This is a genomic window from Gordonia oryzae (assembly GCF_003797185.1).
In the GTDB taxonomy this organism is placed as follows: Bacteria; Actinomycetota; Actinomycetes; order Mycobacteriales; family Mycobacteriaceae; genus Gordonia; species Gordonia oryzae.
This window is the reverse complement of sequence record NZ_RKMH01000009.1, coordinates 57,117-255,107: the sequence shown is the minus strand read 5'-3', so window position 1 is coordinate 255,107 and position 197,991 is coordinate 57,117. Positions and strand designations below refer to the sequence as shown.

The window sequence follows — 197,991 nt, the reverse complement described above, 5'->3', positions numbered from 1 at the left end:
TCCCATTCTGTCACTCAGACAGGGCATTTCGTCTCTCCCTCACCGCCCACTTCCACACAAATCGGTGGATCGAGGCTTAATGCTTCCCTTCACACCTGTGGGCGTGTACTCGATATTTGCCTGGTCGGTGACATCCTTGCCGTTGACCCAGACCCGAACTTTATTACGGGTCATGCGAGCGTCTCCGTTGGAGACGATAGGTGTCGCGTTGTCAGAAATGGTAAGCGTGCCGGCCTTCTGCCCGGCGTCGGGGTGATACCGCATGTTTCCCGTCACCTGAACATCGCCCTGCCATCCCCCACGAATCGGAAGATCTTCGTCGGGATAGGCATCTCGGCCATCAGTGATCGGGAACGGAATCTCGTCGTCAGCCAGTGTCCGGTAGATACCCGGAATCTTGAGTCCCTTGCTGTAGCTCGACAGCCCGAAGACCGATCCGACCCCCCCGTGGCCAGCGTGCTACCAGCAAACGCAACAGGAGCCCAGCCTCACAGCTGTGCTCCTGAGCTTCACCCCCGAACGACAGACACCAGTCCTGTCGTTCGTCCGGGGTTCGAACTACGCGTCTATGGCGGAAGCGGAGGGATTTGAACCCCCGGTGGTTTTACCCACGCTCGCTTTCAAGGCGAGTGCATTCGGCCGCTCTGCCACGCTTCCCTGCCGAAGAGGGTACGTGAGGGCCCTGCACCCGGCCGAATCGGCTCATGGGTCGTCACAAATCTCTTCACGCGTCGCCACTGGTAGACGCGGCCAGTACACCCCGGCGCGCCAACCAGCACCGACCGCACACGGTGACCGCCTTGTGTCACGATCAGCTCATGCGCGCCATCACCGTTTCTTCGTCAGGCGATCTGTCCGTCTCCACCATCGACGATCCGGTCGCCGGCCTCGGCGAGGTCGTCATCGACGTCGTCTCGGCCGGAGTGAACCGGGCTGACCTGCTCCAGCGTCGCGGCAACTATCCGCCGCCGCCCGGTGCGCCGGAGACCCTCGGCCTTGAGGTCTCGGGCCGGATCAGCGAGGTCGGCGGACGCGTGTCGGGCTGGTCTGTCGGCGACGAGGTGTGCGCGTTGCTCGCGGGCGGCGGATATGCCGAGCGGGTGTCGGTTCCCGCGGCACAGGTATTGCCGGTCCCCGCCGGGGTTCTCCTGGCCGACGCCGCGGCGCTACCGGAGGTGGCATGCACGGTGGTCTCCAACGTCATCGAGGCCGGTCGCCTGCGAGCTGGTGAACTGCTCCTCGTCCACGGCGGATCGAGCGGTATCGGCACCCACGCCATCCAGCTCGCCCACGCACTCGGCGCCCGCGTCGCCGTCACCGCACGTACCGCGGCCAAGCTCGATCGATGCGCCGGGTTTGGCGCCGACGTCCTGATCAATTACGCCTCAGACGATTTCGTTGAGGTGATCACCGAAGCCGGGGGTGCCGACGTCATTCTCGACATCATCGGCGCAAAGTACCTGGCGCAGAACATCTCTGCGCTGCGCACCGGCGGCCGCCTGGTCATCATCGGCATGCAGGGCGGAACCAAAGCCGAGCTGTCGATCGCCGCACTGATGGGTAAGCGCGCGTCGGTGGTCGGCACGACGCTGCGATCCCGACCTGTCGATGGAGACGGCGGCAAGGCCCAGATCGTGACGCACACGCGAACGGTGACATGGCCACTGATCGAGGCGGGCAAGGTGTTGCCGGTCATCGACAGTGTCTACGACCTCCACGACGCCGCGGCCGCGCACGATCGCCTCGACAGCGGGGAGGCGATCGGCAAGGTGTTGCTGCGCGTGGCCGCAGACTGATCACCGCAGACCGATCACCGCAGACCGATTGACCCGCAGACCGACCAACCAGCACCCAGGGCTGACGGTTCAGCCGCGACCGTCGGCATGCGGGCCGGACGAGGAGCCGTCGCGAATCTTGCCGAAGATACGGCGGAGAGACTCGAACTCCTCGGCAGTGAGCACCTCGATGACATGCTTACGGACCACCGCGTCGCGGATGTCGAGCCGTATGCGCAGTTGGTCCCGCCCGTGGTCGGTGAGGCGGACCAGTCGGTGCCGGGCATCCGAGCGGGAGTGCACGCGTTCGAGGATGTCGTCGTCGATGAGGCGGGCGACCACGCGTGAGACGGTACTCACGCCGGCATGCATAGCTGCAGCAATCTCACTGATCCCGATTGACTCCCGGGCGGCGATGATCTCGAGCACTCGCATGTCATTGACCGAGACCCCGGCGGCATTGAAGCCCGCGGTCACCTCGGCCATCAGGGCCCAGCCCCCGTCGACGAAAGTGCTCCACACGGCCAACTCAGCGTCGGACAGCCGCGCAGACTCCTCGGTGTTCACTTTCCACAAAATAGTGCACCAGGGCAGAACTTACTAACTCAGTGGGTCAGGCGACCGACAATAGCTGTCCACTTCACGCCAGCGAACCGAGTGTCCGCACGAGATGATCGACTTCGTAGGGTGTCGAATACGGTCCGAGCCCGACGGTGACAGCTCCTCCGAAATCGCCGGCGCCCATCCGGGCGAGCGCACGGCTCGGTAGGTCGGCGAGCGCGCAGATCCCGTTATCGGCGAGCCTGCGGACCACAGTATCGGCCCCGACTCCGTCGACGGCGAAGCTGACCAACGGCACCCGACTGTCACTCTTACCGATCACCGACACATGATTGAGCTGGTCAAGCGAGTTGATGAGGTAGAAGCCGAGCCGCTGCAGGTACTCGTTGACGCCCTCGAGAGCAGTGGTCAGCCGTCGCCGACGCTTACCCAGCGCAGTCTCGTCGAGACCCGCGAGATGCTCGACGGAAGCCACCAGACCTGCGAGCAGAGCGCCCTGATGCTCGTCGATCTCAAGCCGCTCAGGTCCCACCGCATGCGGATTCGATGACATCGTGTTCAACCGGTCGATCGCGCGCGGCTCGGCGAAAACCATCGCCGCCATCCGCGGCCCTCCCCACCGTTCGGCGGACACGACGACCACGTCGGCGCCGAGTTCGTCGATGTCGAGCGGAAGGTAGGGCGCCGCGCTAGAGGCGTCGACGACGACCATCGCACCAACCTCCCGTGCCCGCGCGGCGATGTCGCCGACATCGGTGAGTGTGCCCAGCGTCGACGAGGCCAGCGGAACCGCGACGACGGCGGTGTTCTGGTCGATCAGATCGCTGTACTGCCAGGTCGGCAGTTCCCCGGTTTCGACGTCGATCTCAGCCCAACGAAGAGTGCCGCCGACACGGTCGACGGCGCGCACCCACGGCAGGATGTTCTGCTCGTCGTCCTGGCGGCTGACGACCACGTTGCCCGACAGCCATGTGTTCGGGTTGATCGCCTCGGCGAGCGTCCACAGCAACACCGAACGAGAGGGTCCGAGCACTACGCCGTTGGCGTGTCCGGCCACCAGGTCGGCGATGGCCCGGCGGGCGCCGTCGAGGGCTTCTGCGGTCTCCCGCGCCGCCGGATACCGGCCCCGCGCCGACGCCCCGAGCTGTCGGAATCCGCGGGACACCGCGGAGGCCACCGAATCCGGGATCACCATCCCGGCCTGCGGATCGAAGCGAATCCAGCCGTCGCCGAGCGAGGGAAAAAGTCCACGCGCATGGGCGACATCGAAGGGCATGGCCCCACGATAGACGCGGCCTGCGCGCCGATCGGCGGGTATCCGATGACCGGATCCGTGCGTTGGCCGCAAGCGGGTTGGGCACAATGGAGAACATGGTCATAGACGGCAACACTGCGAATCCCTTTGCCACCCCCGATCGTGACGGAGCGTCCGAGACCGACAACGATCCGATCATCGTCCTCGGTGCCGATTCGCCGATGGGTACGCAGGCGGCGACGGAGGGTTCTGCTTCGGAATCCTCCGACGGTTCCAGCGTCGCCGACATGGTCGAGCAACCGGCGAAGGTCATGCGGATCGGCACGATGATCAAGCAACTTCTCGAAGAGGTCCGTGCGGCACCGCTCGACGAGGCGAGTCGCAACCGACTGCGCGAGATCCACGAGTCGTCGATCCGCGAACTCGAGGACGGGCTGGCACCGGAGCTGCGCGAGGAGCTCGAGCGGCTGGCCCTGCCGTTCACCGACAACACCACCCCGTCCGACGCCGAGTTGCGGATCGCCCAAGCCCAGCTCGTCGGCTGGCTCGAGGGGCTCTTCCACGGCATCCAGACCGCGCTGTTCGCCCAGCAGATGGCCGCTCGTGCCCAACTCGAGCAGATGCGCCAGGGAGCGCTGCCACCGGGTATGACACCGTCCGCGGGCGGACACGGCAGCACCGGGCAGTACCTCTGATCGGCACCTCTGGACGCCGGTGGTGGGCCCGGCGCTTGTATGCTGTGGCCTCGTGTCAGCCGAAGTGATGCAGGGGCGGGTCCCCCCGCCGCCCACAGGTGCGACGTCGCGGTCGATGCGCCGGGCGTTCGACGACCTGTCGGCGGGTCTGAACGCCCGTGAACTATGGCTGCACCTCGGGTGGCAGGACATCAAGCAGCGCTATCGCCGCTCGTTGCTGGGTCCCCTGTGGATCACCATCGCCACCGGCGTCACCGCGGTCGCGATGGGCCTGCTCTACGGCGAGCTGTTCCACATGGACATCAAGTCGTTCCTGCCGTACGTGACGCTCGGGTTCATCTTCTGGAACTTCATCCAGAACTCGATCCTCGAGGGCGCCGAGGTGTTCTCGAAGAACGAAGGACTGATCAAACAGCTCCCGTCGCCGGTGAGCGTGCACGTCTACCGGATGGTGTGGCGGCAGCTGATCATCTTCGCCCACAACATCGTCATCTACATCGCAATCCTGATCATCTTCCCGCAGCCGCTCAATTGGACTGCCCTGCTGGCCATCCCGGCCGTCGCGCTGTTCGTCATCAACGGCGTGTGGGTGTCGATCGTCTTCGGCATCCTCTCGACCCGCTTCCGCGATATCGGCCAGTTGCTGACCACCGCGGTGCAATTGGTGTTCTTCATGACGCCGATCATCTGGACCACCGAGAATCTCGGCAAGCAGACCGGAGAGAAGTCCGAGCGACTCAAACTCGTCGAACTCAACCCGATGTATCACTACCTCGACATCGCGCGCGGCCCGCTGCTTGGTGAGCCGGTGGCGTTCTATCACTGGGCGGTCGTGATCGGCTGCACGATCGTCGGCTGGCTGATGGCGTTGGCCGTGATGCGCAACTACCGCGCCCGCGTGGCCTACTGGGTGTGACCGGCGGAGATAAGGCGACAACCATGGCGACCAGCAAGAGCACTGTCCGGGTGGACACCTGGGATGCGTGTGTCGACTTCCCGATCTTCGACGCAAAGACGCGCTCGCTCAAGAAATCGGTGATCGGTGCGGCCGGCGGCGTGATCGGTGCCAACGCGTCGAACGTGATCGTCGTCGAGGCCCTCAAGAACATCAATCTGCATCTCGAGCACGGCGATCGCGTCGGGTTGGTCGGGCACAACGGTGCCGGTAAGTCGACGTTGCTGCGACTGCTGTCGGGGATCTACGAGCCGACGCGCGGGCACTGCCGGGTGACTGGCCGCGTCGCACCCGTCTTTGACCTCGGGGTCGGCATGGACCCGGAGATCTCCGGCTACGAGAACATCATCATCCGCGGCATGTTCCTGGGACTGACCCGCAGGGAGATGCTTAAAAAGACCGATGAGATCGCAGAATTCTCCGAACTCGGCGACTACCTGAGAATGCCGCTGCGCACCTATTCCACCGGTATGCGGGTGCGACTCGCCCTCGGCGTGGTGACCAGCATCGATCCGGAGATCCTCATCCTCGATGAGGGCATCGGCGCCGTCGACGCCGAGTTCATGAAGAAGGCGCGCACCCGCCTCGAGGCGCTGGTCAAGCGCTCGGGCATCCTCGTGTTCGCCAGCCACTCCAACGAGTTCCTCGCCCAGCTGTGTGACCGCGCCCTGTGGATCGATCACGGCGAGGTGCGCATGGACGGCGGCATTGAGGACGTGGTGAACGCGTATGAGGGTCCCGAGGCGGCATCGCACGTGCGTGAGGTTCTCGACGGCCTGAAGAAGGAAGCCGGCACCGCCGAATGAGCATGCGCGACAAGATCGTTGCGGTCGTCGTTACCCATCGCCGCCCGGAGCTGCTGGCCGCCTCCCTCGCGGTCCTCGCCTCGCAGACCCGGCCGGTCGACCATATCGTCGTCGTCGACAACGCGGATGAGGAAGTGGTCGCCGAACTCGTTGCTGCTCAGCCTGTTCCGACAACGTATCTAGGGTCGGCGCGCAATCTCGGCGGGGCGGGCGGTTTCGCGCTGGGCATGCTGCACGCACTGGCCCTCGGCGCCGACTGGGTGTGGTGCGCCGACGACGACGGCCGACCCGAGGGCCCCGAGGTTCTCGGGATCCTGCTGGACTGCGCGACCCGCCGCGGCCTCGCCGAGGTGTCACCGGTGGTCGTCAACATCGACGATCCGGATACCCTCGCCTTTCCCCTTCGCCGCGGAATCGCTTGGCGTCGTAAGCGTTCGGAACTTTTCGAGAACGGCGAGGACAGTGGCGAGGATCTATTGCCCGGCATCGCTTCGCTGTTCAACGGAGCCCTGTTCCGCGCCGACACGCTGGACATGGTCGGCGTCCCGGACCTACGTCTGTTCTTCCGCGGCGACGAGGTCGAGATACATCGCCGGCTGCAGCGGTCCGGTCTGCCGTTCGGAACCTGTTTGACCACTGCGTACCTTCACCCCTACGGCTCCGACGAGTTCCAGCCGATCATGGGCGGTCGGATGCACACCCAGTACCCGGATAACCCGACCAAGCGGTTCTTCACCTACCGCAATCGCGGCTACCTGATGAGTCAGCCCGGGATGCGCAAGCTACTCCCGCAGGAGTATGCGCGTTTCGGCTGGTACTTCCTGGTGCAACAGCGCGACGTCAAGGGCTTCTCCGAGTGGCTGCGCCTGCAGCGGCTCGGCCGACGGGAGCGTTTCGTCCGGCCGGAGTGAGCGGTGATTCACCCCTGTTTGTTGACCCGATCAAGCTCTCTCGCGCCGTTGGCGCTGCCCTCCTCGAACCTTGCCCCATAAAACTAGAACATGTTCTACTGTGAAGACGGACCACAACGGGGAGTAGAACATGCGTTTCACCTTCGCCGAGGCGATGACCGATCCGGCCTACTACGCACCGCTCGCACAGGCCGCCGAGGCAGCGGGATATGCGGGATTCACGATTCCGGACTCACTCGCCTACCCCGAGGAGTCCGACGCGACCTATCCGTACACGCCCGACGGCAACCGGGAGTTCCTCGAGGGCAAGGCGTTCATCGAGACCTTCATCGAGGCTGCCGCCCTGGGAGCGGTCACCTCGACGATTCGCTTCATACCGTTCGTGCTCAAGCTACCGGTCCGCCCGCCGGCCCTCGTCGCCAAGCAGGCGAGTTCGGTTGCGTACCTTACCAACAACCGGCTCGCGCTCGGGGTCGGTACGAGCCCCTGGCCCGAGGACTACGACTTCATGGGAGTCGACTTCCGCAGGCGCGGAAAGCGTATGGACGAGTGCATGGACATTGTCCGTGGGCTCACCTCCGGGGAATACTTCGAATTCCACGGCGAGTTCTACGACATCCCGAAGATCAAGATGGCACCTGCTCCGACCGAACCGATTCCCCTGCTCGTCGGCGGTCACGCCGACGCCGCACTGCGCCGAGCGGTGGTCCGCGGCGACGGCTGGATGCACGGTGGTGGGCCGCCCGACGAACTCCACGCCCTGCTCGACAAGATCACCGACATCCGCAAGGCCGAGGGCAAACTCAACGACCCCTTTGAGATTCACGTCATCTCGCTCGACGCCTATACCGTCGACGGCTGTAAACGCCTAGAGGACAAAGGCATCACCGATGTCATCGTAGGCTTCCGGTTGCCCTACATCGTCGGCGATGATACCGAGCCCCTACAGAAGAAGCTCGATCACCTGAACTGGTACGCCGACAACGTGATCGCCAAGGTCAACGGCTGAGGGCAGCGATCACCGCCGCAAACAGCAGAGTCCACGACGTCGGCCAGATCGCCGACTCTGTCCGGAACTCTCTGCCGCACCGCCAGAGTGGCATCGTCGATGGGGCCACTCACCACTCACTTCCCAGGTTGCCGCAGCCGGCCGTCACCACAGTGCTCATTTCCGCGCTCCGATGGCATAGGCCGGATGATCGCCGAACCGGGCCTACACGCGCTCAACGCAGGTGACGACGCCGCAGCAGCACGTGGGACTCCGGCTACTCGGATCGGGTCGCCGGACCGATCGGCACCGTAGCCACGATCGCCTCGGGCGCAGCCGGCCTCGTGAACGGCGTCCCGGTCCCCGAGACCGTTGGCTCTACTGCAGGCAGTCTCGCGGGCGCGACACTCGGCTCGGCCACCGGCGCAGGGGCAGGTACCTACTTTGGAGGCTTGGGAGCAGCCGCAAAAGGTGCTGGTGCCGGATCTGCAGTTTAAGTGGTTGGCACTGTAATCCGAGCCGATAGGAGCAAGCGTGGGAGCATGGGTGGGAAGCACTTGCGGCCGGAACATCGGCGAAGGGGCACGTAAGGTGTGGAACACGCTCTTCGGCTAGGGTGTCCCGGGTGATGAAGAGGAGTCCTCGTTGCTGCTTCTGATCGCTGCGATCCTGGGTGGCCTCGGCTTGGCACTGTTGGCCTTCCGGCGCGAGGTCGACACCTCCGCGGCGTTCGACGACACGTGGACACTCAAGACACCAGTGCGCCTTGTGATATCGGGATTGGCTATGGGCGCGGCGATGACGTCAGCGGGTTTGTGGCTTGCCTTCGGAGACAAAGAATCTGTCGCGGGAGACGTGCCCCTGGCTCACACTTCCGGAAATCCATGGCTCGTCTCCGGCATCATAGGGACGGTCTTTTTCGGAGGTGCAACCCTCCTTGGATTTGTCATCGTTGTTTTTTCTCCTCATCATTCCGCAATGGCAATGCGCATCGACGACGAGCATGTCGTGGTCCAGCATGGACTACGGAAGCCCAAGAAAGTTGCCTGGGGTGACGTTGTTGACCTGGAGATCAGTGGTCCGGAACGTTCAGACTTGGGTTCTGAGCTCACTATTGTCTACCGAGCAGGAAGCAGTCGGACACTATCCCAAATTCATCTATCGAAATTTGGCACCGGCCTAGCCCCAGAAGAACTCGAGGACATACTCTCCGTCCGATGGCAGCCCGACCTCGAACCAGACCCCGGGCCCGGTAACGATTAACAGAACTCAGAGGTCAGCGTCGGCACGGAAGGGCTCGGCAATCCTAAAGAACACACAGGTGACCGATAACGTCCTCCACGCCGCGATCCCATTGCTATCCCAAGGACCTCCCGACGAACGGAAACCCAGCTGATGTACTGCGCGCATGACCTTCTCCGATTCACACTGTGGGCGCCACCGCCAGTGCACCCAGCACAACGGAGGTGGAGGTAATGGCAAGTCCGCCCAGGGGCATCAGTTCCACGACACGACGCCTGCTGCGGATCGCCCAGAGATACCCGAGGAGCGCGACAACGCCGCCCCCGACCACCCCAATCACAAGAATCTTGACGCCAAGACCCGCGTCGCCCTCTGAGCGGCAGTCCTGGTAGGCACACGGGTCTGACGCCATTCCGAATATCAGCCCCCCCGCCCACCAGCACGAACATTTCCACGACAGCCAATGCCGCCAACAGAACACCGCCGACCGCCGCCCACATGGCGAACGCGTTCGGACTCCTCCCAACAACGGACGCCCCGATCCCAGGACCGAGAACATCACACCAACGACTCAGCAGGCGACGAGCAATCCCCGCCGCTCGGTGCGTGGCGCCTCAGTCGCCGTCGAAAAGTCGTTGCCAGTTCTCATGGCTCGTGAGTTCCGGCAGCGCCGCCTGCCATTGCGCGGCCAACGCCGGAGCATTCTTCCGCAGGTCCAGACACAACGAGGCGAGCTCGCGGAGCTGTCGCACCGCGATCTGCTTGTCACGCCGACGGATTCGGACACCGGTCTGCGACGCATCAGTGACGATCGCCTCCGCGAACAAACCCACATGCCACCAGCGGGCGCTGTGTGCCGGGATGGCCACCCGCCCACCGCCGACACGACCGAGCACCTGCTGCACGACCCGCTTGACCATCACCTGATCGAGCTTCTTATCCTGCGGTTCATGACCTTTGGTGACGATGCGCGGGTCGCCGACCAAGCCTTCGACGGCTTCATGGCGCACCGTGTCGGGATAGTGCGAGCGCAGTTCCGACAGCTCAGCGAGTTTGGCGCGCCCACCGTCGGCGAGTATCGACGGGCCGGACATGAAGTCGCGCACCGCAAGCAGGAATGTCTCGGCGAGCCCGTACTGCATCGAGACGATGTGCCCGGTGATCTCGCGGGCCACGGTGGTGGCGACCTCCGTCGGATCGAACCGGCCGTGGATCGAGGCGACGATCAGCGCGTTACGCCAGCTGAAGTATCGCGACCAGTCGTCGTAATCCTTCAGGTGGAAATCGGCATGCCAGACACCGGCATTAGGTAGCGTCACCGTCGCGAACCCGGCTTTGCGGGCCCGAATACCGAATTCGATGTCGTCCCACTGGAAGAACAGCGGCAACGACAACCCCGCGGCCACCACTGCCTCGGCCGGCAACAGGCACGTCCACCAGCCGTTCCAGCCGGCGTCGCTGCGCGCATCCTGATGCTTCTTCAGCGCGTTGAGCCCTGACTTGCCGAAAGCACCGGGGGTTCCGGCCTTGAGTTCGTCGAGAGCCTCCCACTCGCTGGTCATGTGCACGCGGTAGGTCTCCGACAACAACAGCATCTGCGCCCCGACGATGACCGGGCGGGATGCATTGTTGGCCAGCGCCGACAAGCGCACCACCGACTCTGGCTCGCAGAGGATGTCGTCGTCCATGACGACGATGTCGGTCGCGCACTCACCGGTCTTCGTCAGCTCGTGGATGCCGCGGTTGAATCCCCCCGCACCACCGAGATTCGGCTGGATCAGGTACTGCAGCCGTTGCCCCAGAATGTCTTTGACCTTCGGAAAATCTTCGTGGGCGTCGACGCGCGCGGTGCCCTGGTCGACGACGTACACCGAGTCGATCAGGTCCAGCGCCGCTGGATCCGAGGCCAAGGTGAGCAGGGTCGTGATAGCGTCGGCGGGGCGGTTGTGCGTGCACATCACCACCGATATCAGCCGATTGCGTTCCGGCCTGGGCGCCGACCACGTCACCTCCCAGATCCGTGCACCACCGCCGATTGCGATGGCGTCGAACCAGATTGCGCCACCGTCGACAAAGCGCCGCACATCGAGATCGAGCACCGCCCGGCCATGACCGCTCACCTCGACGGCATCGATCGGCCGCCATCGACCACTGGGATCGGAGGCCTTGATCTCCACTCGGAGCTGCGCATCGGGCGCGCACTCGTGGTCAAACTCGAGTCTGACCGAAGATATCGTCGTGTACCGCTGCCAGTAGCTTGCGGCGAAACGCCCGAAATACGTGTTGGTACTGAGGGTCGCACCTGGCTCCAGCCGGGCCGTCGTCCGGTCCGAGCGCACCAACGCGGCGTTGGCGTCGACGTACATCCCCGGAACCACACGGGGATTCGGCCCCGCGAACAGAGTTCGCTGTACCACCATCCGGTCATTTTCCTGCTGCATCGGCCCTCGAAATTCAGTGGACGTGGCGAGTTGCGGTCACCCCAACCCGAACCGAGACTAGCTCACGGCGAACCGACAGCGACGCGCCCGACACGACATGTCCGCTGCCGCCACCTACTGTTCATCGCGTCCCCATTCACTCACCGTTGCCTATCGAGATCAGCAAGTGCCGCTCCGGCAGCATGAAACCCGCACATTCCGTGTACACCACCGCCCGGCGGGGTGGACGACGAGCACAGATAGACCCCGTCCACGCCGGTACCGTACGGCCGCATCGTGACCCGAGGCCGCGCCACGAGGTGCAGCAGATCGTTCGGACCGCCACCGATGTCGCCGGCCACATAGTTCGGATTGTCCTGTGCCAGTTGGGCGGGCGAGGCGACACGCAGGTCGACGATCCGTTCGGCGAAACCCGGCGCGAATCGCTCGATCTGCGCGGTGATCGCCTCGGCCGCCGGACCGTCATATCCGGCGGGTACATGGGCGTACGCCCACAACGGACGCAAGTTGCCGGCCACGCGACCCGGGTCGGCAAGCCACTGCTGTCCGACCAGAGTGAACGGCCGTTGCGGCATCGTCCCGGCGAGCACCTGTCGTTCGGCGTCGGCGATCTCGGTAAAGGTCCCGCCGAGGTGGACCGTGCCGGCACGCTCGCAGCCCGGCGCGCTCCAGCCGACCTCACCGTCGATCACGTAGTCGACCTTGAACGCCGCCGCCCGCGGCCGTCGGCGCCCGAAGGTTCGGCGTATCCGACGGGGCATCGCGTCCCCGAGGATCTGGGCGGCGGCCTCCGGCAACACATCGAGCACCACGACGTCGGCGTCGGCGAGATCGGCGCGATCACGCACGTGCACTCCGGTACGGACGTGGCCGCCAAGATCAGCCAACAGCGCCGCCAGCGCCGCGGTGATCGACGACGAGCCACCCTGAGCGACCGGCCACCCATACCGATGCCCGGCGGCGACGAGCATCACCCCGGCTGCCGACGAGCCTGGCCGGTCGAGCCGGGTGAAGCCGTGCGCGGCCATTCCGGTGAGCAGCGCACGCGCCTGCGGGGTGCGTAGGGAGCGCGCCAGGACCGTCGCGGGCGGCAGCACCCGCACGCCCGTGCGCGCGAGGACGAGCGGATGCCGGGGCAGGTGCGCGACGGGTCGGAGGATCTCCGAGGCGACATCGTCCATCCGCTCTGCAAGCGGGCCGAACAACGCCTTCCATCGCGCGCCGTCGACCCCCAACGCCCGCGCGGTCGCGTCGAGATCGCGGTACAACAGTCCGGCGGTGCCGTCGTCGAGGGGATGGGCGCAGTCGATCTCCGGCCACCGCCACCTCAGCCCGTACCGCTCCAGCGGCAACGACGTGAGAAACGGCGACGCCACCCCGAGCGGATGGAACGCCGAACAGTGATCGTGCAGGACTCCCGGTCGCATCAGCTCACTGCTGCGGGTTCCGCCACCGATCTCCCCAGCCGCCTCGCGCACCTCGACGACGAGCCCCGCCTGGGCCAGACGAACGGCGGCGGCCAACCCGTTCGGGCCGGAACCGACAACGACCGCACGAGTCATGCGATCTTGAAGATCACCGCACGCTGCACGATGAAGTTGATGATCGTCGCCAAGCCCTGCGCGATGACGTAGGCGAGCAGGCTATAGAGAAACTCTTCCGGCCACCGATGCGACAGCACGGTGTATACGCCGACGTTGACGACGAACGTCACGCAATACAGCACTGCGACAGCGACGAAGCGGGCCATGCTGGGTTCGGCGCGGAAGGTCCAGCGCCGATTGACGATGTACGCGGTGGTGGTGCCGCAGACGAAGCCGACAGCCTTGGCGAATCCGGCCGGCACCCCGATCCCGGCCTGTAGAAGATAGGTGAGGCCGAAGTCGAGGATGCCCGAACCGCCGCCGGTGACGAGGAATCGGAAGATCTGGGTCGCCAGCGGGAGGTTGGTGGACGCCTCCTGATCGTCGAGCGGCAGCTCGGGGACCATCGGCGCGTGCCGGGTCGCAAAATCGTCGTGCCCGATCTCGTGCGGGCTCGTCTCGTGCGGGCCGTTCGGCTCACCGGGGATGGGGTCTGGCACGCTGCCACCCTAGACCCTCGGACACCGCGCCCGTTCAGAACTCCTCTTCGATGTCGGAGTTGCGCGCAGCACCCTCCCCACGGTCGAGTGCTTCGAGATCGGCGAGGTCGGCCGCGTCGAGTTTGAAGTCGAACACATCGATATTCTCGAGCTGACGACCCTTATGTGCGGACTTGGGCACCACGCCGATGCCCTGCTGCACCGCCCACCGCAACGCGATCTGGGTGGGCGACTTGCCGTACTTACGGGCCAACCGAATGATCGTGGCGTCGCCGAGTATGCCCTCCTTACGCCCGGTTGGATGCCACGCCTGCGCGTGGATTCCCTTGTCCTGCATGAACTGTCGCAGATCACCGCGGGCCAGCGCCGGTGAGCACTGGATCTGGTTCACCTCGGGCCACCGCCCGGTCTCGTCGTAGAGCGCCTGCAGATGATGTTCACGGAAGTTGGAGACACCGGGCACCCGGATGAACCCCTCGTCGGCGAGTGTCAGCAACGCCTTCCAGGAGTCGACCATCCGGCCTAGGCTCGGGCACGGCCAGTGGATCAGATAGACATCGATCCAGGACACCCCGAGCCGACGCGCGCTCTCCTTGGCGGCAGTGATCGCCTCGTCGAAGCCCTGGTCGCCACCACCGAGCTTGGTCTGCACGATCACCTCGGAGCGGTCGATCTGAGATTCCTCGATCCCCATGCCGAGGCTGAGCTCGTTGGAGTAGCGCGATGCGGTGTCGAGCAACCGGTATCCGGAGTCGAGCGCGTGGGAAACCGCCTGCGTGCACGGCATTCCGAGCATGCCGAAGGTGCCGAGGCCGACCAGCGGCAACGCGAATCCGGAGGCGAGGGTGACCGACGGTATGTCCACCCGCCCAGAATATGGGGCAAGGCGGTGCCGGCGCCCGCCAACGTCGAGACACTCCGACAACGTCGAGACCACGGCGGGGAACCGATGGCGATAGGTTCGATCCATGCTCCACCGCCTCCCACGCACACACCGACTCACCCTCGGCTCCATCGCCATCGCAACGCTGATCTCACTGCCGGCGCTGACCACCGCTCCGGCCCTCGCCGACGACGCCGCCACCCCCGCTCCGGTCACCTCCGGACTCGACGCCACCGGCTACTCCGGACCGATCGGCGCGCCCGGCGCCCTGATCACGCAGGTGCCGTTGGCGTCGTCGGTGAGCGTCCCCGCGGCCGGTCGTGCCTACCGCGTCCTGTACTCGACGCGTGACGTCCACGGGCGCCCGGCGGTCAGTTCCGGCGAGGTGCTCCTGCCCAAGCGGCCTGCACCGGCGGGTGGATATCCGGTGATCGCGTGGGCGCACGGCACCACCGGCCTCGGTGACAACTGCGCGCCGTCGGTGCTGGCGCACAGCGACCGCGACGCCACCTACCTGGGCCATTGGCTCGATCAGGGGTATGCGGTCGTCGCCACCGACTACGTCGGGCTCGGCACACCGGGATTCATGAACTACCTGAGCGGCACCGCGGAGGCCCAGTCGGTGGTCGACTCGGTCCGCGCGGCGCAGCAGATGAATCTGCCGCTGGCCAAGAAGTGGGCGATCGTCGGGCAGTCCCAGGGGGCCGGCGCCGCACTCAACGCCGCGCGCCGTGCGACCGCACTCTCGGCGGGCAGCGGCCTGGACTACCGCGGGGTGGTCGCCACCGGCACCCCGGCCAACATCGAGCAGATCGTGGCGCTGGGCGCGCCGACCCCACTCGCCCTGCCGACCGCGCTGAACATCTATACCGCCTACATCCTCGCCGGCTTCGCCGACGCCCGCCCCGACCTGAACGTGCCGGGCATACTCACCCCGCGGGGACGGCAGATCATCGCAAAGGCCCGCACACTCTGCTACGCCGAGATGCAACCGGTGGTCCAGGGCGTCACCCTCGGCGAGATCCTCGCCACGCCGGTCTCGTCGATCCCGAACGTGCGCGCAGCGCTGACGGAATACATGGGCACCCCGTTCTCGGGGTACGACCGGCCGATCTTCCTCGGGCAGGGACTCCTCGACACCGATGTGCCCGCGCCGTCGGCGTTGTCGTTGTACGCGCAGATGGTCGCGGCCGGCCAGCCCGTGGACTTCCACGTCTATCCGACACAAGACCACTCGGGGACCGTGCTCGCCTCGATCCCCGACTCCACGCCATTTGTCGCGCGAATCATGAAGTAGTCCAATATGATTGCCACTTCGTCCTACGACGACGTCATCATCGGTGCCGGACACAACGGGCTGACCGCGGCGGCCTACCTGGCACGGGCCGGTCGGTCCGTGCTGGTACTCGAGATCGCTGACCACGTGGGCGGCGCGGCCGTCTCGGCGATGGCGTTTCCCGGTGTCGCAGCACGGCTTTCGCGCTACTCCTACCTGGTGTCGCTGATGCCGCGCGAGATCATCACCGACCTCGACCTCAACGTCGAACTGATGCGGCGACGCTATTCGTCCTACACGCCACTGCCGTCGAATCCCGCGCACGGCCTGCTCGTCGACACCGCCGACGAGCAGGCCACCGCCGCCGCCTTCGCGCGTGCCACCGGCAGCGACACCGAATTCGGGGCGTGGCAGTGGGTGTACGAGCGGATGGGCGAGATCGCGCGACGCCTGTTCCCCACCCTGATCGAGCCGCTACGTTCGGCCGACGAGATCCGTGCGCGGGTGACCGACGGCGACTCCTCCCTCGCCGAACTGTGGGAGTTGCTCACCACCCGGCCTCTCGGTGAGTTCATCGAGCGGTACTTCGACGACGACGTCGTGCGCGGGATCGTCGCGACCGACGGGCTGATCGGCACCTTCGCCGACCTGCACGACCCGTCCCTGCGGCAGAACATCTGTTTCCTCTACCACCTCATCGGCGGCGGTACCGGCGACTGGGACGTCCCGGTCGGCGGGATGGGCGCGGTGTCGGGCGCGCTGTATCAGGCGGCGCTGGCTGCCGGCGCGGTGATCCACACGAATTGCCGGGTGGTCGGCGTCGACCCGGCCGACGGGACGGTCGAATACGTGCGCACCGAGGCGAACGCCGCCGAAGCGGCGGGTGGGCATCGGCAACGGATCGCTCAGGTGCGGGGCTCGATAGTGCACGCGGCGTGCGCTCCCGTGGTGCTCAACACCATGCTCGAGCACCCCGTCGACACCGAGCACGCGCCGCGCGGCGCCCAGCTCAAGATCAATCTGCTGCTCGACCGGCTGCCGGAGCTGCGCGACCCGAACGTCGACCCTCGGGCCGCGTTCGCGGGCACCTTTCACATCAACGAGTCCTACGGGCAACTCCACACCGCCTGGGCGCAGGCCCGCCGCGACGAGGTACCCGAGCTACCGCCCTGCGAAATCTATTGCCACACACTGACCGACACGTCGATCCTGGGCGCCGACCTCGCCGGCAAACACACCCTGACCCTGTTCGGCCTGCACATGCCACCCGAGGTGTTCGCCGCGCCCGGTGCGACGACCCACGCCGTCGAGGCCACCCTGGCGTCGCTGGATTCGGTCCTCGCCGAGCCGATCGCGTCGGTGATCGCGACCGACGTCCACGGCAACCCCTGTATCGAGGTCAAGACGCCGCGCGATCTCGAGGACTCCGTGGGCCTGCCCGGCGGCAACATCTTCCACCGCTCGCTGCAGTGGCCGTGGGCACCTGAGGATGCCGGCGTCGGCACCTGGGGCGTGGAGACGCGGCACCCGCGGCTACTGCTGTGCGGCGCCGGAGCCCGCCGCGGTGGCGGGGTCAGCGGCATTCCTGGACGCAATGCCGCGGCGGCCGTACTGGGCTGGTGAGGCACTCCGTCCCCGCCGACCCGCCCGGCCCGTCGGCGCGGGCGAGTACTCTCTACCCCGATGTCTACTGAAGAATTGCTGCCGATCACGACCCGCACGCTGGTCGGATGGTCGCGCACCACACCCATCGAAGGGCATGTCCTCTCGACGCCGTATCCCGAGGTCATCGCCGAGGCAGTGGCCCGGGTCGCCGACGACAACGCCGACAAACCCGACTACCTCAAGCGTGGCGTGATCGCCCGCGGGCTCGGCCGCTCCTACAACGAGTCGGGCCAGAACTCCGGCGGTCTGACCATCGACATGACGCCCCTGACGCGCATCCACTCCCTCGACGAGGAGACCGGAATCGTCGACGTCGACGCCGGATTGTCGATCGATCACCTGATGAAGGTGGTCGTGCCACGCGGCTTCTGGGTTCCGGTAATGCCGGGGACCCGACAGGTGACCATCGGCGGAGCCATCGCGCATGACATCCACGGCAAGAACCACCACAGTATGGGCAGTTTCGGTGATCACCTCACCGAGATGCAGTTGCTCGTCGCCGACGGTCGAATTCTGACGCTCACCCCCGACGGTTCGTCCGACGATCCCGACGGCAGCATCTTCTGGGCGACGATCGCAGGGATCGGCCTGACCGGCATCGTGCTGCGCGCCAAGATCGCGCTCAAGCGCACCGAGACCGCGTACTTCTACGCCGACACCTTCACCACCAACAGCCTCGACGAAACGATCGACCTGCATCTCGGGCAGCGCTACGAGGACGGTTTCGAGTACGCGTCGGGCTGGTTCGACACCATCAGCGGACCGCCGAAGCTCGGCCGCGGCAGCTTCAGCCGCGGTAACCTCGCCACCCTCGATCAGCTGCCGGACAAACTCAAGCGCGACCCGCTGAAATTCGACCCGAAGCCGCTGATCACCCTGCCGAACATCTTCCCTCGCTACCTCGACAACAAGCTCGACTTCTCGCTGGTGGGAGAGTTCTACTACCGGCTCGGCTCCAACAAGCGCAACATCATCGAGAGCCTGCCGCAGTTCTATCACCCGCTGGATCTGATCGCGGAGTGGAACAACGCCTACGGTCGCGGCGGCGGATACCCGCGTGGCGGTGGCTTCACCCAGTACCAGTTCATCGTGCCGACCGGTAACGAGGCCGAGTTCAAGAAGATCATCACCGACATCCAGGCGTCGGGGCACGTCAGCTTCCTCAACGTGATCAAGCTGTTCGGCGAGGGCAACCGCGCGCCGCTGAGCTTCCCGTTCCGGGGCTGGAACGTCTGCCTCGACTTCCCGCTGCGCAAGGGGCTCGCCGAGTTCCTCAACGACCTCGACCGCCGCGTGATGGAGATGGGTGGGCGCCTCTACACCGCCAAGGATTCGCGGACCTCGGCCGAGAGCTTCCACAAGATGTATCCCGAGATCGATTCGTGGATCGCGACCCGGCGGGCGATCGACCCGAACGGCGTGTTCATGTCCGACATGGCGCGCCGCCTCGAACTCGCCTGATCCCACTCCCCCACAACAGCTTTCCGTAGCTGTCGACACCAGAGAGATTCGTTCATGTTCAACGCCGTTGGCGCCCCGCAATCCATCCTCGTCCTCGGTGGCAGTTCCGAGATCGGTCTGGCAATCGCGGGTGAATTCCTCAAGCGCGGCCCGGCACGCGTCGTCCTGGCCGTGGTGCCCGGAGACCCGGCCGCCGACGCCGCCGTCACCACCGTGAAGTCGGCCGGCGCCACCGAGGTCGAGGTGATCGACTTCGACGCCCTGAAGCCCGAAACCCATCCCGAGGTCATCGACAAGGCCTTCGCCGGCGGCGACATCGACCTGGCGATCGTGGCGGCGGGCGTGCAGTTCGACGACGAGGCGGTATGGCAGGACCACAAGAAGGCCGTCACCGAGGTGACGATCAACTACACCGCCGCCGTCAGCGTCGGCGTCCTGCTCGGCGAGAAGTTCAAGCAACAGGGTCACGGCCAGATCGTCGCCATGAGTTCGGTTGCCGGCGAACGGGTTCGGCGCTCCAACTTCCTCTACGGCTCGTCCAAGGCCGGACTCGACGGGTTCTACCTCGGTCTCGGTGAGGCGCTCACCCCGTCGGGCGCCCACGTGCTGGTGGTTCGGCCCGGCCAGGTCCGCACGCGGCTGTCGGCGAATGTCGCCGAGGCTCCGCTCACGGTCAACAAGGAGGACGTCGCACGCGCCGTCGTCGCCGGCGTCGACGCCCACAAGGAGATCATCTGGGTGCCGGGGCCGTTCCGGTTCATCATGATGGGACTGCGGCACGTGCCCCGAAAGGTGTTCCGCAAGCTGCCGGTGTAGCGTCGTTCCACCGCCCTCGCGGTCTGTGTCGCGGTCTCGGTCACTCGGCGGCGCGGACTCCGACGGCGATGACAATCACCCCCGGCTTATCCGAACGTCTCCATCAGAAACGCGCGTGCGCAGCAGGCAGATCGACGGAGACCAGCAACGTGGTGGTGCCGCGGACCGGTGAATCGAGCATGGTCATCTCCGCCATGTCCCACTTCGGATCGTCGAGCACGACCCGGATGTCGGCGAGCCCGATTCGCAGCCGCGCCAGCACCGGCATGCGGTGCAACCGCGCGACGTTGTCGGCATCGAGGAGTCGGTGCCCGCCTAAGGCTCGCCCGGAGGGCTGTGACGGCCCGGAATGGTCGTCAGGCCGCAACGTCCGCACCGTGACGCCAGTCAGCTCGGCGAGTTCGCCAACCCGCCGACCGCGCTCACTTGCGCCGGGAGCGTCGGGGTCGTCGGGGCGTTCGGGGCGTCGAACTGGTGATGCTCGTGCGGGTGGTCGCCCTGGGTTCGGAGACCAGAAGCTGACGCCCGCGTCCCGGCAAGCCTTCGACAGTGAGCGTTTACCGACGCCGTCGGGGTGCGGGTACCGGCGCTACTGCTAGAACTGGTGGCGTGAGGTCATTGCAGAGTCCGGCCCCCGACGCCCCCCGACCGCCCGGGTCCGCGGCCCGTCGCTTCGCGAATCCGCACGTCATCACCGTGATCGAACTGGTCGTGGCCGTCGTGATCGGCGCAGTCGTCGCAATGGTCGGGCTCAAGGTGATCGACGCCGTCGAGTGGCCCGCGTTCAATTCGTCGAACGTCACGCGGGCGTTGACCACCGTCGGCCAGGTGATCGCGGTGCTGCTGCTCGCGGGCGCGGCGATCACCTATCGCTACCGACGTTCGCGATGGCTGACCACGCTGGTGTCCACGGTCGGCGTGGCCGGACTGGTCACCGCCACCCTCGGCATGCCGCTTGGCGCGACTCGGCTCTACCTCTTCGGCCTCTCGGTCGATCAGCAGTTCCGCACCGAGTACCTGACCCGGATGACCTCGAGCCCGCATCTGGCGGACATGACCTACGTCGATCTGCCGCCGTACTATCCGGCCGGCTGGTTCTGGTGGGGTGGGCGATTCGCCAACGCGATGGGTCAGCCCGGGTGGGAGGCCTACAAGCCCTGGGCCATCCTGACGATCGCGGTGGCCGCGGCGATCGGCGTGGTGCTGTGGAACCGGATGCTCGGCGCCGACCGGGGCGTGGCGGTCGCATTGGCGGTCACGGTGACCACCGTGATGCAGGCCTCCCCCGAACCGTATGCGGCGGTGCTGATCCTGATCGGCATTCCACTGCTGATCCCGATGATGTACGGGTTGCGCGGACGCGGGCGTCTCGTCGACGGCCCATCAGGGCCGCTGCGTTCGGGGACCAGTTGGTGGGCGGTCGTCGCGGGCGGGGTGTTCCTCGGACTGTGCGCCGCCTCCTACACGCTCTATGCCGGACTGTTCGCCGGGGTTGCGGTCCTCATGGCGCTGGTGGTGATCGTCGTCGGTTGGCGTGCGGTGGCGAACAAAGCCGTTGCCGCACAGGCGGTTTCCGCGGCCAGGCGGAGCCTGGTCATCGCGGTGGCGGTGCGGCTGATCGTCATGGCGGTGATCTCGGGTCTGATCGCGCTGCTGGTGTGGACGCCGTATCTGCTGGCGCGGCTGCGCAACGAACCGTCGAGTGGGGGCACAGCCGAGCACTATCTTCCCGGTCGCGGGTCGGTGCTGCCGCTGCCGATGTTCGAGTGGAGTCTGACCGGCGCGATCACGATGATCGGACTGCTGTGGATTCTGCTGCGGTTCCGGCAGCGCACGGTGGCACTGACTTTCGGGATCACCGTCGTCGGCATCTACCTGTTCTGCCTGTTGTCGATGCTGCGCACCGCCACCGGCTCGACCCTGCTCTCCTTCCGCCTCGAGCCGATCCTGATCGCGGTGCTCGCCGCCGCCGGCGTGCTGGGCGTCGTCGATCTCTCGCGCTGGGCGGTCGGTCGCTTCGGCGACATCCGCGTTGTCATCGGTGTGGTGGCGGCGATCGCGGCCGTGGCCATGGCGCAAGGGATTCCGGACTATCTCTCCAACGAGATCAACACCGCCTACACCGACACCGACGGCTTCGGACAGCGCGCCGACCAGCGGCCGTCAGGCGCCGAATCGTTCTTCCCGCAGATCGATCGGCTCATCACCGCGCAGACCGGACGACCGGCCACCGACAACGTGGTGCTCACCGCCGACTACGGCTTCCTCTCGGTCTACCCGTACTGGGGATTCCAGGGGCTGACCTCGCATTACGCCAATCCGCTCGCCGAGTTCGACAAACGCGCCACGATCATCGAGAAGTGGACGCAGGCAACGACTCCCGACGACATGATCCACCAGCTCGAGCAGTCACCGTGGCGGGCGCCCAACGTCTTCCTGTTCCGCTATTCCGCGGGCGGATACACACTGCGGCTGGCGCAGGACGTCTACCCCAACGACCCGAACGTCAAGCGCTATACGGTCACCTTCGACCCCAAGGCCTTCGCCGACCCACGGTTCGAGGTCACCGAGGTCGGGCCCTTCGTGCTGGTCGTGCGGAGGTGAGGCCATGATCATGCCCGCCGAGAAGATGGTGATCAGCCGGGTCGACGGCGCGTCGTCGACCGCCTGGTTCGTCGGCACGGCGGCCGTCAACTGGATTGTTCTGCAAGATGATTCCGGAGTGACCCTGATCGATGGCGGGTATCCGCGTCAGGCGGGCTTGGTCGAGGAGTCGATCACGAAGGTCGGCGCGAACCCTTCTGACATCCGGGGCGCACTACTCACCCATGCGCACGTCGATCACATCGGCGGGCTGGTGAGTCTCGCTGCGCGTCATGGCTTTCCGGTGTACGCCGACCCGGACGAAGTGGGCCACGCCCGCCGCAACTACCTGCAGCAGGCGTCGCCTATCGACATCGCGTCGGTCGCCCATCGGCCGCGCGTCTGGCGCTGGCTGGTCCAGGTCGTGCCGTTGGGTGTGTTGAGCCGCAAGGGCATCGGGACGACCCAGCCCTTTGCGCATACCTCGGATCTGCGGCGTCCGCTGGATCTGCGGCGTCCGCTGGATCTGCCGGGCGCGCCGGTGCCGGTGGCATCCCATGGGCACACCGACGGTCACAGCGCCTATCTCGTCGCCGATGGGACGGTACTGGTGTCCGGGGATGCACTGGTCAGTGATCACCCGATCTCGGGAGTCTCCGGCTGCCAGTGCATCCCCGAGGTCTTCCAGCACGACGTGGCCGCAGCCCGGCGCAGCGTCGAGACGTTCACAACACTCGATGCGACAGTGCTGTTCCCCGGCCACGGGCCGCGCGTCGATGGCCAAGTGGCCGAGATGGCACGAGAGGCGTTGTCGCGCTGAGCGTGTGCTCGTCAGACGGTCGGTCGTCGTCAGACGGTGGTCGTCGTCAGTCGGTGGTCGTCGTCAGTCGGTGGTCGTCGGTCGGTCGTCATCGGTCATTGTCCGGCCACCGTCCGCAGGTGCCGGGGTCGCGCGATCGAGGTAGGCCCGGAACATCTCCACTTTTCCTCGGAGAACTTATCCGCCAGCAACTCCTCAACCGGCCCCGCATCACCGTCTGCGGCCAGCACGAGCCGCCGCCCCTCCGGATCAGATGCGTACCCATCGTGCGGCCGTCCTGATACCGACATCCGGGCCACCATCGACTACGAGAGCAGGCCCGGTGACAACAATTCCCACCGACCACGAAGATCTGCGGAGGCGTCCACTCTACGGCCATCTCGCGGCCCGCAGCACTGACGGATCGTTGCAGGTGAACCTCATGTGGTTTGCCTACGTCGGCACGCACATCACGTTCACCACCACCACGACGCGGCGCAAGTACGCCAGTCTCGCCGCCGATCCACACCCGGCATTGTCGGTGAACGACCCCGATCAGTCCTACCGGTACCCCGAGGTTCGCGGTGTGGTCGACTCCATCACCCCCGAATCCCGACGGCGAATTCTTCGACGAACCGGCCAACGGTTACCGATTGCAGTACCAGCGCCCAGTCGGCGAGGGTGTCGCCCGAGTCGTGATCGGTATGCGTCCCGGCGCAACCAGCTCGCAATGACCGACCCCGAATGGATCAGCCGCCCAGAATCTCGGCCAGACGCCGGATGGCGAACTCGTAGCCGCGGATGCCGTAGCCGACGATGATCCCGGCCGCAAGCGGCGAGACGTAGGAGTGATGCCGGAAGGCTTCGCGCTTGTGCACGTTGCTGATGTGCACCTCCATGATCGGCACCTCGGGGATCACCAGCGCATCGGCCAGCGCCACCGACGTGTGGGTCCAGCCCGCCGGATTGATCACGATGCCCGACACCTGACCGCGCGCCTGGTGGATCCAGTCGATCATCTCGCCCTCATGGTTGGTTTGCGCGGCCCGTAAACCGAAACCTACGTCGGCGGCCGTGCGCTCGGCGAGGGCGACGACGTCGGCGAGGGTGTCGGCGCCGTAGATGTCCGGTTGCCGCAAGCCGAGGGTGTTGAGGTTGGGCCCGTTGAGCAGCAGGATCGGCAGTCGTTGCGCGTCAGAGGCGGAATCGGTCGGCATGAGCGTCAGCCTAGTGCGGTCTCGGCGCGCACAGGCCACCCACTACCATCACTCTTTGTGCCAGCAGCGTCGACGGTCGGGCGAGCGAAGCTCGTAGCAATCATCACGGGCCTGCTCGGCCTCTTTCTCGCGCTCGCGACACCGTTCATGCCGGTCAACCAGACCACCGCGCAGATCACCTGGCCGCAGGACGGTCAGATCAATTCGGTCACCGCACCCCTGATCAGCTACGTCCCGATCGACCTCGACGTCCGTGTGCCGTGTTCGGCGGTCGGTGAACTGCGCGGCGGACAGTCGGTGCTGCTGTCGACGACTCCCAAGGGGGCCGAGAAGTCACCCGAACGTGGCCTGTTCATCCGTAAGACCGGCGCCGCAACCGATCCGGCCGACAAGCAGACCGTCGAGGTCGTCAATCGCAACGTGCCGCTGGTGTCGGCGACCATCGCGCAGATCGACACCCAGCGCTGCCGCGACATCGTCGTACACGCCGACACCGACGAGGTGACCGCCGAATTCGTCGGGATGACCAACGATAAGGGCGAGTCACTGTCGGGCACGACCGGCGACCGCGACCTCTACACCTCCGATCAGCGCCCGCAGGTCACCGGCCTGTTCACCGATCTGACCGGGCCGGCCGCGTCGCTACCCGGACTGCACGCCCACGTCACCATCGACTCCCGCTACACCTCCACGCCGACGATCCTCAAGTGGCTGGTCCTCGTCGTCGGCATCGTGTGCACCCTGGTGTCGTTGATGGCTCTGGCCGCGCTGGATTCGACCGACGAGCGCAAGCACCGTCGTATCTTCCCCGCCCGCTGGTGGCGCCTCAACGTTCGCGACTACGTGGTGTTGATCGCGCTGCTGGTGTGGCATGTCATCGGGCCCAACACCTCCGACGACGGCTATCTGATGACGATGGCCCGCGTCGCGCAGAACAGTGAGTACACCGCCAACTACTTCCGCTGGTATGGCGCTCCCGAGGCGCCCTTCGGCTGGTACTACGAAGCCTTCGGCCTGCTCAGTCACGTGTCGGTGGCCAGTCCGTGGATGCGATTGCCGGCCCTGCTGTGCGGCGTGGTGTCGTGGTTGATCATCAGCCACGAGGTGCTGCCGCGGTTGGGCCGAGCGGCCATCACCCGGCCCGGCGTCGCCTGGACCGCGGCCTTCGTGTTCCTTGCGTCGTGGTTCCCGTTCAACAACGGTCTTCGTCCCGAACCCATCATCTGTCTCGGCGCGCTGCTCACCTGGTGCTCGGTCGAGCGATCGGTTGCGACAGGCCGGCTGCTGCCCGCGGCGCTGGCCTGTGTCTTCGGCGCATTCAGCCTTGCCGCCGGACCGACCGGATTGCTGGCCGTCGCCGCGTTGATCGCCGGCGCCCGACCGATGATCCTTGCGCTCATCAAGCGGGCCCGGGTGATCGGCAACGGGTGGCGATCATTCCTTGCGTTACTCGCCCCGATACTCGCGGCCGGAACCTTCGTCATCTTCGTGGTCTTCTCAAACCTGACGCTGCGTTCCTTCCTGGATTCGTCGAAGATGAAGTCGACAATCGGGCCGTCCCTGCACTGGTACAACGAGATAGACCGCTACTCTTCACTTTTCGCGTTCTCCGCGGACGGTTCCATCGCCCGGCGCTTCGCCGTGCTGGCGATGATTCTCGGGATGGTGGTCTCGGCGGCGGTACTGATCCGCAAGTCTCGCATCCCCGGAACCGCGATCGGCCCGACCCGACGAATCGTCGGAATCACGTTTGCGTCGTTGGTCTTCCTGATGTTCACACCCACTAAGTGGACCCACCACTTCGGCGTGTTCGCCGGTCTCGCAGCGGCATTGGCCGCCATCGCCGCGATCGCCGCCAGCCAGAGCGCGATGCATTCCCGCCGCAACCGCACGCTGTACGCGTCGCTTGTGCTCTTCATCGTCGGACTGGCGTTCGCCGGCCCCAACTCGTACTACTACTCCTCGGCGTGGGGGATGCCGTGGGGCGTGGGCCAGCCGACCATCGTCGTGCGCCTGGGCACGTTGTTCCTGGCGATCGCACTGCTGTTGTTGTTGCTGGCGTTGTGGTTCCACTTCCGTGAACCGTTCTCCGACGCCGATCCCGACGCCGGGCCAGGCGAGGGGCGGGAGCGCGAGAAGTATCCCTGGTATCGGCGCACCTGGCACCGTCTCGCCGGGGCTCCGCTGGCCTGGGTGGCCGCACTGGTAGTGGTCTTTGAACTGGTCACCGCCGCATTTGCCGGTATCCACCAGAGTGATTCATACTCGGTACCCCGATCCAATCTGGAGGCGTTGGCGGGCAGGCAATGCGGCATGGCCGACAAGATCTGGGTGGAGGAGAACCCCAGCAACGACGAATTGTCGCCGGTCGACAAAACACTCACCGATCCACTCGCCGGACCCGCGACCCAGCCGGCGTCGTCGACGGAGCCGGCGACGAGCGGCTTCGGCCCCGGTGCCGTACCCGAGAAGCTCGACACCACAACCCCTGCGGGCGCACTCGGAGTGCTCGCCGGTGACGCCGCGGCCGACCCCGATGTGTTGATCGCCAACGCCGGTGGCACCGGTGGTGGTGAGGACACCACACCGGGTGTCAATGGCAGCCACGCCGCGCTACCCTTCGAACTCGATCCGTCGAAAACGCCTGTGCTGGGCAGCTATTCGAAGGATGACCAGGCCCCAGCACACCTGACCTCGGGCTGGTACGCACTGCCGACGGACTATCGGGATCGCCCGCTGGTGACCTTCTCCATCGCCGGTCAGTTCGACAATCCGCAGGATCTGGTACTGGAGTACACCACCGGCAAGATCGGCTCGACCACCGGCGATGGCGACCTGTCGGCGAACGGATCGGTGAACATGATCGACCCCGGACCCATGCCGTCGTGGCGTAATGTGCGGGTGCCCACCGCGGATCTGCCCGGCAACATCACCGCGGTCCGCATTGTCGCCACCGACGACAATCTCGCCTTGGATCGCTACATCATCGTCACCCCGCCGCGGCTGCCAAAGATGCGGACGCTGCAGGACGTCGTCGGGTCCACCGCCCCGGTGCACGTCGACTGGACCTCAGGGTTGGTGTTTCCGTGCCAGCGGCCGTTCACCCACCACGACGGTGTCGCCGAACTACCGCAGTGGCGCATCAAGCCCGGCGCAGACCTGTCCGCGGCAGTCTCGGCATGGCAGGACGCCTTCGGCGGTGGCCCGATCGGCTGGGAACAGGTGCTGCTCGAACCGACTGCCCTGGCAACGTATCTGAGGGGTGACGTCGGCCGGGACTGGGGCTCCCTGGAGAGACTGGTCCCCTACGATAACGTGACCCGCCACGCCGAGATCACCACCGGCACCGCCACCCGCAGCGGATTCTGGGCTCCGGCGCCGATCCGGCACTGAGGTCGCCGTCAGAGCCCTACCCCGATGGTCGAGGTGCGAACCGCATGCGGCGAGCCTCGAGAACCGGCGAGATAACAAGCCTCCCAAGCGCATCAACAGCAGAACAACCGAAACCCACCCTTATCACACTCCATCGACAGAAACGTCGACGGCGAACGACGTTGTCCACAAGCAGAATTGATCAAATCGCCCCCTCGCATCGAACACACTGGCGGCCTAGAGGATTAGCCGACACCAACCTACTCGGCCAAACCGACCAACGGGCTGTTGTGGACGTGGTCGGCAGACAACCCGGCGCTCGGCGGCGAGTTGCAGAACATGGGTGCCATCATCGAAGGCACCGCGACAATGCTCAAAGGAGCCCACCCGATGGTCGAGGAGTCGTGCCCGTGGCCCGGAAGCCTGTCGGCACAAGGGGTCTCGAGGATCGTCGCTGGCGCTCCTCGGCACCTCGACCAACCTCAACCATCGATCTAAGTGAGCGCTGTCGGCGAACTGGTGAGCGCTGTCGGTGAACTGGTGAGCGCTGTCGGTGAACTGGTGAGCGCTGTCGGTGAACTGGTGAGCGCTGTCGGCGCGGTGGTGGGCGCTGTCGGCGTCAGTTCATGATGGCGCGCATGGGTCCCGGCGTCCAGAGACCGGTGTGGGTGTCCTGGGTGACGACGAGATCGGCGGGCGTCTGATCCACCAGCGGGGTGAGCCGCTGCAGGCTGCCCCAATCCTTGGCCCACGAGTTGCGCAGGTAGGACGGGAGCACCGTCGCCGACAGGTCGTTGTCGACCATGCCGAGCGGACCGCCGTAGTTGCCGGCCATCCAGTTGCGTGAGTTGACCCGTTCGCCGTCGGCGTCGGGGGTGATTCGCCACTTCGGGATCTCCCAGATCCCGTTGTGCACCTCGGCCGGCCGCTGGCAGGGGAATGCCAGGGCGACCTCCCAGTCGAGCAGAGTCGGATCCTGGCTGCCGACAAGGTCGTTCAGTGTCACCATCGGGGTCACCCGCGGCGGGGTCACCGCGAGCCAACCCGAGGGATCCGAGGACGCGTCGGCGGCGACCACGCGCACGACACTCGCCCGTGGCGGCGCCTTGTCGAGCGGGAACCGCATATTGCGCCACGCGGGGTCAGTGGCAATCCCGAGCGGGACCTGGGAGGCAACCGTCGTCACCGAGCCATCGGGCTCGACACGGCCGAACTCAAGCCGCAGCTCCGGACCCGGATGGGTCACCGCGAGGTCGTCGACGTAGCCCACGGTGCCCGCCACCGACATCGTCACCAGCGGTGCATCTGGGCTGCGCTTGGGCAGCTGATACCACTCGGAGGTCAGCGAGGCGCGGCTGCCCGGGGCACCGTAGCTGCCGAGCACCGGTACCTTGGCCGGGTCGAGACCGAAGGGCAGCTTTACCGACGAGCCGTTGACACCCTTCCTAGCGGTGGTTCCACCTGCGGTATCGGCTGTGCCGCTGGAGTTCTCGCCGGTGTCGGTGGTCGCGTTGGGGTCAGTCTGGGTAGGGTTCTGCTGGTCGGAGTCGGCGTCGTTGTCGTCGTCGTAGGTGGTCTGTAGGTCCGTCGCCACCCCGTTGGGGGTGAATCCGACCATGCCCCTGCCCGCCAGCGCCGCACCCGGCGACGAGCTCTCTTGTCCGGCAACTCGCGCCGGGGAGAGCAAGCCCTTGTTGGGGTCGGCTTCGACGAGGACCGCATCGGCCAGCGCGCACGGGTTGCCACGCAGGGCGTTGACGTTGGAACTCGCCCACGACCACGAACCGCGTTGGGTCTGAATTGCTTTGGCGAAGGAAATCATGTTGAACACGAGCACGATCGCGACCACGATCGCCAGGGAGTAGGTGGGCATCCGGCCGAGGAATCCGCGGACCCCGGAACTCGGCTCGACGATCGGCTCACCCAGTTGGGCGCGGCGATCGTCGCGGAAATACTGCCAGGCGCCGACCAAGGTGATGATGACGGCGATCAGCAGAATCGGTTGGTAGAGCTTGATTCCGGCCACATTCGGGGTGTCGTCGCCCCACGGGATGCCGTAACTGCCGACGTACCACCATTGGTTGCGGCCGGTGAAGACGACAGCGAGTACGTAGGTGGCCGCCGCGGCGATGAAGGTCCGATTGCATCGTCGGCGGATCACCTGCGGAGAGATGAACGCTGTCGCCGCGGCGACGAGCACACCGGTCAACGTGGCGAACGCACCAAACTGATGCGTGGCCTTGGTTGGCGAGAAGGCCAGCACCCCAACGGCTCCGGCGAGGATCGCGACGATCCGCCACAGCGGCGCGGTGGCGATGCCGGGCACTCGGCGCCTACTCAACAGCACCAGCACGATCAGGATGACCGCGAAGAGCGTCATGAAGATCCCGATTCGGCGGGCAATCGAGCCGTCGGTGGTGGGGTTCTGCAGGATGTAGTACCGCATCGCCTCGGTCCACCACTTGTTGGTGGGTCCGACGATCCCCTGCACCTTGACGCCCTCGAGAATGGACGCGAGGGGCTGGTCGGCGAAGATTTCGTAGAGCACCAGTAGCCCCGAGGCGAGGATCGGGGTCAGCGTCGGGAACCAGCCGTCGCGTCGAATCCGCACGCGCAACCGGACGACAATCGGTCGCAGCGCCGCGATCAGGGCGACCGCCGCGATGGCACCGGCCGGGTGGACGGTCAGCGTGAAGGCCGCGACGACGATCGCCAGGGTCAGCGGGGAGAGACGGCCGGTCGCCACCGCACGCTCCACCAGCAACCATGTGGCGAGGATGCCGACGGCGAGAAAGGGTTCCACACGGAGACCATTGTTGAAGGCCAACCACACAGCGAGGAAGGCGAAGGCACCGGCCCAGCGGGCCGCACGCGAATTTCGGACTGCGCTGCCGATCCGGCCGAACGCCCCGCGCGAGAGCATGAACCAGCACAGGACGCCGAAGATCAACGGCAGCAGCCGAAGCCACGGGGTGGCGGTGCTGACCTGCATCCACAGCGCGAGATACTGGTAGTGCCAGCCGAACGGGTCCTGCGGCACACCGAAATACCGGTAGTAGTTGTCGAGGTAGCCTGCGCCGGGCGCGATCCGGCCGACGGTGACCTGGTATCCGTCGTCGGCGGTATTGCCGCCGACGAATAGCCAGATGATCAGCACGGCGACGACCAGCGTGTCCAGGACGCTGACGTGCCACCACGGCTTGCGGCCGGGCGGCAGCGCGGGTGCGTCCTCGTCGTCCCCCCGGGGCCGCTTCATCCGCCCCGGGAGCAGGCGGCGCCGTCTGCGTCCGTCCTGGGTGTCGAGGACCGCCAGCGCGATCATCGAGGCGATGGTCGCGACGATACCGACCAGCGCCGCAGCGAGTTTCAGTGTCGTGGGGCTCGACACGAAGCGGGTGTCGACGGTCGAGGAGTACGACAGTCCCGCGGTGTCGACGGTGGAGGGCAGGTCGGTGTAGACACCGATGATCTGCGGGCGCGCGTTGGGATCGGCGAGGCGGAACGAGGTCGATGCGCCGTCGGCGGCCGAAAAGCCCTGGGTCTCACCGCGGATACCGGAGGTGTCGGCGTGGATGACGATCGTGCAGTCCGGAGTGCTCTGCGCCTGCACCCGGGGGACGTTGAGCAGAACGGCGTTTCGTTGGGCGACCAGCAATCGGTCGGTGGTCGCGCGAACGAACAGTCCCACCTTGCCCGCTTCGGCCCCGTTCTCCGGGACTGTGCTGACAAGCACTCCGCCCCGGGCCGGCAGGTCGGCGGCGAGCCGGCACGGAACGCTCAGGTCGAGGTTGGTCGGCGTGTAGGAGACGTTGGGCGCCACGATGTTCTCGACGCCGGAGGCGTTCTGTGCGGTCGGCTGGGGCCACTTGATCTGCACCTTGGTGTAGGTGACCGGCAGCACCGCCATCGCGAGCGCCAGCACGATACCGATCAGGCCGGCGACGACCGCGACGATCCGTGCGATGCGGATCCGGCGGCTACGGCCGGCGGGCTCGGTGGGCGCGGGTGTCGTGGTGGTCTCAGTCATTCCCGCTCACCACCCTGATCGCCCCGCTCCTGCTCCATCCCCATTCCGTCGTGTCGCCCGTGCGCACCGTCGCCGGTCGCGCATCGGGCACCAACGGTGTCAGTTGTTGCAGCGCACCCCAATCCCGATACCAGTCACCCTGCAGATACGTCGCCATCGTGCTCGCCGAGGTCAACGCGTCGGCGGTGGTGAGGATGCCGCCACCGGAGGTCGCCGACTGCCACGACTTGGATTTGGAGAACGTCGTGGTGCGATCGGGGGTGATCCGCCACTGCGGGATCTGGCTGATCCCATTGGTCACGGCGATCGGGTGCTGGCACGGGAACTGGCTGCCGACCGACAGATCCAGCAACACCGGCGCGGTGGAACCGACGAGATTCTGCAGCGTCTCCAGCCGCGGCGCGCGCGGCGGGGTGAACGCCAGCCACTGATCGTTGGCGAGATTGTCGTCGACGGCCACGATCCGCATCGCGGTGGCGCCCGCAGGCACCGACGACATCGGGATACGCAGGTTGCGCCACGGACGGTTGGGACGGTCCGGTCCGGGATCGAGCGGCACGACCGGTGGCCCGATCTGCCGGAAATCACCGGAGGCACTCGCGGTTCCGAATTCGACGGTCAACGAGCGGCCGGGGGTGATGACCCCGTCCTGATCGACGGAGAGCACCGGCCCCGCCGCGGAGATGACGATCAGCGGCGAGGCGGTGCGCGCCGGTAGCGCGTACGGCAGCGAGGTCAGGGTCGCGGTGCCGTTGTCGTGGCCGTAGCTGCCCATGACCGGGGTGCGGGCCGGATCGAGGCCGAACGGCAGTGCCGCGGTGGAGCCGTTGACACCCTTGGGGCCCACTCCGCCGGTGGTGCCCGGTTGCGCACCGGTGACCACGAACGGCCGGGACGGATCGGCGCCGGTGTTGATGGTGCCCGCGCTCACCGTCGTCGAGTCGGGTGTGAGATCCCCGGCAACGCCGTTGGGGTCGAAGCCCTCGGACTTCCCGGCAAGTGCCCGGGAGATGTCTGCGGTCCCGATCGGTCGCAGCGCACCGGTGTTCGGGTCGGGTTCGACGAGGACCTGATCGGCCATTCCGCACGGATTGCCGGTGAGCGCACGCAAGTTGGCGCTGGCGGTGGTGTACGAATCCGACCGGGCGACAGCGGCCTTGGCGAACAGCAACAACTCGATGAGCACCACCATCGTCGCGATGATCGCCATCGGCGAGGAGGCGATCGCAGCCTTCACCCACCCCGGGGTGCGCGAGTTCTCCCGCATTCGACCGCGTTCGGCGTCGACGTCGATGCGCAGATGGAACCAGACCGCGGCGGCGAGCGCGAGCACGGTGAGCACCAGGAAGATGCTCGAGAGTTGCTGACCTTTCAGTACCGGGGCTTTGTCGAACCACGAGATACCGAAGTCGTAGGCCCAGCCCCAGGCGTTCTGGCCGGCGGCGGCGACCGCGCAGGCGAACAGCAGGCCGGCGATGTACACGCAGAGGTTGCGGGGTGAGCGGCGTGCCGATTCGGCCACGGCCACCGCGGCGACGGCGGCCAGTGCGGCCGCGACTCCTGCGTACACACCGAACTGCATCGTCCATTTGGTGGGAGTAAACGACAGCAGCAGCATCGACAGCCCGAAGGCGCCGATCAGGCGCCACACCGGCGCCGGGTCGACGCCACGAACATGCTTGCGGCGCAACATGACAGCGATGGTGACAAAGACCGCGGCGAGCAGCAGCACAACCGGGACGCGGCGTACGAGGGTGCCGTCCTGGCTGCTGAGCGTCAGGTAGTAGTAGCGCAGGAATTCCTGATACCACGACAGCACCGGACCGACGGTGTAGCGCACCCGGATCGCCTCGGCGACGGCGGCCAGCGTCTGGTCGCGGAAGACGATGATGACGACCACTCCGGCCATCGCCGCGACCGGGGCGAGCGTCGCGAGCAGACCGTGTTCTGCGGCGCGACGGCGCACGTTGCGCAGCATCGGCCGCGACCCGGCCACCAGGATCGCGACCGCGATGAGTCCCTGCGGTGCGGCCGCGAGGGTCATCCCGGCGGCCAGGGTGGCGCCGAGGGCCGGCAACATCCGGCGGGTGGCGATCGCCTGCTCCACACCCCACCAGGTCAGCAGCGAGCCGAGCACGATGATCGGTTCGGAGCGCAGGCCGCTGTCGAGCGGCATCCAGAACGCGACGAACACCGCTGCGGCGGTGAACATCGCCCACTGTGAGCGGCGCACCGCGCCACCAAGTCGCGGCAGCAGCACCCGGCTCAGGATGAACCAGCCGAGCAGCCCGGCGACGAGCGCGGGCAGGCGCATCCAGATGCCCGCCGTCGAGATCTGCGACCAGTGCGCGAGCAATGAGTAGTACCAGTCGAAAGGCGCTTCGGGAATCCCGTAGAAGCGGTAGTAGTCGGCGAGGTATCCGGCGTCGACGCTGTTGCGGCCCATCTCCAGGACGTAGCCGTCGTCGGGGCTGCCTGCCCCCAGGAAGTGCCATACGACCAGCACCGCGGTGACCGCGAGATCGACCGCACGCGGCATCAGTAGTCGGCGGACGTCGGGCAGGCCGATGCGTCGGTGATAGCCACCGAGGATGTCGAGGGCCGCGACGGCGACGGCCGCGACGAGTGCGGCGATCACGCCGAGGATCATCACGGCCAGCTTGATCGCCGACGGGGTGGTGTCGAAGCGGTTGTCGACGGTGATACGGGCGGACATGCCCGATGTCGAGTTCAGGTCGGTGAACAGTCCCGCGACCTGGGGCTGGTCGGCGGCTTCGGCGGTGCCCTGCGCGGCGGGTCCCGGCGTTCCGACGAAGCGTGCATGGGTGATACCGCCGGTGCCGGTCCGCGACACCCACACGTGCAGGCGTTGGCAGGTGGCGAGTTGTTCGGGCGTCGCGCTCGCCAGCTGGAAGTTTCGCACCGCGGCCGTCACACCGCCGGAGCCTGCGGTGATGAACAGACCGGAATCGGTGGCCTTCTGCGCGCTGCGCGGCATCGTCGACACGACGACAATCGATCGGGTCCCCGCTGTTCCGGCGGCATCGGCCAACACCCGGCAGTCGACGGTCACATCCAGGCTCGACGGCGTCTGCGCGACCAGTGGCGCGGTCACCGACAACGACTGCGGTTGCGGCCACGTGATGCCCGCGGTGTGGACGGTAACCGGCAGGAACGGAGTCAGGGCGGCGGCGACGACGGCGATCAGCCCGGCCGCCACGGCGACAATCGACCATGTGCGCGGATTCGACGGGATGGCCATCCCACCGATGTGCAGGGTGCGTCGATCCCCACGCCGATCGGGCGTGGTGGACGTCGGCGTCGCGGGCTCAGTCATCTCAGACCGACACAGTAGTGGACTCTCACTGAGAGCCGTCTCAGTAGTCGGAGTCGCGGTACGGGATCGGACTCGAGTCGTCCTCGCCCAGGCCACTAAATATTCCGGTCCGGAAAACGCGCATCCGCCAGCTGCCTGCGGATTCTCTATTTTCAATACGGAATCCGATTGAACGCATACTGTCGACCGGTTTGGCTGAAGCGTCGGCATCGGCCGGCGTCGGCGACGGGCCGCGTCGTCGACCACTCTCATGCGAGAAGGGTTCGTCCATGACACTCATCGGTCGAAGGATCATCATCACGTGCTCGGCGTTGTTTCTCGGTGCACTCGCAGCGGGTATGGCGGCGCCGGCCGCATCCGCATTCACCGTCTCACCGTACGGGAACGGCGCATTGGTCACCCTGACCCCGGGCGAGGCCGCCGCCGTACACAACGCACATGTGGGCGGCGCTGTGGATGCGGTCACCCCGGGGTTCGGTCACAGCTCGTCGAGCGGCCGTACCGTCGGCCAGTCCATCGAGTTCCAGACCGGAGTTTCGGCCAGGTACGACCGGCCGCTCTATGCAGCAGCATGGGGCGACCCGGCGAGCCCCTCCTGGGTAATCGGCACTCGGCGGTGAAGTGAGGCGACGCGGTGACCGAACACCGACTCCCCAGCGGGTCACATAGCATGGGGGATCGTGCCCGTGACCGCGTCGTCTCCCGCGCCTGATCAGTGTCGGCCAACGGGGTCGCCCTCGGTCGGTTCCACGCCCATCACGGTGATCGCCGTCATCGCGGGTGTCGTAGGGGCGGTGCTATGCGCTATCACACCGCTGCTGCCGGTGAGCGCGACGCAGGCGTCCTTCGATTGGCCGCAGCGCCCGGTGAGCACGGCAGCGATGACGCCGTCGGTGACGGCACCACTGATCGCGCAGACGGCCGAGTCTTTTGACGTCACGATCGACTGCGCGGTGTTGCGCGGCCTGCCCGCCGCGGGCGGCGTGGTGCTCGCGACGATGCCGACGGCCGCACCCGATTCAAAGGCCAAGGCCCTGTATGTGACGGCAAGCGGGGATGCGGTGTCGGTGACCTTCCGCAACGTGATGGCCTCGTCGATCCCGCGCAGCGAACTGGCCCGGTGTGCGCGGCTTCATGTGTTCTCCTCGGCGACCGCGACGGGAGCGCAGTTCGCCGGGCCGGGCGGTGCACATGTCGTCGGCAATTCGGCCGGCGATCTCGGCGCGGACGCTCGGCCTCAGATCGACGGGATGTTCACCGATCTGTCCGCTGCGCAGGTGCTGGCCGCCGGGTCGGGGTTGCGGGCGCACGTGCAGATCGACACTCGGTACGAGAGCACGCCGTCGGTACTGAAGCTACTAGTGATGATCCTTGCGGTGCTGTGCGTCGTGGTGTCGCTTTGGGCGTTGTTCTGGCTGGACCGGCTCGGCGGATATCGCAGGCGGGTCGGTGCACGCACCCGATGGACGCAGCGGCTGCGCCCGCGGCCGACCGATCTCGTGGTGACCGCGGTGATGGGCGTGTGGACGTTGTTGGGTGCGGGGACACCCGACGACGGTTACATCCTGAACATGGGGCGCACCGCGGGTTCGTTCGGTTACCTCTCGGATTACTACCGCTTCTACGGGATCCCGGAGGCGCCGTTCGACTGGTACTACGCCTTCCTGGCGCACTGGTCGACGGTCTCACCTGCACTGTTGTGGATGTTGGTGCCACAACTCGCTGCGGGACTGGCGAGTTGGTTCGTCCTGAGTCGAGTGTTGTTGCCGCGACTCGGTGGCGCGCTCAGCCGTTCGCAGTGGGCGATGTGGTCGGCGGCGTTGGTCTTCGCAGCGTTCTGGCTGCCGTTCTGCAGTGGACTTCGCAGCGAGTCGGTGATCGTCCTGGGATCGCTGGTGACCTGGTGGGCCGCCGAGAAAGCCATCGCCACACGGGCCCTGCTCCCGGCCGCCCTTGCCGCGATCGCCGCCGGGTTCACCCTCGCACTGGCCCCGCAGGGTCTCATCGGGGTGGCCGTCCTGATCGTCGCAGCACGGCCACTGCTGCACATCCTGCTGGACCGGCGGCGCGCGGAGGGTCTGGCACCGTTGGTCGCACCGATCGTCGCGGCCGGGGTGCTGGTGCTCATCGTCGTCTTCCGTGATCAGACACTGGCGACGGTGATCGAGGCGATCAAGGTCCGGTACGTGACCGGGCCGGTGATCGACTGGAATCAAGAGTATCTGCGCTACTACTTCTTGACGGTGAACACCAAGGACGGCGCCCTGACGCGGAGAGTGCCGGTGCTGTTGTTGCTGGCGGCGTTGATCGTCACGGTGGCGGTCATGTTGCGGCGCAGCCGGATCAGTGGGGTGGCACCGGGCCCCGCGTGGCGGTTGATCGGTGCCGTCGGGGTGAGCTTGTTGTTGCTGGCGTTCACCCCGACCAAGTGGACCATCCAGTTCGGGATCTTCGCCGGTCTCGGTGCGGCGCTGGCCGCCACCGCGACGGTGGCGGTGGCCCAGTCGGCGGGGCGCTCCACGCGCAACCTGACTGTGTTCGTCTCCGGATTGTTCTTCGCGCTCGCTGCGGCGATGGCCGGCAAGAACGCCTGGCCTTATGCCTACGAGTACGGCATCTCGTGGTTCGATCGAGCGCCGGTGGTGGCCGGTATCGGAGTGTCGACGATCTTCTTGGCACTCGCGGTTGTCGCCGCGGCACTTGCAGTGTGGCAACACCTGCGCCTGGATTACGTCGCCAATCGCGGACTCGCGCACGGCAACGGGCATAGCCGCGCCGATCGCCGGCGCATGGTTGTCGCGTCGTCGCCGATCGCGATCATCGCGGCGTTGATGGTGATTTCCGAAGTTCTGGTGTTCGCCAAAGCGGCGGCCGTCCGGTATCCCGCCTTCACGGTGTTCGGCGAGAATCTGAACACGCTGCGCGGCAACAGTTGTGGCATGGCCGACAAGGTTCTGGTGGAGTCGGACCCCAACGCGAACATGTTGCGCCCGACGGGCGGTGAGACGGCATCGGCGGCGTTGTCGGGCACGCGATCCGGTGCGACGTCGATCGGATTCACCCCCGACGGTGTTCCCGATGATCTCTCGCCCAAACCCGGCAGTGCTCGTCCCGGTCAGATGAATGTGGCCGCATCCTTCTCCCAGCCGTTCGCCATCACCGGCGGGCTCGGAGCGGGGACCACCGGCGGGCGCGGACCGCGGACCGTCAACGGCTCCACCGCGGCCCTCCCGTACGGCCTCGATCCCGCGACGACGCCGGTGCTCGGCAGCTACGGCTACACCGGCGAGGCCCGGCTGACCACCGACTGGTACGACCTACCGGCGCGCAATTCGACTCCGCTGCTGGTGTTCTCGGCCGCCGGATCTGTGGCGAGCATCGACATGTTCGGGGTGTACATCTTCGGCCGGCAGGTGGTGGTGCAGTTCGGCAGGCCGGGACCAGACGGCTCCTTCGAGCAGGTGGGCCCCGACGTGCTGCCGATCGATCCCGGGCCGGTGATCGCGAATCGGCCGTGGCGCAATCTCCGGGTGCCGATGGCGGCGGCACCGCCGGCGGCCACGGTGATGCGGCTGTCATTGCTCGACGACAATCTCGGCGAGGATCAGTTTTTGGTGATCACCCCACCGAGGGCGCCGAAACTGGCAACGCTACAAGCGGTTGTCGGTTCCGATGCGCCGACGCTGATCGACTTCAGTGTGGCCGCCCACTTCCCGTGCCAGCAGCCGTTGCAGGTCACCCACGGGGTTGCGCAGGTGCCACGATGGCGCATCCAACCCGACTTCGTGACCGCGAACTCGCAGTCGAAGACCTGGGAAGCCGGCGACGACGGTGGTCTCCTGGCGATTTCGGAGGGCACGACGTCGGCGCAGACGGTGCCGACATATCTGTCCGGCGACTGGTACCAGGGCTGGGGAGCACTGGAAATACTCACGCCGCTCGCCGCAGGCGCCCCCACCGCTGCGCTGACCGTCGGCACGAGCTCTCGATGGGGCTGGGCTCGAACGGGATCGATCAGGGTGGAGTCGTCGGATGACCAGTGACGGGCGGCAGGCCGATGTCGTCGAAGGCACGCGAGCGATGACGACGTGGGGTTGTGGGACACGGCCCGGTGGTCGCGGCGTGCGGATCGCCGCAGCGGTCACCGGACTCCTGGGCTTTCTGCTCGCGCTCCTCACCCCGCTACTGCCGGTGAATCAGTCCACAGCCGAAATGAACTGGCCGCAGGGGTCGGCGGTCGGCAACGTCGCCGCGCCGCTGGTGGCCTTCGTCCCGATCGACATGGACGTCGCGGTGCCGTGCTCGCTGGCCGCCGAGTTGCCGGCGTCGGGCGGGATGTTGCTCTCGACACTGCCCGGGGGCGGGCAGCAGGCGTCGGCGCGTGCGTTGTTCATCCGGGCGACCCCCGATGCCCTGGTGGTCACCGACCGCGATGTGGTCCTGCTGAGCACACCGCGTGTGGCTGCGCAGTCGAATCCGAACTGCCGCATCCTCTTCCATGCCGATGGCACCGGTGTCTCGGCGCGGTTCGCCGATGGTCGCGGGTCGGCGTCATCGGCACCGACCTTGCCCGGCGACGGCCAGCACTCCTTCTCGGTACCCGATCAGCAGATGCGCCCGCAGATCGTCGGCGTCTACACCGATCTCCCCTCGACGGTATCCCGCGATGGTCTGCATCTGCACGCCACCATCGACACCCGGTACGTCAACTCCCCGACCACGATCAAGATCATCGCCATCGTCGCGGGGATCGCGATGACGATCGCGTCGTTGGTGCTGCTGGGCGTTCTCGACCATCGGGATGGCCGCAGGCACAAGCGTTTTCTGCCCTCGGGCTGGTGGACAATCCGGGCACCCGATGTCGTGGTGTTCGTGATCCTGGCGTTCTGGTGGATCGCCGGCGCCAACACCTCCGACGACGGCTACAACTTCATCGTCGGTCGGATCACCAGCGCCGCAGGGTATGCCGACAACTACTTCCGCTACTTCGGCGTACCGCAGGACCCGTTCGGCTGGCACTTCCAGGTCATCGCCGCGATGACCCACGTCAGTCTGGCCGCGCCGTGGATGCGATTGCCCGCGTTCGCCCTCGGCCTGCTCGGTTGGTGGTTGATCTCACGCGAGGTGATTCCGCGGCTGGGGCGCGCGGTGCGTCACAGCACCCCTGCGGTGTGGTCGGCGGCCTTCGTCTATCTGGCCATCTGGTTGCCGTACAACAACGGCCTGCGCCCCGAACCCGGCGAGGCGGTGGGCGCGCTGCTGACGTGGTGTTGTGTCGAGCGTGCGATCGCTACGCGACGGTTGGTGCCGTACGCGGTCGCGGTAGTCGCCGCGGCGTTCACCCTGGCACTCGCGCCCGGTGGGCTGATGGCGGTGGCGGCTCTACTCGCCGGCGTCCGGCCGATGGTGAAGGCCGTGGTAACCCGACGGCGCCGTGACGGTCTGGTGCCCATGCTGGCGCCACTCCTCGCCGCGGGCACCGCGGTGCTGTTCGAGATATTCGCCACGCAGCCACTGATGCCGCTGCTCGTCGGTAATCAGGTCGCCACCGATGTCGGCCCGACTCTGCAATGGTGGGAGGAGCCGGTCCGCTACTACTACCTGATCCTGCCCACCGCCGACGGAACCTTGACCAGGCGCTTCGGCATTCTGGTGATGATCCTGTGCCTGGTCGTCGTGCTCTTACGACTGTTACGCAGTGCTCACCCGAACGGCATTGCCCGCGCACCGATCTGGCGACTGATCGCGGTGACCCTTGGCACCATGTTCTTCATCTCGTTCACACCCACCAAGTGGACCCACCACCTCGGTGTGTACGCCGGCATCGCCGGCGGTCTGGCCGCCGCGGCCGGGGCCATGATGGCACCGGCCATCCTGCGGTCGCGCCGCAACCGAAGCTTCTTCGCCGCAGCGCTTCTCGCGGTGACCGGCGTTTCTTTCACCGGAACCAATGGATGGTGGTTCGTCGGTAGTTACGGCGTCCCGTGGTGGGATCGGTCGCCGTCGCTGGGTGGCGTGCAGTTCGGCTGGGTGATCCTGGCCCTCGCGGTGATCACCGCGGCGGTCGGGCTGTGGTTCCACTTCCGCGACGACTACGTCGACGAGCCGACCCGCACCGGCCGCGCCCACCATTGGTACTCGCGGCTGACATTCTCCCCGCTACCGGTCATCTCGTGCTTGGTCATCGTGTTCACCGTCGCCACCTCCGCCAAGGGCGCCTACGCGCAGCGCGATTCGTTCTCCTGGCTCAACTCCAACATGCGCGCGCTCACCGGCAACTCGTGCGGCCTGGCCGAGGACGTACTCGTGGAGGCGGACCCGAACACCGGCCTGCTGCGCCCCGCTGCCGTCGACGGCCGTGCGGTACCCGACACCTCTGCCGCGCTGGCCGGCACCCCCACCGGAATTCCACCGAACGGATTCTCCCCCAACGGGATTCCGAATCAACTCAGTGTCGACACCACCGAGGACGACAGCGCGACGTCGGCGGCCAACAGCGCGCAATCGGGGGCCGGCGCCACCGAGTCTTCGTCGCCGGACGACTCCGCACAGGGCGGCACCGCCGGCGGTCAGGGCGCACGAGGTGTCAACGGGTCGACGGTGCAGTTGCCCTTCGGATTGAGCCCGTCGCAGACCCCGGTTCTGGGCACCTACGGGTCGCCGACCGGGACCGGAAGCCTGACCACGTCCTGGTATTCGATGCCGGCGCGGTCGGACGCCGCGCCGTTGTTGACGATCTCGGTCGCCGGATCGGTGCAGGCCACCGATGGGGTCGGCGTCGTCCATCCGGGCCAGCAGGTGATCGCCAGGTTCGGACGGCTCGGTGCCGACGGACGTGTGATCCCACTGGGAACGATGACGCCGCTTGATGTCAGTGAGGCACCGACCTGGCGCAATCTGCGCTTCCCCCTCGCGAATTCGCCGACACGGGCCGATGTCGTGCGCATCGAGGTCCGCGACAACGCAACCGCGCCCGCCGAATGGGTGGCACTCACCCCGCCGCGGATCACCACCATGGCCACCCTTAACGACGTCGTCGGACGCACCGATCCGGTGTTCATCGACTGGCTGCCCGGTATGGTGTTTCCCTGCCAACAGCCGATGGCCGTACACGACGGTGTGCTGCAGGTTCCCAAGTGGCGGATCATGCCCGACGCCGAGGCGACCCGCAAGAACAGCCAGACCTGGATGGCCGGTACGGCCGGCGGGCCGCTCGGCATCACCGAGGCCATGCTCACCCCCACCCTGTTGCCGACGTATCTGCGCAACAACTGGGCGCGTGACTGGGGTGGCCTGCAACGATTCACCGAGATCGATCCGGCGCCACCGGCGAGGCTCGACCTCGGTACCGCCCGGAGGTCGGGACTGTACAACCCTGCGCCGATGCGATCGAGCGGGTACTGACCACCCAACGCTTCGAGGAGACGACGACGCAGCGTCATCCGATCGTTATCCACCATTTCGGTTGCGTGACACATGTCGGGCCATGCTTGGGCACACCCCGCCCCGGCCATAGCGTTGGGATATGACCAGATCCCCGCCGCCGGACTCGGCAGCGAGACTGCGTCCACCCTCACAACGATCGTGCAGGCGCGGCTCGGTGCGGTCAATCACCTGCACCTCACCCTCAAGCTGCGTAGCGGAACGTCCTCGGCGCGAACGTCATCGGCGTGCACGAGATGATCGATCGACAGGTCGAGCTGGTGCGTGGATACGCCGGCACCATCGCCATCCTCGGTGAATCAACGAAGGGCAGGGCCAAGGCGATCGAGGCGGACCGTGCGAGGAACGACCACTCGTTCGGACGTGACACCGCCGACGCGCACCTCGGCGCACGGATCCTCGTGATCGCGTCGGTCATCATCTCAACGACCGCGATGGCCGTGGGTTTCGTCGGTTCGATTCTGCTCGCCCTGGCCTTCGTCGGGTTCTTTGTTATCCTGGCCACAGGCACTGTGTTCGCACTGTCCCGGCTCTGAGCGTCACGTCGGAGTACCGGGGGTCGATCGATCTCCTCTGCCGGCACCCCGGATGTGAAGACAATCGCATCCCACCCGTCTGGCCGCACTTATCCGATATCAGCAACCGATGTCGAATACCCGCGGCCACGAGGCAGATGGACGTGATCGTCGATGACATCCCAGCCTGGTCCGATCGCAGCGGAGAGCGGCTTCACCCTCTTCGATGATCTGGAGCTTCACATGCAATTCGCACCGGTGTGTCGACTGCACGACGGTGCCGTCGCCGCGGTCGAACTCACTTTGCGCGGTCCCACCGGAACGCGCCTGGGGACCGCTCGCGCTCTGCGTCGCGCCGCCCGTCTGATGGAACAACATCAGGCTCTCGACCGCCGCAAGAACGAGTACGCGGCCACGCCCACGGCTCAATCGATCGCGAAGATCCTGCCGCTGCTGGTGCCGATGGATCTCGAACTCATCGACGGCCTCGACGACGACACCCGTGATCGGCTCGAACAGCAGGTGCTCGTCGTACTCCCCGAAGCCGTCGAACGCAGCCCCCAACGCACTCTGGCGCGTGTGGCCCAGGCTCGACGACAAGGCCGCATCGTCTGTGTCGACGGCCTGTGCAGCAGCGATCAGGCGGCGACGCTGCTGTCGCTCGTCGAACCCGACATCGTCATCACCGGCGCCGACCTACTCGACGCCGTCATCGCACCCGACGGCACCAACGCCGATCCGGCGCGGCTGGCCCACACCCTGGCCGCCCACACCGAGCGCTCCCACGCCGTCGTCATCGCCGACGGCGTCGACACCGAGGCCAAACGCGTCGCCGCGATGACCGTGGGAGCCTCGTTCGGGACAGGTGCGCTGTATCCGTCCGTAGAGTCACCGGCAGCACTACAGGCCACGACCATCGTCGCGCTGCCCGAGCTGCCCGTCTGGTCGACCCCGCCGCCCGAGGCGGCCACGCCGTACGCCATCGCCTCGGCGTCACTCAGGCCGCGGCAGGGCAACAAACGCCTCCTGATCGAGATGAGCAAGGCGCTCGAAGAGCAGGCCGCGATCGGTGGTGCCGCCATCGTCGTCGGGACCTTCCAGCACGCCCGGCATTTCACCGAGCGCACCGCAGCACGCTGGCGGGCCATGTCCGAACGGACCGGTCTGGCCGGCGTGTACGGGGTCGACCTCGTCCATGTCCGCGACGGCAACGTGCACCGCGCCCCGCTGGACCCCGACGACGACCTGGTCGAGGAATGGAATGTCGCCGTGCTCGGGCCGCACTTCGCGGCGCTGCTCTCGGCGCGCGATCAACATCGCGGCGACGACGATCTGGACCGCACCTTCGACTTCGTCCAGAGCTACGACCGGGTCACCGTGACGCAGGCGGTGCACTCGATCCTGCAACGATTCGGCTGACTCCGGTCTCTCCACGTCGGCACACCAGCGGTGATGCTCAGCCTCACCTTGCTTGCGCGGTAGGGCTTTCGGCGTTTGGGTGGTTCCATGACCACTCGCGACGGCGTAGCTGCCGAGCACGATCCACCAGAGCCGCCGCACCAGCATTCGGCCGAACCCCATGCCAGGGGATCGTTGTCGAATCGTCTCAACTGGTTACGCGCCGGCGTGCTCGGCGCGAACGACGGCATCGTCTCCACTGCGGGAATAGTGATCGGTGTGGCCGCTGCGACCACTGACCGGGGACCGATAGTCACTGCGGGGATCGCCGGGATCGCGGCCGGGGCGGTGTCGATGGCGCTCGGTGAGTACGTGTCGGTAAGCACCCAGCGTGACACCGAAGAGGCGTTGTTGGCCAAGGAGAGCCGTGAGCTCCGGGAGCAGCCGCAGGCGGAATTCGACGAGCTCGTCGGTTTGTACGAGGAAAAGGGACTCACGCACGAGACCGCATGCCAGGTGGCGACCGAGCTCACCGCCCGCGATGCCTTCGAGGCCCACGTCGACGTCGAACTCGGCATCGATCCTCACGCATTGACCAGTCCGTGGCAGGCAGCCACCTCGTCGGCGGTGTCATTTCTCAGCGGGGCACTGCTGCCTATGCTGGCAATCCTGATCCCCCCGGCATCGCTGCGCATCCCGATCACCTTCATCGCGGTCGTCGCCGCGCTGGCAATGACCGGATTCACCGGCGCTCGGCTCGGCGGCTCGTCACCAGGGCGACCGGTGTGCCGCGTCGTGGTCGGCGGCGCGCTGGCGATGATCGTGACGTTCGCGGTCGGTCGCCTCGTCGGGCATGCGGTGGGGTGAGCGTCGGAAGGGAGACCATCGCTACCGGAAGTGGGGGTGTCCCAGATCGATGAAGGTGGAGCGAGGCGAGAGCGACGAGCCTCCAGACCGCCGGCCACGGTGGCAGGTCCGAACCACCGTAACCGGGAGCGACACGCGACGGGAACCGTCAGATCGGCATCAGGTAGTGCTTGCGCGGGGTGCGGACCATCCGCTTGTCCCGCAACTGCGCCAACGCCTTTCGTAGCTGAAGGCGGGTTTCGGCGGGTTCGATGACAGCATCGATGTAGCCGCGTTCGGCGGCAAGGTAGGGCGTGGCCATCATCGTGTTGTAGAAGTCGATGAAGTCACGACGAACCTTGTCGGCCTCGGCGGCCGACATGCCCTCGGTCTGGCGACGGGTGAGCACAGCTGCCGCCGATTCTGCACCCATCACCGCAATCTTGGCCGACGGCCACGCGAAGTTGAGGTCGGCGCCGAGTTGCTTGGAGCCCATCACCGCGTACGCACCGCCATAGGCCTTGCGTAGCACCACGGTGATCTTGGGGACATCCGCCTCGACGTAGGCGTAGAGGAATCGGCCTGAACGCCGAATCGTCGCCTTCTGCTCCTCGGCGAGGCCCGGGAGGATGCCCGGGGTGTCGACGAGGAAGATCAGCGGGATGCCGAAAGCGTTGCAAATGCGGACGAATCGCGCCGCCTTCTCCGACGAGTCGGTGTCGAGGGTGCCCGCCATCACGCTCGGCTGGTTGGCTACCACCCCGACGGCATGACCGTCAACACGCGCATATCCGGTGATGATGTTGGGCGCGAACAATTCTCCGACCTCGAGAAAGGCGCCGTCGTCAAACAGCTTGATGATGATGTCGTGCATGTCGTAGCCGGCGTTGTCGTAGTCCGGCATGAACGAGTTCAGCGAGAGATCGGACTCGGTGATCTCGGGCTCAAGTCCCGGATTGATCACCGGCGGATTCTCGTAACAACTCGACGGCATGTACTGCAGATACTCGCGGACCCACTCGAACGCGGTCTTCTCGTCGGCGGCGACGTGATGGATGTTGCCCCACCGCGCCTGATTGTGCGCGCTACCGAGGTCCTCGGCCGAGATCTCTTCTCCCGTTGTCTGTTTGATGATGTCCGGGCCGGTGACGAACATGTACGACTTGTCCTCGACGGCGACGAGGATGTCGGTGTTGGCCGGGGTGTACACCGCGCCGCCGGCGCACTTGCCGAGGATGATCGAGATCTGCGGCGCGAGTCCGGATAGCAGGTCGTTGCGCCGGCCCATCTCGGCGTACCAGGCCAGCGAGGTCACCGCGTCCTGGATCCGCGCACCGGCCGAATCGTTGATGCCCACCATCGGGCACCCGATCTTTCCGGCCCACTCCATCAACGCAGATACCTTGCGGCCGAACATCTCTCCGACTGTGCCGCCGTGCACCGACTGGTCGTGGGAGAACGCCGCCACCGGACGCCCGTGTACCAGGCCATGGCCGGTCACCACGCCGTCGCCGTATCCGGTCTCGGCGGCGCCGGGCATTTTGGCCAGAGCACCGATCTCGACGAAGGTACCCGGGTCGAAGAGCAACGCCAGCCGCTCACGCGGGGAGAAGATGCCCTTCTTCGCGCGCTTGGCGACCGCCGTCTCCCCCGCCGGCTCCTTGGCGAGTTCGAGCTTGGCCCTCAGGTCGGCGAGTTTGGCTGCGGTGGTGTCCATGTGATCCTCTGCGTGGTCCGCGGTGTCGCGGTCTGTCACTTGCTGGTGGTGGAACCGACGGTACCGAGTCGGCGGGTCAGATCGGCGCCGATTCTGCCGATGTACGGCTCATCGACGATCGACAGATGATCGCCGCCGATGTGGATGATCTCGAGGTCGTCGACCACCTCACCCCACCGACCGTCTTCGTCGATCTCCGCCCACTGCGGCTCAAGCTCGATCGCGCCGTCGTGCATCTTGTCGGCGCGGTACAACACGACCTTGCCGCCGTAGGGCGTCGGAGCGATGTTGGTGAGCGCGCGATTGTCGATGAACGAGGTGCGCTGGTGCTCGATGATTCCGCCGGGGATCTTGGTGCCCGACATCGACATCATTTCCATGATGATCGCGAACTGCCCCTCATCGTCGGCCTCGACGAGGCGATCCATCGGGATCGGGATGTCGGCGTCGAGATCGTAGTTGCGGATCGCGAAGTCCTTCCAACGCTCCAGTCGGGCCCGCTTGGTGTCGGGGGTCTCCACGACATCGTGGCGGGGACGGACAACGTCGATGAGACCCACGAACTCGACCTGCTCGCCCTCGTCGTGCAACACCTGCGCGGCACCATAGGCGAGCGCGCCGCCGAGCGACCAGCCGAGAAGAACGTATGGGCCGTGCGGCTGCAACTCGCGCAGGCGTGGCATGTATTGCCGCACACGCTCTTCGATGCTGCCCTCGACCCTGTCGAAACCAATGACCGGCACCGAATCCGGCAGCCGCTTGAGCAGCGCCTCGTACGCCGAGGTGTTACCGCCGGCGGGATGGAACAGCAGCACCGGAGTCGGATCACCGGCCCGCGGATCGTAGGTCTTCTTCCCTTCGATCAGTCGCAGGTAGCGCACAAATCCGTCGGTATCGGCGGCCGCGTCGAGGAACTCGCGAACATAGTTCGACATCTCCTCGATGGTCTCCGAATCGAGGATGTCCTCGACGTCGATGTCACCTCCGGTGCGCTCGTTGAGCTTGTCGGTGAGCGCTTGTGCCACATCCTCTTCGAGGACCGGCAACTTGTTGAAGATGCCGCCGGCCGAGCGTGTGGTGACCACCGCGTACACCCCGAACGTAAGCCGTTCGGCGGCGTCACGCGGCGGGACGTCGGAGCCCGCGGCCTCGGCGACCGCGGCCTGCGAGGTGAGGTCGGCGGTGGCCGGAGCGCTGTCGGCGGATTCCTGAGCGCGGTCGGCGGGAGCCGCGGCGCTGTCGGCGAGGACGGGAGCGCTGTCGGCAGTGCTCGGAGCGCTGTCAGCGCGTTTGGCGTTCTGCTCGTCGATGTAGGCGTTGAGCGCGGCGGTGTCGAGTTCGCCTCCGCCGGCAGCATTCTCGGCGAGGTCGTCGAGTTCGTCACGGTGATGGACCGCGTAGTTCACGAACTTGGAGACATCGGAGAGATTCGCCTGCCGCATGGCCTGAAGTTGCAGCTGCGGGATGTCGAACTCGAACTCCACACGATTCTTGATGCGCACGGCCATGAGTGAATCCAGGCCCAACTCGACGAGCGGGATCTCACGGGGCAGATCTTCAGGGTCATAGCCCATGGATTCGCCGACGATGATCGCCAGCCGGTCGTCGATGGACTCACCTGATTGCGGGTCCCACTTGTTACCGATGTCGTCGATGATTTCCTCTTCGACGACCACCGAGTTGTCGATGTAGCCGACCTTGCGCGGATCGATGGCGCCGTCGGCGGACTGGCGGGCGCCGTCGGCGGGTTGGGGGGCGCCGTCGGCGGACTGGCGGGCGCTGTCGGCGGGTTGGGGGGCGCTGTCGGCGGTAACGGCGCCGGTGTCGCCGGTGACGACCGCCTCGAACAGCAGGCGGAAGTTCCTGTCGTGCTTGGCATGCACGGTCACCGATGCACCACCCGGGTGCGGGCTCAGCGTCGTCGTGAGCGTGCCCTCGCCGACACCGATACCGGTCTCGCCGTGGGCCACCGCGGCACCGACCGTCGCCTCGGCGAGGACCTGCGCGGCCGCGGCACGGACCAGCTCACGCAGGTCGGTGACCGCGCCGGCGTTGACCTCCCAGGCATGCCGGCCGTCGGGCAGCGCCACGTGTGAACCGGGGATCGATCCGCTGCCCCCACCGGAACTCACGGTTGCCTTGAGCCAGTAGGGCTTTCGCTCGAATCGGGTGCGCGGGATGTCGGCGAACCCCCGGCCGGCGCCGGTGCCGAACAACGACGCGACGTCCACGGCGTGACCGTGCACGTACAGCTTCATCAGCGCATTGATGACTCCGAAGCTTTCGTCCTCTTTGCGACGCAGCGTCTCGATCAGCTCGGCGTTCTGGAGTCCGGCCGAGAACGTCACCGCCGCAACGGAGATCAGGACCGCCGGGTTGGGCGAGAGTTCGAGGAAGGTGCGGTGGCCATTTTCCACCGACTTCGCGATGGCCTGCGAGAACCACACACTGTGGCGCAGTCCCTTGAGGAAGTAGTCGATGGTGTGCACCGGCTCGTGCCCGGGGCGATAGAAGGCCTCACGGTCTACCGAGCTGTAGAAGCCGACGGTCGGGCGCTGCGGTTCGATTCCAGTGAGCTCGTAGGCCAATTCGCCGAGCAGCGGGTCCATTTGCGAGGTGTGGCTTGCGCCCTTGGTCTGCAGTTTGCGGCCGAGTTTGCCCTCCTTCTCGGCACGCTCGACGATGGCGTCGACCTGCGCCTCGGGACCACCGATGACGGTGTGGGTCGGCGCCGCGTAGACGCAGATCTCGAGGCCCGGGTAGTCGCCGAGGACGTCGTTGATGTCCTCGGCGGAGTATTCGACGAGGGCCATCAGCCGAATGTCGTCACCGATGAGCATCGACTCGCCCTCACCCATGAGACGCGAGCGCTGACAGATCACCCGTGTCGCATCCTCGAGCGAGAGACCGTTACTGATGTAGGCGGCCGAGGCCTCCCCCATCGAATGCGGTACCAGCACACCGGGTTGCGCACCGAAGTGGCGCAACGTGTCGGCGAGGGCGACCTGGATGGTGTAGATGCCGACCTGGCTGGCCTCGATGCCGTAGGTCTGCGCGTCGTCGAGGAACATCTCGACGATGGAGTATCCGAGTTCACGCTGCACGAGGTGATCGACGCGGTCGGCATACTTGGCGAAGACCGGGTTCTCGGTGTAGAGCTGCTTGGCCATCTTGCGATGCTGCGACCCGAAGCCGCTGAGCAACCACACCGCCGACGCGGCGTCCGGTGAATCTGCGGAGTACACAAGCGGATTGGCCTTGCCTTCGGCCACTGCCCGCACGCCCTTGACGGCGTCCTCGTGGGTGCGGGCCATCACGACGGCACGCGACCGTCCGTGATTGCGGTGAGCGAGCGCGCGGCCGATGTCGGCGAGCGGGGCACTCTGCCCGGCATCGGATTCGAGCCACTCGAGCAGATCGGCGGCCGCCTTGCGGCGCCGTGACGGCAGGAACGCCGAGATCACCAGCGGCACCACCGACCCATCGACCGCACAGGGCGCGAAATCGTCGGCCGGATCACGTTCGGCGACAACGGCGTCCGCTTCAGGAGCGACCGACTGCGCGGCGAGTACCGCACGCTCGGCCTCGGTGAGGAAGTCCTCGTCGTCGAGGTCGGCGGCCGGTGTCTCGGCATCGGCCGCGTCGGCCGGTTCGGCGACGGCGGCCGGTTCCTCGAGGTCGCCCGGGAGTACCTCGCGGACGATCACGTGGGCGTTGGTACCACCGAACCCGAATCCGGATACCCCGGCGATGGCGTGCCCGGAGTAGCGCGGCCATTCGGCGACCTCGTCGGTGACCTTGAGTCCGGTCGCCTCGAATTGGATGTAGGGGTTGGGTCCGGCGTAGTTCAGGGACGCGGGAATCTTGTTGTGTCCCATGGACAACACGACCTTGGCCAGTGCGCCCGCACCGGCTGCGGACTCCATGTGTCCGAAGTTCGTTTTGGCCGATCCGAGTAGCACGGGGGCGCCGACGACGCGTCCGCGACCAACCACCCGGCCCAGTGCGTCGGCCTCGATCGGATCACCGAGAATGGTGCCGGTGCCGTGCGCCTCGACGTAGTCGACCTGACGCGGATCGAGTGCGGCGTCGGCATACGCCGATCGCAGAACCTCCACCTGCGCCTCGGGATTGGGCGCGAAGATGCCATTGGAACGGCCGTCGGAGTTGACTGCCGTACCGGAGATCACCGCGAGGACCTGGTCTCCGTCGCGGCGGGCGTCGGCGAGTCGCTTGAGGACGAACAGACCGCCGCCCTCGGAACGCACCATGCCGTCGGCGTCGGCGGAGAAGGCCTTGATGTGCCCGTCCTTGGCGACCGCACCGATTGTGTCGAAGCCGACGGTCGCCGCCGGGGTGAGGATCATGTTGACGCCACCGGCCAGGGCGACAGCGGACTCCCCCGAACGCAGACTCCGCACGGCCTGGTGGACGGCAACCAGCGACGACGAGCATGCGGTGTCGATGGCGACCGACGGACCGTGGAAGTCGAAGAAGTAGGAGATGCGGTTGGCGATGATCGAGGTGGCGGTGCCGGTCAGGGCGTAGGCCGCGGTCTCGTCGGCGCCCTCCCCGAGACCGAGCGCGGCCATCAGCTGGTAGTCGTTGGTGGAGGTGCCGACGAAGACCCCGACGCTGCCGCCCTTGAGGTCGCTGGCCGGGATACGAGCGTGTTCGAGGGCCTCCCAGGTCAGTTCCAGCGCGAGCCGCTGCTGCGGGTCGACCATCTCGACCTCGCGCGGGCTCATCTGGAAAAAGTCGGCGTCGAATGACTTCACGTCGTCGAGATACCCGCCGCGCAGGTTGCGCTTGTCGAGGACCTCGGCCATCCGCGGATCGGCCTTGAACTCGGTCCAGCGATCGTCGGGAAGCTCGGAGATCCCGTCGCGGCCCTCGATCAGCGCCTCCCACGTCGACTCCGGCGACTGACCGGCCTTCGGGAATCGCGTGGAGAGCCCGACGATGGCGATGTCGTCGGCGTCGCTGCGCTCGCGCTCCCAGAAGCGGTCGTCGTCGGCATCGATGCCCTCGTCGGGATCGCCCTCGATGATGCGTGTCGCCAGCATCGCGATCGTCGGATGGTTGTAGGCGACGGTCGCGGTGAGGATGACGCCGGTCTTGTCCTCGACGTCGGCGGCCAGCGCCACCGCGTCGCGCGAGGACAGACCGAACTCCTCCATCGGGCGGTCATCGGAGATCTGATCGGCCGGTACACCGGTGGCCTGCGCCACCCAGTCACGCAACCAGTCGCGGAGCTCGGAGACGGTCAGCCCACCGGCGGTCTCCCCGTCGGTGCTGGTGACGTCGACGTGGTTGTTCGGCTCGTCGTTATTCAGTTCAGACATATCACTATCCAGTGTAATTGTCGGACCCGCCGCCTCCGCGCAGGTCCACTTGTTTGCCCCAGACCGGTTCAGGTCGTGTGTGCGACGCGCCGCGATGCAGGAGAAAGAGCAACAAGCGCGGTGACGCCGCGATGACGGCGAAGAGCCGCGCTCTTGGGCGCAGACACCCACGACGGCGGAGCCGGCGCCAAGAACACTGCCGGCACCATTACACCGAGTCTGGGAAGGCCGTCTGCTTATACCCACCCCGCAGGCTGCCGTCGATGTAGGCGGCCTTGGTCGCGCGGCGGGCGATCTTGCCGCTAGAGGTGCGCGGAATGGACCCGGCGGGGACGAGCAGGATGTCGCGGGCCATGACACCGTGGCGTCCGGCGATCGCTGCGCGCACGGTGTCGGCGACTTCTTGTGGGTCGTGGCGTTTGCCCGGTCCGCGCTCGGCGACGATGACCAGTTGCTCCGAAGCGTCGTCCGGGTCGAAGGTCAGTCCGCTGGTGGATTGCTCGAAAACCACCTTGGGCAGTTCGTTGGCCGGGACCGCGAACGCTGCGACGAAGCCTGGGCGCAGGGCCGGACTGGCTTCTTGCGCACTGAATTCGAGGTCCTGCGGGTAGTGGTTGCGTCCGTCGACGATCACCAGGTCCTTGACGCGGCCGGTGATGTAGAGCTCACCGTCGAGCCACACACCGTAGTCGCCGGTGCGCATCCAGGTTGCGTCGGCCGGAGCACCCGCGGTGTGGCTGTTCTGCGTGAGCGGTGTGGTGATGGTGTTCTCGAAGGTGTCCTTGGATTCCTGCGGCTTGTTCCAGTAGCCGGCGCCGATGTTGAGGCCGTGCAGCCAGATCTCGCCAACCTCGCCGTCGGCCTTCTCGATGCCGACGCCGGACTCGTCGTATTCGGCGGCGTCGACGATCGCGGCCCACTGGCTGAGCGCGACCTGTCCACAGGAGACCTGCGCGACGGCGTTGGGCGCGTCGGAGTCGATGACCTTCATCCGCCCGGCGTTGAGTTCTTCACGGTCGACGTGGATGACCTTGGCCTCGTTGTCGCGCTGGGTGGCCGACACGAACAGGGTGGCCTCGGCCATGCCGTAGCACGGCTTGATCGCAGTCTTGGGCAGCCCATACGGTCCGAATGCCTCGTTGAATTTCTTCATCGAACTGACGGTCACCGGTTCGGAGCCGTTGATCAGGCCGATGACGTTGGAGAGGTCGAGTTTCTCGCCCTCTTTCGGCAGGCCACGGGCGGCGGCGTGCTCGTAGGCGAAGTTGGGCGCGGCGGCGTAGGTGGGTGCGTTGTCGTCGTCGGCGGCGAGTTCGCGGATCCAGCGGCCGGGCCTACGCACGAAGGCCTGCGGGCTCATGATCGTGATGTATTTGCCGCCGAGCGCAGGCAGGATCACCGTGAGCAGGCCCATGTCGTGGAACATCGGTAGCCAGGTGACGCCGCGGGCGTTGCGGTCGATCTCGATGCAGTCGTAGATCTGCAGGACGTTGGCGGCCACTGCCTGGTAGGTGATCTCGACTCCGGCGGGCACCCGCGTCGATCCCGAGGTGTACTGCAGGTAGGCAACGGTGTCCTTGTTGTGGTCCTTACCGGCGATGGGTGCGACCCAGCTCGAGCCGACGGAGTCGGGCACCGCGTCGACGGCGATGACGCGGGGACGTTCCTTGGCCGGGCGGTCGGCGAAGAAGTTGCGGACCGCCTCGGCAGATGTGGTGGAAGTGAGGATCGCGGTCGGCTCGCAGTCGGAGAGGACCGCGGTCAGCCGGTCGGTGTGACCGGGCTCGTCGGGACTGAACAGCGGAACCGCGACGTTGCTGGCGTAGAGCGCGGCGAAGAAGCCGATCACGTATTCCAGCGACTGCGGGGCGAGGATCGCAACTCGGTCGCCGTGTGTGGTGACCTGCTGCAGCCGTGCCGCCACCGCCCGCAGCCGTTTGCCGAATTGCGCCCAGGTGAGGTCCTGGCGTTCGCCCTCGCGCTCCCGGCTGTAGTCGATGTAACGGTAGGCGAGTGTGTCAGCCGCGTCTCGGACGTTGCGCTCGACGTAGTCGACGAGCGTTGCGTCCTCGGTGAAGTGCAGCTGACGGTTCTCGTCGAGGAACTGCTCAAATTCAGTCTTCAGCATTCATTACTCCTGTGGCCCCCGCGTTCCTGCCCCAAATGGGCATACCGTGCGTACCTCGTGGCACACCCCGCGGCGCCCGACCGCGCTGCTCGATTCAGTGTGACCCTCGAGTCGTCCCGTACCGTGCACCAGTGGTCGTGTCGGTACCCATCGTCGGTAAGACCGCAGTGGTCGCGGTCGAACGACACTTCCCAACCCTTTCGCCTACTTCATGATCGTCATGTCCACCTTGACTCCAACGCAGCGCGCTCGCACCACTGAAGTAGTCCCTCGCCGGCGGTTGTCCTGCGGTTTTCCGCCTCCGGACCAAGGACACACCTTACTCTCCCTTGAGGAGCGAAATGACCGGTGCGAAGGCATCCATCTGCGTCGGAAACACCCCGACGTAGGACATCGAGGTGCGCCGCCGCACTGCCCGGATCTGGTCGGCGATCTCCTCGAACGATCCGATGGCGATGTACGGCGAGTTCAGCACGTCCTCGACGGTGAAATCGGTGTCGCGTTCGATGTTCGGCGGATACCCCTGCTCGAGTGCCTTGAGCGCCATCTCGGCAGTGGACTGCCGGTCGTCGGTGATGACGATGACCGCGATCGTCCAGTTGAGTTCGATTTCGGCGAATCGGTCGCCTGCGGCCTGCCGGATGCGGTCGACCCGCTCGGCGGTCCTCTCGATGGTCATGTCCGACAATTTCATCCGCCCATCGGCGGTGGTGCCGGGCGCCACGGAGATGATGTCGGCGTGTTTGGCGGCCAGGGCGAGCATCTTGGGTCCGCCACCGCCGACGGCGATCGGCGGGCGCGGTCCCTGACGTGGTCGCGGGCTGCCCTCGAGCCCCTTGATCTGGTAGAACTCACCGTCGAAATCGACGGTCTCCCCGCGCATGAGCTTGTCGAGGATCGTCAGCGATTCATCGAGCCGCCGGATGCGCACACCTGGGGATTCGAACTCTATACCCGCCTTGTCGAACTCTTCCTTGAGCCAGCCCGCGCCGATCCCGAGTTCCAGGCGGCCCTTGCTCAGGACGTCGATGGTGTTCGCCTCCTTGGCCAACAGCGCCGGATGGCGGAAGCCGTTCGCGAGAACCGACGTCGCCAGCCTGATGCGGTCAGTGGCCTGGCTCAACGCTCCCAGAGCGGCCAGTGGGCCGACCTGATTGCCAAGGTGGTCGGGTACGGCAAAGGTGTCGTAACCGTATTCCTCGGCGCTCTGGGCCAACTTCACGAACTTGCGGGCGCCGCCCTCGTCCTTGTTGCCCTCACCACCGGCGCCGAACCGGAACGCGCGCAGCGTGGTCTCGCCGCCACCGGTCCCGGTGGTCTCGCCCTGGGTCATTGGTTCTCCTCGTCGCGTTCGCGGCGTCGTCATGAACTCTCGTGGCCGTGCGGAGCGTCCCCAATCCGCAGGACACGCCGAGCCAGCCCACAACGTTAATGCAGCAGGTCGGCGCCGCCCAAACGGATCGGTCCCCACTCAGGGCCTTGCCAGCCACCCCGCAGCGCGCGACGCCACGACGTGCATGCTCAGTTGTGCGCCGGACGCGGGGCCCCGTCGATGAGTCCGCTGACCCATCTGCGCATCCACTGGGTCGCGGTCGCACCGTCGAGAGACCAGTACCGCGGCGTCGCATACATCGCGTGCACCGGGTTGTTGATCGCGCCCGCCAGTTGACTCGCGGCACTCAACGGATTCGATGCAGTCGGTGCGTCACAAATGAGATCCCCTGGGGCACAAATGGATACGACCTTATCCCGCAGATCCCCGAATCCGCCGGGCCGCGGGCCGGTCATCGTGGTCCCCGGCACCAGCGACCCCATCCCGGCCAGTGCGATCTCGGCACCGACGCCGGGCGGGTTGGGTCCGATGTCACGCTGATCGCCGGGCTGTCGGCGGCCGTCGGCGATGAGCCCGACCCCGAGGACGAGATCGGCGTCGGACTGCGGCAACACGCTTCCGCGGCCGTTGCCGATGGCCGAGGCGAGGTCTCCGCCGATGACCGCGCCCTGTGAGAAGCCGACGATGACGTAGCGCGTCAGTGGGCAGTGCTCGTGGGTGGAGATGATCTTGCCCGCGGCACGCTTGTAGCCCTGGGTGCGCGAGTCGTTGTAGCTGCTCTGCCGATCATTGAGGATCGTGGGGTTACGGAACTCGGCGATGTAGGGCACCGTGTACACCTCGGTGCGTGAGTCGGGAAACTCACTCTTGATCGCCTTGGAGACGCGCAGCAGCAGCGACGCCGGCTTGGACGTCGGGTTCAGCGGGTCGTCGTTCGGTGTGGACTCCCAGGTACCCGGAATCACCAGTGTCAACACGTCGGCGCAGTCGGCGGGCTGGGCTTGCGGCCGGTTCGGTGGGGTCGACGTCGACGACGGGCCGCCACCGCGCGGCGGCGCGGGCGGACCCTCGACAATGCCCTTGATCCAGATCACGATCAGCACGATCGCGATGACGGCGATCAGCGCGACCACGATCATCAGCAAACGCAGCGCACGTGAGGTCCGTGAGCGTTTCTTCCGGGCGTTCACAGGTCGGCCACCACTAGCAATAGTTGTCCTGGGCGGCCTTGATCACCTTGTCGGCCTTGGTATTGGCCTCTGCGGTGTTCCGGGTGCCGGGCGCGACCAGTGCGGTGACGTAGGCATTGGTGGTCACCGGGTCGGTGTTCTTCCTCTGCGCGTCGCAGACGTACGTGGCCAGCGACAGCGCCACACCGTTGTCGGTGTCACCGAGCAGCGTCACATTCTGGCTGCGCAAGGCCTGCAGGTACCGCTTGGCCTTGTCGTCGAGCGGCGCCCCGTCCGGCCCGGTGAGTTGTCCCGATGCCGAGGCCGGTGCCGTCGAGCCAGGAGTGGTCGCCGGGAGCGTGGACCCGCCGGTGGTCGGGGTGGCAACGACCGATGCCTGGCCGGACTCCGGCGCGCTCGACGCCGAGGCACCCGACGGCGCGGAGTACAGCGACGTCGTGGTGACCGGATTGCTGGTGATCGGGGCGCTCGCTGTGGAGTCGTCCGAACATGCCGCCAACGAACCCAGCGCGAACATCGCGCCGGCCATCAGGACACCCAGCCTCAAGTACTTCGTCATCATCACTTCCTCGTCACGCATCACCGATGCCGCCTCGAATTCTCCGACCCCTGGTTCGACGAGAGGCGTGCCGGTGACCGGCATACACACACGTGGTGGTTTGTTCCGACCGTCAGCAAGGCTACCCAACAAGTCGGACGTGATACGCCACGGGAGCGACCTCACCTGCGCAAACATCGCGATTCCACAGTCAGATCTCAGGACGCACACACGCGGCACCCATCTGGATGCCGCGTGTGTGAGCTGGATCTATCGCGCGAGTTGCGCGCCGCCCGTCGGCGACCAGTTGATCCGGCCGTGTTCGAAGGTCTGCGTCTTGCCGCCCTCGCGACCCCACGGCATCTCACCGCTGGTCGGCAGCCCGAGCTTGCCGCCGGGTCCGCCCGCACCGACATATGCCCCGCCGATCGCGCCGCCGACCACCTGCGGGCCCTTCGGTCCGGTGATGATCCGGCCCTGCGCGAAGTCCTGGGCGCGTCCGCCGGGTACGCCGTACTCCGGCGTCAGACACACTCCCAGCCGTGCCGGGCCGGCGACCTTCGCGAAGGCCGGGCTGACCCCGCAGGCCACCTTGTCACCGCTGAGGCCGAGCGCTGCGGCCGCCTGGGGCCAGGCCTGATGCATCTCGAATTCCCAGTAGGGCCAGGTGTGGGTACCCGAGGCCCGGTAGACAGCTTGTCCGGGGATTCCCAAACGGTTCAACTTGATTGCGAACTGCTGCGAGGTGACCCGAGAGAGCAGCTCGAGGCCCACACCGGAGTAGTTGGTCGCCAGCAGCGGGATATCGGACGGCTTGTCATACGGACCGACCATGCCGTTGCCCGACGAGATGTAGAGACTGGTGCCCCGCAGTTTGTCGGCGAGCAGATACGGATCGTGAGCCTTCCACTCCGGGTCGCTGGGCGGGCCGAACATCTTCATCGCGTCGTAGCCGCCGCCGTCACGGAGGGCGAACTGGATGGCCTGCGGCATCCCATAGGACGTGAGCTGCAGGATGCCGGAGAACGACGCGGCGAACTTGTAGTACCCGGGGTTGCGTGCGGCGAGCATCATGGCCGCCGAGCCACCCATAGAGAGCCCCTCGATGCCACGGACATCGGTAGAGCGCCAGTCTCCTTCAATGATGGGCGGCAGCTCGTGGATGAGGAAGGTTTCCCACTTGTAGTTCTTGCCCTTGTCGGCTTCCTTCCAGTCGGTGTAGAAGCTCGACTCGCCACCGACGGGCAGGATGACGTTGACGTTCTTGTCCTTATAGAAGTCGACGACGTCGGTGTTGATGACCCAGCCGCTCTGATCGTCCTGCGCGCGCAAACCGTCGAGCATGGTCAGCTGAGGGAAGCGTGCCGTCGGATTGGCCCACCAATCACGGGCCAGCAGGATCTGGACCTGGATCTCGGTGTTCATCGACGGGGAGAACACCCAGAGCGCGACACGACGGTCGGTGTACCAGAACACCTTGGTGACGCGGGCGGGCTGGGTCGGCGCCGGGGAGGCCGCGGGAGTGGCCGCCGGGGCCGGTGTCGCCGGGGCAGGACTCGGCGGAGCCGATGGGCTCGCGGGGGCCGGCGCCGGGGCCGGGGCACCGACGGCGGCCTGCTGACCGATCACGGCCCAGCCGAGTGCCACCAGCACGACCACCACCATCGTGATGACGACCCGCGGCGTTCGCCGGCTCATCGCACCGCGAGAGGACACCCGCCCACTCGTTCGCCCCGCACTCACTGTTCGCATGCCCTCGCGCTCCTTCGCACCCTGATGGTCGACGCATCGCGGTCGGCAACCGCATCGACTCAGTGGCCTCTCAAGTCACAGAAATCTCACTGATGCCATTACGCCTCAGGTGTTTCTTACACGTCGAGGCGCCGGTTGGCGCGTCGCCACGCTGTGGCGGGTGAGATTTTTGTGACTTCTGTGGTGTGAGTTGTGCAAGTAGCCGCTCATCCCGGGTCAACGAGACAACCCCGGCCGACACCGCAAGGTGACGACCGGGGTTGTGCCGGTTGATCGACGCTCAGTCGAGCATTGTGCTATTGGATCACTTGAAGAAGCCTCGCGAGTAGGCGTTCCAGACCATGTCCTGCCAGTAGCCCCAGGCGTGGGTGCCGTTGGCGTAGTAGCTCATGATCGGCAGGCCGTTGATGGCGGCGAGTGCTTCGAATGCCTTGGCCTGGGTGAATGCAAGGAACTCCAGCGTCGAACCCTTGAACAGGTCGTCGAAGACGTTCGGCAGCGCGTTGTACTTGCCGAAGAGTCCGTTACCCGAACCAATGAACAGTTTCAAGCCCTGCATACGGTTGATGCGCAGCGACGGGTCGTTGTCGTACCAGCGGCCGTCCCAGGGCGGGCCCCACATGGCGTCGACGTTCCACGGCTGCGGCGCGACATCGAGCATCGCCAGGCGGATCATCGTGTGCATACCGGGAGCACTCAGAAAGTTGTACCCCGACAGCGAGCCGGCGGCGTAGTAGAGGTCGCGACGCTTGGAGGCGAGGACCAGAGCGGAGTTACCACCCATGGACACGCCCATGATGGCGTACTTGCCGTTCTTACCCCGGAATCCGTTGGCGCGCAGCGCCTGCGGGAGGCGGTTATTGATCACGCACTCCCACATGTAGCGGCGCTGCTGGCCGTTGAAGTTACTGGGCGCGTTCCAGTTGGTGTAGAAGCTGGCCGGTCCACCGATGGGCTCGACGACGTTGACGCCGCGATTGACCAGTTCCTGGACGTTGGTGTTGATCTCCCAGCCGGAGAAGTCGTACTGGGCGCGCATGCCGTCGAGCAGGATGACGGTGCGGTTGTTCTGCGGCTTGAACCAGGTACGAACCTGAACCTTGCCGGGAGCCATCGACTTGTTGCCGAAGGCGCCGTTGGTGGGCATGCCGCAGGCGTCGATCCACAGCGTCTTGCGGAAACCCGTGCCGTTGATGCGCGCATCGGCCTGGCCGGTCCCGACCACAGCTCCGATCAGACCCGCGACGGTCATCACGGCGACCACGATCGCCACGAATCGTGCACTGACTCCCGTGGACGCCTTCGGTTTCAGTTCACCTACACGCATCGACCTGCATTCTCCCTCTGTCGCCGGTTCCGACGCAGATCACACCTTGCATCGAACTCCGGACTCCACCTCTGCGACGTCCGATCCCCCACACCGAACCCTCGCGCAACATGAGCGCGAGGAACCATCGGCAGCCTATTGCAGCTACCGAACCCTGACAAACTCTGTGATGTCTCTCACAGACCTCTCAGGTTGGCGCGGACGTATCGATCCCACCGCAATTCTCTCGGTCGGTCTATCGGTCGCGCTACGCGCCACGTTACCGTTTCGAGACAATTTCTCGCCACTTGCTCCGACGCTGCGCGAGGTTTTCTCTCATCGTCCCTGGTCCCAGGTCAGCGCGGGTGGATGCGCGACGGCATCGTCAGACCGCAGTGCGCAATCTCGTATTCGGGGTTGCGGTCGATGCGGTAGTCGGTGAACGTGAACGACTGGATCAGGTTGCTCTTGAACCGCTTCCATGTCCACGGCGCCTCGTACGAGGCAATCCGATCCCGGGTGGCCGGACACGTCAGGGCCACTTGCGCCTGGCGGACGACGTCCTCGTCGAGGAACCCGGGCAGGATCGGGGCTCGCGATACCGCTCCGGCCTCGGCGACCACCCACTCGGTCGGCAGCACCTTGTCGTGCCCGATGCGGCCGTCGTCGAGGCGCTCGGTATGCGCGGCGATCGGATACGCCAGTCCCATCTGGTCGATGACCCGCACATCGAGCGGTGCATTCATACTGGTCATGCCGAGATTGAGGAAGAACACCGTGAGCTGGCGCTTGTCCTGCGGGGTAGTGGCGGGGAGACGGGCGATATACCACTGGTCGTAGTCGAAGGACGCGATCAGCACGCCCCCCTCCTTCTGGTACTGCGCGATGTCCTCGACCATCGCCTTCATGCGCGGATAGTCGAGGTAGTCCTTGGCCGTGACCGGGTTCTCGATGCCCATGTTGGTGACGTAGAAGCGTCGCTCATCGACGATGCCGCTGCGGCCGATGTCAATGCCGGCGTTGGGCAGGACGTCCTCATGGACGATCGCCGCCCAGGCGATGGTAGTGATCCACATGGCTGCGAGGACCGTCGAGCCGACCAACTGCAGGCGTGTGCGGCGGGCGCGCAGAGCGCCGTCGGTGTCGGCGGCGGGTCGACGAGCGCGGCGGAAGGCCGCAACGACACCGCGCACCGGAACGGTCACCGGAATTACCATGAGCGGCAACAACATTACGAACAGTGGCGTCAGCAGGACGCGGCCGTGCATGAAGTCGCCACCCTGACGCAGCCAGTACAGCCCAACGATGAGGCCGGCGAGCACCATCGCGGTGACCACCGCGTCGGGCGTCTGCAGGCGCCGCGACCACGACGCCAACCGGCCACGCACCGTCGTCGCGGCCGGCGACGACGGCTCGGTGGGGCCGAGCTTGCGGGCGCGCACCCCGACGGCGAGCAGGATGCCCGCGACGAGCGCGAGGACCACCGGCAACAGCAGTGTGTAGGGCCCGAAGAGGTTGGCCAGGTAGATGAAGCCCTGATGCCACTTGGAACCGCTCGCGTCCTTGGCGACGGCCGGGTTGGGGACCAACAGCGCGTAGTACCCCATCCGGAAGATCTGGTAACCCACCGGGAGGATCGCGGCGGCTACGACGACGCCAACACGCATCTTCCATGTCTGAGGCGCCAGGAACACAAGCACCAGGGCGATTCCGCCGATGACCGTGAGCTCGGGCCGAACCAACGGCGCCAGACCCGCCCAGAAGGCGAGGAACAGCGTGGCCACCACACCGGCGCGGGTGGCCTCTGCCCCGGACGGTCGCCGACACCACGAGATCAGCAGACACCACAGCACCGCGGCCCAGAAGATACAGAGACCGTTCTCCAGGCCACTGGTCGCGAAGTCGCGTGCCGGCGGCAACGCGATGTAGATGATCGGGCCGAGCGGTAGCAGCAGTGTGTAGCCATCTCCGGTGATCCCACCGAGTCGTCGACGCAACAGGCGGGCGGTCCCGTACATCGCGATGGGCACCGCAGACACAGACAACACCAGCGCTACCCACAGTGCGACGTACTCGAGCTGGCCATCGGTCACCCACGCCCAGAACCACAGTAGGTAGGTCCACGCCGTGGACGTGTTGGCCTCGACCCGCTCTCCGGCGTTGAACACCGGCCCGTTGCCCGCGAACAGGTTACGCAGGGTACGCAGGACGATGAGCCCATCGTCGGCGATCCAGCGCCGCTGCCACGCGCCGATTGCGAAGAAGGTGGTGACGGTGATGGCACCGATCAGGAAGCTGATGATGGCGGTCCACTCGCGGCCACCGAAATGCCTCCAAGCGCCTACGCCGATCGGTCGCGGCTTCTGCCCGACCGGGCGCTCATCGTCATCGACCATGCGCTTGGTCGCCCCGTTCGGGCGCTCATCATCGGGCTCGTTGCCGCCGATATTCAGGCGCAGCCACTGAGTGGGTGCGTCATCCTCGGGCACCTGCCCACGATCAGGAGACTGCCCTCGATCAGGAGACTGCATAGACCGCGACACCCACGCATACTATCCAGGCCACCGCCAGGACCTGCAGCACACGGTCGCCGAGGGCGATCTCCTCGGGTTCGCCGGCCTGACCACCGTCGATATCGACGGCGTAGCGCAGGATCGCGATGGTGAACGGCACCATCGACAGGGCATAGGCAACGTTGGTGTCGTGGCCGGAATTCTTGTCGAAGGCCCACAGCCCGTAGAACAGTACGACGGCCGTGGCCGCCAAGGTCCACACGAAGCGCAGATAGCTGGTGGTGTAGTACTGCAGCGCCTTGCGGATCTTGGCGCCAGTGCGCTCGGCGAGTTGTAGTTCGGCGTAGCGCTTGCCGGCCGCCATGAACAGCGACCCAAAGGCCATCACCAGCAGGAACCACTGCGAGAGTCGGATCTCGGCCGCCACCCCACCGGCGATGGCGCGCAACAGGAAACCCGACGAAACGATGCAGATATCGATGACGGCTTGGTTCTTCAGCCCGAAGCAGTATCCGAGCTGGATCACCAGGTAGATGGCGATGACGACGGCGGTCTGCCAGTTGGCGATGAGCGCCACCCCGATCGAGCCCGCACCCAGCACCAGCGCGAGGCCGTAGGCCAGCGATACCGGCACCACACCCGCGGCGATCGGCCGGAATCGCTTGGTGGGATGGTTGCGGTCCGATTCGACGTCGATGGCGTCGTTGACCAGATAGATGCAAGAGGCGACGAGGCAGAAGGCGATGAACGCCAGACCGACGCGCCCCATTGCGCCGGAGTTGGTCAGCGCATCGCTACCCGCGGCCAACGGAGCGGCGAGGACGAGGACGTTCTTCACCCACTGACGTGGACGGACGGCCTTGATCAGCCCGGTGGCCAGGTTCTTGGGCGGGCCCTTGACCTTTCCGTGCTCGATCGGCTCCTCGCTCATGCCTTCTCCTTAGTGGATGTGCCGCCGACGACCCGCCCCACGAGGAGACGCGCTGTCGACCCCGGCATCAGCGCCACTGCGCCGACACGGGCAGCAGCACCGGCGAGCCGGGTGGATCGCGGGTGGCGGGCCGCGGTATCGGCGGCACGCTCGATGAACTGATCGCCGACGACGACGGCACCGGCGCTCAGTGCGCCGATCGCGGCTCCGGCGGCGACATCGCTCGGGTAGTGCACCCCGAGAACCAGTCGCGAGGTGAGCATAGGCGGCACCAGCACCGCCGGAAGCAGGTAGGGCGGCAAACCTGCGGCCCGTCCGATGAGGATCGCCGCGGCGGTTGTCGAGGTAGCGTGCGACGACGGGAAACTGAGTCGACTCGGGGTCGACACCCCGACCCGGATCCGCGGATCGTGTGGGCGCTTGCGCCGGACGATGCGCTTGATGATCACCGACGCAGCGTGTGCGCCGAAGGCGCCGACGCCGGCCTCGAGCCAGCGGCGTTGCGCGGTGGCGTCGTCGCGTCGCCCGGCCAGTCCCCAGCCGACGGCGCTGATCGCCAGCCAGCCGAGGGAGTGCTCGCCGAAGTGTGAGAGACCACGGGCGGCGGGCACGACGCCGGGCGCCTCGAGCAGCACACCCTGGACACCGATCAGTGCGGCGACCTCACCCGACGGCCCCGCGGTCTGCGCCGTGGCGGCCGGCGATGGGCCCCGATCAGTCGATTCCGAAGACACGCGCCCAGCTCTCCTTACTGGTCAGGTCCCGGTGTTGGGCGCGGTAGCGCTCCGTTAACTCGGGGAACCTCTCGTTGAGTTCACGCACCAGCGCCGCGGATTCACGCGCGAGGGCGATCATCTTGTCGCGGTCGCGCTGGCGATACACCACGCCGCGGCCGTCGGCGGTGGTGACGGTGACGCCGTCGACCCGGCCGAGAGAGAACCATCGGGCCTCGATCGGCGGGTAATTGGCCTGGGGCACTTCGTGATGTCGCGGATCGGCCGGGCGCATGTTGTTGACGATCGCCCCGGCCAGCGCCCGCAGCTTGGTGACCGGGTTGCTCGGCACCGTCGTCCCCAGATGAGTTGCCTCACCACTGGTTCGGGGCAACTCGGTCGCCGACGGCAGGACCACGGCATCCGGGTACTCCTTGCGCATTGCGGCGATCTTGGGCAGCGCGGTCGGCAGCAGCGAACGAATGTGGTCGGGGCCGGCGAGGAAGTCGCGGATCGCCTCGTTCTGGATAGCCACCGTCGAATACTCAAGGCAGAGAAGGTGTTTGGCGGTTGCCTTGACCATGGACTGCAGAATGCCCTTGATCGGACCGTCGTGGTGGATCGCGGCGACGACGAGCCGGTTGCGCAGGTGGAAGTACGCCTGCCAGTCGATGGCGTCGTCCTTGTCGCTCCACGCCATGTGCCAGATCGCGATCCCGGGAACCGTCGCCGTCGGGTATCCGGCCTTGCCTGCGCGCAAAGCGAATTCCCAGTCGTCCCACTTGATGAACAGCGGCATCGGCAGGCCGATCTCCTCGGCGCAGACACGCGGGATCATGCACATCCACCAGCCGTTGCCCTCGACGTCGATCCGGCGGTGCAGGTTCTTCGAGTTCTCCCGGTCACGCAGCGGGTACTCGGCGAAGTCGTGGTCGTATTCCACGAACGGCGCCGCGGTCCACATGAAGGTGTGGTGGTTGATGACCTCACCCATGCAGTGCAGGTGACTGCGGTCCTGCAGGTTCAGCATCTGCCCGCCCACCAGCATGGGGGTGCGGGCGAACCGCGACATCGCCAGCGCTCGCAGGATCGAATCGGGCTCGATCGCGATGTCGTCGTCCATGTACAGGACGTAGGGGGAGTCGGTCAGCCGCAACGCCTCGTACATGATGCGGGAGTAGCCTCCGGAACCACCGAGGTTGCCCTGATCGAAGATGTGCAGCCGATCACCCAGTGCCGCCGCGGCTTGGGAGTAGCCGGGCTCGTCGACGACCTTGCGAGTGCCCTGATCGGGCATCAGCACTGCGTCGATCACCTCGTCCACCAACGGATCCGAGGTGAGCGCGGCGAGAGCGTTCACGGCGTCGGTGGGCCGGTTGAACGTCGGGATACCGACGGTGACACGTTTGGTGTCCGGACCACTGGGCACCGGGATCGTCGAATACCATCCGGCAGAGACGATTTCGGTCTCTGTGTCGGTGGTGACGTCGAACCAGATCCATCCGCCGTCCTCGAACGGACCGAGGTCGAGCTCGAATTCGATGGTGCCACGACCGTTCTCGTCGACGGGGACCAGATCGCCACCGATGCCGATGCGCGAGCCGTCAACCTTGGAGCGATAGAGATCGACACGACAGGTGCCGATCACCTCGACGCGCAGCACCACCGAGGTGAGGATCGACCAGCGTCGCCAGTAGGCCGCGGCGAAGGCGTTGAAGTAGCTCTCGAAGCTGACCTCGGACTCCGCGCCGAGGATCACCGAGGTGCGGCTCGGGGCGTGGGCACGGCGCGCATTGTTCGCGGATTCGACCAGGTAGAGCGAACGGACGTCGATGGGTTCGCCGGGCCGGGGGAAGATGACCCGCGCCAGCAGTTCGACCGCCGTGGAGTCGGGTTCGACCGTCGACGGGGCGGCCACGTTCTCCTGTGGGGCAGGGGTCACACTCATTACTCCGCTCTGGTCTGCGACTGCTGTCATCGCCGGTGATCGGGCTCGGGCACTAGGCGTCGGAACCCACCAGCGCCGCACCGTCTCGCAGGTGTGGCGCCAAGGTGTTCTCGAACATCGTGAGTGCACTGGCGATGGCCATGTGCATGTCCAGGTACTGGTAGGTGCCCAGCCGTCCGCCGAAGAGCACCTTGGCCTCGGCGGTCTCGGTCTTGGCCAGGGCCCGGTAGGACGCGAGCATCGCTCGGTCCTCGGGGGTGTTGATCGGGTAGTACGGCTCGTCGTCGTCCTTCGCGAAACGCCCGTACTCCCGCATGATGACCGTCTTGTCGGCCGGGTAGGTATCGCGTTCGGGGTGGAAGTGCCGGAATTCGTGGATACGCGTGTAGGGCACGTCGGCGTCGTTGTAGTTCATCACCGGGGTGCCCTGGAAGTCGCCGGTGGGCAGCACCTCGGTCTCGAAGTCGAGGGTGCGCCAGCCCAGGCGTCCGGCGGAGTAGCCGAAGTAGCGGTCGAGTGGGCCGGTGTAGACGACGGGCGCGCCGGGGCTCTGCGCGCGTAGCCCGTCGCGCACGTCGAACCAGTCGGTGTCCAGCCGCACTTCGATGCGGTCGTCGGCGGCCATGTTCTCCAGCCACGCCGTGTAACCGTCGACGGGGAGGCCCTCATAGGTGTCGTTGAAGTACCGGTTGTCGAAGGTGTAGCGCACCGGCAGCCGCGTGATGTTGGCGGCCGGGAGATTCTTCGGGTCGGTCTCCCACTGCTTGGCGGTGTAGTGCTTGATGAACGCCTCGTACAGCGGACGTCCGATCAGGCTGATCGCCTTCTCCTCGAAGTTCGCCGCGTTCTTCGTATCGATCTCGGCGGCCTGTTCGGCGATCAGAGCACGTGCCTCGTCGGGGCTGAAGTACCGGCCGAAGAACTGGCTGACCAGTCCCAGTCCCATCGGGAACTGATAGGCCTGACCGTTGTGCATGGCGAACACGCGGTGCTGATAGCCGGTGAACTCGGTGAAGCGGTTGACGTAGTCCCATACCTTCTGGTTGGAGGTGTGGAACAGGTGTGCACCGTACTTGTGGATCTCGATGCCGGTCGTCGGTTCGGCCTCGGAATAGGCGTTGCCGCCGAGATGGCCTCGACGCTCAAGGACCAGGACCCGTTTTCCCAGTTCGGCGGCGGCGCGCTCGGCGATGGTGAGACCGAAGAAACCCGAGCCGACGACGATCAGGTCATAGGGGCCGGAGCGGGGCGAATCGGCGCTGGTTTTGGATGCCACGGGTGTTCAGGGTAACCGACCCGACCGAGGGAATCTCAAAGCCGGGCGGCGACGGGGCGGATCGGGATGGGCGGCCGATGCCGTCCGTCTGTGGGAGCGAGGTTCACCCGCGGGTCCCATTGCCGGAGAGTTTGACACCGGCTTACCGGCCTTGAAGGGCCTGCACGTAGGCCACCACCGACGCCCAGGTCAGTGTGTCCGCTGGGGATCTGACCGGTCCGCCACCGGGCACCTTCGACCGCATCCTGCTCGGCGAGGTGCTCTCTCACCCCCTTGACGCCGACCTCGACGCCGTCCACGACCGGTTGTGGCACTCCCCGTTGCCGCCCTAATGGGGCTATCGAGACAGAACTCTTGGCTGTGATGTTCCGTCGCAGTCCACGCGAGGGCGTCGCACAGCGTGCGGGCCTCGCTCCCGACTCATCGGGTGCATCGCGGTCGAGGTGCGCGGTAATCTCTCTGGTTGCGTCGCCGGATGCGCGCGGTCGTGCCCGGACTATCAGTTGTCGTCAGCAAGGAGTTGAGGGGGATGACGCCGGAAATCACCACCCGGATCATCGAGGTGATCAACGATCTTCGCGTTGAGAGCAACGACCAGGAGTCCATGCTGCGCGCGATCTCCAAGGCCGCCGTCGACACGATCGACAACGCCGAGTATGCGAGTGTCACGCTGGTCACCCGCGGACGGATCGAGACACCGGTGATGTTCGGTGATCTCGCGGGCAAGTGTGACGATCTCCAACGTGAGCTCGGTGAGGGCCCGTGTGTCCGTGCTGCCGTCGACGACACCACCGTGCGCATCGACGACCTGGCCAACGACTCGCGCTGGCCTCGGTTCGCTGCCGCGGCAAGCGCATTGGGCGTCGTGTCGATGGCGTGCTTCTGCCTCTACATCGACGGCAACGACTTCGGCGCGCTCAACCTGCACAGCACCACCGCCTTCGCCTTCGACGACGAGTCGTGTTCGCTGGCCGAGTTGTTCGCCGCACACTGCGCCGCCACCTTCAGCGCCGTCCGCGAGAAGGAGCAACTGCGCAATGCGCTCAGCTCGCGCGATCTGATCGGCCAAGCCAAGGGCATGCTGATGGAGCGCTATCGGATCGACGCCGACGCCGCGTTCCTCCTCCTCGCGCGTCTGTCGCAGGAGTCGAACATCAAGCTCGTCGACGTGGCCACCAACGTCGTCATCGCCGGCCCTGGCAACTGACCGGCCCCGGCCCTTGCACCTAGCGCAGGACGTCGGCCTTCGGGAACCCGAGGACCGGGATGCCACCGCGTGCCCGGAAGTTCTTGTAGCCTCGTCCGGCGAGCACATGCGCTCCGGTTTGTGAGGAGAAGAAGAGCATCCCCTGCTGGAAGAGTTGGGTGACCCCGGCCCCGTCGGGCGTCAGGGTCGGTACCCCGAGTGCGGTCCCGAGCGTTCCGGGAACGTCGCCAAGGCTGCCGAGCAGGCCCTGGAACGCCGCCGCCGCGGTGCTCACCAGATCACCGGCTCCGGGCACCGCCTGATCGGCGATCCCCCCCAGCGATCCGGCGTCCAGGGACCCGAGGTCCAGAGAACCGAGCCCGCCGGCCGGGCCGGTCGGTGGCTTCACGATCTGCGGCGGGGTGCGCTGGCCCGCCACGGCGAACCAGTCGGACTTGAGGCCCAGCTTCACGCGCGCATCCTCGCCGGACGCCTCGACGCTGCGGCCGCCGCCGGTGGCGCGCACCTTGAGTGCACGCCCGCTCTCGGCACCGAGCCCGTTGGCCTGGATCACCTCGAAGCTGTCCAGACTCGGCAGACCGAACGCGCTCGCGATGGCGCTCGGACTGATCGTGGTGGTCCAGTTGTGGTTCGGTGACGCGGCGTCTCCGTCGTCGACGACCGCCGGGAACCGGCCGCCCGCGGTGTATCCACCGGTGGACGACGAGAATTCGGTGAAGGCCGGCCGGCCGTTCTGCAGCAGGATCTGCCCTGCCGTCGCGTCGGCGGCTTGGTTGCCGCCCGGGTCCTCGCCGGTCACGCCGCCGTAGACCTGCGAGTTCTGAGTGTCGTCGATCTTCTTGCCGCTCGCAATCGCGGCCAGGGCGTAGGTGCGGGCGGCGACGGCCTGGGCCTTCAGCGCCTCCATGCCGCCGGAGGTCGCCCACCCGGGCACGCTCTCCTTGGCGATGACGCCTTTGACGTAGTCGTCGACGTTGAGCCGATTGGTGACCCGTCCGCCGTCGAGGCCGAGGGACCCGCGGAACGGTTCGTTGGATCCGCAGAACTTGAGGAATTCGTTGGCCGGCCGGTTCGGGGCGGTGTTGACCGGATCGGCGAATGCGGCGTTGACGGTGCGTACGACGGGACCGCCACATCCGGCGGTGATCGAGGCGGTGTTGCCGCTGACGGTGACCGCCTGGTTCGGCGCGACCGGTTGCCCGCCGACGGACATGCCCGCGTCCGAGCGCACACTCACGCCGCCGCTCTTGTTCGACAGGGCGACGTTGACGATCGGGTTGGCCGGGCGGCCGAATGTCGTGCCCCCGTAGAAGTGCTGCAGGATCTGCCGATACGACCAGCCCTGCTTGGCGTAGCCGTAGGCGCCGTACTGTCCCATCCCGCGACCATGGCCGAAGCCGTGGCCGATCAGCGTGATCTCCGAGCCGGCCGTCAGGCCGATCTCGACACGGTCCGACGCGGTGACGCCGACGAGGCCGACGCCGCCCACGAGTGCGGTGGCCGACACGGCACCGATGACCGTCGACATCCGCCGACGCCGGGCGTGGCCCGGTCGGGTGCGGATGGTCAGGACTCGGCCGACCAGGGACGTCACTGCCACGAGGTCTCGTTTCTCATGATCGAATGTTACGTATGTGAATAGTGGGACTCATGTGACGATAGACAAGTCACTTGAATATCACCAACCACAGGAGATAACAACCGCATCACGAGTTGTCTCGATGCGGCGTGGGCGCACGGCTGCACCGCGGCGCCCTAGTCATGAATCCCGTGCGGGACACCCCGTTCGCGATGGTCGGATTCACGTGGAACCAGCCGGTCTGGGTCGGGGCCGAGCAGGCGACGATGATGCTGCGGGCCAAGGAACCCGGCCGCGGCGGGGTGATGGGGAGGAACTCGAACCATCCCGGCCTTCGCCGACCCCCGGCCGATCACCCCGCCCGAGCACCACGGCGGCACCGAACCCGTGTGGATCGGGGCCGCCACGAAGGTCCCGCTCGCGCACCACCGACGGCCAGAGCGCCATTCCAGCCGCCGACTCCACCGGTGTCGGCCTGGCCGATCTCGTGGTCGGCTCCGCCGTGGAGGTCCTGAAGAACCTCGCAAGCACCGTCCTGCCGGAACGCACGCGACCCTGCTGCGCCCCGACACCCAGCGCTCACCGGGGTGATCGACGCTGACTCACCCTCTCGGGCTGTCCGCAGGTGATCTCGCGTGCGGCCCGGGGCGCCGAGGAGAGCTTCCGCAGCCCGCAGCCGACGATCTCCCCCCACGTTGAACAACGCGATCGTCCATCGCACCACGGGCAGCAACGACCAGATCCGGCAACAGTCGACGGAGATCGTGCGCGGATCGCACGAACCCTGGACTGGTACGACATCGGTTACATCAACACCATCGGCGTCTCGATGGCCTGCGGTCTCGACCTAGGGTGTGTCTCCCAATTCCCTTTGCGGGTCTTGGCGGCCCGATTTCGCCCTGGCAGCGTTGTCGTCGGTCACGATAGCTGCCGCTATCGCTTCCTCCTCCGCCTTGCCAGAACGCAATCGTTCGCGCCAATCCCTCGCAGAAGAATTGGGAGACACACCTTAGCCGAACCACCGAGCCAGCACGCGGGCGACCCCGTCCTCGTTGTTGCCGACGGTGATCTCGTCGGCCGCAGCGAGCGCGGCCGGGTGCGCGTGACCCATCGCGACACCGTGCGACGCCCACGTGAGCATCTCGACGTCGTTGGGCATGTCACCGAACGCGACGGTCGTCGATCCGTCACCTCCTTTGTGGTCCAGCAACTTTTGGAGCCCGGATGCTTTGTGGGTGTCGGGCAGCGAGAGCTCGACGAGCCCATTGTCGGTGGAGAAGGTGACCTGCGCCAGGTCTCCTATGGCTCCGGAAAGTCGTTGCGCAATTTGAGAACTCGGCATGCCGGGGACGCGGACGAGGAGTTTGACGGCAGGTTCGGTGTAGATCTCCTCGTCACCGACCGCGACATGGTCGGGATTGAGCCACGCGTGTTGGTAGCCCGCGGTGGCCACGAACGGCGCGGTGGCGGCGCCGTGTGCGGATCGACCCACACGTTCGGCGGCGATGCCGCACCCGGGGATCTGGGACTGGGCGATCGCCCCGAGTTCGACGAGAACCTCCGGCGCCAGTGTCGCCGAGGAGATGATGCGATCACGCTCGACGTCGTAGAGGATGGCGCCGTTGGCGCACACCGCATGTCGTACACGAATGCGCGACGGGTCGAACTGATCGGTGATCTCGGCGATCCACCGGGGCGGACGGCCGGTGGCGAGGACGAACTCGGCGCCGGCGGCACACGCGTTGGCCAGGATCGTCTTGGTGTACTCCGACACCCGGTTCTCGTCGTCGATGAGCGTACCGTCGACGTCGCTGGCGATCAGCGTTGGTCGCGAGATGACCACCGGCCCCTTGTCTTCGCGCTTCACTTACGCGACTTCCCTTCTCGCTGGGTCACTTTCGCCGCTCGTGCCGCCGCCTTGCGTTGTGCTTCCTCGTCCTCGATGACCGCAGCCTGCTCCGGGGTGGGTGCAGTGCCGCCGAGTCGCGTCGGCACCCAGAACTCACCGGCCGGATGCGGATAGGCGTCCTGCACCTCGTGCAAGCCCTTGGTCATCTGTGCACGCAACCGAGTGGTCTGCTCCTCGACGTCGGCGTCGGCGGGCACGTGGATCGGCGCCCCATAGCCGACGGCGATCGGGATACTCGCCCGACCCATCCGACGCTTGCCGCCCTTGGTCCATTGCCGCTGCGCTCCCCACACGATCGTCGGGATCATCGGCACCTGCGCCTCGAGTGCCATGCGCACCGCGCCGGTCTTGAACTCCTTGAGTTCAAAGCTGCGACTGATCGTCGCCTCCGGGTACACCACGACGATTTCACCGGAGCGCAGCGACTCGACGGCCGCACGATAGGCGTCGGTGCCCTGCGATCGGTCGACCGGGATCGTGCGGGTGTGGTTCACCAGGAATCGCATGATGGCGACGTCCATGACCTCGGACTTGATCATGAACCGCGCACGCCGCCCCACCCGATACAGACCGAGCGCCGCAGGCAAGAAATCGACGTAGGCCGTGTGATTGACCACCAGCACCGCACCACCCCGGGTGGGGATGTTGTCGAGCCCGTTGAACCGCAGATCCACCTTCTGCGCGCGGACAAGGGTGTTCGCGACGATCTCCAGGGCCCGGAACACCGGCTCCCGATCCGCGTTGGTCATGGGGTCAGACTATCGGGTCGCCGCCCGCGCGAGACTCCGCCTCACGGCCTCGCGCGCAGCGGTCCGGCCGTGGACGCACGCCCCCGCAGTGACGTCTCGACCAGCGCAGTGACGCCTCGACCAGCGTGGGACCAGGCTTTCGCGCCTCGATGACGTCGCAGATGGCCCGCACCGTGATCCACCGGGTGCTACGCGGCGCGAGACCGACGGTGGTGATGTCGGGCGGGAGAACACCCAGGCGGCGGTGTCGGTGTAGTCGGCGCGAAGCATCTGACGCGGCACCTCGATGCCGCGGGAGCGGAGTACGTCGAGAGCCAGCCGAGTCCGGCGAGCGGTCACGCTCCAGGGTGACATGCCGAACGGGAAGTCCGCGAACGGTCTCCACCACCGGATCGGCGAGACTCGGGTCGGAGCCGATCGATCCGTCCAGCGCCGATGCGACAAGTGCTGGCGCCGGATCGCCCGCGGTACCAGGGTGATCGCGAGCCGCTCGCCGGGCCGCCTCGGTCGCGCCGTATAGCACCGTCACGGAATAGTCGAGGCCGACCGTCTCTTCCGAGGATAGACCGCCCAATGACCCCCGGCGGTTCCCGAGCGCGACCCTCGGGCCACCGCCATCACCGTCGGGCTGGTGCGGCTAAGCGCCCGGCTCCCGATCCCCACCCTGCTGATCGAGCTCGGCCCGCCGGGCGGCCTTGGCCGCCTGCTCCTGCGCGTCCATCCGGTTGGCCTCCTCGAGTGTCGGCGCCGATCCGCCGAGCCGGGCGGGCACCCAGAACTCACCCTTCGGGTGCTCGCCATAGGCATCCTGCAGTTCGAACAACTTCTCGCCCATCACCTTGTGCAACTGCGCGGTGATCGCCTCAGCATCACCGACGGGCTCGATCGGTTCGGCCACGCCGATCGCGATCTGGTAGCCGGTCCGGCCCAGACGCTTGGGATGGCCCTTTGTCCACACCCGCTGGGCACCCCAGATGACGGTCGGAATGATCGGGGCGTCGGCCTCGAGGGCCATGCGCGCGGCCCCGGACTTGAACTCCTTGAGCTCAAAGCTGCGACTGATCGTCGCCTCCGGGTACACACCGACGAGCTCGCCGCTCTTGAGGTAGCCGACCGCGTCGTGATAGCTCTGCGCCCCGTTGGCCCGGTCAACGGGAATGTGCTTGAGCGCACGCATGATCGGACCCGAGTACCGATTGTCGAAGACCTCTTTCTTGGCCATGAACCGCACATACCGCTTACCCTGGAGATACGCTGGAATGCCGGCGTAGGTGAAGTCCAGGTAGCCGGTGTGATTGATCGCAACCACGCCCGGACCCGACTGGGGCACGTTCTCGACACCGGAGATGCTGAACTTCAGACCTTCGGCCAGCCACAACAGTCGCGCCGCGGTGATCACGGTGGAGTACACGGGTTCCATGGGGCAAGCTTAGTGGTCACGCCGACGCCGCAATCACACCAGGCGACTCCGCCGCAGTCACACCAAGCGACTCCGCCGCAGTGACACCAAGCGACTCCGCCGCAGTGACCGAACTCATCGCCACCCCGCTCATCCGCAGGCCCGGCCGAACCGAAGTCCTACCGAGAGTTCTTGACCAGCCCGGCCTTATGCCATCGCTCAACTCGACGATGTTCCGCTCGACCCCGCCCGACGCACGCCCAGCCTGCCCCGGAGAGGTTCATGCCCACCACCGAACTGCAATCGGCCGTCGCGACCACCCGCGCGGTACTCGGCCCCTTCTACGACTTCCGCGAAATGATCCTGGCCGCAGTGCTCGCCGCGCTCGCCGGCGCGACCGGCGCAGCGGCCTGGCTCTATTCGGCCGGCTGGTATGTGACATTCATGACCGGCAACACCGAGCGAATGGTCCTCGAACACTTTCGGGGCGCCCACCATCTGGGATTCACCGCGTTGGCCACCGTCGTCGCCTTCTGCTGCGGCGTTGTGGTCGCCACCCTCGCTCGAATCACGCTGTGGAGCAAGGCACGTCATGGAGCTACCGTGTTGACCGCCGCTTCCACGGCGACTGCTTACGTGTGGGACTCGGCGATCAACACCACCGACCAGGACTACGGAGCGGGCCCGGTGCTGTGTCTGGCCTTCGGCCTCGGCGCTCTCAACACGTCCATCAGCCGCAAGGGCGAGGTGGTCATGCCGTTGTCGTACGTCACCGGGACCCTGGTGAAGATCGGTCAAGGCGCAGGCCTACACCTCGCGGGCGTCAAACGATGGAGCTGGGTGGCCCACGCCACCACCTATGCAGGCTTCCTGTCGGGCGCCGCGATCGGCGGGGCGTTGTTCACGGTGTTCGGGGAGCACAATTCGTTGGCCACGCTCGCGGTGGTCACTGCGATCATCGCGATCGTGACATGGCGGTTGGATCATCCGAAGTTCCTGGTACGCGACGGCCATTGAGCCATCGGAGACCACGCTCGAGCCACCGGAGACCCCACCAGGTACCGAGGGCCCACGCCGGGTTCAGCGCGGGTCGATAGATTGGACGGGCAACGCGTCACCGCGCGCAGCCCCGCGCACCCCCTCCGAAAGGCCAAACGTGCAGATCACCAGCATCGGTCACGCCGGATTCCACATCCAGACCACCGCCGGGTCGATTCTTTGCGATCCGTGGACCACTCCCGCCTACTTCGCGTCCTGGGTGCCCTTCCCCGACAACTCGGAACTGGATTGGACAAGTCTCGGGCACTGCGACTACCTCTACGTTTCACATCTACATCGCGACCATTTCGACGAACGGAACCTGCGCGAGCACGTCAGCAAGGACGCGACGGTCCTGCTGCCCGACTACCCGGTCCCCGACCTGAGGCGTGAGCTCGAGAAGCTCGGCTTCACCAAGTTCGTCGAGACCACCGACTCACAGAAGGTCACCATCGACGGCCCGAAGGGCTCACTCGACGTGATGATCATCGCGTTGCGCGCCCCTGCCGATGGGCCCATCGGCGACTCAGGACTCGTCGTCTCCGACGGCGAGACGACGGTGTTCAACATGAACGACGCCCGGCCCATCGATCTCGACGTCATCGGCGAGCAGTTCGGGCACGTCGACGTCCACCTGCTGCAGTATTCCGGGGCGATCTGGTATCCGATGGTCTACGACATCCCCCGCAGGTCCAAGGCCAACTTTGCCGCGCAAAAGCGCCAGCGTGGCATGGATCGTGCCCGCTCCTACATCGAGCAGGTCGGTGCGACCTGGGTGGTGCCCTCGGCCGGCCCGCCGATGTTCCTCGACGAGGACCTGTTCTCGCTCAACGACTTCGGCTCCGGGATCGAGGATGCCGACAACCCGCGCCCCGGCGATGTGACGTCGATCTTCCCGGATCAGCAGACGTTCCTGGAACAGATGCGTATCCACGGCACCGACGACGGCGAGAAGCACCGCGGGCTGATGATGGTCTCCGGCTCGATCGCCGATTTCACCGGGTCGACACTCAACGAGATCAACCATCCCTATGCGCCGCATGAGGTTTTCGGCGAGAACAAGCAGGCCTATCTCGAGCGGATGAAGGAGAAGTTCGCCCCGGCCATCGCCGCGGAGAAGGCCACCTGGGCCCCTGCCGAAGGCGACCCACTGCTCCCCGAACTCAAGAAGCTGTTCGAGCCGATCATGGCCGCGTCGGACCTGATTTGCGATGGCATCGGCTATCCGGTCGGCCTCGTGATGGGCGAGGAGACCGTCGTCCTGGACTTCCCCAACCGCATCGTGCGCGAACCCAAGGAGGGAGAGGGCAAGTACCGCTACGGTTTCCGGATCGTCCCGGAGATCGTACGAACCGTGCTGCGCGACGACGAACCGGACTGGGTCAATACGATCTTCCTCTCCACGCGGTTCACCACGTGGCGCATCGGCGGCTACAACGAATTCCTCTACACGTTCTTCAAGTGCCTCACCGACGAGCGGATCGCCTACGCCGACGGCTGGTTCTCCGAGGCGCATGACGACTCGGCGTCGATCACCAAGGACGGCTGGGAGATCCAGCGTCGATGCCCGCACCTCAAAGCGGACCTGAGCAAGTTCGGCGTGATCGAGGGCGAGAAGCTGACGTGCAATCTGCATGGCTGGCAATGGGATCTGCCGACCGGCCGCTGCCTGACGTCGAAGGGCCACGAGTTACGGGCCAGTCGTCTGGAGTAGCGACACCGCTCGGTCACGACTGCCCCTATCCCCAGTGACCATGACAGCCACCCGATCACGACCGCCCCCTCTCTCCACCGGGGGTCTCGGGTATCAGGGTAGGACGGGCTGCTCGACCATCGGGGGGAGATTCTCGACTATCGGGCGGGGCAGGCCCCCTCGCCCATCGGGGAAAGGTTGTCGAACATCAGGCCAACCCCGACCTCACCGCTTCCCCCATCCTGGTCGTCGGCCGTCGAAGAACAACTGCCAAACCGGACCGGTCACCAACCAGATGACGGTGACCACTCCGAGTATCCCGAATGTCCCACGGAGCTCGGCGGCTTGCTGATCGTCGGCCACGGTCACCGACAGGAGCAACACCGCGCCCGCGGCGATCGCTGCCGCGATCAGCCACTGCCCGAACAGCACCAACTCGTGGCGCATGGCGGCAGCACCGCCGCGAGGTGGTCGGGCCGGCGCCGGTGCATCTGCGAACCAGTGGGCGAAGCGTGCGTCGGCCCAGGGTGATGATCGAATGGCCGAAGGCCACGGTGACACCGAGATAGATCCCGGCCAGCCGGTACACCGTCGTGACCTCGGTGCCGTGCGAAAGGTCTACGGCCACAGCGGCGAGCAAGAACAGGTCCACCAACGGCACCAGCGCCAACACCACCGTCGACGCCCGGCGTCTGCGCAGGATGTACCGAATCGACAGCCCGGCGCGCAGAACGCCGCCCTCACGGGGAAGGCGTTGGCCGCGGTCCGGACGAGCAGCGTGGAGGCGCTGACCGAGATGCGCGGGCTGATCGACCTGCTCTCCGACGGCAGCGAGCAGAGCACCGACGGCCGACACACCACTGCCGGTCTGCGACGTATCGATCGGCTGACCGAACCGATCGCCGAGTCCGGCACCGACATCACCATGGAGATACCGGCCACGATCACCGCCGCCGACGGCGTCGATGCATTACCGCCGGTCGTCGACATCGCCGCGTTCCGCATCGTCGCCGAAGCACTGACCAACGCTGCCACACATGCACCGGGACAACCGATTCGAGTGAGGATCACCCATACCGATGACGCCCTGGTCCCCGACATCTGTAATCGACTCGCTGCCCATCACGATCACCATCGGGCCGGCGATCGTCACACCGGACGCGGCCTGGTCGACATGCGCACTCGCGCCCACGCGGTCGGCGGAAGGCTCAGCGTCAAGCGCGACGCCGACGGATTCCGGGTCACTGCAACGCTTCCAACAGCTCACCTCGAAGCAGAGACGTTCCACCCGTGACGACGATCCTGATCGCCGACGACCACGCCGCCATCAGGGCCGGGCTGCGGATGATGCTCGAGCCGGACGAGGGGATCGACGTCATCGGGGAGGCCATCGACGGCGACCAGGCGATCACCGGCGCCCGCGAGCTACGCCCCGACGTCGTACTGATGGACGTCCGGATGCCCGGGACCGATGGCTTCCGCGCCACCGAAGTGATTGTCGGCGAGACTATCTGCCCGGTCGTCGTCCTCACGACCTTCGACCTCGACGGGTACGTCTTCGGCGCGCTGCGGGCCGGGGCGAGTGGCCTTCTGCTGAAAACGGCGTCGGCGGAAGCCATCATCGAAGCCGTTCGCGCCGTGGTGCGTGGTGACGCGGCATTGTCGCCGGAGGTCACCCGCCGCGTCGTCGACGCCGTCCGGACCACGCCCGGCGGCTCGCCCACTCCCCCGCCCACCACTTTCGACGATCTCACCGCCCGCGAGGGAGACGTATTGCGGTGCCTTGGAGATGGTTTGGCCAACGCGGAGATCGCGTCGACGCTGTTCATCACCGAGGCGACGGTGAAGACGCACGTGTCGCGGGGTTGATGAAACTCGGACTGGAGTCACGGATGCAGGCTCCGATCCTGGCGCGCGACCTGGGTGGCGTGTGCGTGTCAGATCCTGGCCTCCGACGGTCGATGAGCGTGCGCCGTCACGGGATCAGCACGATCTTTCCGTGCGTGTGGCGCTTCACCAGGTCTCGGTAAGCCTCGCGCACCTGAGCCAATGGGTAGGTGGCGGCGACCGGGATCATGAGCTCTCCAGCCGCGATCGACGATGCGAGCCGGCGCAGCGTAGCCGCACTCTGTGCCTGCGCATGGCCGTCGCTCTTGACGCCGAATTCCTCGACGGCCGCGACATCGATGATCGTATTGCTCCGATCGGGAGCAACACCGAGATCGATGGCCGCCCAGCAAACCGGCTCTGCAGGTAGGTCCACGCGTCGGCGCTGAACGGCCCGATGGCGCGGAGGTGATCGTCACCTCGGTAGACGTGTAGCACTGCGGAAAGCCCACGGCTGCAATAGCTTCTCGCAAGTCCGACGACGTCGCCGACCAGCATCACCCCGTCGCCGCGGCCGTCGGCGTCACCGATACCGATACCGATACCGATACCGAGCATCATGGGTGTGCGCGGTGTCACGACCGATCCCATGACGTGCGATAAACCGCCGAGCACTTCAGCGGCGCGTACCGCGCCCTTCGGCCAATTGCGTCAAACCGGCCAGGAGCGTGGACGCCTGCTCGTCGGGCGGAACAGCCCCCGGGGATGCGGCCCACGCCGCGAGTATCTCCATGAAGCCGCCGAGCAGGAATGTGGTCAGTGTGTCCGCGGAGACCGATCCCGACCCATTGACGCCCGAACGCAGACTCACGACGATCTCCTCGCACTGCGGCCGCAGCCGCGACCGAAAGACCTCTGCACATCGCTGAGAAGCCAGACTGGGATAAAGATTTCGGTAACACTCCATGTTGTCGACGACGAAGCCCATCAGCGCCGCGATCACCTCCTGTGGACCGGCATCCACATCGACGGCTTCGTCGAGCCGATCGACCACCGCGGCCACGATCGCGTCGTCACGATCGGTGAAGTGCAGGTAGAAGGCCGGACGGCTCACGCCAGAGAGCCGCACGATGTCGCTCACCGAGATCGTTTCCACGCGACGGTCGAGTGTCAACCGCCACGCGGCAGCCTTCAGTTCACCGCGGGCTTTCTCCGCCCGTGGATCGAGGCTGGCTGACCGGGATGCCACGCCCCGAACACTAGCAGCCACCACCCTGTTGTTTACAAGTGTCTATGACAGCGCTAGCATTGCCGTCATCAGCGGTTCTCCGTCGGATTCACCGGCGCATCCGGCATCGCGGCTCGCGCGCCCCGGAGACCTCCGACACCCAGATCCACAACCAGTCCTCTCAGTGAGGTTCGTGATGAGCGAAACAGCCAACCCGACAACTAGTTCCGACGACAGTTCGGCCGAGTTGCCAAGTGACGACACCAGCCCGTTCCCACCCGACCCCCGATCGCCCAAGAAGGTCTTCCTGGGCGCGCTGATCTTCCCGATCTTCATGATGGTGGTCATGCCGCTTCTCTACAGCTGGGGGCTGCACTCCCCGACGCCACACGACATGAAGGTGGCGATCATCGGCGACACGAGCACCTCCCAGCAGGTTGCCTCGGCGATCACCACCCAGTCCGACGGCAGCTTCGCGGTGAGTACCGTCGCGGATCCGGGAGCGGCTCGCGCGGCGATCGACAATCTCGCCATCCGGGGTGCCTGGAACCCGGCCACCAACGATATCTATGTGGCGTCGGCGGGCGGACCCATAGCCAGCAACACGGCCGAGTCGTTCCTGAGTGCCGTTGCGAAGAAACAGAATCCGGACAGACCGGTGAACGTCATCGACGTCATCCCGCCGAACGGCAACGACAAACTGGCCAACTCACTGCTCTTCGTCGGCTTGGCTGCGGTCCTTGGCGGTTTCTCGTTCGCGTCGGCGCTGCGCATCGCGGTGGGCGGATTGAGCCTGCGGGTCGAGCTCATACTTCTGGCGGTCTTCGGCGCGTTGCTCACCACGATTCCGACCTTCATCGCCTACTCGGTGTACGGCAGCCTCGATTCCGGATTCATCAAAGCCGCGCTCCTCGCGTATGCGGGTCTGCTCACCGTGGGGTGTTTCCACCTCGGATCCATGCGGCTCATCGGACCACTCGCGATCATCCCGACCGTATTTATCATGGTGCTGATGGGAATACCGGCCTCGGGCGCGGCGATACCCGCCGAGATGGTGCCCGGCTTCCTCGGCACCATGAACCGAATCCTGCCCACCCCGGCACTGCTCGATGGTCTGCGACGACTCATCTACTTCCCCGACGCCGGTATGGGCGCCACCCTGTCCACCCTGGCACTGTGGGCACTGCTGGGAATGGTGATGATCGCCCTGGCGGCGATGCGTCACTCGGCCAAGCCGGAGGAGAACAGCCTCCAGGGCCCCGGCTTCCAGCATTTCTTCGGCGACAATCGGGAGGTCACCGCGGCACAGCACGCGCGGCGCAAGGCACTGGCCGGCGCCGCCGTGGTCCCGATCTTCCTCGTGACCTGCCTGCCGCTCACCTTCATCGGACTGTTTCACAACCCGACGCCGCACGAGATGAAGGTCGCCATCGTCGGCACTGATCAGGCTGTGACACAACAGCTCACGACCCAGCTCGAGAAGGTCACCGGCAACGGGTTCGACTTCACGTCGGTCCCTGATGCCGATACCGCGCGAAACCAGTTGCACCAGCTGGAGATCCGCGGCGCCTACGATCCCGCGACCGCAACGCTCACCATCGCCGGTGCCGGCAACCTGCAGGCCACACAGGTGGTCAAGCAGACCTTCGGTCCGGTGGCAGCGTCGTCGGGCAAGACGCTACAGGTCGACGACATCGCGCCGTTGCCCACGAGCGACCTCGTCGGTGCCGGCGTGCTCTACCTCGGCCTCGGAGCCATCCTCGGCGGCTACCTGAGCGCGATGATCGCCTATATGCTGGGCCGCGGCCTGGGCCTGCGATGGCAAGTCGGCGCGATCGTCGTGATCTCGGCGGTGTGCGCCCTCGCGCAGGTCCTCATCAGCTACCAATGGATCGGCATCCTGCACCACAACGAGATCGCGGTCGCGGCAACGTTGTTCGTGATCGCCCTGACGTGCGGCCTGTTCCAGCTCGGCGGGTCGATGCTCATCGGGCCACTGATGATGGTGGTCAGCATGCTCGTACTCATCTTCCTCGGCGTCTCATCCTCGGGCATAGCGGTGGGCACCGACATGGCGCCGGCGTTCTATCGGGTGCTGCATCCGATCCTGCCGACGTCCAACGGATTTGAGGCGCTCAAACGCATCGCCTACTTCGACGGCGCCGACGCGTGGTCGAAGAACCTGTGGATCCTGGTCCTCTGGTTGGCGGTCAGCGCCGCCATGGTGGTCGGTGGGGTACTCCTCAAGCGTGCCGGACGTGGTCCCACCCCGCCGCCGATCAACATGGAACCCGAGCAGTAGGACAGATGGCGGTGACGTGGCGGCTCAGCCCGCCGCCTCCACATCCGCCACCGCCGACGACATGGCGACGATGATGGCACCGGCGATCGCCACAAAGAACGCGACGGCGGCGACCACCGCCCAGCCGTGACGGACGGTGTCGCCGAGTAACACGATGCCCGCGACGCCGGGCACCACGGTCTCCCCGACCACCAGGGACGCCGCGGCGGCGCTGACCGACCCGGTCTGTAGTGCGACGGTGAACAGGTAGAACCCGCCCACCCCGCACACCACGACCGCGTAGGCGGCCGGATCGGTCAACAGTCGGCCGAGGTCGAACGGGGAGACACCGTCGACGACACGCACTGCGATCGCGAGAACCCCGAACAGCACGCCACCGAGCAGACCGGCCCCGACGGCGACGCGCGCTCCGGAGAACCGCATCACCACCAGACCGAATGCGATCAGCACGGCACCGGCGATCAGCACACCCCAATGCAGGGATCGTCCGGCGTCGTCGTGACCCTCGTCGCCGGCCGCGATACCGAGGACGGTGAGCGCGGCGATGACCAGAACGATGCCCGTCCAGTCACGCACCGACAGCCGGGCGTGCAGCACCACCATCGCCAGCAGCGCGGTGACCACCAGATTCGCGGCGATGATCGGCTGCGCGACAAACAGTGGCATGGTGCGCGCCGCAACCATGTTCCCGATGAATCCGAGCGCGTCGAGAGCGAAGCCGATCAGGAACGAGACGGTGATCATAGCCGCGAACGTCGAGGCTGCGCTCGGCACCTCGTCATGCTGTGCACCGTCGTCGACCTCGGCGGCACCGCGCGCCTGCAGCACCGACGCGGTGCCGTAGGCCAGGGCGGCGAGCACGGCGGCGATGAACCCGACGATCACGCCTCAGTCCTTGCCGGTGCCGTGATCGGAGCCCGATTCCAATGCCGCACGCGGCGGCGCGGATTCGAGCGGACGCGGCCGATGCTCGTGGTGGTAGGCCGCAGCCTCGGCGTGCTCGACGGCCTGCACCGCACTCGACGACGACACGATGACACCGCCGATGACCGCGGCGATGAACGCGATGGTGGTGGGGATCTCCCAGCCGTTGGTGATGGTGTCGCCGAGCAGCAGGATGCCGATCGCACCCGGGATCACCGTCTCCCCGACGACGAGCGCGGCGGCGGCACCGTTGACCGAGCCGGTCTGCAACGCCACGGTGAACAGGTAGAAGCCGAGAATGCCGCTGAAGGCGAGTCCGTAGAGCGCCGGGTCGGTGAGTAGATGTGACGCAGAGAACGGCGAGAGGCCGTGCAGGACACGCGAAGCCACCGCCATGACGCCGAACATCGCGCCGGCGACGAGCCCGGTGGCCGAGGCGATGTGTTTGTGCAGCACCCGCATCAACACCAGCCCGAGGCCGAACAGCACGAACGTCGCGACCAGCGTCGCCCAGTGCATCCACTGCTCGTTGCGGGTTCCCTCGGGTCCCGCGCCGACGGCGAGCAGGACGAGCGCGGCGATGACGACCGTGCCCGCGAACCAGTCCCGCGTCCGCAGCGACACGTGCAGGATCACCATGGCAAGCACGGCGGTGACCACCAGCCGCGCGGCGATGATCGACTGCGAGAGGAACAGCGGAATGAGCCGCGCGGAGAGAATCGTTGCGCCGAAACCGATCACGTCGAAGAACAGACCCAGCAGAAACGGCCATTTGATCATGGTGCGGGCCGTGGATCGCAGACTCGGATGCGCCCGCTTGGCGGCCTTCGTCGTCGTCGCGGTCGCCGTGCCGCCGGAGTTCGCCGGGGCGGCGGCGCGCTGTTCGGCGGCTTCTCGTCGGGCGGTCCATTCGGCGGCCATCGACTGCAGGACCGCGGCCAACGCGAACGCCACCGAGCCGATGACCGCGGCGATGACACCGGCCATCATCGCGCACTCACCGCCATCTCCGGCGTGGCCGTCCCCACGCGGCTGTCATCCCTGCGCGACCGTCATGTCATGCCCATCTGTGCGCTACCCGATCCCGCCATCATGCCGGGGTCAGCACCTCCGTGCCGACAAACCGGGCCAACTCCTCGGGCAGACGTACCGAGCCGTCGGGCTGTTGATGGTTCTCCAGGATTGCGACGAGCCATCGGGTGGTCGCCAGCGTGCCGTTGAGGGTCGCGGCAGTCTGCGGTTTCCCGGACTCGTCGCGGTAGCGGATCGAGAGCCGTCGGGCCTGGAACGTCGTGCAGTTCGACGTCGAGGTCAGCTCACGGTAGGTGCTCTGCGTCGGAACCCATGCCTCACAGTCGAACTTGCGGGCTGCCGACGATCCCAGGTCACCGCCGGCGACGTCGATGACGCGGTAGGGCACGTCGATCGCGGCCAGCATCTCCTTCTCCCACGCCAGCAGTTTCTGGTGTTCGGCCTCGGCGTCCTCGGGTTTGCAGTAGATGAAGCCCTCGACCTTGTCGAACTGGTGCACGCGGATGATGCCCCGGGTGTCCTTGCCGTAGGAGCCGGCTTCGCGGCGGAAACACGTCGACCAGCCGGCGTAGCGCTTCGGCCCGTCGGACAGGTCGAGGATCTCGTTCATGTGATAGCCGGCCAACGGCACCTCCGAGGTGCCGACGAGGTACAGGTCGTCCTCCTTGTCGAGGTGATAGACCTCGTCGGCGTGGGCGCCGAGGAATCCGGTGCCGCCCATGACCTCCGGGCGGACCAGCACCGGCGGGACCATCAACGTGAAGCCGTTGGCGGTGGCCTTCTGCGCCGCCATGGTGAGCAGGCCGAGCTGCAGCAGCGCGCCCTGGCCGGTGAGGAAGTAGAACCGCGACCCCGACACCTTCGCGCCGCGCTCCATGTCGATCAAACCGAGCGACTCGCCGAGTTCGAGATGGTCCTTCGGGTTCTCGATGGTCGGCGGCTCCCCGACGTGCTCGAGCACCACATAGTCGTCCTCGCCGCCGGCCGGAGCGCCCTCGACGATGTTGGAGATCGCGATGTGCGCGGCCTGCGACCGTTCGTCGGCCTCGTTCTGGCGCGCGACCGCGGCCTTGACCTGCTCGGCGAGCTCCTTGCCCTTGGCCAGCAGCGCGGTCTTCTCCTCGCCCGATGCCTTGCCCACCTGCTTGCCCAACGCCTTCTGCTCCGAACGCAGGGAGTCGGCCTCGACGATCGCCGCACGTCGCGCGGCGTCGGCGTCGAGGAGTTGGTCCACCAGGCCGGAGTCCTCGCCACGAGCCTGCTGCGAGGCGCGGACACGGTCGGGATCTTCGCGCACAATCTTGAGGTCGATCACGATCTCAAACCCTACTTGACCTGGCCGGGCACGCCCGGATCAGGAGTGCGGAGCTCAGCGCCGAGTCACCGGTGTCACTGGGTGAGGCAATCGTCGCGCCCGAATATCACGGCCGTGTCGTGGGCCGGTGGGTGTACCTGCGTGCGGGTCGGCGTGGCCGTGGTAGGCCTCAAGCGTCAGCGGCGAATCACCGGACTGATGTGCAGGTCGACGAGCACTCCGGCGAGCAGATGGGCCGCGAGATCGGTGGCCGCACACCGGCGGCCAGGTCGAACAGGCGGGTTCTTGTGCGACGACCTCCGGATCGGCCACGCCGGGTTCGGGACTGCTCACCTGGCCATGTGTGGACGGGGGCACTCGGTGATCGCCGGGTCACCAGGCATCATGGAGGACGATGAGTGACGAAGCCGACCGCGACGAGGCGGACGAGGACCAGGCGAACGAGCTCCAGTCGAACGAGACCGTCGACCTGAGTAAGTCCGGCGATCGGGCGGCGAACGAGCCGACCACCCGGTTCGCGCCGATCGCCGACGACCCCGCGACCCGACCACAGGCGTGGTCAGCGGCCGAGGTGAACGACGACTCGGACGCCACGGGTGTCGGGGACACCACTGATGACGAGGGCGCCGGTCCGGCCCCGGCCAACTCCCACGGCCGGCTGCAGCGCAATGCGGTGCGGGTCGGGCTGGCCGCGATCGTCGTCGGCGCCCTCGTTGCCGCCGGGGTGGCGTTCGCCATGGGCGTATTCAACGATCGCGGCAGCGTGGGTGGCACCGACATCGGACAGAGTGAACGCCTCGCGGAGAACGCGTTCACCCGATCGGTCGCCGGGGACTGCCTGACCTGGCCGGAGAATCGTCCGGGCGATCCGGCGAAGGTCGACTGTGCCACCGAGCATCGGTTCGAGGTGGCCGGCGCCCTGAACACCGCGCTGCTGCCGGGGTCGGAGTTCGGCGACTCCGCGTCGTGGCCGGGGCCCGAGCGATTCGGCCAGATCCGCGACGAGCAGTGCCCGGTGATCGTCAACCGGTACCTCAACGGTCGTCTCGATCCCGACGGCCGGTTCTCGGTGGGGCTGATGTACCCGTCGGATCAGCAGTGGGCCAAGGGCGCTCGCGAACTGCGCTGCGGTCTGCAGATCACCGGTGCCGATGGCACGCCACAGTTGTTCTCCGGCAAGGTCGGCGAGCAGGACCAGTCCTTCCAGTGGCCGGCAGGCACCTGCATCGGCATCGATGCCGCGACGCGACGCGTCGCGTCGCCACCGACGGTGGTCAATTGTTCGGAGCCACATGCCTTCCAGACCACCGGCATCGTCGATCTCGCACAGCGTTTCGGTGACGCCACCTCGGGGAAACCGTGGCCGGGCGAGAAGGCGCAGAACGAGTATCTGACGACGATCTGCCCCGGTCAGGCCGAGCGATTCGTCGGCGGCAAGCAGAAACTCGACGCCACCACCCTGAACACCCAGTGGTCGGTGATCAGCGAACCCCGCTGGCTGTCGGGAAGCCGAAAGGTCGTGTGCTTCTTGGGTCTTCCCGATCGCGGCGGCTTCGCGACCCTCGTCGGAGACGCGCGCGGCACCGTCCTGGTCAACGGCAAGGTCCCGCAGCCGCCCGCGCCGGGCCCGTCCGGGCGCGCGACTCCGACGCCGGTACCGCTGCCACCGGGGGTCACCCCGAATCCGTTCGAGACCGCCGCTCCGGCCGGGTAGCACCCATGGCCGTACACATGCGCGACGAGAAATTCGAAGAACTCGTCGGGGACGCCCTCGACGCGATCCCGTCCGAGCTCACCGACGCGATGAGCAACGTGGTGATCCTGATCGAGCCGCGCAACCCCGATTCCCCGAACATCCTGGGACTGTATTCCGGTGTGGCACTGACCAAACGGACCCACGACTACGGCGGGTTCCTGCCCGACACGATCCACATCTACCGGGAGCCGATCCTCGCCATGTGCCACACCCGCGAGCAGGTGGTGCGGGAGGTGGCGATCACCGTGATGCACGAGGTCGGGCACCATTTCGGTATCGACGACGAGTGGCTGCATGCCAACGGGTGGGGCTGAGTGCCCTTCCTGCGTTGCGGGCGGTTCATAAGTCGCGGGCGGTTCAGCCCATCGGGTTGTCGCCCACCGAGTCGTCGGTGACGACAAGCGGCTCGTCGACGGCCTCGTCGAACGGCGCCCGGGTGGCGCCCCAGCGATGGCACACCCACAGACCGTCGCGAAACTCGAGTTCGACGCTGCCCGTGTTCGGCAGATGCGTCGCGGCGGCAAATTTCCCGTCGATCCCCGCCAACCGTGCGGCGACGAGTCGGATGGCCGCACCGTGGCTGACAACGACCACGTCGGTGGCGTCGGGACCGCTCAGGTAGGTGGCGGCAAGTTCGTCGATGGCCGGCAGGTAGCGGTCGTAGACCATCTGCAGCGATTCGCCGCCCGGGATGCGGGTGTCGGGGGCGCCGGAGTACCAGGCGTCGAGGACATCCCGGAACACCCCGTGCGCCTCGTCGTCGTTGCGATCTTCCAGATCACCGGCCTGCACCTCGTGGATGCCCTCGACGATGCGCGGCTGCACCTCCCACACCGAGCTGATCAGCTCGGCGGTCTGCTGGGCGCGCCGCGCCAGTGAGCTGACCAGGACGGCCGGGCGCTGCGGGTGCTCGGCGATGATCCCGCGGTTCTCCAGACCGTACCGAACAGCTTGGCGGACACCAAAATCGGTGAGCGCGGCTCCCGGCAACGCGGTGTCGAGGCGACGCATCACATTCGACGTCGTCTCGCCGTGGCGCACCAGGTGCAACCGAGCCATCAACCCTCCCCCCTCCGTATCCGAGCCAACCACTGCGCGTCGGCGTCATGGTCGGGTGGCGGGGTGCCACCGCCACCGCCCATCGGCCACGAACCGAGAAACGTTATCCGTTCGGAGCGCCGGTGCAGCGCCCGCAACGCCTCGGCGATCGCGTCGTCGTCGACGTGGCCGACCGCATCGAGGAAGAAACGGTACTGCCCGGGCATCGTCACCCCGCGTTCGAGATCACGCCGCGGTCGGGACTGGATTCTAGTGAGATCAATTCCCCGACAAGCAAATTCATTCATCGCCGACATCAGGCTGCCGGGCTCGTTGGCCAGTTCGAGGATCACCGACGAGCGGTCCGCCCCAGTGCGTGGCAGCGGCGCGGACGGACGCCCGACAAGCAGGAATCGGGTGACGGCGTCGGCAGCATCACTCACTCCGTCGGCCAACACCCCCAGCCCGGACAATTCCGCGGCGAGCCGGGTGGATACCGCCGCGTCGGCGCGCCCGTCGGCAGCGTCGACGGCGGCCGCCGCGTTGGACGTCGCGGTGACGAATTCGGCTCCCGGGAAGAGGTGTTCGATGCTATCCCGCACCTGCGCCGAGGCCACCGGGTAGGCGGCAATCGTGCGCACATCGGCGGCGGCGGTGCCCGGACGGGCGGCGATGGTGAAGGCGATGTCGAGGTTGCATTCAGCGAGGACCTGCACGCGCGGCACCACGGCGCGGAGGTCGGGCACCAGCGCGTCCATCGTGGCCGGCACCGACCCCTCCAGTGAGCTCTCGATCGGCACGCATGCGAACTCGGCGCGACCGGACCGGACCGCCTCGATGGTGGCAACCGGACTCTTCTCCGGCAGCTTCTCGATGTCACCCGCGGTGCCGCCGGTCAACGCAGACAAGAGTGACGCGTCGGCGAGGAACTTGTCCAGGGCCATCTCGGTGAAGGTTCCCGGCGGGCCGAAGTACGCGAACTGTGTCACAACAAGAGCCTAGTCGAGAACGCTGTCGAGAAGGCCTCGGCGCGAGTCGCACCATTGACGACAGCCGGACCAGGTTTTAGGTTAGGGTTACCTTTATTTCACTCGGTTCGGTGACGAACCGCAGGTGCCGCAGCACGACCAGTGAGGATCGCCATGACACGTGCCATCACCGACCGCCCGTCGGACGCCGAGGTGATCGCGACGGCCTGCCGCCGGGCCGATGCGGCCATCCTCGCCATGGAGGATCCGCGGCACACATCGAGCAGCGAGCCGACTCCAGTGGATCTGGTGCATTTGTTCGAGTCGCAGGCGTTCTTGCTCGTTCCGACCGACTGCGAGGCGATCGTGATGGCCGGCGATGCCGCCAATGGGGTGGCGGCGATGGTCGAGATCACCGACTGTGCGCCCATCGACCTACGCGAACCTGTCCGTTCGCTGGTCTGGCTGAACGGCACCGCCCACGCAGTGCCCCGCAACCTCGAGCGCGACCTGGCCGTCGAGATCGCCACCGAGCACCCCAACGGTGGCCTACTCGACATCGGTCACGGCCGGTCGATGATCCGGCTGCAGGTCGGTCGCGCCGTCGTCGCCAGCAGTTCTGGTGCCGCGGCCGTCGCGGCCGGCGAACTCGCCGTCGCCGACCCCGACCCGTTCTGGGAGTACGAGGGCGAGTGGATCGCCCACCTCGACGCCGACCACGCCGACGTCGTCGGCCAACTCGCCCGCAAACTCCCCCGTGACCTGCGCAAAGGCCGCGTGCGTCCGCTCGGGCTCGACCGCTTCGGCATCCGCTTTCGCGTCGAGGGCGCCGACGGCGATGCAGACGTCCGCCTCCCCTTCCCTCGCCCGGTCACCGACGTCGGCGAACTCTCCCGAGCGCTGCGCTCCCTGGCCGGCTGTCCGTTCATGAACAGCCTGCCGGACTGACCATCCCCGGTGGTCGAGGTGCGAGGCGCCCCAGGCGCCGAGCCTCGAGACCCCGGTAAGCCGACAACGAAGCACCACCCCGTTCACCGCTCCCCACCTCCCCGGGTCCTGCATGATGGCTGCCATGTGGCGCCAACTCGTCGGTTTTGCGGTCCTTCGCCGGAGCGTTGTCGGCCTTCATCGCGTCGATTGGTGGACTCGGTTTTTCCGGGCAGGGCTTCTCGGTGACGTGGGGGCCGGGCATCTACGACACCAGTTTCATTGATACCGACGTCGCTACATCACTTGCGGCCTCAGCAGCAATCGGCGCACTCCTCGGCTTCATCCTCGGAGTGGTGTTGTGGTGGGCACGCGTCCGCGTCTCCGGAGCGACCGACAACCGGCTCGGCCGCGTGGTGTGCGCAGGTCTACTCGGCGTGATCGTAGGGTTGTCGCCGGCGCTCGTCATCGTTGGCACCGCCTTCGCCGGACGCGTGGACTACGACGTGACCACACAGCTGGCCGCATACGGGATCAGCGCCGTCCTCGCCTACGTCCTCGGCGTCGCCGCCGTCTACCTGGTCCTGCGAATGTCGAGGGATTCCCGCAGGGAGACAACGGCATTGGCGACGGCAGTCGCATTGCCTCTCGGTGCGGCCGCCGCCACCGGGTCCGGTGTCGCAGTCGCGCGCCACCTCGGCTACACCACCGATATGACGACCTGGGTCGCGACCGCTCTCGCCGCCACCGCGGTCGTCGCCGCGACCTTCGCCCTCGCCCGTGGCTGGGCACTACGGACGGGGCCGACCGGAAGCGCCGCATCCGACCAGGATTCTCCGCAGCCGGCCCTGTGACCGACCCCCTGACCTGTTTTCAGTCATTCCCGAAGTAGCTGCGGCACAAAAGCCCAGGTCAGACCTCAGCCCAGGTCAGACCTCGCGTCTACTCTCGAAATGACTGAAAACAGGCGATCGCCGGGATCGAGCGGTGGCTACGACGTTCGCTCCGGCGAAATCACTTGACCAACTATTCTTCACTTGAGAAGATCAAGCACATGCGTAGCTACGGCCAGTACTGCGGGCTCGCTCGATCGCTCGAAGTGGTCGGCGACCGATGGAACCTGCTGATCGTTCGCGAACTTCTGATGTCCCCGGCTCGCTATCGTGATCTCCTCGACCGGCTTCCCGGCATCGCGACCAATCTGCTCGCCGGTCGACTCCGCGATCTCGAGACCGCCGGCGTTCTCGAACGCCGCCTGACAGGCACGGGCAGCACCGTCGAGTACGCGTTGACGCCGTGGGGCGCGCAGCTACGCGAACCGATCGAAGGCTTCATCCGCTGGTCGACTCCCCTGATGACCCGAGGCCCGGAGGGCGACGAATTCCGGCTCGAATGGCTGGCCCTCGCCGTTCCGGCGTTGCTCGACAGGCGCGTGACCGACCGCTCGGCGCCGACGATCGGGCTCGACGTGGGTGACGAGCCGCTGCAATTGCGAACGACGCGTTACGGATTCGAGGTCTTGCCGCACGACGGTCGCGACCTCGTCGCCACGGTGCGCGCCGAGCCCGCCTACGTTCTCGGACTGGCCGCAGGCGCCTTCACTCTCGACGACGCACTGGCGCTGTCGCTGATCGAGATCGACGGCGATAAGTCGGCTGTGCGCTCCGCGTTTGCCGGGTGAGATAGCCCGGCTAATCGGCATCGACCGGAACCACTTTCACCGAATCGCTTCCAGACTTACGGTGAAGGAATGTCGACAACGGGAGTGGTGACTGTCTGGCACCAGGCCGAGGGCTGGGGCATCGTCGAATCCCCTTCTCTGCCGGGTGCCGCCTCGACTGACTCGTTCCGGATCAGGGGCGAAGCTGTCGCTGACCACAGTGTTGGGCCCCGATTGGGATTCCGGCCGGGAACCGAGGTCGAGTTCGAATACTCACGCACCGAAACCCCGGTGAACGGATGCGATTTCGTCGTCCACTCCGTGTGGCCGGTCGGAGTCACCCCTCGGAAGCGTTCTCCCTCTCCGTATTCGGGAGCGTTGTGGAACAGCGTCGGCAAGGCCGGACCCGACGGCTTGACGACGATGCGTGAAGCTTCCATCGACGACTCGGAGGTTCTGCATGTGGAGAAGCCGACTCTGCCGAACACCGTGGGGACCGTTCGCGTCTGGCACAGCGAGGATGGTTGGGGTGTGCTCGATTCCGTGACCACACCGGGTGGTGCGTGGGCCCACTTCAGCGAGGTCGTCGGTGACGGATTCCGCTCGTTGAGCCCTGGGCAAGAGGTGGAGTTCGAGTACGAGAACAAGGGCCAGGACGGATACTCGTACCGGGCAAACAACATTCGCAGTTGCTGAACGAGGACACCTGAGGAGAGGACACCGCACATGTCGGTACAGCCGTGCTCGGATGAGGCGGCAGCGCAGTGGATCCTTGATCAGGACCGCGAGTGGTATGACCTGACGGCACGCGGTCCACTCGGGTATGAACAGACCGCGCGCCTTCGGTTCATCCCGATCCCGCCTATGTCGGTCAGCGCGAGAACGACGCCGTGATTCCCGACCACATCGCCTCTGGCCCAACCGAACTGTGGCAGATTGCCGTCGCGACGTCGCTCCTGCGAAGCCACACCGCCACTCCCGAGGACTGTTACTTCCTGATCTGGGAGGGGTGGCCCTACCCGGAGTACAAGTCGACAGCCGCCGCACAGGTGGACCTGCGCGGCGGGGTATTTGATTCCGAGACGATCGTCCGCAGCTACTACCTATTTCGCGGCAGCTCAGATCTTTTCGCGTGGACCGAACCGAGTGAGTCCGGTGCGCACCAACCGCCTCTGGAAAAGCTGCTGCCACTGCCTTCGTTCATCTGGCCGAGCGATCGCGCCTGGTGCATCACCAAGGACGTCGACCCGCATTTCGCAAGCATCGGCGCAAACACCCGGGCCGTCGACGAGTTGCTTTCGGACACTCGGATCGACGTCGTCGTGGACGACCCCACGAGCGAACCACCTCGATACACCTGACTCATCGCGTCACGGGGTACCGGGCATCGCCCCACGTCTCCTCCCTCTCGCCTGTTTTCAGTCATTCTCAAAGTAGCCTCGGCGCAAAACCCCAGGTCACGGCGCTCGGATACCTCACCCGATGACTGAAAACAGGCGACCGACCGCACCCAGCGCCCCATCAGCACCCCTACCCTCCGGATCTCCGCGCCTCACACATCCGCCCCGTAGGCTGACGTCTCATGCGACTCTCGTCCCTCGTGCGTCCCGCAGCACAGCAGGTCGTCGACGTGGTCACCGACCAGTGCGAGCGCCGCGGGCTGATCATCGAGTTGGTCATCGTCGGCATCCTCACCTTCGGCTTCTCGGCGATCTCGGCAATCCTGTCGCTGATCGAGCTGCAGATGACCAGCGGCGTCGGCAACGCGACGGTGGCACTCAATCCCAGCCAGTCCACGGTCGGCGCGATCGATTTCCTCCGACAACTCATGAGCGCCGTCCGCCTGTATGCGATCGGCGCTCTCGGCGTGTATCTGCTGTGGCGCGGCGGTGTCATCCTCGGCCGTGTGGGCCTCGGCCGCATCCGCACCCCCGACATCCCGCCCGGCCTGCTCCTGGCCGCTGTCATCGGCCTGCCTGGCCTCGGATTGGTGGCGGCCGCCCGCGCACTGGGGATCAACGCACATCTGATCCCCAGCGAGCCCGGCCCGTGGTGGCACTGGGTGCTCTACATCCTGCTCGCGATCGGGAACGCGGCCGCCGAGGAGATCGTCGTCGTCGCGTATTTCATCACGCGACTGCGCCAACTCGGGCTGTCGGAGAACGGGTCGCTGGCCGCCAGCGCGATCCTGCGTGGCGGATATCACCTGTACCAGGGCGTCGGCGCGGGCATCGGAAACGTGGTGATGGGACTGATCTTCGGCCGGTACTACCAGCTCACCAACCGGGTATGGCCGCTGGTCATCGCGCACGCGGTCATCGACGTCGTCGCATTTGTCGGATATGCACTGCTGCACAACCACCTGTCGTGGGTGGGGTGAGCTGCGCCCGCTGCGGTCACGACCCCGAACACAACCGCACGAATGACACGGGCACGCCTGAGCCATCGGTACATTCAATGAGGTGAACCAGCCAGAACCGCCGAATGCGGGACGACGCGGCGGCCCTCCGCCCGCCCCGCCGCGGCGGAATCCGGCACCGATGGGACCGCCCCCCTCGCACCAGGGCCCCCGGGGCCCGTACCCGCCGGGCCAATTCCCGCGCGGCGCCGATCGCCGACCCCCGGTTCCGCAGAACCCGCGGCCGTCCGGACGCCCCACACCTCCAACACCCGACGCCGCCGACCCGACGCGCCGGGTCGCACCACCGAACCGTCCGCGCAGCGACGTCTACGAACCACCGAAGGCCTATTCGGGCGTTCCCGGGTACGCACCGCCACAACAGCCCGAGCCGATCCCCGGACGCGAGCGGCCGGCCCGCAAGCCGGTGCCGGCGCAGAGCCGATCCGCCTCCGACGCGCCACCGCGCAGGCCGCGCCCCGACGCCCCGCGTCCGGTCGCCCCCAAGGAACCCGACCGGCGCAAGCGCGCGCTGCGTCGCCCGCGTGGCACCCGTCGCCTGACCCGCCGCAGGGTCGGGACCATCCTGCTGGTGTTACTGCTGGTCCTGGTGATCACGCCGGTGGCGTTGATGTTCTACTACGACTCCAAACTGCACCGGGTCGACGCACTCGCCCCGTACGCCGGTAAGCCTGCGAGCACCCCGGGGACCACCTGGTTGATCGTCGGCACCGATGCGCGCAGCGGCCTCACCGAGGAGCAACGCAAACAGTTGTCGACCGGTGACGACTCGGGTGCGCGCACCGACACCATGATGTTGATCTACAAGCCGCCGTCGGGGAAGGCGACGATCATCAGCATCCCGCGTGATCTCTACGTCCCGATTCCCGGGCAGGGCAGCCATAAGATCAACGCCGCCTTCAACTTCGGCGGCCCGACCCTGTTGATCCAGACCGTCGAAGGACTGTCCGGGGTGCACATCGACCACTACGCCGAGATCGGATTCGGCGGCTTCGACACCCTCGTCGACGCCGTCGGCGGCGTGCACATGTGCATCGACACCCCACTGCGAGATCCCAAGGCCGGGTTGAATCTCAAGGCCGGCTGCCAGACCCTGAACGGCACACAGGCATTGGGCTTCGTGCGCACCCGCGCCTTCGCCGACGCCGACCTCGTGCGCGTTCAGAACCAACGAAAGTTCTTGGCGGCGTTGATGGCCAAGGCGACCAGCCCATCGGTGCTGTTGAATCCGTTTCGGTTGTTTCCGTTGGTCAACGGCACGGTCGACACCCTGACCGTCGACAACGGCACGCACGTCTGGGATCTCGCGCAGCTCGCGTGGTGGCTACGCAGCTCACCGCAGACGATCACCACCCCCAACGGCGGTCCCGTCGACACCGACGACGGCAGTTCGTTGGCCGTCGACGACACGACAACACAGTTCTTCGACACTCTGCGTCGGGGTCGCCAGATCCCCCAGGAATACCTCAACCAGCCGGCCGGTTGACCCGGTCGGCGAAGCCCACAAGGTAGGCCAGACTCGCCTTTCTAAGGCTTCACTGGGATGAAATGCCCTGCTCACACCCTCTACCCTGTCCGCTATGAGCACTCCCGAACGCACCAAGTTCCACCAGTTGCTGCATGACCAGATCGGCAACGAGTTTGCCGCGTCGCAGCAATACATCGCCGCCGCGGTCTACTACGACAACCACGACATGCCGCAGTTGGCCAAGCACTTCTATGCGCAGGCCGTCGAAGAACGCAACCACGCGATGATGGTGGTGCAGTACTTCCTCGACCGCGACATGGAAGTCGAGATCCCCGGAATCGACGCTCCGCGTAACGATTTCGCCGACTATCGATCACCCATAGACCTGGCTCTGGAACAGGAGCGCCGGGTGACGCAGCAGATCGTCGACTTGGCCAAGTCCGCCCGCGACAGCGGTGACTACCTCGGCGAGCAGTTCATGCAGTGGTTCTTGAAGGAGCAGGTCGAGGAGGTCGCCACCATGACGACGCTGCAGACCATCGCCGAGCGCGCCAACGGCAACCTGTTCGATATGGAGAACTTCGTCGAGCGCGAGGTGAACGGCCCAGCCGCTCCCGATGCCACCGCGCCCACCGCGGCCGGCGGCAACCTCTGACCATCTGCCGTCATCCACCCTGCCCAATACCCGAGTAGACGGTTTGTTCCCGGAGCGGAAAGAAACTCTGGCGATATTCAGCCATTCTTCAGCAGCGTCGGGCAGGGTGGGCCCATGGCTTCATCGCGTAGGAACCCACAGAGAGGCATCAGCTCCCGAGCCGACCGACACACCACGGTGCCACGCTGGTTCGCCGCCATGGCAGCGGTGTACGGAACGGCCGTGACCTTCCTTGCCGTGGCGTTCCTCTTGGGGGCGAGTACGTGGCCGCATTCGGCCAGTGGCAGCGCCATCGCTGACGGGTTCGCCCGCTGGTGGCCGTCGGCGAGTCTGGCCGCGGCGATGGTGGCGATCATCCTCGTCACCTTCGGTGCGGCCGCCTCCCGCCGACGCCGCACCCGCCGGGCACGATTGCCACGCATCTGACGAACCGCTTGCGTTACGCCTCAGCGCAGCGTGACCTGCCGACCGCGGATGCCGTCGCGTGAACGGCGTTCTTCGACAGTCAGTTCAGTGGTCTGGGCGAGCGCATCGGTGAGCCACCCGTCGAACTGATCCAGCGCGTCGTACCACTCCTCGTGATGACGCTCGTTGTCGAGGTCGAACACCGGAACCAGCAGTCCGTGGGTGCGGAACGATCCGGCGAACCGCGAGCCCTCACCCAGGGTCAGCCGCCCCTTGGCGTGCAGACGCGCGAGGGCGGTCATGACGTCGTCCTCCGGTTCGGGTCGGACCCAGCGCAGGTGGGCTCGTTCTCCGGCATCGACCCACCAGGGCGCCCCGTTGCCGCTGTCGACGTGCATGCGTGCGGTGGGCAGTACGGTCTCGTTGGCGCGCTCGAGCATCGTCGCGATCTCCGGCGGCACCTCGTTGCCCGGCGGGAACCACCACGAGAAGTCGTTATGCACAATGATCGGCAACTGCGCATCGACGTCGAGGATGTCGGCGAGCTCGGGGCAGTCGGCCTCCTCGCCGCCGTGCCGGTACTCGTTTCCGGGGCCGGTGTGTGCAGCCCATTCGATGGCCGCCGCGAGCGCCCGATTCAGGTCATCGGGGTCGGGATCGGTCTGCAATGCCGCCAAACCCTCTGTGGCGCCGCGTACTTCACGGGTGATCGCCGCGACCGCGCCGGGCAGGATGGTAGCCAGCACGACGTTGTTGCGCGTCGCATCCGGTGCCTGCGGCGCCGGCGCGGTGTCGTCGGGCATCACCGACGTCAACTCCGGTTGCGGTGGTCCCGGCTCGACGAGGTCGAGCACCGCGGTCGCCGACGGGACGAAAGCGCGCAACGCCACCAGGTCGCACTCGGCGGCGAGGCCGGCGAACGGGCGCGGCGACGGCGTCAGTGCTGCCGCCGCCCGCGCCTTGCGTGCGGCCACCCGCTCGGCTCGATGACTTCCCGGACGCGGACCGCTGCCCCGCTTGCTCTTCTTGCCCATGGGACCACCCTCTCACGAACGCCAACGGCACCGACGCGTGCGCTTGCTGCATGTCAATCGACGGTGACGAGCCAGTCGCGCACCTTCTGCGGATGGTTGGTGGCGATCCAGCGGACACCGAGGTCGGCACACAACTGGACGTCGGCCTCCTCATCGACCGTCCAGCAGTAGGTGACGCGGCCCGCAGCGGCAGCCTTGTCGACAAGTTCGGGATGCATCCGCAGCGTCTCCACCGACGGCCCGATGCCGGTCGCACCGACGGCAGTCGCGGCGCTGCCGCCGAGGACACGCGCAGTCTCGCCGAGCAGGATGGTCGGCAGGATCGGCGCGTGCCGGCGGATTCGCCACACGCCCGCCGAAGAGAACGAGATGACCACGGCCCGACTGTGATCCGCCGACGGCGGGGTCGCCACACCAAAGTCGTGCAGGGTCGACAGCAGCTGTTGTTCGACGAGACTGCCGAAGCGCACCGGATGCTTGGTCTCGATGAACAACCGGACCGGGCGACGCCAGTCCAGGGTTAGGGTCAGCAATTCGGCGAGGGTCAGGACCTCGGCCGGACCACCCCCGGTGTGCCAGCTGCCGAAGTCGAGTTCGCGCAGCTGCGCCAGCGTCATCTCGCTGACGATGCCGGTGCCGTCGGAGGTGCGGTCCACCGTGCGGTCGTGAATGCAGACCAGCTCGTGGTCGGCGGTCAGTCGGACGTCGCACTCGAGCCCGTCGGCACCTTGTTCGAGCGCGAGTTCGTACGCGGCCAAGGTGTGTTCGGCCACCGCCGCAGACGCACCGCGATGCGCAACGACGGCCGGTTTACCCGACCTTGAGACCTGCTCGGCGACGTTCACGCGACCACCACCCATCGGTGTGCGGGGACCGTTGGTTCGGCGGAACTCACCGAGAACACCGCGGGCAACCGATGTGCGGCCCAGAAGGCGAACGCCGCCGAGACCGCCGCGGTGAGCGCAACCATGAACAGCGCGTCCGCACTGGTTTGGATGGAGCCCGATGCCGCCCCCACCCACCAGGTGATGACGGTGAGCACCGCGATCGTGTTGACCACCGTCCAACCGACCCAGAGTTTGCGCAGCCGGATGCGTGCGGCACTACGCGCGACGTCGTCGAGCATCTCGGCGGGTTCACCTAACAGCAACGCTGCACCGGCTACGTTGACGAGCGGAATCGCGGCCAGCGGAATGCTCTGCCACCGCGGCCGCGGGTCGAAAAATCCTCGCACGCGGTATGTTTCGGTTCGCACAGCCAACAGCCACCGGACGAAGGCAACGATCGTATAGACGGATCCGGCAAGCGCGAGCAGTCCGGCGGACAACACCAGCACCGTGCTGAGACCGATCAGCCAGCCGGGCAGCGTCGTCGATCGGTTGATCACCAGCAGGAGATACCGGAGCAGGTGCGCACACGTCGACGCGACGAACGCGGCCCCGGCGATCTGCAAGGCGCCGGTCAGTGCCATTCCCAGGTGGGCGGGAGAGTTGCGCGGTTCGCCCTCGGTCACCGGGGTGTCGACGAGACCCCACCGAGGTAGGTAGACATACCGCGGGATCAGCCGCGGGCCGGTGCGCCGTGGCGGTCGCTGCGGCGGCAGGGTGTCGTCCGGGCGGCGGGCCACCCATCGCACTCGACGGCCGCCGTACATCCGTGGCGGACCGGTAGGTGGTCGCGGACCGGACGGCTGCCGGGCCGGAGGGCGGTAGGCGGCGGGACGCGGCGGCGCACTGGGCGACTGCTGGTAGGCGGCGACGAGCGCGGCGGCCTCGACGTCGGAGGCCACGAGGGTCAGCGGGCCGCCGCACCGGGGACAGCGGTCGCGTCCGTCTCGGTGCGGAGCCTGGATTCGGCAGCGCGGGCAGAGGTCGAGCATCCTCAGACCGGCCCTGATTCGCACTCCACCGGCTTGCCGTTCTCGCGCCAGGCCAGCATCCCGCCACGCACACAGCTGCCGTCATAGCCGACCTGCAGCAGGTATTGAAGGACACGCATCGACCGACCACTGGAGTGACAGATGACGTAGAGGTCGGTGTCGGGGTCGATCTCGTCGAGTCGACCGGGGACCTCTCCGAGGGGGATGTGGAGGGCACCGCGGACGTGGCCGTCGGCCCACTCGTCATCCTCGCGGACATCGAGCAGTACCTTGCCGGCGGCGGCGCTGAAGTCATCCGGCAGCTCGGTCACGGGAACCTGTGGAATCTCGCCCATGCTCACCAACCCATCGTCGCACAGGCGCGGCGATACCGACCGCGCCGCCGCACGACGATGGTCACCTCCGGCGCGTCGGTCCGGCCGACGAGTCGACGCAGTACACCACCGACTTGACAGCCGTCGATATCCAGACAGCGCTCTATGTATGTCTACATAACGCTATCCACATGCACGTCCGCGCCCCCTGTGACCTGAAGCACAGCAGACCATCAAGGTGTGGATGAGACTGTGGAATATGTGGAGAACTGCACACGGTCGACCGACCCGGCCGTGACGGCGGTCACGAGTTCACAACAGCAGCGCGTCAAACAGTTCACGACAGTGCAGCGCATGAGCGAAATGCGGAGTGCGCATTCATCCCCATTACCTGTGGATAACGTGGGGACAACAGTCAACCGGTCGGATGATGCGCATCGCATCAGCACGAGTACGGCCCGGTGTCGCAACGGCAGAGCGATGGCCCGGGTCAGCGTAGGCGCACCTCAGTGGCGCGTTCGAGCGCACTCAGGGCGCCGCCGATCAGCTCCTCGGCGACCACCGATGCGCGGACCTGATCGCCGACGATCCGCGTGAGCAACGGTTTGGGAGCGTCGACGACGGTGATCTCGGCATCGGGATAATGCTCGGCCACTACCGATCGCATGACCCCGACGCCGTCGACGAGTCCGAGTTCGGCGGCCCGCTCGCCGATCCACACGTCCCCCGTGAACAGGACCTCGTCTGCGGCTGCGAGTCGTTTGCCGCGGCGCTGGCGCACCCACCGGATGAACGTGTCATGGAGTTGGTGCTGCAGACCACGCAACCACTCGACGTCGTCGGCCTTCTCCGGCGAGAAGGAGTCGAGCCGCACCTTGTTCTCGCCGGCCGAGTACAGACGCCGTTCCACCCCGAGCCGACCGAGAACGTCGACGAACCCGAATCCGGACGACACCACTCCGATCGACCCGACGAGCGAGGTATGGGCGGCGTAGATCTCATCGGCCGCACACGCGATCCAGTAGCCGCCCGAGGCGACGATGTCCTCGCAAAACGCCAGAACGCGCACGCCCTTCTCCGAGGCGAGTTGCCGAATACGTTCGGCGATGTACTCCGACTGCGTCGGCGACCCCCCCGGGGAATTGATGACGATGACGACCGCGCGCAGGTGCTCGATGTCGAAGGCGCGCGAGAGAACCGGCTCGACACTCGTCGTCGACAATCCCGCCCGCCCCGGCCCGCCGTGGCCGATCACCCCGTCCAGGCGCACCACGGCGACCTTGCCCGACCGCTTGTGCGCCAACTTCTTCGCTATCCGCCCCAGCGGTCCACGGCTCATCTCACCGAGCCTAGGGCATCGTTCGCATTGGGTCGGCACCCTAGACTGCTGACGTGCAGATCCGCTGGCTCACCGCGTTCCTGGACTTCGGCGCGTCGGTCTTCGGGACCGAGGTCACCTATTGGCGCGCGATCACCGGATCGACGGTGTCGCCCCCGCGCGGTGAGCACCGCGAGTTCGCCACGCTCGAACCCTTCAGCGGAGATGCCCACCTGCGGGTACAGCGGATCCGGGACGGCGACGGTGGCGTTCACCTCGACATCCATGTCGATGATCCGAGGGCCGCGGCGATCGAGGCAGACGAACTGGGGGCGAGGATGGTCGCCGATCATCCGACCCATCTGGTCTACGACTCGCCCGCTGGTATGCGCTTCTGCCTGGTGCCCGCGGCGGGTTCGCCGCGTCGCGCCCGCCCGATCCGATGGCCGGAGGACACGATCTCGATCATCGACCAGATCTGTATCGATGTAGCGGCACCGCTGTTCGATCGCGAAGTCGTCTTCTGGTCACGGTTGACGGGCTGGCCGACGCAGCGGCGGGCCCGTGCCGAATTCGTCGCGCTTCGCCGCGACCCGGCGTTGAGTCTCGGAATATTGTTGCAGCGCTTGGATTTCGCCGACAATTGCGACGAGGGCGCCGAGATCAAGAAGGGCGCCGATACCCGCAAGGTCCCTGGGCGCGCGTCGGCCCATCTCGACCTGGCCACCACATCGGTCGACGACGAGGTGGGCCGCCACGAGGACTGGGGCGCCCGCGTCGTGGCCCGGTACCCGTCATGGACGGTGATGACCGACCCGGGCGGCAGGCACTACTGCATCACCGACCGGAATCCTCGGACGGGTCAGTGACATGAGACTCCGCACCATCGACGCGGCTGTCACGCACCCACTCCTCGAGCCGGGAGATTTCCTCGTCGAGTTCGGCCCGCACCCCGTGGCCCGGAGTGCCGAAAAGGGCTGTCTCCACGGTCCCGGTGCCCGGCGGTATCCGCCAGGTGCCGGCCAGCCGGCCGTCGAGAAGGACGAAGCCCGGCGAGCGCCCGTTGGGGGTGACGGTCCGTGCGAACAGGTCGTCGTCGGCGATACGGGCCCGATCACCCTGGGCGACGAGGACGTGGTCGAACGGCGCGATCAGCCGGACGGGCGCGGGCTCGTCCTCGTCGGCGAGGTCGAGACCTTCGAGGTCGTAGAGCGTCTGCCCCTGAGGTCCGGTGTAGGCGGTCAGCTCCCACTCGCGCTCCATCTGTTCGATGAGCGGACGTAACCCCCTGAGCCCCGACCACTTTCCGATCGCGGCGATCGACGCCGGGCCGAAGCCGCGCAGGTAGAGCCGGATCAGCTCGCAGCGCGCCTCCTCGCCGTCGAGCGCCGGATGGCCGGGACCGATCCAGTCGTCGAGAAGCGCATAGGTCGGGCGGCCACTGCCGCGCCAGAGTCCCCGCGGCGGGACCTGCACCAGCGGCAGCGCACATCGTGCCATCCCGGTCAGCGTCGACGGCTTTTCCGCGGGATGCCGTTCGGCGAGAGCGCGTCCGAGCTCGTCGCCGCCGATCGGGCCGTCGCGCAACAACTCCCGGGCATCATCGATCACCGCGATCGGGGTGCTCGACGCGAGTGTGGAGGCGTGCGCCGACCACAGTTCGCCGTCGAGGACCGGCTGCGCGAGGGGCCGAATCCAGCGGGCATCGGCGCCGTCGATGAGGAAGACGGTACCGCGCAGCAACGCCATCCGCACGACCTCCCGGTCGGTGAGCAGCTCATCGAGTTCGTCGGGTGTGAAACGCTCGATGCGGCACTGCAATCCGAAAAAGGCGGCTCTCGGGTCCTGTGACTGCATGCCGACGAGCCGGTCGATCACCTCGATGGCGTCCTCGTCGGCGCGGTCGAGTAGGTGTTGACGACGCAGCAGTGTCCGATTCCACTGCCCCGCAGTAATGGATGGGGGCACCGCCGCGGCTCAGGACGGGTAGGCGATGCCGGTGGCCGCGTGGCAGCGATACCCGTGCGGGTTCTTCGCGAGGTACTGCTGGTGATAGTCCTCGGCGTAGTAGAAATGCCCGTCACCGGCCCGCTCGAGCGCTGCGATCTCGGTGGTGATCGGCCCCAGACTGGCGTCGTCGAGTGCTTTCTGGAAGGTGGCCGCACTCGCCGTGGCCGTCTCGGCGTCGGTATCGGAGAGGGTGAAGATCGCCGAACGGTACTGGGTGCCGATGTCGTTGCCCTGCCGCATCTCCTGCGTCGGGTCGTGGTTCTCCCAGAAGATCTGCAGGATTTTTTCGAGGCTGACCTGCGTGGGATCGAAGACGACCAGCGTCGACTCCGTGTGCCCGGTGCGAGCGGTGCAGGTCTCCTCGTAGGTCGGGTTGGGTGTGTAACCGCCGGCGTAGCCGACCGCGGTGGTCCACACCCCCGGTACCTGCCAGAAGATCTCCTCGACACCCCAGAAGCAACCGCCGGCCAGGACCACCGCCGAGAGCCCGTCGGGAAAGATGCCGATGCCAGGACCGTCGTCGGCGGATTCACCACGCATCGGGCGGTGCAACACGATGTTCTCCGCGGCGAGCGGGACCGGCGTCGCACGGCCCGGCAACGCCGCTTCGGCCGAGATCAGCTGCTGCTTTCCGGAGCGGGAGGTGAGGAGCTCGTCAAGCCACGACATGGGATCGAGTCTACGCGGGCCACCGAGGGCGAGGTTGAGCCCGAACTGCCAGTGTGTTTATGATGGCGAAGACGGCTGTGATATCCGTCACTGAGAAGTCCGGCTCGACAGCCCCGAGGCGCCTGGTCCACCACGCGACCCGCAAACCCGTAAGGACGACGATGGCCACTGATGCGACCCACGATCTTCGTCCGTCGCTCACGCGTGGCCAGTCGATCCCCCGTCCCACCTACAACGTTCGCTCCTCGTGCATCGGCATCGGTCTGAGTATCTTCGCGCTCGTCGTGTTGCTCGTCGCGCTCGCCCTCTGGTGAGGGCGCAGCATCCGAAGCGATTCGCTCACAGCGAATCGATACTCGTTATGAATCCCGCACATCCATTGTGCTTCTTGGGTTCTCGTTGACCGCACCTCGTCAATACCTCAACCCTGCCTGAACTTTGTTGGGCCGTGTTTGTTGCATTCCCACAAACACTGGGGAAGGCTGGAAGCATCCGCGAGGCGGCGTCCACCCTGGGCGATCACGCACGCGTCGATAGTGAAAGCAACACCCGAACGGCATGTGCCCAAGGGGGTATGTGCGCAGAGAGGATTACCGTGGCCGAATACACCTTGCCGGATCTCCCGTACGACTACGCGGCACTGGAGCCGCACATCTCCGGCAGGATCATGGAGCTCCATCACGACAAGCACCACGCGACCTACGTCAAGGGCGCGAACGACACCCTCGACAAGCTGGCCGAGGCTCGTGCAGACGGCTCGATCGCCGGCAAGGTCTACGGACTGTCGGCAACCCTGTCGTTCCACCTGGGTGGCCACACCAACCACTCGATCTTCTGGAAGAACCTGTCACCGAACGGCGGCGACAAGCCCGAGGGCGACCTGGCCGCCGCCATCGATGACCAGTTCGGTGGCTTCGACAAGTTCCAGGCCCACTTCACCGCCGCGGCGACCACGCTGCAGGGATCAGGCTGGGCGATCCTGGGCTACGACACCATCGGTGGCAAGCTCGTGATCCTGCAACTGACCGACCAGAGCGGCAACATCCCCGCCGCGATCATCCCGGTCGTCATGCTCGACATGTGGGAGCATGCCTTCTACCTCGACTACCAGAACGTCAAGCCGGACTACGTCAAGGCGTGGTGGAACGTGGTCAACTGGGCCGACGCCGCCGAGCGCTTCGGCCGGGCGACCAGCCAGGGCAAGGGCCTCGTCGTCCCCGCCTGAGTCTTCGTCCTCACCGCAAACGGCGGCCGACCCGATGGGTCGGCCGCTGTTTGCGATTCGGCCACTGTCAGTGGCCCGGACAGGGTCTCACCGTCTACCGCCACGTCGCGCGGCCTGTCGCGCCCGTCGCCTCCGCCCGGCCGCATACTGCCTGCTGGTGTACCACCCGTAGCCGACGTAGATGGCGCCGTAGCTCAGTGCCAGCACCACCAGCCCACCCACCACCATCACGATCCAGTGCGATCCGTCAGATGCCTCGGCCATGACCCCGGAACGGCGGAAGAACGTCACTACAAGTGCCATCCCACCGGCCACCACCGTTCCGGCGAGCACAATGACGAAAGACCGGTTCGTCAAGAACCATCGCTCTTGCCGGCTCGGCAACCGGTCGTGGTCCGCGACGAACCGACTGCCCGCGGCACTCGCCGCTAACATCGGCGCCAGCAATATCACACCCCAGGTCGCAGGCCCGCCGAATACCGCAGCCACTGCCATCGCGACAGCGCTCATCACCACTGCCACCAGGGCGCAATAGCCGGCGAAATACACCAGATAGCTCCGCATGTGTTCATGATGGCAGATCGGCCATGCGAGATCACGCATGCTTCGTCCGGCAATTCCGGAGTGATCCACGTCGCGACATCACGCAACTGACGGGCTTCCCCAGTTCTGTTGCCATACGGCGCTTTTCGGCCGAACGGACGACGTCGAACAGAGATGAATGGGCCGAACAACCGATATCGGCCTCATCACCGAGGCGGTTATCGTCGCACTGCTCTGTTCACCGTGACGTTCCCTCGAAGGAGAACTCGTGCCCTCTCGCACCATCCACGCCCTGGCCGCCACGGCCCTGTCGGCAGCCGCTTTGACCGTCGCCGCCCCCGGTCTGGCCCAGGCCGACGGAACCCAGGACCCGGCCTATAGCGGCCCGGTCACGCCCTGCGATGTCGAAAACACGCCGCGCTCCGGAGGCTACGCCGCCGAACCGCAGACTTTCCCCAAGAGCATTGGTCGGACCGGCCCCACGTCATTCGTGCTGAACTTCGATGCAGAGGACGAACCCGACAGGTTCGATGTGATCTATCAGAACCAGCAGATCGCCACCACCGGATGGCGCGGTTCCGAGTCAGCGAACACGTTCCATCGCCCCCTGGCGGGACCGGGCTCAGGAAGTATCCGAGTCGCAGTACCGCGGGGTTCTTCCTCGGTGGTCACGGTACGGGTCACCACAGATTCGAGAAGCACGGTCTGGCAATTCACCGCTCAGTGCCCGAACTGACGACCCCCACCACCGGTCCACTCACAACCACCGCCGCACTCGTCCAGTGATCGCCACATGCGCGAGGTGTACGTCGCGGAACTCCGGTCGAGAACTGCGGTCAGCGGCAGTCGCGACCTGAAGGCAACGACCACAGCCGATGACAGCGCCCTGATCGGGTAAGCGCCATGAGTTGATCCGCGTACCAGTACGTCATCACTGGGAACGGGTCTAGCGCTATCGGAAGGATGAGCACACCGAGGACGAGAACGACTCCCCGCGCCATCTCGAGTACGGCCATCACACACCCGAACAGGGCTGTGGTGCGACTCAACACGTGGTCGGAGAACGCCGTGAAGTACGCCGGGACAGCCGGATTCAATGTCGAACTCCCGACGAGTCCAATGTCGACGGAGCCGAATCCCGCGCGGTATTTCAGCACGCCCTCATCAAGCCACAGCACACCGAGCCACAGCACACCGAGCGCCACCCGGACCACGGTCGCCGGCAACCAGCCGCGCACCTGGCGGGTGGCGCTCAGTCTCCTCACCAACACCGCCACACACGCCCCGGCGGACTCGGAGATCCTCATCTGTGTGGACTGCGTCGGGGACGGTTACCCTCACCCTCAACGTCCTCGACCACGCGACCGCGACGCCACCGAGGACCCGTACGAGTCTTTCGAGGTCGGGGGAAGGGGCGAAACACCCCCGGCAGCGGCGCCGGGGCATCAGCAGGAGCCGGGCTCGGACTGGCGATCGTGCACGAGATCGTCGGTGACCTGTCGGCGAGGTCGCGCCGAGAACATCGACGACCGGTTCCGGCTCGCCGTGGCACTCCCGACGCTCAGAGCATCACCGTCGCCGTGATCGCCCCGGCGCAGGCGACGGCAACGATGCCGAGTACCACCCAGTCTCGCCGGTGCGGTCGGGACGGATAGGCGGTGAGGCGGCCGGTTCCGCCGCGTGCGGTGATCGCCTCGGCCATCTCCTCGGTACGGCGCAGCGCCGAACTCATCGCCGCCACCACCATGTCGATGATGCCCATCTCGGCGGCCGGATGTCCGGAGTCGGCGGGTGCGGTCGGACGCAGCCGGTGTGCCGCGCGCAGCAGGCGCAGCTCCTCGATCAGCATGGGCAGGCCACGAAGGCAGAGCGCGATCGAGACGGCCCATTCATCGACCGGCAGGCGCAACCATCGCAGCGGTCGCATCAACGTCGCGATCGCAGGAGCAACATCGGCGAGCGGCGTCGTCCAGATGACCAGGATGGAGATCGCCACCACCACAAACCCCATCGCGGTCACGCGAGCGAACACAACCACTGCGGCAACACTGACCGCGGCATTGACGGCCGCCCCGAGGAGCAGCAGCCCCCAGAACCACCACGGCGGTCGTGGGATCGCACCCAAGGGGATGCCGGCGATCAGCGCGGTGATCACCAGCACCGCGGCGACCATACCGAGCGCCGGCCACGACGGCAGTACCCAGGTCATCACGCTGAGCAGGAGAACCACGAGGAGCTTCGTGCCCGCCCATAGCCGATGGATCACCGAGTCACCGGGCACCTGACGCAAAGGCACCGTACGCATGGTCATTCGTGAGACCTCTTTCCGCGGAACAGCGTCGGCCGGGCGGCGTCGGTCACCTCGGGCTCGTGGGGGTTGATGTCGAGTGCGCGACCGTCGTCGACGTGGTCGGTACCGCCTTCGGTGAGGACACCGCCGACCAGATGGACGCGACGATCACAGACCTCCCCGAGGGAGGCGAAGTCGTGGGAGATGATCACGATCGTCATACCCGCCCGCCGCAATCCCGCGAGCACGCCGATGACCTCGGTGCGGGCACCGGGGTCGAGACCGGCCAGCGGCTCGTCGAGGACGAGCACCTCCGGCCGGCGGGCCAGCAGACCGGCCAGGACCACCCGGCGCATCTGACCACCCGAGAGCGAGTCGGTGCGGGCGGCGGCGATTGAACGCGGGAGTCCCACCGATTCCAGGGCTTGCGCCACCTCGGTGGTACCGACCTTCTCGCCGCCGGCGGCCATGATCTCCTCGCCGACATTCTGCTTCTGGATCTGCAGGCGCGCATGCTGGAAGGCCAGCCCGACCTCGCCGACCTTGCCGGCGACCTTGGCCCAGTCGCCGTCGGCGAGTTCGCACGTGCCCTCCGACGGCTCGATGAGCCCGGCCATGATCCACGCGAGAGTCGTTTTCCCCGAACCATTTCCGCCGACGATGAGCAGGCCGTCACCACGATCGATCGTCAACGACACCGCGCTCAGTGCCCGCACCTCCCACGGCGAACCCGCGAGATAGGTATGCCCGACGTTGGTCAGCCGCAATAGCGGCGCGCGATGGCCGATCGCGTGGGTCTCCCCGACGGTCTCCGGCCGCGCCTCGCCGCCCGGTCCGGCGGCGGAAAACCACGTCGGCGATTCTCCGACGACCCGACCGTCGACGATGTGCACGACGCGGTCGGCGGCGGCGGCTTCCGAGGCACGGTGGGTGATCAACACGACGGCAACGCCGCGGGTGCGCGGCAACGCGGTGAGCAGCGCCATGATCTCCTCGCGGCCTTGCGGGTCGACCATCGACGTCACTTCGTCGGCGATGAGCAACGCGGGATTGCGGGCCAACGCCCCGGCGATGGCCAGGCGCTGCTGCTGGCCGCCGGACAGATCCGAGGTCTCGCGTTCACCGAGCCCGGCCAGTCCCACCTCGGCGAGCAGCGCCTCTACGTCAACGACGGCGTCCGCGGGCAGACCCCAGACGACGTCGTCAGCGACCCGGGAGCCGAGCATCTGCGTCTCCGGGCGCTGCAACACCATGGCGGTACCGCCGAGGCGACCGAGGCCCGCAACACCTGGACGGGTCAGGGTACCCGCCGACGGGTGTCGTCCGGCCAGGATCTTGGCCAGCGTCGACTTGCCCGATCCGTTGGCGCCGACGACGGCGATGAACTCACCTGGCTCGATACTCATGTCAATGCCGCGCAGGATGCGCCGAGCGCCGGATTCGTAGGAGAACTCGACATTGCGCAGAGTCATCGGCAGAGGGGCGATGACTGTGTCGTCACCGACGGTGCCGATCACACCGCGAACCTCCGCGTCGCCGGCGTCGAGGGTGTCCTCGCTGGGCACGTCGGAGAGCCGCTCGATCACCGCCCCCAGAATCCACCAGGCCACCACGATGGTGAGGAAGGTGCCGAGAGCCCCCGACACCAGAATCCACAGCCACCACCAGTCGACGATACTGGCGCGGAAGCTGTTGATTCCGTGGGCGATTCCGTCCCCGATCGACGGAATCTTCCCGATCCACCGGGCCGCGCCCTCGAGAGAGTTGGACAACGCGGCCAGCACCAGCTCACGCAGGGGTGTGAGGATCAGCAGGATCAGCACTGTCACCGCCGCCACGACGGGCGCCACGATGATGCCCGCGGCCAGCATCGTCGGCACGCCACGGCCGCGTCGTTTGAGTTCGCCGATGATGCCGCCGAGGACCGCCGAGCCGAACACCGACAGCGCGGCACCACTGCCGGCCATCGCGAAGGCGACCCCGGTGGTCGCGACCGTCGCCGCGACGGTGGCGCGCGGGCGCGTCCGGGCGGCGATCAGAGCCAGCGGTACCGGGGCGAGTACCCGCACCGCACTGGCCAGTGGGATGACCGCGGCGATGACGACGGCGGCCACGGCCAACCCGCCGAAGATCGCGATCGAGGATATCTCGACCGGGCGCAGCGGTCCGCGGGGTGCACTCGGCTTCCCCGCCGAAGGTGTCTCGGTCGTTCTTCGCACCCCACCAGTGTGCCTGGACGTGCTGGGCAACCAGCTGCGGCTTCGGCGCACACGGTCCCCAGCAGGCTGCGAACGTGAAGTGTAAAAGTACCGTCACATCGCGGTGATTCGAGTTGTCGCGCCGCTGGGAAGGGTGGATATTTTCTTCACCGGCTTCTTCGCCAGCCGGTTCAGGTAGTACCTCGCCAGGAGGGAGTCACCATGCAGTCCACCGCGATCGGACTCACGCCGGTTCACCAGGAAGGCGAACTCAACGGCATCCTCATCTCCGGCCGCTGGCCGGAATCGACCCTCGAATGGACCCAGACCTTGGTGGCCTCGGTCCGCATCGCCTGCCGGCCCGGATTCCTGCCCACCACCACGATCTTCGGCGTCGTCGAGGAGCGTCCCGAGAAGGCCGCCGACGACGCCGTCGGGATGATGGTCGCCGTCGGCAACGTGGTCGACGACAGCTTCCTGGAGGCCGGGCGCTTCCTCACCAATCCGCCTGCCCTGCTGATGCTGCATCCGCCGTCACGGACCCGTCCGTCGTTGCCGGAGTGTTCGCAGGTGGCCTCGGGGTGTGTGCTGCTGCCCGGACTGCCCGAACTCGGCCTCGAGCACCGTGCCGGATGGGCCGAGGCCGAGGCCGACGGCACCGTGGTGAACCTGCGCAATCAGGTCGGAATCGACCCTGGCGCCGACCCGGACACCGCGGTGCTGGCGATGCTTCTCGCCGCGTAAGCCGCCCACACTTCCCGCACTGCCGTCCGGATCGGTTGTTAAGGGTACCCAAACTCTCGTTTTTGTGCCCCCTACCTGGGCAAATACGGCCATGCGAGACGTTGCGGATGGCACTGAGGCCTGGCTAACCTGGCCCTCATGATTGCTGCTCTCCTGGTGAGCTTTGGCGTGATCTTCGTCGCCGAACTCGGTGACAAGTCGCAGCTGATGGCGATGACCTACGCCCTACGCTACAAGTGGTGGATCGTTCTCGGCGCCATCACCGTGGCGACCACCGCCGTCCACGCGGTGTCGGTGTTCTTCGGCCATTTCCTGGGTCTGTCGATCCCGTCGGACATGCTGTCGATCTGCGGCGGCCTGGCGATGCTGATCTTCGGCCTGTGGACACTGCGCGGCGACGACCTCGACGACGAGGAGAAGACCAAGGCCGACCGCGTGGGCGCCTCGGTCTTCCTGGCGGTGATGTCGTCGTTCTTCCTCGCCGAACTCGGCGACAAGACGATGCTCGCGACCATCACCCTGGCCACCGATAACGACTGGTTCGGCGTGTGGATCGGTTCGACGATCGGCATGGTCGCCGCTGATGCCCTGGCCATCGTGGTGGGCATGCTGCTCGGCAAACACCTGCCCGAGCGCGTCATCGCCCTCGGTGCCGCAGTGCTGTTCTTCGTCTTCGCCGGCTGGCTGCTGTTCGAGGGTCTTACCGCAGCGAGCACCCCGGTGGTCATCGGGACCGTGACCGCGGTGGTCGTGCTCGTCGGCGTCGGCTCGGTCTACATCGGTCATGTCCATCGGCGACGCCAGGCGGCCCAGGCGGCCGACCACCAGGCGTCCGATCGGCACGATCGTGATCAGAATGTGCTTGATCACACACCCGATCAGCCGAGTCACACCGATGGGTCCCGATAGCCAGCCGGCCACGACATACCCTAGGGTGTTCGGGAAAACACCGAACGAACGATCGGCCAGGGATGTTCGGCCTCTGGTCGGACCCGAAAGGACATGCAAGATGGACGTCTCCGGCTCCTCCGTCATCGTCACCGGCGCCGCCTCCGGCCTCGGTGCGGCCACCGCGGCCCGCTTCGCCGCCGCCGGCGCCGAGGTCTTCGGCCTCGACCTGCAAGCGGGCATCGACAAAGCGACCGAAGACGGTGCGCCGGGCGGTGTGAACTTCATCGCGACCGATGTCACCAGTGAGGCCGAGGTGTCGGCGGCCATCGACATCATCGCCGAATCGGGCGCCCCGCTGCGCGTCGCGGTCAACTGCGCCGGAGTCGGCTGGGCGTCGCGCATCCTGAGCAAGAAGGGCCCGCACGATCTCGATCTGTTCCGAAAGATCATCGACATCAACCTCATCGGCACGTTCAACGTGATGCGGTTGGCCGCCAACCGCATGCAGCAGGAACCGGCAGTCGGCGACGGCGCTCGTGGCGTCATCATCAACACCGCGTCAGTGGCCGCGTTCGAGGGGCAGATCGGTCAGATCGCCTATGCCGCGTCCAAGGGCGGCGTCCATGCGATGACAATCTCGGCGGCCCGCGATCTCGCCCAGGTCGGCGTGCGCGTGTGCACGATCGCGCCGGGCACCATCAAGACTCCGATGCTCGCCGGGATCACCCCGGAGTTCCAGAAGACCCTCGCCGAGGGCATCCCGTTCCCGCAGCGCCTCGGCGAGCCCGACGAGTACGCCCAGCTCGCCGAATTCATCGTCGCCCACAACTACCTCAACGGCGAGACGATCCGGATGGACGGCGCACTGCGCATGGCGCCCCGCTGAGGACCCTTCGACCCTCAGGGCCGGTCAACGCGAGGCAGGCCGGCGCCCTGGGGATCGGTCGGCGAATCCTGTTCGCCAACAATTGAATCCACCGAAAGACCCTCGTGCTCGCCGTCGTCCTCGATGCCGGGGAGGGCGGCCACGGCCGCCGACAGCTCCAGCAGAGGCGCCGCGTCGCCCTCGAGACAGTCATCGAGAGCGGGTAACAGGGCACGCACTGCCCCTGATCGAACCCCCTCGGCTTTGCGTCGCTCGACCGCCATCCGCACCATTGCGGCACGGACATCGACGCCTGCATAGTCGAAGGCGTCGGAAAGGAACGGGCTCAGTTGCGCAAGCGCGTCGCGGATCTCGACCACCCGGCGATGTAGCAGGGCCGTCGGCGACATACGTCCAGGATCGGGCAGAACCACTTCAGGTACCGCGTCGGTCACCAGATCCCACAACGGCAACAGGTTCTGCGCGGCCCGACGGCGCCGACGATTCGCGGTGAGTCCCTGCCACTTCGAACGCCCCATGGGGTAACTGATCCCGAACAGGAACCCGACGACGCCGAGCACCTCAAGCCATCGGCTGGCTTCCAGCAGCCACGACGCGTCGATCACGCCGGTCGCGTTGCCGACCACATAGATGATCTGCACCACAGAGCCGATCGCCAGCAGCCCGAGCCCGGCAATCAGCAGGATCAGCGCGGTGCGCATATAGCCGTCGGCGTGCGTCAGGTACTTGGCAACGCTGCGCACACAGGCGAAGAACCCGTAGGCCAGATAGCCGCAGGCGATCAGATAGAACAGCGCGTAACCCCAGTTGGACAGCGTCCAATGACTCAACGACGCATCCCGCATTTCCTCGGGCATGAACGACAGGCTGACCTGGAGCCCGATCAGTGCCGCGACGAGCGGGACGGCCTCGACGCCGGCACGCCGTTCCCGGGTCACCGAGCGGCCGGGATAGAAGAACACGACGATTAAAGCGGCCACGCCCAGCGCCAGCAGGCCGTACAAGACAACCCGCGAGGCCCCGGCGAACACACAGTCGTCGAGGGTATGCGCGACCGAGTCGTTATCGACGACAAAGGCCAGGGTCAGCGCCGTCACCGCCACCGTCATGGCGAAAGCCTGCAGGCCACCACCGTGCCGACGGAGTTGGTCGATCCGCCAGCACAACGCCGCAGCGAAGATGACCAGCGCGAGCATGTTGATCACTGCCGGCGCAGTCAGCCATCGCGTGAGCAGGATCTCGGCGGCCAACGGGTGCACCGACATCACAGCCACCCCTTGTGGCCTCCGAGAAGGCGCTGCAGCCCGCGGATCTCCGGGTCGGCGGCACTATGCCCGATGCCGTCGCTGGCCTTGGCCGCCCACGTGAGGATCATCGACGCCAGGGTCTCGGCTTCGCGTTCGCGGTCGTCGCCGTAACAGGTACTCCGAAGCGACGGGCCGGCGTCGGCATCACTGAGTCCGGCCAGCACCTCCGGCGTGCCGGCGAGAATCTGATGGCCCGCGATGAGGTGCGCGAACTCGTGGATGACTATCTGATCACGATGCCAGCGGGTGGTGTTGACCTGATGGACGAAGTAGTCGGCGTCTTCGGCGGCCAGCCACACCCCGTTGGGCACTCCTGCCGGGAGCGGGTGTGCGATGAGGCGGATCGGCCGGCCCCTGCGTTCGCCGAAGCGGTCGCAGAGCTGATCAACATCGAGCGGCAGGTCGAGATCGAGCGGGGCGAGTACCGAACGGCACAACGACCACATCTCGCGCGAACTACGCATCGGACACCCCTCCCTCGTCGTGGCGGAGCGGGCCCGCGGCGACGACGGAGATCGGTCCTAGATCTCCTTGCCGCCGCCGACGCGCAGCCGCGCGTCGGCCTGCTCTTCGGTCAACCCTGCTGCCACAATATCCGGCGGGTCCTTCGGCAGACCCTGCTGCTCGCGCAGAACCTTGATGAGCTCGTTGACCACGGTCACCGAATCGCTGGACAGACCGGCCAGTCGAAACGCCGCGAGCTGTACGTTCGTGTCGGCTTGCAGGCGCATCAGGTCGATCTCGTCGCGGGTGCGCTGGGCCGCGCGATCCTCCAAGAAGTAGTGCACATCCACACCGAACGCGGCCGCGATCCCTTCGACCGTGCGGAACGACGGCGACTTGGCCTTACCCGAGCGCAACTGGCTCAGATAGGACTCGCCGAGTCGGAATCCGCGCTCGGTCGATCGCGCCGCGATCGCCTTGGCGCTGTACGCGCGGCCGTTGGGCCCCGGTACCGTGCGGAACAGCTCTTCCAATCTGCGCGCGAACAGGCCGGGGTCAGTGTCGACCGGCTTGTCTTTGTCGAGCGCCCCCGTCGTCGAACCTGCGGGCCGTTGATCGCCTCGTGACGTCATACCTTCTCCGAAACCTGAAACTTGCATGTGCAAACATTAAAGACCGTAAACCCGAGATTCCGCAACGGCAGCTAGAATCAAATTCTGCCCGACCGCGCCCTCGGGCTCCACTTCAGCCGCGCAGCCAGCACGACTGAGACATTTGTGGCGTTGATCACAGTGCATGTGACAGGGGTCGATTATCCGTGATCAGACTGTGATCCTACAGTCACCGATCAGTGGATACGAGACAAACACGGCCGCGCGGACAGTGCTCGGCGGACCCTGGTGGGCGGACCCTGGTGTGATGGATCGACCCTGATGGATCGACGACGAAATCCGGCGGTCCACCCGACGAAGTGAGGAGAGACCAAGTGATGGCACGACACCGCACACCGACGCCGCGGCGTCATCGCCGTGTGCGGTTTCTCACGCTGCTCGCCACTCTGATGCTGATGCTCGGCGTCGGAGTCGGCGTGGCCGTCGCCTCGCCGCCGAGCGGGACCGGCCCGTCCGGCGGAGTCTGGATCACCTGCTGCTCCATGACGCAGCCGACCGGAAACGGTGATCAGTTGCCCAGTTCGTCCGGATCGTCCTCGTCCACCCCGTCGGGGTCGGCGCCGTCGGGCAGCAGCGGCGGCGGAGTCCCACCCCACCCCGCGCCGACGACCTACGGCCCGCCGACTGTCTCCACATCGACGGGCAACACCGTGAACCCGCGACGTGAGAGAGCCCGGCCGACGATAGCCACACCCGCACCCGCCGCACCGGTCGTTCCCCTCGCACCGCCCGCCGCAGGTGCCGGTGGTGCGGACGCGCTTCCCGGCCCAGCCACTCCGAGCACGGGCCGATCAACGCCGAACTCCGCTCCGACGGCTTCTCCGGCGCCGGCCTCACCCGCACCGCGCGCCACCTCTCCGCGGCCGATCCAGTCGGTACCGCAGGCGGCACCCGCCCCGGAACCGGAGGCCACCCTGGCCGGCGTCGGCGGCTTCTTCAGCGCTATCGCGCCCGGCCTGTTGCTACTGCTCGGCGCCGTCGCGCTGGTCGGCACCGGGCCGTTCCTCGATGCCCTGCGTTCGACGCGCCTGTGACCGTCGACGCAGCGTCAGCAGCTCGTCTTGATAGGGGACTCGGCGGGCGAGGTCGGGATCGGCCCAGTCACCGTCCATCCATTCTCGCAGCACCTTGGTGGCACACACGTCGTCCTCGTTGTAGGCCAATAGCCGATCACGTTGGGAGAGATCGAGTTCGGTGGTGCCGATCGCGACAGCCCGCGTGTACCAATCCATCGACGCCGCACCCCCGGCCTCGTCGTCGCGCCAACTGAAACCGGCGACGGGAGCGATCTTCTTCAAGCCTTTGCCCTGCGGGCACACGAAATTCGCGCTCACCGCCTCATAGATGTCGACCCACTCGGAGGAATCGATGAACGTCTGGACCGCGGCCCTCGAAGGGATGCCTGGTATGCCGGCGAACCGATCTGCCGTGGAGAGCAACCACCGGTTCTCCGCCTGCTGCGAATAGCAGTAGGCAGCAAACGTTTTCCCACTGTCGTGCGCGGCCTGCCGTTCAGCGTTGAGCCACGCCCAGAATTCTGCGAACGATCGCGCCTCGTCGGCAGTCGGCAGCGGCTGCCAGGTGACGAACGGCCGATAGCGCACCGGTCGGTCGCGGTCGACGTTGTCGGTGAGTAGCGTGCCCCACAGGTAGGCGCCGTCCTCTCCGTAACTCTCCATGTCGACGTCCACCTCCACGTCGGCCCGCTGCACCAGGGGTCGTTCGACGCGGCGCACGAGGGGCACGTCGGCAAGCCAGGCGATCGCGTTGACCACGGCATCGTCAAAGGCAACGTTCGACGGCCACGACTGCGGCGCCGGCCCCTCGTACCGAGCGAGCTGGTCGACGGTCCGGATACCCACCTCGGTCAGGGTGTCGGCCTGCCCCGAGGAGACCACGAGGCTGATGTCGCGGCGCGCCTCGAGTTCGGGACCACATTTCTCCCACCACGGGCAGCTGCGGCACTCGGAGACCCGGCGCGGTGTGGTCCGCACCGATTTCGCGGCGACGTTCTGCCGCCGCTCGAACACCGACCGGTAGTCGGGCAGCGTCGTTCCGATGCGGTGCACGACGATGCAATCGATGTCCAGTCCGATCACCCCGCCGCACAGGTCCGGCTCGTCACGCGTCGGGGCCAGCCCCTCGTCGAGCAACATCTGGGTCAGGTGAGCCAGACGTAGCTGGTCTCGACGATGGTTGCGGATGGTGCGGTGTGGGTCGGGGGTCGGCACCCAGCCCCACAGCGGGCTGGTCATCAGCGCCGCCGTGCCCTCGGCGGGCGCACCGCGTCGCGGCTTGGCCGCATACGACGCCCGATGATTCACCACGATGATCGGGAGATAGCCGTCGTCGACGCGGACGAGAAGTTCCGAATGTCCCCGACGACCACGGTCGGGGTCGATCGGCAGCGTCGCATTCCAGATCCACTGCGCGCCCTCCTGGCATGCCCGTACCGTCCGCGCCGCCCGCTGTGCCGAGGAACCCTGGCCGACGGTGACGAACGTGTTCGGTGACTGGTCGCTGTGGATGGCCCGCAGCAGGTCACGGACACGATCCCGATGCAACGCCGCAGCCTCGGTGCGACGCGCGGCCTCAGGTGTCCGCGGACGGTCTCGGATCATCTCGGAGTACGCGGAATCCAGGGCGAGGCGATGCTCGCACCCGGCGAGGTCCCGGGCGTGCAGCAGGCTCACCACCGTCGTCGCCACCTCCTGCAGTCGCCCGTTGTGCGGTATCGCCCGTCACAATCTGTTTTCCGAGCCTATGTAATGCTTGTGTCGGTGGGTTCACCATCGCGGTCACGCGCGGCATGTCGCGGTCGTGTAGGTGAGCCCGTACAGGTGGACAACGACTCTGCAGTCCCAGCGAAAGGTGCCCCGATGGGTGTGTTCTCGTCCGACGGTAGAAGCCGTGCCGAACGGCGGGCCGAGGCCAAAGCACTCAAGGCCAAGGCGAAACTCGAGGCCAAGTTCGAATCCAAGGATCGCCGCAAAGCCGCCAAGGCCACCCGCAAGGCCGAGCATAAGCTGCGGGGCAAAGAGCTCAAGGTCGAGCAGAAGACTGCAAAGAAGGCCGCCAAGGCCACCCGCAAGGCAAGCAAGGCGCAGGTGAAGGTCGCACAGGCCGAGGCCAAGACGGTGGCCGCGAAAGCGAAGGCTGCCGCTGACGCCAAGCCCTACAGCCCGGCGAGCGTGCGCCGCTATCTGACGGTCGGACGGCTCGTCGCACCGATCGTCGCACCGGTGGTGTATCGCGCCGCGGTGGCCGCACGGGCCCGGTTCTCGTCGATGCAGGCCGAGCGGGTCGGCGTCGCGCCGGACGTGCTGCGTCAGTTCTCCGGACACGGTGCGAGCCTCGCCGCACGGATTGCCACCGCCCGCACTTCACTAGACAAGGTGGCCGCCCAGGACACCACCGCCGATGCCAAGGCCTTCGTCGATGCAATCGGCAAGCGTCTGGACAACCTCGCCATCGCGGTGGACGCCGCCGAGGCGATGGCGGCGGGACAGCGGCGCACCGCACACCGCGCGATCGAGGACGAACTCGGGGCGATCGACGCCGACATCCTCGCGAGGCTCGGCGTCCGGTCCTGAGCAATGTCGGCACCGCTGGCGGCGTCGTGAAGTCGGGGTAGTGCTCACGACGGGGGTGTCCGTGTCCGTTGTGGGTACATGTCTAGGATTGGTTTCGCCACGTCAGCGCTACGCGAGGGAGCGACCGCACCATGACCGACCCGGACTCGAACAAGGCGCGCTCATCGTCCGAAGGCCGGATGGCCGGGAGTGGCGAGCCGGAATCGGGTTCGGACGCGGCCGGTCACCGCACACCGGCCAAAAGGATCGCAAAAAAGAGCCCGGTGAAGAAGGCCCCCGCCAAGAAGGCTCCGCCGAAGGCCGCTGACGTCGAGGAAGCCCCCGCCGACGAAGCCTCCGCACACAAGCCGGCAGCCAAGAAGGCGCCCGCGAAGAAGGCACCGGCAAAGAAGGCCGCGGCGCGCAAGGCCGCTCCGAAGAAGGCCGCCGCCGAGAAGGCACCAATGAAGAAGGCACCGGCGAAGAAGGCACCGCCCACCAAGCGGCCGTCACCGAGCGCGGGCATCGCGCCGGCCAAGAAGGCGCCGCCCAAGTCTGTTCCCCCGGCACCGGAGCCGGCACCGGCCCATGCCCCCGTCGAACCCGAACTGCCCTTCGGCGAGCCGGCGGTCGCCGAGCCCACCACCGAAGCTGTCACGTCACGTCCCTCGGCTTCCGAGCAGCCTGCGTCCGCAGAATCCGACAGCACGGCGATCATCGACGTCGTCGCAGAATCCGATGCTCAGCGAGCCACTTTCGCCCAGCTGCGCGCGGGCGCCCCCACGGAACTCCCCTTCCCCGTTCGTGTGCCGGTCGTCGTCGGCGGCGGCCTACTCACCGTTGTCCTGCTCCTCATCGAGGCATTGAGGCGTCGGCGGAGCTGACCGACCCTGGTCGCGGTTCGGTGTCTCTGGTGCCTGCTCGCCGCGTGCGCTCTGGCATTCGTGATCTGGGCGGCGTATCAGCCGGTCGGTTTCGTGTCCATGGGATGCGGCAAGGGCGGTGTACTGGAGGAGACGGGCACCCGACCCGGCGCCACATGTGAGGATTCGACCTTCTCTGCGCTCGGGCCGTGGCCGTTGATCGCATTGGGTCTGGCACTCGCCGTGCCCCCGATCGGGGCAGCGTTCGTCATGCGGTGTTGGGTGTCGTGGCTGGTGGTACCAGCGATGTTGGTCGTATCCTTTGTTGGGCTTGCCAATTGGGCCTTCTTCTGGGGGTTGCTCACCCTCGCCGGGGTGCCGATGGCCGTCCTGTCGCTCATCATCGCCGGCGCACACCTCGGCGTGAAAGCGCTCCAGGACTCGCAACGCGCACGCACCGACAGCACGGGGTCGCTTGGAGAGGTTCTGCGGCGAGCGTAGCCGTGAGCCAGCAGCGTGGAGACGAAACCAGCATCGGTACAAGCGGTCTCAAGTCCGCTCACCTGGCGGCTCGCCACAACCCCATCGCACATCGGGGTGGGACGGGCCGCCGGGCGGGAAAGCGTCAGCATTCTTCGATGACATCGTCTTCTCCCGATGGTCGAGGAGTGAGCCGCGTGCGGCGAGCGTCGAGACCACCGGCGCCGATGCTGGGTTCGGACCATCGTGGACCGGATACCCGTCAGCGCAACGGGTCTCGGGGTGGGACGACCATCGGGGCGGAAGGGCCGAACGCCATGATTCGATGGTCGGGGCGCGAGCCGCGACCGCGAATACAGTGTCCACCGAAGTGGGCCGAAGACCCCGAAAATCGGGGTCGGATGCCCGCTCCGGTGGAAGTTGTATTCATATCAACCGCGACCATCGACTGATAGAAGAATTCCACCCACCGCGGCGCGGGCGACTCAGGCGATGCGAGCGAGGATGGCCTCGGCCACCTGTTCCGGGCGGCGTTGCGGGATCCAGTGGTCGACTCCTTCGAGGACGATGAAGTCGTAAGGGGCATCCACCATTTGGGCGCAACCGCGGGCACCCGCCCGGGACAGGTAGGTGTCTCCGTCGCTCCAGATGTGAGTGGTCGGCACCGTGACCTTGCGGTTCATCAGGCCACGATCACCGTACTTCAGTGCGCGATACCAATTGAGTCCGCCGGTCAGCGCACCGTAGTCGATGATATCGGCCTGCAGCTGCTCGGCGAAGCCGGGCGGACCGAATCGTGCCGCCCGCGGGTTGGACATGCCTTTGCTGAGCGCCCATTCCGCGAATCCCGGGATCTGAAACACCCCCATGTACCACGACCGCAGCAGCTGGCCGCGCGGCATCGCGCGCAGATAGGCCCCCGGATGCGGAACCGCGAGTGCGGTCAACGTGGCGACACGATCGGGGTGGTCGGCGGCGACGGCCCACGCCACTCCCGATCCCCAATCATGACCCACCAGATGGATTTTCGGGGCATCCAGGGCATCGGCCAGCGCGATGACGTCGCGGGCGAGCTCAGAGATCCGGTAATCACGGACGGCGGCCGGACGCGCCCGCGGGGAGTATCCGCGCTGATCGGGGGCAACAGTGCGGTAGCCGCGCTCGTTCAGGATCGGGGTGACCAGGTTCCAGCACGAGGCGCGTTCGGGAAAACCGTGCAACAGCACGATCGGGATTCCGGCGCCCGGCACCTCCCCCGACCCCACACGGCCTGAGTCGATCACGTCGAAAACATATCCGTCCCTGCCGAATTCACTGATCCGGCCGGTCTCGCCGGTATTGCTGTCGTCCGTCATCATGCCTCCCGTCCATGACCGCCGAAGCCGTTCCGGCGGCAGCGCACTGATCGACAGTAGCGCGTCCGGCGCTCATCGAACCCGCTCACCGTTCACTACCCCCGGTCCGCTCGGTCCGGACATAGGTGGCCGGGGGTTTCCCGACGATGCGACTGAACGCGCGCGTGAGATGCGATTGGTCGCTGAATCCCAGGCGCACCGCCGTGTCGGCCCAGTCGACGTCTCCGCCCGCATTGGCGATGGCCGCGACGTCGAGCATCCGGAACCGCTGGATGACCCACTTCGGTCCGATGCCCACGTACTCACCGAACTGCCGCTGCAACGTCCGCAGACTGACTCCTGCCTGCGCGGCGAGCTGCTCGGCACGAGTGATCGACGAGTCCTGTTCGGCCATCTCGGCGAGCGCGGCGACCTCGTCGATCACCGGGTCGTCGATGGGATCACGCTCGGCAAGCCACCGGGCGGCGATCGTCAGCAACTCGTCGTCGCCGGCGGCGGGATCCAGGAGTTGCCGTGCGATCTGACGATCGTCGACGCCGAGCACGTCGGCCACCGTGCGCACCGATCGGGTCCACGCACTCACCGGACCGTCGAGAAATCCCCGAAAACCTCCGGCACGAAACGCGATACCGAACACCTGGCCGTCGCCGGTGAGTGTCCGCGAGAACCTGCTCTCCCCCACCCCGTGCACCCAGAGCCTGCCGTCCTCGGCGGCCACGTGCACCACGGGTTGCGGAATGACCTGCTGCTCATGGGTTTCGGTGGTGGACCAGCGCACGATCCAGAAGTAGTCGACCCAGCGGGCGAGATCGGCAGGCGCACGTAGACGCGAGACCCGGAACGGCATCGCGGCGGCAGACCCGATGATCGCCCGTGGCCCACGGCCCAGCTCGGGCTGCGTGGTGATGCCGTTGTCTCCGTCCTCGCTCATCACAATCAGTGTCGGACCGATGTCGCGTTTGTACAAGACCACGCCCACACCCCGACGGCACCCTGGAGCCATGAGCACCTCATCGACCACCCGGACGCACTCCGTCACAGCCACATTCCAGGTCACCTCGTGGAACGAGGAGAAGATCTACACCACCGACGACCGCACCGTCGAGATCAGCGGCGTCACCTACCCGGCGCGGGGATTCAGTCGCGCCGACGTCGCCTACTCCTACCAGGGCGACGCCACCGGCACGAGCACCCTCGCCTACCTGCTCACCTACATCGAGGGCGCCGACGCCCCGAGTGCGGGTTTCGAGGCGTTCGAGGGTTCCATCGATGGCCACGAGGGCAGCCTCGTGCTGCAGCACAACGGTTTCCACAACGCCACCGGCGTGCACGAGCGTATCGAGATCGTCGAGGGCCTCGGCACCGGCGGTCTGGCAGCCATGCGCGGACACGCCGAGATTGATCTGACCGGCCACAGCGACGACGGCTACCCGATCACCTTTCACTACACGATGGAATGAGCAAGTGACCAGCACGGCAGCCGCGACCGATTCGGTCGCGGCTGCCGTGGTCTGGCGGGTGATCAGATCAGCTTGTACACCGTCTGTCCGCCGACGGTCGTCGCGGTGAAGTTCTGCGACACCCAGGTCGAGATCTCCGAATTACCGCCGGGGCCGCCGCCCGATCCGCCGATGTAGTAGGCGATCTTGCCCTCCGACACCATCTTCTTGAATTCGTCGAGCGTGGGCGCGGGATCGTCACTCCAGCCGCCGATGGCCATCACCGACTTGCCGGTGGCGATCTCGATCCCCGACGCCGACTGCGATCCGTTGGTCGCCGCCGCCCAGGTGGTGTCGGTGGACTGCAGCAGCTTGACCAGATCGCTGTTCGACGAGACGTCGCCACCAAAGCCGCCCATGCCACCGCCACGCCGACCCTGCTGATCCGAACCGTTCTGGGCCGAACCGTTTTGGGCCGAACCGTTTTGGGCCGAACCGTTTTGGGCCGAACCGTTCTGGGACGCCGTCCCCGACGGCGGGGTCCCCTGGGTCCCCTGCGTCGAGCCGTGCTGCCCTGCTCGTCCACCGAAGCCACCCATGCCACCGGGACCGCCCATGCCGCCACCGGCCGAGAAGGTCTGCACCGCCGTCGGGATCGACCCACTGTGTGCGGTGGCCGCGGTCGCGATCGAAAAGGCCGCGGTACCCCCAAATCCGGCGAGTGCACCGGCCAGCACCGAGGCGGCCATGACCTTCTTCAGACCCAGCACGCTTCCGGCGATCACACCAACCACGGCGATGACGGCCACCACACCGATCAGCCACCTGCACCAGACCGGACCCCAGTCGTTGCGATCGAGCAGCACGATGGCCCACCATGCGGCCAGCCCGATCATCACGGCCATCGCGATGCGTCCGTCCCAGTACGCCCGCCGCCGCCACGCGAACACCGATCCCATACCGACCAGCGCACCGATCGCCGGGGCCAGCGCCACGGTGTAGTACGGGTGGATGGTGCCGCTCATGTAGCTGAAGATCATGCCGGTCACCAGCAGCCAGCCACCCCAGGTGACGATGCCTCCGGACTCGACGCGGTCAACACCGTTGCGGTAGTTGAAGATCGGGAAGCTGCGGATCATCAAGTACACCCCGAAGGCCACCACGAACAGTGCCACCGGCAGCAGCCAGGAGATCTCGTTGCCCATCTCCGAGCCGAAGAGTCGATTCAGACCCGTCGAGCCACCGAAGGAGCCTCCGGCCTGCCCGCCACCGGGGCCACCGCCACCGCCCGGGCCGTTACCGCCACTGATCCGACCCAGCCCGTTGTACCCGAGCACCAGATTCATGAACGAGTTGTCGGTGGAGCCCCCGATGTAGGGTCTCGCGCTCGCCGGGACGAGGATCGTGACCAGCACGAACCAGCCCGCAGATACCACCAGCGCCATCGCGGCGAGCAGCAATTGCCCGATCCGCTGGAGCCAGCCGTTGTTCGCGAACAGCAGGTAGGCCAGCGCGAATGCCGGCAGCACCAGCAGGCCCTGCATCATCTTGGTGAGGAACGCGACGCCCAGCGCGACACCCACCAGGGCCAGCCAGCGGCCCGAGTTGGTCGCGATGGCCCGCGCCGTGCAGTACGCCGCGGCCACCATCAACAGCACCAGCAGCGCGTCGGGGTTGTTGAAGCGGAACATCAGGGCCGCCGCCGGGGTGAACGCCAGCACGGCGCCGGCGATAAGGCCGGCCGCGGTACCCTGGCGCGGATCGGCGATGACACGGCGCATCGTCGCGTACATCACCGCGACCGACGCGACGCCCATGATCGCCTGCGGCGCGAGCACCGCCCAGGAATTCATCCCGAAGATCCGCACCGACAACCCGGTCACCCACAGCGATCCCGGCGGCTTGTCGACGGTGATGAAGCTCGACGGATCCAGCGCGCCGAAGAACCAGGCACGCCAACTCTGCGACCCGGCCCAGGCGGCCGCGGCGTAGAAGGTGTTGGCGTAGCCGCTGGCCGAGAGGTTCCACAGATAGAGAACGCCGGTGACGGTCAGCAGGCCGGTCAGGCTCAGCTTGCTCCACGGCATTCCTCGCCCGGTACGCCGATGGCTCGGTGGGGCGGCGTCATCGGATTGCGGCGACGAACTCGGCCGATCCAGAATTGCGGTCATCATTCCTCCTGTTGCGAGAGCTTCACATCTCGCCGTTGCGCTCATAAGGTGTGTTGCCCGGGCGGACGTCGGCCGGGCGAGCCGCACTGACCTCGTTCATGGCAGCGCACTGCATCGGGTTCAAGAATGATGTCCGGTTCTCCACCCCGACTGGACGACGGCTGGGAGAAGCCTGTGAGCGTTCGGGTGGTGTTGGGTTGCTCACACTTCGCCGTTACCTGGGCTTTTGCGTTTGTCAAAACCGTTACCGAAGCGAATTGTGGACATGAGTACGTCCGCGATCGCGAGGTGATTATGGACAACCGGATGTCGTATCGGCGGAGGGCCGCATATCTACCGTGGTCCCACAATCCGTTGATGCGACGCGGCGATCGGATGGTCGCCGCCGCGGTCGTCACGTCCGTCGTCGTGCTCATCCTGGCGATCGCACTGAGCGTGTGGGCGGCCGGTGCCACCTATCGCTCGGTCACCGACAGCGCCGACGCCGCGACCCCCATCTCCGCCACGGTCCTCAACGTCTCCGATCCAGATCCGACCGCCGTCGAGACCTCGGCCACCGTCTCGTGGCGTGATTCCTCAGGCGTGCACACCGATTCGATGTCGGTGCCCCGCGGGACCAAGGACGGTTCGACGACCCACGCGTGGACCACCCCCGACGGGACCCGACTTCAGGATCACCCCGGCCCCGCCGAACGCGTGCTGGCCGCGATCTGGGTCGGCGTGCTGGCCTGGTGTGTAGCGTTCGCGCTGGTGATGAGCGGCGTCACGCTGGTCCGACGCCGGGTCGCGCGCATCCACGCCGTCTTGTGGGACCGCGAGTGGTCGCACGCCTGCAACACCAACGGCTGGGCGTCACGCTGACCCTCAGCCCGGCCCGCCGACCCCGCTCGGCCGTGTCGGAGTCGTCGGGACATGACTGCCGACCACCGGTACGAACGCATTGGCAGCGCGGCCATTCAGGGTCGGGGAGAGCCCGTTGATGAAGGTCAGGACCTGTGCCGCTGTGGCGGGCGGGTACGGCGTCGGAACGTAATCGTTATAGGACTCCGTGCGTGACACCCGCGTCGGGATCACCCGGAAATCGACGCCGCGCACCGCGCTACCGGCCATGTCGAAGCGCGTTTGCAGGATGAAGGTGCGTTTGTCGGTGGGGTTGCTGTTGCCACCGAAGGCGAAGTTGCCAAACGAGTAGGCGATCAGCTTGCCCCGATAGATCTCCAGGGACTGGATGACATGGGGATGGGTTCCGACGACGAGGTCGGCGCCTGCGTCGATCGCGAGATGGGCGAGCTCGGTTTGCACGCCGTACGGTTCGTGTTCGCTCTCGATGCCCCAATGCATGAACGGGATCACCACGTCGGCGCCGCGGGCTCGCAGTGATGTGATGTCCGACACCAGCTTTCGACGCATCTGTGTGCTGTCGGTCCACGCCTGGTATCCGACGAAGCCGAACGTTACGCCGTTGATCGTGGTCAGGTTGTCCAGGTCGTACTCCGACCCCTCGCTCGCGTCACCGGTGCCGAAGTACTCGACGCCGACACCCCGGAGTGCGGCAAGCGTGTCGTCAAAGCCGATCTGGCCGTAATCGAAGGTGTGATTGTTGGCGACGGTCACCACGTCGATCCCGCCCGCGGGCAGGGTCGCCGCGAGCGCCGGGTCGCCGTGGAAGTGATAGACCTCGCCCTCCCCTTTGTAGCGCTGGGTGCCGCGGCGTGTGAGCGCCACCTCGAGGTTGGCGACGGTCAGATCGTCCGCGGCGAACAGCGCCTTGACGTTCTGAAAGAAGTAGTCCGGCCGCCGCCCGTCGTCCGCCCACACCGTCGGCAATGACGTCGCCGTGGAGAACCTGTCGTCGGTTCCCAGAATGTTGTCACCGGTGAAACTCAGGACGAGCTGTTGGGCAGGTGGTGTCGGCGGTGCGGTAACCGGCCCGGGCGCCACGCGTGCGAGGGGAGCAGCCGTCGTCGATGACGAGGCCGAGGAGGCCGCCACCACGCCGACGACGACCCCGATCAGCACGACCAGCCAGACGCCGGAACGTCGGCGCACACTCGCGAACACTCTTGCATCCAACCGGATTCCCACGCCGTATGCGTGTCGGCTGATCAGGGGATTTCTGGTCCGAAGGGGCGGAAGGCACTGGAACCCTCGGTATTCGAGTGCTCGATAACGCGGTCAGCGACCGGGCAGATACTTCAGCGCGCGCATCGCGAACGGCGTCGCCGCGCGATAGAGGCCCTGTGGGATGCCGGGTGCACGATCGATGCCGACGAACCGCTGCTCGGCAATCGTCTGCGGCTCGGTGTATTTGAGCAAGCCCTCCTCGCCGTGCCGGCGCCCCACACCGGAGATCCCCATGCCGCCCATCGGGGCTGCCGTCGATGCCCACGCCGCGGCATAACCCTCGTTGATGTTGACCGTGCCGGCCCGCAGCTTCTCGGCGATCCGCTGGGCCTCGTCACTGCTGCCCGCCCATACGCTGGCGTTGAGTCCGTAGTCGGTGTCGTTGGCGAGCGTGATGGCCTCGTCGATCGAGTCGACCGGGTACACCGACACCACCGGACCGAAGGTCTCGGAGGCGAAGCACGCCATCGCATCGGTGACGCCGGTGAGCACGGTCGGCTCGAAGAAGAACGGTCCCAGGTCGGCGCGGCGCTTGCCGCCCGCGACCACTGTGGCACCCTTGGCCACTGCGTCGTCGACGTGCGCCTGGGCGGTGTCGACCTGGGCGGCGGAGGCGAGGGAGCCCATGTCGGCACTGAAGTCGTAGGTGGCACCCAAACGCATGCCGCGGACGAATGCACCGAACTTCCCGATGAACTCGTCGGCGATGATCGCATCGACGTATAGGCGCTCGATGGAGATACACAACTGCCCGGAATTCGAGTAACAGGCGCGGGCTGCGCCCTCGACGGCGCGATCGATATTGGCGCCCGCGGTGACGATCATCGGATTCTTGCCGCCGAGTTCGGCGGAGAAGCCGATCAGACGGCGGCCGGCTTGCTCGGCGAGCGCGGCTCCGGTGGCCGACGAGCCAGTGAACATGACGTAGTCGGTGGTGGCGACGATCGCTTGTCCGACAACACTTCCCGGCCCCGGGACAACGGCGAACAACTCGGCGGGCAGGCCCGCCTCGTAGAGCAGTTCGGCCAGGGCCAACGCACAGTACGGGGTCTGGCTGTCGGGTTTGACGACTACGCCGTTGCCGGCGAGCAGCGCGGCCACGGCGTCGGAGACCGCGAGGGTCAATGGATAGTTCCACGGGCTGATCACGCCGACCACGCCCTTGGGCTGATAACGCACCCGCACACTCGTCGCGCCCGGGATGATGCCCTTGACCTTGCGGTCGGCGAGCATCTTGGGGCCCGCGGTGGCATAGTGCCGGGCGGTCAGCGCGACATCGATGACCTCTTCCTGGGCGTAGACACGCGCCTTGCCGGTCTCGGCCTGCGCGATGTCCATCAGCGCCGCGGCATTGCGGTGCACCAGTTCGGAGAACTTGTCCAGGACCGTGGCACGCTCCTGCGGGCTGCGGGCCGCCCAGCCCTCCTGGGCGACGCGGGCGCGGGCGACCGCGGTCTCCAGATCTACGGCGGTGCCGACCGGGATGGTCGCCATCTCGACACCGCTGAACGCCTCGAGGACCGGGCGGGTGGGCCGGTCGCCGGGATTGTCGATGGCGACGAGCGCGCCGAGGCGGGCGAAATATTCAGGACTGGGTCGGGCCATGATCTGTGTGCTCCTCGTCAGCGATCGGGAGATGGGTGTGCCGGTCAGACGGCGGCGACGAGCACGATGCCATCGTCGTCGGAGTAGAGGATGTCGCCGGGGACGAAGGTGATGCCGCCAAGGTCGATGGGCACGTCGCGCTCACCTGCACCGGTCTTGGTGGACTTGCGCGGATTGGTACCCAGTGCCTTCACACCGATCTGCATGCCGCCGATCGTTGCCGCGTCGCGGATCGCGCCGTTGACGACGACGCCGACCCAACCGTTGGACCGGCCTAGTTCGGCGATCAGGTCGCCGACCAGTGCGGTGTGCACCGACGCGTCGCCGTCGACGACGAGGACACCACCGGGGTTGGATTCGCCGAGCACCGACTTGAGTAGGGCGTTGTCCTGGAAGCAGCGCACGGTGCTCACGCGGCCGACGAACTCGCGCACGCCGCCGTATTGGGTGAACTGGACGTCGCAGCTACGGACATCGGCACCGATCTCGTCGACCAGGTCGGCGGTGGGGGTGAAGGTGAGTCCACTCATGACGACCAGCATAGGTGTTACCACAACCAACAGGTAAAGACCCTGCCCCGCCGACAGCGCCCTCCACCCCGCCGACAGCGCCCTCGATCCTCCCGACAGCGCCCTCCACCCCGCCGACAGCGCCCGTCTCGACGCCGACGGCGCCCTCGATCCTCCCGACAGCGCCCTCCACCTCGACGACAGCGCCCTCGATCCTCCCGACAGCGCCCTCCACCTCGACGACAGCGCCCGTCTCGACGTCGACGGCGCCTTCGCGACGCGTCCTCGAGCGCTGTCGGCGTCGAAACAAGCGCCGTCGGCGTCCGGCTATCCGTCGTCGGGCTTGACCAATGGGAACGGCAGCGATTCGCGGATCGACTGACCGGTGATCAGCATGACGACGCGGTCGACGCCGACGCCGAGTCCGCCGGTGGGCGGCATCGCGTATTCGAGTGCCTCGAGGAAGTCCTCGTCGAGTTCCATAGCCTCCGGATCACCGTCGGCGGCCAGGATCGATTGCGCCGTCAGCCGTTTGCGTTGTTCGACCGGATCGGTGAGCTCGGTGTAGGCGGTGCCGAGCTCGACACCCCAGGCCACGAGATCCCACCGCTCGGCGACACCGGCGCGGCTGCGGTGGGCACGGGTGAGCGGCGAGGTCGACATCGGGAAGTCGATGTAGAACGTCGGGAACGTCGTGCGATCCTCACCGAGGTGCTCGTACAGTTCGAGCACCAGTGCCCCCGCATCCCAGTCGGGTCGGTGAGCAATCTCCAGCCGATCACAGATCCGTCGCAGGTCCTCGGCGCTTGTCTCCGGCGTGATCTCCTCACCGGCACCCTCGGAGACCACCTCGTGCACCGTCTTTACCGGCCAGTCGCCGGATATGTCGATGCGCTCGACGGTGCCGTCGTCACCGGTCCGGTAGATCACCGGCTCGCCGTGCGCCGCGGTCGCGGCGAACTGGATCATCTCCCGGGTCAGATCCAGCATCTTCAGGTAATCACTGTGCGCCTCATAGGCTTCGAGGCTGGTGAACTCGGGGTTGTGGCTGAAGTCGACGCCCTCGTTGCGGAAGTTCCGCCCGATCTCGTAGACCCTCTCCGCCCCGCCGACGCAGAGCCGCTTGAGGTACAGCTCGGGAGCGATACGCAGATAGAGGTCGAGGTTGTAGGCGTTGATGTGCGTCTGGAACGGGGTGGCGTTGGCGCCGCCGTGGATTCGCTGCAGGATCGGCGTCTCCACCTCCAGGAAATCCCGGGCGGCGAGGAAGTCGCGCAGCGCCTTGACGACGACGCTGCGGGTCTTCAGCAGGTCCCGGCTGCGGGCGTTGGTCGCCAGATCCAGATAGCGTTGGCGCACACGGGCTTCTGGGTCGGTCAGACCGGCCCACTTGTCGGGCAGCGGACGCAGGCATTTGCCGTTGATCCGCCACGCGTCGATCAATACCGACAACTCGCCCTTACGGCTCTCGCCGAGCATCCCACGCACCTGGACGAGATCACCGAGATCCACATCCGAGCCGAAATCCGGTGTGCCCGGGATGATCCGGGAATCCTCAATGAGCAACTGCACCTGCCCCGACCAGTCGTGCAGATCGGCGAAGATCACCTTGCCGAAGTCGCGCAACCGGGTGATCCGGCCGGCGATGGTGACCTGGGTGCCCTGCGGTAGTTCCCGAACCGCGGCGATGGTGTGGGTGGGCGCGTCGGCCGGCGGATAGGGGTCGAATCCCTCGGCGACGAGCCGTTCGAGCTTGGCCATCCGCACCCGGACCTGCTCGGGCCGATGCACGGCGACGGCCCGCTGATCGGCCTCCTCGGCAAACTGTGCGAGGAGCACGTCGACGTCGATTCCCGGCGGCACCGACGGCTCACCGGCTTCGTACTGTTCCTTGCGGCCGAAGCGCGGCAGCCGCACAAAGCCCTCGGTGACGACGCTCGCCAGCCCGGCACGCGGGAGCATCCGGGCGTCCTCGAAGCACAGGTAGCGCGGCTGCCAATCCGGCAGGTACTTCGCATTGGAGCGATAGAGCGACTCCATCTGGAAGAACCGGGAGCCGAACATCAACGCCGAATAGCTCGCCCGCATCACCGGTCCGGCACCGATCTGCCCGCCATGCTCGAAGAAGGCGCGGAACGTCGCGAAATTCAGGGAGATGTCGGTGACGCCGACCTGTTCGGCACGCTGACACAGCTCGACGACCATCGTCTCCACCACGCCGTTGACGCCGTTGCGGTCGCGGCGCATGAGGTCGAGCGAGACCCCACGCCGACCCCACGGGACGAAGGACAACAAGCCGATGACCTTCTCGTCCTCGGTGCCCTCGTTCTGGATCGCCTCGACGAGCAGGCAATTGCCGTCGGTGGGGTCGCCAAGTCGCGACAGCGCCATCGCGAAACCGCGTTCCTCGTCGGTGTCGCGCCACGCGTCGGCGCGGGCGACGGCCTCGGCCATCTGCGCGGCCGACAACTCGCCGTGCCGCCGGATTCGTACGGTGACCCCGGACCGCCGGTTGCGGGTGACCGCCTGACGCACACTCTTCATCGCCGGTCCCGACAACGTGAAGTCGCGGGTGTGGATGATCGCCTCGTCACCAATGTTGAGCGTCCCGAATCCCGCCGCGTCGTATGCCGCGGCGCCACGCTCACCGGCGCCCATCGCCGCCGGATGCCAGCCGTACCGCTCGCACCGCGTCAGGAACTCCGCGATCGCCCCGGACCACGAGTCCGGGTCGCCGATGGGATCACCGCCGGCCAGTCCGACACCGAGTTCGACGCGATAGGTGATCGCCGCCCGACCGTCGAGCGAGAACACCACGGCCTTGTCGCGACGGGTGGAGAAGTAGGCCAGCGAGTCGTCGTCGCCGAACCGGTCGATGAGAGCGCGGATCAGTCGTTCGTCCTCCGCGGTCATCAGCGATTTGAGCCGCTGCGACCGGAACAACACGATCGCGGCGGCGATCAGGGCGAGAGCCCCGAACAGTCCCAGCAGCCCGTTGATCCACGGATGGGTGTGGTGGCCGTCGAAGGTGCGCTGATCGATCGTCGCGAAGGCGACGACGCGATTGAACGCATACGGCAGACGCTCGCCCGACTCGAGGCTGCCGGGTACCAGCACCACCAGACCCCAGCCCAGCATGGTGGCGACCACCAGCCCGGTGATCAGCACACTGAGCGCTCGGAGCAACGCAGCGCGGCGGACCCGCGTGTAGAACTGCCGGAACGTGAAAACCAGGAACACGAGGATGGTGACCTGGATCGCCAGCCCGATCCCGGTGTTGATCCGCTCGGCGCGGGTCATGCCCAGATCGGAGCCGATCGCCGGGATCAGCAGCAGTGCGTTGGTGAGCATGAACAGCACCAGCAGGATGACGCAGATCCACCAAGCGATGCGTTTGCGGGCCGCGAGTGCGATCGCCACCAACGCCAGCACATAAGCCCACGCGAAGCTCGTCTCCGGCATCGCGACGATGTAGTCGTCGACGTAATCACGAGGAACGTGAATCCAGTGACGGAAGAACGGAAAGACGCTCGAGGCCAACGCGATCGCCGCCATGACACCCACCACGGTGCCGGCGATCCGCGGCGCGTTGGGCCCGAACCCTCGGGGTTGCCGGATCTGGTCGAGCAAGTCCGCCGAACGACGTTCGGCCGCTGTCCGATCCGGCGGCGCCGCCGCGTGCTGCTTCTCGCCGTCGGGGGCCTGCTGCACTCCGGTCTCGACCACCATGACAATCAACCTTAGTGCGCGGTTCGGCTCGCCGGGAACGCCTACCGTCTGCCAGGATGGCGATGTGTTCGACGTCGCGATCAGTGATCAGGTCATCCGACTCGGCCAGTTCCTGAAACTGGCCAGCCTCATCGACTCCGGCGCGGAGGCCAAGGAGGTCATCGCCGACGGATTGGTCTGCGTCAACGGCGACGTGGAGACAAGACGCGGTCGTCAGCTCGTCATCGGCGACGTCGTCGCCTTGGGCGGGCAGTCCGCGCGTGTCTCGGCGGGGTGAGCCCCACCGATCCAGCGCAACGACGGCAGTCCGCTCCGGCTCAGCCGCGGAGTCGGGTCAGCCGTGAAGCCGCCGGAGTTCAGCAGCGGTGATCAGTCGTTCGGCTTCGGCCGGGAACATCCGTGCCTGCCGGCGGGCGCGTCGGACGGACAACACCGCGAGCCGGGCGGGTCGACGGGTTCCGTGGAGTGTCTCAGCCAACTTCATGACTCAACGCTTCCCTGAATCAATACAACGGATACTGACTTCGACTTACTGTAGCTGCGAATTTCCCACTCGCAACCACACCCGTGTATGTCGATGATGACACGGACTTCGTTACCGCCCTGGTAGCGACGCACGACTCGGTGACCTGCGGACCATCCCAGCATGACGAAGATCACACCAACCCGGCGAGGCAGTGGTGCGCCGACTGCCACGGCCATCACTGTCGGCATGACCGGGAATATCACGGAGCCGCCGTCCGATTCCGACGGAATGAACTTGTCCAACTCGATGATCTGTTCTCGCGCCCGAGCGTTGCTCAGCTCCCGCACGACCCGACCGGGGCCACCCTGGGTGAGCATCTCGTCGACGATCGCCGCCGCCTTCGCCTGGCACGCCCGTCCTGCCTCGGCGTCGGATCACTCGTCTCGGCGAGGTAGCCGAAAGTCGCGCGTGAGGTAGTAGTCGAGCGTGCCGTAGCACTCGCGCGGGTGTAGTACTCGCGCGGGTGTAGTACTCGCGCGGGTGTAGTACTCGCGCGGGGTGTTGCAGAACCGGTCGCTCGGCACGCAGATCTGCCGGTTGACCGGTGTCAGCCATCCCATGCCGCCGATTTGCGGTCCGCCACTGCCCTGGCCGGTCAGCGGAGGTCCCACCACCAGCGGGTCCTTTCACGAACGGCGCGGATCGGCCAGGAGCACCACCCCGGCGACCTGCTGTGGACGCACCCGCTCAGTGCCCACGCCGACCTCGGAGGCGAAGCCGCCTGCGGCGTCGGCGCCCGGTCAGCACGATCGTGGTGGCCGGGCAGCGCCGCAACATGGTGACCGCGAGGGCGGATATGTTCGAGGCCGCCTGCGCCTTGGACTTGCCGTAGATCGCCTGCTCCCAGGAGAATGCGGTCGCGTCGTAGCGGACGTAGGCAACCTGGGTGTCGCGGCCCCGCGACCACCGACCACTATCCGAAAGCGGGTCAGGACCGGTGCGGCGGTCGTCCGCGCACCGCTCGGCGACGAAATACCGGTGAACGACACCGCTTATCGGAAAAAGGAGCCACGCTGTGGTCAACGTCTCGCGCACCTTCACCGTCGACCGTCCCCGCGACGAGGTCGTCACCTATCTCCGCGACTTCGCCAACGCCGCCGAATGGGATCCGGGAACCGTCGAATGCACACAAAACACCCGGGGCCCCATCGGTCTCGGGACCCGCTGGCACAACAAGTCCAAGCTGTACGGCATCTCTACCGAACTCACCTACGAACTCACCCGCGACGACCCCGACCACATCGTGTTCACCGGTTCCAACAAGACCGCCACGACGACCGACGACCTCTCGTTCACCGACGCCGGGAACGGCCGCACCTCGATCACTTATGCGGCGACCGTCGATTTCCACCGGTTCGGCGCCATCGCCGAACCGATCTTCGGGGTCATCTTCAACCGCCTCGCCGACTCTGTGCCAAAGGAGATGACCAAGGCTCTCGAGCGCCGGTCGAACTGATCGATGCCCGGTGACCGGCCTCCGCAACGACTCGACCGGTGACCGGCAGCCCGTGCGGGGGTCGCTGACCACCGGTCGTCGTGACCGCTACGTCTCAGCGCTGGGCGACCTGCGTGGGGTGGATCGGAGCAGGCAGATCGGTGCGACCGGCCAAGTACTCATCGACGGCCGCCGCGGCCGAACGCCCCTCGGCGATGGCCCATACGATCAGTGACTGACCACGGCCGGCGTCACCGGCGACGAAGACGTTCTCCTGGCCGACAGCCCGGAACTCGTCATCCCGCTTGATGTTTCCGCGCTGGTCGTATTCGACGCCGAGCTTGTCGAGCAGGTCGGTGCGTTCGGGTCCCACAAAGCCCATCGCGAGCAGTACCAGATCGCAGTCGAGCTCGAAGTCGCTGTTCGCGACCTTCTCGAAGCGGCCGTCACGCATAACCACTTCGTGCGCCTTGAGGCCGGTGACCTTGCCGTTCTCACCGACGAACATCTCGGTGTTGACCGAGAACACCCGCTCACCGCCCTCTTCGTGGGCCGAGGAGACGCGGTACATCAGCGGGTAGGTCGGCCACGGGGTGGACTCTGCGCGCTCCTTCGGCGGACGCGGCATGATCTCGAACTGGTGCACGATCTCCGCGCCCTGGCGCAGTGAGGTACCGAGGCAGTCGGCGCCGGTGTCGCCGCCGCCGATGATGACGACCTTCTTGCCCTTCGCGGTGATCTGGCCCTCGACGGTGTCGCCAAGCTGTACGCGGTTGGCCTGTGGCAGGAACTCCATCGCCTGGTGGATGCCATCGAGTTCGCGGCCCTCGATCGGCAGATCGCGACCGATGGTCGAGCCCATCGCCAGGATGACGGCGTCGAAGTCCTCTCGCAGCTGCGTAACGGTGATGTCGACCCCGACGTTGACTCCGGTACGGAACACCGTGCCCTCGGCCTTCATCTGCTCGAGACGGCGGTCGATGTGGCGCTTCTCCATCTTGAATTCAGGGATGCCGTAGCGCAGCAGGCCACCGATGCGGTCGGCCCGCTCGTAGACATAGACGGTGTGGCCGGCGCGGGTCAGCTGCTGCGCGGCGGCCAGTCCCGCGGGCCCGGAACCGACGATGGCGATGTTCTTTCCGGTGCGCTCGGTCGGCAGGACCGGGGTGACCAATCCACTGTCCCAGGCGTTGTCGATCAGCTCGACCTCCACCTGCTTGATGGTGACCGGCGGCTGATTGATGCCGAGCACGCACGACGCCTCGCACGGCGCCGGGCACAGCCGTCCGGTGAACTCCGGGAAGTTGTTGGTGGCGTGCAGACGTTCGATCCCGTCGTCCCACCGATCCTTGTACACCAGGTCATTCCACTCAGGAATGAGATTACCCAGCGGACAACCGTTGTGGCAGAAGGGGATACCGCAGTCCATGCACCGGCTGGCCTGTGTCGTCAGTTGGTCCTTACCGAAGTCGGTATAGACCTCTTTCCAGTCGAGCAGGCGCAGGTCGACCGGACGACGGTCGGGCAACTCCCGCTCGGTGTGCTTGAGAAATCCTCTGGGATCAGCCACGTGCGGCCTCCATGATCGCTTCGTTCACGTCTCGTCCATCTCGCTCGGCATCCGCGACGGCTGCCAGCACACGCTTGAAGTCGCGTGGCATCACCTTGGTGAACTGCGACTGGGTGGTGTCCCACTGCTCGAGCAGTGCCGCGGCGACCGGTGATTCGGTTTCGTCACGGTGCTCGGTGATGATGCCCGCGAGAAACTCGAGATCCTCGTCGTCGAGTGGTTCGAGTTCGACGAGTTCGGTGTTGAGTTTGTCAGCGAAACGCTGCTGCGGGTCGTGCACATAGGCGATGCCGCCGGACATGCCCGCCGCGAAGTTGCGCCCGGTGTCGCCGAGGACCACCACACGACCGCCCGTCATGTACTCGCAACCGTGATCCCCCACGCCTTCGACGACCGCGGTGGCACCCGAGTTACGCACGCAGAACCGCTCGCCGACCACGCCACGCAAGAAGATCTTGCCCGCCGTCGCACCGAAGCCGATGACGTTGCCGGCGATGATGTTCTCCTCGGCGACGAACCCGTCCGGGGCGTTGCGCGCCGGACGCACCACGATACGGCCGCCCGAGAGTCCCTTGCCGACGAAGTCGTTGGCATCCCCCTCGAGGCGTAGCGTGATGCCCTTGGGCACGAACGCACCGAAGCTGTTGCCCGCCGAGCCGGCGAAGTCGATCATGATCGTCCCGTCCGGAAGCCCCTGCGCACCATATGCCTTGGTGACCTCGTGGCCGAGCATCGTGCCGACGGTGCGGTTCACGTTGGCGATCTTCGACGAGAAGCTCACCCGGGTGCCGTGATCAATCGCCTCCCGGCTCTGCGCGATCAGCTGCTGATCGAGAGCCTTGTCGAGACCGTGATCCTGCACACCGGTGCAGTACAGGTCCTGGTTCATGAACGGCGACTCGGTCTCGGCCAGCACCGAGGACAGGTCGAGCTTGCCGGCCTTGGCCGAACCCCAATGCGACAGTGCCTTTTCGGTGTCGAGGGCCTCGACGTGGCCGACCGCCTCCTGCAAGGTGCGGAAGCCCAGACGGGCCAGCAGCTCGCGGACCTCCTCGGCGATGAACAGGAAGAAGTTCTCCACGAATTCCGGCTTGCCGGTGAAACGCTCACGCAGCAACGGGTTCTGGGTGGCCACGCCCACCGGGCAGGTGTCGAGATGGCACACGCGCATCATGATGCACCCCGACACCACCAATGGGGCGGTGGCAAACCCGAACTCCTCGGCACCGAGCAGTGCGGCGACCACCACGTCGCGTCCGGTCTTGAGCTGACCGTCGACCTGTACCGAGATGCGATCGCGAAGACCGTTGAGCAGCAATGTCTGCTGGGTCTCAGCCAGACCGATCTCCCACGGCGCACCTGCATGCTTGAGCGAGGTGAGCGGCGAGGCGCCGGTACCGCCGTCGTGTCCGGAGATGAGCACGACGTCGGCGTGTGCCTTGGACACACCCGCGGCGACGGTGCCCACGCCGATCTCGCTGACGAGCTTGACGTGGATGCGCGCCTGCGGGTTCGCGTTCTTCAGGTCGTGGATCAGCTGGGCCAGGTCCTCGATCGAGTAGATGTCGTGGTGTGGCGGCGGCGAGATCAGGCCGACACCGGGGGTGGAGCCACGCACCTCGGCGACCCACGGATACACCTTGTGCGGCGGCAACTGGCCACCTTCGCCGGGCTTTGCGCCCTGCGCCATCTTGATCTGGATGTCGGTGCAGTTGCTCAGGTAGTGCGAGTGCACGCCGAAGCGGCCCGATGCGACCTGCTTGATCGCGCTGCGGCGCCAGTCGCCGTTGTCGTCGTGGTGGAAGCGACGCGGATCTTCGCCACCCTCACCGGAATTCGAGCGTCCACCGAGGCGGTTCATCGCGATCGCAAGGGTCTCGTGCGCCTCGGCCGAGATCGAGCCGAAGCTCATCGCCCCCGTCGAGAAGCGCTTGACGATCTCGCGTGCCGGTTCGACCTTGTCGATCGGGATCGGGTCGCGGTCACCGAAGTTGAAGTCGAACAGACCGCGCAGCGTCGCGAGCTTGCGCGACTGGTCGTCGACGAGCTTGGTGTATTCCTTGAACACCTTGTACTGGCCGGTGCGCGTCGAATGCTGGAGCTTGAACACGGTGTCCGGGTTGAACAGGTGGTACTCGCCCTCGCGGCGCCACTGGTATTCGCCGCCGACCGGCAGTTCGCGGTGCGCCCGCTCGCTGGGACGGTCGTTGAACGCCAACGCATGTCGGACGGCGACGTCGGTGGCGATCTCGTCGAGACCGATTCCACCGAGCTGGCTGCGCAGCCCGGTGAAGAACTCGTCGACAGTGTCCTGATTGATGCCGATGACCTGGAACAGCTGTGCGCCGGTGTAGGACGCCAGAGTGGAGATGCCCATCTTGCTCATCACCTTGAGCACGCCCTTGCTCGCGGCCTTGATGTAGTTGGCGCGGGCGGTCTCGAAGTCGATGTCGCCCAACGCGCCCCGCTCCACCATGTCCTCAATCGACTCGAAGGCCATGTACGGATTGACTGCCGCCGCGCCGAACCCCACGAGGGTGGCGACGTGGTGGACCTCACGGCAGTCACCGGACTCGATGATCAGTCCGACGCGGGTGCGCTTGCGCTCGCGCACCAGGTGGTGATGCACGGCCGCGGTCAGCAGCAGCGACGGGATCGGGGCCAGCGTCTCGTCGGATTCGCGGTCGCTCAGAATGATCAGGTTCACCCCGTCGGCGATCGCCGCGCTGACCTTGGCGCGAACCTCGTCGAGGGCCGCACGCAGACCCGCACCGCCCTCGGCGACCGGGTACAGGCCGTGGATGTGGGCGCTGCGGAAGTCCGGCAGGTTCGGGTCGTCGTTGATCCGGACGAGCTTGGCGAGGTGGTCGTTGTCGAGGACCGGTGTGGGCAGCACGATCTGCCGGCACGACTGTGGGCCCGGGTGCAGCAGATCGGCCTCGGAGCCGATGGTCCCGCCGATCGCGGTAACGATCTCCTCGCGGATCGCGTCCAGCGGCGGGTTGGTGACCTGGGCGAACATCTGCTGGAAGTAGTCGAACAGCATCCGCGGGCGGGCCGAGAGCACCGCGATCGGGGTGTCGGTGCCCATCGAGCCGATCGCCTCGGCACCGGTGCGCGCCATCGGCGCCACCAGCAGATCTAACTCCTCGGAGGTATAGCCGAAAGTCAACTGCCGCAAGGCAACCCGGTGATGCGACATGTGCTGGTGCGGCAACGACTTGACGTTGTCGATGTGCACCAGGCCGGCATCGAGCCACTCCTGGTACGGGTGCTCGGCGGCCAGTTCGTCCTTGATCTCCTCGTCGTCGACGATGCGGCCGGCGGCGGTGTCCACCAGGAACATCCGACCGGGCTGCAGACGCAGCTTCGCCACCACGTCGGCGTGGTCGATGTCGAGGACTCCGACCTCCGAGGCCATCACCACCAGCCCGTCCTTGGTGACCCAGATCCGGCTGGGGCGCAATCCATTCCGGTCGAGGACTGCGCCGACGACGGTGCCGTCGGTGAAGCACACCGAGGCCGGTCCGTCCCACGGCTCCATCAACGTGGCGTGGTAGGAGTAGAACGCCTTGTGCGCGGGCTTCATCGACTCATGACGCTCCCATGCCTCAGGGATCATCATCAGCACCGCGTGCGGCAGGCTACGACCACCAAGGTGCAACATCTCGAGCACCTCGTCGAAGCGCGCAGTATCCGAGGCACCAGGCGTGCACACCGGGAAGATCTTCTGCGAGACGTCGTCGCCGAACAACTCGGTGTCGATAAGCGCCTCACGCGCCCGCATCCAGTTCTCGTTACCGGTGACCGTGTTGATCTCACCGTTATGGGCAACGCGCCGGAACGGATGCGCCAGCGGCCACGACGGGAAGGTGTTGGTGGAGAAGCGCGAGTGCACCAGGCCCAGCGCGCTCTCGACCCGCGAGTCCTGCAGGTCCAGATAGAACTCGCGCAGCTGCGGGGTGGTCAGCATGCCCTTGTAGACAAAGGTCTTACCGGACAGGCTCGGGAAGTACACGGTTTCGCGGCCCGGGCCATCGGCGCCCGCACCCTTGGTGCCCAGCTCGTTCTGGACACGCTTACGCACCACGAATGCCCGGCGTTCGATCGCCATGCCGTCGGGATCGGGGGTGCCTTCGGGCAGCGCGATGAACACCTGACGGAAGGTCGGCATCGCGTCACGGGCGAGTGCACCGAGACCGTTCTCGTTGACCGGAACCTCGCGCCAGCCGAGCATCCTCAGCCCCTCGGCCTCGACGATCTCCTCGACCGATTCGCAAGCCTCGGCGGCGTCCTTGGCACCCTGCGGCAAGAAGGCGATACCGGTGGCATAGTCGCCCTCGGCGGGCAGCTCGAAGTCGACGACCTCGCGCAGGAAGCGGTCGGGGATCTGGATCATGATGCCCGCACCGTCACCGGTGTTCGGTTCAGCACCCGCGGCTCCGCGGTGCTCGAGGTTGATCAGCGCGGTGATGGCCTTGTCCACGATGTCCCGGCTGCGTCGACCGTGCATGTCGACGACGAAGGCGACACCGCAGGCGTCGTGCTCGTGGATGGGGTCGTACAGCCCTGTCGGACCAGGAGCATGCTTCATAATCTGCCTCACTTCGCGCGCGACATTGCGCACCGATTGACCCATATACGTCTGTGCGGACGCGGCACCGTCAACGTGTGCCACCGGAAGTGCCGACACCATGGGCTGACCTGGCTCTTCCGACGATCTGACGATGGCGTCCCCGGAGGTCAGCGCCGTTGCTGACACCTGGACCCGGCAGTCGTTGCCAGGCAGGAACCACCCTGCTCGCTAAGCATTGTCAGGTATTTTCTCACGCGCGGTGCCCAGTACCGAAATCCGGCTACCACACCAGCGCCGACGTCGCAGCGTGTGGCGCACAACGACAGTGTTCGCACTCACGTCCCCGACGGCGCCCATCGTGCCGTCGACAGCGCCCGTCGTGCCGTCGACAGCGCCCGTCGTGCCGTCGACAGCGCCCGTCGTGCCGCCCAGAGCGCTCTCCCCGCCGTCGACAGCGCCCGTCGTGCCGCCCAGAGCGCTCTCCCCGCCGTCGACAGCGCCCAATCTGCTCACGCCGAGCCGACCGTCGGCCTACTGTCGATGTCGTGAACGCCGCAGCTGCTGATCTGTCCGATCCTGCGGGACCACCGCACCCCGACACCCACATCGGTCCGGGTTCGCGTCGGTCGCACGCCCTGAACAGCTACCTGAGCCGCGTCAGCCGACCGCTGATGGCAGCCACCCGCTACGGCCCGTCTACGCTGGCGGTCCGAATGCTGCAGGCAGCGCGACCGGGCGTGAATCGCTCGCTGGCCGCGCTGTGCCCGGTCCCCGCGGGCACTGCGGTGCTGCCGATCGCCGCCCGTCACGGTGACGGCCAGGTGCGCGGCGAGTGGGTGGGCACAGTCGACACCCACGGTCCCCGCCTGACCCGCGGACGTGATCGGCCGATCATCTACTACCTGCACGGATCGGGGTACGTGGTGTGTTCGCCGCGCACGCATCGTGGTCTGGTCGCACGGCTGAGCAGGCAGACCGGTTTCCTCGCATTCAGCCTCGACTATCGTCTCGGTCCCGAATACCAATGGCCGACCGGCGGAGATGACACCATCCGCGGCTATCACTGGCTGCTCGACCAGGGCATCGACGCCACGCGGATCGTCGTGGCCGGGGACTCGGCGGGCGGTCATCTCGCCCTGGATCTGCTCGCCGACAATCACCGAACCGGTACCCCGCAACCCAGCGCGATGGTGTTGTTCTCCCCGCTCTACGACCCCAGCTTCGCCACCGCTGTCGCATACGAACGCGCAGGGGCGCGCGATCCGCTCATCGATGCCGTTGCGGCGCAGAAGATCCTGCGACTCTACACCGGTGATGCCGATCCCGACCACCCGCGAATGCGCATCCAGCTCGACGAGAAGATCACGTTGCCGCGCACGCTGATTCAGTACGGCGGTCTTGAGGTGATGGGCCAGGACGCGCGCGACTACCACCAAGCTCTGGTCCGCGCCGGCGCGGACGCGCAGATCGAGGCCTGGCGCGGACAGGGCCACGTCTTCCAGATGTTCGGCCGACTCACGCCCGACGCCCGCCCGGCCGTTCGACGCGCCACCGCATTCTTGACCGAATCCCTGACGGCACCCTGAAGCCCGCTCCCCCACAAGAATTCCCGTCAGGGGCGACAATACCCGACATCGACGACCTCATATCCCGCGAACTCATGCCCGAGATCGCCGGTCGGCTCGGTGTCGACGAGGCGCCCACCCACTCGGCAGTGGCACAGGCGCTTTCGGCGTTGGTCGGGGGTCTCGAACACCATGCCGGTGACGAGCAAGGCTCTCAGCACATCATCACCGGCCCTGGCCCGGCACAACAACGCCTCGCGCAGACCGGATCGCCCTCGGCGACGTCGATACCACCGACGGCGAGAAGATCCTCACGCACATCTTGGGCAGAAAACCGTGTACTCCCGCCGAGCAGTGCCGACTCCTCAGCCCACCGATCCCCGCTCCGACCCGTAGCCCTGGCGATCAGGGGCACGCGCAAGCCTGCGATCGAGCCGAACCTGCCACTCGCGGTCGATCTGTTCGTCCAGCGCCGCAAGACGTTCGGTGATCGGTGGCTGTTGGTCTTCGGGGCAGCGGCGGGCGAGCGTCTCATACAGCGCGCGCAGACGGCGATGCACCTGCGCCTGCCCGTGACTATGCCGACGGATCTCATCGGTGCCGATGGCGACGTAGTCGGCCCAGCTCCGTCGGTACCCACCGACCAGGGTGGCTCGCGTGGAGAGCAGGTCCGCACGCACGCGGGGCGCCAGCATCAGCAGCAGGTCCTCGGTGTGGTCGAGCGCGAGGACGACGGTGCTCGGGTCGTTGCCCGCACTCGAGATCGCCTTGAGCGCGATGTCGGAGATCGACTGCAGCGCGGCCGCAGGACTCACCGACGGCTGGTGGATGTCCCCGAAGAGCAAGCAGCGCAACACCTTGTGCGCGGCGATCGAATCGCGGCGATCACCGCTGACGGCGATCACCCCGACGTCATGCGGGACGTGATCGCCAACGGCGACAAGCAGATCGAAACGCACGTGCCCAGCGACGGCATAGCGCTGTAGTTTCGCGACGTTCACCGCCAACAACACGCGACCTCGGGCCGCCGTTTCCTTGAGGTGAATGATCCGGCGCGCATCGTCGGGATACCTGGAGTCCACCGCTGGTGGGCCGACGGGCACCACTGCATCGTGCGTGCCGTGTTCCGGATCCTCCTCTGCGGCAGCCTCGTCTGCGGCAACCTCCTCTGCGGCAACCTCGTCGGGAAACTGGCGGCGGATCGCCGCGCGACCGTCGGCAGCGATCCAGCGCATGAGTTGAGCAGAGTTGAGCACGGTGCCGACCTTGGCCACCAGCGCAATGAACAAGAAGGCCGAGACGACGGTCAGCAGTGCCGCGATCGCCGTCGACGCACCGGGCGTGAAGTCGTCGGGTTCGGCCAGCGCCAGGTCCATCGCCACCATCACACTGAACACGAATGTGGCCAGGAAGAACCCGATCGACCAGCGCATCACCGGCTCGCGTTGCAGCCGAGGGATGACACGCACCGAGATCTGCGACGCTCCGAACTGCATCGCCAGGGTGACCGCGGTGAACACCAGACCGGTCAGGGTGGCCATTGCGCCCGCGATGACCCCCAATACGGTGGCCAGTGTTCCCGAATCCACCTGCAGCCGCAGCGATTCGTCGAGGGTGATGCAAAGTATCGCGGCAATCACCGCGAGCCCGACCAGGACCACCGGCAGACGCCAGCTCGGCACCACACGCAGTTCGCGACGGGTCCGTCGCCATCGGATGGCCGTCGCCACCGCGTTGGGCGCGGCCACCTTCGGCGGCAGCGGAGCCGGGGTCACCGGGAGCACCGGCGGGCGGTCGGGGACGCCGAAGCGGCCGGCGAGCGCCTCCTGGACCACGATCTTCCACCGGATCAGCGGCTCTCGATAGCGGATCTCACGGCGGATCGCCTTATCGAGCTTGCCCTCCCTACCTCCGTAGAACCAGCGCGCCCACGGCGATCGGGGACGAGCCACGCGAAAGGTCCCGAACAACAACAGGAACGGGACGAACATCCCGATCAGCCCGGTCCACAGCTTGCCCTTCACCAGAGTGATCACGGCCAGCACCACATTGGCGGCCACGATCACCGCGGCGACGATCCGGGTACCCAGGTCGGGGCCCGCGGCGATCTCGGTGGCCGCGTCGGAGAAGCCGAGCGGTCGTAAACCGAGGAGAAACAGCACCCCGATTGCGATCGCGACGAAGACCGCGTCGATCGACGTGCGGCCTTCTTTCTCCCAGTACACATCTCGCAGATGCAGGATCAGGGCGAACTCGTCGAGCACCAACGCGCATCCGATCCCGAAGATCGCCGCGAGCACGCAGTCGGCGATCGGAGTGTCGAAGCGCGAGAGCGCCACGAGACCGAATCCCGACAGCAGCATCGCGAGGACACCGAAGAACTCGTGATGCAGGTGTACTCCGCCGGGCGTGACGTTGCCCGGCCACCAGCGCACCTGCGCGCGAATGAGCCGCACACTGATCCGGATGAACAGGAACGTCGCGATGAACGCGAGCAGGAACAGGAACAGCGGCAGGCGACCGGTCGCCACAATGGCGTGGTCGAACCAGTGGGTCATCGTCGTGCCCTGTCTCGGTTGCCGTGTCGGTCCCGGCGCCCCCGGGTCGATACCGGTGAGCTTACCGCCGCGCGGTGTCCCGATTGCCGCAGATCATTGATCGCAGCCCGTCTCGCGCGATCTCCGCGCGGTCTCGCGCTATCGTGGCCACCACTCACACGAGGTCCGGAGGCCACGATGGCCTCATCACGTTCCGGTGCCGCGCGCACTCGACTCGGCACAACAGTATGGCACCATGACGCTGCCCTGCCGGGAGTGCTCAGCCGATCGAATTGCGTTGTTCACCACGTACTCTGAACCTATCGGACAAGCCATCCGGATGTTCCGGCGTCACGCACCCCGCAGTCCTTCGACCCCACAGCCCGGCCCAGCCCGGGAGACCTTGGATCCCACGCAACTCCCCACCCCGACGGTCGAGGTGCCTGTTCACCGCGGGCATCTTCGGGGACCACTCGGTGGCGAGCGGATGGGTGTCGGCGCGAGCGACCGGACACCACGCCGAGGCGTCGTCGCTGTACCCGCGCCACTACTACCTCGGCAGCTCATGGTGGGAGCCGCTGGCGGCCTGGTGCTCTCGCCTTTCGGTTGCAGCGGTGTCGCCGTCTTCGTGGGCGGGCTGAGCATCATCGGCCGGGGACCGGCGATGGTGCGCACCCGAGATCACCTGATCTCGGTGATGCCGAGGAGGTCGAGTGCGGCCCGCACGATGCTGTCGGTGTCGATGCCGTGGTGTCGATAGACGTCATCGAGAGAACCAACCTGCCCGAAGCGGCTGACGCCGAGCGCGGCACCGGTCACTCCGCGGATACCGGTGAGGAATGCCAAGGTGTGCGGGTGGCCGTCGAGGACGGTGACCATCGGGGTGGCGCGATCGGCCGGGAACACCTGGTCGAGAATCCAGGTGGGCGCTTCGGCGAGGCCCCGTCGTGCCTGTTGCGCCTCGAAGAGCAGGCCCGGGCTGGTGACACACACGACGTCTGCCGCGATGCCCTGATCAGCCAAACGATCTGCAGCCGAGAGGGTTTCGGTCATCAACGCACCCATGCCGACCAGGGTGACCACCGGATCGGCCACCCGGCGCAGCGGATAGCCACCGGCGACGACCTGACGGCGCCGGCGTTCCCGGGCCGCGCGATCGGTGGGCACAGCGGCCAGCGTCTGATCGACCGGTCGAGTCGACAAGCGCAGGTATGCCGAACTTCCATCGGGACGTCCGAGCAGGCGCATCGCAGCGAGCAGCGCCCATTCGGTGTCGATCACGAACGCGGGTTCCCAGCTGACGCAGCCGGGTTGTTCGAGCCCGATCGAAGGAGTCGTGATCGACTGGTGGGCACCGCCTTCGGCGGCAAGCGTGACTCCTGACGGCGTACCGACCAGGATCGATTGGCCGCCGGCGTAGATGCCGTAGGACCACGGTTCCAGAGCCCGCTCCACAAACGGGTCATACATCACGCCGATGGGAAACAGCGGCTGGCCCCACCGGCTCCAGGTGGCCCCCAGCTCACCCATGAGCCCGACGAGATTCGTCTCCGCGATCCCCAGTTCCATGTGCTGACCAGTCGGCTTCTCCCGCCAGTGCATGATCGTCTCAGCGTCGTCGTCGAACCAGTTTCGTCGCTCGGCCGGCGACCAGACCTCCACCTTGTTCAGCCATCCGGCGAGGTTTGTCGTCGAGCTGACGTCCGGGCTCACGGTGACGATACGTTGGGCGGCCTCCGGGGCCTCGCGGGTCAGGGCAAGCAATGCCCGGCCGAGAGCGGCCTGGGTGGTCGACGTTCCACCTGGTGTGCGTCCGAGGTCGACGGGAACCGTTGGTGGAGTATGCATCTGGATAGGCTCGCGGGTCAGCCGGCGAGCTGTCTGCGCACATATCCGTCCCGCATCGGTCTCGGGGTCGAATCGGGCCCACGGGTTCCGGGTATCCATCCCCATCGTCGCAGCCAGCTCGTCGAACTGCTCCACCGACAACAGCGACGAGTGATTCTGCGGGTGTCCCTCGGTGGGCAACCCATGTCCCTTGATCGTGTACGCGATGATGACCGTCGGCCTGGTGTCGTCGATATCGGCGAACGCCTGACGCAATGCGTCGAGATCGTGGCCACCCAGGTTACGGATCGCTGCAGTCAGCGTCGCATCGTCGAGTTCGGCGACGAGAGTGGCGATCTCCGGTGCTCGCTCACCGCCGCCCGGAATACGTGGCCGCAATTCCTCTGCGGTACAACGCAACAGCCTCTGGTACTCCGCGTTGGGCATGCCCAGGATGCGCTCACGCAACGCGTCTCCACCCGGACGGGCGAACAGCGTCTCGAGGAGACGGCCGAATTTGACGGTGATCACCTGCCAACCGGCGGCCTCGAACATGCTCGCCAACCGCCCGGCCGCGATGTTGGGAACCACCCGATCCAGCGACTGCCGGTTGAGGTCGACGATCCACACGACCTCACCGAGATCACGAACCGACGGGTCGAGAATCGCCTCCCACACCGCTCCCTCGTCGAGCTCGGCGTCCCCGACCAGGGAGTACTGGCGCCCCTTGCCCGCCGGGCCGATCTTGCCGTCGACATAGCGACGAGCGATAGCACCCCAGATCGGTGCCGTGGCGCCGATCCCGACCGATCCGGTGGAATAGTCGGCGGGATCGGGATCCTTGGTGCGACTCGGATAGGACTGGAGCCCGCCGAACTCACGTAGCGTCGTGAGATAGCGCTCGTCGAGGTTGCCCAGCAGGTAATTGACCGCATGCAACACAGGCGATGCGTGCGGTTTCACCGACACCCGATCGGCGGCGGTGAGATGTTCGAACCACAGCGCGGTCATGATTGAGGTGATCGATGCAGACGAAGCCTGATGACCACCTACCTTGAGTCCGGATGGGTTGGGGCGAACGCGATTCGCGTGGTGAACGATGGCGGTGGACAACCACAGCACGCGCTCCTCGATGGTGCGCAGGACCTCCGGCGTGACGGTACTGGCGGGGCGCTCGGTCGGATCGACGATCTCTACTGACTTCATGGGGTGGCATCCTTACCCGGTTCCTGGGTGCAGAACTCACCTATGAGTCGACCACCGGCTCGCACATCAATCAAGCGGCTGCGGGAAACCTCAGCATTGTGCACACCGCCCCGCCGATGGCGGCTTCCTCGGTGAGCAGTATGCGCAACGGCGTCGAAATCGCCTGCGTGCCAGCGCGGCGGCTGTGACGTTAGGCCCGCTCGCTTGCGCCCCGGCGCCGGTGCAGGGCGGGAGAGTCACTGCGCAATCAGTCGTTCCAGCAACCCCGAGACCCGATAGTCGACCAGTTTCCGCATCACGAGTGCGGTGGTCGTCCGCGTGACTCCCGGTATGTCGAGAATCTGACCGGCGATTCGATACAGATCGTCCGCGTCGCGGGCGACGACATGCACGAGCAAATCGCTGATCCCGCTGAGGCCGTGGACCTCGACCACCTCCGCAACCTCACTCAGCGCATCAGCGATGGGCGTCAACTGGCTCTGGGTGACATTCGTCAGGATGAATGCGGTCAGCGGGTACCCGAGCGCCGCCGGATCGATGCTGCGCTCAAAGGAGCGCAGCACTCCCCGTTGCTCGAACTTCGACAGCCGGGCCTGCACGGTGTTCCGCGAGAGTTGCGTCCGATCCGCAATCGCCAGCACGGTGGCTCGTGGATCGTCGGCAAGCGCGGCCAGAATGCTCCCGTCGATGGCATCCACCGCGGCGGACGGCTGGGCGTTGGGCATGGTGACAACTTTCCGGATCTCCGCTCACACCAGCACGCGCTTCGGGTGTGAGTTCATGGCAGTGCTACCAGCAGCGTACTGCGACGAGCCCCCATGCCCCGACCTGAGATGCTGTAGCGCATGAGCACCATTGTCTTCGTCCACGCCCATCCCGACGACGAGGCCACGGCCACTGCCGGCAGCATGATCCGTGCAGCACGCGAAGGGCACCGGGTGGTTGTCGTCTACTGCACCGACGGTGACCCGGGAGAGCACGGCGATGGCGACATGCCCGATGATCTCGGACCGGGAGAAACGGTGGCGACGAGACGGCGTGGTGAAGCCGAGTCGTCGGCGGCAATCACCGGCACCACGCGCCTGGCGTGGCTCGGCTACGCCGATTCGGGGATGACCGGATGGACCCAGAACGGCACCGATGGCGTCTTCTCCCGCGCGCCCATCAAGGAGGCGGCTCGACGTCTGGCGGACATCCTCGACGAGGAGGGCGCCGACGTGGTCGTCGGATACGACTGGCATGGCGGCTACGGTCATCCCGATCATGTCATGCTGCACCACACCACCCTCGCCGCAGCAGAACTCGCCGTCAAACGACCACGCTACCTGGAGGTCACGATGAATCGTGACCTCATGCGGCAGCTGTTCGTCATGGCCGCCGAGATGGGGCTCGCCGGCGAGGACGACGCCGACGGATTCGACCCGGATGCCGCGGGCGACGACGGGAATCCGATAGGCACACCGGAGGCCGAATTACATTGGGCCGTCGACCTCGGCAACGACGTGACGGCCAAACGCGACGCGTTGGCCTGCCACGCCAGCCAAAGCGATGTTCGTCAACTACTGGCCTTGCCGGTCGAGTCGTTTCGACTCGCCTTCGGCGCCGAGCATTACATCGAACCCGGCCGGCCACCCGGTATGGTGCGGGGCTGGTGGCTCGACGCGGGCTGACGCCCAGGCTTCACACCTGGTTGTTCACAAGGATTTCCGACGATCACGGGTTCATGACGATCCGAGACTCGGGAGTTCGAGCACGGGGACTGTTCGTTACCCGTTTCCTCGGGCTATTCGACTCCATCCCATCGCCATTGGCGGACTTGTTGCGCAACGCAACCGACTCGACGACAACAGCGGCAAGCATCGAATCTCCCGGTTTCTCACCTTCCCCAGAAGGACCGACAGACGTCCTCTCGATACGGCGAATGCCGAGTGGTACGTTGCAGGAAGAATCAGAGACCGACCGCCGCGCCGGTCAATGGGGGGTTCGCCGACAGCACCGCATTCTCTTCGTCGCTGAAAGTCCTTGCCCGCGAGAGGAATCGCACACCTTCCGGAGACTCAAGGCTGAATCCGGCGCCCCGTCCGGGCACCACGTCGAGGATCAACTGTGTGTGTTTCCACAGTTCGAATTGATCGCCGTTGATCCAGACCCTTACCGCCGGAATGGGTTCGGGCAGATCGATCTCGCCGACCAGCACGTCGCGCTGGCCCACTCGGTACTCTCCGACGGGATAGCACATGGGGGCGGAACCGTCACAGCATCCACCGGACTGGTGGATCATGAGTCCGCCGTGCAGCTCCGACAACATGGTCAGGAGCTGCACGGCGGCGTCTGTGGCGACCACCCGATCAGGAATGTTGCGCTCGGTGGTCATCGTTGCACCTCTTCGGTGTAGAAGAATCCCCGATTCGGACGAAGTCCCGGATCAGAAGAATCCCCGATTCGGACGAAGTCCCGGATCAGAAGAATCCCTTCGCACTCTGAGCGTATCCGACCAGGAGGTTCTTGGTCTGCTGGTAGTGCTCGAGCATCATCAGGTGGGTTTCGCGCCCGATGCCGGACTGCTTGTATCCACCGAAGGCGGCGTGAGCCGGGTAGTCGTGGTAGGTGTTGGTCCACACACGACCGGCCTGGATCTCGCGGCCCGCACGGTAGGCGGTGGCACCGTCACGGCTCCACACGCCGGCACCGAGTCCGTAGAGGGTGTCGTTGGCGATGTGGATGGCGTCGGCGTAGTCCTTGAAGGTGGTCACTGCCAGCACCGGGCCGAAGATCTCCTCCTGGAAGATACGCATCTTGTTGTGGCCGTCGAAGACCGTCGGCTTGATGTAGTAGCCGCCCGAGAGGTCGCCGCCGAGGTCGGCCGGCTCGCCACCGATGAGGACCTTCGCGCCCTCTTCCTTACCGATGGCCAGGTAGGAGCTGATCTTCTCGAACTGGTCGTTGGAGGCCTGGGCGCCCATCATGGTGTCGGTGTCGAGCGGGTTGCCCTGCTTGATCTTCGAGACGCGGTCAACGGCCTTGCCGATGAAGTCGTCGTAGATGTCCTCCTGGATGAGCGCGCGGCTCGGGCAGGTGCAGACCTCACCTTGGTTGAGCGCGAACATCGAGAAGCCCTCGAGCGCACGATCAAGGAAGCCGTCGTCGGCACTCATCACATCGTTGAAGAAGATGTTGGGGCTCTTGCCGCCGAGTTCGAGGGTGACCGGGATCAGGTTCTCCGAGGCGTACTGCATGATCAGGCGACCGGTGGTGGTCTCGCCGGTGAAGGCGATCTTGCGGATGCGGTTGCTCGATGCGAGCGGCTTGCCCGCCTCCACTCCGAAGCCGTTGACGATATTGATCACGCCTGCGGGCAGCAGGTCGGCGATCAGGCTCATGACGTACAGGATCGACGCGGGGGTCTGCTCTGCCGGCTTGAGGACGACGGCGTTTCCTGCGGCGAGCGCGGGGGCGAGCTTCCACACGGCCATGAGGATCGGGAAGTTCCAGGGGATGATTTGACCGACCACGCCGAGCGGCTCGTGGAAGTGGTAGGCGACGGTGTCCTCGTCGACCTCCGAGATCGAGCCCTCCTGAGCTCGCAGGGCGCCGGCGAAGTAGCGGAAGTGGTCGATGGCCAGCGGGATGTCGGCGGCGAGGGTCTCGCGAACCGCCTTGCCGTTGTCCCAGGTCTCGGCGACGGCGATCTTCTCGAGGTTTTCCTCGAGACGATCGGCGATGCGCAGCAGCACCAGCGAACGTTCGGCAACCGAAGTCTTGCCCCACTGCGGTGCGGCCTTGTGCGCGGCGTCGAGTGCGAGATCGATGTCCTCGGCGGTCGACCGGGCGACTTCGCAGAAGGTCTTGCCGTCGACCGGCGACGGATTCTCGAAGTACTGCCCCTTCACCGGCGGGGTCCACTGACCACCGATCCAGTTGTCGTAACGCGACTCAAAGCTCATCACCGAACCCTCGGTACCCGGCTTCGCGTAAACAGTCATGTGTGTCCAGCTCCTCAGTGCAGTAACAGGCGTCGGCCAATTGCGGGATGCCCCACCGAGCCGCGACGGCGGCTGGTGTGATCTGTTCCACAGAGTATGAGTGCTGTGGTTGCAGCCACGTTGCAGTGACGTTCGGCAACGTTGCATCGCCACGAAACAGCGCATCAGGTCGCGTGGTCAGCCGACCGATCCACTCACCGCCGGGCCCGATGTCGGGTCAGCCGAAAGGAGTAATCAGCGACGATTCCCTGGTGTGCAAGGGACAATTCGCGGTACTCAAGTCGTGGACAGCACGCAGCGCCGAGATGATCGACTTTCCCCACTCTTATTCAATATTCGAAATGCGCAGACGGAATCGCCAGGAAGGTGGTGCCACGATGGTTCTCGCTCAGGATGACCCTGCGCAACGCGGCACGGCCGGTGCTCGCGACAAGCCTGATCCGCGCCCGCTCGTCACGTTGGGCGTCGGGCTACTGGTCGTGGTGCTATGCATCGTGACCACCATCGCGGCGGCGCTGCTACTCATCGGTTCGATGCCCGGCACGCGGCCCTGAAGCCGGGGTCCGCACGATGCGAATACGGCTTCGACCTATCCGGCGCGACACGCCGTGGTTGCTGGGTCGGTGGCCCGCCCGCGTGGAATCCGTATGCATACAAGGGGCCATGACGCGCAGTGGCCACATCCTCGGACGCCTCACGCCACAGGCCGGGTTGGACCGGGTTGGACCCCATACCGCTTGTCCAGCAACCTGATTCGCCCGCCCACCACGGCACGGTCGCGATGTCCCACGGGGAGACGGTGCTCGAGTCGACGCCACGCGAGGAGATCATCGCGACCGTGGATCGACGACGTCCAGGTCCGCAGGGCCCCGATTTCTCCCTCGGCGATCACCCGTGACCGCACATCCTCACGGACCACCTCGAAGATCTCGGTGATGCCCGGCGCCGTCGACTCCGCGAGCAATCCACCGCGGCCGAGTTCGTCGATCACCGGCGACAGCTCGCCGCGCTCGGCGATACGCCGGCGCAGGTCGGCGACGTCGGAGGTCATGTCGATGGTCAGGCGGTAAGGCCGTGAGGTGACCACATCGTTGCCGAGATCACGGCGCAGCCTCGAGATCTCGGCGCGCACGGTGACCGGGTCGATGGCGTCGCCGGCCAGGTGCATGGCCAGTTGTTCGGTGTTGAGCCCCTCGGGATACTCCTGTAGCAGCACCAGGATCTCGGCATGCCGGCGCGACAGCGTCCGCTCACCGGCCGGATCACTACCCCGATGCCATCGATAACCGTTGTCGCCCAACACCGTCAGCCGCGCATCGCCATCGCTCGCAGAAGATGCGAAGGTCGCCGGGTCGGCCAGGTTGACCGCCTGCGCCTGCAGTTCGCGTTCGACTGCGGCCACCACCGAACGGACGGCGGCCAGGGCGAACGGCGCAGCCACCTCGCGGCCACCGGTGACATCGATGACGCCGATGACATGTCCGGTCACCGGGTCGTGGACGGGCGCGGCGGCACAGCTGAAGTCCTGCACCGAACCCGCGAAATGTTCTGGGCCGATCACCTGCACACCCTTGCCGACCGCGAGCGCCAGGCCTGGGGCGTTGGTGCCGACGACGTCCTCACTCCACACCGAGCCCTCGACGAAGTTGATCTGGCTCGCACGGTCGACGGCGTCGGTGCTGCCCTCGACCCACAGCAGTCGGCCGACCTGATCGGTGAGGGCGACGACGACGCCGGAGTCGGCGATGTCGTCGAGCATCAACGACTGCACGAGCGGACGCACCGACGTGATCGGATGAGCCTCGCGGTATCTCGTGAACTCGGCCATCGTCATGCTCGCGCTGGTGTGGTCCTCGGGCAGCGCCTGGATCGGATCGACCCCGCGCGACAACGACCTCGACCACGACTCGCGCACCACCGAGCGCACCGCGTCGGATGGCGGCGTGGTACCGGAGAGGAAATCCTCGTAGGCGCGCCGGATCCGCGACGAGCCGAGTTCGGTCATAGGTCTTCTCTCGATGTGCCTCTGTGCGGTCGATTATGCCAACTCTGGTGTGACGCGGGCTACAGGCGGCCATGTCATCGGCCCGAACGACATCTCATGCAACCGCGAGGGATCCTCGCGACCGAGGGTTACCGCGACCGAGGGTTACGGCAGCCACGCGTTGCGGCGCGGGTACCTCGCCCGCAGGTAACTGTAGAGATACGTGCTGATCAGCAATGCGACCGCAGTCGCCACGGCCGGCCACAAGAAGATGTTGTGCACCGAATCCCGGATCGCCGCAACCGCCCAGCCGAGCGCGAGCAGGATCACCGCGATCGTCGCAAGCAGCCGGATCACCAGAACGACGGTGGTGATGACCCACCACATGGTGACACGTGCACGCTCGGCGTCCGGGGCCATGGGCACAGGTTAGCCAGGGCCGACGAGACCACGCATGGGATCGGGCATACTCCGCACGGTCCCCTATCCGCCGAGACGGCGGTCTGCGGTTGCCCAACGTTGCCCACGATCACCCACGAGAGCCGACAATGGACGTATGCGCACACTCCTCAACATCATCTGGTTGGTGCTCTGCGGGTTCTGGATGGCGATCGGGTATGTCGTCGCCGGAATCATCTGCTGCATCCTGATCATCACAATTCCCTTCGGCATCGCATCCTTCCGCATCGCCAACTACGCCCTGTGGCCGTTCGGGAGGACCGTCGTGCGCAAACCGCAGGCGGGTGCGGCGTCGACCATCGGCAACATCATCTGGCTGATCTTCGCCGGGATCTGGCTGGCCATCGGGCACATCACCTCCGGTATCGCGCTGTGCCTGACGATCATCGGCATCCCGCTGGGCATCGCTAGTTTCAAGATGGTGCCGCTGTCATTGTTGCCGCTCGGGGCCGAGATCGTCGACGCCGACCAACCCCGGGCCGGCTACATCGCCGCCCCGCCCCCACCGCAGCGAGCCTGACCCATCCGAACAGCCGTCGAGTCCGAACTTCGGGCATGACAACCTCGGGTCTACCGGTACCCCGCACCGGCCGTCCCCATCGAGTCGCGGTGGTCGGCAGTGGTGTCGCGGGCCTGGTTGCCGCCTACCGACTCTCCGCCGACGCCGACGTCACCCTGTACGAGGCAGACACCCGTCTCGGTGGCCACGCCCACACGCACTCGATCACGCCGCCCGGAGTCGGCGGCACGATCGCCGTCGACTCCGGGTTCATCGTGCACAACGACCGCACCTATCCCACGCTTCTGCGGCTCTTCGGCGAGCTCGCGGTGCCGACCCAGGAGACCGACATGTCGATGTCGGTGCACTCCGAACGCACCGGTCTGGAATACGCCGGCGCGTTGGGTCTCTCTGGCCTCATCCCCACCGCGCGCACCCTCACCCGCGGCCGCTACCTGTGGATGCTCGGTGAGGTCGTACGCTTTCACCGCGCGGCGCGCAAGGTCCTCGACACCCCTGACTCCGACGAGCCGATCACCGAGTTCGTTGCCCGCGAAAATCTGTCGGACTACTTCGTCGACAACTTCCTACTCCCGCTGATCGCCGCGGTGTGGTCGTGCGACGCGCGCACCGCGCAGGCCTATCCGGCGCGCTACCTTTTCACCTTTCTCTCGCACCACGGAATGCTGTCGGTGTTCGGATCGCCGACGTGGCGGACTGTCGTCGGCGGTTCGGTCACCTACGTCGACGCCGTCGCCGACCACCTCCGTGCCCATCGCGGGCGCATCCGTCTCGGCGCGCCGGTGCGCTCCGTCGATGATCTCGGTACCGCGGTCGTGGTCACCGCCGACGGCCACCCCGCCGAGCGGTTCGACGCCGTCGTCCTTGCGACCCATCCGCATCAGGCCCTCACCGCACTCGGCCACCCGACCGCCGCGCAGCAACGGGTTCTCGGTGCGATTTCCTACTGCGCGAAGCCCGCTGTCCTACACACCGATATCTCGTTGCTGCCGCGCGCCCGCCGAGCCTGGGCGTCGTGGAACTACCAGATCCGCGCCGACCACGCACCGACCGACGCGCTCGATGGTTCCGGCGTCGCCGTCACCTACGACCTGACTCGTCTGATGCGACTACCCTCCGCCGACCCCCGCATGCTCGTCACCCTCGGCCGCACCGACCTCGTCGACGAATCGACAATTCTCGCCGAGATGACCTACGAGCACCCGATCTACACCACTGAATCGGTTGCTGCACAAGCACTCCTCCCCGACATCGAGAGTGACCGCATCGTATTCGCCGGCGCCTACCACGGATGGGGATTCCACGAGGACGGCGCGGCGTCCGGCGAGCGTGCCGCCCGACGGGTGGCCGGCTCGCTCCACCGATTGTCCTCCGACCCCATAGCTCTTCAGGGTGATCCGACATGATTCGCCCGGCATCCACCTCGACCCCGTTGCCGGCCGTCGTCGCCACGCGCATCACCCACACCCGGCGCTCACCGCTGCGCCATACGTTCACCTACCGCAGCAGTTCGTGGCTCATCGACGTCGACGCGCCACCCCGATTCCGCGGTCTGGCGCGCCTGGCCGCCGACGTCCGTCCCGCCGACCATTTCCCCGAGCCGAATCGGCCGGGACAGTCGCTGCGGCAGCGACTCGACGACCACCTACGCGGCGCGGGCGTCACACCCGCCGACGGCCCGGCATGCGCCCTGCTCTCGCCTCGCGTCGCCGGATACACGTTCAATCCGCTCAGTGTCTTCTGGTGCCACCACAGCGACGGAACCCTCGCGCATGTGGTGGCCGAGGTGCACAACACCTACGGCGAGCGCCACTGCTACATCGTGACGCCCGACGCCTGCGGCCGTGCCGAGGTGGATAAGGAGTTCTACGTCTCACCATTCCACGACGTCTCCGGCCGCTATCGACTACACGTCCCAGAGCCGGATGACCAAGGCCGCGTAGCGATCTCGATTACCCTCGACCGTCCGGCAGCCGGGCCCTTCGTCGCCACCTTGACCGGACACGCCCGCCCGGCCACCACCCCCGCGATCCTCGGAACCCAACTGCGCGCACCTCTCGCGCCGCTCGTCGTCGCCGCCCGAATCCGGCTGCAGGGCATCCGATTATGGGCTCGCCGACTTCCCGTCCAACCACGCCCCGATCATCCCGTTCATTCCACTCTCGCCTCCACCGCGACGAAAGGACACCGATGAGCACCCACATCCATCGGCCCGACGATTACGAGGTCACCCCACCCGACGCCGGGCGCTGGCCCGACGCCGCCGCGGTCCCCACCGGCCGATCCGCGCGGGTCCGCGGCGCCGCGGCATCCTGGCTGTTCCGGCACGCCACCGCCGGGCTCGACGTGCGCATCGAGTATCCGGACGGCACTCGCGGCGGCCGCCGCACCGACGATGTACAGCCACGCATGATCATTCGGCGCCCCGACGACTTCGCGCGCCGGATCGGTTCGGCCGGGTTGATCGGATTCGGCGAGTCCTTCATGGCCGGCGACTGGAGCACCGATGACCTCGTCGGCGTCCTCACCCCGTTCGCCTCCCGGGTCGCGCGGCTGGTCCCCCGACCCCTCCAGGCGCTGCGCCGGGTGGTGCTGCCGAAACACCCCGAGGACGAAGAGAACACGACGGCCAACACCCGCTCCAACATCTCCCGTCACTACGACCTGTCCAACGAGTTGTTCGCCACCTTCCTCGACGAGACAATGACGTATTCGAGTGCCCTGTTCGCCGACCCCGGCTTCTCGTCCGAGAACGCTGTGCTGCATCCCCTCTGGGATGATCTCGCCGACGCGCAGCGCCGCAAGGTGGACCGGCTGCTCGACCTCGCCGGCGTCGGGGAGGGCACGCGACTGCTCGAGATCGGAACCGGCTGGGGCGAACTGTGCCTGCGTGCCGCAGCCCGTGGGGCCACGGTCCGTTCGGTCACCCTGTCCTCCGAGCAGCGCGAGCTGGCGTTACGGCGCGTCGCCGAGGCCGGGTTCGCCGATCAGGTGCAGATCGATCTGCTCGACTACCGCGAGGCCGACGGCACCTACGACGCCGTCGTGTCGGTCGAGATGATCGAGGCCGTCGGTGAAAAGTATTGGCCGACATACTTCTGCACCATCGACCGCGTGCTCGCGCCCGGCGGGAAGGTCGCGATCCAGGCCATCACCATGCCCCACGACCGCATGCGCGCATCCCGTCACACCTACACCTGGGTGCACAAGTACATCTTCCCCGGCGGTCAGCTCACCTCACTGCCCGCGCTACGCGCCGTCACCGACAAGCACACGACGCTGCGGCTGACCGACTCGCTGTCGATGGGCGCGCACTACGCCGAGACGCTGCGGCTCTGGCGCGAACGGTTCGATTCCCGCCGGCGCCCGATCGCCGACCTCGGCTTCGACGCCACCTTCATGCGGATGTGGCAGTTCTATCTCGCTTACTCCGAGGCCGGATTCCGGGCGGGATACCTCGACGTCCACCAGTTGTTGTTCACCCGCAGCACGACCGGCACGGCCCAGGAGCAGTCATGACGGGGTGGACTGGATTCCTCGTCCTGACACTGTCGTCGTTGATCCTGCTCGTGGTGATGCAGGCAATCACCTTCGCGATCGGCTATCGGATCGGGCGTTTCAACGTCGTTGACGTCACGTGGGGCCTCGGATTCGTCGCGGTCGCTTGGCTGTCACTGATCCTTGGCGGCGGCGATACCACCCGCCGCTGGCTGCTGGCGTTGGGTGTGAGCGTGTGGGGGCTGAGACTGGCCTGGCACATGGTGGGCAAATCGAAGGGCAAGGGCGAGGACCCTCGCTACACCGAGATGCTGGAACGCTCCGGCGGCAACGGTTTCGCGGTCGTCGCCCGCAAGATCTTCGCGACGCAGGGGGCCGCGCAGTGGTTCGTGTCGCTGCCGATCCAGGTGTCGGCAGTCGCCGGCCCCACTCCCGGGCTCGCGTGGATCATCGGCGGCCTCGGCATCGCACTGTTCACGCTCGGGCTGTGCTTCGAGGCGATCGGCGATGCGCAACTGCGCGCCTTCAAGGCAGACCCCGCCAATAAGGGCGCGATCATGGACCGCGGACTGTGGGCGTGGACGCGTCACCCCAACTACTTCGGCGACGCGTCGGTGTGGTGGGGAATCTGGCTGCTCGCGGCGACATCGGGGGCGATGGCCACTGGCCCCACACTCGTCCCGTGTCCCGGCGTCCTCACCGTCCTGTCTCCAGTGGTGATGACCTACTTCCTTGTGTTCGCCACTGGCGCCCGGTTGCTGGAGAAGTCGATGAGCACTCGACCCGGCTATCCCGAGTACCAGCAACGCACCTCGTACTTCTTCCCGCTGCCGCCCTCGTCGGCGCCAACGGCCGACTCCCGCGTGACGCCATGACCTCCGGGTTGGCGGTGGCCCGGCCGTCAGGCCGCCTGATGACACAGCCGCTGGGCCCATCAACGATCCCCGTGAGTGTTTTCCGGGCGAGCCGGACACCCACATCGTTGAGTACCCCCCTGCCGCGGGTTAGGGTGATCGGCGATGAGATCAGAGGCGTCGAGGTGACGGCAACCGAGGGCCGCGAGGACACGACACTGCCGGATCTGCTGGCGCGAATCGCCGACGGCGACTCGGCGGCCTTCGCCGAATTCTATGACCGGACCGGGGATCGCGTGTACGGCATGATCCTTCGTGTCCTGCGCGATCCGGGGTACAGCGAAGAGACCGCGCAGGAGGTGTTCCTGCAGGTATGGCGGTCGGCCGACAAGTTCGATCCAGCAGCCGGGTCGGCGTTGAGCTGGCTGATCACCTTGGCGCACCGACGCGCGGTCGATCGGGTGCGCTCCGAAGTTGCCGGTGATCGGCGGGAGACCACCTACAGCCAGGCCACGGCGACGGTCAGTTTCGATCAGGTCGCCGACGCCGTCGAGGTCCGCGAGGCGCGCGAACGCGTCATCAACTGCCTCGGCAGTCTCACCGACATCCAGCGCGAGTCGGTATCGCTGGCGTATTACCGCGGGCTGACGTACCGGGAGGTCGCCGAGGAGCTCTCGGTCGCCCTGCCGACGATCAAATCGCGCATCCGGGACGGTTTGGCGCGTCTGCGCGAATGCCTGGGGGATCGGGATGTCTGACGACGAGTTCCTCGCGATGGCGCCGCTGATGGGACTCGATGCTCTGTCGCCGGCAGAACTGGACTCGGTCCGTCGTCGGCGTGCTCAGGCCGACGACGCAGCACGCGCGGAGTTCGACGCGCTCGTGGCCGCGACCAGGGAGACGATGGCCACGGTCAGCGCGTCGACCGCCATGACCCCGCCCAGTGAGCTGCGCGCCCGGCTGCTGGCCGCGGTCGCCGCCGAGGCCCGCGAAGCCACCCACCCCACCACCGCCGGTGTCCGCGAGATCCGCCCGCGATCGGCCGACGACGCACGCTCAAATGCCCAGGTGCCCGGCGGGGCGAGCGGTGCTGCCGTCGCTACCGAACTCACCCGGACCAGACCTCGGATTGCCTATCTCGCTGCTGCTGCGGTGATCACCGTCGCGGTCGGAGCCGTCGGATGGGCGATCGGCAGTGGACTGTCGAGCACGACCGCCACCGAACAGCCCACCGCAGCCAAGGTGTTCAGCGCCAAGGACGTCAGGACAAGTTCCGGGTCGGTGGCCACCGGTAGGGCATCGGTGACCTACTCCGAGCGCGCCGACGCAGCTGTCCTCGTGATGAACGATGTGCCACCACCCCAGCCCGGCACCGTTTACCAGATGTGGCTACTCGGCCCCCAGGGCGCCACGCCGGCCGGCACGATGACCGACAAAGACGTCACCCCCTCCACGACCGCGGTGATCCCCCATATCGGCGACGCCACGGCGCTGGGCTTCAGCGTCGAACCCGCCGCCGCGGCAACGTCTCCCAGTTCGATCGTCGCCGAACTCCCGCTGCGCTGATCATCGCGCCCAGACCGGCTCCCGTCGCCTTCGGACGGGAGCCGGCGCAGCCATGGGTCCCCTACCTATTGACAGAACACCGGACTGGCACAACACTTGTTGCAACAGATGCGCAGAGTTGCGCACAGAGCAACACCATGCACCGTCGTCCGTAGGCGCTCGCGCCCGTGCGAGAACTGACCGGGACCGTCGGCGGGTGCCACGCGCTCGCTTGAGTTCGCTGTCTCGTCATGTTCATCCCGTCCTTCCTCATCCCAGTCGTAGTCACCAGTAGCGAGAACACCGTCCACCACCGCGGAGAGGCCACTTCACGTGAGCACCACCGATCAGCCCGTCTCGTCGATCACCTTGCCCTCGCAGAGCTTTACGTCACCGCTACTCGGCGACGCCCAGCTCTATACCGCCGGCCGGTGGCACCACGCCTCCGACAGCGGTACCCGCGAAATCATCAACCCCGCCCTCGGTGAGAGCTTCATCCGAGTCGACGAGGCCACGCCCGAGGACGTGACTGCGGCGATCTCGGCCGCTCGCACCACCTTCGACGACGGTCGGTGGCCGGCCACCCCGGTCGCAGAGCGCGCGGCACTACTGCGCCGCATCGCCGATCTCCTCGTTCGGAACAAGGCCGAACTCGCCCGGATCGAGACGCTCGACACCGGAAAAACACTGGCCGAGAGCGAGATCGACATCGACGATGTCGAATCGGTTTTCCGCTATTACGCAAGTCTGGTGGAAACCCAGGCCGACCGCGTCGTTGACACCGGGGTGCCCGGAGTGATCAGCCGAGTGGTACGCGAACCCATCGGGGTCTGTGTGTTGATCGCACCGTGGAACTATCCACTTCTGCAGATTTCGTGGAAGATCGCCCCAGCGTTGGCCGCCGGTTGCACAATGATCGCCAAGCCCAGCGAGGTCACCCCGCTGAGCACCCTTGCGTTCGTCCGGTTGTGTGAGGAGGCCGGTGTGCCTGCGGGTGTGCTGAATCTCATTCAGGGAGCTGGTTCCTCGCTGGGCTCGGCCCTCACCGACACCGACGCGGTCGATTTCATTTCCTTCACCGGCGGGCTCGCCACCGGGCGGATCATCTCCGAGACCGCCGCGCGCCACGTCACCAAGGTCGCCGTCGAACTCGGCGGAAAGAATCCACACATCGTCTTCGCCGACGCCGACTGGGACTCCTCGGTCGAACAGGTACTCGCCGGGGTGTTTCTGCACTCGGGCCAGGTCTGCTCCGCGGGAACGCGGCTCATCGTCCACGAGTCGATCGCCGACGAGTTCGTCGACGCCCTCGTCGCCCGGGCCGACCAGATCGTCATGGGCAATGGACTCGATCCGGCCGCCAAGACCGGCCCTCTGGTGTCACAGGCCCAGTTGGACAAGATGCACGCCCACGTCGCATCAGCGGTCGCCGAGGGCGCACAGTTGCGCTGTGGCGGCGGTCGCCCCGACCGTGAGGGGCTCGCACCCGGCGGATACTGGTTCGCGCCCACCATCTTCGACCACTGTGATCGCACCATGTCAGTGGTTCGCGACGAGACCTTCGGGCCGATCCTGTCCGTCGAGCGATTCACCACCGAGGAGCAGGCACTGGCGCTCGGCAACGACACCGATTACGGGCTGGCGGCCGGGGTGCGCACCTCCGACGCCGCACTGGGCGAACGCATGGTGCGCGGGCTGCGCCATGGGACTGTGTGGCTCAACGACTTCGGCTACTACACCGCGGCAGCCGAATGGGGCGGATTCGGGAAGTCCGGCAACGGGCGTGAACTCGGCCCCACAGGTCTCGCGGAATACCAAGAGACCAAACATATCTGGTACAACACCGCGCCGTCGGCGTCGCAGTGGTTTACTCCGCACGAGGATGATCAACAGAAGGACAATCAATGAGTACAGCCCCCACTGGTGCGCCGAAGGATGCGGCGGACGAATCGTACGGCCTGTCAGACTTCGGCTACAAAGAGTCCCTCGACCGCTCCATCGGCAAGTTTGCCAGCTTCGCCGCGGGCGTCAGTTACATCTCAATCCTCACCGGCACCTTTCAGCTGTTCTATTTCGGATTCGGCACCGCGGGCCCGGCCTATCTCTGGTCGTGGCCAATCGTCTTCGTCGGACAGCTTTGCGTCGCACTGTGTTTCATGGAGCTCGCCGCCAAGTACCCGGTCGCCGGGTCGGTCTACAACTGGGCCAAGCGGCTCGGCAGCCAGGTTGTCGGCTGGAGTTCGGGCTGGTTGATGTTCACCGCATCAGTGGTGACGCTCTCGGCGGTCGTGCTCGCCCTGCAACTCAACCTGCCGCGACTGTGGAGCGGCTTCCAGATCTACGGCGACTCCGACAACGTCACCGACGCGGCCGTCAACGCCGTCATCCTCGGCGCGATCTTGATCGCATTCACCACAGCCATCAACGCCTGGAGCGTGAAACTCATGGCGCTGATCAACTCGGTCGGGGTGTTCGTCGAACTCATCGCCGCGGTACTGATCGCAATCATTCTGGCCTGCAACATCACTCGTGGTCCGCAGGTCTTCTTCTCCACCAACGGCTACGGCGCCGGTGAGAGCGGCGGCTACCTCGGTGCGTTCCTGGTCGCATCGCTCGCCTCGGGATATGTGATGTACGGCTTCGACACCGCCAGCTCACTCGGCGAGGAGACCGTCGAACCTCGCCGCACCGCCCCCAAGGCGATCCTCCGAGCCATTCTCGCCTCGTTCGTCATCGGCGGCGCCATCCTGGTCTTCGCCATCATGAGCGCACCCAACCTCGACGACAAGAACCTCGGAACCCTCGGCGGCGGCCTGCAATACATCGTCGAGCAAGTGATGTGGGGACCGGCCAGCAAGGTCTTCCTCGTCGCGATCGTCGTGGCTGTCGTCGTCTGCTCGCTGGCTGTGCACACCGCTGCCATTCGGCTGATGTTCGCGATGGCACGCGACAACGCATTGCCCTTCGGGGAAAAACTGGCGACCGTGCATCCCACCCGACAGACACCGGTGATCCCGGCCATCGTCATCGGTCTCGTCGCGGTGCTGATCCTGGTGATCAACGTCAACCAGCCCAAGATCTTCACCGTGCTCACCTCCATCGCGATCATCATGATCTACCTGGCATACCTTCTGGTGACCGCACCCATGCTGCTCAAACGGGCACGCGGGGAATGGCCGCCGAAGGATCTCGCCGAGGGCGGCTACTTCACCATGGGGCGATGGGGCCTACCGGTGAACATCGTGGCGGTGGTGTGGGGTGTGGGCATGGCGCTCAACCTGGCGTGGCCTCGCTCGGCGGTCTACGGCGATCCCTGGTACAACACCTGGGGTGCCTTTGTCTACATCGGCATCATCTTCGGCATCGGCTTCGTCTGGTATCTCACCGTCGGCCGCCGCCACATCGGGGTACTCGAATCTCATTCCACTGCAACAACGCTGCCCACAGCTGACGAGATCGGTGGGGGACTGTGACCAACTATTCTGCTGGTCGCTTCCCGCTTCGTCACATCAACCCCGAAAGGATCTGAGCGCGCTCATGACCTCCTACGACTACGTCATCGCCGGTGGCGGGACCGCCGGGTGTGTGGTTGCCGCACGCCTTTCCGAGGATCCGACCGTCACCGTCTGCCTGATCGAGGCCGGGCCCAGCGACGTCGACGATCCGAACATCCTCGTGCTCAAGGAGTGGATGCACCTACTCGACTCCGGATACGACTGGGACTATCCGGTCGAACCACAGGAGCGGGGAAACAGCTTCATGCGGCACTCCCGCGCCAAGGTGCTCGGCGGCTGCTCCTCACACAACTCGTGTATCGCGTTCTGGCCCTTGGCCCAGGAACTGCGGAACTGGGAGGCGGCCGGCGCGACCGGCTGGGGTCCCGACGGCGTGCTGCCCTACGTGTCCCGCCTAGAGAACAACATCGCTGACGGCGATTACCAGGGTTATCCGCACGGCCACGACGGACCGGTCCGGTTGCGCGACGTTCCAGCGGTCGATCCGTGCGGCCAAGCTGTCCTCGACGCAGCCGCGAAAGTCGGACTGCCGACCGTGCAGTTCAATCGCGACCAGTGGCATCTGAACGGTGCCGGATGGTTTCAGATCAACGCCAGCGAGGCCGGCGAGCGGATGTCGACCTCACATGCCTACCTGCATCCGATTCTCGGCACCCGCCCCAACCTCACCGTCCTCACCGACAGCTGGATCAGCGAGATCCTGATCGACGACTCGCTGCGCGCCACCGGTGTGCGATTCCAACGCCCCGACCTCACCGGATACGACGAGGTGACCGCCAATCGTGAGGTGATCGTCACCGCCGGGGCCATTGATACCCCGAAACTGTTGATGCTCAGTGGAATCGGCCCTGCGGAGCATCTGCGCGAGATGGGGGTGACGGTTCGCGTCGACTCGCCCGGAGTCGGCGATAACCTCGACGATCACGTCGAGGGACTCGTGTTCTGGGAAGCCTCTCGCCCGATGGTCACCGACTCCACCCAGTGGTGGGAGATCGGATTGTTCACCACCACTCAGGAGGGGCTGGACCATTCGGATCTGATGATGCACTACGGTAGTGTGCCCTTCGACATGAACACCTTGCGCTGGGGCTATCCGACCACCGAGAACGGATTCTGCCTCACTCCCAATGTCACCCAGGGACGATCACGCGGAACCGTTCGTCTGCGGTCACGGGATTTCCGGGACCGGCCCAAGGTCGACCCGCGGTACTTCACCGATCCCGAGGGCCACGACGAACGCGTCATGCTCGCAGGTATCAAGCTCGCCCGCCGCATCGCCGAGCAGTCACCACTGCGGGAATGGGTGGCCCGCGAGCTCGCCCCGGGCCCCGACGTCACCTCCGACGATGAGATCATCGACTACTTCCACAAGACCCACAACACCGTCTACCACCCGGCCGCCACCGCGCGAATGGGTGCCGTCGACGACCCGATGGCGGTGCTCGATCCCACTCTGAAGGTTAAGGGTGTCAGTGGTTTACGGGTCGTGGATGCATCGGCGATGCCCAACCTGCCGGTCGTCAACCCCAACATCACGGTGATGACGATGGCCGAGAAGTGCGCCGACCTGATCCGGTCCGGTACCTGAAGTGATGGCCGGGGCCGAGGACTGCGACACCATCGAATTCCTGGGAGCCCATTCACCTTTTCAGGAACTGGACGACGCAGAGCTGGCCCGGATCGCCGCGGGCGCGAGCATTCGTCGGTTCCGCACCGGGGAGGTCATCGCCGAATACGGTCACGGCTCCGCGGATGCGGTGTTCATGGTGCGCACCGGACGGGTCGAGCTGACGGCTCCGGGAGCAGAACTCGATCCCCCGGAGGTGTTCGAATCTCTGGGCCCTGGAGCACTGTTCGGCTACATCCCGCTCATCATCGGCGGTGAGGCGCGGTTCGTCGCGCGGGCTGCCGAGCCGGCGTCGGCGATCGCGTTACCCGCCAACGAGGTGCGGGCCGTGCTCGGCAGAAGGTCGGGATTGACCTTCCTCGCCGAGTCGGCCTGGCAGTCGATCTCGGCCCGGCCCGCTCCCACCGCGGGCTGGTCTTCGACGACACGGGTATCGTCGTTGATCCGTGACTCTCCGGTGTTCGTCGCTCCCCACACGCCCGTAGCCGAGGCGGTGCGCGCGATGGGTGCGGCCGGGCAATCATGTGTGCTCATCGAGTTACCCGACGGCACACTGGGAATCGTCACCGAAAGCGACGTCACCCACCGCGTGGTCGGTGGCGGACGGTCACCGGATGTGCCGGTCGCCGAGGTGATGACCGCACCGGCCCGCTCCGTCGACGCCGGACGCTACGCGATCACCACCTGGCTGGAGATGTTGGAGGCCGGCGTTCGTCACATGCCGGTATGTTCTCCGCGTGGCCGCGCCATCGGGGTGCTGGAGGAGACCGATCTGCTGGTGGCCGCGAGCCGTGGCGGCTCACTGCAACGACAGATCGCTCATGCCACCGACGTCGATGCACTCGCATCGGCAACCCAGGCCATACCGCGTCTGGCAGACGACCTCGTCAGCGCGGGTCTCGATGCGGAATCCACCTGCGGTGTGCTGTCGTTGATCATCGACACCACCGCCCGCCGTGCCGTCGAGCTCGCCCTCGACGACCACCCGGACCTGTCGGGCTTCGCCTGGATCACCCTGGGTAGCGTGGCGCGCCGGGAGGCGATGCCGTCCTCCGACGTCGACTCGGCTCTCAGCTGGATCGACGACGGCGACCGTTCGGCAAGCGAGTTCCGCGCGATGGCGCGGCGTACCCACGCGATCCTCGACGACTGCGGTCTGCCCGCTGACACCAATGGTGCCGTGGCCTTCTCGCCGAGCTTCTCCCGCTATTGCGACGACTGGTTGCTCGCGGCCCGACGATGGTTGTCGGCACCACTCGCCGACAATGGACTCATCATGTCATCGCTGCTCATCGACGGCCGCGTCATTCGTGGCCCCGAGAGCCTGCACACCGCCCCCTTGGCGTTCTCGTCGATGCCCGCCGACCATCCCGAAGCCCTACGCCTGCAACTACTCAACGCGCTGTCACTGCGGCCGCGCGTACGGAGCCTGCGTGACATCCTGTCCCGCCGCGGCGGGACCGTTGACCTCAAGGCGCACGTCATCGACCCCATCGTGAATCTCGCACGGTGGGCCGGCCTCACTGCGGGGATCACCTCGGCTCCCACTCCTGCGCGCCTGCACAGCGCCGTCGACGTCGGCGCACTCACCTCCGCCGAAGCCTCACTGCTACATGAGGTTTTCTCGATGACCCAACGCCTGCGGCTTCGTCACCAGATCACCCAACTCCGCGCCGGCCACACCCCCGGCGACGTCATCGTCCTCAGCGACCTCTCCCCCTTGGAACGCAGCATGCTCAGCGAAGGCGTTGGCGAGGTCAGCGACATCCAACGCCGCGTCCGCACCCGAATTACGGTTCCCCTCAATTGACTTGCGACTCCCGCTCCGACAGCCGAGAACTTCCCTCACCCGATGGGCGATATTCTTTCCCCCGATGGTCGCGGTGCGAGTCGCGTGTGGCAAGCCTCCAGCCCAGACGAGCGACCCGGTGATCGACCAGGTTCGGCAGCAGCAGGACTTGTTTCATGCCACCGAAGGCACGCAGCCACGCCACCACGCTCACCGGTGAAGCGGATGGATGAGGGGTCACCGACCCCACGGCAGCGGGGTGACGAGTGCGCGGCGGAGACTCCTGGTGGGTTGCCGGCCGCAATGGACACTCTCACCGCAGAAGGCCGCGCACCGCATCGATGGTGTCGGCGAGGTCCGCGGACTTGTCGGGGCGGTAGCGCAGCACGCGGGCGAAACGCAGAGCCACTCCACCCGGGTACCGTGAACTGCGCTGTACACCATCGAGTTCGATCTCGACGACGATCTCTGGACGTAGGTAGACCGTCCACGAATCGCGGTGGTCCTCGTGTTTCGGGAACTCCGCGGTTTGCCACTGGAGCTGTTTGTCGTTGAGCCCCTTGAAGGTCTTACCGACCATCACCGGGGGTCCACCATCGGGATCACGTGCTCCCAGATAGATATTCGAGAGGTATCCGGTCCTGCGCCCCGACCCCCAGTCGGCGCCGAGGACGACGAGGTCGAGGGTGTGTACGGGCTTCACCTTCTGCCACGCCCTACCTCGTCGACCGGCAGCGTACGGACCCGACAACGACTTCACCATGACACCCTCGTGACCGCCGGCCAGTGCGGCCTCGAGGGTCTGTCGGGCCTGCTCGGGTGTCGGAGTGCGTACCGATGCGATCCGCAGATGCGGCGCAAACGAATCCAGCGCGTCGAGCCGCTCGACGAGGGGCCGATCGATCAGATCCTCGCCGTCGAGATGGAGACAATCGAAGAAGAAGGGCCGCAACAACCGCGGACCGCTGCCCAGCACCGGGTCCTTCTCTGCCATCGACCCGAACCGACTCATCGTCTCCTGGAACGGCCGAGGCCGGCCGTCGTCGAACAGGGTCAGGGTCTCACCGTCGAGGATCACCGACCGCAACGGCAGCTCCCGCACTGCCGCAACGAGATCCGCAACCCGTGCCGTCACGTCATTGAGGGTGCGGGTGAACACAGCCACCTCATCACCGTCGCGATGCACCTGGATGCGGGCACCGTCGAGTTTGTGATCGACGACGAGATCCGGTCCGAGACTGGCCAGCGCCGAATCGAGATCCTCAGCGGGTGTCGCCAGCATCGGCGACACCGCCCGCCCCACCTGGAGGCCGATGCCCTCCAAGACGGCGCGGCCACCGCCGATCGCCGATATCGCGGTGTCCGACAGTGATCCGGTGAGCATGTGCGCTCGACGGACCAGTGATGCAGGTTGCTCGGACACCGCGATGATCGCCTCCACCATCACACCGGCGAGCGCGCCCTGGCGCAGTTCGCCGGTGAGCAACCGGAGCAAGAAGTTCTGTTCGTCGGCCGTGGCGCGGCCGAAGAGTTCGCCCAGCAACTCCACTCGGGCAGCCACCGACCCGGGCCCCGACGTCGTCGCCAACCGGGTGAAGGTGCCGTCGACCTCTACCACCGTCAGCTGCGACTCCTCGTCGCGAATGGGCGCTACATCGATTACTCGCACGGTGCGCCAGCCGATTCCGAGGCGGCCCTGCGGTACTTCGCCCGACAACCACGCCACCACGAGGCCCACCTCGTCGGCGGCGGTAGCGAGAAGTTCGCGGAGCACCGTGGTTTTCGCGATGCGTGAGCGCGTCGCCGCAATCTCTGTGGACGCCCGCACCACCGCCGAGAATCGCATCAGTGCCCCTGGGTTTCCGGCGGGAGGTCGAGTCCGGACGGATCGTAATCGGGCGGCGCGGAGTCCGGATGCGCCTGCAGGTAGGCGCGCAGCGCATCCTCGAGTGAGGCGAAGATGTGGTCGGGAGTCAACTCGGCGAGTATCCCGTCGGTGCGTAGAGTCTGCTGCAGCTCCGGATCGACGCCGGCGAGAACGAAATGTGCGCCGCAGGAATGGATGTAGCCGATCAGGTCGGTGAGTACCGTCGACGCCGAATAGTCGACGTCGGTCATTGCCGACGCGTCGAGCACCAACCACCGCACCGGGTCGGGAGCCTGCTTGACCAGGTGCAGGACGTCGTCGGAGAACCGACCGGCGTTGGCGTAGAACAGCTCCGCGTCGTACCGGAACACGATCAGACCCGGTAGCGACTGACTTCCCGGCGTTGCCGACTGGTATCGCGGTCGGCCGCCACCACTGACTCCCAGCACGAAACGTTCTGGCCGGTATTGGCGTCGCACCAAATCGAGCAGCGAGACCACCATCGACGCGACGATGCCGACCTGAACGCCGAACACAACGACGATGACCGCGGTGAGCACCGCGATACCGAACTCGACCCGCCGGACCCGCCAGATCCGCACGAACCCACCGACGTCGATGAGACGCAGCGCGATCAAGAATACGATCGCCGCCAGCACCGCGTGTGGCAGTCGCGCGAGCGCACCGGCGGCGAACACCACCACCAGCAGCGCGATCAGCGCCATCGTCAGATTCGCGAGCTGGGTGCGGCCGCGTTGATCGTCGAGGAGTTGCGTCTTGGTGGGACTGCCGTTGACCACAAAAGTGCCGGAGAAGCCCGCCACCAGATTGGCCCCCGACAGACCCAGGGCGTCACGATTGATGTCGGCGTTCTGCCCGTGCCGCTGCGCGAAACTCCGCGCGGTCGCCGCACTTTGGGCGAGGATCACCAGCGCGCAACCGAATGCGATGGCGGCAGACTTGGCGATGTCCCCCAGTCCCATGCCGCCTGGACCTATTCCGCCCGGCCACCCGAAGGACGGCAGGCCACCGTGGACCGAGCCGATCACCGGAACGCGCTCGGACCATCCGAAGGCTGCCACGGCGACGATCGACGCGATGACCACCACGACCGCCGCCGGGAATCGGGGCATCAGGCGCCCGCCCGCCAGCAGCGCGACCAGGGTCACCACGGCAAAGCCGACCGCTCCCCAGTTGATGTCGCCGAGGTGGCTAAGGATCCTCCACCACCGTGACCAGATCGATCCGTCGGCGCTCGACATACCCAGCATTGCCGGGACCTGGCCGGTGATGACGGTGACCCCGGTGCCGGCGAGGAATCCAACGAGCACCGAGGTGGACAGGAAGTCGCCCAGGAACCCCAAGCGGAGCAGGCGCGCCACCGCGAGAAGTCCACCGGTGACGATCGCGATCAGGCATGCCCACTGTAGCCACGCCTGCGAGTCCGGCACGAGCCCCGCGATACCGAGCCCGGCGATGCCCGATGCCAGCAGCGCCGCGGTTGCCGAGTCCGCGCCGACGACCATCAGTCGAGACGACCCGATCAGCGCGAACACGATCGTCGGCAGGATGATCGTGTACAGCCCGGCAACCATCGGCACACGCGCGATGGCGCTGTAGCCCATCGACTCAGGGATCGCCACGGCCGCGAGGGTGCATCCCGCGACCAGATCGGCCCGCAGCCACGAGCGCTTATAGCCCGCCAATGCCGGCGGTATCAGCCACGTCAGCGTTCCCCGCCTCATCCCGCCAGGCTAGTGGTTTGCGCACCGAAATCGGCGGCATACACCCGGCGCAACATCGCACGATCCGACAAGTCGGACGGCTGCGGAGAATGCCGTCTCCGATGCGGTTGACATCGTCTGCCATAGACCGCACACTTGTTGCATTGAGTGCGCAGTGTTGCGCATAGTGCAACTAAAGACGGCGCTGCTAAAGCCGGGGTGGTTCGCGGAGCCCGCCCACCCGGAGTCTATCCACATATCGATACCCCTGTGAAAATCACTGGCCAAGAGAGGCATTCATCTCCCATGACCGCACACGTCGTCGCGGGCGCCGCCGAGGCGGGAGCCGAATCCGACCGACTCGCCCCCGATGCCCGGGCGCTCCTCGGCGAGCGCGTCGTCGGCGAGAGTCTTCCCGCCCCGTTCTACGTCGACCGCGAATGGTTCGACCGCGACCTCGACGAGATCTTCGCCAAGCGGTGGATCTTCGTCGCCACCGAAGCCGAGATCGCCGAGCCCGGCGACTACCTCACTGTGAATCTCGGCCGCAGTTCGGTCATCATCGCCCGCGATGACGAGCAGGTCGTCCGCGCCCACCACAACGTCTGCCGGCACCGCGGCGCTCGCCTGCTCACCGACGACCACGGCAGCACCGGCACCATCGTCTGCGCCTACCACTCCTGGACCTACGGCATGGACGGCCGGCTGATGTTCGCCGACGCGCAGGCGCCCGGCTTCGACAAGAAGTGCTTTTCCCTGCGGCCGGTCGCGCTCCGCTCGATCGCCGGGCTGATCTTCATCTGCCTCGCCGACGAGCCGCCCGCCGATATCGACGAGGTCGCCACGATCGTCACGCCCTATCTCGAACCCCACGGTCTCGCGAACGCCAAGGTCGCCAAACAGACCGATCTCATCGAGAACGGCAACTGGAAACTCACGATGGAGAACAACCGCGAGTGCTATCACTGCGGCGGCCATCCGGAACTGCTCAACGTGTTCTTCCCGATCTGGGGCTTCGCCGACGCCGACGCCATCCCCGAGCGGCTCCGTCCCGCCACCACCCGATATCGTCAGGCCACCGACGAGATGACCGATCTGTGGCGGCGACGCGGACTACCGTCTGATCGGATCGTTCAACTCGACACGCGCATAACCGGATTCCACATCGAGCGTGAGCCGATGGATCTTGCCGGCGAATCTTTCACCCTTGACGGTACCGTCGCGTGCACCCGTCCACTCGCCGACGACCTTCCCGATCGCCGACTCGGCCGCCTCTCGATGCACCTGCAACCCAACATGTGGCTGCACATCACCGGCGACCACGCCGTACTGTTCTCGGCCATCCCGCTCGCCCCCGACCAAACCCTCGTGCGCACCACGTGGCTCGTCCACGCCGACGCCGTCGAAGGCATCGACTACGACCTCGACCGTCTGACCGGCGTCTGGGAGATCACCAACCAGCAAGACGCCGACCTCGTCGCGCTCGCACATCAGGGTATCGCCGACCCCGCATACCGTCCCGGTCCGTACGGCCCGTCGGAGGTCCAGGTCGAGGCCTTCATCAACTGGTACATCACGACGTTGCGCACCACGCTGGGCGTCACACATCAAGTGTCGCAACCGGTCTCCGAGATTTCGGAGAGCGCCTGATGAGCGACGAACACCTGCTGGTGTGCGTTGATCGCAGCCCAGCCACCCATGACATGACGACGTTCACTTTTCGCGCCGTCGAACCCCACACCTTCGTGTTCAACCCCGGGCAGTTCCTCACCATCGGGGTGACCATCGACGGCCGCACCGTGCAACGCTGCTACAGCATCTCCTCGCCGCCGACCCGCCCCGACACTCTGTCCATCTCCGTCAAACGCAAGACCGGCGGCCATGTGTCGAACTGGCTTCACGACAACATGACACCAGGCATGACGATGACCGCGAGCGGCCCACTCGGCCGATTCAGCTACATGGGCAAAGGCGCCGAACGCTACCTGTTCATCTCCGCGGGCAGCGGGATCACCCCCATCATCTCGATGATCCGCGCCGCCACCGACGGCACCACGTCCGGGCCGTACCGCTCCGGCGAGCAGACCGACATCGTGTTCATCCACAGCGCCCGCACCCTCGAGGACATCCCGTTCCGCGCCGAACTCGAACAACTCTCCGTCGCCCATCCCGGACTCGACGTGGCCTTCGCGCTCACCCGCGCACAGCGCGACGACTCATCGGCAACCGCTCCCCGGCGCCTCGATGCCGCCACCCTCCTACGCATGTGCCCCGACCTCGCCGACCGCGAGGTCTTCCTCTGCGGTCCCGGCCAATTTCGCAGCAGCGTCCGATCCGCACTGATCGCCTCCGGTGCCAGTCTCACCCACATCCACGAGGAGAGCTTCGGATTCGTCCTGCCCACGCCCACCGAGGACGACGGCCCCGGCATCACCGTCGACTTCACCCGCCGCGCCCGCCGCGTCAACGTCACCGCGGGCAGCAGCATCCTCGCCGCCGCCGCAGCCGCCGGCCTCACCCTTCCCTCCACCTGCGGCGTCGGCCTGTGCGGCTCCTGCAAGGTCACCAAGATCTCCGGCGACGTCGTGATGAACCATCAGGGCGGGATCCGCAACCGCGAGATCGAGCAGGGAAAGATCCTGCTCTGCTGCTCCGAACCCATCTCCCCCGTCGTCATCGATTTCTGAGGACACCATGCCATCCGCCCCCGCTCCCGGCGCCCAACCCACTCGGCCCGCTCGCTCCGCTCCCGGCGCCGGGCTCCCCGAGCACCCCGACTTCCTCTGGCACAACCCCAACCCCCGGCCCACCTACGACGTCGTCATCGTCGGCGGCGGCGGGCACGGGCTCGCCACCGCCCACTATCTCGCCCGCAATCACGGCATCACCAATGTGGCTGTCCTCGAACGTAGTTGGCTCGCCGGCGGCAACATGGCCCGCAACACCACGCTCATCCGGTCCAACTACCTGTGGGACGAGAGCGCAGGCATCTACGAGCACGCATTGAAACTGTGGGAGGGTCTCGAGGAAGAGCTCGGATATCCGATCCTGTTCAGTCAGCGGGGCGTTCTCAATCTCGCACACACCGAGCAGGACGTCCGCGACTCCGTTCGCAGGGTCGAGGCCAACCGGCTCAACGGAATCGACGCCGAGTGGCTCGACCCCAAGCAGGTCGCCGAGATCTGCCCGATCGTCAACACCTCCGCCGACATTCGTTACCCGGTCATGGGGGCGACCTTCCAGCCGCGCGGCGGGATCGCCAAACATGACTGGGTCGCTTGGGGATTCGCGCGCAGCGCCAGCACCGCGGGCATCGACATCATCCAGAACTGCGAGGTCACCGGGTTCGAGACCACCGACGGCAAGGTTACCGCGGTCAACACCTCGCGCGGGCGCATCGGTGCGGGCACCGTCGCCCTGTGTGCGGCCGGGCACACCTCCACTCTCACCGATCAGTTGGGCTTCGGCTTGCCGCTGCAATCCCATCCGCTGCAGGCACTGGTCTCCGAACTCCTCGAACCCGTCCACCCGACCGTCGTCATGTCGAACGCGGTGCACGTCTATGTCTCCCAGGCGCACAAGGGAGAACTTGTGATGGGTGCGGGCGTCGACTCCTACAACGGCTACGGCCAGCGCGGCGCGTTCCACATCATCGAACGGCAGATGGCGGCCGCCGTCGAGCTGTTCCCGATCTTCGCCCGCGCCCGGCTGTTGCGGACCTGGGGCGGCATCGTCGACGTCACCCCCGACGCCTCCCCGATCCTCGGCGCCACCCCTTACGACAACCTCTTCGTCAATTGTGGTTGGGGCACCGGTGGATTCAAGGCCACCCCCGCTGTCGGCTGGTGCCTGGCCCACACCATCGCGACCGGCGCGCCGCACCCGATCAACGCCCCGTTCACCATCGACCGGTTCACCACCGGTCGACTCATCGACGAGCACGGCGCGGCCGCCGTGGCGCACTAGTCCACCGGCCACCAGCGCAGACCATCGACTCCACACAAGCCCGGAGAACCCCATGCAACTGATTCCCTGCCCGCACTGCGGGCCGCGCGAGGAGACCGAGTTCCATTACGGCGCCGCCGCGGGCGTCGAGTATCCCGCGCAGCCGCAGACCCTGGACGACGACGAGTGGGCCGACTATCTGTTCTTCCGTCCGAACCCGAAAGGTGTTCTCGCCGAACGCTGGTGCCACAGCGCCGGCTGCCGACGGTGGTTCACCATCACCCGCGACACCGTGACCTACCGGTTCACCGGCACGCCGGTCGCCGCCCCGGTGTCGACCTCAGCTCCTGGGCCACGCCGATGACCCACTCACTCACCGACTTCCGCACCCCCACCGGCGGCCGCATCGACCGCTCCCGGCCGATCGACTTCGTCTTCGACGGCGTCACCTACACCGGCTACGCCGGCGACACCCTCGGCTCGGCACTGCTGGCCAACGGCGTCCGAACCATCACCACCAGCGTCAATCTCGGTCGCGTCCGCGGGATTACCGGCTCGTGGTCAGAAGATGCCACCGCCCAGGTCGGGATCGACGCCCCCTACAGCGAACCGATGGTGCCGGCCACCATGATCGAACTCTGTCCCGGACTCGTGGCGCACGGCGTCCCCGGCTGGGGCAAGCTGTCCACCGAGATCGACACCGCCCGTTACGATTCGCTGCATCACCACCCCGACGTGCTTGTCATCGGCGCCGGTGCCACCGGTCTGATGGCAGCGGTGATGGCCGCCCGCGCCGGCGTGCCGGTCATGCTCGTCGACGAACGCGCCGAACCCGGCGGCACCACCCCCGACGCACCGTGGGTCGCCGCCGCGGTCGCCGAGTTCGACGCGCACCCACACACCACCCGACTGGTTCGCACCACCGCATTCGGCGGCTATGACGATGGCTTCGTGCTCGCGGTGGAGCGTCGCACCGATCATCTCGGCGAGTCTTCCCTTGCCGGGGCGCCGACACAGGCCTCTCGGCAACGTGTGCACCGCATCCGAGCACAACGGATCGTTGTCGCAGCCGGCGCCCACGAGCGGCCGATCGTGTTCGGCACCAACGACCTTCCCGGCGTGATGCTCGCCGGAGCCGCCGCGGACTACCTGCACCGATACGGGGTACTCGTCGGCCGAGAAGCCGTCGTGTTCACCGCCGGCGACTCCGCCTACGCCGATGCCTTCGACCTCGCCGAGTCGGGTGTGCACATCGCGGCCCTCGTCGACGTTCGGACGCACGTCTCCTCGGATCTGCTCGAACGCGCCACACATCTCGGTATCGACGTCCGCACCTCCGGTGCGGTGGTGCGCGCCATCGGTGACGAATCCGTCGAGGCCGTGGAGTTGCTCGACGGCACCGTCATTGGCTGCGACACCGTATTGGTCTCGGGTGGTTGGAACCCGGCTGCGCACCTGTGGAGTCAGCTGGGTGGCGCGATCGCCTTCGATGCCGACGCCGCCGCCTTCCTGCCCACCGGAACCCTGCCGACCACCGACATCGCCGGTGCCGCAGCGGGATTGCTCACCACCGGCTCCTGTCTGACCGACGGCAGACGCGCCGGGCTCACCGCGCTGCGTAGCCTCGGTGCGGTGCTGCCCGAGTACCGCGGTGTACCTCGCACCGCCGATCGCACGCCGGCGGCGACCGCCGTGTACTGGCATGTGCCGCAGTCGGAACCGACGTTGTCGTTCGTGGACCTGCAGCGCGACGCGACTGTCGCCGACGTCGAGCGAGCCGTCGGCGCAGGTATGCAGTCGGTGGAGCACGTCAAGCGTTACACCACGATCGGCACCGCACACGATCAGGGCAAGACGTCGGGGATCGTCGCCTCCGGCATCGTCGCCGAACTACTTGGAGTCGACGTTTCCGAGGCCGGCACCACGACCTTCCGACCGCCCTACACGCCGGTTTCGTTCGCCGCGCTGGCCGGACGCAACCGCGGCGACCTCTACGATCCGATCCGCCGGACCCCGTTGCACGAGTGGCACATCGAGCGTGGTGCGATCTTCGAGGACGTCGGGCAATGGAAGCGGCCCCGGTTCTATCCGCGTGGCGGCGAGGACATGGAGTCGGCGGTGCTGCGCGAGTGCGCAGCCGTCCGTTCGGGAGTCGGCATCCTCGACGGCTCCACACTCGGGGTCATCGACGTCGCGGGCGCGGACGCGCCGGCCTTTCTCGATCTGCTCTACACCAACCTGATGAGCACACTGAAGATCGGTAAGGTGCGCTACGGCGTCATGTGCGGGCCCGACGGAATGGTCTTCGACGACGGCACGGTGATGCGGATCGCCGAGGACCGCTACACCGTCTACACCACCACCGGCAATGCCGCGACGATCCTCGAGTGGATGGAGGAATGGCATCAGACCGAGTGGCCACATTTACAGGTGTTCACCACGTCGCTGACCGATCACGTTGCGACCTTCCCCGTGGTAGGGCCGCGCTCGCGCGAGGTGATCGGCGCGGTGTTCCCCGATCTCGACGTCGCCAATGAGGCGTTCGGCTTCATGGACTGGCGCGACACCACTTTCGGCGGGGTCCCGGTGCGGCTGGGCCGGGTCAGCTTCTCCGGTGAGCTCGCCTACGAGGTCAACGTGGCCGCCGAGTACGCCGAAACCCTCTGGCGTGCACTGATCGACGCGGGCACCCCGTACGACATCACCCCGTACGGCACCGAGACGATGCACGTGCTGCGCGCCGAGAAGGGATACCCGATCATCGGGCAGGACACCGACGGCACCGTCACCCCGCACGATCTCGGCATGAGCTGGGTGGTGTCGAAGAAGAAGGCCGACTTCCTCGGCAAACGCTCCTTCGACCGACCGTCGAATCGAGACCGGAATCGCAAGCACCTGGTGGGATTGCTGCCTACCGACAATGCGACGAAGCTCCCAGAGGGATCGCAGCTCATCGCCCACCGGGCCGATCGCACGCTGCCGGCACCGCCGGTGGAGATGCTCGGGCACGTCACCTCGAGCTACCACAGTGCCGAACTCGGACGGCCGTTCGCCCTCGCCCTGGTCAAGGGCGGGCGCGAACGGATCGGAACCCTCCTCGACGTGCCGATCGGTGACCGGCTGATCGAAGTCGAGGTCACGACAACGGTCTTCGTCGATCCGGAAGGAGCTCGTCGCGATGGCTGAGCACACCTGCACGTCCCGCTCGCCGCTGCACGGCTGGGCGAGCGCCTTCGCTGCCCTGGCCCCAGCGGTGCAATTGTGCGAGTCACCCGCTGCCCAGGTAGTGGTGCGGACCACCAACGAGGACGCGATCGCGCGTCTGGATCTGCCGGCAGCCTGCCAGGTCCGTCACGGCGGTGCGGATGGTGATGACGGTGACGGTGGTGACCAGGGCGAGGTCGCCATCTGGCTGGGCCCCGACGAATGGCTGCTGTACCGGCCCGCAATCCCCGGCCACGAGTACCTCACCGAGGTCACCGGGCGGCTTGGCGACTCCCGACCCGACACCTATCTCATGGATGCCTCCGGCCAGCGCACCCGTCTGCTTCTGGCAGGTGAGCACGCGCGCACCGTCCTCGCGCACGGCTGCGCGATCGACCTCGCAGAGCAATCGTTCGGCCCGAACGACGCCGCGCAAACCCTGATCGCGCAGACCGGGGTCATCCTGCATCGTTCCGGCGACGACCCGGCGTCGGGATTCGCTCTGCTCGTGCGTTCCTCCTTCGCCGACTACCTCGCCCATTGGCTGCTCGACGCGGCAGCGGAGTATTGCCACACCGACGCGGCAGCGGAGTATTGCCACACCGACGCGGCAGCGGAGTATTGCACCAGCACAGAAGGACCTCGCCATGTCTGACACGTTCATCCTCACCCTGCGTTGTCCGTCGCGCGGCGGCATCATGCACGCCGTCTCGTCGTTTCTCTACAGCCACGGATGCGAGGTGGCCGATCACCGGCAGTTCGACGATCCGCTCACCCAAACATTGTTCGTTCGCACGGAGTTTGTGTGCGCGCGCGAGGCCGGCGCCGAGGAGATGACGCGCGCCTTCGAGTATCTCGCGGCCGGCATCGGCGCCGAGTTCACGATCACTGATCAAACTCCGCAACGCATCCTGGTGATGGTCTCGACACTCGGCCACTGCCTCAACGACCTAGTATTTCGTTGGCGTTCAGGAACTCTCGGTGGCGACCTGGTCGCGGTGGTATCCAACCACACCGCTCTCGAACCGATGGCGGCCTCGGCGGGCCTGCCGTTCCATCACGTACCGGTCACCCCGGATACCAAGGCACAGGCCGAATCACGACTACTCGGACTCGTCGACGAGTACGGCGCCGACCTCGTCGTACTGGCCCGGTACATGCAGATCCTCTCCGATGAGACATGTACTGCGTTGCGTGGCAGGGCCATCAACATTCACCACTCGTTCTTGCCCGGCTTCAAGGGTGCCAAGCCCTATCACCAGGCGCACCAGCGGGGAGTCAAGTACGTCGGCGCCACCGCGCACTACGTGACCACCGACCTCGACGAGGGACCGATCATCGAGCAGGAGGTGATTCGCATCGACCACACCCACGACCCGCGACGTCTGGCCACTGTCGGCAGCGATGCCGAAGCACTCGCCCTCTCGCGTGCCGTGCGCTGGCACAGCGAGAATCGCGTTCTGATGAACGGCACCAGTACCGTCGTCTTCAGCTGACCCCGACCCGAAAGAACCCTCCCATGAGCACACCGAAAGTCGTGATCGTCGGCGCCGGGATCGTCGGCACCTCCCTGGCCGACGAATTGACCGCGCGCGGATGGACCGACGTCACCGTCGTCGACCGCGGGCCGTTATTCGCCACCGGTGGATCGACCTCGCACGCACCCGGATTGGTCTTCGCGACCAACCCGTCGAAGACGATGACAGAGTTGGCGTCCTACACCTGCGAGAAGTTCTCTGCGCTGACCCATCCCGACGGATGGTGCTTCAACCACGTCGGCGGACTCGAGGTGGCGACTACCGACCTGCGATGGGATGATCTGCACCGCAAGGCCGGATGGGCCGAGTCCCGTGGCGTCGACTACGAGTTGCTCACCCCCGCAGAATGTGTCGCGAAATATCCGCTGCTCGACCCCGACCTGATCCTGGGTGGGCTGTACACGCCGCGCGACGGACTCGCCAAGGCGTTGCGCGCGGTGGAGGCGCAGGCCGCTCGCGCCACCGAGCGGGGCGCACGGTTCGTGGGCCATCAGGAGGTCGTCGATGTCATCGAGTCCAATGGCTCTATTCGGGGCGTGCGCACCACCACCGGTACCCTCGACGCCGATATCGTCGTGTGCTGCACCGGATTCTGGGGCCGGGAGTTCGGCCGCCGGGTGGGCCTGACGATCCCGTTGGTGCCGATGGCACATCAGTACGCCTACACCACTCCGTTGGCGTCGCGCAAGGGGGTCAACTCGGCCCTCGCCGAGGCGTCGCTGCCGATCCTGCGTCACCAGGATCAGGATCTCTACTACCGCGAGCACGGTGACCGGCTGGGTATCGGCTACTACGGTCACCGGCCGATGCCGACCGATGTCTCCGCCCTCGACCACGAGTCGACGATCTCTCTCGAGGAGATGCCCTCGAAGCTGATGTTCACTCCCGACGACTTCGCGCAGGCGTGGGAGCAGAGCACGCGATTGCTCCCCGAGCTGGCCGGCGGCAAGGTGGAGGAGGGCTTCAACGGGATCTTCTCGTTCACCCCCGACGGGCATTCGGTCGTCGGCGAACACCGTGAACTGCACGGCTTCTGGGTGGCCGAGGCCGTGTGGGTGACGCACTCCGCGGGCATCGCACGTACTGTCGCCGAATCGATGATCGATGGTACCGCCTCGGTCGACACGCACGAGTTCGATCTGTACCGCTTCGAGGAGGCCGGGCTGACAGACGACGCGATCCTCGCCACGAGCTCACAATCTTTCGTCGAGGTCTATGACGTCATCCACCCGCACGATCAGCGCACCGCGCCGCGGCAGGTGCGAACCAGTCCATTCTACGACCGCCAGGTCGAGCTCGGCGCAGAGTTCTGGGAAGCCGGTTTCTGGGAGCGGCCCGCATGGTTCGAGGCCAACCAGGGCCTGCTCGACGACCTCGTCGCCGGCGGATTCGGGATACCGGAACGCGATTCATGGTCTGCGCGACACTACTCACCGATCTCCGTCGCCGAAGCCGCCCACACCCGCAACCACGTCGCCCTGTACGACATGACCCCGCTCACCCGCTACGAACTGTCCGGGCCGAGGGCTCTCGATCTGTTGCAACAGTTGACGACCAACAATCTCGACAAGTCGGTCGGATCGGTGACCTACACTCTCATGCTCGACGAGAAGGGTGGTGTGCGTTCGGATCTGACGGTCGCCCGGCTCGCCGACGACGTGTTCCAGGTCGGCGCCAACGGTCCCGTCGACTTCGACTGGATCGCCCGGCACCTGCCCGCTGAGCCAGTGACGCTGCGTGACATCACCGGCGCGACCAGCTGCCTCGGTCTCTGGGGGCCGTCGGCGCGAGAGGTACTGGCGCCACTGACACCCACCGACCTCACCAACGAGGGGCTCAAGTACTTCCGATGCGTGCAGACGACGATCGGACCGATTCCGGTGACGCTGATGCGGGTGTCCTACGTCGGCGAACTCGGCTGGGAGATCTACACCGGTGCCGAGTACGGGCGCGGCCTGTGGGATCTGTTGATGACCGCCGGGCAGGAACACCGGATCATCCCCGCCGGCCGAATCGCATTCAACGCGTTGCGGATCGAGAAGGGGTACCGGTCGGCCGGAACCGACATGACCACCGAACACACCCCCGACGCCGCCGGCCTGGGCTTCGCGGTCCGCATGGGCAAGGACGACTTCGTGGGCAAGAGCGCGCTGACCGAACGGGTCTCGACGACTCGGCTGCGAACCCTACGATTCACCGATCCCGCGGCTGTCGTCCTCGGTAAGGAGCCGGTATCGGTGGCCGGCGCGGTCATCGGCTATGTCACCAGCGCAGGCTGGTCGCCGACCCTGCGGGCCTGTCTGGCCTACGCGTGGCTACCCGCCGACCTCGAGGATGGCGTCGAGGTGTCGGTCGCGTATCAGCGCACCACCTATCACGCGGTACTCGGCCCCGACGTCTCCGTCGATCCCGCGATGTCGCGCATCCGGAAGTAGCCCTGTGACCGCGGTGTTCGATCCCCCGCTGGCGTGGTCGGCTAAAGTTGGTGGGGTCATGCCCACCAAGGAGAGCACCCCGTCCGGCTCCGGCGCCGTCCAGTCGGTCGACCGCGCCTTGCAAATCCTCGAGCTCATCGGGCAGCATGGCGCGGCCGGCGTCACCGAACTCGCCGCCGAACTCGGCGTGCACAAGTCGACGGTCTCGCGTGTCATCGGATCGCTGGAGGCACGCGGCTTCATCGAGCAAGAGCCCGGCAGCCGCAAGTACCGCATTGGTTTCACTGTGGTGCGTCTGGCCAGTTCGACCAGCGCCACGCTGGACCTGTCGAAACAGGGACAACAGATCTGCGAAATGCTCGCCGCGGAACTCGGCGAGACCGCCAACATCGCCGTGCTCGGCGGTACACAGGCGGTCAACATCGTGGAGGCACAAGGCACCTCAAGCGTCGCTCTGCAGACCTGGATTGGTCAGACCTCCCCGGCCCATGCCACGTCGTCGGGCAAGATCCTGCTCGCCGCGCTGTCCGACGACGAGGTACGCGCGAGCTTTGTCGCCGGGCTGCCCCGCTACACCGACCACACCATCACTGAGATCGATGCCCTACTTGCCGATCTCGCCCGAGCCCGCGACTGCGGGTGGGCGATCGCCGAGGAAGAACTGGAACTCGGACTCGTGGCGATAGCAGCACCGATTCGGGATCACAGCGGCGCCGTCATCGGCGCGTTGAGCGTGTCGGGTCCGAGATACCGCCTCAATCCCGAGGACGCACCCGCCCTCGCGGCCACCGTTCAGCGCGCCGCCGCAGAACTCAACTCACGCTTCGGTTTCCGCGGCTGACGCCGGTCGCCCGGATTCCATCGGCGCGGTGGGTCTGGTTCTGGACGGGAAACAGACCGTCGCCCTGACGCATGCAGAGGTAGGCGAAGGCGATCGATCCCGATCCGATGAGCGCCGCGACGCCGGTACCGACACCGAGCATGGTCAGTGGCCCGCCGAACCGTCGACCGCAGGCCACCATGAGGGTCAGGCACCGAGGTCCGCGGTCCGACCGCCCTGCCACGCCACCGACCACGCGAACATGCGTGGCCGGTGGCGTGTGAGAAGACCAGAAAGCAGACGACGATCGGGACGACCCCGATCGCCCACGGGGAGAGTTCCCACGTGGCGTCGGCATTGCCTCATGGAGGCAGTGTTTGCGCGTGCGACCACGAGTCCGGCAAGCCACCGTGAGCCACTCCATAGATCGTGATCATCTGGCCCGCAAACCCCAACTCAGTTGCCGCGCGTGATCCATTCCTCCAGGTGCGGCGCCTCAGCGGCAACGGTGGTGCCGTCGCCGTGACCGGTGTAGACCTTGGTCTCCGGGTCGAGGGTGAAGATCTTGGTCCTGATGGACTCGATGATCGTCGGGAAGCTCGAGAACGAGCGCCCAGTCGCCCCTGGCCCGCCCTGGAACAGGGTGTCACCGCTGAACAGCACGCCGGCCTCCGGCGCGTAAATTACCGAGGACCCCGGCGAATGCCCCGGGGTGTTGATGATCGTCAGCGCGGTGCCCGCGACCTCGATCTCCTGCCCATCGGCGAGATCACCGTGGCCGACGTCGGGATGGGTGTCGTTCCACAGCATGTCGTCGCCGGGATGCAGCAGGATCGGGGCACCCGTCTCCGTCGACAACTCCGGTGCGACCGTGATGTGGTCGTTGTGCCCGTGGGTCAACAGGATCGCCTTGACGGTGCGTCCGCCGACCGCGTCGAGGATCGGCCCGGCCATGTGCGCCGCGTCGATGATGACGACCTCGCTGTCGTCACCGACGATCCAGATGTTGTTGTCGACATCCCAGGTACCACCGTCGAGGCTGAAAGTGCCTGAGGTGACCACGTTCTGGATCTGGAGAGACATCAGAGTTCCACCACCGAACGCAGCACCTTGCCGGCCTCCATCGCCGAGAACGCGCCCTCGACGTCGCCGAGTCCGACACGTTCGGTGACGAACTTCTCCAGCGGCAGACGCCCCTGCTCGTAGAGGTCGATGAGCATCGGGAAATCCCGCTCGGGAAGGCAGTCGCCGTACCAGGAGGACTTCAAAGCACCACCGCGAGAGAAGAAGTCGACCAGCGGGAGCTCGAGAGTCATCTCCGGGGTCGGCACGCCGACGAGCACCACGGTGCCGGCGAGGTCACGGGCGTAGAAGGCCTGCTTGTAGGTTTCGGGTCGGCCGACGGCGTCGACGATGACGTCCACCCCGTTGCCGTCGGTGAGATCCTGCACGGCGGTGATCACGTCGTCGACCTCGGCACCGTTGATGGTGTGGGTGGCGCCGAGATCGGTGGCCCACTCCAGCTTTGCCGGGTCGCGGTCGATCGCGATGATGGTCGTGGCACCGGCCAGCCGTGCGCCGGCGATGGCGGCGTCACCGACACCACCGCAGCCGATGACGGCCACCGAATCACCACGGCCCACGTTTCCGGTGTTCATGGCCGCGCCCAGACCGGCCATCACGCCGCAGCCGAGTAGTCCGGCCACCGCCGGATCGGTCTCGGGATTGACCTTGGTGCACTGCAATTCATGGATGAGGGTCTTCTCGATGAACGCGCCGATGCCCAGGGCAGGGGTGAGCACGGTGCCGTCGGTCAAGGTCATCGACTTCGATGCGTTGAAGGTGTCGAAGCAATACCACGGACGGCCCCGCTTACAGGCGCGGCACTCACCGCACACCGCACGCCAGTTGAGGACGACGAAGTCGCCGACCTCGACGTGACTGACGTCGGACCCGACGGTCTCGACAATGCCCGCCGCCTCGTGCCCGAGCAGGAATGGGTACTCGTCGTTGATCCCACCCTGCTTGTAGGCGAGGTCGGTGTGGCAGACACCGCATGCCGCGATCTTCACGATCACGTCGCGGGGCCCAGGGTCGGGGACCACCACATCGACCAGCTCCGTCGGAGCACCCTTGCTCCGCGAGATGACTCCCTTGACCGTCTGCTCCGACATATCCGCTTCTCGATCCTCTCGATACGACTCTGGATGGGGACAACCCTGGACTGCGCGATGCAGTCGTAGTAGTCCCGTCTCAGTCTTGTGGCGTCGGCAGACACATGCATCCGCCCGAATGGATGGTTCTACCTAGACCAAAGTACAGCCGCGCCCACCCGTCCAGAGGGATCACTGCGCCGTGATCCCCGCCCGCGCCGCGAGCAGACCGGCTTCTCCGCGGTTGGAGACCTGGAGTTTCTGCAGGATCGAGGTGACGTGGAACTTGATCGTGGACTCGCTGACACCGAGATCGGCGGCGATCGACTTGTTGCGTCGGCCAAGGGCCAGGTGCCCCAGCACCTCGACCTCCCGAGGATTGAGCGACGACAGCAGATCCTCGGAGGGCCTCGCGTCGGGAGCCTGCAACGGGATGTGCGCCGATACTCGACTACCCCAGCCGGGGATCGTCTCGACCTCGAGGCGACCGTCCAGTGCCTGCAGCCGGCCGGCCAGCTGACGTCGCAATGCATCTCCGTCGAGTTCGCCGCTGCCCTGATCACGGATGTCGATGACGAGGTCGTCGCCCCGTGCGTCCCAGGATATCCGCACCCGCACCAGATGAGCCTGGGCGACGACCGCCACCGCAACGGCACGAACGATCGCCCGCGCCGCATGTGCGATCTCCCCGGGCAGCGACCGGTCGCCGGCGCTCGGACCACCGAAGTCGACGTCGGCGTCGACGTGCCGCAGCACCGGTTCGAGTTCGGCCTGCAACCGGGAGAACGCGGTACCCAGCGCCTCGGTCGCCAGCTTGTGGTCGGCGTCGCCGACCGTACGCAACGCGATCAGCGCCGACGACGCGGTGTCGGCGGCCCGGGTGCGGGCTATTCGATCGTCGAGGTCGCGGGCTCGCAGCGTGGTCAAGATCGCCGCGAGGGTGTCCTCGTGGGTCTCGGTCAACTGGGTGATGGTGCGCGCCCGCTCACTCGACGCCGCCCGCGACTCTGCGAGGTAATCCGGGCTGGCCTGGGCGACCTGCTGGCGGATCGACACCGCGACGATCGCAAACCAGGCGCGCAACAACTTCGGCGACCCCGACAACGCCCGCTTGGGCACCAGGACGAGCAGCGTGCCGGTCTCATCGCGCACTATCCGCACCCGACGTGACGCGCCCCCGACCATCGCGTCACGCTCGATCACCTCACCGGCGACCGTGTCGTCCTTGATCGCATCGAGTTCGGCGATGGTGACCCGGTCGACGATCGCCGGGTCGCCGGCAACCTTGCGGGGCCGTCCGGTGCACTCGCGGGTGAAGATGACCAGAGCATCGTGCGGACACTGCGACGTCAGGAACCGGGAGAACCGGACCGCAATCTCCGGCAGCGGTCCATCGATGACGGTGCGCAGTCGTTGCCAGACGTCGGGGTCGCTCGTCACGTTCCCATTCTGGCTGACCGCGGTGGCGCGGCAACGACCGCGCCCCCGCTTGTCTCGTACCCGGATGTACTGGTCAGGAAGGTGATCAGCGGTTTGACGATGTTGTCGCGCTTCTCGGCCATCATGACGAATGCCTCCTCGACGTCGTCGAAGCCGAATCGATGGGTCGTCATCACCGTCGGGTCGACCTTGCCGGTCGTCATCAGGGTGAACAGCCGCGACATCCGGTCACTACCACCGGTACAGAGTCCGGTCCGAATGGTCTTGTCTCCCATGCCCAGTCCCCACGCCGTCAGATCCAGTGGCAGCGGCGCCGGGTTTTCGCCGTGATACCCGATGTTCGACAACGTGCCACCGGCTTTGAGGCAGGCCAACGCGGCCTCGAAGGTCTGCGGGAAACCGAGCGCCTCGATCGAGGCGTCCACGCCGACACCACCGGTGAGGTCCATGATCTGCGCGACAGGATCACCGTTGGTGAAGTCGACGATGTCGTCGGCGCCGAAACGCTGTGCCAGAGCGATGCGTTCGGGGCGCGACTCGACGGCGATGATCCGCCCCGCACCCCGCAGTTTTGCCCCGATGGTGGCGCACAATCCGACCGCACCCTGCGCGAAGATCGCCACGGTGTCCCCGATCTCGATCTGCGCGTGCTCGGCCCCCATCAGTCCGGTGCTGAGCATGTCGCAGGCGTACACCGCGGCGTCGTCACTCAACTCGTCCGGGATCGGTGCGAGATTCCCTTGCGCCGCCGGGACCAGGAAGTACTCGGCCATGTTGCCGTCGACCTGCGCGGTGTACTTGTAGCCGCCGAGGAGCCCACCGCATTGGCTGGTGAAACCCCGCTGACAGTACGAACATTCGAAGCACGGTGTCACCGCGTTCACCGCGACGCGCTGGCCCTCGGTGAAGCCGGTGACCGCGGAGCCGAGTGCGGCGATCACACCCACCGACTCGTGTCCGAGCGTGCGGCCGTTCTCGACGGGCAGCGCACCCTTGACGGTGTGCACATCCGATGTGCAGATCAGTGCGGCGGTGGTCTTCACCAGGGCTTCGTTGGGGCCGGGGGTGGGTATGGGCTTCTCGACGATCGCGGTCTTGCCGATCTCGAGCATCGTGAAGGTCTTCATCAAGGCGGACATGGGGCTCATCCTTTGGTTCGGAAAGAATAGATGGTGGGTGCGGTGCCCGGACTCGAGCATGAGTGATCAGCCCGCCATGCCGGGGATGGCATGGCGGGCCTGTGTGCGGGGTAACCCGCACAGGTACTCCTCGGACGTCTCGGCCCTTAGGGCAGACGCATCGGTGCCGACCCGTCGGTGGCCGGCTTCTGTTGCAGGGCTAGCTCTTCAGGGCTGAGTAGAAGGCCGTCTCGAACTCCATGTACTTGGTGAACGAGGTCGGGTCGCCGAACGGCAGAATCTGGGTGGCCCAGTATCCGCCGTACCCGTTCTGCCGGTCGATCCAGTAGAAGAGGTTGGCCAGCCCCGCCCATCCTTGGGCACCTGCCGGGCGACCCGTCGGCGCCGTCTCGTTGTTGATCATGAACGGCAACGACCACGACTTCGACTGTCCCGGGAAGAATTCCGCGTCGTTGGACAGCGACGGGATGACGCCCGGCAGCATGGTGACCGGCAGGTCACCGAGATGATTGCGCAGCGCCATCTCCACGGTCTCGGCCTTGAGGACCCGACCACCCTCTCCCGCACCGTCGTTGAGCCACATCCGGATGAACTTCAGGTACTCACCGACGGTCCCGTACAGGCCGTGTCCACCGAAGTCCACCTCCGGCGGCGACGGTAGTTCGAGACCCATCGGGGTCAGTGATCCGTCGGCGTTACGCGCATGGATCTCCGCCAGATGCGACCGGAAGTCCTCGCGCAGAATGAAACTCATGTTTTCGATGCCGAGCGGAGCGAAGATGCGTTCGGCGAACACCTCACCGAGTCGCTTCCCGCGCAACCCCTCGACCACTTGACCAACCCAGTCGATGTTGGTTCCGTACTGCCACCGCTCGCCCGGATCGAAGAGCAGTGGCGTCATCAGCGCCGCCCGGCTGGCCGTGGTGACGCTGGGCTGCCCCTTCTCCTCGGCGAGCCTGTTGTAGATCTCGTCGAAGAAGTCGTAGCCGAATCCGCCTGTGTGCGTAAGCAATTGGCGAGTGGTCGGCACCGACTTCGGTGCCCGCAGGATCGGTTCACCGGCGTCGTCGAAGCCCTCGATCACCTGCAGGGTGCCGATGGCGGGCGCATATGTGCTCGCCGGCGCGTCGAGGTCGAGCAGGCCTTCTTCCACCAGCTGCAGCGCCGCGGTCGCGGTGATCGCCTTGGTGGTGGAGAAGATCGCGAACACGTCGTCGGTGGTCATCGGCGCCAACCCGCCCAGGCTGCGTTGGCCCGCAGCTCCGGAGTACACGGTGCGGTCACGGTCGGTCACCATCGCCACCACACCGGGCACGCGGGCGTCCCCGGTGACGGCTTCGGCCAGAATCCGATCGGCGGCACTGGTGAACGCGGAGACATCGAGTGAAGAGAATGTGCTGGTCATAGCTCTATCCTTCCACAGATATGATCTGTATCACACTGTCCGTCAGGACAGTGCGAAGCCCTTGTAGCCGGCCGCGGCGGCCTCGAGGGTGGCATCCCGGTAGGCACCGACGCCGCCGACGTAGGACAGGACCCGACGCGGCTTGCCGGGTACGTTCGACCCGACGTACCAGGAGTTGGTCTTGGAGATGAGGTTCGCGTCGGCGAGTTCGTCGTGGTGGGCGACCCAGGCTTCCTCGCCCTCGGCAGTCGGCTCGATGACCGTTCTGCCGGTGGCGCGCATCTGCCGGATGGCCTCGCTGATCCACTCGGTCTGCTGCTGCAGGCAGGTCGTCATGTTGCACAGCGCCGCCGACGGCGCCAACGGCACCGCGGTGGTCAGCATGTTCGGGTAGCCGTGCACCATCAGGCCCATCGTCGTGCGGATGTCACGACTCCAGTCGTCGGCCAGGCTGCGGCCGTCGCGACCACGGATGTCGATGCGGGTGAGCGCACCGGTACCGGCGTCGAATCCGGTCGCCATGATGATGACGTCGAGCTCGTGCACGGTGCCGTCGGCGAGCTCGATGCCGTTCTCCCGGATGCGGGTGATGGGGTTGTCGCGCACCGGAACCGCGGTCACGTTGTCGCGGTGGTAGACCTCGAGATAGTTGGTCTCCAGCGGCACCCGGTGCGTGCCGAAGCCGTAGTCGCTCGGGATCAGCAGGTCGCACAGTTCCGGGTCGACGAGGCGGGCGCGCATCTTCTCCCGGACGAACTCCGAGACCTCTTCGCTGACCTGCTCGTCGGAGAAGATCTCGGCGAACGAGGCAAGCCAGAGTTTCAGCGAACCGTTCTCGTAGTCGTCCTCGAGCCGCGCCCGACGCTGCTCGGGGGTGAGATCCTCCCAGGCGTCGGTGAAGTCGTATTCGAATCCGGTGAACGTGTGCGGCAGGGTGTCCTTCAGTTCACCGAATCGCGACTTGTACCAAGCAACCTCGTCGGGGCCGTAGGACGGATTCTTCATCGGCAATGCGTACTGCGGGGTGCGGATGAACACCTTCAGCTCGTCGACGTCGGCGGCAATCGACTGGATGACCTGGATTCCGGTCGCGCCGTTGCCGATCACACCGACGCGCTTGCCCGCGAAGTCGATGCCCTCCCTGGGCCAACGCGCGGTATGCACGAGCAGACCACCGAAGTCGGACTGTCCGGGGAACAGATCCTTCATCGGCGCCGAGAGCATCCCGCAGCAGGTGATCAGGAACTGCGCGTCGATGGTGTCGCCGTCGACGGTGGTCAGTGTCCACCGGTTGCGGTCCTCGTCGAAGACGGCGCTGGTGATCTCGGTCTCCAGCGAGATGTCGCGGCGCAGGTCGAGCGAGTCGGCGACGTAGTTGAGCCACCGTTCGATCTCCTCCTGCCCGGGGAAACGCTGGCTCCAGCTCCACCCGTTGTAGAGATCCTCGTCGAACAGATACTGGTAGATGTAGGCCTCCGAATCGAAGCGAGCGCCCGGATAGCGGTTCCAGTACCAGGTGCCACCGACGCCGGACGCCTTGTCGTAGGCCCGCACTTCGAGTCCCTGTTCACGCAGCATGTGCAGTTCGTACAGGCCGGCGACTCCCGCGCCGATCACGGCTGCATCGAGTGTGGTTGTTGCCATTCTTCCTCCTGGTTATGACATTCCTCACGTTCGCCAGCCAGTGTCGTGAGTGTCCGGGCAGTCTCGGGTGTCCCAAATTGGGACACCATTCCTGACCCGTTGGACGGTGTCGTCGCAGTTGAGGGCGTTGCATAATCGACCGTTGTGCGGCAGGTCACAATGGAGGGGGACCGACGAGAGGAGGACGCACGACGATGACCGATATCCGTGAGCGGCAGCTCCGCATCGCCGCCGCCCGGGCCGATTTTCTCGAGTACGGGCCCGCAGGTGCCGCGGGTGTCGACGACGTGGTCGCGGCATCCTGGGAGCGCAGCCACGATGCCGGCGTCGACGCCGATCGCTACACCGTGGCATTCTTCGAGGACATCGACTTCGATTCCCGATTGGCCCGCTGCGCGCAACCGGTGATCGAGCGCCTCGCCCGGGACATGTCCGACGTCCCGGTCACCATCGCCCTGACCGACGCCAAGGCACGCATCGTCGATCGGCGCGATTGCTCCACGGCCGTCGGCCGCGTGCTCGATCGCGTCGACTTCCAGCGCGGGTTCTGCTTCGACGAGAGTGGCGTCGGAACAAACGGCGTGGGAACGGTTTTCGAGGTCGGAGCACCCGTCACCGTGGTGGGCAACGAGCATTTCAACCAGTCTCTTGTGCAGTTCGCCTGTGCCGGTGCCCCGGTCTTCGACCCACTGACCGGCCGCGTCGCCGGAGTCCTCGACGCCAGTATGCTCGCCGACACGTGGAATCCCTTGGTGGACGCCCTGATTCGCTCGGCAGCCGCCGACATCGGCCGCAATTTACTGCTCGACCGCAGCCAGGCCAAACGAGCGTTGTTCGAGACCTATTTGCGCGCCGACTCCCGCCCGCGTCAAGCAGTAATGGCCGTCGGCAACGCGGCTCCCCAGCTCACCGGCGCCGACACCGTGATGGCCAACGAGAGTGCACGGGAGATGCTGTCGCCGGCCGATCAGGAACGCGTGGTGGAGTTCACGCGTTTCCTGATGTCCCGACACGATCCCGGCGCTCGTCGGATCACCCTCGATGACGGACGAAGCATTCGGTTGCGATCGACCGCCATCACCTACAACGGCGACACCGTGGGCATGGTGTTGCTGCTCGACGATGACCATGATGTTCCGTCGGGTTCGGTTCGGCTGCAAGCACTTCGGTCGCTGTCGACGCCGATCGCGCGGAGTGAACCGGCGAGCAGTCCGGCGTGGCAGGCCGCCCGCGCCGAGGCACTCGCCGCTCTCGAGTCGGGGACGGGCGTCCTGGTCATCGGCGAGCCGGGCTCGGGACGATTGAGCCTGATCGCCGAGACCTTTCACGAGGTCTACGGCGACGCGCCGGTGGTCGTCATCGACGCGCAACGCGTCGAACGCGGCGAACAGGTCACCGGGCCCGAGAACGCCGTCGACGAGTGCGCACTGCTGGTGATCCGGCATCTCGACAAGGTCTCGGCCCCCACCGTGGCCACGTTGACCGACCTGGTGGCTGCCGCGACAGATGCGGGGTACCTTCTCGCGGTCACCATCGAACCACCCACCGACGACCATCCGTCGGCGTCGTCACTTCCAGGCATCGGTCAGTCCGTCACCATCCCGCCGCTGCGGCTGCGGGGTATCGACCTCCACACGATCGTGGTGCGCGTCGTCAAAGCCCTGGCGCCCCAACGTAACAGCCGGATCAGCCCGAAGGCCATGCGCATCCTCGCCGCCTATTCGTGGCCCGGCAACATCCCGCAACTCCGTGAGGCCCTCGCCGAGGCGCTGCGCAGGCGACCGGTCGGTGAGATCCAGCCCGACGACCTGCCCGGGTACTGCCGGGCGAACACCACTCGCGCGCTGACGACCCTTGAGGCCACCGAACGCGACGCGATCATCGCCGCACTCACCGAATGCGACGGCAACCGGGTCCGCGCGGCCGCGTCATTGGGACTCTCGCGCAGCTCGCTGTACCGAAAGATCCACGCGTACGGCATCTCCGGGGTGTAAGACCGGGCACTGCTCCAATGCCCTGAACGACACAGTGCCCGGTGCTTCAAGGCTTCGAGGAGTTCTGTGGGAAGGCCGCGACGTGCTGGAAATCGTCGAACCACTCCTCGATGCCGTACTCGACCTGCTTTCGCGCCTGCTCCTCGGTTTCCGCGATGTGGAAAGGTCCGGCCAATCGCCACTGCGAACGATCGACGGTCGTGCCGTGAGCCGCGGCGCGTTCCTCCATCACCTTCCAGTGGTGGCCGAGCGCGTCGAACCCACGCGCGGGCGATCTCGCACCTGCAACTGCGTCGATTACCCTCCACCGCAGTCGAATACCCGGAGCGGTTCCTGTATCGGCGTCAATTGCGCAGCGCAGCGGTCCTGCATCTCGGGTTGGCCGACCACTGCCACGGACTGGTCGGCATCTTCGACTCCGAGGGCAAGGACCTGCCCGCCACCGAGATCCGCGCCCTCGGACTGCTCGCAGGCCAACTGTCCACTCTTGCGAAGACCCTGCCCGGGGGACTCGCCCCGGGTGGCGCGACCGACTCACGCCACGTCAGCAGGAGATTGCGGAACTGGTCGGCGACGGTTGGACCAACGACGAGATCGCCGGATCGCTGAGCCTCGAACCCGACACGGTCAAGAAGTACGTGAGCCGGGTGTTCGCGCTCACCCACGTCGGCCAACCGCGCCGAGTTCGTCACACTCGTCTGGACCGAGCGCGATACGAATACAGATTCCACGTGAGCGGACATCGGACCCCGAAAATCGGGGCTGTTCGGCCAATTCTGTGGAATCTGTATTCGTACTCGGGCGGATGTGCCGGGCTCAGGCGTAGATGGACTTGTACACCAGGTAGGCCTCCATCGACTGCGGCCCGAGTTCGCGTCCGATACCGCTGTCCTTGACGCCGCCGAACGGTGCGCCCGGATCGGGCATGTACCGGTTGATACCGATCGTTCCGGTGCGCACCCGACGCGCCACGTCCTTGCCGCGGTCGGGATCGGAGGTCCACACCGAACCGCCGAGTCCGTAGTCGGAGTCGTTGGCGAGACGGATCGCGTCGTCGGTGTCGGAGTAGCGGATCACCGAGAGGACCGGCCCGAAGATCTCCTCCTGGGCGATGGTCGAGTGGTTGTCGACGTCGGCGAACAGCGTCGGTTGCACGAACCAGCCTCGGTCACGCTCGCTGCGACCACCGCCGACCACGACGCGCGCTCCGTCACCCTTGCCCTTCTCGATATAGCCCTCCACCCGATCGCGATGAGCACGGCTGGCCATCGGACCGATCATTGTCGACTCGTCGAGCGCATCACCAACCGGCAGACTGCTCATAAATGCCGCCAAGGTGTCGACGACCTCGTCATACCGGTTGTCGGGGGCCAGGATTCGAGTTCCGAGGTAACAGGTCTGGCCATTGTTGACCAACAGGCTCTCGAAGAGTCGCTCGCCCATCACCGACAGGTCGAGATTGGCGTCGTCGAGGACGATTGCGGCCGACTTTCCGCCGAGTTCCAGGGTCACCGGTCGCAGCAGTTGCCCACAGGTGGCCGCGATCTGCCGGCCGGCCGCGGTCGACCCGGTGAACGCCACCTTGTCGACGTCGCGGTGCGAGACCAGGTAGGCACCGGTGTCCCGGCCACCGGGTACCACGTTGACGACGCCGTCGGGGATGTCGCTCTCGGCGACCGCCTCGGCGAACAAGAAGGCGTCGAGCACCGTTTCCGGCGACGGCTTGAGCACGATCGCACAGCCGGCGGCCAGCGCCGGACCGTATTTGAACGCCGCGAGTGCCTGCGGATAGTTCCACGGCACGATTGCCCCGACCACCCCGACCGGTTCCCGGCGCACCAGCGTTGTCCCGCCGAAGAGGTGATCCTGCTCGACCTCGAAGGAGAACCCACGTGCCAGCCCGGCGTAGTACCGCAGCAGGGTCAGCGGGATTCCGGTCTCGAGCTGACTCGAGATGGCGATCGGCATCCCGTTCTGCGCCGACACTCGGCGGGCCATCTCCTCGCCTTTGGTCTCGAGGATGTCGGCGAGCTGTTCCATCGCATCGGCACGGCGCGACGGTTCCCAACGCGCCCAGCCCTGCGGATCGTCGAACGCCTCCCGCGCTGCGGCGACCGCGGCGTCCACATCGGCCTCGACCGCAGCCGGCACCACCCCGATCCGTTCCTCGGTGCTCGACGACACGACCTCGATCTGTTCACCCGATGCTGGGGCTACCCACTGTCCGCCGATGAAGAGTTTGTCGTAGCTGATCATTCACGCCTCCTGAGATGTCCACGTCATCACTTCTGTGTGTCACGGGTCACAACCCAGTGTGCCGCAGCCGCCCGGTCGTGACACCCGCTTCTGCAGCAGATCGGCATGGGCTTTCACTGAGTGGAAGTGCGGTCTGGTGGTTGTGATGGCGCTCTCCCTACCGTGTGCTCAACCAGAGGAGTCACATGTCCACTTTCACCAGCAGCACCCGTACGCAGGTCGCGATCGTCGGCGGCGGTCCGGCCGGCCTGATGCTCTCGCATCTGCTGCATCGAGCCGGAATCGCGAGCATCGTCCTCGACACCCGCACCTACGAGCAGATCGAGACCACCCACCGCGCCGGAATCCTGGAGCGAGACAGCGTCCGGCTACTCGTCGAATCCGGGGTCAGCGATCGCGTCCTCACCGACGGCCACGAACACCAGGGCATCGACCTGCGCTTCGACGGCATCAGCCATCGCATCGACTTCCAGGAACTCGTCGGCGCCTCATGCTGGCTCTACCCGCAGACCGACGTGTTCATCGATCTACACGCCGCACGGGTTCGTGACGACGGCGACCTCCGTTACGGCATCGCCGACACTCTGGTCACCGACCACCGCGAGACGCCTCGCGTGGTCTACTCCGATACCGATGGGCGCCACGAGATCCGGGCCGACCTCGTCGTCGGCGCCGATGGCTCGCGCAGCATCTGCCGCGACCTCGTCGCCGACCCGCAGCGACTATTCCGCGAGTACCCGTTCGCCTGGTTCGGTATCCTCACCGAGGCTCCGCGTAGCGCACCCGAATTGATCTACACCCGTTCCCCGTTCGGCTTCGCACTGATCAGTCAACGCACGGAGTCGGTGCAACGCATGTACTTCCAGTGCGACCCGGCCGAGAACCCCGACGAATGGTCCGACGACCGGATCTGGGCCGAGTTGCAGCGCCGACTGGCAGGACCGGACGGTTTCTCGTTGCAGGAAGGCCCGATCATCGACAAGGGCGTGCTGCCGTTCCGCAGCTTCGTGCAGACCCCGATGCGCGACGGAAAGCTACTCCTCGCCGGCGACGCGGCACATACGGTCCCGCCGACCGGCGCCAAGGGGCTCAACCTCGCCCTCGCCGACGTCCAGGTGTTGGCCGAGACCATCGAACGAACCCTGCTCGCGGACGACGAGACGGCACTGGACTCCTACACCGAGCGTGCGCTCGCCCGCGTCTGGAAGGCTCAGCACTTCTCGTACTGGATGACGACGATGCTGCACAAGGCTTCCGACGCATCGGACTTCGACGAGCGCCGACAACTCGGCGAACTCGAAACACTGACCGCCTCCGAGTCCGGATCGGCCTATCTCGCCGAGGGATACACCGGCTGGCCCTCTGCTTGATCCGCTGGGCCCCGATGGTCGAACCGCCCGGCCCCTTTCCAATGGTCGAGGTACCCTGCTCCTCCCCGTTGGCCTACGCCCCACTCCTCCCCGATAGCCGAGAAGCCCAGCGAGCCGGAGCGTCTCGAGACCACCGCGCGCTAACGCTGGAGGTTCTCAACCAGCAGCGGTTCACCAGTTCTCAAGGCTCCGCTACTAGGGCTCCGCCACACCTCGACCACCGGGTGGAGGAC

At 66.4% G+C, this 197,991-nt stretch carries 160 protein-coding genes, 1 tRNA gene and 6 pseudogenes (1 of these 167 cut by a window edge); 86 read left to right on the top strand and 81 right to left on the bottom strand.

Annotated features, from left to right (window positions below):
* Positions 1–569: 569 nt before the first annotated feature.
* Positions 570–657: transfer RNA gene (locus tag EF294_RS13675), tRNA-Ser, on the bottom strand.
* Positions 658–818: 161 nt separating this feature from the next.
* On the opposite strand from EF294_RS13675, the gene EF294_RS13670 reads away from it, so the two are divergent.
* Entirely contained in the window at positions 819–1,796 is a 978-nt protein-coding gene (locus EF294_RS13670) for an NAD(P)H-quinone oxidoreductase (RefSeq protein WP_185091075.1), read from the top strand.
* A gap of 69 nt (positions 1,797–1,865) precedes the next feature.
* Here EF294_RS13670 and EF294_RS13665 read toward each other — a convergent pair whose 3' ends face one another.
* On the bottom strand, positions 1,866–2,342 hold the full coding sequence (locus EF294_RS13665; protein ID WP_123930900.1) for a MarR family winged helix-turn-helix transcriptional regulator: 477 nt from the start codon (positions 2,340–2,342) through the stop codon (positions 1,866–1,868).
* Positions 2,343–2,415: 73 nt separating this feature from the next.
* A complete protein-coding gene (locus EF294_RS13660) occupies positions 2,416–3,612 on the bottom strand; it encodes an aminotransferase class V-fold PLP-dependent enzyme (RefSeq protein WP_123930897.1) in 1,197 nt (398 codons plus the stop codon).
* Positions 3,613–3,812: 200 nt separating this feature from the next.
* On the opposite strand from EF294_RS13660, the gene EF294_RS13655 reads away from it, so the two are divergent.
* The 7 genes from EF294_RS13655 to EF294_RS13620 all read left to right on the top strand — a co-directional run bounded on the left by EF294_RS13655 (position 3,813) and on the right by EF294_RS13620 (position 9,564).
* On the top strand, positions 3,813–4,286 hold the full coding sequence (locus EF294_RS13655) for a bacterial proteasome activator family protein (RefSeq protein ID WP_246007853.1): 474 nt from the start codon (positions 3,813–3,815) through the stop codon (positions 4,284–4,286).
* A gap of 67 nt (positions 4,287–4,353) precedes the next feature.
* Positions 4,354–5,202 carry a galactan export ABC transporter permease subunit Wzm/RfbD gene (gene wzm / locus EF294_RS13650; protein WP_185091084.1) on the top strand — a complete coding sequence of 283 codons (849 nt, stop codon included), beginning with the start codon at positions 4,354–4,356 and terminating at the stop codon, positions 5,200–5,202.
* 23 nt (positions 5,203–5,225) lie between these two features.
* Positions 5,226–6,047, top strand: a complete 822-nt coding sequence (gene wzt / locus EF294_RS13645; protein WP_185091073.1) for a galactan export ABC transporter ATP-binding subunit Wzt/RfbE — start codon at positions 5,226–5,228, stop codon at positions 6,045–6,047.
* Positions 6,044–6,958 carry a galactofuranosyltransferase GlfT1 gene (gene glfT1 / locus EF294_RS13640; protein WP_123930884.1) on the top strand — a complete coding sequence of 305 codons (915 nt, stop codon included), beginning with the start codon at positions 6,044–6,046 and terminating at the stop codon, positions 6,956–6,958. Before wzt ends, glfT1 begins: the two co-directional genes overlap by 4 nt.
* A 130-nt stretch (positions 6,959–7,088) precedes the next feature.
* The gene (locus EF294_RS13635; RefSeq protein ID WP_123930880.1) at positions 7,089–7,967 is read left to right on the top strand and encodes a TIGR03619 family F420-dependent LLM class oxidoreductase; all 879 of its coding nucleotides are present in this window, start codon (positions 7,089–7,091) and stop codon (positions 7,965–7,967) included.
* A 624-nt stretch (positions 7,968–8,591) separates the two neighbouring features.
* Complete coding sequence (locus EF294_RS13625; protein WP_123930877.1) at positions 8,592–9,209, top strand: hypothetical protein; 618 nt, start codon at positions 8,592–8,594, stop codon at positions 9,207–9,209.
* 145 nt (positions 9,210–9,354) lie between these two features.
* On the top strand, positions 9,355–9,564 hold the full coding sequence (locus EF294_RS13620; RefSeq protein WP_123930874.1) for a hypothetical protein: 210 nt from the start codon (positions 9,355–9,357) through the stop codon (positions 9,562–9,564).
* Between the two features lie 238 nt (positions 9,565–9,802).
* On the opposite strand, the gene EF294_RS13615 is transcribed toward EF294_RS13620, so the two are convergent.
* The 4 genes from EF294_RS13615 to EF294_RS13600 all read right to left on the bottom strand — a co-directional run bounded on the left by EF294_RS13615 (position 9,803) and on the right by EF294_RS13600 (position 14,577).
* On the bottom strand, positions 9,803–11,629 hold the full coding sequence (locus EF294_RS13615) for a glycosyltransferase (protein WP_123930872.1): 1,827 nt from the start codon (positions 11,627–11,629) through the stop codon (positions 9,803–9,805).
* 140 nt (positions 11,630–11,769) lie between these two features.
* Complete coding sequence (locus EF294_RS13610; RefSeq protein WP_123930869.1) at positions 11,770–13,191, bottom strand: phytoene desaturase family protein; 1,422 nt, start codon at positions 13,189–13,191, stop codon at positions 11,770–11,772.
* On the bottom strand, positions 13,188–13,712 hold the full coding sequence (locus tag EF294_RS13605) for a GtrA family protein (RefSeq protein WP_123930866.1): 525 nt from the start codon (positions 13,710–13,712) through the stop codon (positions 13,188–13,190). Before EF294_RS13605 ends, EF294_RS13610 begins: the two co-directional genes overlap by 4 nt.
* A 34-nt stretch (positions 13,713–13,746) precedes the next feature.
* The gene (locus EF294_RS13600) at positions 13,747–14,577 is read right to left on the bottom strand and encodes an aldo/keto reductase (RefSeq protein ID WP_123930863.1); all 831 of its coding nucleotides are present in this window, start codon (positions 14,575–14,577) and stop codon (positions 13,747–13,749) included.
* Positions 14,578–14,680: 103 nt separating this feature from the next.
* On the opposite strand from EF294_RS13600, the gene EF294_RS13595 reads away from it, so the two are divergent.
* The 4 genes from EF294_RS13595 to dprE2 are packed head-to-tail and all read left to right on the top strand — an operon-like array spanning position 14,681 to position 19,813.
* A complete protein-coding gene (locus tag EF294_RS13595; RefSeq protein WP_123930860.1) occupies positions 14,681–15,892 on the top strand; it encodes an alpha/beta hydrolase family protein in 1,212 nt (403 codons plus the stop codon).
* 6 nt (positions 15,893–15,898) lie between these two features.
* Positions 15,899–17,494, top strand: a complete 1,596-nt coding sequence (locus EF294_RS13590) for a phytoene desaturase family protein (protein WP_123930857.1) — start codon at positions 15,899–15,901, stop codon at positions 17,492–17,494.
* Positions 17,495–17,554: 60 nt separating this feature from the next.
* Positions 17,555–18,997 (top strand): decaprenylphosphoryl-beta-D-ribose oxidase, encoded by a 1,443-nt coding sequence (dprE1, locus tag EF294_RS13585; RefSeq protein ID WP_123930854.1) that lies wholly within the window; start codon positions 17,555–17,557, stop codon positions 18,995–18,997.
* 54 nt (positions 18,998–19,051) lie between these two features.
* On the top strand, positions 19,052–19,813 hold the full coding sequence (gene dprE2, locus EF294_RS13580) for a decaprenylphospho-beta-D-erythro-pentofuranosid-2-ulose 2-reductase (RefSeq protein WP_123930851.1): 762 nt from the start codon (positions 19,052–19,054) through the stop codon (positions 19,811–19,813).
* Between the two features lie 103 nt (positions 19,814–19,916).
* On the opposite strand, the gene EF294_RS22145 is transcribed toward dprE2, so the two are convergent.
* Entirely contained in the window at positions 19,917–20,180 is a 264-nt protein-coding gene (locus EF294_RS22145; RefSeq protein ID WP_246007850.1) for a MerR family transcriptional regulator, read from the bottom strand.
* Between the two features lie 242 nt (positions 20,181–20,422).
* Between EF294_RS22145 and EF294_RS13570 the strand changes: the two genes are divergently transcribed.
* A complete protein-coding gene (locus EF294_RS13570; protein WP_123930848.1) occupies positions 20,423–22,417 on the top strand; it encodes a galactan 5-O-arabinofuranosyltransferase in 1,995 nt (664 codons plus the stop codon).
* A gap of 4 nt (positions 22,418–22,421) precedes the next feature.
* Entirely contained in the window at positions 22,422–23,216 is a 795-nt protein-coding gene (locus EF294_RS13565; protein WP_123930845.1) for an MBL fold metallo-hydrolase, read from the top strand.
* A gap of 728 nt (positions 23,217–23,944) precedes the next feature.
* Here the strand turns inward: EF294_RS13565 and aroQ are convergent.
* A complete protein-coding gene (aroQ, locus tag EF294_RS13555) occupies positions 23,945–24,412 on the bottom strand; it encodes a type II 3-dehydroquinate dehydratase (RefSeq protein WP_123930842.1) in 468 nt (155 codons plus the stop codon).
* A 57-nt stretch (positions 24,413–24,469) separates the two neighbouring features.
* On the opposite strand from aroQ, the gene EF294_RS13550 reads away from it, so the two are divergent.
* The 3 genes and pseudogenes from EF294_RS13550 to EF294_RS22465 all read left to right on the top strand — a co-directional run bounded on the left by EF294_RS13550 (position 24,470) and on the right by EF294_RS22465 (position 28,414).
* On the top strand, positions 24,470–27,805 hold the full coding sequence (locus EF294_RS13550) for an arabinosyltransferase domain-containing protein (protein WP_123930839.1): 3,336 nt from the start codon (positions 24,470–24,472) through the stop codon (positions 27,803–27,805).
* Between the two features lie 218 nt (positions 27,806–28,023).
* A pseudogene (locus tag EF294_RS13545) lies at positions 28,024–28,159 on the top strand (HNH endonuclease); the annotation flags it as partial.
* Between the two features lie 123 nt (positions 28,160–28,282).
* Positions 28,283–28,414, top strand: a complete 132-nt coding sequence (locus tag EF294_RS22465) for a hypothetical protein (RefSeq protein ID WP_281276005.1) — start codon at positions 28,283–28,285, stop codon at positions 28,412–28,414.
* On the opposite strand, the gene EF294_RS13540 is transcribed toward EF294_RS22465, so the two are convergent.
* Complete coding sequence (locus EF294_RS13540) at positions 28,404–31,811, bottom strand: arabinosyltransferase domain-containing protein (RefSeq protein ID WP_123930836.1); 3,408 nt, start codon at positions 31,809–31,811, stop codon at positions 28,404–28,406. The two genes, EF294_RS22465 and EF294_RS13540, sit on opposite strands and share 11 nt — an antisense overlap.
* Positions 31,804–35,148 (bottom strand): arabinosyltransferase domain-containing protein, encoded by a 3,345-nt coding sequence (locus EF294_RS13535; RefSeq protein WP_123930833.1) that lies wholly within the window; start codon positions 35,146–35,148, stop codon positions 31,804–31,806. Before EF294_RS13535 ends, EF294_RS13540 begins: the two co-directional genes overlap by 8 nt.
* Before the next feature lie 269 nt (positions 35,149–35,417).
* Between EF294_RS13535 and EF294_RS13530 the strand changes: the two genes are divergently transcribed.
* From EF294_RS13530 to EF294_RS13505, 7 genes are all read left to right on the top strand, one after another.
* A complete protein-coding gene (locus tag EF294_RS13530) occupies positions 35,418–35,768 on the top strand; it encodes a hypothetical protein (protein ID WP_123930830.1) in 351 nt (116 codons plus the stop codon).
* Between the two features lie 60 nt (positions 35,769–35,828).
* On the top strand, positions 35,829–39,191 hold the full coding sequence (locus EF294_RS13525; protein ID WP_123930827.1) for an arabinosyltransferase domain-containing protein: 3,363 nt from the start codon (positions 35,829–35,831) through the stop codon (positions 39,189–39,191).
* Between the two features lie 37 nt (positions 39,192–39,228).
* On the top strand, positions 39,229–42,552 hold the full coding sequence (locus EF294_RS13520; protein WP_185091081.1) for an arabinosyltransferase domain-containing protein: 3,324 nt from the start codon (positions 39,229–39,231) through the stop codon (positions 42,550–42,552).
* Between the two features lie 72 nt (positions 42,553–42,624).
* Entirely contained in the window at positions 42,625–42,831 is a 207-nt protein-coding gene (locus tag EF294_RS22725; RefSeq protein WP_425459431.1) for a hypothetical protein, read from the top strand.
* Positions 42,828–43,127: a hypothetical protein gene (locus EF294_RS22720; RefSeq protein WP_425459430.1), complete on the top strand. Its 300-nt coding sequence runs from the start codon at positions 42,828–42,830 to the stop codon at positions 43,125–43,127. Before EF294_RS22725 ends, EF294_RS22720 begins: the two co-directional genes overlap by 4 nt.
* A gap of 153 nt (positions 43,128–43,280) precedes the next feature.
* A complete protein-coding gene (locus EF294_RS13510; RefSeq protein ID WP_123930824.1) occupies positions 43,281–44,525 on the top strand; it encodes a DICT sensory domain-containing protein in 1,245 nt (414 codons plus the stop codon).
* Between the two features lie 87 nt (positions 44,526–44,612).
* Positions 44,613–45,371 carry a VIT1/CCC1 transporter family protein gene (locus EF294_RS13505; RefSeq protein WP_123930822.1) on the top strand — a complete coding sequence of 253 codons (759 nt, stop codon included), beginning with the start codon at positions 44,613–44,615 and terminating at the stop codon, positions 45,369–45,371.
* A gap of 148 nt (positions 45,372–45,519) precedes the next feature.
* Here the strand turns inward: EF294_RS13505 and EF294_RS13500 are convergent, their stop codons facing one another.
* The 13 genes from EF294_RS13500 to glf form a co-directional block, all read right to left on the bottom strand.
* Positions 45,520–47,067, bottom strand: a complete 1,548-nt coding sequence (locus EF294_RS13500) for an acyl-CoA carboxylase subunit beta (protein WP_123930819.1) — start codon at positions 47,065–47,067, stop codon at positions 45,520–45,522.
* A gap of 35 nt (positions 47,068–47,102) precedes the next feature.
* Positions 47,103–52,412 (bottom strand): polyketide synthase Pks13, encoded by a 5,310-nt coding sequence (gene pks13 / locus EF294_RS13495; protein ID WP_123930816.1) that lies wholly within the window; start codon positions 52,410–52,412, stop codon positions 47,103–47,105.
* Between the two features lie 208 nt (positions 52,413–52,620).
* Positions 52,621–54,540: a long-chain-fatty-acid--AMP ligase FadD32 gene (gene fadD32 / locus EF294_RS13490; RefSeq protein WP_123930813.1), complete on the bottom strand. Its 1,920-nt coding sequence runs from the start codon at positions 54,538–54,540 to the stop codon at positions 52,621–52,623.
* Between the two features lie 319 nt (positions 54,541–54,859).
* Positions 54,860–55,873 (bottom strand): LLM class F420-dependent oxidoreductase, encoded by a 1,014-nt coding sequence (locus EF294_RS13485; RefSeq protein WP_123930811.1) that lies wholly within the window; start codon positions 55,871–55,873, stop codon positions 54,860–54,862.
* Positions 55,874–56,061: 188 nt separating this feature from the next.
* On the bottom strand, positions 56,062–57,063 hold the full coding sequence (locus EF294_RS13480; RefSeq protein WP_123930809.1) for a cutinase family protein: 1,002 nt from the start codon (positions 57,061–57,063) through the stop codon (positions 56,062–56,064).
* Positions 57,064–57,076: 13 nt separating this feature from the next.
* Positions 57,077–57,706, bottom strand: coding sequence for a DUF732 domain-containing protein (locus tag EF294_RS13475; protein WP_246007847.1), 630 nt, complete (start codon positions 57,704–57,706; stop codon positions 57,077–57,079).
* Positions 57,707–57,871: 165 nt separating this feature from the next.
* Positions 57,872–59,266, bottom strand: a complete 1,395-nt coding sequence (locus tag EF294_RS13470) for an alpha/beta hydrolase-fold protein (protein ID WP_123930938.1) — start codon at positions 59,264–59,266, stop codon at positions 57,872–57,874.
* Between the two features lie 391 nt (positions 59,267–59,657).
* On the bottom strand, positions 59,658–60,680 hold the full coding sequence (locus EF294_RS13465; RefSeq protein ID WP_123930807.1) for an alpha/beta hydrolase: 1,023 nt from the start codon (positions 60,678–60,680) through the stop codon (positions 59,658–59,660).
* Between the two features lie 335 nt (positions 60,681–61,015).
* Positions 61,016–63,148 carry an arabinofuranosyltransferase AftB family protein gene (locus tag EF294_RS13460; protein WP_123930805.1) on the bottom strand — a complete coding sequence of 711 codons (2,133 nt, stop codon included), beginning with the start codon at positions 63,146–63,148 and terminating at the stop codon, positions 61,016–61,018.
* Positions 63,149–63,176: 28 nt separating this feature from the next.
* The gene (locus tag EF294_RS13455; RefSeq protein ID WP_123930802.1) at positions 63,177–64,103 is read right to left on the bottom strand and encodes a decaprenyl-phosphate phosphoribosyltransferase; all 927 of its coding nucleotides are present in this window, start codon (positions 64,101–64,103) and stop codon (positions 63,177–63,179) included.
* Entirely contained in the window at positions 64,100–64,837 is a 738-nt protein-coding gene (locus EF294_RS13450; RefSeq protein ID WP_123930799.1) for a phosphatase PAP2 family protein, read from the bottom strand. The genes EF294_RS13455 and EF294_RS13450 overlap by 4 nt, the downstream gene beginning before the upstream one ends.
* Positions 64,818–66,764, bottom strand: coding sequence for a glycosyltransferase (locus EF294_RS13445; protein WP_185091072.1), 1,947 nt, complete (start codon positions 66,762–66,764; stop codon positions 64,818–64,820). The genes EF294_RS13450 and EF294_RS13445 overlap by 20 nt, the downstream gene beginning before the upstream one ends.
* Before the next feature lie 52 nt (positions 66,765–66,816).
* Positions 66,817–68,040 carry a UDP-galactopyranose mutase gene (glf, locus tag EF294_RS13440; protein WP_123930793.1) on the bottom strand — a complete coding sequence of 408 codons (1,224 nt, stop codon included), beginning with the start codon at positions 68,038–68,040 and terminating at the stop codon, positions 66,817–66,819.
* A gap of 194 nt (positions 68,041–68,234) precedes the next feature.
* Here glf and EF294_RS22140 point away from each other — a divergent pair, with 194 nt between their 5' ends.
* Together EF294_RS22140 and EF294_RS13430 are read left to right on the top strand one after the other, a co-directional pair.
* On the top strand, positions 68,235–68,372 hold the full coding sequence (locus EF294_RS22140) for a hypothetical protein (RefSeq protein WP_246007845.1): 138 nt from the start codon (positions 68,235–68,237) through the stop codon (positions 68,370–68,372).
* Between the two features lie 197 nt (positions 68,373–68,569).
* The gene (locus EF294_RS13430; protein ID WP_123930790.1) at positions 68,570–69,247 is read left to right on the top strand and encodes a GAF and ANTAR domain-containing protein; all 678 of its coding nucleotides are present in this window, start codon (positions 68,570–68,572) and stop codon (positions 69,245–69,247) included.
* A 19-nt stretch (positions 69,248–69,266) separates the two neighbouring features.
* Here EF294_RS13430 and EF294_RS13425 read toward each other — a convergent pair whose 3' ends face one another.
* The 4 genes from EF294_RS13425 to EF294_RS13410 form a co-directional block, all read right to left on the bottom strand.
* Positions 69,267–70,841 carry a SpoIID/LytB domain-containing protein gene (locus EF294_RS13425; protein ID WP_123930935.1) on the bottom strand — a complete coding sequence of 525 codons (1,575 nt, stop codon included), beginning with the start codon at positions 70,839–70,841 and terminating at the stop codon, positions 69,267–69,269.
* 994 nt (positions 70,842–71,835) lie between these two features.
* Positions 71,836–72,693 (bottom strand): HAD family hydrolase, encoded by an 858-nt coding sequence (locus tag EF294_RS13420; RefSeq protein WP_123930787.1) that lies wholly within the window; start codon positions 72,691–72,693, stop codon positions 71,836–71,838.
* Positions 72,690–73,484, bottom strand: a complete 795-nt coding sequence (locus tag EF294_RS13415; protein ID WP_123930784.1) for a lysophospholipid acyltransferase family protein — start codon at positions 73,482–73,484, stop codon at positions 72,690–72,692. The genes EF294_RS13420 and EF294_RS13415 overlap by 4 nt, the downstream gene beginning before the upstream one ends.
* 637 nt (positions 73,485–74,121) lie before the next feature.
* A complete protein-coding gene (locus tag EF294_RS13410; RefSeq protein ID WP_123930782.1) occupies positions 74,122–74,904 on the bottom strand; it encodes a lysophospholipid acyltransferase family protein in 783 nt (260 codons plus the stop codon).
* 261 nt (positions 74,905–75,165) lie between these two features.
* Between EF294_RS13410 and EF294_RS13405 the strand changes: the two genes are divergently transcribed.
* Both EF294_RS13405 and EF294_RS13400 read left to right on the top strand, forming a co-directional pair.
* Positions 75,166–75,900, top strand: a complete 735-nt coding sequence (locus tag EF294_RS13405; RefSeq protein ID WP_123930779.1) for a YoaK family protein — start codon at positions 75,166–75,168, stop codon at positions 75,898–75,900.
* A gap of 139 nt (positions 75,901–76,039) precedes the next feature.
* A complete protein-coding gene (locus EF294_RS13400) occupies positions 76,040–77,635 on the top strand; it encodes a Rieske 2Fe-2S domain-containing protein (RefSeq protein ID WP_123930776.1) in 1,596 nt (531 codons plus the stop codon).
* 137 nt (positions 77,636–77,772) lie between these two features.
* On the opposite strand, the pseudogene EF294_RS22715 reads toward EF294_RS13400, so the two are convergent.
* Positions 77,773–78,344: pseudogene (locus tag EF294_RS22715) on the bottom strand (hypothetical protein).
* A 66-nt stretch (positions 78,345–78,410) separates the two neighbouring features.
* On the opposite strand from EF294_RS22715, the gene EF294_RS13390 reads away from it, so the two are divergent.
* Both EF294_RS13390 and EF294_RS13385 read left to right on the top strand, forming a co-directional pair.
* Complete coding sequence (locus EF294_RS13390; protein ID WP_246007844.1) at positions 78,411–78,908, top strand: sensor histidine kinase; 498 nt, start codon at positions 78,411–78,413, stop codon at positions 78,906–78,908.
* Positions 78,905–79,545, top strand: a pseudogene (locus EF294_RS13385) (response regulator); the annotation flags it as partial. The gene EF294_RS13390 and the pseudogene EF294_RS13385, both read left to right, overlap by 4 nt.
* A 44-nt stretch (positions 79,546–79,589) precedes the next feature.
* On the opposite strand, the gene EF294_RS13380 reads toward EF294_RS13385, so the two are convergent.
* The gene (locus EF294_RS13380) at positions 79,590–79,877 is read right to left on the bottom strand and encodes a zinc-binding dehydrogenase (RefSeq protein ID WP_246007843.1); all 288 of its coding nucleotides are present in this window, start codon (positions 79,875–79,877) and stop codon (positions 79,590–79,592) included.
* Between the two features lie 240 nt (positions 79,878–80,117).
* Positions 80,118–80,690, bottom strand: coding sequence for a TetR/AcrR family transcriptional regulator (locus EF294_RS13370; RefSeq protein WP_185091071.1), 573 nt, complete (start codon positions 80,688–80,690; stop codon positions 80,118–80,120).
* 175 nt (positions 80,691–80,865) lie between these two features.
* On the opposite strand from EF294_RS13370, the gene EF294_RS13365 reads away from it, so the two are divergent.
* Positions 80,866–82,971, top strand: a complete 2,106-nt coding sequence (locus EF294_RS13365) for a DUF3533 domain-containing protein (RefSeq protein ID WP_185091070.1) — start codon at positions 80,866–80,868, stop codon at positions 82,969–82,971.
* Positions 82,972–82,995: 24 nt separating this feature from the next.
* Here EF294_RS13365 and EF294_RS13360 read toward each other — a convergent pair whose 3' ends face one another.
* The 3 genes from EF294_RS13360 to serS form a co-directional block, all read right to left on the bottom strand.
* Positions 82,996–83,856 (bottom strand): DMT family transporter, encoded by an 861-nt coding sequence (locus EF294_RS13360; protein ID WP_123930767.1) that lies wholly within the window; start codon positions 83,854–83,856, stop codon positions 82,996–82,998.
* A gap of 3 nt (positions 83,857–83,859) precedes the next feature.
* Positions 83,860–84,885 (bottom strand): DMT family transporter, encoded by a 1,026-nt coding sequence (locus tag EF294_RS13355; RefSeq protein ID WP_123930764.1) that lies wholly within the window; start codon positions 84,883–84,885, stop codon positions 83,860–83,862.
* 100 nt (positions 84,886–84,985) lie between these two features.
* On the bottom strand, positions 84,986–86,242 hold the full coding sequence (serS, locus tag EF294_RS13350; protein ID WP_123930761.1) for a serine--tRNA ligase: 1,257 nt from the start codon (positions 86,240–86,242) through the stop codon (positions 84,986–84,988).
* 394 nt (positions 86,243–86,636) lie between these two features.
* Here serS and EF294_RS13340 point away from each other — a divergent pair, with 394 nt between their 5' ends.
* Complete coding sequence (locus EF294_RS13340) at positions 86,637–87,956, top strand: septum formation family protein (protein WP_123930758.1); 1,320 nt, start codon at positions 86,637–86,639, stop codon at positions 87,954–87,956.
* A 5-nt stretch (positions 87,957–87,961) separates the two neighbouring features.
* Positions 87,962–88,312: a metallopeptidase family protein gene (locus EF294_RS13335; RefSeq protein WP_123930755.1), complete on the top strand. Its 351-nt coding sequence runs from the start codon at positions 87,962–87,964 to the stop codon at positions 88,310–88,312.
* Positions 88,313–88,355: 43 nt separating this feature from the next.
* Here the strand turns inward: EF294_RS13335 and EF294_RS13330 are convergent, their stop codons facing one another.
* Together EF294_RS13330 and pheA are read right to left on the bottom strand one after the other, a co-directional pair.
* Positions 88,356–89,057, bottom strand: coding sequence for a histidine phosphatase family protein (locus tag EF294_RS13330; protein ID WP_123930752.1), 702 nt, complete (start codon positions 89,055–89,057; stop codon positions 88,356–88,358).
* Positions 89,057–90,025 (bottom strand): prephenate dehydratase, encoded by a 969-nt coding sequence (pheA, locus tag EF294_RS13325; RefSeq protein ID WP_123930749.1) that lies wholly within the window; start codon positions 90,023–90,025, stop codon positions 89,057–89,059. The genes EF294_RS13330 and pheA overlap by 1 nt, the downstream gene beginning before the upstream one ends.
* A gap of 153 nt (positions 90,026–90,178) precedes the next feature.
* Between pheA and EF294_RS13320 the strand changes: the two genes are divergently transcribed.
* The 9 genes from EF294_RS13320 to EF294_RS13280 all read left to right on the top strand — a co-directional run bounded on the left by EF294_RS13320 (position 90,179) and on the right by EF294_RS13280 (position 97,559).
* Positions 90,179–90,952, top strand: a complete 774-nt coding sequence (locus EF294_RS13320) for a DUF2470 domain-containing protein (RefSeq protein WP_123930746.1) — start codon at positions 90,179–90,181, stop codon at positions 90,950–90,952.
* Between the two features lie 146 nt (positions 90,953–91,098).
* Positions 91,099–91,785 carry a hypothetical protein gene (locus EF294_RS13315; RefSeq protein WP_246007842.1) on the top strand — a complete coding sequence of 229 codons (687 nt, stop codon included), beginning with the start codon at positions 91,099–91,101 and terminating at the stop codon, positions 91,783–91,785.
* A gap of 200 nt (positions 91,786–91,985) precedes the next feature.
* Complete coding sequence (locus tag EF294_RS13310) at positions 91,986–92,612, top strand: winged helix-turn-helix transcriptional regulator (RefSeq protein ID WP_123930743.1); 627 nt, start codon at positions 91,986–91,988, stop codon at positions 92,610–92,612.
* A 69-nt stretch (positions 92,613–92,681) separates the two neighbouring features.
* Positions 92,682–93,287, top strand: coding sequence for a cold-shock protein (locus tag EF294_RS21675; protein WP_221182452.1), 606 nt, complete (start codon positions 92,682–92,684; stop codon positions 93,285–93,287).
* A gap of 194 nt (positions 93,288–93,481) precedes the next feature.
* A complete protein-coding gene (locus EF294_RS13300) occupies positions 93,482–93,952 on the top strand; it encodes a hypothetical protein (protein ID WP_123930740.1) in 471 nt (156 codons plus the stop codon).
* A 221-nt stretch (positions 93,953–94,173) separates the two neighbouring features.
* On the top strand, positions 94,174–94,971 hold the full coding sequence (locus EF294_RS13295; protein ID WP_123930737.1) for a CPBP family intramembrane glutamic endopeptidase: 798 nt from the start codon (positions 94,174–94,176) through the stop codon (positions 94,969–94,971).
* A 160-nt stretch (positions 94,972–95,131) separates the two neighbouring features.
* Positions 95,132–96,496, top strand: coding sequence for an LCP family protein (locus tag EF294_RS13290; protein WP_246007841.1), 1,365 nt, complete (start codon positions 95,132–95,134; stop codon positions 96,494–96,496).
* A gap of 94 nt (positions 96,497–96,590) precedes the next feature.
* The gene (locus EF294_RS13285; RefSeq protein ID WP_123930734.1) at positions 96,591–97,133 is read left to right on the top strand and encodes a ferritin; all 543 of its coding nucleotides are present in this window, start codon (positions 96,591–96,593) and stop codon (positions 97,131–97,133) included.
* A 222-nt stretch (positions 97,134–97,355) separates the two neighbouring features.
* On the top strand, positions 97,356–97,559 hold the full coding sequence (locus tag EF294_RS13280) for a hypothetical protein (RefSeq protein WP_246007840.1): 204 nt from the start codon (positions 97,356–97,358) through the stop codon (positions 97,557–97,559).
* A 20-nt stretch (positions 97,560–97,579) separates the two neighbouring features.
* Here the strand turns inward: EF294_RS13280 and EF294_RS13275 are convergent, their stop codons facing one another.
* The 5 genes from EF294_RS13275 to EF294_RS13255 form a co-directional block, all read right to left on the bottom strand.
* A complete protein-coding gene (locus EF294_RS13275; protein ID WP_123930728.1) occupies positions 97,580–98,572 on the bottom strand; it encodes a DUF5926 family protein in 993 nt (330 codons plus the stop codon).
* Between the two features lie 53 nt (positions 98,573–98,625).
* Positions 98,626–99,432, bottom strand: coding sequence for a glycerophosphodiester phosphodiesterase (locus tag EF294_RS13270; RefSeq protein ID WP_185091069.1), 807 nt, complete (start codon positions 99,430–99,432; stop codon positions 98,626–98,628).
* A complete protein-coding gene (locus EF294_RS13265) occupies positions 99,414–100,361 on the bottom strand; it encodes a DUF4328 domain-containing protein (RefSeq protein ID WP_246007839.1) in 948 nt (315 codons plus the stop codon). Before EF294_RS13265 ends, EF294_RS13270 begins: the two co-directional genes overlap by 19 nt.
* A gap of 92 nt (positions 100,362–100,453) precedes the next feature.
* Positions 100,454–100,786 carry a rhodanese-like domain-containing protein gene (locus EF294_RS13260; RefSeq protein WP_123930927.1) on the bottom strand — a complete coding sequence of 111 codons (333 nt, stop codon included), beginning with the start codon at positions 100,784–100,786 and terminating at the stop codon, positions 100,454–100,456.
* A gap of 469 nt (positions 100,787–101,255) precedes the next feature.
* The gene (locus EF294_RS13255) at positions 101,256–102,104 is read right to left on the bottom strand and encodes a S49 family peptidase (RefSeq protein WP_123930719.1); all 849 of its coding nucleotides are present in this window, start codon (positions 102,102–102,104) and stop codon (positions 101,256–101,258) included.
* Positions 102,105–102,157: 53 nt separating this feature from the next.
* On the opposite strand from EF294_RS13255, the gene EF294_RS13250 reads away from it, so the two are divergent.
* Positions 102,158–102,952 (top strand): VOC family protein, encoded by a 795-nt coding sequence (locus EF294_RS13250; protein ID WP_123930716.1) that lies wholly within the window; start codon positions 102,158–102,160, stop codon positions 102,950–102,952.
* On the opposite strand, the gene EF294_RS13245 is transcribed toward EF294_RS13250, so the two are convergent.
* Together EF294_RS13245 and msrA are read right to left on the bottom strand one after the other, a co-directional pair.
* Positions 102,921–104,051, bottom strand: a complete 1,131-nt coding sequence (locus EF294_RS13245; RefSeq protein WP_123930713.1) for a winged helix DNA-binding domain-containing protein — start codon at positions 104,049–104,051, stop codon at positions 102,921–102,923. The two genes, EF294_RS13250 and EF294_RS13245, sit on opposite strands and share 32 nt — an antisense overlap.
* Before the next feature lie 9 nt (positions 104,052–104,060).
* Complete coding sequence (msrA, locus tag EF294_RS13240) at positions 104,061–104,762, bottom strand: peptide-methionine (S)-S-oxide reductase MsrA (protein ID WP_123930710.1); 702 nt, start codon at positions 104,760–104,762, stop codon at positions 104,061–104,063.
* A 161-nt stretch (positions 104,763–104,923) separates the two neighbouring features.
* On the opposite strand from msrA, the gene EF294_RS21470 reads away from it, so the two are divergent.
* Complete coding sequence (locus EF294_RS21470) at positions 104,924–105,076, top strand: hypothetical protein (RefSeq protein WP_014358428.1); 153 nt, start codon at positions 104,924–104,926, stop codon at positions 105,074–105,076.
* A 281-nt stretch (positions 105,077–105,357) separates the two neighbouring features.
* Entirely contained in the window at positions 105,358–105,987 is a 630-nt protein-coding gene (locus tag EF294_RS13235) for a superoxide dismutase (RefSeq protein ID WP_123930707.1), read from the top strand.
* Positions 105,988–106,074: 87 nt separating this feature from the next.
* Here EF294_RS13235 and EF294_RS13230 read toward each other — a convergent pair whose 3' ends face one another.
* Positions 106,075–106,551, bottom strand: coding sequence for an ABZJ_00895 family protein (locus EF294_RS13230; protein ID WP_123930704.1), 477 nt, complete (start codon positions 106,549–106,551; stop codon positions 106,075–106,077).
* 247 nt (positions 106,552–106,798) lie between these two features.
* On the opposite strand from EF294_RS13230, the gene EF294_RS13225 reads away from it, so the two are divergent.
* The gene (locus tag EF294_RS13225) at positions 106,799–107,266 is read left to right on the top strand and encodes a hypothetical protein (protein WP_123930701.1); all 468 of its coding nucleotides are present in this window, start codon (positions 106,799–106,801) and stop codon (positions 107,264–107,266) included.
* Positions 107,267–107,366: 100 nt separating this feature from the next.
* Here EF294_RS13225 and EF294_RS13220 read toward each other — a convergent pair whose 3' ends face one another.
* The 3 genes from EF294_RS13220 to EF294_RS13210 all read right to left on the bottom strand — a co-directional run bounded on the left by EF294_RS13220 (position 107,367) and on the right by EF294_RS13210 (position 111,039).
* Positions 107,367–107,837, bottom strand: coding sequence for a hypothetical protein (locus tag EF294_RS13220; RefSeq protein ID WP_246007838.1), 471 nt, complete (start codon positions 107,835–107,837; stop codon positions 107,367–107,369).
* A 254-nt stretch (positions 107,838–108,091) separates the two neighbouring features.
* Complete coding sequence (locus EF294_RS13215) at positions 108,092–108,841, bottom strand: energy-coupling factor transporter transmembrane component T family protein (protein WP_123930698.1); 750 nt, start codon at positions 108,839–108,841, stop codon at positions 108,092–108,094.
* Positions 108,838–111,039, bottom strand: a complete 2,202-nt coding sequence (locus EF294_RS13210; RefSeq protein WP_123930696.1) for an ABC transporter ATP-binding protein — start codon at positions 111,037–111,039, stop codon at positions 108,838–108,840. Before EF294_RS13210 ends, EF294_RS13215 begins: the two co-directional genes overlap by 4 nt.
* 201 nt (positions 111,040–111,240) lie before the next feature.
* On the opposite strand from EF294_RS13210, the gene EF294_RS13205 reads away from it, so the two are divergent.
* The 3 genes from EF294_RS13205 to EF294_RS13195 all read left to right on the top strand — a co-directional run bounded on the left by EF294_RS13205 (position 111,241) and on the right by EF294_RS13195 (position 113,539).
* Positions 111,241–111,762 carry a peptidase gene (locus EF294_RS13205; protein WP_123930693.1) on the top strand — a complete coding sequence of 174 codons (522 nt, stop codon included), beginning with the start codon at positions 111,241–111,243 and terminating at the stop codon, positions 111,760–111,762.
* A gap of 138 nt (positions 111,763–111,900) precedes the next feature.
* Entirely contained in the window at positions 111,901–112,671 is a 771-nt protein-coding gene (locus tag EF294_RS13200; RefSeq protein ID WP_123930689.1) for a TMEM165/GDT1 family protein, read from the top strand.
* 100 nt (positions 112,672–112,771) lie between these two features.
* Positions 112,772–113,539 (top strand): SDR family NAD(P)-dependent oxidoreductase, encoded by a 768-nt coding sequence (locus EF294_RS13195; protein ID WP_123930686.1) that lies wholly within the window; start codon positions 112,772–112,774, stop codon positions 113,537–113,539.
* 14 nt (positions 113,540–113,553) lie between these two features.
* On the opposite strand, the gene EF294_RS13190 is transcribed toward EF294_RS13195, so the two are convergent.
* From EF294_RS13190 to EF294_RS13180, 3 genes are read right to left on the bottom strand one after another with little or no spacing between them, the layout of a single operon-like run.
* Complete coding sequence (locus EF294_RS13190) at positions 113,554–114,804, bottom strand: MAB_1171c family putative transporter (protein WP_123930683.1); 1,251 nt, start codon at positions 114,802–114,804, stop codon at positions 113,554–113,556.
* Entirely contained in the window at positions 114,804–115,310 is a 507-nt protein-coding gene (locus tag EF294_RS13185; RefSeq protein ID WP_123930680.1) for a hypothetical protein, read from the bottom strand. Before EF294_RS13185 ends, EF294_RS13190 begins: the two co-directional genes overlap by 1 nt.
* A gap of 57 nt (positions 115,311–115,367) precedes the next feature.
* Positions 115,368–115,922, bottom strand: coding sequence for a helix-turn-helix transcriptional regulator (locus tag EF294_RS13180; protein ID WP_123930677.1), 555 nt, complete (start codon positions 115,920–115,922; stop codon positions 115,368–115,370).
* Between the two features lie 356 nt (positions 115,923–116,278).
* Here EF294_RS13180 and EF294_RS13175 point away from each other — a divergent pair, with 356 nt between their 5' ends.
* Positions 116,279–116,995, top strand: coding sequence for a hypothetical protein (locus EF294_RS13175; RefSeq protein WP_123930674.1), 717 nt, complete (start codon positions 116,279–116,281; stop codon positions 116,993–116,995).
* On the opposite strand, the gene EF294_RS13170 is transcribed toward EF294_RS13175, so the two are convergent.
* Positions 116,924–118,657, bottom strand: coding sequence for a TM0106 family RecB-like putative nuclease (locus tag EF294_RS13170; RefSeq protein ID WP_123930923.1), 1,734 nt, complete (start codon positions 118,655–118,657; stop codon positions 116,924–116,926). The genes EF294_RS13175 and EF294_RS13170 overlap by 72 nt on opposite strands.
* Before the next feature lie 183 nt (positions 118,658–118,840).
* On the opposite strand from EF294_RS13170, the gene EF294_RS13165 reads away from it, so the two are divergent.
* The 3 genes from EF294_RS13165 (at position 118,841) to EF294_RS13155 (ending at position 120,897) form a co-directional block, all read left to right on the top strand.
* On the top strand, positions 118,841–119,554 hold the full coding sequence (locus EF294_RS13165; protein WP_123930671.1) for a DUF6474 family protein: 714 nt from the start codon (positions 118,841–118,843) through the stop codon (positions 119,552–119,554).
* A gap of 131 nt (positions 119,555–119,685) precedes the next feature.
* A complete protein-coding gene (locus EF294_RS13160; RefSeq protein WP_123930668.1) occupies positions 119,686–120,417 on the top strand; it encodes a hypothetical protein in 732 nt (243 codons plus the stop codon).
* Positions 120,418–120,477: 60 nt separating this feature from the next.
* Positions 120,478–120,897 (top strand): hypothetical protein, encoded by a 420-nt coding sequence (locus EF294_RS13155; RefSeq protein WP_246007837.1) that lies wholly within the window; start codon positions 120,478–120,480, stop codon positions 120,895–120,897.
* A gap of 464 nt (positions 120,898–121,361) precedes the next feature.
* Here EF294_RS13155 and EF294_RS13150 read toward each other — a convergent pair whose 3' ends face one another.
* Both EF294_RS13150 and EF294_RS13145 read right to left on the bottom strand, forming a co-directional pair.
* Entirely contained in the window at positions 121,362–122,234 is an 873-nt protein-coding gene (locus EF294_RS13150; protein WP_123930662.1) for an alpha/beta fold hydrolase, read from the bottom strand.
* 82 nt (positions 122,235–122,316) lie between these two features.
* Positions 122,317–123,162: a helix-turn-helix domain-containing protein gene (locus EF294_RS13145; protein ID WP_123930659.1), complete on the bottom strand. Its 846-nt coding sequence runs from the start codon at positions 123,160–123,162 to the stop codon at positions 122,317–122,319.
* Positions 123,163–123,232: 70 nt separating this feature from the next.
* On the opposite strand from EF294_RS13145, the gene EF294_RS13140 reads away from it, so the two are divergent.
* The gene (locus tag EF294_RS13140) at positions 123,233–123,691 is read left to right on the top strand and encodes a DUF3224 domain-containing protein (RefSeq protein WP_123930656.1); all 459 of its coding nucleotides are present in this window, start codon (positions 123,233–123,235) and stop codon (positions 123,689–123,691) included.
* A 62-nt stretch (positions 123,692–123,753) separates the two neighbouring features.
* Here EF294_RS13140 and EF294_RS13135 read toward each other — a convergent pair whose 3' ends face one another.
* Positions 123,754–125,841 (bottom strand): ArnT family glycosyltransferase, encoded by a 2,088-nt coding sequence (locus EF294_RS13135; RefSeq protein ID WP_123930653.1) that lies wholly within the window; start codon positions 125,839–125,841, stop codon positions 123,754–123,756.
* 294 nt (positions 125,842–126,135) lie between these two features.
* Here EF294_RS13135 and EF294_RS13130 point away from each other — a divergent pair, with 294 nt between their 5' ends.
* Positions 126,136–126,702 carry an Rv1733c family protein gene (locus tag EF294_RS13130; RefSeq protein ID WP_425459429.1) on the top strand — a complete coding sequence of 189 codons (567 nt, stop codon included), beginning with the start codon at positions 126,136–126,138 and terminating at the stop codon, positions 126,700–126,702.
* A 3-nt stretch (positions 126,703–126,705) separates the two neighbouring features.
* Here EF294_RS13130 and EF294_RS13125 read toward each other — a convergent pair whose 3' ends face one another.
* From EF294_RS13125 to lysX, 4 genes are all read right to left on the bottom strand, one after another.
* Positions 126,706–127,902, bottom strand: a complete 1,197-nt coding sequence (locus EF294_RS13125; RefSeq protein WP_123930650.1) for a CapA family protein — start codon at positions 127,900–127,902, stop codon at positions 126,706–126,708.
* A gap of 114 nt (positions 127,903–128,016) precedes the next feature.
* Positions 128,017–129,573, bottom strand: a complete 1,557-nt coding sequence (locus tag EF294_RS13120; RefSeq protein ID WP_281276006.1) for a succinic semialdehyde dehydrogenase — start codon at positions 129,571–129,573, stop codon at positions 128,017–128,019.
* 41 nt (positions 129,574–129,614) lie between these two features.
* Complete coding sequence (rraA, locus tag EF294_RS13115) at positions 129,615–130,112, bottom strand: ribonuclease E activity regulator RraA (RefSeq protein ID WP_123930643.1); 498 nt, start codon at positions 130,110–130,112, stop codon at positions 129,615–129,617.
* A gap of 294 nt (positions 130,113–130,406) precedes the next feature.
* Positions 130,407–133,808: a bifunctional lysylphosphatidylglycerol synthetase/lysine--tRNA ligase LysX gene (gene lysX / locus EF294_RS13110; protein WP_123930640.1), complete on the bottom strand. Its 3,402-nt coding sequence runs from the start codon at positions 133,806–133,808 to the stop codon at positions 130,407–130,409.
* A gap of 64 nt (positions 133,809–133,872) precedes the next feature.
* Between lysX and EF294_RS13105 the strand changes: the two genes are divergently transcribed.
* Entirely contained in the window at positions 133,873–134,085 is a 213-nt protein-coding gene (locus tag EF294_RS13105) for an RNA-binding S4 domain-containing protein (protein WP_123930917.1), read from the top strand.
* Positions 134,086–134,142: 57 nt separating this feature from the next.
* On the opposite strand, the gene EF294_RS21465 is transcribed toward EF294_RS13105, so the two are convergent.
* Positions 134,143–134,292 (bottom strand): hypothetical protein, encoded by a 150-nt coding sequence (locus tag EF294_RS21465; protein WP_185091068.1) that lies wholly within the window; start codon positions 134,290–134,292, stop codon positions 134,143–134,145.
* Between the two features lie 172 nt (positions 134,293–134,464).
* Positions 134,465–135,231: pseudogene (locus tag EF294_RS13100) on the bottom strand (cutinase family protein); the annotation flags it as partial.
* Between the two features lie 118 nt (positions 135,232–135,349).
* Here EF294_RS13100 and EF294_RS13095 point away from each other — a divergent pair.
* Entirely contained in the window at positions 135,350–135,790 is a 441-nt protein-coding gene (locus EF294_RS13095) for an SRPBCC family protein (RefSeq protein WP_123930637.1), read from the top strand.
* Between the two features lie 94 nt (positions 135,791–135,884).
* On the opposite strand, the gene EF294_RS13090 is transcribed toward EF294_RS13095, so the two are convergent.
* Both EF294_RS13090 and gltB read right to left on the bottom strand, forming a co-directional pair.
* Positions 135,885–137,339, bottom strand: coding sequence for a glutamate synthase subunit beta (locus tag EF294_RS13090; protein ID WP_123930634.1), 1,455 nt, complete (start codon positions 137,337–137,339; stop codon positions 135,885–135,887).
* Complete coding sequence (gene gltB, locus EF294_RS13085) at positions 137,332–141,933, bottom strand: glutamate synthase large subunit (protein WP_123930631.1); 4,602 nt, start codon at positions 141,931–141,933, stop codon at positions 137,332–137,334. Before gltB ends, EF294_RS13090 begins: the two co-directional genes overlap by 8 nt.
* A 291-nt stretch (positions 141,934–142,224) precedes the next feature.
* Here gltB and EF294_RS13080 point away from each other — a divergent pair, with 291 nt between their 5' ends.
* The 3 genes and pseudogenes from EF294_RS13080 to EF294_RS22710 all read left to right on the top strand — a co-directional run.
* Complete coding sequence (locus tag EF294_RS13080; RefSeq protein ID WP_123930628.1) at positions 142,225–142,464, top strand: hypothetical protein; 240 nt, start codon at positions 142,225–142,227, stop codon at positions 142,462–142,464.
* Complete coding sequence (locus EF294_RS13075; protein ID WP_123930626.1) at positions 142,461–143,501, top strand: alpha/beta hydrolase; 1,041 nt, start codon at positions 142,461–142,463, stop codon at positions 143,499–143,501. Before EF294_RS13080 ends, EF294_RS13075 begins: the two co-directional genes overlap by 4 nt.
* Positions 143,390–143,698, top strand: a pseudogene (locus EF294_RS22710) (DUF937 domain-containing protein); the annotation flags it as partial. The gene EF294_RS13075 and the pseudogene EF294_RS22710, both read left to right, overlap by 112 nt.
* 147 nt (positions 143,699–143,845) lie before the next feature.
* On the opposite strand, the gene EF294_RS13070 reads toward EF294_RS22710, so the two are convergent.
* The 3 genes from EF294_RS13070 to EF294_RS13055 all read right to left on the bottom strand — a co-directional run bounded on the left by EF294_RS13070 (position 143,846) and on the right by EF294_RS13055 (position 149,775).
* Positions 143,846–146,038: a DUF2254 domain-containing protein gene (locus EF294_RS13070; protein WP_123930623.1), complete on the bottom strand. Its 2,193-nt coding sequence runs from the start codon at positions 146,036–146,038 to the stop codon at positions 143,846–143,848.
* Between the two features lie 660 nt (positions 146,039–146,698).
* Complete coding sequence (locus EF294_RS13060) at positions 146,699–149,050, bottom strand: transketolase-like TK C-terminal-containing protein (RefSeq protein ID WP_123930619.1); 2,352 nt, start codon at positions 149,048–149,050, stop codon at positions 146,699–146,701.
* A gap of 236 nt (positions 149,051–149,286) precedes the next feature.
* Positions 149,287–149,775: an Lrp/AsnC family transcriptional regulator gene (locus tag EF294_RS13055; protein WP_185091067.1), complete on the bottom strand. Its 489-nt coding sequence runs from the start codon at positions 149,773–149,775 to the stop codon at positions 149,287–149,289.
* 120 nt (positions 149,776–149,895) lie between these two features.
* Here EF294_RS13055 and EF294_RS13050 point away from each other — a divergent pair, with 120 nt between their 5' ends.
* Positions 149,896–150,720 (top strand): PIG-L deacetylase family protein, encoded by an 825-nt coding sequence (locus EF294_RS13050; protein ID WP_123930616.1) that lies wholly within the window; start codon positions 149,896–149,898, stop codon positions 150,718–150,720.
* Positions 150,721–150,998: 278 nt separating this feature from the next.
* On the opposite strand, the gene EF294_RS13045 is transcribed toward EF294_RS13050, so the two are convergent.
* A complete protein-coding gene (locus tag EF294_RS13045; protein WP_123930613.1) occupies positions 150,999–151,424 on the bottom strand; it encodes a DUF779 domain-containing protein in 426 nt (141 codons plus the stop codon).
* A gap of 85 nt (positions 151,425–151,509) precedes the next feature.
* Positions 151,510–153,033: an aldehyde dehydrogenase gene (gene adh, locus EF294_RS13040; RefSeq protein ID WP_123930610.1), complete on the bottom strand. Its 1,524-nt coding sequence runs from the start codon at positions 153,031–153,033 to the stop codon at positions 151,510–151,512.
* 377 nt (positions 153,034–153,410) lie between these two features.
* Here adh and EF294_RS21460 point away from each other — a divergent pair, with 377 nt between their 5' ends.
* Positions 153,411–153,587, top strand: coding sequence for a hypothetical protein (locus EF294_RS21460; RefSeq protein ID WP_185091066.1), 177 nt, complete (start codon positions 153,411–153,413; stop codon positions 153,585–153,587).
* Positions 153,588–153,727: 140 nt separating this feature from the next.
* On the opposite strand, the gene EF294_RS13035 is transcribed toward EF294_RS21460, so the two are convergent.
* Together EF294_RS13035 and EF294_RS13030 are read right to left on the bottom strand one after the other, a co-directional pair.
* The gene (locus EF294_RS13035; RefSeq protein ID WP_123930607.1) at positions 153,728–155,038 is read right to left on the bottom strand and encodes a GAF domain-containing protein; all 1,311 of its coding nucleotides are present in this window, start codon (positions 155,036–155,038) and stop codon (positions 153,728–153,730) included.
* Between the two features lie 144 nt (positions 155,039–155,182).
* Positions 155,183–155,437 (bottom strand): hypothetical protein, encoded by a 255-nt coding sequence (locus EF294_RS13030; RefSeq protein WP_123930604.1) that lies wholly within the window; start codon positions 155,435–155,437, stop codon positions 155,183–155,185.
* Between the two features lie 136 nt (positions 155,438–155,573).
* Here EF294_RS13030 and EF294_RS13025 point away from each other — a divergent pair, with 136 nt between their 5' ends.
* The 11 genes from EF294_RS13025 (at position 155,574) to EF294_RS12975 (ending at position 168,845) form a co-directional block, all read left to right on the top strand.
* Positions 155,574–155,996 (top strand): YccF domain-containing protein, encoded by a 423-nt coding sequence (locus EF294_RS13025; protein WP_123930601.1) that lies wholly within the window; start codon positions 155,574–155,576, stop codon positions 155,994–155,996.
* A 35-nt stretch (positions 155,997–156,031) separates the two neighbouring features.
* Entirely contained in the window at positions 156,032–157,402 is a 1,371-nt protein-coding gene (locus EF294_RS13020; protein WP_185091065.1) for an NAD(P)/FAD-dependent oxidoreductase, read from the top strand.
* Complete coding sequence (locus EF294_RS13015) at positions 157,399–158,190, top strand: DUF1365 domain-containing protein (RefSeq protein ID WP_123930597.1); 792 nt, start codon at positions 157,399–157,401, stop codon at positions 158,188–158,190. Before EF294_RS13020 ends, EF294_RS13015 begins: the two co-directional genes overlap by 4 nt.
* Positions 158,187–159,515, top strand: a complete 1,329-nt coding sequence (locus EF294_RS13010; RefSeq protein ID WP_123930594.1) for an SAM-dependent methyltransferase — start codon at positions 158,187–158,189, stop codon at positions 159,513–159,515. Before EF294_RS13015 ends, EF294_RS13010 begins: the two co-directional genes overlap by 4 nt.
* Positions 159,512–160,369 carry a DUF1295 domain-containing protein gene (locus EF294_RS13005; RefSeq protein ID WP_123930591.1) on the top strand — a complete coding sequence of 286 codons (858 nt, stop codon included), beginning with the start codon at positions 159,512–159,514 and terminating at the stop codon, positions 160,367–160,369. Before EF294_RS13010 ends, EF294_RS13005 begins: the two co-directional genes overlap by 4 nt.
* 164 nt (positions 160,370–160,533) lie before the next feature.
* Positions 160,534–161,106 carry an ECF RNA polymerase sigma factor SigK gene (gene sigK / locus EF294_RS13000; protein ID WP_185091077.1) on the top strand — a complete coding sequence of 191 codons (573 nt, stop codon included), beginning with the start codon at positions 160,534–160,536 and terminating at the stop codon, positions 161,104–161,106.
* Positions 161,099–161,914 carry an anti-sigma factor gene (locus EF294_RS12995; protein ID WP_123930588.1) on the top strand — a complete coding sequence of 272 codons (816 nt, stop codon included), beginning with the start codon at positions 161,099–161,101 and terminating at the stop codon, positions 161,912–161,914. The genes sigK and EF294_RS12995 overlap by 8 nt, the downstream gene beginning before the upstream one ends.
* Before the next feature lie 348 nt (positions 161,915–162,262).
* Positions 162,263–163,801, top strand: coding sequence for an aldehyde dehydrogenase family protein (locus EF294_RS12990; RefSeq protein WP_185091076.1), 1,539 nt, complete (start codon positions 162,263–162,265; stop codon positions 163,799–163,801).
* Positions 163,798–165,366 carry an APC family permease gene (locus EF294_RS12985; RefSeq protein WP_123930582.1) on the top strand — a complete coding sequence of 523 codons (1,569 nt, stop codon included), beginning with the start codon at positions 163,798–163,800 and terminating at the stop codon, positions 165,364–165,366. The genes EF294_RS12990 and EF294_RS12985 overlap by 4 nt, the downstream gene beginning before the upstream one ends.
* 64 nt (positions 165,367–165,430) lie before the next feature.
* On the top strand, positions 165,431–166,996 hold the full coding sequence (locus tag EF294_RS12980) for a GMC family oxidoreductase (RefSeq protein WP_123930580.1): 1,566 nt from the start codon (positions 165,431–165,433) through the stop codon (positions 166,994–166,996).
* A gap of 4 nt (positions 166,997–167,000) precedes the next feature.
* On the top strand, positions 167,001–168,845 hold the full coding sequence (locus tag EF294_RS12975) for a putative nucleotidyltransferase substrate binding domain-containing protein (RefSeq protein WP_246007835.1): 1,845 nt from the start codon (positions 167,001–167,003) through the stop codon (positions 168,843–168,845).
* A gap of 292 nt (positions 168,846–169,137) precedes the next feature.
* Here EF294_RS12975 and EF294_RS12970 read toward each other — a convergent pair whose 3' ends face one another.
* Complete coding sequence (locus EF294_RS12970) at positions 169,138–170,670, bottom strand: ATP-dependent DNA ligase (protein WP_185091064.1); 1,533 nt, start codon at positions 170,668–170,670, stop codon at positions 169,138–169,140.
* Positions 170,670–172,436: a SulP family inorganic anion transporter gene (locus tag EF294_RS12965; RefSeq protein WP_123930574.1), complete on the bottom strand. Its 1,767-nt coding sequence runs from the start codon at positions 172,434–172,436 to the stop codon at positions 170,670–170,672. Before EF294_RS12965 ends, EF294_RS12970 begins: the two co-directional genes overlap by 1 nt.
* A gap of 285 nt (positions 172,437–172,721) precedes the next feature.
* Here EF294_RS12965 and EF294_RS12960 point away from each other — a divergent pair, with 285 nt between their 5' ends.
* Genes EF294_RS12960 through EF294_RS12920 form a run of 9 tightly spaced genes read left to right on the top strand, consistent with a single transcriptional unit; the run spans position 172,722 to position 184,378 of the window.
* Positions 172,722–174,065 (top strand): aromatic ring-hydroxylating oxygenase subunit alpha, encoded by a 1,344-nt coding sequence (locus EF294_RS12960; RefSeq protein WP_123930571.1) that lies wholly within the window; start codon positions 172,722–172,724, stop codon positions 174,063–174,065.
* Positions 174,065–175,102, top strand: a complete 1,038-nt coding sequence (locus EF294_RS12955) for an FAD-binding oxidoreductase (protein WP_123930568.1) — start codon at positions 174,065–174,067, stop codon at positions 175,100–175,102. Before EF294_RS12960 ends, EF294_RS12955 begins: the two co-directional genes overlap by 1 nt.
* A 7-nt stretch (positions 175,103–175,109) precedes the next feature.
* Complete coding sequence (locus tag EF294_RS12950) at positions 175,110–176,381, top strand: sarcosine oxidase subunit beta family protein (RefSeq protein ID WP_123930565.1); 1,272 nt, start codon at positions 175,110–175,112, stop codon at positions 176,379–176,381.
* Between the two features lie 52 nt (positions 176,382–176,433).
* The gene (locus tag EF294_RS12945) at positions 176,434–176,724 is read left to right on the top strand and encodes a sarcosine oxidase subunit delta (protein ID WP_123930562.1); all 291 of its coding nucleotides are present in this window, start codon (positions 176,434–176,436) and stop codon (positions 176,722–176,724) included.
* Entirely contained in the window at positions 176,721–179,546 is a 2,826-nt protein-coding gene (locus tag EF294_RS12940) for a 2Fe-2S iron-sulfur cluster-binding protein (RefSeq protein ID WP_123930559.1), read from the top strand. Before EF294_RS12945 ends, EF294_RS12940 begins: the two co-directional genes overlap by 4 nt.
* Positions 179,539–180,219 (top strand): sarcosine oxidase subunit gamma, encoded by a 681-nt coding sequence (locus EF294_RS12935; protein ID WP_123930556.1) that lies wholly within the window; start codon positions 179,539–179,541, stop codon positions 180,217–180,219. Before EF294_RS12940 ends, EF294_RS12935 begins: the two co-directional genes overlap by 8 nt.
* Positions 180,212–181,060, top strand: a complete 849-nt coding sequence (gene purU / locus EF294_RS12930) for a formyltetrahydrofolate deformylase (RefSeq protein WP_123930552.1) — start codon at positions 180,212–180,214, stop codon at positions 181,058–181,060. Before EF294_RS12935 ends, purU begins: the two co-directional genes overlap by 8 nt.
* Before the next feature lie 23 nt (positions 181,061–181,083).
* Positions 181,084–183,537 (top strand): GcvT family protein, encoded by a 2,454-nt coding sequence (locus tag EF294_RS12925; RefSeq protein ID WP_123930549.1) that lies wholly within the window; start codon positions 181,084–181,086, stop codon positions 183,535–183,537.
* 58 nt (positions 183,538–183,595) lie between these two features.
* On the top strand, positions 183,596–184,378 hold the full coding sequence (locus EF294_RS12920) for an IclR family transcriptional regulator (protein ID WP_123930546.1): 783 nt from the start codon (positions 183,596–183,598) through the stop codon (positions 184,376–184,378).
* On the opposite strand, the gene EF294_RS12915 is transcribed toward EF294_RS12920, so the two are convergent.
* The 7 genes from EF294_RS12915 to EF294_RS12885 form a co-directional block, all read right to left on the bottom strand.
* Positions 184,350–184,601, bottom strand: coding sequence for a hypothetical protein (locus EF294_RS12915; protein WP_123930542.1), 252 nt, complete (start codon positions 184,599–184,601; stop codon positions 184,350–184,352). The two genes, EF294_RS12920 and EF294_RS12915, sit on opposite strands and share 29 nt — an antisense overlap.
* 212 nt (positions 184,602–184,813) lie before the next feature.
* Positions 184,814–185,440, bottom strand: a complete 627-nt coding sequence (locus EF294_RS12910) for an MBL fold metallo-hydrolase (protein WP_425459428.1) — start codon at positions 185,438–185,440, stop codon at positions 184,814–184,816.
* Positions 185,440–186,531 (bottom strand): S-(hydroxymethyl)mycothiol dehydrogenase, encoded by a 1,092-nt coding sequence (locus EF294_RS12905; protein WP_123930537.1) that lies wholly within the window; start codon positions 186,529–186,531, stop codon positions 185,440–185,442. The genes EF294_RS12910 and EF294_RS12905 overlap by 1 nt, the downstream gene beginning before the upstream one ends.
* A gap of 171 nt (positions 186,532–186,702) precedes the next feature.
* A complete protein-coding gene (locus EF294_RS12900) occupies positions 186,703–187,950 on the bottom strand; it encodes a helix-turn-helix transcriptional regulator (protein WP_123930534.1) in 1,248 nt (415 codons plus the stop codon).
* Positions 187,947–189,089: an NAD(P)-dependent alcohol dehydrogenase gene (locus EF294_RS12895; protein ID WP_246007834.1), complete on the bottom strand. Its 1,143-nt coding sequence runs from the start codon at positions 189,087–189,089 to the stop codon at positions 187,947–187,949. Before EF294_RS12895 ends, EF294_RS12900 begins: the two co-directional genes overlap by 4 nt.
* Before the next feature lie 199 nt (positions 189,090–189,288).
* Positions 189,289–190,494: a methyl acetate hydrolase AcmB gene (gene acmB, locus EF294_RS12890; RefSeq protein WP_123930531.1), complete on the bottom strand. Its 1,206-nt coding sequence runs from the start codon at positions 190,492–190,494 to the stop codon at positions 189,289–189,291.
* 42 nt (positions 190,495–190,536) lie between these two features.
* Positions 190,537–192,138: a flavin-containing monooxygenase gene (locus tag EF294_RS12885; RefSeq protein ID WP_123930528.1), complete on the bottom strand. Its 1,602-nt coding sequence runs from the start codon at positions 192,136–192,138 to the stop codon at positions 190,537–190,539.
* Positions 192,139–192,332: 194 nt separating this feature from the next.
* Here EF294_RS12885 and EF294_RS12880 point away from each other — a divergent pair, with 194 nt between their 5' ends.
* Entirely contained in the window at positions 192,333–194,132 is a 1,800-nt protein-coding gene (locus EF294_RS12880) for a sigma-54-dependent Fis family transcriptional regulator (RefSeq protein ID WP_123930524.1), read from the top strand.
* A gap of 64 nt (positions 194,133–194,196) precedes the next feature.
* Here the strand turns inward: EF294_RS12880 and EF294_RS22130 are convergent.
* Positions 194,197–194,415 (bottom strand): annotated as a pseudogene (locus EF294_RS22130) (LLM class flavin-dependent oxidoreductase); the annotation flags it as partial.
* 65 nt (positions 194,416–194,480) lie between these two features.
* Between EF294_RS22130 and EF294_RS22125 the strand changes: the two are divergent.
* Both EF294_RS22125 and EF294_RS22705 read left to right on the top strand, forming a co-directional pair.
* Complete coding sequence (locus EF294_RS22125; protein WP_246007854.1) at positions 194,481–194,741, top strand: hypothetical protein; 261 nt, start codon at positions 194,481–194,483, stop codon at positions 194,739–194,741.
* Positions 194,687–195,028: a hypothetical protein gene (locus tag EF294_RS22705; protein WP_425459432.1), complete on the top strand. Its 342-nt coding sequence runs from the start codon at positions 194,687–194,689 to the stop codon at positions 195,026–195,028. The genes EF294_RS22125 and EF294_RS22705 overlap by 55 nt, the downstream gene beginning before the upstream one ends.
* Here the strand turns inward: EF294_RS22705 and EF294_RS12870 are convergent.
* A complete protein-coding gene (locus EF294_RS12870; protein WP_123930521.1) occupies positions 194,949–196,388 on the bottom strand; it encodes an aldehyde dehydrogenase in 1,440 nt (479 codons plus the stop codon). The genes EF294_RS22705 and EF294_RS12870 overlap by 80 nt on opposite strands.
* A gap of 185 nt (positions 196,389–196,573) precedes the next feature.
* Here EF294_RS12870 and EF294_RS12865 point away from each other — a divergent pair, with 185 nt between their 5' ends.
* Positions 196,574–197,758, top strand: a complete 1,185-nt coding sequence (locus EF294_RS12865) for a 4-hydroxybenzoate 3-monooxygenase (protein WP_123930518.1) — start codon at positions 196,574–196,576, stop codon at positions 197,756–197,758.
* Positions 197,759–197,953: 195 nt separating this feature from the next.
* Here EF294_RS12865 and EF294_RS12860 read toward each other — a convergent pair whose 3' ends face one another.
* Positions 197,954–197,991 carry the end of an IclR family transcriptional regulator gene (locus EF294_RS12860; RefSeq protein ID WP_123930514.1) on the bottom strand. The gene runs 763 nt beyond the window's last position, so 38 of the gene's 801 nt are visible here — the last part of the coding sequence; its start codon lies beyond the right edge, outside the window; its stop codon occupies positions 197,954–197,956.

Excerpts from the sequence above, each read along its gene's own strand:
- EF294_RS13670 (WP_185091075.1), top strand. The coding sequence starts at position 819 with ATGCGCGCCATCACCGTTTCTTCGTCAGGCGATCTGTCCGTCTCCACC.
- EF294_RS13660 (WP_123930897.1), bottom strand. The coding sequence starts at position 3,612 with ATGCCCTTCGATGTCGCCCATGCGCGTGGACTTTTTCCCTCGCTCGGC.
- EF294_RS13655 (WP_246007853.1), top strand. The coding sequence starts at position 3,813 with ATGGGTACGCAGGCGGCGACGGAGGGTTCTGCTTCGGAATCCTCCGAC.
- wzm (WP_185091084.1), top strand. The coding sequence starts at position 4,354 with ATGCAGGGGCGGGTCCCCCCGCCGCCCACAGGTGCGACGTCGCGGTCG.
- wzt (WP_185091073.1), top strand. The coding sequence starts at position 5,226 with ATGGCGACCAGCAAGAGCACTGTCCGGGTGGACACCTGGGATGCGTGT.
- glfT1 (WP_123930884.1), top strand. The coding sequence starts at position 6,044 with ATGAGCATGCGCGACAAGATCGTTGCGGTCGTCGTTACCCATCGCCGC.
- EF294_RS13635 (WP_123930880.1), top strand. The coding sequence starts at position 7,089 with ATGCGTTTCACCTTCGCCGAGGCGATGACCGATCCGGCCTACTACGCA.
- EF294_RS13620 (WP_123930874.1), top strand. The coding sequence starts at position 9,355 with ATGACCTTCTCCGATTCACACTGTGGGCGCCACCGCCAGTGCACCCAG.
- EF294_RS13615 (WP_123930872.1), bottom strand. The coding sequence starts at position 11,629 with ATGCAGCAGGAAAATGACCGGATGGTGGTACAGCGAACTCTGTTCGCG.
- EF294_RS13610 (WP_123930869.1), bottom strand. The coding sequence starts at position 13,191 with ATGACTCGTGCGGTCGTTGTCGGTTCCGGCCCGAACGGGTTGGCCGCC.
- EF294_RS13595 (WP_123930860.1), top strand. The coding sequence starts at position 14,681 with ATGCTCCACCGCCTCCCACGCACACACCGACTCACCCTCGGCTCCATC.
- EF294_RS13590 (WP_123930857.1), top strand. The coding sequence starts at position 15,899 with ATGATTGCCACTTCGTCCTACGACGACGTCATCATCGGTGCCGGACAC.
- dprE1 (WP_123930854.1), top strand. The coding sequence starts at position 17,555 with ATGTCTACTGAAGAATTGCTGCCGATCACGACCCGCACGCTGGTCGGA.
- dprE2 (WP_123930851.1), top strand. The coding sequence starts at position 19,052 with ATGTTCAACGCCGTTGGCGCCCCGCAATCCATCCTCGTCCTCGGTGGC.
- EF294_RS13565 (WP_123930845.1), top strand. The coding sequence starts at position 22,422 with ATGATCATGCCCGCCGAGAAGATGGTGATCAGCCGGGTCGACGGCGCG.
- aroQ (WP_123930842.1), bottom strand. The coding sequence starts at position 24,412 with ATGCCGACCGATTCCGCCTCTGACGCGCAACGACTGCCGATCCTGCTG.
- EF294_RS13540 (WP_123930836.1), bottom strand. The coding sequence starts at position 31,811 with ATGACTGAGACCACCACGACACCCGCGCCCACCGAGCCCGCCGGCCGT.
- EF294_RS13535 (WP_123930833.1), bottom strand. The coding sequence starts at position 35,148 with ATGACTGAGCCCGCGACGCCGACGTCCACCACGCCCGATCGGCGTGGG.
- EF294_RS13530 (WP_123930830.1), top strand. The coding sequence starts at position 35,418 with ATGACACTCATCGGTCGAAGGATCATCATCACGTGCTCGGCGTTGTTT.
- EF294_RS13520 (WP_185091081.1), top strand. The coding sequence starts at position 39,229 with ATGACGACGTGGGGTTGTGGGACACGGCCCGGTGGTCGCGGCGTGCGG.
- EF294_RS22725 (WP_425459431.1), top strand. The coding sequence starts at position 42,625 with ATGTCGGGCCATGCTTGGGCACACCCCGCCCCGGCCATAGCGTTGGGA.
- EF294_RS22720 (WP_425459430.1), top strand. The coding sequence starts at position 42,828 with ATGATCGATCGACAGGTCGAGCTGGTGCGTGGATACGCCGGCACCATC.
- EF294_RS13510 (WP_123930824.1), top strand. The coding sequence starts at position 43,281 with ATGACATCCCAGCCTGGTCCGATCGCAGCGGAGAGCGGCTTCACCCTC.
- EF294_RS13505 (WP_123930822.1), top strand. The coding sequence starts at position 44,613 with ATGACCACTCGCGACGGCGTAGCTGCCGAGCACGATCCACCAGAGCCG.
- EF294_RS13500 (WP_123930819.1), bottom strand. The coding sequence starts at position 47,067 with ATGGACACCACCGCAGCCAAACTCGCCGACCTGAGGGCCAAGCTCGAA.
- pks13 (WP_123930816.1), bottom strand. The coding sequence starts at position 52,412 with ATGTCTGAACTGAATAACGACGAGCCGAACAACCACGTCGACGTCACC.
- fadD32 (WP_123930813.1), bottom strand. The coding sequence starts at position 54,540 with ATGCTGAAGACTGAATTTGAGCAGTTCCTCGACGAGAACCGTCAGCTG.
- EF294_RS13485 (WP_123930811.1), bottom strand. The coding sequence starts at position 55,873 with ATGACCCAGGGCGAGACCACCGGGACCGGTGGCGGCGAGACCACGCTG.
- EF294_RS13475 (WP_246007847.1), bottom strand. The coding sequence starts at position 57,706 with ATGCCGGTCACCGGCACGCCTCTCGTCGAACCAGGGGTCGGAGAATTC.
- EF294_RS13470 (WP_123930938.1), bottom strand. The coding sequence starts at position 59,266 with ATGGTGGTGGTCGTGCTGGTGGCACTCGGCTGGGCCGTGATCGGTCAG.
- EF294_RS13465 (WP_123930807.1), bottom strand. The coding sequence starts at position 60,680 with ATGCGTGTAGGTGAACTGAAACCGAAGGCGTCCACGGGAGTCAGTGCA.
- EF294_RS13455 (WP_123930802.1), bottom strand. The coding sequence starts at position 64,103 with ATGAGCGAGGAGCCGATCGAGCACGGAAAGGTCAAGGGCCCGCCCAAG.
- EF294_RS13445 (WP_185091072.1), bottom strand. The coding sequence starts at position 66,764 with ATGAGTGTGACCCCTGCCCCACAGGAGAACGTGGCCGCCCCGTCGACG.
- EF294_RS13430 (WP_123930790.1), top strand. The coding sequence starts at position 68,570 with ATGACGCCGGAAATCACCACCCGGATCATCGAGGTGATCAACGATCTT.
- EF294_RS13415 (WP_123930784.1), bottom strand. The coding sequence starts at position 73,484 with ATGACCAACGCGGATCGGGAGCCGGTGTTCCGGGCCCTGGAGATCGTC.
- EF294_RS13410 (WP_123930782.1), bottom strand. The coding sequence starts at position 74,904 with ATGGAACCCGTGTACTCCACCGTGATCACCGCGGCGCGACTGTTGTGG.
- EF294_RS13405 (WP_123930779.1), top strand. The coding sequence starts at position 75,166 with ATGCCCACCACCGAACTGCAATCGGCCGTCGCGACCACCCGCGCGGTA.
- EF294_RS13390 (WP_246007844.1), top strand. The coding sequence starts at position 78,411 with ATGCGCGGGCTGATCGACCTGCTCTCCGACGGCAGCGAGCAGAGCACC.
- EF294_RS13365 (WP_185091070.1), top strand. The coding sequence starts at position 80,866 with ATGAGCGAAACAGCCAACCCGACAACTAGTTCCGACGACAGTTCGGCC.
- EF294_RS13355 (WP_123930764.1), bottom strand. The coding sequence starts at position 84,885 with ATGATGGCCGGTGTCATCGCCGCGGTCATCGGCTCGGTGGCGTTCGCG.
- EF294_RS13340 (WP_123930758.1), top strand. The coding sequence starts at position 86,637 with ATGAGTGACGAAGCCGACCGCGACGAGGCGGACGAGGACCAGGCGAAC.
- EF294_RS13335 (WP_123930755.1), top strand. The coding sequence starts at position 87,962 with ATGGCCGTACACATGCGCGACGAGAAATTCGAAGAACTCGTCGGGGAC.
- EF294_RS13330 (WP_123930752.1), bottom strand. The coding sequence starts at position 89,057 with ATGGCTCGGTTGCACCTGGTGCGCCACGGCGAGACGACGTCGAATGTG.
- EF294_RS13320 (WP_123930746.1), top strand. The coding sequence starts at position 90,179 with ATGACACGTGCCATCACCGACCGCCCGTCGGACGCCGAGGTGATCGCG.
- EF294_RS13310 (WP_123930743.1), top strand. The coding sequence starts at position 91,986 with ATGCGTAGCTACGGCCAGTACTGCGGGCTCGCTCGATCGCTCGAAGTG.
- EF294_RS21675 (WP_221182452.1), top strand. The coding sequence starts at position 92,682 with ATGTCGACAACGGGAGTGGTGACTGTCTGGCACCAGGCCGAGGGCTGG.
- EF294_RS13295 (WP_123930737.1), top strand. The coding sequence starts at position 94,174 with ATGCGACTCTCGTCCCTCGTGCGTCCCGCAGCACAGCAGGTCGTCGAC.
- EF294_RS13290 (WP_246007841.1), top strand. The coding sequence starts at position 95,132 with ATGGGACCGCCCCCCTCGCACCAGGGCCCCCGGGGCCCGTACCCGCCG.
- EF294_RS13285 (WP_123930734.1), top strand. The coding sequence starts at position 96,591 with ATGAGCACTCCCGAACGCACCAAGTTCCACCAGTTGCTGCATGACCAG.
- EF294_RS13275 (WP_123930728.1), bottom strand. The coding sequence starts at position 98,572 with ATGGGCAAGAAGAGCAAGCGGGGCAGCGGTCCGCGTCCGGGAAGTCAT.
- EF294_RS13270 (WP_185091069.1), bottom strand. The coding sequence starts at position 99,432 with ATGGGTGGTGGTCGCGTGAACGTCGCCGAGCAGGTCTCAAGGTCGGGT.
- EF294_RS13260 (WP_123930927.1), bottom strand. The coding sequence starts at position 100,786 with ATGGGCGAGATTCCACAGGTTCCCGTGACCGAGCTGCCGGATGACTTC.
- EF294_RS13255 (WP_123930719.1), bottom strand. The coding sequence starts at position 102,104 with ATGAGCCGTGGACCGCTGGGGCGGATAGCGAAGAAGTTGGCGCACAAG.
- msrA (WP_123930710.1), bottom strand. The coding sequence starts at position 104,762 with ATGTCGTGGCTTGACGAGCTCCTCACCTCCCGCTCCGGAAAGCAGCAG.
- EF294_RS21470 (WP_014358428.1), top strand. The coding sequence starts at position 104,924 with ATGGCCACTGATGCGACCCACGATCTTCGTCCGTCGCTCACGCGTGGC.
- EF294_RS13230 (WP_123930704.1), bottom strand. The coding sequence starts at position 106,551 with ATGCGGAGCTATCTGGTGTATTTCGCCGGCTATTGCGCCCTGGTGGCA.
- EF294_RS13220 (WP_246007838.1), bottom strand. The coding sequence starts at position 107,837 with ATGAGGATCTCCGAGTCCGCCGGGGCGTGTGTGGCGGTGTTGGTGAGG.
- EF294_RS13215 (WP_123930698.1), bottom strand. The coding sequence starts at position 108,841 with ATGACCATGCGTACGGTGCCTTTGCGTCAGGTGCCCGGTGACTCGGTG.
- EF294_RS13205 (WP_123930693.1), top strand. The coding sequence starts at position 111,241 with ATGCAGTCCACCGCGATCGGACTCACGCCGGTTCACCAGGAAGGCGAA.
- EF294_RS13200 (WP_123930689.1), top strand. The coding sequence starts at position 111,901 with ATGATTGCTGCTCTCCTGGTGAGCTTTGGCGTGATCTTCGTCGCCGAA.
- EF294_RS13195 (WP_123930686.1), top strand. The coding sequence starts at position 112,772 with ATGGACGTCTCCGGCTCCTCCGTCATCGTCACCGGCGCCGCCTCCGGC.
- EF294_RS13190 (WP_123930683.1), bottom strand. The coding sequence starts at position 114,804 with ATGTCGGTGCACCCGTTGGCCGCCGAGATCCTGCTCACGCGATGGCTG.
- EF294_RS13185 (WP_123930680.1), bottom strand. The coding sequence starts at position 115,310 with ATGCGTAGTTCGCGCGAGATGTGGTCGTTGTGCCGTTCGGTACTCGCC.
- EF294_RS13180 (WP_123930677.1), bottom strand. The coding sequence starts at position 115,922 with ATGACGTCACGAGGCGATCAACGGCCCGCAGGTTCGACGACGGGGGCG.
- EF294_RS13175 (WP_123930674.1), top strand. The coding sequence starts at position 116,279 with ATGGCACGACACCGCACACCGACGCCGCGGCGTCATCGCCGTGTGCGG.
- EF294_RS13165 (WP_123930671.1), top strand. The coding sequence starts at position 118,841 with ATGGGTGTGTTCTCGTCCGACGGTAGAAGCCGTGCCGAACGGCGGGCC.
- EF294_RS13160 (WP_123930668.1), top strand. The coding sequence starts at position 119,686 with ATGACCGACCCGGACTCGAACAAGGCGCGCTCATCGTCCGAAGGCCGG.
- EF294_RS13150 (WP_123930662.1), bottom strand. The coding sequence starts at position 122,234 with ATGATGACGGACGACAGCAATACCGGCGAGACCGGCCGGATCAGTGAA.
- EF294_RS13145 (WP_123930659.1), bottom strand. The coding sequence starts at position 123,162 with ATGAGCGAGGACGGAGACAACGGCATCACCACGCAGCCCGAGCTGGGC.
- EF294_RS13140 (WP_123930656.1), top strand. The coding sequence starts at position 123,233 with ATGAGCACCTCATCGACCACCCGGACGCACTCCGTCACAGCCACATTC.
- EF294_RS13135 (WP_123930653.1), bottom strand. The coding sequence starts at position 125,841 with ATGACCGCAATTCTGGATCGGCCGAGTTCGTCGCCGCAATCCGATGAC.
- EF294_RS13130 (WP_425459429.1), top strand. The coding sequence starts at position 126,136 with ATGGACAACCGGATGTCGTATCGGCGGAGGGCCGCATATCTACCGTGG.
- rraA (WP_123930643.1), bottom strand. The coding sequence starts at position 130,112 with ATGCTGGTCGTCATGAGTGGACTCACCTTCACCCCCACCGCCGACCTG.
- lysX (WP_123930640.1), bottom strand. The coding sequence starts at position 133,808 with ATGGTGGTCGAGACCGGAGTGCAGCAGGCCCCCGACGGCGAGAAGCAG.
- EF294_RS21465 (WP_185091068.1), bottom strand. The coding sequence starts at position 134,292 with ATGAAGTTGGCTGAGACACTCCACGGAACCCGTCGACCCGCCCGGCTC.
- gltB (WP_123930631.1), bottom strand. The coding sequence starts at position 141,933 with ATGAAGCATGCTCCTGGTCCGACAGGGCTGTACGACCCCATCCACGAG.
- EF294_RS13070 (WP_123930623.1), bottom strand. The coding sequence starts at position 146,038 with ATGACCCACTGGTTCGACCACGCCATTGTGGCGACCGGTCGCCTGCCG.
- EF294_RS13060 (WP_123930619.1), bottom strand. The coding sequence starts at position 149,050 with ATGAAGTCAGTAGAGATCGTCGATCCGACCGAGCGCCCCGCCAGTACC.
- EF294_RS13055 (WP_185091067.1), bottom strand. The coding sequence starts at position 149,775 with ATGCCCAACGCCCAGCCGTCCGCCGCGGTGGATGCCATCGACGGGAGC.
- EF294_RS13050 (WP_123930616.1), top strand. The coding sequence starts at position 149,896 with ATGAGCACCATTGTCTTCGTCCACGCCCATCCCGACGACGAGGCCACG.
- EF294_RS13045 (WP_123930613.1), bottom strand. The coding sequence starts at position 151,424 with ATGACCACCGAGCGCAACATTCCTGATCGGGTGGTCGCCACAGACGCC.
- adh (WP_123930610.1), bottom strand. The coding sequence starts at position 153,033 with ATGACTGTTTACGCGAAGCCGGGTACCGAGGGTTCGGTGATGAGCTTT.
- EF294_RS21460 (WP_185091066.1), top strand. The coding sequence starts at position 153,411 with ATGGTTCTCGCTCAGGATGACCCTGCGCAACGCGGCACGGCCGGTGCT.
- EF294_RS13035 (WP_123930607.1), bottom strand. The coding sequence starts at position 155,038 with ATGACCGAACTCGGCTCGTCGCGGATCCGGCGCGCCTACGAGGATTTC.
- EF294_RS13030 (WP_123930604.1), bottom strand. The coding sequence starts at position 155,437 with ATGGCCCCGGACGCCGAGCGTGCACGTGTCACCATGTGGTGGGTCATC.
- EF294_RS13025 (WP_123930601.1), top strand. The coding sequence starts at position 155,574 with ATGCGCACACTCCTCAACATCATCTGGTTGGTGCTCTGCGGGTTCTGG.
- EF294_RS13020 (WP_185091065.1), top strand. The coding sequence starts at position 156,032 with ATGACAACCTCGGGTCTACCGGTACCCCGCACCGGCCGTCCCCATCGA.
- EF294_RS13015 (WP_123930597.1), top strand. The coding sequence starts at position 157,399 with ATGATTCGCCCGGCATCCACCTCGACCCCGTTGCCGGCCGTCGTCGCC.
- EF294_RS13010 (WP_123930594.1), top strand. The coding sequence starts at position 158,187 with ATGAGCACCCACATCCATCGGCCCGACGATTACGAGGTCACCCCACCC.
- EF294_RS13005 (WP_123930591.1), top strand. The coding sequence starts at position 159,512 with ATGACGGGGTGGACTGGATTCCTCGTCCTGACACTGTCGTCGTTGATC.
- EF294_RS12995 (WP_123930588.1), top strand. The coding sequence starts at position 161,099 with ATGTCTGACGACGAGTTCCTCGCGATGGCGCCGCTGATGGGACTCGAT.
- EF294_RS12985 (WP_123930582.1), top strand. The coding sequence starts at position 163,798 with ATGAGTACAGCCCCCACTGGTGCGCCGAAGGATGCGGCGGACGAATCG.
- EF294_RS12980 (WP_123930580.1), top strand. The coding sequence starts at position 165,431 with ATGACCTCCTACGACTACGTCATCGCCGGTGGCGGGACCGCCGGGTGT.
- EF294_RS12975 (WP_246007835.1), top strand. The coding sequence starts at position 167,001 with ATGGCCGGGGCCGAGGACTGCGACACCATCGAATTCCTGGGAGCCCAT.
- EF294_RS12970 (WP_185091064.1), bottom strand. The coding sequence starts at position 170,670 with ATGCGATTCTCGGCGGTGGTGCGGGCGTCCACAGAGATTGCGGCGACG.
- EF294_RS12965 (WP_123930574.1), bottom strand. The coding sequence starts at position 172,436 with ATGAGGCGGGGAACGCTGACGTGGCTGATACCGCCGGCATTGGCGGGC.
- EF294_RS12960 (WP_123930571.1), top strand. The coding sequence starts at position 172,722 with ATGACCGCACACGTCGTCGCGGGCGCCGCCGAGGCGGGAGCCGAATCC.
- EF294_RS12955 (WP_123930568.1), top strand. The coding sequence starts at position 174,065 with ATGAGCGACGAACACCTGCTGGTGTGCGTTGATCGCAGCCCAGCCACC.
- EF294_RS12950 (WP_123930565.1), top strand. The coding sequence starts at position 175,110 with ATGCCATCCGCCCCCGCTCCCGGCGCCCAACCCACTCGGCCCGCTCGC.
- EF294_RS12945 (WP_123930562.1), top strand. The coding sequence starts at position 176,434 with ATGCAACTGATTCCCTGCCCGCACTGCGGGCCGCGCGAGGAGACCGAG.
- EF294_RS12940 (WP_123930559.1), top strand. The coding sequence starts at position 176,721 with ATGACCCACTCACTCACCGACTTCCGCACCCCCACCGGCGGCCGCATC.
- EF294_RS12935 (WP_123930556.1), top strand. The coding sequence starts at position 179,539 with ATGGCTGAGCACACCTGCACGTCCCGCTCGCCGCTGCACGGCTGGGCG.
- purU (WP_123930552.1), top strand. The coding sequence starts at position 180,212 with ATGTCTGACACGTTCATCCTCACCCTGCGTTGTCCGTCGCGCGGCGGC.
- EF294_RS12925 (WP_123930549.1), top strand. The coding sequence starts at position 181,084 with ATGAGCACACCGAAAGTCGTGATCGTCGGCGCCGGGATCGTCGGCACC.
- EF294_RS12920 (WP_123930546.1), top strand. The coding sequence starts at position 183,596 with ATGCCCACCAAGGAGAGCACCCCGTCCGGCTCCGGCGCCGTCCAGTCG.
- EF294_RS12910 (WP_425459428.1), bottom strand. The coding sequence starts at position 185,440 with ATGTCTCTCCAGATCCAGAACGTGGTCACCTCAGGCACTTTCAGCCTC.
- EF294_RS12905 (WP_123930537.1), bottom strand. The coding sequence starts at position 186,531 with ATGTCGGAGCAGACGGTCAAGGGAGTCATCTCGCGGAGCAAGGGTGCT.
- EF294_RS12895 (WP_246007834.1), bottom strand. The coding sequence starts at position 189,089 with ATGTCCGCCTTGATGAAGACCTTCACGATGCTCGAGATCGGCAAGACC.
- acmB (WP_123930531.1), bottom strand. The coding sequence starts at position 190,494 with ATGACCAGCACATTCTCTTCACTCGATGTCTCCGCGTTCACCAGTGCC.
- EF294_RS12885 (WP_123930528.1), bottom strand. The coding sequence starts at position 192,138 with ATGGCAACAACCACACTCGATGCAGCCGTGATCGGCGCGGGAGTCGCC.
- EF294_RS12880 (WP_123930524.1), top strand. The coding sequence starts at position 192,333 with ATGACCGATATCCGTGAGCGGCAGCTCCGCATCGCCGCCGCCCGGGCC.
- EF294_RS12870 (WP_123930521.1), bottom strand. The coding sequence starts at position 196,388 with ATGATCAGCTACGACAAACTCTTCATCGGCGGACAGTGGGTAGCCCCA.
- EF294_RS12865 (WP_123930518.1), top strand. The coding sequence starts at position 196,574 with ATGTCCACTTTCACCAGCAGCACCCGTACGCAGGTCGCGATCGTCGGC.